The 230,686-nt window shown below is 60.4% G+C and carries 210 protein-coding genes and 3 tRNA genes (2 of these 213 running past the window's edge); 102 read left to right on the forward strand and 111 right to left on the reverse strand.

The genetic code is table 11. The features are described 5' to 3' along the window. Positions 1-591, reverse strand: the 5' portion of a protein-coding gene (locus tag MHAR_RS04055; protein ID WP_014586344.1) for a Nucleoside recognition domain protein. It extends 402 nt beyond the left edge of the window; only the first 591 of its 993 coding nucleotides appear in the window; the start codon lies at positions 589-591; its stop codon lies beyond the left edge, outside the window. A gap of 166 nt (positions 592-757) precedes the next feature. Here MHAR_RS04055 and MHAR_RS04060 point away from each other — a divergent pair, with 166 nt between their 5' ends. The 8 genes from MHAR_RS04060 (at position 758) to MHAR_RS04095 (ending at position 10,864) form a co-directional block, all read left to right on the forward strand. Then, positions 758-1,882, forward strand: a complete 1,125-nt coding sequence (locus tag MHAR_RS04060) for a 3-dehydroquinate synthase II (RefSeq protein ID WP_014586345.1) — start codon at positions 758-760, stop codon at positions 1,880-1,882. A 16-nt stretch (positions 1,883-1,898) separates the two neighbouring features. Continuing rightward, complete coding sequence (locus tag MHAR_RS04065; RefSeq protein ID WP_014586346.1) at positions 1,899-2,693, forward strand: type I 3-dehydroquinate dehydratase; 795 nt, start codon at positions 1,899-1,901, stop codon at positions 2,691-2,693. 406 nt (positions 2,694-3,099) lie between these two features. Then, positions 3,100-5,529, forward strand: a complete 2,430-nt coding sequence (cdhA, locus tag MHAR_RS04070; RefSeq protein WP_014586347.1) for a CO dehydrogenase/acetyl-CoA synthase complex subunit alpha — start codon at positions 3,100-3,102, stop codon at positions 5,527-5,529. Between the two features lie 13 nt (positions 5,530-5,542). Next, positions 5,543-6,088: a CO dehydrogenase/acetyl-CoA synthase complex subunit epsilon gene (cdhB, locus tag MHAR_RS04075; protein ID WP_014586348.1), complete on the forward strand. Its 546-nt coding sequence runs from the start codon at positions 5,543-5,545 to the stop codon at positions 6,086-6,088. A gap of 507 nt (positions 6,089-6,595) precedes the next feature. Next, positions 6,596-8,002 carry a CO dehydrogenase/CO-methylating acetyl-CoA synthase complex subunit beta gene (gene cdhC, locus MHAR_RS04080; protein WP_048144339.1) on the forward strand — a complete coding sequence of 469 codons (1,407 nt, stop codon included), beginning with the start codon at positions 6,596-6,598 and terminating at the stop codon, positions 8,000-8,002. Between the two features lie 45 nt (positions 8,003-8,047). After that, the gene (locus tag MHAR_RS13635) at positions 8,048-8,242 is read left to right on the forward strand and encodes a hypothetical protein (protein WP_048144340.1); all 195 of its coding nucleotides are present in this window, start codon (positions 8,048-8,050) and stop codon (positions 8,240-8,242) included. 491 nt (positions 8,243-8,733) lie between these two features. After that, a complete protein-coding gene (locus MHAR_RS04090) occupies positions 8,734-9,486 on the forward strand; it encodes a heterodisulfide reductase (RefSeq protein WP_014586350.1) in 753 nt (250 codons plus the stop codon). 1 nt (position 9,487) lies between these two features. Beyond that, a complete protein-coding gene (locus MHAR_RS04095; protein WP_014586351.1) occupies positions 9,488-10,864 on the forward strand; it encodes a (Fe-S)-binding protein in 1,377 nt (458 codons plus the stop codon). A 186-nt stretch (positions 10,865-11,050) separates the two neighbouring features. Here MHAR_RS04095 and MHAR_RS04100 read toward each other — a convergent pair whose 3' ends face one another. From MHAR_RS04100 to MHAR_RS04110, 5 genes are all read right to left on the reverse strand, one after another. Beyond that, complete coding sequence (locus MHAR_RS04100; RefSeq protein ID WP_014586352.1) at positions 11,051-11,707, reverse strand: flavodoxin family protein; 657 nt, start codon at positions 11,705-11,707, stop codon at positions 11,051-11,053. 233 nt (positions 11,708-11,940) lie between these two features. After that, positions 11,941-12,297, reverse strand: a complete 357-nt coding sequence (locus tag MHAR_RS13235) for a hypothetical protein (RefSeq protein WP_143763276.1) — start codon at positions 12,295-12,297, stop codon at positions 11,941-11,943. 283 nt (positions 12,298-12,580) lie between these two features. Further along, complete coding sequence (locus MHAR_RS13240) at positions 12,581-12,943, reverse strand: hypothetical protein (protein WP_143763277.1); 363 nt, start codon at positions 12,941-12,943, stop codon at positions 12,581-12,583. 220 nt (positions 12,944-13,163) lie between these two features. Beyond that, entirely contained in the window at positions 13,164-13,412 is a 249-nt protein-coding gene (locus tag MHAR_RS04105) for a GlsB/YeaQ/YmgE family stress response membrane protein (RefSeq protein WP_014586354.1), read from the reverse strand. A 480-nt stretch (positions 13,413-13,892) separates the two neighbouring features. Then, positions 13,893-14,249 (reverse strand): hypothetical protein, encoded by a 357-nt coding sequence (locus MHAR_RS04110; RefSeq protein WP_014586355.1) that lies wholly within the window; start codon positions 14,247-14,249, stop codon positions 13,893-13,895. 181 nt (positions 14,250-14,430) lie between these two features. On the opposite strand from MHAR_RS04110, the gene MHAR_RS12825 reads away from it, so the two are divergent. From MHAR_RS12825 to MHAR_RS04165, 11 genes are all read left to right on the forward strand, one after another. Further along, entirely contained in the window at positions 14,431-15,564 is a 1,134-nt protein-coding gene (locus MHAR_RS12825) for an FmdE family protein (protein ID WP_228369627.1), read from the forward strand. Beyond that, positions 15,557-16,156 carry a class I SAM-dependent methyltransferase gene (locus MHAR_RS04120; protein WP_048144341.1) on the forward strand — a complete coding sequence of 200 codons (600 nt, stop codon included), beginning with the start codon at positions 15,557-15,559 and terminating at the stop codon, positions 16,154-16,156. Before MHAR_RS12825 ends, MHAR_RS04120 begins: the two co-directional genes overlap by 8 nt. 59 nt (positions 16,157-16,215) lie before the next feature. After that, a complete protein-coding gene (gene tsaA / locus MHAR_RS04125) occupies positions 16,216-16,815 on the forward strand; it encodes a tRNA (N6-threonylcarbamoyladenosine(37)-N6)-methyltransferase TrmO (RefSeq protein ID WP_014586358.1) in 600 nt (199 codons plus the stop codon). A gap of 63 nt (positions 16,816-16,878) precedes the next feature. After that, the gene (locus tag MHAR_RS04130) at positions 16,879-18,429 is read left to right on the forward strand and encodes an ABC transporter substrate-binding protein (protein WP_014586359.1); all 1,551 of its coding nucleotides are present in this window, start codon (positions 16,879-16,881) and stop codon (positions 18,427-18,429) included. A 387-nt stretch (positions 18,430-18,816) separates the two neighbouring features. Then, positions 18,817-19,956 carry an ABC transporter substrate-binding protein gene (locus MHAR_RS04135; protein ID WP_394296391.1) on the forward strand — a complete coding sequence of 380 codons (1,140 nt, stop codon included), beginning with the start codon at positions 18,817-18,819 and terminating at the stop codon, positions 19,954-19,956. A gap of 328 nt (positions 19,957-20,284) precedes the next feature. Then, positions 20,285-21,382: an ABC transporter substrate-binding protein gene (locus MHAR_RS04140; protein ID WP_014586361.1), complete on the forward strand. Its 1,098-nt coding sequence runs from the start codon at positions 20,285-20,287 to the stop codon at positions 21,380-21,382. Positions 21,383-21,477: 95 nt separating this feature from the next. Further along, on the forward strand, positions 21,478-22,560 hold the full coding sequence (locus tag MHAR_RS04145) for a FecCD family ABC transporter permease (protein WP_014586362.1): 1,083 nt from the start codon (positions 21,478-21,480) through the stop codon (positions 22,558-22,560). Positions 22,561-22,566: 6 nt separating this feature from the next. Continuing rightward, the gene (locus tag MHAR_RS04150; RefSeq protein ID WP_014586363.1) at positions 22,567-23,412 is read left to right on the forward strand and encodes an ABC transporter ATP-binding protein; all 846 of its coding nucleotides are present in this window, start codon (positions 22,567-22,569) and stop codon (positions 23,410-23,412) included. 254 nt (positions 23,413-23,666) lie between these two features. Then, positions 23,667-24,848 carry an ABC transporter substrate-binding protein gene (locus MHAR_RS04155; RefSeq protein ID WP_014586364.1) on the forward strand — a complete coding sequence of 394 codons (1,182 nt, stop codon included), beginning with the start codon at positions 23,667-23,669 and terminating at the stop codon, positions 24,846-24,848. A gap of 140 nt (positions 24,849-24,988) precedes the next feature. After that, positions 24,989-25,852 carry a class I SAM-dependent methyltransferase gene (locus MHAR_RS04160; protein WP_014586365.1) on the forward strand — a complete coding sequence of 288 codons (864 nt, stop codon included), beginning with the start codon at positions 24,989-24,991 and terminating at the stop codon, positions 25,850-25,852. A 4-nt stretch (positions 25,853-25,856) separates the two neighbouring features. Then, positions 25,857-27,044 carry an ABC transporter substrate-binding protein gene (locus MHAR_RS04165; RefSeq protein ID WP_048144343.1) on the forward strand — a complete coding sequence of 396 codons (1,188 nt, stop codon included), beginning with the start codon at positions 25,857-25,859 and terminating at the stop codon, positions 27,042-27,044. Between the two features lie 153 nt (positions 27,045-27,197). Here MHAR_RS04165 and MHAR_RS04170 read toward each other — a convergent pair. From MHAR_RS04170 to trmY, 12 genes are all read right to left on the reverse strand, one after another. Then, positions 27,198-27,285 (reverse strand) — tRNA-Leu (locus tag MHAR_RS04170). Positions 27,286-27,308: 23 nt separating this feature from the next. Then, positions 27,309-28,109 (reverse strand): DNA-directed RNA polymerase subunit D, encoded by an 801-nt coding sequence (locus MHAR_RS04175; protein WP_014586367.1) that lies wholly within the window; start codon positions 28,107-28,109, stop codon positions 27,309-27,311. Between the two features lie 3 nt (positions 28,110-28,112). After that, entirely contained in the window at positions 28,113-28,502 is a 390-nt protein-coding gene (locus MHAR_RS04180; protein ID WP_014586368.1) for a 30S ribosomal protein S11, read from the reverse strand. Positions 28,503-28,504: 2 nt separating this feature from the next. Continuing rightward, the gene (locus tag MHAR_RS04185; protein ID WP_048144344.1) at positions 28,505-29,047 is read right to left on the reverse strand and encodes a 30S ribosomal protein S4; all 543 of its coding nucleotides are present in this window, start codon (positions 29,045-29,047) and stop codon (positions 28,505-28,507) included. A gap of 15 nt (positions 29,048-29,062) precedes the next feature. After that, positions 29,063-29,518, reverse strand: coding sequence for a 30S ribosomal protein S13 (locus MHAR_RS04190; protein WP_014586370.1), 456 nt, complete (start codon positions 29,516-29,518; stop codon positions 29,063-29,065). 186 nt (positions 29,519-29,704) lie between these two features. Then, positions 29,705-30,976: a 3-phosphoshikimate 1-carboxyvinyltransferase gene (aroA, locus tag MHAR_RS04195; protein ID WP_014586371.1), complete on the reverse strand. Its 1,272-nt coding sequence runs from the start codon at positions 30,974-30,976 to the stop codon at positions 29,705-29,707. A 60-nt stretch (positions 30,977-31,036) separates the two neighbouring features. Further along, entirely contained in the window at positions 31,037-31,771 is a 735-nt protein-coding gene (gene rsmA / locus MHAR_RS04200) for a 16S rRNA (adenine(1518)-N(6)/adenine(1519)-N(6))-dimethyltransferase RsmA (RefSeq protein ID WP_014586372.1), read from the reverse strand. 58 nt (positions 31,772-31,829) lie between these two features. Then, positions 31,830-32,414: a DUF655 domain-containing protein gene (locus MHAR_RS04205; RefSeq protein ID WP_048144345.1), complete on the reverse strand. Its 585-nt coding sequence runs from the start codon at positions 32,412-32,414 to the stop codon at positions 31,830-31,832. A gap of 23 nt (positions 32,415-32,437) precedes the next feature. Beyond that, complete coding sequence (locus MHAR_RS04210; protein ID WP_014586374.1) at positions 32,438-32,785, reverse strand: RNA polymerase Rpb4 family protein; 348 nt, start codon at positions 32,783-32,785, stop codon at positions 32,438-32,440. A 1-nt stretch (position 32,786) separates the two neighbouring features. After that, positions 32,787-33,077 carry a 50S ribosomal protein L21e gene (locus tag MHAR_RS04215; protein WP_014586375.1) on the reverse strand — a complete coding sequence of 97 codons (291 nt, stop codon included), beginning with the start codon at positions 33,075-33,077 and terminating at the stop codon, positions 32,787-32,789. After that, a complete protein-coding gene (locus MHAR_RS04220) occupies positions 33,043-34,398 on the reverse strand; it encodes a tRNA pseudouridine(54/55) synthase Pus10 (protein WP_014586376.1) in 1,356 nt (451 codons plus the stop codon). The genes MHAR_RS04215 and MHAR_RS04220 overlap by 35 nt, the downstream gene beginning before the upstream one ends. 30 nt (positions 34,399-34,428) lie before the next feature. Beyond that, entirely contained in the window at positions 34,429-35,058 is a 630-nt protein-coding gene (trmY, locus tag MHAR_RS04225) for a tRNA (pseudouridine(54)-N(1))-methyltransferase TrmY (protein ID WP_048144346.1), read from the reverse strand. Between the two features lie 251 nt (positions 35,059-35,309). Here trmY and MHAR_RS04230 point away from each other — a divergent pair, with 251 nt between their 5' ends. The 4 genes from MHAR_RS04230 (at position 35,310) to MHAR_RS04245 (ending at position 40,072) form a co-directional block, all read left to right on the forward strand. Beyond that, positions 35,310-36,779, forward strand: a complete 1,470-nt coding sequence (locus MHAR_RS04230) for a S8 family serine peptidase (protein ID WP_014586378.1) — start codon at positions 35,310-35,312, stop codon at positions 36,777-36,779. Between the two features lie 20 nt (positions 36,780-36,799). After that, positions 36,800-38,572 carry an FG-GAP-like repeat-containing protein gene (locus MHAR_RS04235; RefSeq protein ID WP_014586379.1) on the forward strand — a complete coding sequence of 591 codons (1,773 nt, stop codon included), beginning with the start codon at positions 36,800-36,802 and terminating at the stop codon, positions 38,570-38,572. A 182-nt stretch (positions 38,573-38,754) separates the two neighbouring features. Continuing rightward, entirely contained in the window at positions 38,755-39,348 is a 594-nt protein-coding gene (locus MHAR_RS13250) for a hypothetical protein (protein ID WP_014586380.1), read from the forward strand. A 22-nt stretch (positions 39,349-39,370) separates the two neighbouring features. After that, positions 39,371-40,072 carry a PAC2 family protein gene (locus MHAR_RS04245; RefSeq protein ID WP_014586381.1) on the forward strand — a complete coding sequence of 234 codons (702 nt, stop codon included), beginning with the start codon at positions 39,371-39,373 and terminating at the stop codon, positions 40,070-40,072. A 19-nt stretch (positions 40,073-40,091) separates the two neighbouring features. Here MHAR_RS04245 and MHAR_RS04250 read toward each other — a convergent pair whose 3' ends face one another. The 7 genes from MHAR_RS04250 to MHAR_RS04280 all read right to left on the reverse strand — a co-directional run bounded on the left by MHAR_RS04250 (position 40,092) and on the right by MHAR_RS04280 (position 46,197). Next, positions 40,092-40,949, reverse strand: a complete 858-nt coding sequence (locus tag MHAR_RS04250) for a damage-control phosphatase ARMT1 family protein (RefSeq protein WP_014586382.1) — start codon at positions 40,947-40,949, stop codon at positions 40,092-40,094. A gap of 4 nt (positions 40,950-40,953) precedes the next feature. Beyond that, positions 40,954-41,802 carry a histone deacetylase gene (locus MHAR_RS04255; protein ID WP_014586383.1) on the reverse strand — a complete coding sequence of 283 codons (849 nt, stop codon included), beginning with the start codon at positions 41,800-41,802 and terminating at the stop codon, positions 40,954-40,956. A gap of 48 nt (positions 41,803-41,850) precedes the next feature. Beyond that, on the reverse strand, positions 41,851-43,386 hold the full coding sequence (locus MHAR_RS04260) for an AMP phosphorylase (protein WP_014586384.1): 1,536 nt from the start codon (positions 43,384-43,386) through the stop codon (positions 41,851-41,853). Between the two features lie 63 nt (positions 43,387-43,449). Beyond that, positions 43,450-44,199 (reverse strand): hypothetical protein, encoded by a 750-nt coding sequence (locus MHAR_RS04265; RefSeq protein WP_014586385.1) that lies wholly within the window; start codon positions 44,197-44,199, stop codon positions 43,450-43,452. Further along, a complete protein-coding gene (locus MHAR_RS04270) occupies positions 44,184-45,137 on the reverse strand; it encodes a nucleotidyltransferase domain-containing protein (protein ID WP_014586386.1) in 954 nt (317 codons plus the stop codon). The genes MHAR_RS04265 and MHAR_RS04270 overlap by 16 nt, the downstream gene beginning before the upstream one ends. Then, complete coding sequence (locus MHAR_RS04275; protein ID WP_014586387.1) at positions 45,134-45,715, reverse strand: L-threonylcarbamoyladenylate synthase; 582 nt, start codon at positions 45,713-45,715, stop codon at positions 45,134-45,136. Before MHAR_RS04275 ends, MHAR_RS04270 begins: the two co-directional genes overlap by 4 nt. Next, complete coding sequence (locus MHAR_RS04280) at positions 45,712-46,197, reverse strand: multiprotein bridging factor aMBF1 (protein ID WP_014586388.1); 486 nt, start codon at positions 46,195-46,197, stop codon at positions 45,712-45,714. Before MHAR_RS04280 ends, MHAR_RS04275 begins: the two co-directional genes overlap by 4 nt. A gap of 59 nt (positions 46,198-46,256) precedes the next feature. Between MHAR_RS04280 and MHAR_RS04285 the strand changes: the two genes are divergently transcribed. Beyond that, positions 46,257-47,477 (forward strand): proteasome-activating nucleotidase, encoded by a 1,221-nt coding sequence (locus tag MHAR_RS04285; protein ID WP_014586389.1) that lies wholly within the window; start codon positions 46,257-46,259, stop codon positions 47,475-47,477. A gap of 188 nt (positions 47,478-47,665) precedes the next feature. Further along, on the forward strand, positions 47,666-48,070 hold the full coding sequence (locus tag MHAR_RS04290; protein WP_014586390.1) for a DUF120 domain-containing protein: 405 nt from the start codon (positions 47,666-47,668) through the stop codon (positions 48,068-48,070). Positions 48,071-48,188: 118 nt separating this feature from the next. Here the strand turns inward: MHAR_RS04290 and MHAR_RS13255 are convergent, their stop codons facing one another. Next, positions 48,189-48,395, reverse strand: a complete 207-nt coding sequence (locus MHAR_RS13255; RefSeq protein WP_143763280.1) for a hypothetical protein — start codon at positions 48,393-48,395, stop codon at positions 48,189-48,191. 86 nt (positions 48,396-48,481) lie between these two features. Here MHAR_RS13255 and MHAR_RS04295 point away from each other — a divergent pair, with 86 nt between their 5' ends. The 5 genes from MHAR_RS04295 to serA all read left to right on the forward strand — a co-directional run bounded on the left by MHAR_RS04295 (position 48,482) and on the right by serA (position 66,014). Next, positions 48,482-49,618, forward strand: coding sequence for a hypothetical protein (locus MHAR_RS04295; RefSeq protein ID WP_048144349.1), 1,137 nt, complete (start codon positions 48,482-48,484; stop codon positions 49,616-49,618). A gap of 696 nt (positions 49,619-50,314) precedes the next feature. Continuing rightward, on the forward strand, positions 50,315-53,272 hold the full coding sequence (locus tag MHAR_RS04305) for a hypothetical protein (RefSeq protein WP_048144351.1): 2,958 nt from the start codon (positions 50,315-50,317) through the stop codon (positions 53,270-53,272). Between the two features lie 19 nt (positions 53,273-53,291). Further along, entirely contained in the window at positions 53,292-54,125 is an 834-nt protein-coding gene (locus MHAR_RS13260; protein WP_014586392.1) for a hypothetical protein, read from the forward strand. 540 nt (positions 54,126-54,665) lie between these two features. Beyond that, positions 54,666-64,286 carry a LysM peptidoglycan-binding domain-containing protein gene (locus MHAR_RS04315; RefSeq protein ID WP_048144353.1) on the forward strand — a complete coding sequence of 3,207 codons (9,621 nt, stop codon included), beginning with the start codon at positions 54,666-54,668 and terminating at the stop codon, positions 64,284-64,286. A gap of 156 nt (positions 64,287-64,442) precedes the next feature. Further along, positions 64,443-66,014 (forward strand): phosphoglycerate dehydrogenase, encoded by a 1,572-nt coding sequence (serA, locus tag MHAR_RS04320; protein ID WP_014586394.1) that lies wholly within the window; start codon positions 64,443-64,445, stop codon positions 66,012-66,014. Positions 66,015-66,022: 8 nt separating this feature from the next. Here the strand turns inward: serA and MHAR_RS04325 are convergent, their stop codons facing one another. After that, the gene (locus MHAR_RS04325) at positions 66,023-66,724 is read right to left on the reverse strand and encodes a (5-formylfuran-3-yl)methyl phosphate synthase (RefSeq protein ID WP_014586395.1); all 702 of its coding nucleotides are present in this window, start codon (positions 66,722-66,724) and stop codon (positions 66,023-66,025) included. A 27-nt stretch (positions 66,725-66,751) separates the two neighbouring features. Between MHAR_RS04325 and MHAR_RS04330 the strand changes: the two genes are divergently transcribed. Then, positions 66,752-67,444, forward strand: a complete 693-nt coding sequence (locus tag MHAR_RS04330; RefSeq protein ID WP_014586396.1) for a HisA/HisF-related TIM barrel protein — start codon at positions 66,752-66,754, stop codon at positions 67,442-67,444. Between the two features lie 48 nt (positions 67,445-67,492). Here the strand turns inward: MHAR_RS04330 and MHAR_RS04335 are convergent, their stop codons facing one another. Continuing rightward, on the reverse strand, positions 67,493-69,208 hold the full coding sequence (locus MHAR_RS04335; protein WP_014586397.1) for a ferrous iron transporter B: 1,716 nt from the start codon (positions 69,206-69,208) through the stop codon (positions 67,493-67,495). 207 nt (positions 69,209-69,415) lie between these two features. Here MHAR_RS04335 and rlmJ point away from each other — a divergent pair, with 207 nt between their 5' ends. The 8 genes from rlmJ (at position 69,416) to MHAR_RS04375 (ending at position 76,659) form a co-directional block, all read left to right on the forward strand. Further along, positions 69,416-70,204 (forward strand): 23S rRNA (adenine(2030)-N(6))-methyltransferase RlmJ, encoded by a 789-nt coding sequence (gene rlmJ, locus MHAR_RS12405; RefSeq protein ID WP_014586398.1) that lies wholly within the window; start codon positions 69,416-69,418, stop codon positions 70,202-70,204. Positions 70,205-70,363: 159 nt separating this feature from the next. After that, on the forward strand, positions 70,364-72,289 hold the full coding sequence (locus MHAR_RS04345; RefSeq protein ID WP_048144354.1) for a bifunctional acetyl-CoA hydrolase/transferase family protein/GNAT family N-acetyltransferase: 1,926 nt from the start codon (positions 70,364-70,366) through the stop codon (positions 72,287-72,289). Positions 72,290-72,573: 284 nt separating this feature from the next. Continuing rightward, on the forward strand, positions 72,574-73,578 hold the full coding sequence (locus MHAR_RS04350) for a hypothetical protein (protein ID WP_014586400.1): 1,005 nt from the start codon (positions 72,574-72,576) through the stop codon (positions 73,576-73,578). Between the two features lie 22 nt (positions 73,579-73,600). Then, complete coding sequence (locus MHAR_RS13265; RefSeq protein ID WP_143763281.1) at positions 73,601-74,167, forward strand: hypothetical protein; 567 nt, start codon at positions 73,601-73,603, stop codon at positions 74,165-74,167. Positions 74,168-74,272: 105 nt separating this feature from the next. Then, the gene (locus MHAR_RS04360) at positions 74,273-74,641 is read left to right on the forward strand and encodes a TM2 domain-containing protein (protein ID WP_081472266.1); all 369 of its coding nucleotides are present in this window, start codon (positions 74,273-74,275) and stop codon (positions 74,639-74,641) included. Between the two features lie 357 nt (positions 74,642-74,998). After that, a complete protein-coding gene (locus tag MHAR_RS04365) occupies positions 74,999-75,424 on the forward strand; it encodes a VOC family protein (protein ID WP_048144827.1) in 426 nt (141 codons plus the stop codon). A gap of 14 nt (positions 75,425-75,438) precedes the next feature. After that, positions 75,439-75,768, forward strand: coding sequence for a helix-hairpin-helix domain-containing protein (locus tag MHAR_RS04370; protein WP_014586402.1), 330 nt, complete (start codon positions 75,439-75,441; stop codon positions 75,766-75,768). Positions 75,769-76,008: 240 nt separating this feature from the next. After that, the gene (locus tag MHAR_RS04375; protein WP_014586403.1) at positions 76,009-76,659 is read left to right on the forward strand and encodes an N-glycosylase/DNA lyase; all 651 of its coding nucleotides are present in this window, start codon (positions 76,009-76,011) and stop codon (positions 76,657-76,659) included. Here MHAR_RS04375 and MHAR_RS04380 read toward each other — a convergent pair. Both MHAR_RS04380 and MHAR_RS04385 read right to left on the reverse strand, forming a co-directional pair. Next, positions 76,652-77,341 carry a DUF4130 domain-containing protein gene (locus MHAR_RS04380; RefSeq protein ID WP_014586404.1) on the reverse strand — a complete coding sequence of 230 codons (690 nt, stop codon included), beginning with the start codon at positions 77,339-77,341 and terminating at the stop codon, positions 76,652-76,654. The genes MHAR_RS04375 and MHAR_RS04380 overlap by 8 nt on opposite strands. Next, on the reverse strand, positions 77,341-78,552 hold the full coding sequence (locus MHAR_RS04385; RefSeq protein WP_014586405.1) for a radical SAM protein: 1,212 nt from the start codon (positions 78,550-78,552) through the stop codon (positions 77,341-77,343). The genes MHAR_RS04380 and MHAR_RS04385 overlap by 1 nt, the downstream gene beginning before the upstream one ends. Before the next feature lie 349 nt (positions 78,553-78,901). Here MHAR_RS04385 and MHAR_RS04390 point away from each other — a divergent pair, with 349 nt between their 5' ends. After that, a complete protein-coding gene (locus MHAR_RS04390; RefSeq protein WP_014586406.1) occupies positions 78,902-81,412 on the forward strand; it encodes a proprotein convertase P-domain-containing protein in 2,511 nt (836 codons plus the stop codon). A 224-nt stretch (positions 81,413-81,636) separates the two neighbouring features. Continuing rightward, on the forward strand, positions 81,637-83,529 hold the full coding sequence (locus MHAR_RS04395; RefSeq protein ID WP_048144359.1) for a bifunctional acetyl-CoA hydrolase/transferase family protein/GNAT family N-acetyltransferase: 1,893 nt from the start codon (positions 81,637-81,639) through the stop codon (positions 83,527-83,529). Positions 83,530-83,543: 14 nt separating this feature from the next. On the opposite strand, the gene MHAR_RS04400 is transcribed toward MHAR_RS04395, so the two are convergent. The 4 genes from MHAR_RS04400 to fpoO form a co-directional block, all read right to left on the reverse strand. After that, positions 83,544-84,668, reverse strand: a complete 1,125-nt coding sequence (locus MHAR_RS04400) for an acetoin utilization protein AcuC (protein WP_014586408.1) — start codon at positions 84,666-84,668, stop codon at positions 83,544-83,546. Between the two features lie 185 nt (positions 84,669-84,853). Next, entirely contained in the window at positions 84,854-85,432 is a 579-nt protein-coding gene (locus MHAR_RS04405; RefSeq protein WP_014586409.1) for a hypothetical protein, read from the reverse strand. Continuing rightward, positions 85,432-85,773, reverse strand: coding sequence for an OB-fold nucleic acid binding domain-containing protein (locus MHAR_RS04410; protein WP_014586410.1), 342 nt, complete (start codon positions 85,771-85,773; stop codon positions 85,432-85,434). The genes MHAR_RS04405 and MHAR_RS04410 overlap by 1 nt, the downstream gene beginning before the upstream one ends. Positions 85,774-85,861: 88 nt before the next feature. Continuing rightward, on the reverse strand, positions 85,862-86,038 hold the full coding sequence (fpoO, locus tag MHAR_RS04415) for a F420H2 dehydrogenase subunit FpoO (RefSeq protein ID WP_014586411.1): 177 nt from the start codon (positions 86,036-86,038) through the stop codon (positions 85,862-85,864). Between the two features lie 145 nt (positions 86,039-86,183). On the opposite strand from fpoO, the gene MHAR_RS04420 reads away from it, so the two are divergent. Genes MHAR_RS04420 through MHAR_RS04430 form a run of 3 tightly spaced genes read left to right on the forward strand, consistent with a single transcriptional unit; the run spans position 86,184 to position 88,416 of the window. Then, positions 86,184-86,957, forward strand: a complete 774-nt coding sequence (locus tag MHAR_RS04420) for an SAM hydrolase/SAM-dependent halogenase family protein (RefSeq protein WP_014586412.1) — start codon at positions 86,184-86,186, stop codon at positions 86,955-86,957. A gap of 38 nt (positions 86,958-86,995) precedes the next feature. Next, positions 86,996-87,904 (forward strand): 5,10-methylenetetrahydromethanopterin reductase, encoded by a 909-nt coding sequence (gene mer / locus MHAR_RS04425; RefSeq protein WP_048144830.1) that lies wholly within the window; start codon positions 86,996-86,998, stop codon positions 87,902-87,904. After that, a complete protein-coding gene (locus MHAR_RS04430) occupies positions 87,901-88,416 on the forward strand; it encodes a nicotinamide-nucleotide adenylyltransferase (protein ID WP_014586414.1) in 516 nt (171 codons plus the stop codon). The genes mer and MHAR_RS04430 overlap by 4 nt, the downstream gene beginning before the upstream one ends. Before the next feature lie 59 nt (positions 88,417-88,475). Here the strand turns inward: MHAR_RS04430 and MHAR_RS04435 are convergent, their stop codons facing one another. The 6 genes from MHAR_RS04435 to MHAR_RS04460 form a co-directional block, all read right to left on the reverse strand. Next, entirely contained in the window at positions 88,476-89,867 is a 1,392-nt protein-coding gene (locus MHAR_RS04435) for a tetratricopeptide repeat protein (protein ID WP_014586415.1), read from the reverse strand. A 99-nt stretch (positions 89,868-89,966) separates the two neighbouring features. Next, entirely contained in the window at positions 89,967-90,434 is a 468-nt protein-coding gene (locus MHAR_RS04440; protein WP_014586416.1) for a phosphopantetheine adenylyltransferase, read from the reverse strand. Between the two features lie 40 nt (positions 90,435-90,474). Next, positions 90,475-90,954 carry an adenylyltransferase/cytidyltransferase family protein gene (locus MHAR_RS04445; RefSeq protein ID WP_048144360.1) on the reverse strand — a complete coding sequence of 160 codons (480 nt, stop codon included), beginning with the start codon at positions 90,952-90,954 and terminating at the stop codon, positions 90,475-90,477. Then, entirely contained in the window at positions 90,926-91,330 is a 405-nt protein-coding gene (locus MHAR_RS04450; RefSeq protein ID WP_048144832.1) for a Mov34/MPN/PAD-1 family protein, read from the reverse strand. The genes MHAR_RS04445 and MHAR_RS04450 overlap by 29 nt, the downstream gene beginning before the upstream one ends. 75 nt (positions 91,331-91,405) lie before the next feature. Beyond that, entirely contained in the window at positions 91,406-92,377 is a 972-nt protein-coding gene (locus MHAR_RS13270; RefSeq protein WP_014586419.1) for a biotin--[acetyl-CoA-carboxylase] ligase, read from the reverse strand. An 8-nt stretch (positions 92,378-92,385) separates the two neighbouring features. Continuing rightward, the gene (locus MHAR_RS04460; RefSeq protein ID WP_014586420.1) at positions 92,386-93,873 is read right to left on the reverse strand and encodes an acetyl-CoA carboxylase biotin carboxylase subunit; all 1,488 of its coding nucleotides are present in this window, start codon (positions 93,871-93,873) and stop codon (positions 92,386-92,388) included. An 87-nt stretch (positions 93,874-93,960) separates the two neighbouring features. Between MHAR_RS04460 and MHAR_RS04465 the strand changes: the two genes are divergently transcribed. Together MHAR_RS04465 and MHAR_RS04470 are read left to right on the forward strand one after the other, a co-directional pair. Then, the gene (locus MHAR_RS04465; protein WP_014586421.1) at positions 93,961-94,389 is read left to right on the forward strand and encodes a pyridoxamine 5'-phosphate oxidase family protein; all 429 of its coding nucleotides are present in this window, start codon (positions 93,961-93,963) and stop codon (positions 94,387-94,389) included. A 92-nt stretch (positions 94,390-94,481) separates the two neighbouring features. After that, positions 94,482-96,011, forward strand: a complete 1,530-nt coding sequence (locus MHAR_RS04470) for a replication factor C large subunit (protein ID WP_014586422.1) — start codon at positions 94,482-94,484, stop codon at positions 96,009-96,011. Between the two features lie 92 nt (positions 96,012-96,103). Here MHAR_RS04470 and MHAR_RS04475 read toward each other — a convergent pair whose 3' ends face one another. The 3 genes from MHAR_RS04475 to MHAR_RS04485 form a co-directional block, all read right to left on the reverse strand. Next, positions 96,104-97,255, reverse strand: coding sequence for a hypothetical protein (locus tag MHAR_RS04475; RefSeq protein WP_048144361.1), 1,152 nt, complete (start codon positions 97,253-97,255; stop codon positions 96,104-96,106). Positions 97,256-97,539: 284 nt separating this feature from the next. Beyond that, on the reverse strand, positions 97,540-98,463 hold the full coding sequence (locus MHAR_RS12410; RefSeq protein ID WP_052300983.1) for a CAP domain-containing protein: 924 nt from the start codon (positions 98,461-98,463) through the stop codon (positions 97,540-97,542). A 462-nt stretch (positions 98,464-98,925) separates the two neighbouring features. After that, a complete protein-coding gene (locus tag MHAR_RS04485) occupies positions 98,926-100,116 on the reverse strand; it encodes a methionine adenosyltransferase (protein WP_014586425.1) in 1,191 nt (396 codons plus the stop codon). 141 nt (positions 100,117-100,257) lie between these two features. On the opposite strand from MHAR_RS04485, the gene MHAR_RS04490 reads away from it, so the two are divergent. Continuing rightward, positions 100,258-101,160 (forward strand): ArsA family ATPase, encoded by a 903-nt coding sequence (locus MHAR_RS04490; protein WP_014586426.1) that lies wholly within the window; start codon positions 100,258-100,260, stop codon positions 101,158-101,160. Between the two features lie 44 nt (positions 101,161-101,204). Next, on the forward strand, positions 101,205-101,519 hold the full coding sequence (locus tag MHAR_RS04495; protein ID WP_014586427.1) for a hypothetical protein: 315 nt from the start codon (positions 101,205-101,207) through the stop codon (positions 101,517-101,519). A 128-nt stretch (positions 101,520-101,647) separates the two neighbouring features. Here the strand turns inward: MHAR_RS04495 and MHAR_RS12845 are convergent, their stop codons facing one another. Continuing rightward, positions 101,648-103,678, reverse strand: coding sequence for a PEGA domain-containing protein (locus MHAR_RS12845; RefSeq protein WP_081472270.1), 2,031 nt, complete (start codon positions 103,676-103,678; stop codon positions 101,648-101,650). A gap of 9 nt (positions 103,679-103,687) precedes the next feature. Beyond that, positions 103,688-106,078, reverse strand: a complete 2,391-nt coding sequence (locus MHAR_RS13275) for a hypothetical protein (protein WP_014586429.1) — start codon at positions 106,076-106,078, stop codon at positions 103,688-103,690. Between the two features lie 400 nt (positions 106,079-106,478). On the opposite strand from MHAR_RS13275, the gene MHAR_RS12850 reads away from it, so the two are divergent. Together MHAR_RS12850 and MHAR_RS04515 are read left to right on the forward strand one after the other, a co-directional pair. Then, the gene (locus tag MHAR_RS12850; protein WP_081472271.1) at positions 106,479-106,745 is read left to right on the forward strand and encodes a transposase; all 267 of its coding nucleotides are present in this window, start codon (positions 106,479-106,481) and stop codon (positions 106,743-106,745) included. A 163-nt stretch (positions 106,746-106,908) separates the two neighbouring features. After that, positions 106,909-106,986, forward strand: a tRNA-Arg gene (locus tag MHAR_RS04515). Between the two features lie 69 nt (positions 106,987-107,055). Here the strand turns inward: MHAR_RS04515 and hisG are convergent. Next, entirely contained in the window at positions 107,056-107,928 is an 873-nt protein-coding gene (hisG, locus tag MHAR_RS04520) for an ATP phosphoribosyltransferase (RefSeq protein ID WP_014586430.1), read from the reverse strand. 112 nt (positions 107,929-108,040) lie between these two features. Between hisG and MHAR_RS04525 the strand changes: the two genes are divergently transcribed. After that, entirely contained in the window at positions 108,041-108,559 is a 519-nt protein-coding gene (locus MHAR_RS04525; RefSeq protein WP_048144834.1) for a nitroreductase family protein, read from the forward strand. Next, positions 108,556-110,157 (forward strand): tRNA uridine(34) 5-carboxymethylaminomethyl modification radical SAM/GNAT enzyme Elp3, encoded by a 1,602-nt coding sequence (locus tag MHAR_RS04530; RefSeq protein ID WP_014586432.1) that lies wholly within the window; start codon positions 108,556-108,558, stop codon positions 110,155-110,157. The genes MHAR_RS04525 and MHAR_RS04530 overlap by 4 nt, the downstream gene beginning before the upstream one ends. Positions 110,158-110,184: 27 nt before the next feature. Here the strand turns inward: MHAR_RS04530 and MHAR_RS13650 are convergent, their stop codons facing one another. Further along, positions 110,185-110,322, reverse strand: a complete 138-nt coding sequence (locus tag MHAR_RS13650; protein ID WP_187287852.1) for a hypothetical protein — start codon at positions 110,320-110,322, stop codon at positions 110,185-110,187. 672 nt (positions 110,323-110,994) lie between these two features. On the opposite strand from MHAR_RS13650, the gene MHAR_RS04535 reads away from it, so the two are divergent. After that, positions 110,995-111,363: a hypothetical protein gene (locus MHAR_RS04535; RefSeq protein ID WP_014586433.1), complete on the forward strand. Its 369-nt coding sequence runs from the start codon at positions 110,995-110,997 to the stop codon at positions 111,361-111,363. Between the two features lie 269 nt (positions 111,364-111,632). Here the strand turns inward: MHAR_RS04535 and thsB are convergent, their stop codons facing one another. From thsB to MHAR_RS04625, 18 genes are all read right to left on the reverse strand, one after another. Continuing rightward, positions 111,633-113,318 carry a thermosome subunit beta gene (gene thsB / locus MHAR_RS04540; RefSeq protein ID WP_014586434.1) on the reverse strand — a complete coding sequence of 562 codons (1,686 nt, stop codon included), beginning with the start codon at positions 113,316-113,318 and terminating at the stop codon, positions 111,633-111,635. Between the two features lie 131 nt (positions 113,319-113,449). Beyond that, on the reverse strand, positions 113,450-114,439 hold the full coding sequence (locus MHAR_RS04545) for a hypothetical protein (protein WP_014586435.1): 990 nt from the start codon (positions 114,437-114,439) through the stop codon (positions 113,450-113,452). Positions 114,440-114,442: 3 nt separating this feature from the next. After that, positions 114,443-114,691, reverse strand: a complete 249-nt coding sequence (locus tag MHAR_RS04550; RefSeq protein ID WP_048144365.1) for a hypothetical protein — start codon at positions 114,689-114,691, stop codon at positions 114,443-114,445. Next, on the reverse strand, positions 114,688-118,380 hold the full coding sequence (locus MHAR_RS04555; RefSeq protein WP_081472272.1) for a CHAT domain-containing protein: 3,693 nt from the start codon (positions 118,378-118,380) through the stop codon (positions 114,688-114,690). The genes MHAR_RS04550 and MHAR_RS04555 overlap by 4 nt, the downstream gene beginning before the upstream one ends. A gap of 178 nt (positions 118,381-118,558) precedes the next feature. Further along, entirely contained in the window at positions 118,559-119,323 is a 765-nt protein-coding gene (locus tag MHAR_RS04560) for a hypothetical protein (protein WP_014586437.1), read from the reverse strand. Between the two features lie 431 nt (positions 119,324-119,754). Further along, positions 119,755-120,984: an ABC transporter permease gene (locus MHAR_RS04565; protein WP_014586438.1), complete on the reverse strand. Its 1,230-nt coding sequence runs from the start codon at positions 120,982-120,984 to the stop codon at positions 119,755-119,757. 25 nt (positions 120,985-121,009) lie between these two features. Beyond that, positions 121,010-121,957 carry a COG1361 S-layer family protein gene (locus MHAR_RS04570; RefSeq protein WP_014586439.1) on the reverse strand — a complete coding sequence of 316 codons (948 nt, stop codon included), beginning with the start codon at positions 121,955-121,957 and terminating at the stop codon, positions 121,010-121,012. After that, positions 121,954-122,631, reverse strand: a complete 678-nt coding sequence (locus tag MHAR_RS04575; RefSeq protein ID WP_014586440.1) for an ABC transporter ATP-binding protein — start codon at positions 122,629-122,631, stop codon at positions 121,954-121,956. Before MHAR_RS04575 ends, MHAR_RS04570 begins: the two co-directional genes overlap by 4 nt. Next, complete coding sequence (locus tag MHAR_RS04580; protein ID WP_014586441.1) at positions 122,619-123,290, reverse strand: hypothetical protein; 672 nt, start codon at positions 123,288-123,290, stop codon at positions 122,619-122,621. The genes MHAR_RS04575 and MHAR_RS04580 overlap by 13 nt, the downstream gene beginning before the upstream one ends. Further along, positions 123,287-123,766, reverse strand: a complete 480-nt coding sequence (locus MHAR_RS04585; RefSeq protein ID WP_143763283.1) for a hypothetical protein — start codon at positions 123,764-123,766, stop codon at positions 123,287-123,289. The genes MHAR_RS04580 and MHAR_RS04585 overlap by 4 nt, the downstream gene beginning before the upstream one ends. Before the next feature lie 176 nt (positions 123,767-123,942). Then, a complete protein-coding gene (locus MHAR_RS04590; RefSeq protein WP_014586443.1) occupies positions 123,943-124,878 on the reverse strand; it encodes a hypothetical protein in 936 nt (311 codons plus the stop codon). A 304-nt stretch (positions 124,879-125,182) separates the two neighbouring features. Next, the gene (locus MHAR_RS04595) at positions 125,183-126,061 is read right to left on the reverse strand and encodes a cation diffusion facilitator family transporter (RefSeq protein ID WP_052300985.1); all 879 of its coding nucleotides are present in this window, start codon (positions 126,059-126,061) and stop codon (positions 125,183-125,185) included. A 146-nt stretch (positions 126,062-126,207) separates the two neighbouring features. Beyond that, positions 126,208-127,275, reverse strand: a complete 1,068-nt coding sequence (locus MHAR_RS04600) for a TIGR00341 family protein (RefSeq protein WP_014586445.1) — start codon at positions 127,273-127,275, stop codon at positions 126,208-126,210. A 76-nt stretch (positions 127,276-127,351) separates the two neighbouring features. Beyond that, positions 127,352-128,425 (reverse strand): magnesium/cobalt transporter CorA, encoded by a 1,074-nt coding sequence (corA, locus tag MHAR_RS04605; RefSeq protein ID WP_014586446.1) that lies wholly within the window; start codon positions 128,423-128,425, stop codon positions 127,352-127,354. Between the two features lie 14 nt (positions 128,426-128,439). Continuing rightward, entirely contained in the window at positions 128,440-129,396 is a 957-nt protein-coding gene (locus MHAR_RS04610; RefSeq protein WP_014586447.1) for a mechanosensitive ion channel family protein, read from the reverse strand. A 57-nt stretch (positions 129,397-129,453) separates the two neighbouring features. Continuing rightward, positions 129,454-130,431, reverse strand: coding sequence for a calcium/sodium antiporter (locus MHAR_RS04615; RefSeq protein WP_014586448.1), 978 nt, complete (start codon positions 130,429-130,431; stop codon positions 129,454-129,456). An 83-nt stretch (positions 130,432-130,514) separates the two neighbouring features. Beyond that, positions 130,515-131,285: an ABC transporter permease gene (locus tag MHAR_RS04620; RefSeq protein ID WP_014586449.1), complete on the reverse strand. Its 771-nt coding sequence runs from the start codon at positions 131,283-131,285 to the stop codon at positions 130,515-130,517. Between the two features lie 76 nt (positions 131,286-131,361). Then, positions 131,362-132,369: an ATP-binding cassette domain-containing protein gene (locus MHAR_RS04625; protein ID WP_014586450.1), complete on the reverse strand. Its 1,008-nt coding sequence runs from the start codon at positions 132,367-132,369 to the stop codon at positions 131,362-131,364. Positions 132,370-132,489: 120 nt separating this feature from the next. On the opposite strand from MHAR_RS04625, the gene MHAR_RS04630 reads away from it, so the two are divergent. Continuing rightward, a complete protein-coding gene (locus tag MHAR_RS04630) occupies positions 132,490-133,878 on the forward strand; it encodes a B12-binding domain-containing radical SAM protein (protein WP_014586451.1) in 1,389 nt (462 codons plus the stop codon). A 1-nt stretch (position 133,879) separates the two neighbouring features. Further along, the gene (locus MHAR_RS04635; RefSeq protein WP_014586452.1) at positions 133,880-135,337 is read left to right on the forward strand and encodes a B12-binding domain-containing radical SAM protein; all 1,458 of its coding nucleotides are present in this window, start codon (positions 133,880-133,882) and stop codon (positions 135,335-135,337) included. A gap of 35 nt (positions 135,338-135,372) precedes the next feature. Here MHAR_RS04635 and MHAR_RS04640 read toward each other — a convergent pair whose 3' ends face one another. Both MHAR_RS04640 and MHAR_RS12415 read right to left on the reverse strand, forming a co-directional pair. Next, positions 135,373-136,437, reverse strand: a complete 1,065-nt coding sequence (locus MHAR_RS04640) for a glucokinase (RefSeq protein WP_048144367.1) — start codon at positions 136,435-136,437, stop codon at positions 135,373-135,375. Positions 136,438-136,479: 42 nt separating this feature from the next. Further along, positions 136,480-138,429 (reverse strand): HEAT repeat domain-containing protein, encoded by a 1,950-nt coding sequence (locus MHAR_RS12415; RefSeq protein WP_014586454.1) that lies wholly within the window; start codon positions 138,427-138,429, stop codon positions 136,480-136,482. Positions 138,430-138,724: 295 nt separating this feature from the next. Here MHAR_RS12415 and MHAR_RS04650 point away from each other — a divergent pair, with 295 nt between their 5' ends. After that, positions 138,725-139,891: an AlbA family DNA-binding domain-containing protein gene (locus MHAR_RS04650; protein ID WP_014586455.1), complete on the forward strand. Its 1,167-nt coding sequence runs from the start codon at positions 138,725-138,727 to the stop codon at positions 139,889-139,891. 313 nt (positions 139,892-140,204) lie between these two features. Here MHAR_RS04650 and MHAR_RS13655 read toward each other — a convergent pair whose 3' ends face one another. After that, complete coding sequence (locus MHAR_RS13655; RefSeq protein ID WP_014586456.1) at positions 140,205-140,366, reverse strand: hypothetical protein; 162 nt, start codon at positions 140,364-140,366, stop codon at positions 140,205-140,207. Positions 140,367-140,593: 227 nt separating this feature from the next. Here MHAR_RS13655 and MHAR_RS04655 point away from each other — a divergent pair, with 227 nt between their 5' ends. The 5 genes from MHAR_RS04655 (at position 140,594) to MHAR_RS04675 (ending at position 144,877) form a co-directional block, all read left to right on the forward strand. Beyond that, positions 140,594-140,812, forward strand: coding sequence for a winged helix-turn-helix domain-containing protein (locus MHAR_RS04655; RefSeq protein WP_014586457.1), 219 nt, complete (start codon positions 140,594-140,596; stop codon positions 140,810-140,812). Between the two features lie 630 nt (positions 140,813-141,442). After that, the gene (locus MHAR_RS14050) at positions 141,443-141,568 is read left to right on the forward strand and encodes a hypothetical protein (RefSeq protein WP_266335544.1); all 126 of its coding nucleotides are present in this window, start codon (positions 141,443-141,445) and stop codon (positions 141,566-141,568) included. A 423-nt stretch (positions 141,569-141,991) separates the two neighbouring features. Next, the gene (locus tag MHAR_RS04665) at positions 141,992-142,789 is read left to right on the forward strand and encodes an SDR family NAD(P)-dependent oxidoreductase (protein WP_143763284.1); all 798 of its coding nucleotides are present in this window, start codon (positions 141,992-141,994) and stop codon (positions 142,787-142,789) included. Positions 142,790-142,994: 205 nt separating this feature from the next. Beyond that, positions 142,995-143,963: a hypothetical protein gene (locus MHAR_RS04670; RefSeq protein WP_048144369.1), complete on the forward strand. Its 969-nt coding sequence runs from the start codon at positions 142,995-142,997 to the stop codon at positions 143,961-143,963. After that, the gene (locus MHAR_RS04675; RefSeq protein WP_228369628.1) at positions 143,963-144,877 is read left to right on the forward strand and encodes a mechanosensitive ion channel family protein; all 915 of its coding nucleotides are present in this window, start codon (positions 143,963-143,965) and stop codon (positions 144,875-144,877) included. Before MHAR_RS04670 ends, MHAR_RS04675 begins: the two co-directional genes overlap by 1 nt. A 952-nt stretch (positions 144,878-145,829) precedes the next feature. On the opposite strand, the gene MHAR_RS12855 is transcribed toward MHAR_RS04675, so the two are convergent. Together MHAR_RS12855 and MHAR_RS04680 are read right to left on the reverse strand one after the other, a co-directional pair. Continuing rightward, positions 145,830-146,813 (reverse strand): DUF4268 domain-containing protein, encoded by a 984-nt coding sequence (locus MHAR_RS12855; RefSeq protein ID WP_014586461.1) that lies wholly within the window; start codon positions 146,811-146,813, stop codon positions 145,830-145,832. A gap of 98 nt (positions 146,814-146,911) precedes the next feature. Beyond that, positions 146,912-147,571 (reverse strand): HAD family hydrolase, encoded by a 660-nt coding sequence (locus tag MHAR_RS04680; RefSeq protein WP_014586462.1) that lies wholly within the window; start codon positions 147,569-147,571, stop codon positions 146,912-146,914. A gap of 147 nt (positions 147,572-147,718) precedes the next feature. On the opposite strand from MHAR_RS04680, the gene zupT reads away from it, so the two are divergent. Further along, complete coding sequence (gene zupT / locus MHAR_RS04685) at positions 147,719-148,474, forward strand: zinc transporter ZupT (protein ID WP_014586463.1); 756 nt, start codon at positions 147,719-147,721, stop codon at positions 148,472-148,474. Positions 148,475-148,609: 135 nt separating this feature from the next. Here the strand turns inward: zupT and MHAR_RS04690 are convergent, their stop codons facing one another. After that, the gene (locus tag MHAR_RS04690) at positions 148,610-150,892 is read right to left on the reverse strand and encodes a CDC48 family AAA ATPase (RefSeq protein ID WP_014586464.1); all 2,283 of its coding nucleotides are present in this window, start codon (positions 150,890-150,892) and stop codon (positions 148,610-148,612) included. A gap of 298 nt (positions 150,893-151,190) precedes the next feature. On the opposite strand from MHAR_RS04690, the gene MHAR_RS04695 reads away from it, so the two are divergent. After that, positions 151,191-152,348, forward strand: a complete 1,158-nt coding sequence (locus MHAR_RS04695) for a PQQ-dependent sugar dehydrogenase (RefSeq protein WP_014586465.1) — start codon at positions 151,191-151,193, stop codon at positions 152,346-152,348. A 75-nt stretch (positions 152,349-152,423) separates the two neighbouring features. Further along, complete coding sequence (locus MHAR_RS04700; protein ID WP_014586466.1) at positions 152,424-152,897, forward strand: hypothetical protein; 474 nt, start codon at positions 152,424-152,426, stop codon at positions 152,895-152,897. Positions 152,898-153,046: 149 nt separating this feature from the next. On the opposite strand, the gene MHAR_RS04705 is transcribed toward MHAR_RS04700, so the two are convergent. The 4 genes from MHAR_RS04705 to MHAR_RS04720 form a co-directional block, all read right to left on the reverse strand. Further along, positions 153,047-153,346 (reverse strand): thioredoxin family protein, encoded by a 300-nt coding sequence (locus tag MHAR_RS04705; RefSeq protein ID WP_014586467.1) that lies wholly within the window; start codon positions 153,344-153,346, stop codon positions 153,047-153,049. Next, entirely contained in the window at positions 153,330-154,829 is a 1,500-nt protein-coding gene (gene ahbA / locus MHAR_RS04710) for a siroheme decarboxylase subunit alpha (protein WP_014586468.1), read from the reverse strand. The genes MHAR_RS04705 and ahbA overlap by 17 nt, the downstream gene beginning before the upstream one ends. After that, positions 154,830-155,858, reverse strand: coding sequence for an aspartate-semialdehyde dehydrogenase (asd, locus tag MHAR_RS04715; RefSeq protein ID WP_048144370.1), 1,029 nt, complete (start codon positions 155,856-155,858; stop codon positions 154,830-154,832). It lies immediately after the preceding gene. Between the two features lie 233 nt (positions 155,859-156,091). Then, positions 156,092-156,640, reverse strand: a complete 549-nt coding sequence (locus tag MHAR_RS04720; RefSeq protein ID WP_014586470.1) for a hypothetical protein — start codon at positions 156,638-156,640, stop codon at positions 156,092-156,094. Between the two features lie 226 nt (positions 156,641-156,866). Here MHAR_RS04720 and MHAR_RS04725 point away from each other — a divergent pair, with 226 nt between their 5' ends. Then, complete coding sequence (locus MHAR_RS04725) at positions 156,867-158,594, forward strand: chloride channel protein (RefSeq protein ID WP_014586471.1); 1,728 nt, start codon at positions 156,867-156,869, stop codon at positions 158,592-158,594. A gap of 95 nt (positions 158,595-158,689) precedes the next feature. Here the strand turns inward: MHAR_RS04725 and MHAR_RS04730 are convergent, their stop codons facing one another. Together MHAR_RS04730 and MHAR_RS04735 are read right to left on the reverse strand one after the other, a co-directional pair. Next, a complete protein-coding gene (locus MHAR_RS04730) occupies positions 158,690-160,429 on the reverse strand; it encodes a chloride channel protein (RefSeq protein WP_014586472.1) in 1,740 nt (579 codons plus the stop codon). Positions 160,430-161,022: 593 nt separating this feature from the next. Beyond that, a complete protein-coding gene (locus tag MHAR_RS04735; RefSeq protein WP_014586473.1) occupies positions 161,023-161,952 on the reverse strand; it encodes an FG-GAP repeat domain-containing protein in 930 nt (309 codons plus the stop codon). Between the two features lie 521 nt (positions 161,953-162,473). Between MHAR_RS04735 and MHAR_RS04740 the strand changes: the two genes are divergently transcribed. Continuing rightward, positions 162,474-164,183 (forward strand): AMP-binding protein, encoded by a 1,710-nt coding sequence (locus tag MHAR_RS04740; RefSeq protein WP_014586474.1) that lies wholly within the window; start codon positions 162,474-162,476, stop codon positions 164,181-164,183. A 33-nt stretch (positions 164,184-164,216) separates the two neighbouring features. Here MHAR_RS04740 and MHAR_RS04745 read toward each other — a convergent pair whose 3' ends face one another. Continuing rightward, on the reverse strand, positions 164,217-165,020 hold the full coding sequence (locus MHAR_RS04745; protein WP_048144373.1) for a 4Fe-4S binding protein: 804 nt from the start codon (positions 165,018-165,020) through the stop codon (positions 164,217-164,219). Between the two features lie 290 nt (positions 165,021-165,310). Here MHAR_RS04745 and MHAR_RS04750 point away from each other — a divergent pair, with 290 nt between their 5' ends. Further along, complete coding sequence (locus tag MHAR_RS04750) at positions 165,311-166,114, forward strand: SDR family NAD(P)-dependent oxidoreductase (protein ID WP_014586476.1); 804 nt, start codon at positions 165,311-165,313, stop codon at positions 166,112-166,114. Between the two features lie 208 nt (positions 166,115-166,322). Beyond that, a complete protein-coding gene (locus tag MHAR_RS12420; RefSeq protein WP_014586477.1) occupies positions 166,323-167,402 on the forward strand; it encodes a GNAT family N-acetyltransferase in 1,080 nt (359 codons plus the stop codon). A gap of 369 nt (positions 167,403-167,771) precedes the next feature. Here MHAR_RS12420 and MHAR_RS04760 read toward each other — a convergent pair whose 3' ends face one another. From MHAR_RS04760 to sepS, 8 genes are all read right to left on the reverse strand, one after another. Next, positions 167,772-168,107 (reverse strand): AbrB/MazE/SpoVT family DNA-binding domain-containing protein, encoded by a 336-nt coding sequence (locus MHAR_RS04760; protein WP_014586478.1) that lies wholly within the window; start codon positions 168,105-168,107, stop codon positions 167,772-167,774. Positions 168,108-168,330: 223 nt separating this feature from the next. After that, positions 168,331-168,621 (reverse strand): type II toxin-antitoxin system RelE family toxin, encoded by a 291-nt coding sequence (locus MHAR_RS14190; RefSeq protein ID WP_014586479.1) that lies wholly within the window; start codon positions 168,619-168,621, stop codon positions 168,331-168,333. Continuing rightward, positions 168,618-168,800, reverse strand: coding sequence for a hypothetical protein (locus MHAR_RS04765; protein WP_048144374.1), 183 nt, complete (start codon positions 168,798-168,800; stop codon positions 168,618-168,620). The genes MHAR_RS14190 and MHAR_RS04765 overlap by 4 nt, the downstream gene beginning before the upstream one ends. Positions 168,801-168,963: 163 nt before the next feature. Beyond that, a complete protein-coding gene (locus MHAR_RS04770; protein WP_014586480.1) occupies positions 168,964-170,925 on the reverse strand; it encodes a pentapeptide repeat-containing protein in 1,962 nt (653 codons plus the stop codon). Between the two features lie 53 nt (positions 170,926-170,978). After that, positions 170,979-172,487, reverse strand: a complete 1,509-nt coding sequence (locus MHAR_RS04775; protein WP_081472273.1) for a pentapeptide repeat-containing protein — start codon at positions 172,485-172,487, stop codon at positions 170,979-170,981. A 42-nt stretch (positions 172,488-172,529) separates the two neighbouring features. Then, a complete protein-coding gene (locus MHAR_RS04780) occupies positions 172,530-173,552 on the reverse strand; it encodes an S-methyl-5-thioribose-1-phosphate isomerase (RefSeq protein WP_014586482.1) in 1,023 nt (340 codons plus the stop codon). A gap of 4 nt (positions 173,553-173,556) precedes the next feature. Next, positions 173,557-174,249, reverse strand: coding sequence for a ribose-5-phosphate isomerase RpiA (gene rpiA / locus MHAR_RS04785; protein WP_014586483.1), 693 nt, complete (start codon positions 174,247-174,249; stop codon positions 173,557-173,559). 69 nt (positions 174,250-174,318) lie between these two features. Next, on the reverse strand, positions 174,319-175,932 hold the full coding sequence (sepS, locus tag MHAR_RS04790; RefSeq protein ID WP_014586484.1) for an O-phosphoserine--tRNA ligase: 1,614 nt from the start codon (positions 175,930-175,932) through the stop codon (positions 174,319-174,321). Between the two features lie 102 nt (positions 175,933-176,034). Between sepS and MHAR_RS04795 the strand changes: the two genes are divergently transcribed. Next, complete coding sequence (locus MHAR_RS04795) at positions 176,035-177,315, forward strand: hypothetical protein (protein WP_014586485.1); 1,281 nt, start codon at positions 176,035-176,037, stop codon at positions 177,313-177,315. A 155-nt stretch (positions 177,316-177,470) separates the two neighbouring features. Here MHAR_RS04795 and glgP read toward each other — a convergent pair whose 3' ends face one another. Further along, the gene (glgP, locus tag MHAR_RS04800) at positions 177,471-179,153 is read right to left on the reverse strand and encodes an alpha-glucan family phosphorylase (RefSeq protein ID WP_014586486.1); all 1,683 of its coding nucleotides are present in this window, start codon (positions 179,151-179,153) and stop codon (positions 177,471-177,473) included. A gap of 268 nt (positions 179,154-179,421) precedes the next feature. Here glgP and MHAR_RS04805 point away from each other — a divergent pair, with 268 nt between their 5' ends. From MHAR_RS04805 to MHAR_RS13280, 4 genes are all read left to right on the forward strand, one after another. After that, positions 179,422-180,285 (forward strand): class I SAM-dependent methyltransferase, encoded by an 864-nt coding sequence (locus MHAR_RS04805; protein ID WP_014586487.1) that lies wholly within the window; start codon positions 179,422-179,424, stop codon positions 180,283-180,285. 105 nt (positions 180,286-180,390) lie between these two features. Continuing rightward, positions 180,391-180,996 carry a DJ-1 family glyoxalase III gene (locus MHAR_RS04810; protein ID WP_014586488.1) on the forward strand — a complete coding sequence of 202 codons (606 nt, stop codon included), beginning with the start codon at positions 180,391-180,393 and terminating at the stop codon, positions 180,994-180,996. A gap of 75 nt (positions 180,997-181,071) precedes the next feature. After that, positions 181,072-182,994, forward strand: coding sequence for a carbon-nitrogen hydrolase family protein (locus tag MHAR_RS12865; protein WP_014586489.1), 1,923 nt, complete (start codon positions 181,072-181,074; stop codon positions 182,992-182,994). Then, entirely contained in the window at positions 182,975-183,622 is a 648-nt protein-coding gene (locus MHAR_RS13280; RefSeq protein WP_014586490.1) for a hypothetical protein, read from the forward strand. Before MHAR_RS12865 ends, MHAR_RS13280 begins: the two co-directional genes overlap by 20 nt. A gap of 70 nt (positions 183,623-183,692) precedes the next feature. Here MHAR_RS13280 and MHAR_RS12425 read toward each other — a convergent pair whose 3' ends face one another. Next, entirely contained in the window at positions 183,693-186,755 is a 3,063-nt protein-coding gene (locus tag MHAR_RS12425) for a response regulator (protein ID WP_014586491.1), read from the reverse strand. A 206-nt stretch (positions 186,756-186,961) separates the two neighbouring features. Between MHAR_RS12425 and MHAR_RS04820 the strand changes: the two genes are divergently transcribed. After that, on the forward strand, positions 186,962-188,179 hold the full coding sequence (locus MHAR_RS04820; RefSeq protein WP_014586492.1) for a hypothetical protein: 1,218 nt from the start codon (positions 186,962-186,964) through the stop codon (positions 188,177-188,179). On the opposite strand, the gene MHAR_RS04825 is transcribed toward MHAR_RS04820, so the two are convergent. The 3 genes from MHAR_RS04825 to MHAR_RS04835 all read right to left on the reverse strand — a co-directional run bounded on the left by MHAR_RS04825 (position 188,169) and on the right by MHAR_RS04835 (position 190,132). Then, the gene (locus tag MHAR_RS04825; RefSeq protein ID WP_014586493.1) at positions 188,169-189,407 is read right to left on the reverse strand and encodes a hypothetical protein; all 1,239 of its coding nucleotides are present in this window, start codon (positions 189,405-189,407) and stop codon (positions 188,169-188,171) included. The two genes, MHAR_RS04820 and MHAR_RS04825, sit on opposite strands and share 11 nt — an antisense overlap. A 73-nt stretch (positions 189,408-189,480) precedes the next feature. Further along, a complete protein-coding gene (locus MHAR_RS04830; RefSeq protein WP_014586494.1) occupies positions 189,481-189,735 on the reverse strand; it encodes a helix-turn-helix transcriptional regulator in 255 nt (84 codons plus the stop codon). Further along, positions 189,725-190,132, reverse strand: coding sequence for a DUF2178 domain-containing protein (locus tag MHAR_RS04835; RefSeq protein ID WP_228369630.1), 408 nt, complete (start codon positions 190,130-190,132; stop codon positions 189,725-189,727). The genes MHAR_RS04830 and MHAR_RS04835 overlap by 11 nt, the downstream gene beginning before the upstream one ends. 389 nt (positions 190,133-190,521) lie before the next feature. On the opposite strand from MHAR_RS04835, the gene MHAR_RS04840 reads away from it, so the two are divergent. From MHAR_RS04840 to MHAR_RS04860, 5 genes are all read left to right on the forward strand, one after another. Next, complete coding sequence (locus MHAR_RS04840; protein ID WP_014586496.1) at positions 190,522-191,586, forward strand: tetratricopeptide repeat protein; 1,065 nt, start codon at positions 190,522-190,524, stop codon at positions 191,584-191,586. Positions 191,587-191,631: 45 nt separating this feature from the next. Beyond that, positions 191,632-192,981: a tetratricopeptide repeat protein gene (locus tag MHAR_RS04845; protein ID WP_143763285.1), complete on the forward strand. Its 1,350-nt coding sequence runs from the start codon at positions 191,632-191,634 to the stop codon at positions 192,979-192,981. A 143-nt stretch (positions 192,982-193,124) separates the two neighbouring features. Further along, positions 193,125-194,903: a tetratricopeptide repeat protein gene (locus MHAR_RS04850; protein ID WP_187287853.1), complete on the forward strand. Its 1,779-nt coding sequence runs from the start codon at positions 193,125-193,127 to the stop codon at positions 194,901-194,903. 40 nt (positions 194,904-194,943) lie between these two features. Then, positions 194,944-196,017, forward strand: a complete 1,074-nt coding sequence (locus MHAR_RS04855) for a tetratricopeptide repeat protein (protein ID WP_143763287.1) — start codon at positions 194,944-194,946, stop codon at positions 196,015-196,017. Positions 196,018-196,189: 172 nt separating this feature from the next. Then, positions 196,190-196,774, forward strand: a complete 585-nt coding sequence (locus MHAR_RS04860) for a hypothetical protein (protein WP_014586500.1) — start codon at positions 196,190-196,192, stop codon at positions 196,772-196,774. A 41-nt stretch (positions 196,775-196,815) separates the two neighbouring features. Here the strand turns inward: MHAR_RS04860 and MHAR_RS04865 are convergent, their stop codons facing one another. Together MHAR_RS04865 and MHAR_RS04870 are read right to left on the reverse strand one after the other, a co-directional pair. After that, entirely contained in the window at positions 196,816-197,748 is a 933-nt protein-coding gene (locus tag MHAR_RS04865) for a DUF1848 domain-containing protein (RefSeq protein WP_014586501.1), read from the reverse strand. Positions 197,749-197,803: 55 nt separating this feature from the next. Then, the gene (locus tag MHAR_RS04870; protein WP_014586502.1) at positions 197,804-198,076 is read right to left on the reverse strand and encodes a hypothetical protein; all 273 of its coding nucleotides are present in this window, start codon (positions 198,074-198,076) and stop codon (positions 197,804-197,806) included. 70 nt (positions 198,077-198,146) lie between these two features. On the opposite strand from MHAR_RS04870, the gene MHAR_RS04875 reads away from it, so the two are divergent. Beyond that, positions 198,147-198,389: a YgiT-type zinc finger protein gene (locus MHAR_RS04875; RefSeq protein ID WP_014586503.1), complete on the forward strand. Its 243-nt coding sequence runs from the start codon at positions 198,147-198,149 to the stop codon at positions 198,387-198,389. A 156-nt stretch (positions 198,390-198,545) separates the two neighbouring features. On the opposite strand, the gene MHAR_RS13285 is transcribed toward MHAR_RS04875, so the two are convergent. The 11 genes from MHAR_RS13285 to MHAR_RS04925 all read right to left on the reverse strand — a co-directional run bounded on the left by MHAR_RS13285 (position 198,546) and on the right by MHAR_RS04925 (position 207,402). Further along, positions 198,546-199,733: a DUF4062 domain-containing protein gene (locus MHAR_RS13285; protein ID WP_014586504.1), complete on the reverse strand. Its 1,188-nt coding sequence runs from the start codon at positions 199,731-199,733 to the stop codon at positions 198,546-198,548. 27 nt (positions 199,734-199,760) lie between these two features. After that, positions 199,761-200,753 carry a methanogenesis marker 12 protein gene (locus tag MHAR_RS04880; protein WP_014586505.1) on the reverse strand — a complete coding sequence of 331 codons (993 nt, stop codon included), beginning with the start codon at positions 200,751-200,753 and terminating at the stop codon, positions 199,761-199,763. 1 nt (position 200,754) lies between these two features. Continuing rightward, complete coding sequence (gene cofD, locus MHAR_RS04885; RefSeq protein WP_048144381.1) at positions 200,755-201,720, reverse strand: 2-phospho-L-lactate transferase; 966 nt, start codon at positions 201,718-201,720, stop codon at positions 200,755-200,757. 27 nt (positions 201,721-201,747) lie between these two features. After that, positions 201,748-202,326 (reverse strand): ZPR1 zinc finger domain-containing protein, encoded by a 579-nt coding sequence (locus MHAR_RS04890; protein ID WP_014586507.1) that lies wholly within the window; start codon positions 202,324-202,326, stop codon positions 201,748-201,750. After that, positions 202,323-202,685, reverse strand: coding sequence for a cell division protein SepF (locus MHAR_RS04895; RefSeq protein ID WP_014586508.1), 363 nt, complete (start codon positions 202,683-202,685; stop codon positions 202,323-202,325). Before MHAR_RS04895 ends, MHAR_RS04890 begins: the two co-directional genes overlap by 4 nt. Before the next feature lie 94 nt (positions 202,686-202,779). Beyond that, the gene (locus MHAR_RS04900; protein WP_014586509.1) at positions 202,780-202,965 is read right to left on the reverse strand and encodes a hypothetical protein; all 186 of its coding nucleotides are present in this window, start codon (positions 202,963-202,965) and stop codon (positions 202,780-202,782) included. Positions 202,966-202,995: 30 nt separating this feature from the next. Then, on the reverse strand, positions 202,996-203,997 hold the full coding sequence (cofG, locus tag MHAR_RS04905) for a 7,8-didemethyl-8-hydroxy-5-deazariboflavin synthase subunit CofG (RefSeq protein ID WP_014586510.1): 1,002 nt from the start codon (positions 203,995-203,997) through the stop codon (positions 202,996-202,998). 46 nt (positions 203,998-204,043) lie between these two features. Beyond that, positions 204,044-204,493, reverse strand: coding sequence for a UPF0179 family protein (locus tag MHAR_RS04910; protein WP_014586511.1), 450 nt, complete (start codon positions 204,491-204,493; stop codon positions 204,044-204,046). Between the two features lie 21 nt (positions 204,494-204,514). Then, the gene (locus tag MHAR_RS04915; protein WP_014586512.1) at positions 204,515-205,546 is read right to left on the reverse strand and encodes an NAD(P)-dependent glycerol-1-phosphate dehydrogenase; all 1,032 of its coding nucleotides are present in this window, start codon (positions 205,544-205,546) and stop codon (positions 204,515-204,517) included. A gap of 176 nt (positions 205,547-205,722) precedes the next feature. After that, on the reverse strand, positions 205,723-206,481 hold the full coding sequence (locus MHAR_RS04920; RefSeq protein ID WP_014586513.1) for an ABC transporter ATP-binding protein: 759 nt from the start codon (positions 206,479-206,481) through the stop codon (positions 205,723-205,725). A 126-nt stretch (positions 206,482-206,607) separates the two neighbouring features. Further along, on the reverse strand, positions 206,608-207,402 hold the full coding sequence (locus MHAR_RS04925) for an ATP-binding protein (RefSeq protein WP_014586514.1): 795 nt from the start codon (positions 207,400-207,402) through the stop codon (positions 206,608-206,610). A gap of 128 nt (positions 207,403-207,530) precedes the next feature. On the opposite strand from MHAR_RS04925, the gene MHAR_RS04930 reads away from it, so the two are divergent. Beyond that, positions 207,531-207,869 carry a cupin domain-containing protein gene (locus MHAR_RS04930; RefSeq protein ID WP_048144846.1) on the forward strand — a complete coding sequence of 113 codons (339 nt, stop codon included), beginning with the start codon at positions 207,531-207,533 and terminating at the stop codon, positions 207,867-207,869. 95 nt (positions 207,870-207,964) lie between these two features. Here MHAR_RS04930 and nifB read toward each other — a convergent pair whose 3' ends face one another. Continuing rightward, entirely contained in the window at positions 207,965-208,876 is a 912-nt protein-coding gene (nifB, locus tag MHAR_RS04935) for a nitrogenase cofactor biosynthesis protein NifB (protein WP_048144382.1), read from the reverse strand. 143 nt (positions 208,877-209,019) lie between these two features. Between nifB and MHAR_RS04940 the strand changes: the two genes are divergently transcribed. Beyond that, the gene (locus MHAR_RS04940) at positions 209,020-209,307 is read left to right on the forward strand and encodes a signal recognition particle subunit SRP19/SEC65 family protein (RefSeq protein WP_014586517.1); all 288 of its coding nucleotides are present in this window, start codon (positions 209,020-209,022) and stop codon (positions 209,305-209,307) included. A gap of 73 nt (positions 209,308-209,380) precedes the next feature. Here MHAR_RS04940 and MHAR_RS04945 read toward each other — a convergent pair whose 3' ends face one another. Next, positions 209,381-209,674: a DUF211 domain-containing protein gene (locus MHAR_RS04945; protein ID WP_014586518.1), complete on the reverse strand. Its 294-nt coding sequence runs from the start codon at positions 209,672-209,674 to the stop codon at positions 209,381-209,383. 77 nt (positions 209,675-209,751) lie between these two features. Between MHAR_RS04945 and MHAR_RS04950 the strand changes: the two genes are divergently transcribed. The 4 genes from MHAR_RS04950 to MHAR_RS04965 are packed head-to-tail and all read left to right on the forward strand — an operon-like array spanning position 209,752 to position 212,911. After that, positions 209,752-210,387, forward strand: a complete 636-nt coding sequence (locus tag MHAR_RS04950) for a histidinol phosphate phosphatase domain-containing protein (protein WP_048144383.1) — start codon at positions 209,752-209,754, stop codon at positions 210,385-210,387. Between the two features lie 21 nt (positions 210,388-210,408). Continuing rightward, positions 210,409-210,801, forward strand: coding sequence for a DUF2209 domain-containing protein (locus MHAR_RS04955; protein WP_228369631.1), 393 nt, complete (start codon positions 210,409-210,411; stop codon positions 210,799-210,801). A 13-nt stretch (positions 210,802-210,814) separates the two neighbouring features. After that, positions 210,815-212,146 (forward strand): GTPase HflX, encoded by a 1,332-nt coding sequence (gene hflX, locus MHAR_RS04960; RefSeq protein WP_014586521.1) that lies wholly within the window; start codon positions 210,815-210,817, stop codon positions 212,144-212,146. A 33-nt stretch (positions 212,147-212,179) separates the two neighbouring features. Then, positions 212,180-212,911, forward strand: a complete 732-nt coding sequence (locus MHAR_RS04965) for a UPF0280 family protein (RefSeq protein WP_014586522.1) — start codon at positions 212,180-212,182, stop codon at positions 212,909-212,911. A 59-nt stretch (positions 212,912-212,970) separates the two neighbouring features. On the opposite strand, the gene MHAR_RS04970 is transcribed toward MHAR_RS04965, so the two are convergent. Beyond that, the gene (locus MHAR_RS04970) at positions 212,971-213,408 is read right to left on the reverse strand and encodes a type II toxin-antitoxin system VapC family toxin (protein ID WP_014586523.1); all 438 of its coding nucleotides are present in this window, start codon (positions 213,406-213,408) and stop codon (positions 212,971-212,973) included. Next, a complete protein-coding gene (locus MHAR_RS04975) occupies positions 213,405-213,614 on the reverse strand; it encodes an antitoxin family protein (protein WP_014586524.1) in 210 nt (69 codons plus the stop codon). The genes MHAR_RS04970 and MHAR_RS04975 overlap by 4 nt, the downstream gene beginning before the upstream one ends. A 220-nt stretch (positions 213,615-213,834) precedes the next feature. On the opposite strand from MHAR_RS04975, the gene MHAR_RS04980 reads away from it, so the two are divergent. Together MHAR_RS04980 and MHAR_RS13660 are read left to right on the forward strand one after the other, a co-directional pair. Further along, positions 213,835-214,164: a ribbon-helix-helix domain-containing protein gene (locus MHAR_RS04980; RefSeq protein ID WP_143763289.1), complete on the forward strand. Its 330-nt coding sequence runs from the start codon at positions 213,835-213,837 to the stop codon at positions 214,162-214,164. Next, entirely contained in the window at positions 214,164-214,337 is a 174-nt protein-coding gene (locus MHAR_RS13660; protein ID WP_014586526.1) for a hypothetical protein, read from the forward strand. Before MHAR_RS04980 ends, MHAR_RS13660 begins: the two co-directional genes overlap by 1 nt. 21 nt (positions 214,338-214,358) lie before the next feature. Here MHAR_RS13660 and MHAR_RS04985 read toward each other — a convergent pair whose 3' ends face one another. Together MHAR_RS04985 and MHAR_RS13910 are read right to left on the reverse strand one after the other, a co-directional pair. Next, positions 214,359-215,558 carry an McrC family protein gene (locus MHAR_RS04985; RefSeq protein ID WP_014586527.1) on the reverse strand — a complete coding sequence of 400 codons (1,200 nt, stop codon included), beginning with the start codon at positions 215,556-215,558 and terminating at the stop codon, positions 214,359-214,361. Then, positions 215,555-218,104, reverse strand: coding sequence for an McrB family protein (locus MHAR_RS13910; RefSeq protein WP_014586528.1), 2,550 nt, complete (start codon positions 218,102-218,104; stop codon positions 215,555-215,557). Before MHAR_RS13910 ends, MHAR_RS04985 begins: the two co-directional genes overlap by 4 nt. 425 nt (positions 218,105-218,529) lie before the next feature. Here MHAR_RS13910 and MHAR_RS05000 point away from each other — a divergent pair, with 425 nt between their 5' ends. Together MHAR_RS05000 and MHAR_RS05005 are read left to right on the forward strand one after the other, a co-directional pair. Further along, positions 218,530-221,331 (forward strand): cation-translocating P-type ATPase, encoded by a 2,802-nt coding sequence (locus MHAR_RS05000; RefSeq protein ID WP_014586529.1) that lies wholly within the window; start codon positions 218,530-218,532, stop codon positions 221,329-221,331. A 152-nt stretch (positions 221,332-221,483) separates the two neighbouring features. Continuing rightward, entirely contained in the window at positions 221,484-222,464 is a 981-nt protein-coding gene (locus tag MHAR_RS05005; protein ID WP_014586530.1) for an MBL fold metallo-hydrolase, read from the forward strand. A 79-nt stretch (positions 222,465-222,543) separates the two neighbouring features. Here MHAR_RS05005 and MHAR_RS05010 read toward each other — a convergent pair whose 3' ends face one another. Then, positions 222,544-223,806, reverse strand: coding sequence for a tripartite tricarboxylate transporter permease (locus tag MHAR_RS05010; RefSeq protein WP_014586531.1), 1,263 nt, complete (start codon positions 223,804-223,806; stop codon positions 222,544-222,546). A gap of 247 nt (positions 223,807-224,053) precedes the next feature. On the opposite strand from MHAR_RS05010, the gene MHAR_RS05015 reads away from it, so the two are divergent. The 12 genes from MHAR_RS05015 to MHAR_RS05070 form a co-directional block, all read left to right on the forward strand. Beyond that, positions 224,054-224,416, forward strand: coding sequence for a 50S ribosomal protein L18e (locus MHAR_RS05015; RefSeq protein ID WP_014586532.1), 363 nt, complete (start codon positions 224,054-224,056; stop codon positions 224,414-224,416). A 1-nt stretch (position 224,417) separates the two neighbouring features. Continuing rightward, positions 224,418-224,837: a 50S ribosomal protein L13 gene (locus tag MHAR_RS05020; RefSeq protein ID WP_048144384.1), complete on the forward strand. Its 420-nt coding sequence runs from the start codon at positions 224,418-224,420 to the stop codon at positions 224,835-224,837. A 9-nt stretch (positions 224,838-224,846) separates the two neighbouring features. Beyond that, complete coding sequence (locus MHAR_RS05025; RefSeq protein WP_014586534.1) at positions 224,847-225,245, forward strand: 30S ribosomal protein S9; 399 nt, start codon at positions 224,847-224,849, stop codon at positions 225,243-225,245. A gap of 6 nt (positions 225,246-225,251) precedes the next feature. Beyond that, positions 225,252-225,437: a DNA-directed RNA polymerase subunit N gene (locus MHAR_RS05030; protein ID WP_048144385.1), complete on the forward strand. Its 186-nt coding sequence runs from the start codon at positions 225,252-225,254 to the stop codon at positions 225,435-225,437. Between the two features lie 7 nt (positions 225,438-225,444). Next, a tRNA-Pro gene (locus tag MHAR_RS05035) sits at positions 225,445-225,522 on the forward strand. Between the two features lie 37 nt (positions 225,523-225,559). Further along, positions 225,560-225,745: a DNA-directed RNA polymerase subunit K gene (locus MHAR_RS05040; protein ID WP_048144850.1), complete on the forward strand. Its 186-nt coding sequence runs from the start codon at positions 225,560-225,562 to the stop codon at positions 225,743-225,745. Then, positions 225,746-226,372: a 30S ribosomal protein S2 gene (gene rpsB, locus MHAR_RS05045; RefSeq protein ID WP_014586536.1), complete on the forward strand. Its 627-nt coding sequence runs from the start codon at positions 225,746-225,748 to the stop codon at positions 226,370-226,372. A gap of 3 nt (positions 226,373-226,375) precedes the next feature. After that, positions 226,376-227,173: an MEMO1 family protein gene (locus MHAR_RS05050; protein ID WP_048144386.1), complete on the forward strand. Its 798-nt coding sequence runs from the start codon at positions 226,376-226,378 to the stop codon at positions 227,171-227,173. 38 nt (positions 227,174-227,211) lie between these two features. Then, positions 227,212-228,171, forward strand: a complete 960-nt coding sequence (gene mvk / locus MHAR_RS05055) for a mevalonate kinase (RefSeq protein WP_014586538.1) — start codon at positions 227,212-227,214, stop codon at positions 228,169-228,171. After that, the gene (locus MHAR_RS05060; protein ID WP_014586539.1) at positions 228,168-228,926 is read left to right on the forward strand and encodes an isopentenyl phosphate kinase; all 759 of its coding nucleotides are present in this window, start codon (positions 228,168-228,170) and stop codon (positions 228,924-228,926) included. Before mvk ends, MHAR_RS05060 begins: the two co-directional genes overlap by 4 nt. Further along, positions 228,923-230,011, forward strand: coding sequence for a type 2 isopentenyl-diphosphate Delta-isomerase (fni, locus tag MHAR_RS05065; protein WP_014586540.1), 1,089 nt, complete (start codon positions 228,923-228,925; stop codon positions 230,009-230,011). Before MHAR_RS05060 ends, fni begins: the two co-directional genes overlap by 4 nt. Further along, on the forward strand, positions 230,008-230,686 hold the 5' portion of the coding sequence (locus MHAR_RS05070; RefSeq protein WP_014586541.1) for an RNase J family beta-CASP ribonuclease. 662 nt of this gene lie beyond the right edge of the window; only the first 679 of its 1,341 coding nucleotides appear in the window; its start codon is at positions 230,008-230,010; its stop codon lies beyond the right edge, outside the window. Before fni ends, MHAR_RS05070 begins: the two co-directional genes overlap by 4 nt.

Consider the following 230,686-nt stretch of genomic DNA (forward strand, 5'->3'; position numbering starts at 1 on the left):
CACCACCTTGGGGCGGGCAGATCGAGCGCTGATCTTCAGGGCCTCCCCCAGGGGCGGGCGGTTCTTCCTTGGGCTTGCGATCCTGCCCCTGAGATCTTCGAGGGCCATCTCCGCGGCCTCGGCTCCGGGTCTCCCCGGCAGGAGGAGGCGGCCCGCAGCCATCACCAGGGCGGTCTTCAAGAGCCCCACCAGCATCAGAAGGCCGAAGTAGACGAGGCCCGTAAACCCCAGGAGAGGTATCAGCACCGGGAGGAGGGCCCTCCAGTGCATGGTGGTGGCGGGGAAGGAGTTGACGAGGGAGGCGACGAAGAGCTCTCTCTTCTCGATGATCCCGTCGTGGTAGTAGCCGGCGAGCATCGAGTTTGCGCTCGCCGCCGAGAAGAAGGCCATCATGAAGCTCGCTCCTGCGGCGTCGCTGAGGTGGGAGAACCGGGTGATCGGCTTCGCGAGGAAGGCGATCCTCTCCGCCGCGTCGTAGACCACGATCAGCTCCGCCAGAATGAGGCCCAGGACCATCGGCGGCAGGGATTTGGAGAGGAGGCCGAAGGAGGTGGATGCCGATTCGATCAGGATCTGGACCATCTCCGTCATCGCCCTACCTCCCCCCCTGGGGCCATCACCATCATGGGGATACCCTCTAGTCTGAACCCCTTATTAAGTAGCACGGAAGAGCGCACCTTTCACATACTCCGGCGGCGGTCTGGATTCCGAAGGTATCCAAAAGAAATTAGTAACCTTAGCCCATACTCCGGCACCCATGAAAGAGAAGTGGATGATGGCCAGCGACGGCCCCTGGGAGGAGATGAAGCCCCGGATCACCACCGCCCTCGAGTCCGGATTCGACTGCGTGGTGGCGAGACAGGAGGACGTCGAGAGGATAAGAAGGCTCGGCGATATCAGGATCGGCTCCTTCGGCACCGAGAGGGGGGGCGAGGATATCCTCATCGTAGGCCGGGGCGGCGAGGGGGACGGGTCGGTCCCCCTCCCCGAGGATCTCGGCGCCTCTCTGGACATAAGCCTCGCCCGGGCCGCCGACGGGGTGGTGGCGGGCTACGTCGAGATCCGGGGGAAGAGGTACGAGGAGTTCGCGGTGGAGCTGGGCAAGAGCGTCGACTACCTGGTAGTCGTCGGCACCGACTGGAAGGTGATCCCCCTCGAGAACATGATCGCGGGCCTCCAGGGCGCGAAGGTGAAGATCATCAGCGGCGTCAAGACCGCCGAGGAGGCGGAGGTCGACTTCGCCACCCTGGAGAAGGGGGCCGACGGGATCCTCCTCGACACCTCGGACCTATCGGAGATCAAGAGGGTTCAGAAGCTGGCGGAGAAGGCGGGGATGGCGAGGCTGGACCTATCCATCGCCAGGATCACCACCGTCAGGCCCGTCGGGATGGGGGACCGGGTCTGCGTCGACACCTGCACCATGATGCGGCCAGGAGAGGGGATGCTCGTCGGCTCCCAGTCCAAGGCCGCCTTCCTCGTCCAGAGCGAGTCCGAGGAGAGCTCTTACGTCGCAGCCCGCCCCTTCCGGGTTAATGCGGGGGCGGTCCACGCCTACGTCAAGGTCGGTGAGAAGACCCGGTATCTATCGGAGCTGAAGGCCGGGGACGAGGTCACCATCGTCGACGCTGAGGGGGGGACGAAGACCGCCGTCGTCGGCAGGGTCAAGATCGAGAAGAGGCCTCTCATGCTCATTGAGGCGGAGGTGGATGGGGAAAAGATCAGCACCCTCCTCCAGAACGCTGAGACGATCAAGCTAGTCGGCAAAGGCGGCGGACCCAAGGCGGTGACGGACCTCCAGCCGGGGGACGAGGTCCTGGTCCACTTCGAGGGGAAGGCCCGCCACTTCGGGATGAGCATCGAGGAGAGCATCCTCGAGAGGTGAGGTCGGCAGAGCATCGATGATGCGGTTGAACGGAGGCTGGAAGATGGTAGCCGGGAGGGATGAGGTGAGGATCGGCGATATAGGTCATGAAGGGCGGGATCGGATCGAGCTTAGGCACCATCGGCGGCGGCTCGAAATCGGGGACCTGGAGATCGAGGTCCCGGCCGTCGTCGCCGTCCTCAGCGGTGAAGGCGCCGGCGGGGAGGCTTATATCGCGGAGGGGCTTGGGGCAGACCTGGTGGAGGTGAGGCTCGACCTCATCCCCGGGGACGGGATGAAGATCCTCCGGGAGGTCCGGCAGGCGACGACCCTCCCCATCATCGCCACAAACCGTTGGGCTGTGGAGGGGGGCGCCTTCCGGGGCGGGGAGGACGAGAGGATCGAGATCCTGGCGGAGGCTTCGGCCTGGGCGGACCTCGTCGACGTGGAGGTTATGGCCGAGGGGCGCGACCGCCTCCTGGAGATGGTGGATAGGCCGGCGATCCTATCCTACCACGACTTTTCTGGGGTGCCGGGGATCGAGGAGGCGGGGTCGATCCTCAGAGTGGCCTTCGAGGCGGGGGCCGGGATCGCCAAGCTCGCCCTCACCCCCGCCTCCCTGGAGGAGTGCCTGGCCCTTCTGAGCCTCCTCCTCTCCGCCCCAGGCCCCACCTCCCTCCTGGGGATGGGGGACGTAGGAAGGCACCTGCGGGCCCTGGCTCCAATATACGGCTCTGTCCTCACTTACGGATACATCACAGCTCCGGCGGCCCCAGGCCAGATCCCAGTGAAAGACCTGAGGGGGGTCCTCGACGTGCTGATGGGGCGGTAGGGTCGAGATTTTGGCGGAGCTGCCGTCCCGCGATGAGCTTTTTCCCCGTTGAAGTTGAAGGCGGGGGGAGGGTCCAACTGAGCCCTCCCGACCGCTGATCGATTAATGTAAAATATTTGCCCGAATTTTTCTCCAATTTCTCACCATATGGAGGGAGAATTTTAACATAATTTTGTCAAATATTAGTTTTCCATCCTATCTTCTATCTGGGGCATGGCGGAAAAAATTGTTCCATTTCTTTGTAAAATGATTCTTTTAAATTTGGTCTTTCAACCATTTGTAAATCCTATTTATTCGATTTAAATGTCAAATATACATCCACTTTATATGACATGATCCCACAAGGTTTATATCAAGCAATTAACCCACTATAGCGCGCGGATATTTGTCAGATAGAGGTGAAATGATGGATAAGATGGAAGGCAGTTTCTCCGTTGAGGACATGCAGAATGTCCAGATCAACATCGGCGCGGTAGTGAAGGAGGTGGAGGAGTGGGACCAGCCCATGGGACCGTTCCCGTACCCGAGCATCGCCACCCTTCGAGACTGGGACTTTAAGCTGATAAACAGGTACAGGGTGTTTTACTCGCCCATCTGTGACCGTTGCACCCTCTGTACCTACGGCCCCTGCGACCTGACGGGGGACAAGAGGGGCGCCTGCGGCCTGGACCAGGCGGCCCAGCAGGGGAGGATCGTCCTCCTCGCCGTTCTGATGGGCTGCACCGCCCACTGCGCCCACGGCCGACACCTCTACCACTGGACCCTGGAGAAGTTCGGAGACCTCCCCTTCAAGATGGGCGACGAGATCCTGGTGGACGCGCCTCTGACGAGGACGATCACCGGGACCAAGCCCAAGACCCTGAAGGAGTTCGGGCCGGTCCTCAGCTACGTCGAGGAGCAGGTGGCCCAGCTTCTCGCCTGCACCCACACCGGCCAGGAAGGAAACTACAGGGACTTCGAGTCGAAGGCCCTCCACGCCGGGATGCTCGACTCCCTCGGCAAAGAGGTCTCGGACATGATCCAGATCATCGCCTACGATATGCCCCGGGGTGACGAGGACGCTCCCCTGGTGGAGTGCGGGATGGGGACCCTCGACAAGGAGAAGGCGATCCTGATCACCTACGGCCACAACCTTGCGGGCTCTGCAGAGGCGATGTTCTACGCCGAGGATAACAAGCTCTGGGACAAGGTCGACATCGGCGGCGTATGCTGCACGGCCATCGACAACACCAGGATCGGCGAGGGCCTCGGCTACCCTGAGGAGATCAACACGAAGTACAGGATGGTCGGGACCAAGGCCAAGATCGCCGGAGCCATGGGCTGGTGGAGGAAGATGGTCGAGGCAGACGTCATGGACTGCGTCATGGTCGACGAGCAGTGCGTCTATACCAACGCCCTCCAGGAGTGCCAAGAGAAGAAGGTGCCCCTGATCGCCACCAACGAGAAGATCATGCTCGGCCTCCCCGACAGGACGAACGATCCCGTCGACGAGATCGTCGACGACCTGGTTAACTTCAGGATGCCGGGCGTCGCCATCATCGACCCGATCAAGGCCGGAGAGGTGGGCGTCAGGACCGCCATCGCCGTCAAGCCGAAGCGCGCCGATGAGAGGAAGAAGGCCTTCATCACCGAGGAGGAGTTCAAGAAGTACGCCGAGTCCTGTACCTACTGCCACTCATGCCAGTTCGTCTGTCCTCCCCACATCAAGATAGGCGACGTCGTCCAGGAGGCGGCGAAGGGCAACCTAGAGCCTCTCAGCTCGACCTACGAGATCTGCGTCGGCTGTCGAAGGTGCGAGCAGGCCTGTCCCCAGGATATACCGATCCTCAGCCTCTACGCCTACGCCAACCAGGAGTACATAAAGAACCAGAAGTTCAAGATGAGGGCCGGAAGGGGTCCAGTCAAGGACACGGAGATCAGGCGTGTGGGAGCGCCTCTGGTTCTGGGAACGATCCCCGGGGTCATCGCCATCATAGGATGTGCGAACTACCCGAACGGGACGAAGGAGTGCTACGACATCGCCCGGGAGTTTGTGGACAGAGGCTTCATCGTCACCACCACCGGCTGCATGGCGATGGACATGTCCCTCTACACCGACGCGGACGGCAAGACGATCTGGGAGCAGTTCCCCGGCGGCTTTGACGGCAGAAACATCTGCAACATAGGCAGCTGCGTCTCCAACGCCCACATCCACGGCGCTGCTATCAAGGTGGCTACCATCTTCGCCGGGAGGAACGAGCGGGCTAACTACGACGACATCGCCGACTATATCCTCTCCAAGGTGGGAGCCTGCGGCGTCGCCTGGGGAGCCATGTCTCAGAAGGCGGCCTCCATCGCCACCGGGTTCAACAGGCTCGGGGTCCCGGCCGTCGTCCAGCCCCACAGCGTCATGTACAGGAGAGCGTTCCTCGGCAGGACCGACAAGAAGGAGGACTGGGAGATCATCGACGCCCGTGACGGCTCGCGGGTATACTGCGAGCCCGCTCCGGAGCACATGCTCTACGTCGCCGAGTCGGTGGAAGAGTGCATGCTGATGATGGCCAAGCTCTGCTTCCGGCCGAGCGACAACAACTCGGGCAGGATGATCAAGCTGACCCACTACTGCGACATCAGCATGAAGTACTTCGGCTGCATGCCTCCAGACTGGCCGATCTACGTCCGCCACGCCTCGGACCTTCCCCTCAAGTGGAAGGAGGATATGCTCAAGGAGCTGGAGTCGAAGTACGGCTGGGAGATCGACTGGAAGAGGAAGGCGATAGTCAGCGGCCCGATCCGGAAGTCCGACGTCAGCTTCGACCCGACGAACATCGAGAGGAAGATCAGGGTGAAGAAGTGAGGAGGCGATAAAAATGGCAGTCGACACCACCAAGAACGCTGTACCCTTTGAGATGGCCCAGATCCCGGGGCCTGAGATGGCTAAGGCCTACAACACCGCGGTGATTGGGGCCATCATCAAGAAGGCGAAGAGGCCCCTCCTCGTGGTGGGGGCCGAGCTCTTCGAGGACCCCGTGATGTTCGATAAGGCGATCGCCATCGGGAAGACTGGAGTTCCCATTGCGGCCACCGCCCACTCCATCAAGGGCTTCGTCGAGCGGGGCTACACCGAGAACGTAACCATGATCGGCCTGCACCCCCTGACCAACTACCTCCGGTTCAAGGACTGGCAGGGGCTGGACGGGAAGGGCCAGTACGACGTGGTGATCTTCACGGGGATCTTCTACAAGTTCGCCAGCGCCATGTTCTCGACGCTGAAGAACTTCAACCGGGATATCAAGCGGGTCTCCATCGACCGGTACTACCACGTCAACGCCGACATGACCTTCGGAAACCTGGCCTTCGACCCGGAGAAGTACCACGAGGCTGTAGACGAGGTCATCGCAAAGCTGAAGGCGTGATCTCCCACCCCATTTTTTGGGGGATGATCCGACGCTTAGACCCAGCGGATCGATCAAAATCGAGATGATCGAGCTCATGAAACTCGGATGATCCGGGTTTGAGCTCTGTATGGCAGCGGAGGGGGGCGAAGATGGGCGGGGTCAAGGCCGGCGGTCCATCGCTGGGAGATCCCGCCCCAGAGCCTCGGCTCAAGTGGCCAGAACGATGGACCGATGATATGGAGGGTGATGGCTTGACCTCCTTTGCCCTCTGGTTTGCCTGCGGACTTCTGACAGGGCCACGAAAACGGGCGACGGATCTCTTGACCTCCTTCGTCCTCCCTCCGACTTCCATGCATCCAGATCGAGGCTTTGAAAGATCTCATCCTCTCAGGAGGGTACGAGCGGCTCTATTTTTCCTTAAAACGGTCCGTGAGAGGTTTCTAATCAGCGGAAATGGGCGTGAATGCCGCTTCGAAATATGCGAATTTTGTTCTGATCATGGAATCCCAGACGGGAGTTGTAGAAATGGCAGAAGAAATCGAACTGGACATGTCCCCCATGTACGAGGGGGAGCGGATCAGGAAAGGCGATATCTGGGTAGAGATGGGCGGTCCGAAGGCGAAGGCCTTCGAGCTCTCGGTCGCAGGGTCGATGAACGAGGTTCAGGACGGTAAGGTTACTGTGGTGGGCCCCGACATCAGCGCGATCCCCGAGGGTAGCACCATCCCCTTCGGCATGATCTTCAAGGTGGCCGGCGAGCTCATCGAGAAGGACTTGGAGTCGATCATAGAGCGGCGGAACCACGCTCTTCTCTCCTACGTCCACGGCCTGATGCACTTAAACCAGCGTGATGCGATCTGGATGAGAGCGGGCCTCGACCTGAAGAAGGCTGGAGTAACTTCCTTTGAGCAGGTCTTCAAGAACGTCATGAACCTCTACAAGGCTGAGATGCCCTTCATCGAGAAGATGGAGGTCACAGTCCTGACGGACCCCGCGGCCGTGGAGAAGGGTCTTGAGCAGGCCCACGCCGCCTACCACGCGAGGGACGAGCGGGCTAAGGGGCTCCACGACGAGGAGGTTGACGTCTTCTACGGCTGCACTCTCTGTCAGGCCTTCGCCCCGACGAGCGCCTGCTGCGTCACCCCCGACAGGCCATCGCTCTGCGGAGCCATCACCTGGTTCGACGGCCGTGCTGCGGCGAAGGTGGACCCCGAGGGCCCCCAGTTCGCGATCCCCAAGACCGGGGTCATCGACGAGATCGCCGGCGAGTACGAATCTGTGAACGAGATGGCAGGTTCGAGATCCGGCGGCGAGTATTCGAGGATGGCTCTGTACACCTTCTTCGACGCCCCCCACACTTCCTGCGGCTGCTTCGAGACGATCGGCTTCTACATGCCCGAGGTGGACGGGATCGGCGTCGTCGACCGTGACTTCAGGAACCCGACCCCGAACGGTCTTCCCTTCTCGACCATGGCCGGCCAGGCTGGCGGCGGCAAGCAGGTAGTCGGGTTCCTGGGCATGGGGATTCTCTACTACTTCTCGCCGAAGTTCCTCCAGGCTGATGGCGGCTGGAGACGTATCGTCTGGATGCCGAAGCAGCTCAAGGAGCGGGTGAAGGACGGTATCGACCCCGAGATGTTCAGTAAGATCGCGACCGAAGAGGACGCGCCAGACCTTGCTGCTCTGAAGGCCTTCCTTCTGAAGGTCGACCACCCCGTCGTCGACGGCGTCGAGCGGAAGGTCGACGGCAAGAAGGTCACCGAGGGCTGGAAGGTGGAGGACCCGTCGGAGTACGAGGAGCAGGTGATCGCCTTCATCGAGGAGACGGGCGGCGACATCGACGTCGATGCGATCAAGGCGAAGCTGAACATGAGCGAGGGCCAGTTCATGCAGGTGATCGAGTACCTGCAGAACGAGGGCATACTGGAGTAAGAATTTATAGTATCTCTGTATTTGAGGGTGTAGGAGGTTATAGGAATGGCCAAGAAACTGTCACTGAAGCTGAAGTCGAAGGAACCTGGAGCACCTGCCGCGGCGGCTCCGGCCGCAGCAGCAGCCCCGGCGGCAGGAGCTGCCCCCGCCTTTGCCATGTCGGCGGGCGGAGCGGGCGGGATCAAGCTGATCCTCAAGGACGCCAAGGTTACCATCGAGAAGGTGACGCTCGCCAAGTGAGCGTCCACCTCTTCTTCATTTATCCTCCCTTCCTCTCCTCCCGTTCTCTCTCCTCCACCTGGTCCTAAGCCCGGCAGTTCGTAGGGGAAACTCCGTCCATCTCCCGGGCAGCCTCTCCTTCTGGACGGCCTCTCTCACGATTTTCCCTACCTCCCCGGCCCCGGGGGCTTCAGGCCCCCCCGTGGCCCTCTCCTCGCTTCCTGGTCGGCGGGGCTGGCCGGAAGATCGGGGCCTTATTTTACCGCAGGCCTCTTAATTTTCCCACCTCCGGCGCTCCACGAGGATCGAGGAGACCCTCAAAGGATATGGAGGAGGGCCCTCCAGATCAGGCCGGTGGGGGGAAGGGGAGGTCCCAAGATCCGCCAGAATTATTATTCGATACCAAAAATGACCAGAAGGGAACGTTTAAGTATTAGTTTCTCAGGTAGGTTACTCTCAAATGAAAAGGATGGTTGGACGGAGTCGGCGTGGTTTAAAAAGGAGGATATAAGATGGCGTTTTACACCCTTGGTCTCACCTTCGGGATCGTGATAGCCCTTACCGTAGCAACCTTGGCAATCTGGATCTACGGCCTCTACTTCAACTTCAAAAAGTGGGGGATGGGGTCGACCGGTTATCAGGACGAGCTTCGAAACAGCTTCTGGCTATTTATTGCAACATGGATTCATCAGGCCTTCAAAGACGGCGTCTGGGTATTTGTCAAAACCCTCATCCTCGACGTCCTCCTTCTCAGGCGGACCCTGAGGAGGAGCCCCATCAGATGGGTGATGCACATGACCATATTCTACGGTTTTGTCGCCCTCGCCGCCATGTCTGGCTTCGCCCTCTTTATGGACATAATTGAGCACTTCAACCTCTTGGGGCTCGCCCACGAGGCTGAGATGGTGAAGGAAATGATGGCTCTCCCCTTCGACATCTTCGGCTACCTCCTCCTCTTCGGGGCGACGATAGGGGTCGCGAGGAGGATCTTCCTCCGAGAGGTGCGGTCCAGGACCTCGGCCTACGACGTGGTCCTCCTAGGCGGAGTATTTCTGATCACCATCACAGGCTTCTATGCCCAATGGATGCGGGGCAACTCCTTCCTCGTCGGAGACGTCTTCGCGTACCCGATATACGCTCCCCACTTCGCCCTAGTCCATACGATCCTGGCCTTGGCCCTCTTCGTAGTGATCCTTCCCTGGAGCAAGTACATGCACATAATAGCTGCACCGATGACGATTCTAGCAAACAGAGGAGGCGAGTAAGATGGCAGAAGCAGGAAAAGAGAAGAAGCCCCTCGTATCAGGATTCCTCATGTCCACCCAGCTGATGGAGCTGGACGGATGCACCCGATGCCAGGAGTGCATGAAGTGGTGTCCGACCTTCGACGTGAGGCAGGACCGCCCCGAGATCACCCCCATGTACAAGATCGCCAAGTTCAGGGAACTCCTGGGAAGCCAGCACGGCCTCCGGGCGAAGCTCTTCGGCCCCAAGCCCCTCAACGAGGATGAGATCAACAGGTTCACGGAAGATACCTACTACTGCACCACCTGTGGGGTCTGCGGCACCGTCTGCGAGTCCGGGATCAACACCGTCGAGCTCTGGGAGGCGATGAGGCCAAACCTCGTAGCTCGGGGGAACGGCCCCTACGGGAAGCAGTCCTTCTTCCCCGGCCTCCTCGGAAAGGACAGGAACCCCTTCCAGGCAAAGCAGGAGGAGCGGCTCTGCTGGGTTCCCAGTGATGCCACCGTTCTGGAGTCGTCGGAGATCGCCTACTTCGCCGGCTGCACCGCTGCCTATAGGCAGCAGGCCCTCGCCGTCGCCTCCGTCCGGCTGATGAACGCCCTGGAGATACCCTTCTGCATGCTCGGAAAGGACGAGTGGTGCTGCTCTTCGGCTCTGGTGAGGACGGGCCAGCGGAACATCATGAAAGAACATGCAGTCCACAACGTCGATGCTCTAAAGGATCGCGGGGTAAGGACGGTCCTATACGCTTGTGCGGGTTGTCAGAGAACCGCCACCATCGACTGGCCTAGGTGGTACGAGGGCTACATCCCCTACAAGAACATCCCCCTCTCCGTTTACCTGAGGGAGAAGATCAGGAGCGGCGAGGTGGAGTGGAAGCGGCCCCTCAACTTCAAGGTCACCTACCACGACCCCTGCCACAACGGTAGGCACCTGATGCACGTCAATGGGAGGGACGTGGCCTTTGAGGCCCCCAGGGACATCCTGAAGTCCATCCCCGGGGTTCAGTTCGAGGACATGGCCCGTTCCAGGGAGTTCCAGAGGTGCTGTGGCGCTGGCGGCGGCGTCAAGGCCGGGATCCCCGATCTCGCCCTCGACTGCGCCAAGGCGAGGATGGGCGACGCCCAGCTGATAGCAGCGGACGTGATCACCAGCACCTGTCCCTTCTGCAGGCGGAACATCATGGACGGGAGAGCAGCGATGGAAGGATGCGACGTCAAGGTCTTGGACGTAGTCGAGATGATGACTGCAGCCATGGGCTTGGACATCACGATCCCCGACAATCCCTACATGAAGTTCCAGGAGCAGGACGTTCTGGTATGCGATGAGGACGTCTGCAAGGTCGAGACGATCGAGAGGAAGGCTGAAGGGAAGGACCTAGTAGGAGAGGCCCACTGAGCCCTTGAGGATCAGGCCCGGGTATTTTCCGGCCCCGGGCCTTCAATTTCTCCTCTTTTTCATCTCCGGAAGGATCGTCTATCCATCCGTTGATCCCCTTAAACCTACAGATCGCCGTTTTTGCTCGTCCCTATCATGAAATAAAAAGATTAGAGGTATCTGCAGCGATCCTGGAGGGTCTGCCCATCAACCGATCCTCTTCCAGTGCTCGTGCTCGTGGGTCCAGAGGTCTTTATTCATCTCCACCAGTCTGCGGAAGTGTTCCCTCATCTCCCGGTGGACTTCCTCTTGCTCGGGATAGACCTTCTTCTCCCTGATCGCCTCGACGAGGGACTCTCCGAGAGCGAAGGCCTTCTCCTCCGCGGCCTCCATCTCCCCCGGTATCCGGGGCGAGGCTCCCGCCTCCCCGACGACGTTGGCCCCGAAGCCGATCAGGATCTTGTTCAGGTAGCCTGTCACCTCTCCCGAGGCGGGGCTTCCCGCGGTGGCCACCGAGCAGCCGTACTTGCCGGTGAGGAGCTGACAGTGGACGGCATCGGCCATCCTGTCCACCAGTGTCTTCATCTGGGCTGTGACGGTCTGGAAGTAGTTGGGCGATCCGAGGACCAGCCCGTCGCACCCCAGGATCTTCTGGTATAGCTCGTCGAAATCGTCGTCGTATACGCATCTGCCTGTAGCAAAGCAGGTGGCACAGGCGTTGCAGTACTTGATATCGAGCTTGCAGAGGTCGACCAGCTCCGTCTCCGCCCCTCCCTCTCGGGCTCCTTCCAGGACTGCCTTCACGAGCCTCAGGGTCTGGCTCTTGGAGCCCCGAGGGCTCGCATTTATGCCGATGATCTTCAAAACCCATTCACCTCAAGTCCGTCTTCTGAAGGAGGTTATCCTCCACCCCCATAGAAAAGTCTTCTCTCCGTCTCGTATTGGGTCTGGCTCAGGGGTCGTCACCGGATCGACCATCTCATCTCTCTTAAGAGGAGGGTTGGGGGGCTATGGGATGACGCCTCATATAAGCCAGCGGTTCTGCCTGGAAGGGAACCAAACTCCCCATCCCAGGTACGTTGATATCGACATCGTGTCTAACCCATCACCAACGAGTACCTCGTTCTATAGTAGTACCCGGTGGGATACCTGTAGTATGGGTAGTAGTAGCTGTACGGTGGAGAATACGAATAATAGTAGCTGCTCGGGTAGTAGTAGGTGTAATAGTACCCGCTCGGGTAGTAGTAGGCGTAGGGATAATAGGTGTAAGGATAATAGTCGTAGGGATAATAGGTGTAGCTGTAATAAGAGCTGTAATAAGAGTCCCAGGGAGAGAGCCAGTCGTGGGGAGGGGTATGATCTGGAGGAGCGATAGAGGATCTCGGACCTTCATCTCCCGGAGGATGGGCGGAAGCGGTGGCGCAGAGGAGCGCCAGGGCCACTATAGGTAGCATAATAATTGCCTTAATAACTAACACCCCAACTCTCTGAGGGGCGATCCGAGTATTAAAGCCTGTTGCTCCTGCTCGTCTCTTTTGGGAAGTTGGGCGGATCGGAAGATATCGGGATGGAGTTAGATACGTTCAGGGGGCGCCTCAGAGCCTGATCTGGATAATCCTTGGCGTACGGTCAGAAGGGCATGGGGGGCGACGGCTCCCTTCCCCAGGCCAGGAGGGCGGATTGGGAGGAGCCTACGTTCGTCATCGATGGCAGCGAGAGATCTTCCTCGGCGGGTCCTCAACCTATGACCAAAGGATAACCGGCCCTGCCATAGAAGTACCCCGTGGGGTACCTGTAGTAGCTGTACGGAAAGTAGTACCAGGTGTAATAGCGGCCCATCGGGTATGGATAGGTATAATAATAACCCGCCGGCCTGGAGTGCGCGAAGCAGGATCTTTTATGGTAGCAGTAATCGTAGGGGCAGTTGGCTTGGCTGGAGAACGACTTATAGTTCGAGGGAGACAACCAGCCCTTCGGTGGCTCCTTTTTATACAGAGACTCGGTCCCATCCCCCGACCCCCCGCAACATGGAGAATCTGCGGCTCCAGTGGTGCAGAGGAGCCCCAGGGCCAACAGTGGAAGTAAGATCATAGCCTTCATAGCTAACACCCCAGAATTTAGGGGCGATCAAAGTATTAAAGTCTGTTGCTCCTGCTAGGCTCTTTTAGTAAGTTGCCGGCATCGGGTCGGGGGCAGGGCCAACGGCTGAGGTCCTCCAGAGGAAGCCCCCCCAATTGACCATTTTTCCTCAGATCGGATAGAGGATCGGGCCACGCCCTTGGCGCTTCCTCGATCTTCCATGCCATGAACGATAACGGCATCATCCGATCTTCTTCAGGTACCTCGTCAGGTATATGAACGCCACCGCGCCGACGGTGGCTGCTATGATCGATCCCACAAAGCCGTGGGCAGAGAGGCCCACCAGCCCGAAGAGAAAACCGCCAACGAAGGCTCCGATGACCCCCATCACCATGTTCCCTACAAGGCCGAAACCCTTCCCTCGTGTGATGCGGCCTGCCAACCAGCCTGCGATGATCCCAATGATCAGAAACCAGAGCCAACTGAACATATTCAGATCCTCCTGCCTGATTTAGGATCTAAAAGGAGCTCTGGGGTTAAAGACTTTTGGTAACTGATCAAATTCAGGTGAATACCGATGCACCATTTAAAGAGAAGGACTCTTCCATTCAATTCCACAGTAGGCCAGGAGAACAGCCCCTGGGCGACCGATCGGGAATGAGGAGGCCCCAGGGGTCCACCACCTCTTTCCCGGCTCTCCGGCGATAGGGAGTTATGCAATGTACGCATTTAGCTCGCCAGAGAGCTCTCGGGGCGGCGGGTCCCCCAAAACATCCTTGAAGCTGGGTAGATCTTCCCGCCCCGGGCCCCATGCGCTTTGCAGCGATGATGGTGACGGAAGGGTTGAGGTTAACGATCAGCCGCGGATTTCAGGGCCGGGGCAGGAAGTCGGATCTACGGTTATCAGTCATTGAGTATTAACTTATCGATCAAAAAAACGTATCTACTAATATTATAAAGAATTTTTTTGTTACAACGCCCGAGATCGGGGTGATGGGGAGGAGGTGCGAGCCGGTCTGGAGCCGATACCGCACGTCACCATGAACTCGGACATGTCATGGAGCATCCCCGGGTCGTTTGTCGGCACCCCCGGCGGGATGGTGATCCCCCGGAAGAACCTCTTTCGGGAGAAGCCTTCGGCCTGGCCCGTCCTCGCGTTAATCTCCTCGGCTACATAGCCGTTGGTCGTTCCGGCGATGATGACGACGGTTCCAGATTTCAGGGCAGCTTCGACGGCTGGATGGATCGTCAGGGCTTTTCCGATCAGATGCTTTAGCGTTGCTGGGGGGCGGACGAATGATCTGATGGGCCGCGTATTTGCTACCATGGGCGAATATCTCTCTGTTCTGACAGCTGCGACGGACGGGATCATCGAGGGGTGCAGTCGAACGAGTTGGCGTAAGCAAAATACGAGATTAGAACATACGAATGGCGAATATCAATCCAAAAAGTATATGTATCTGCACCGATATGTCGATGCCGATATAATGGCGGCGGGTATCTTGAAGATGATGACGCTTCACTTCATGAAAGAGGGTGAAGTATCAGGCTATGACATAATGAAGAAGGTGGAGTCTCTCACCGGAGAAAAGCCCAGCACGGGGTCGGTCTATCCGCTATTGAAGAAGATGGAACGTGAGGGCTGGATCTCCGGCAGGACCAAAGACGGAAAGACCTGCTATAGTTTGACCGAGGTCGGGAAAGAGCATGTAGCCCAGATAAAAGAGGCAAAATGCGGCTTCATCAAGAACATCTATCAGTCGATAGCCCTGGCCAACGAGACCTTCGATGACGCTGAATTACAAGCCCTCATGGAAGACATGCACAACCTTCACAGGGGCTTTCATCCTCCCGATGGGCAGGGGAGGACAGGGTCCGTCTCCTCAAACTCCGATATTGACGCTCTGGAGAAGGCGAGAATAGAGCGTCTGAAATTGAATCCGAGAGAGGAGTTCGTTCAGGCGGTACTTGATAACGATCTCGCCCGCTGTCTTTTGAAGACCGCAGAGATCCACGGCCACTTCTGCCCCGGAAGCGCCCTCGGCGTCATGGCCTCGGCGTACGGCCTCAACCGGCTGGGGATGGAGTCAATATCCTCTGACGGATTGGAGAACCTCATGGCCGTCGTCGAGATCAACGCCTGCTTCGCCGATGGGGTTCAGGCGGTCTCGGGCTGCACTTTGGGGAACAACGCCCTGGTCTATCGGGATCTGGGGCGGCTCGCGGTGACCTTCGCCGTCCGGGGAAGGGATACGGGGGTGCGGGTCCGGGTCCTGCCCGACTTCCGCGAGAAGGTGGCCGAAGCGGCTCCGGAGTTCTATCCCCTCATGGAGAAGGTCATCAAGGACCGGGCAGGGGACAAAAAAGATGCTGCATCCTTCAGAGAGACGGGCCGGGAGGCGGCCTTCGCCCTTATCGAGCTTCCCTTCGAGGAGCTCTTCGCCATCGAGACGGTCCGCCCAGATCTGCCGGATTACGCGCCAATAACCGAGAGTGTAATCTGCCCAGGCTGCGGTGAGATGATCATGGCCACAAAAGTCATCGCCGAAGGGGATGGTCGTGGCCTCTGTTTTTCTTGCGCGGGTGGGGAATATCGCCAGGTTGAGGGCCGGGGTATCGTCGGAAGGTGTTACTATGACTGACAATGATCGGCGGTGTTGTCAAGAACCTGGACAGAAGGGACAGAGGCGAGGTAAAAGCAGCTTCTGGATGCAGGACCCTGAGCTCGTCTTCGGCGCTCTTTCGCTGGAAGAGGGGGACAGTTTCCTCGATATGGGTTGCGGCCCGGGAGATTACTCGATGAGAGCTTCCGAGATCGTCGGGGATTCGGGTGCGGTCTATTCTCTGGATCGATGGCAGGACGTCATCGACGATCTGGCTGAAAAGGCCCGTTCTCGGGGATTTCGGAATATCAGGGCTGTTGTCTCTGATATCTCCGAGCATCTTCCTGTCGATGATGAATCTGTGGATCTCTGCTTCATCTCCACCGTCCTCCACTCCCTCGATCTAGCCGATGTTGAGACGTCTCTATTCGGCGAGATTCGCCGGGTTTTGAAGCCCGGCGGCCGTGTGGCGATCATCGAATGCAAAAAAGAAGAGCAACAATTTGGCCCTCCGATGTCCATGCGCCTTTCGCCGGAAGAGATCCAGGGTTCAATAATTCGATATGGGTTTGAGACGATGGATCTTGTCGACCTCGGTTACAACTATATGATAACATTCGTTAAAACTTAATTGGATAGTTTTGGCGATTTCTATGCGCAGAACCACCTGTAATCCTTTGTCCAAAAGGAGTGACAAAATTGAGAGAAGATGACGACTTACGCGACGAAGAACAAACCGGCTTCATAAAGCCGACCGATATGACGCTGCGACCAGTGGGTTTAATCAAAAACAGGATCGATGAGCTTTCCCTGGTGGCAGGAGGCGCGGGCCTGGAGATGCGAGGAGAACTCGACGCCACCATGGAGCAAGTTCGTGAAGTGCGCCAGGCGATCTCAGAGATCGTCATCGACGAAACTCTGACTGGGATCCTCGACGGCATCGAAGAGTACTCTCATCTGGTGGTCTTGTACTGGGCGCATAAAGTGCCAGAAGAGGGCCGCTCCCTGGTCAAGGTCCACCCCATGGGGAGAAAGGATATCCCCGAGGTGGGCATCTTCTCTACCTGCAGCCCCGCCAGGCCAAACCCAGTGCTTACGACCGTCGTCCGGCTCTGCGGACTAAGAGGTAACGTGCTGGAGGTGGCAGGCCTTGACGCCGTCGACGGAAGCCCTGTTGTCGATATCAAGCCTTACGTCAAAGACTCTTATCCCAAAGATGGGGTTACGGTTCCCGATTGGATGGAACGGCTCCAGAATGAAGTGCGTGGACGAGGGCGCAGGGATGGTTAAACGCCATTTGATTTTCTTGTCATAAGGGCTTCACTATCGACTAAGGATAACGGAGAAATCTGCATGAAAGGGAAGTTATCGATGGGATCGGCTATCGGGCTGCTCCTGGCGGCAGGATTGCTGATCATGACGGCCCTCAGCGGTGCAGCAGCCGCGGAGGAAGATGTAGAGGTATACACTATGGGAGATGCCACCGGCGACTGGGGCTATCCCTCTCCTTACGCCCACTACGTGAGGGGGCCGGGGATCGTCCGGATGACCTTCATCTTCGATACCCTGGTCTGGAAGAACGATACAGGCCGCGTTCCAGCCCTGGCGGAGAGCTGGGAGATGGAGGGGGACGACGTCTTCCTCTTCCGCCTGCGAGAGGGGGTCACCTGGCACGACGGTGAGCCCTTCGGCGCCGATGACGTAGTCTTCACCGTGGAATACAACAAAGAGCATCCCTATCCGTTGGTGGACAACGGGATCATAGACCGCGCGGAGAAGGTGGACGACTATAAGGTGAGGATTTACCTCTCCGAGCCCTATGCTCCTTTCCTCGATCAGGTGGCTGGGACCCTGCCCATCCTCCCCGAGCACATATGGAAAGACGTCTCCGACCCGACCAGCTTCCTTGAGGATGAGGCCCTGATCGGGACCGGCCCCTACACCCTGGCGGATTACGACAAAGTCCAGGGGACCTACCAGTACAGGGCTTACGACGATTACTATCTGGGCGCCCCTCGGGTCAAGGAGATCCGATACGTCAAGATATCGTCAGCCATTGCCGCTGCATCCTTGATGCAGGGAGACGTCGAAGCTGTGGATATCCAGCCGGGGATGATAGATCAGCTGAGCGGGTTTGAGATCCTCGAAATGCCGGAGCACGCCTCCGTCTACAAGCTGATGATCAACCACCAGAAGGAGCCGATGTCGGACAAGAGGTTCAGGCAGGCCCTCGCCTACGCCATCGATCGGGACGAACTGGTGGAGATCGTGGTCCAGGGTTATGGCCTTGCCGGAAGTCCTGGGTTCATACCCCCCGACAACGACTGGTACAACCCCGAGATGGAGGGGCTTTACCCCCACGACCCCGCCAGGGCAGAGGAGCTTCTCGAGGATATGGGATATGGCGGGGAGACGGTCGAGCTTCTCATCAACGGTGGCGACACCAGGGCCGGGAGGATCGGCGAGCTGATAAAAGAGGACTTGGAAGCGGTCGGGATCGGCGTAGATCTGAGGGCCATGGACTCGAAGACGATCGACTCCAAGGTCCAGGGATGGGAGTTCGATCTGACGGTTAACTCTCATGGCGGCCTCATCGGCGATCCCAGCATCCTGGCCCTTCTCACCACCAGCTGGGAGCACTTCAACAGCGCCCGATACCAGGAGAGCGACGAGCTGGCCGATCTTCTGGAGGCGCAGGTCAGGGAGATGGACGAGGACGAACGGGGCGAGCTGATCGATCGGGCCCAGGCGTTACATGCTGAGGAGGTTCCCACGTTGGCGCTCTTCTATCCCGACTCCTTTGTCGCTCACGATGGCGTGGTGGACCTCTACTACACCTGGAACGGGATAACCTTGGGGACTCCCACCGCCCTCGGAAACAAGCTGGCCTTCGTCGGAGTCTAGAACTCGGCAAATGGGTATCACTGACGAAGAGAAGGAGAAGCTGAGGGTGTGACTCGACGTCGCACCCTTCTCCATTTTTTGGCCGCCGTTGTCATCCATCCGGCATTCTCATGTAAAACCATGTGAGATAAATAACTTGGGCTGCCATCATCCGGCTTAAGTAAAACCAAGGATATCTGATTTAGTAATACCTATTTTCTATCAAGACAAAAGTTTTATTAATTACCTTCTCTATCTTATGATCAAAAATCAGGCACCCGTGGTTAAAATCCGCTGAGCAGGAAATTACGGAGGCTGTGATTAGATGAACCTGATGATAAGAGCATCATCGTTCAATCACATAAAGGTGGTATTAAAATGAATAAATGCGCTAGAGTGCTATTTTCTGTGCTCCTATTGCTGACGTTTGCCGTCCTAACGGTAGAGCCGATCGGAGCAGAGGAGTTCAAAACCGTCACGGACATGCGCGGCGTTGAGGTATCGATCCCAGAAGATCCCCAGAGGGTCGTAGCCATCAGCCGCTCCCTCATCGACACTACGATGTACATATTCGGAGTGGAGGATAAGCTCGTAGGCGGAAGCGTTTGGAAACGAAACGACGGATATGAAGACTACACCTGGGGGAGTGAGACGTACCACGTATGCCCCTGGATCTCCTTTGTGCTCAACCCCAACTATAGGAACCTCACCAACGTAGGCGGATTCGGCGGCCCTTACGGGACGGTGAACGTGGAGACGATCGCGTCTTTAGAGCCCGACCTTCTCATACTGAGAGACCTCGGGAACGATGACGAGGCCGTCCAGAAGTTCCTGGAGTCCATGGAACAGCTGAACATCCCCACGGTCGTCCTGAAGTACCCCGACTGTTACGACGATATCGACGTCAGCACCATCTACGAGGAGGTCAGGCTTCTCGGAGAGGTCTTCGACCGACAGGAAGAGGCGGAGAGGATCGTCGATCATATGGATGCGCAGGTGCAGCTGATCCGGGAGAGGACGGCGGATGTTGATGAAGATGAGACGCCTCGCGTCCTGTACTTCGGCGCTCCGAGCCAGGCTGCTGACAGCGGCGGCGTAGGCTACGCCTTCGGCACCGAAACCATCGAGTCGATTTTCCTTGAGGATATCGTCAACGCCAAGAACGCCTACGATGGCACGGGGACCGACATCATATCGACGGAACACCTATTGGCTCTGGACCCGGACGTCATAATCCTCTCGACCTACTCCGGCTACCACCCGCCAAGGGAGATGTACGAGGCCGAAAGATTCGGGAAGGTTCAGGACCTGAGGGCCCTCAAAGAGGGGAAGGTCTACTCCCTATCCGCCACCCCATGCAAATCTGAACGGCTGGAGTTTCCGATAAATCTGATGATCGAGGCGAAGGCGATATATCCGGAACGGTTTGAGGACATCGACCTCGACGAGTGGATAAGAGACTACTTCATGGGACTGTACAACGTCGATGAGGAGAAAGCAGAAGAGCTGATGGATTCGCTCCTTCTCCGATATCTGGAGATAATTTGATGGGATTTTTTAGGTTAGGATAGTATAATCCTAATTACTAATTTTTTACCAAGTACTCACGGATTTATTTATAGCAGACGGTCACAATTTAAGTCTGATAATCTACTTAATTTTCATATTTAATCTGAATTTTATTGATCAAAATCATTATATATGTGATTAATAATCACTAAATTAGCAATAAACTGGATGGATTGATTGGATGTGCGAATGGCAAGGATCAGATAAGCGAAAGTTACGCAGACTTGGAAGCTGGAATTCATATCTGCAAAGAGCCTGGGCTGGCATTAGATTGCGATCATCTCTTGCTACGGTGGCATGTATCCTGATGCTATCCTTTGCAGTAATGCCCGCGAATGCGGAATATTGTGAAATAGTAGACATGATGGACAGAACCGTAAACGTCGACAGACCTATTGACAAAGTAGTTACCGCGGGTTATGGATTCATTCCTTGTGCCATGGCAGCACTTGGGGTGGGGGATAGGATTGTCGGTACGGGTGGGGCCATTTCGGCATTAACAAATGAAACGATAGCTACATACCTCGTTCCACAGATCAAGGAACTCCCGGATCTAGGTAGGGGTTACAATCTCAACTTTGAATCTGCAGCTGCACTAGATCCTGATGTCATAATATTGGAGAGAGATGGAGCAGGACAGGGGACTGGCTTGACAGAATACGACAAACTCATCGAGAAGCTAGAGCTTTTTGAAGATAGTTTTCCAACAGTTGTTTTAAATAATCCCGCCTGCTACGCACCGCCAGATGTGAGTTCCATCTACCGAGAGATCGGTATTTTGGGGGAACTATTCGATATGGAGGATAGGGCAACTGAGATTGTGGATCATCTTGAGGCAGAGGTGCAACTCATAAGAGACAGGACGGCAGATATAGACGACGAAGAGAAACCTAGGGTTTTGTATATGGGTCTTATGGGCGGAGTTGATTCTGGAAAAGGAGCCGTAGCTCTCGCACTTCCAGATTATGATTGTGGAACATTATATCCTGACATCACCAAAATAAAAAATGCCTATACAGAAGAATCTAGAGGCTACCTTTCTACAGAGCAGATATTGGCAGTAGATCCAGACTTGATAATTCTAGTTCGAAGTCCCGGTGGATACGAAGTACGACAGCTGTATGAGGAAGATTATTATACCGGTCTTAGCGAACTGAGGGCTATAAAAGAAAGGCGAGTATATTCTACAGGCCAATTTCAGCTACACAGAAATTTAGCAGGTTTGGATTATCCCATCGAGATGATGATCGAGGCCAAAGCTGCATATCCTGCACGATTCGAGGATGTCAAGGTTGGCGAATCGCTGACAAAGCACTATAGAGCGCTTTACGGCCTGAACGATGAAGAAATCGATGAACTCAAGTCCATTATGGGGCTGAGCTGGATGGACGATGCAGGATTTTGAACTAAATCCTACAAAAATTTTTTATATTTTTGAGGAGTGGACATGTATCTCAAGCAGCTAACCGGGATTGAAGGTGTCTTGAAGGTGAATATATCATGGCTGAAGAGTTGAAACGCCTCAGCATCCTGGAGCGGCTGGGATATGAGCGGATCGAGGGCTTTTCGGACGAGCGAAAGGTCGGCGTTCTAATATCGCTATTGTCTTTGATGATAGTCACAGCAGCCATCGCCATATCCCGTGGGGTCTATGAGATCTCGGTGGTCGACGTATACACCATCACTCTGGCCCATCTGTCACCTATCGTTGACGTATCCACCGTCAACAAGCTTCAAAACACCATCGTATGGGATCTGAGGATTCCGAGGATACTGTTAGCGATCACTGTCGGGGTTGCCCTCGCCACATCCGGAGCCGTCTTTCAGGGCTGTTTCAGAAACCCTCTGGTCGAGCCCTACATACTAGGCGTATCATCGGGGGCGGCCTTCGGCGCATCCCTTGGCATCGTATATCCCCAGTTCTTCCTCTCGATCCAGGTCTCTGCTTTCATATTCGGATCGGTGGCGGTGGCCCTCGCCTATCTTCTGGCACGGACGAGAGACGAAACGCCCATAGTCACCTTGATTTTGGCAGGAGTGATCATCGGCTCGGTCTTCTCGGCTCTCGTATCCATTTTGAAGTACATCTCCAATGACAGCGCCCTTAGAGAGATCGTCTTCTGGCTGATGGGAGGATTTTACTACGCCTCATGGAAGGACGTGGCTCTCGTATCGCCGGTAGTCATCGCCTCGTTTCTGGTTCTCTGGTTTTTTGGCTGGAAGCTTAACATCCTCTCCATGGGGGACGAAGAGGCTAGGACCCTCGGCGTAAACCCCGAGAAGTACAAGTTTCTCTTGATCTCTATTGCTACCCTCATCACGTCCCTTGCGGTCTCCACGGTGGGGATCATCGCCTGGGTGGGGCTGATGATGCCCCACGCAGCGAGGCTGATACTGGGCCCGGATCATAGGTTTGTCATTCCGGCAGCGGCGATGCTCGGCGGGACGTACCTCATCGTCTGTGATACCCTGGCGAGAACCCTGACGTCGGCGGAGATTCCTGTGGGGATCATCACGTCGATCCTGGGAGCTCCTTACCTATTCTACCTTCTGAGAACGAGGGGTCGAGCCATATTCGGGTGATCTATCATGCTCCAAGTGAACGACTTGTATTTTAACTATGGAAAGAAGGCCGTCTTTGAAGGGGTCTCCTTCGACGTCGATGAGGGGGAGCTCTGCGGCCTCTTCGGCCCGAACGGCTGCGGAAAGACTACGCTCTTCAAGTGCTGCCTCAAATTTCTGAAGTACCATCGGGGCTCGGTGGTCATGAACGGGATCGACATCACCGACCATCGGATCGAGAATATGGCGCGACTTGTCGCCTACGTCCCCCAGGAGCATAAGCCACCATTTCCCTATCTAGTCAAGGAGGTGGTGCTGATGGGAAGGACTCCCCATCTCCGGGGCGTCTTTGGGATCAGCCGGAAGGACAAGGAAAGAGCTCTGACCGCCCTCGAAACCCTCGACATCGCCCACCTTGCAGACCAGCCCTACAACCAGCTCTCGGGAGGCCAGCGCCAGATGGTGCTGATGGCGAGGGCGATCGCTCAGGATACGAAGATCATGTTCTTGGACGAGCCGACATCGGCCCTCGATTTCAGCAATCAGATCAGGATCTGGAATATAATGCGACGGGTGGCAGAGGAAGGGGTCACCATCCTGGCCTGCAGCCACGATCCCAACCACGTATCCTGGTTCTGCAACAAGGTGGTGGTGATGAACAGGAACGGGATAGTAGCCGAGGGCGCGCCTCATCATGTAATAACGGAGCCGGTCCTGGACGAGATCTACGAAGGGATATGCTCAGTTCGGAGCGTTGGGGGCACCAGGATGGTGATGCCGAGGAAGGTGGCGGAGAGGGAGTATGGTGAGATATCTTTAGAGAACCTACGAGGAATACGACGCGCCTCAACTGTTGAGATGAAGCGCCTATGAGGTCGATAGATCTGATAGATTGATCAGAAATCTGAACGGATTCAATGAAATATTTACATAAACATATGAATGCCAGCATCGAATGTGAAGGGCGGTCAGTATCAGGCTGAGGCCTACGATCAGAGGTCGAAGTTGAAAGTCAGCCTGTCGCAGATGGTAGAAAAAATAACTAATGTAACGATCTGGTATCAATCTCTATTAATGATGATTTGGTGGGATAAACGCCACCAAGAAAAGCAAATGAGGATACGAATATGAATCGTTTGAGATGTTGTATTCTTGTAGTCGCATGCGTCGCGCTCATTTTAGGAGCAGGATGTGCGGACGGGTATAGAACCATAGTCGACAGCAGAGGGGTCGCCGTCCAGGTGCCGCTGGAGATCGAGCGCGTGGTCACCATCAGCGATGGTCTGGTGGAAGGGGTAATGACCAGCTTGGGCGTAGAGGAGAAATTGGTGGGTTTGGGAACCGATTGTCTTCCCAAGCTGTGGGAGTGGGAATATCCCACAGTGTATGGGAAAAATTACACATTGGAGGGGATGAACACCGTAAATTATCTGAATCCGTGGATTCGCGATCTTCCATTGGTCGCCTCATACGGCATGCCGCCTAACTACGAAATGCTGGTCAGCCTGGATCCGGACTTGGTCATCATCAGGGGTGGAGACTGTACCTTTTGGACGGACGAAGATGGCATGCAACAGGCCATCAATACGATAGATTCCCTTGGTATCCCTCTCATCGTAACGTATGGACCAAACACCTACGATGAACCGAACATGTCAATTATCTCCGAAGAGATTCGAATCATTGGTCAGATATTCGGCATAGAGGAGGAGGCTATCGAGCTTGCAGATTACCTGGAGAGAGAAGTAGAATTCGTGAGAGAGCGGACGGAGGACATACCAGATGACGAAAAACCGCGCGTTTTATTATTCGGCCTATCGCCGCGATCCAGAGATGGTGGGGGAGCTGGAGATATTGAAGGCATCGACACCATTGAATCGTTCTTCTTAGAGGAGATAGTCAACGCCAAAAACGCCTTTCAGGAGCCGGCCCATTTCAGGTTGGTTAGTGCCGAGCACGTCTTGGCACTGGATCCTGATGTGATCGTTCTGCCAACAGATTGGGGATATCACCCCCCACGAGAGCTTTACGAAGCGCCTTACTATCAGAACCTGCAGGAGCTGACAGCAGTCAAGAATAGACGAGTAATTGCTCTTCCATGGTTGCCCTGCAACTGTGACAAGCGTCTTGAGTATCCGATAGAGGTGATGGTGATGGCCAAGGCTGCCTATCCTGAGCGCTTCGAGGATGTCAATCTTGCAGAATGGCTGCTGGAATTCTACATGAACGTTTACGATGTCGATCGGGAGACTGCAGAAGGGTTGCGCACAGCCCAGCTGATGGACTGGACTCTCGGAGACGGCAGCTGATTCAACCCATCTATTTTTTTCAACGATGGAGATGAGAATTTGGAGTCTTTGAGATCGAGAGGCTGGGTAGTCGTGATATCACGCCAGTATTTAGCCTTCAACGCGGGATACACCGCGTCAGTTGGGGTGGAGGGAATCCGATGGCGACATATCCGATAGAATGGTCAGAGGTCTGGATTGACCAGATGAAACGGCACAACGAGATGAACGGCGGCATGGACTGTGCAGCTTACTGGGACAGCGAGGAGGAGGCCAGAAATTACTGGAGGATGATAGAGCGTGACGGCGGAGAGTATGTAAAGGTCCTGCTAGACAAAATCACAATCAAATCCACATATAGAGTTCTGGATATAGGTGCAGGGCCCGGAACCCTGGCGATCCCCTTCTCCAAGGTGACCGCCCATGTAACCGCCGTCGAGCCCAGCGCCTCCATGGCCAGGGTGCTCCAGGAGAACCTCGAAGAGCGCAGGATCGGAAACGTCGACTGCATTCAGAAGAGATGGGAAGAGGTGGATGTCGAGAGGGATCTAAAACCTCCTTACGACCTAGTCGTCGCTTCTTTCTCCCTGGGGATGACCGATATCAAAGCGGCTGTCCAGAAGATGACCAAGGTTTCGTCAGGGTTTGTGTACCTGGCCTGGTTTGCAGGTGATACCTCCTGGGACGTTCAAGCCCGGGAAGTGTCTGCCCTTCTATTCGGTGATGTTGAATACCATCCGATGCCGAAGTCGGACGTGCTATTCAACGTCCTCTACCAGATGGGCGTCTACCCCAACATTCGGGTCTTTCCTCTCAAGATGTGTCATCGTTTTCCCTCCCTGGACGACGCTTTGAATTATTTTGGCGGCCAGTACCGGGTCGAAACCGACGATCAGATGGCAAAGCTGAGCGGCTACCTGTCGCAGGTCGTCGAAGAGGATGGCGAATCCTGGGTGCTGAAGTATGATTTCTTAAACATGATGGTTTGGTGGAATAATAACCACCGGGAAACGCAAGGAGGATAAGAACATGGATTTTGTGAGATGCTGTATACTTGCGGCCGCATTCCTCTGCCTCGTATCGGGAGCGGCGTGCTCTGATGAGCATATAACAGTAACGGACATGCTCGGACGGACGGTGGAAGTTCCGGCTAACATCGAACGGGTCGTTGCCATCGACGATGGTTTTGTCGAGGGGATCATGTACCGGTTCGGAATGCAGGAGAAGATTGTAGCTCTGGGAGCTCCCTGCTGCAGTAAAGAATACAACTACAGCTTTGAGACAGTAGATGGCGAGACCTACGAGTTCGAGGATGGGATGAATACCGTTAGGTACCTCATGCCTCACCTCGCCGAGATGACTGTGCTCGTTGAAGGCGCAACTGCCGTCAACTACGAGATGCTGGTATACCTCGATCCGGACGTCGTTTTTCTCCGAGAAGGGTCGTGGGCTTTTTCAGCCGGATCCGACGAGAAGATCCAAAAGACCATCGAATCCATCGAATCACTCGGAATTCCGCTGGTGATCCTGGTGGGCCCTCCATATCAGGAACAACCGAGCGTGGATTACATCGGGGATGAGATCCGGCTGGTGGGCGAGGTCTTTTCTCGCGAGGAAGATGCCGAAGCACTTGCCTCTTACCTTGAATCTCAGATAGAGGAGATTCGATCTCGCACCAAGGACGTTCCCGAGGACGAAAAGCCCAGCATGATGCAGCTCGGGCTTTCGCCGCGAGCCAGGGATGGTGGAGGTGCCGGCATGGCCTGGGGCCTTGATACGATCGAATCATACTTCATCGAGGATATCGCAAATGCAAAGAATGTGTATGATGGCATGGGTGCCTTTGTAGTAGTCTCCACCGAGCATATCTTAAAGATGGACCCCGATGTCATCGTTCTCCCGACTGCGCAGGGTTACCACCCTGCAAGGGAGCTATACACTGCACCGTACTATCAGAATCTTCAGGAGCTTACTGCCGTCAAGAATGAGCGTGTATACGCCCTTCCCTGGACTCCCTACAACTGGGCAAAGCGCCTGGAGTATCCGATCGAGGCGATGATTATCGCCAAGGCCGCCTATCCTGAGATGTTTACTGACGTGAAGGTCCACGAATGGGTGCTGGATTTCTACCAGAGCGTCTACGGAGTGGATGAGGAGACGGCCATCGGCCTGAGGTCGGCGCAGTGGCTCGACTGGATGGAGGAGGAGGATTTCTAGATAGGCTGATGAGACAATGAAATATTTTATGCTGCGACGGTGGGGTTTCTCCGTCGCACCTCTTTGTTTTGCCCTAAAAGGGATTAAAACCCTTCAGAGGATCTTAAAACGCGACGCGATCTCTTCATAAAATCGCTATCAAGAAAGGTAAGTTGGTGCGGGGGATGGGATTCGAACCCACGAACTCCTGCGAGACAAGGCCCTCAACCTTGCGCCTTTGACCTGGCTTGGCAACCCCCGCCCGTGGTCTTAACTTCGCCCTCACTAAGCCAAATCGCTCAACTGCTGGCTGAGCGACGTCGCGCGCCTCCTGATTTCGCCTGCAGCCCCTGTCACCAGGTCCTTTGCAGGCATCGACCCGTCGGTATCTATCTTCATGACGAAGACGTCCTCGACGGCGGAGACGTTGATCGCCCCGACATCGCACTCTCCGATGCAGAGCTTGCAGAGGGAACAGCTGATGGGGTCGTGGACCCTCACCTTCCCCTCGCCCTCTCCGATGACGAGGACCTTCCGGGGACAGACCTCGACGCACTTTCCGCAGCCTTCACACCGATCGCTGATCGTTATCTCCGGCAGGTTCTTGTAGCCGCACTGGGTTCCGGCCTGCCACTTGGCGTGGACCGTCCCCCGGTTGAGGGTGACGATCCCCTCCAGCATCAGCTTCTCGCCCTCGCCCAAGATCGCGATCGGGATCTTCTCGAAGACGACCTTCACCCCGGGATCCGAGAACCTCAGATCGCCGGAGTGGACGGTGCAGGGCCCCTCCGCCGAGAGGGTCATCCCCACCTGGCATGCGGGGCACCCCGCCCCGCCGCACTCGCACTCTTCGGGGACCCGGAAGAGGCTGAGGTCGTCGGCCTTGATCGGCACGAGGCCCAGCCTCAGGGAGAGCTGCTCGTCGAAGAGGACCGACGTATTGTCATAAATACTTATCTCATCGATGGCGAGGGACGGCACCTCCGCAAGGCAGGCCCTCCTTATGGCGTTGGCGAAGGCTGGAGTCACGCCCCTGAGGAGGAACCGGGCCCGGCCCTCTACCAGCTCGATCAGTTCAACCTGCAAAGCTCACACCCGTCTGCCCCGCCGTCCGCCGGAGGGCTTGGTGCCGTCGTGGGGGATGGGGGTCACGTCCTCGATCCTGCCAATCTTGAGCCCGGCCCTCGCCAGGGCCCTGATCGCCGCCTGGGCTCCGGGTCCCGGGGAACGCTGACGGTTTCCGCCGGGGGCCCTGACCCTGACGTGGACGCCGATGATGCCGTTGGTCATCGCCTGCTCCGCGATCTGGCCTGCCATCTGCATGGCGGTATACGGGGAGCTCTCGTCTCTTGCGGCCTTGACGACCATCCCGCCCGAGACCTTGGCGATCGTCTCGGCGCCGGTGAGGTCGGTTATGGTGATGATCGTGTTGTTGAAGGAGGCGTATATGTGGGCGACGCCCCATTTTCCTTCTGCCATGTTTATCCTTCCACCTTGAGTATTCTGGTGGCCCTCTCAGGATGAGCCTCCTGAGCCATGGGAGAGCCAGGGTAGTAGTCGATGGTCATCTCTTCGCCCCGCTTGACGTAGTATCCAGGAACGGTCACCTTCCGGCCCGTGATCTGGATGTGGCCGTGGGTTATGAACTGCCGGGCCTGCCTGAGGGTCTTGGCGAGGCCCTGACGGTAGACCTGGGTCTGAAGCCTCCGTTCCAGAAGGTCCTCCACCTTTATGGACAGGACGGCGTCGAGATCCCCATCTTCCTTCAGCATCCCGTATTTCTTGAGGTGCTCCAGCACATCCTCCGCCTGAGATCCGACGGAGGCCTCTCCCCGGGTGGTGGCTGCCAGAAGCTGACGGCTTACCCGGCGGTACTTTCTTATCAGGCTCTGAGCCTTCCAGACCTCTCTCTTGTTCCGGAGGCCGAAATTCTTGACGAGCTCCAGCTCCTGAGCCATCCTGTCGGCTTCCCAGGGGTGGCGCGGAGTATCGTAACTCTTCCTACACTTGCCAGGATATCCCATAATAGCCCGCCTCGCTCACTTCTTCTTCCTGCTGACGCCCACGGTGGCTCCCCTTCTGCCTGTGGACCTGGTCTTCTGGCCCCGGACCCGGAGGCCGCGCTCGTGCCTGATCCCTCTATAGCTGCGGGTCTTCCTGATGATATCCATCTCTTCCCTCAGGGCCATGACGAGATCGGTACCCATGACGTGGCGGTCCTCTCCGGTGAGGAGGTCCTTCCTCCTGTTCTTCATCCAGACCGGGAGGTGCTCCTGGGCCGACTCGACGATCTCCCTCAGCCTGGATATCGCCTCGTCCGAGAGCTTTCCCAGGGTCTCGGTGGGTTCGATCTCCGCCTTCTGGGCTAGGAGCCGGGCGTTCCTTCTTCCCATGCCGGTGATGCCTGTGAGCGCCATCTGAACGGGCTGGTGACCGTTGAGGTCGGTGTTCATTATGCGCACTATATGTTTCAGCTCTTCATTCTCTTCTGCCAAATTATTCCTCCAGAAATCTGAGGCCTCTGGATTCGGAATCCGGAGGCCCTCTGGAGCAGCCCCGGACCCCAAGTCCGACGCCGCCCGCGCATCGGCCGGGGCCGATGGGGCGAACCGAATCGCAAACGCTGATCCAAGGCTGAGATTCGCTACAGGTACATAAGACTTATGGAGGCGATCTCCGGCTCATTCTCCGCCGACCTCGACGGTGGCGCCGATCCTCGCCATCTCCTCGAAGAAGCCGGGGTAGGAGACGGAGACGGCCTCGGCGGTCTCCACCATCGTATCTCCCGCGACGAGCCCCGCCACCGTCATGGCCATCACTATCCTGTGGTCGTGATGGCCGTTCACCCTGGCTCCCCGAAGCCCTCCACCCTCGATCACCAGGCCGTCGGGCCTTTCTGATATCTTAGCCCCCATCTTGGAGAGCTCCACCGCCATCGCCCTGAGCCTGTCGGTCTCCTTGTGGCGGACGTGCTCTGCGTTTCTGACGACGGTCCGTCCTTCAGCCACCGCCCCCAGGACCGCTATGGTGGGGACGAGGTCGGGGGTGAGGCTCGCGTCCACCTCGACCCCCGATAGGTCGCGCCCCTCGATCTCGAGAACCCCCTCTGACCGGTCCCAGGAGATCTTAGCCCCCATCTCCTGGAGGATGGATACTATCGCCGAGTCCCCCTGATTAGAGGGGCGGAGGCCCCGGACCGTGAGGCGCGATCCGGTGACCGCCGCCGCCGCCAGGAGGTAGGAGGCGGAGGAGAAGTCGCCGGGGACGGTGTAGCCGCCCAGGTCGTAGCTCTGGCCGCCCCGGAGGGAGAACCTCTGAAAATCGGTCTCTATCACGGCACCTGCCTCCTCCAGCATCTCGAGGGTGATCTCGGCGTAGGGGCGGCTCTTGAGCTCGCCCTTAATCTCGATCTCGGAGTCCTCCTCGGCGAGGGGGCAGGATATGAGGAGGGCCGATAGGAACTGGGAGCTGACGCTCCCGTCGAGGACGGTCCTACCGCCCTTGATCCTCCCCCGGACCACCAGGGGGGCGCAGTCGTTCTTCCTTATCGAGAAGGCCTCCGCCCCCAGGTCCCCTAGAGATCTGAGGAGGGGGCCGTTGGGCCTCCGCCGGATGGAGGCGTCCCCGGTGAGGACCGCCCCGTCGGTGAGGGCCGCCACCGCCGCCATGATCCGGAGGGTGGTTCCGGAGTTCTCGACGTCGATGACGTTCTCCGGGGTCTTCGGCCCACCTCCAACGCCGGCCACCGCCAGCGTTTCGCCCTCTATCGCGATCTCCGCCCCGAAGGCCTCGGCGGCCCGGATGGTGGCCCTGGTGTCGGCGGATAATAGCGGTCTCTTGACGGAGCCGCCGGGTCCCAGGGCGCTGATGGTGATCGCCCGGTGGGTGTAGCTCTTGGAGGGCGGGACCGAGACCTCCCCCGAAACCTGCGAGCGCTCGACAGATGCTATCATCGGTGGTAGAGTGGGCCGTTGAGTATAAAAAATCGAGGCTTCCGCCCCATCTGGACCCCCTCACCGGCCCGATATGGCCTCCGCCATATCGACGACCTCCTCCAGGGAGAGCTCCTCCGGCCTCCTCTCCAGAACGGCGGGGTCGATGCGCGACAGGGCATCGGGGGGGACCTTCATGGCGGCGAGGGCTCTTTTGATCTTCTTCCTCCTCATGGAGAAGAGGCCCCGGGTGAGGGCTTCGAAGCCTGCCCAGTCGACGGGGGCCGGCGTCTTCCGGGGCCGAAGGCGGACGATAGCAGACTCGACCTGGGGCCTGGGGGAGAAGGCCCCCCGGGGAACGGTCTCCAGGACCTCGGCCTCGGCCCAGAAGGCGACGTTGAGGGAGAGCCTCCCGCGTTCCCTCGTCCCCGGCGGCGCCACCATCCTCTCGGCGAACTCCCGCTGGTACATCAGGACGGCAAGGTCGAAGGGCCTCGCCAGGAGCCTGAAGGTGATCTTGGAGGAGATCTGGTAGGGGAGGTTCGAGACGATTTTATTGTACTCTGGCAGGGGGACCCGGAGGGCGTCGCCTCGGATGATCGAGACGTTCTCAAAGCGCCCCTCCAGGGACGACGCCAGGGCCGGGTCGACCTCTATGGCATAGACGCTCCCCGCCCGCTCCGAGAGGACGCGGGTGAGGTTTCCGGTCCCCGGCCCGACCTCCAGGACGGCGTCACTGCGGCCGAGGGAGGCGTAATCTCCGATCCTGGAAAGGACCCGCCGGTCGATGAGAAAATGCTGGCCTAGCTTCTTCAAGGCAGGGTCCCCCCTTAAAAGCAGGATCGGAGGATCTTGGGGCACCGCCCCGTATCCCTCATCGCCGGCGCGGATCCGCGGTGAAGATCCGGTACTTGATCCGATCGTCCGCGATCTCGTCCTCGATCCGCTTTGCCAGAAGCTTCTCGGGGTTGTATATCCCCTTGACCCGCTCCGATAGGTCTTCAAAGCTCTTGAAGGGGCCCTTCTTCCGCTCGTTCAAGATCGCCCACATCAGCTTCTTCCCGATGCCGGGGAGGAGCTCCAGGGCGTGCATCCTCGTCGTAAGCGGCCCCGCCTCGTTGAAGAAGCGGAGGTAGTACGCCTCCTTATCCAGGACGATCTTCTGGATGGCGTAGGGTAGCTCCACCCTCGCCCCCTGGGAGAGCTCCTCGTAGCCGATCCTCCGGTTGACCCGGTCGACGATAGGCCGGTCTTTTCCCACCAGGACGGCCCTGACGCCGATCTCGGGGACCGCCCCCTCCTTGGGGGCCATCTCCATCAGGACGAAGTCCCTCTCCCCCACCCCCTGGATGAGGGGCCTCTTCTGAAACCTGCCCATGGAGTCCGATACGTGCCCGTAGGGGAGGTAATCCAAGACCCAAGCTATCTCTTCGCGCCGTGGGGGTCTCTCCGAGGTCATTGTTCGTCCTCACAATCGGATGGTCATCCTCTCAGAACCACGTCGAGGATCGCGTCCAGGTCCTCGTCCAGGAGGGTGAACCTCTCCTTGGCGTAGAGGGCCCTGATCTCGTCCTTGGTCTTTGGCCGGATGTCGGCGATCTTGATCGCGATCTCATTGGTCATCTTCTCCAGCCCCATGAGCTCCTCGACCATCTTTCTGCTCTCGGCCGCCTCGCCCTTGGAGAAGATCTCGGCGTGCTTGATCGCCCTTCTCAGCTCGTAGCCGAGCTCCTCCGGCTCCTCGGCCCTCCGGAGCCTTATCTCCTCCAGGGCCTCCTTCACCTCGGCGAGGGTCATCAGATCCTCGCTCAGAATGCTCTTGACGATCATCTCAATTCTGGGGTTTCAGATGTTCCGGAAGGGATACCACCGTCTTCTTGGCGTTTCCGTCCCTCACTTCCAGGACGTAAGCCCTCCCCCTTCGGCCCAATACCTTGCCGGTCTTACCGTGGAACTTGGGGTTCGGCATCCCCCTGTGGATGCTCGGGTCGAGGACGATGTGGACCATCTGGCCATCGTCGAAGTCCTGGATCGCCCTGCTGACGGGGGAGATCCCCCGCTCTCTGACCGATTTGCTCAGCCTATCTCTAGTCCGTTTCCGTATTCCGTGTGACTTGGGCATCTGCCTCTCCACCTACGTTTATAACGTCCAGCTCCGCCACCCTCGCCTCGACCTCGAGGAGTCCCGAGAGGCTCGGCTTCGTCCTTCCGCCGTCTCCGCTGACCAGCTCCTTTACGTAAAGGCCGCTCGTTCCCCGGAGGGTCATCTTCGCGGTCTTCCCCGAGAGCTGGTCAAGCCTCATCTCGAGGACCTCCCTCCTCCGGACCCTGTCGGCCCGGCGGTGAGATACCCGGGTGGGGGTGCGCTGTTCAACCAAGCCGACCAGTTTGTCCAGAACTGATTTAAGCTTTTCTTCTGGTACCTCCTCTCCGAGCTCCACCACCATCGAGTAGCTCTTCTCGAAGAGGGCCTTCTTCAGCCCTTCGACGGTCTCCTTCCCGGTGAACTCGAGGTCGCTCACCTCCACCTTCCCGGAGGCCCGCCGGTTGATCTCCTCTTTGAGGCGGGCGAGATCTAGGGTCCTCACCCGGGGGGAGACCGCCTCCACCACAAAGGGCCGTCCCGTCCCCAGCATCCGGGCGTCGATGTCCTCCCTCCCCGAGCCGTGGAAGACGGTGTCCTCGCACCTGGCCGCCTCGATGATGGGGTCTCTTATCAGCTCGTCCACCGACTCCTGATACCTCCGGCCGGTGAAGCCGCAAGCCTCGCAGCCACTCCCGCCGCAATCGCGGCATGGCCACCTCGTCTGGGGAAAGCCCCGGACGAGCTTTCTGTACCTCCCCTGGATGTAGAGGGAGGAGACCTGGACCTCCACCGCTCCCTCCTCCAGGTCCAGGACCGCGAGGACGTCGGGAGAGGTGAAGCTCGTCGCCTTCCCCGTCCTCTCGGCGATCCTCTTTCCCACCTCGCGGTTCAGCTCCGACTTCATCGGCTCGGCGTGGCGGGAGCCGCCGTCCGCGAGGATCAGCTCCTCGTTCTCGGCGAGGAGGCCGCTCATCCTGGTGCCAACGAGGAAGGTCTCGTGCTCGAGGTGGCGAAGCTCCCTCTCGGCGGCCTCGGCCCACCGGTCGAGCCTCGCCGGCTCCATCTCCCCGAGACAGACCCAGCACCTCTCGCCCTCCCCCGGAAGGCCAAGCTTCAGCCTTGCGCTCTTCGAGCTTGGGCCGAGCTCCTCCAGGATCTCCCGGCCTCCTTCGTCCATGGAGCCGGCCATGGAGAGGAAGGTCTTTATCGCCTCCCCCCTCCCGGCGTTAGTCAAGCCCGTCGATAGCATCGCGAACTGCCGGCCAAGGCAGCTGTCGCAGATGGGGCCGAGGCGGAGGATCCTCCTCGCCCCCTCCGCGAGGTCGGCGACCTCTTTATTCTTATCAATCGTGCTCATGCTGACGCGTCTCTTCTTCGTCCCTTCTCTTTATTCGTCCCCCTTCGTCGCCCTCTCTCGTCCTCCGGCCGGGTGGGACGGCCCCTCCCTCCGGTCCAGCTCGTTATTTAATAGGACGATGCAGTGGTCGGCGTGGAGGCTCTTCGGCCCCACGGAGACGATCTCAGCCCCCAGGCCGGCGAGGAAGGCCTCGTCCTCCTCCGATAGGCCGATGTGGTCTCCGAGGACGAAGGTCCCGTCTCCAGCCAGGGGGAGGCCTCGATGGTCAGATCCGTCCTCCCTTAAATAGTAGGTCCTCCCCTCGGCCCGGATCGGGAGGTCCGCCAGGTCTCCGGCCCGGACGGAGATCCCCGGCGTCGACTTCGTCCAGGCAAAGTCCGCCTCCAGGGCGAGGGCCTTCTTCAGGAGCGCCGCCGTCGTCCTCTCGTCGGGGTTGAGGTGGCGGAGGTCCCGCCCCTGGAGCCGAACGGTTTTTGGGGCACCGCCTCCTCGGAGGATCAGGTAGATCTGGACGTCCCTTCGGATCCCGTGGGAGAGGACGAAGGCTGAGTTGATGCAACGGCAGAGGATGTCGATCCGTCCTGAGGTGCCGGGGAGATCCTCGAGGGAGAAGTCCGGCGTCGTCGTCGCGAGGTTTCCCACCACTACGAAGCTTCGCATGGGTGGGGGATGGGGGCCCTGGTAGATCCTTTTTTCGTCCTCTCCTCCGGGTTGGAGGAGGATGGCCGAGGTTCGGGATCTTCGGCGGGCAGACCCCCTTTCCAGGCCCCCCGAACTTCATAGAAATTGAGAAGGTCAGCTCGGATCCCATAACAAAGGTATACGCGGCAAAAGGAGATCTATGAGGATATTCTTATATAAGATACCTCCCTTATCATTGAATTGAAATTAAGACGGACGTGACGGCACCCATGAGACTTATATCGTTTATACTCATCAGTCTTTCAGCTCTGGCGATCCTCGCCTCTCCATCAACATCCGGGATTTGCGATGGAGATGGTCGGGCCCTTTACGGAGGCCTCCTCGCCTCCGGAACTGGCCCTGCCCCGGCGGAGGGAGAAGCTCTGTCCTCTCCTCAGATCGGCGCAAGGGACGACGGCAAGACCCCCCTAGGATGTGTTTTGTCGGACGAAGGCGGATCGATGGGTATAGACGGATCTATGGACGAGGAGGGATCTGAGCCGGTTCTGGACTCCCATTCCCTCCGGCGGATGATGGATATTACGGGGATATCCGCCCTCCACGCCCGGAATATCACGGGTCGGGGGTTGACAATCGCCCTCCTGGACAGCCAGTTCTACTGCGACCCCGAGACCGCCGGAAAGCTCAACGCCGATATCGTCACCCTCTACGATGATGAGAGCTACGGCAAGGATGAGGTCCACGGGATCGCCTGCGCCGAGCTGATCTCCTCGATAGCCCCGGGGGTCAAGATCTACCTGGTGGACGTGGGGATCACCGAGGAGGGGGTAGCCCGGGCGGTGGAGAGGCTCCTGGAGCTGGAGGAGAGGATCGACATCGTATCCTGCTCCTCGGACTTCCCCTTCGGGGGGTTCGACGGCGAGGACGCCGTCTGCCAGGATGTCGAGAAGATGACCTCCAACGGGACCCTCTGGATCAATGCCGCCGGAAACGAGGCGCTCTGCCACTGGTCCGGCGAGTTCAAAGATCCCGACGGCAACGGTTATCTCAACTTCTCGCCGGAGGACGAGAGCATCAACCTCACTCTGGAGAGGGGGAAAGAAGTCTCCATCTGGCTCAGCTGGAAGGACGATTGGGAGGCTGCGGCCCTCGATTACGACCTCCGCCTCGATCATCCTGGCCGGGGGCGGTCCGTCTCCGACAACCCCCAGAGGGGATACATGGGCCAAAAGCCGGTGGAGACGATCCGCCTCGTCGCCCCCAGGGGCGGAACCTATCAGATAAAGATCCGGAGCTACGACGGCGCCGATCATCCCGGTCGGCTCCACCTCTTCACCACCTGCGACCTCGATGAGCACCAGGTCCAAAATACCAGCATCGGTATCCTGGGATGCTGCCGAAACGTCGTCACCGTCGGGGCGATCAACATATCCACCCTGGAGATCCAGCCTTACAGCTCCCGGGGCCCCACTGAGGACGGCCGTCAGAAACCCGATCTGATGGCCCCGGACAACGTGACGACCTCCTCCTACGCGACCGAGGGGTTCGTGGGGACTTCGGCCGCTGCCCCCTTTGTGGCGGGATGCGCCGCCCTGGTCCTGGAGCTCTTCAAGGACGATCCCGACCTGGATGTCAGGAGGGTCCTTTTGGAGAGCGCCACGGACCTGGGGCCGCCCGGCCCCGACGAGATCTGCGGGTGGGGCCTGGTTAACCTGAGCAACCTGGAAGTGAATATATGATCAATCGTGGATATGCGTTCTTGATCCTGGCCCTCTCCGCGGCCCTGATCGACCCGGCGAGCTCCCAGACTGAGGAGTTCGAAAGCCTGGAGTTCGGCTTCTCGGCAGAGTACCCGAGGGAGCTGGATATCAACCTCCTCCCTCAGGACGTTACCTCAGGGGTTGAGGACCCCGTCGTCGAGTTCTCCGCCTCCGGCGTGATGACGATCCTGGTGGGGGCCTCAGAGAAGAGGGGCCTCTCTCTGGAGAGGTTCTCCTCCCGGGCGGAATCGGGCTACCAAGAGTCGAGCGAAAACTTTGAGGTGATGAAGTCCGCCGCCGGAGATCTAAACGGCGTCAGGTCCCTGGAGAAGGAGTACCTCCTGGAGGACGAATCTACCTCCATCATCATGAGAGACGTGTTTCTGAACGGCGAAGACCTGATCTACCACATCTCCTGCAGGGCGGAGCAGTCGGCTTTCAGGAGGGCCAACCTCCTCTACTTCGACAGCTTCATAGGCTCCTTCAGGCTCCTCACCATCGACGAGGGCGTGACCGGAGAATGGATTCAGACCTCCAGCCCCGTCTGGTCTTCCCCAGCCCTCGCGGATATCGATGGCGACGGGGAGCTGGAGATCGTGGTGGGGACGAATGAGGGGCGGCTCTACGTCTTCAACCGGGATGGCTCGAAGGTTACAGGCTTCCCTAAGAGGGCCGAAGACTACATCCGCTCCTCCCCCGCCGTCGAAGACCTGGACGGCGACGGTCTCCTGGATATCGTCGTCGGCTCCGACGACGGCAGGCTCTACGCCTGGAACGGCCGGGGCGAGGAGCTCTCCGGCTTTCCCCGGCTCACCTCTAACTCCGTCTGGTCCTCTCCCGCCATCGGAGACCTGGACGGCGACAGCGGCCTCGAGGTGGTGGTGGGGTCGACCGACCGGGGGATATACGCCTTCAACGGAGACGGATCCCCCGTCTGCGGCTATCCGCTGATCACCTCCAACTCCGTCTGGTCCTCTCCCGCCATCGGAGACCTGGACGGCGACGGTCTCTTGGATAGCGTCATCGGCTCCTCGAAGATGGGGACTGACATCTTGGCGATCTTCCTGGGGCTTTACACCGGCCAGGTCTACGCCGTCGACGGCCTGGGATCCCTTCTGCCGGGATACCCCGTCGACCTGAGCAGCCCCTCCCTCACCGACCTCTCCGGCAGCGCCATAGGATACTCGTCTCCGATCCTCGCGGACCTGGACGGTGACGGCAGCCTCGAGATCGTCATCGGCGCCAGCGACGGTCTCTACGCCCTGACCCGGGTGGGGGAGGATTACAGGGGGTTTCCGCGGAAGACGACAGGGTCTCTCCAGGACAGCTTCATCGCCGCAGGGGACGTGGACGGTGACGGGGAGGTCGAGATCGTGGGTGGAGCCACCGACGGCAGGCTCTACCTCTGGAGGAGCGACGGCTCCGATCATCCCGGCTTCCCCATCCAGACCGGCGGTTATGTCAAGAACATCGCCCTGGCGGATATCGATGGCGACGGCCAGCAGGAGATCATAGGAGGCTCCCTGGACAACCGGGTCCACGCCTGGAGGCTGGACGGAACAGAGGTGGATGGCTTTCCCAAGGTCACCCTGGGGAACGTCGACACGACCCCGGCGATCGCCGATCTGGAGGGTGACGGCGTCCTCGATATGGTGGCGGGGTCTGACGACGGCAGGATATACATCTGGGAGATCTCCGGCGCCTTCGGAGACCACGAGTGGCCCATGGTGAGGCAGAACCTCCGCCACACCGGCACCTTGCTGCTCCAATAGTGATCGGTGGGAGAAAGGATGGGGAGGGGTTAGGGTAGGTCTGGCCGTCAGCCCCGTTCTTGGGGTTGAGCCCGGGCCGGCCCCCCCTTCGCCGCCGAAGCTCGAGATATGCCGAAATCTGAGGAGTCCGACCTTGCGGCATCATCTATATATCCGGCGATCTAATTGAGGATGGTGATCCTTTGAAGAAGACTAGTTCACTTCTCGCGGCCTTATGTTGCTTTGCGGTCCTATCTCTGGTTGGACCTTCTATCGCCCAAGAGGTCTCGCAGGATCTTCTGATCCAGGACAGCGGAAATGAAACCATGGTGAACGTAGCCACCTATCGCAGCCCGGGATATCTGAAGGTTGCAGAAGCGGTCAAGTTCACGCCGCCGAGGCCGAGCTGGACCCTGGACGGTGTCCAGATCTGGAGCTTGGTACCGTATGGTGAGAATGGTACGCTTCCCGAAGATCGGATAATAAGCATGGAGATCAGGGATGAGAACCTGAACCTCCTCTACAGGTTCACCGACTCCCATCTACCATACTTCGCCAATCAGGGACAGCCGGGGATCAGCGTCATCGAAGTTCCTTTCATACCCATTAACGGCGACTTCTACGTCTGCTTCTATGATCGAGGAGCCGTCGCGGTGGGAGTGGACCTTCACGAGGTTGAGGGAGATTCTTACTTCTACGACTTGCAGACGGGGGAGATCTTCCTGGCGGAGGTCGCCATCGACGAATCGGAGGAGATGGTGCCCGTGAACTGGATCATCAGAGCTGTAGGGCACTGATAGAGCCCGGGCGACCTCCACCATGTCCCAGAAGATCTTCGGACCCTGCGTCTGCATCGGCGGCATGCCCGGCATCGGCAGCGTCGGTAAGGTGGCGGCAGATTACATAGCAGCCGCCCTGGAGTCGATCACCTTCCAGCTGATGGTCTCCACCGGATTCCCCCCCGAGGTCCCGGTGGAGGATGGGTTGGCGAGGGCCCTCCAGGTGGAGCTGAAGGCTCCGGAGGGGAGGGACGACCTCATAATCCTATGCGGGGACGCCCAGCCCCTGAAGCCGCCCCACATGTACAACCTGGCGGGAGAGATCCTGAAGGTCCTCGCCTCCTACGAAGTGACGGATCTCGTGACCCTCGCCGCCTACGTCGGAACCTCTGAGGATACGGTCTACGGCGTCGCCACCGATCCCGACCTCGCCCTCGCCCTGGAAGGGGGCGGCGTCACCCTCCTCCGAAGCGGGATCGTCGGAGGCCTCAACGGGATCCTCGTCGGCCTAGCCCCCCTCTACGGGATCCGGGGCGTCTGCCTCATGGGGAAGACCGATGGGGAGAAGGCCGTCGACCTGGCGGCGGCCGAGAACCTGATCGGGGCCACAAGCGACCTCTTGGGGCTCGAGATCTCGACGGAGGTCCTGGGCTGGAGCCGTCAGGAGGAGCCGAAGGATGGGGAGGACGGGGAATCGAAGCGTCGTCGTCGGGATGAGGAGGATCCGGCGGGGTATGCATGACCCGATGGCGTCTCCGGGCCTAGACCGACCTCACCACCAGGCTCCCCCGGGGGACTCCCAGGGCATCGGCGACGGGATCGCACTTGGCCCTCATGACGTAGATCAGCCTCCCCGCCAGCATATCGTCGAACTCGGTCATCGTCTCGAAGTTTCCCATCCCCTTGGCGATGACGAGGACCCCCTCGTCCATGAGGAGGTCGAGGAGCTCGGGCCTCGCCTCCTCCAGGGAGAGGCCGATGACGGGGCCCGTAGGCTCCAGGGGGAGGGTGGTCATCGATCTAAGCTCATCAGAGGTGACGTCGTTTAATATGGGCTCGGTCTTGGGTCCGATGACGACGGCCTTTCCCATCTCTTCCAGCTTACCGATGACGAAGAGGTCGAAGACCACCTCCCCGGCGTTGTCGGTGAGGTAGAGGACCCTACTGAAACGGTCTATCCGTCGGCGGGCCTCCTCCAGGTCGCCGTCGAGGTTCTCTTTGAGGGTGTCAAAGAAGACCTCCTCGAAGGAGTCGACGTCGAAGTCGTGCCCCTTCACCCCCCACTCCATGGAGTTGGCGGCGGCGGCGATCCTGATCAGGGCCTCCAGCTTCTCCTCGGACAGGTCGTAAAACCTCTCCGTCAGGGGGAGGAGGGCGGTCGCCACCCGGTTGCTCTCGGCCTTCATCTCCCGATAGGGGTCGGGGTTTTTGCTCCTCCTCTTCATGATCCTCTCCCTCTCGGTCCCCACCACCGAGGGGACCTCTCTTTTATGACAGACGATGAAGTCGAGGAGCTCCTCCATGGCCTCCATCTTCTCGGCATCGTCGGAGAAGAGGAGGTCGGCCTCGAACTTGGCCCGGTCGAGGATGCAGCTGTAGCAGCCTGAGCCTATCCTCATCAGATCACCTCTCCGCCAGGACGGCGATAACCTCGGGGATGGCCCTGGCGGCCACCTCGGGGACGGAGCCCCCGCTGAGGACGAAGACGATGGACCTCTCCCCAACAGCCTCCTTTATGATTCGGGCCATCTTGGGGTAGGCGGCAACTGTCAGCTCGAAGCCGCCGTAGTCGTCGGCGTGGGAGTCGTGGCCGAATACTACGAAGCAGATCTCAAAGTCGAAGTCCTTCGCCATCTCCATGCTGCCGGCAAGCTCCCTCAAAAACTGCTCGTCCTCGGCATCGAAGCCGATGCCGATGTCGTAGTTGTTCAGCTCGCCGTCGAAGTTGGAGCTCTGCTGGTGGTTGAAGTTTATGTGATAGACGTTCGGGTCGCCGCCGAAGAAGTTCCTCGTCCCGTCCCCGAAGTGGGGGTCGACGTCGACGATCAGAAACCTCGCGAGACCCATCTCTCGGAGCCTCAGGATCGATATGGCTACATCGTTGAAGTAGCAGAACCCCCAGCAGCTCCCGGGGCTTGCGTGGTGGCCTGCGGTCCCGGTGAAGGCGAAGGAGTGGCGGGCCTCGCCCCTCGCCACCATCTCCGCGGCCTTTAGGACGGACCCCGCTGAGAGGAGGGCGACGTCGTAGTACATCCTCTCGGAGGGCTCGGTCCTCATCCTCTCCATGTGCTCTGGCGTGTGGGCCCCCTCGACGAGGGAGAGGGGGGCGGGCTCCGCCTCGAAGACCTGGACGTCGGAGCCCTCCAGAAGCCCCGACCTCTTCAGGGCCTCAAAGGAGGGGCGGATCCGGTACTTCAGGACGCTGTGGCCCTTCGACCCGAAATCCTCGTGATAGATGACGGAAACCAACATGGCTTTCCGGTCTTCCCGCGGCCCTTATAAAACGTTCCTCCTCGAGGCCTAGATCTGGGAGTACCTCGGATACCTCTCGAGGAGCATCCCCTCGACGACGATGGGCATATCCCGGAGGGCGTCGTTGGAGGCCCGCTCTACCTCCCAGTCCTTGCTCGAGTGGATGGTGAAGAGCGGCTCCCCCTTCTTCACCACCTCCCCCATCTTCTTGTGGATCCGGACCCCGGCCTGCTTATCGGCGGGAGCCCCCGCGTTCCTCGCGATCTCGACGATCCTCTTGTTGTTGAAGGAGATGACGTAGCCGGTCGTCGGGGCGAGGATATCCCGGCTGTGCTCTCCGATCTCGATGTCGCTGCTCTTGATGGTGGGGTCTCCCCCTTGGGCCTCGATGATCTCCATCATCTTCTGGTGGGCCTTGCCGCTGGTGAGGATCCTCTCGGCCATCGCCTTCCCCTCTCCCCGGGCGGCGACACAGCCCATCCCGGCGGAGCATCCGATCTCCAGGAGGATCCCGGCGAGAGATAGGCTCTTCTCCCGGAGGCTGTTGGGGCCCTGGCCGCTCTCGAGCATCGTGAGCGCCTCCTTCACCTCCAGGGCCGGGCCGACCGTCCTCCCCACCGGCGAGCCGCCGAAGGTCATGGCGCACTCGACCCTGATCCCCAGTCGGTCACCAAGGTCGATGAGGTCTTTGGCCATGGACCGGCCCGCGTCCACCGTCGGAAGCTTCGTTCCTGGTCCCACTGGCATGTCCATCACCACCGAGTCGGCGCCGACCGCCCCCTTCTTCGACATGATCGACGCCAGCATCTGGCTGTAGGGGTCGATGGTGAGGGCGTACTCGGCCTTGATCAGCTTGTCGTCGGCGGGGGCTATATTAGTCGCGCCGCCCCAGGCGAGGATGCCGCCGACGTTCTCGGCGATCTCCTTGATCTCATCGGCGGAGAACTCCACGGGGGCTAGGATCTCCATCAGGTCCGAGGTCCCCCCCGCCCCGGTGATCGCCCTCGAGCTGGTCTTGGGGATGAGAAGCCCCGCCGCCGCCACGATCGGGACCACCAGGAGGGAGACCTTGTTTCCGGGGACCCCCCCTATGCTGTGCTTGTCGACGACGGGATGGGTGTCGAAGTGGATCCGCTCGCCGGTATCGATCATCGCCCTAGTCAGCCACTCCGTCTCCTGGGAGTCGAAGTTTCTTATGTAGAGGGTGGTGAGGTAGGCGGAGATCTCGACGTCGCTGAGGTTGTTGTCGACGATGTCCTGGACGATCGTCCTGATCTGATCCTCGGTGAGCCTCTCGTGGTCCATGATCCTCTTGATGTAGCTGATGGAGGCGGGCTTCGGCGCCGGGGCGACGTCCACCTCCCTCGCCTCCCCGATCCTCCGGTGGGCCTCGGTGAAGATCCCGACCTTCCCCGGCTCCACCATCTGGGTGGTGACGTCCAGGATCGCGGTGATCGACGCCCCTTTCGCCTTCACCCGGACCCGATCGCCGGCGTTCATCCCCATATCTCTGGCGTCGGCCAGGTTGAGCATCACCTTGTACTGTCCTATCTCTATGTCGAAGGGGTTGACCTCGAATAACATGTTGAACCTCTCTCGTGCTTCTGGGAGCGTCAGATGCTCCCATATCTGTAACTCAACCCTTAACTAACCCTCCGTCCGGTCTCGGGGGGGCCAGCTCTGGGAGAGCGCCTTCAGGCAATCGATCATCTCGGAGACCTTCCCCCTCGCCTCGTCGTGGTCGGTGGTGCAGACGATCCGAAACTCCTCTTTAGATTCGAGGATCATCACGTCCGCCCCGAAGATCGGCCAGGAGAGGTCCACGGCGGCGGCGGAGATCTCCCGCCAGGCGGAGGGCCTCTCCCGGACGAACTCCCCCGCCGTCGTCAGGGCGGCCTCGACCCCTGCCCTCAGCCGGTCGGAGAGGTCGATCCTCTCCCAGAAGTCGTACTCGGGCCGGAGCTCCGGGTAGAGCTCTCTAATCGCCGTCTCCAGGTAGAGGTTGTAGGCGACGGTCCTGGTGGGGTCGAAGGAGAGGACGCCGCACCTCGCGATCCGATCGAGGTTCTCCCGGGCCGTCGGAAAGTAGGAGGGGAAGATCTCCGGGTCGGTCCTCTGGACTAGCCTCTCGATCCCCAGATCGACGAGGAGGTTCGTCATCTCCAGGACGATCTTCGAGCAGAAGGCGCAAGATGAGCCTATGTGACGCTTCATCACCCTCTCCTCGAAGAGGACGTGGTAGAACTCGTGGAGGAGGGGGTAGGGCTCCGCCTCCGAGAGGTATATCCGGTACCCGTCCTTCTCGTGGACCGTCCTTCCCAGGACGAAGGGCTCCTCGGTGATCTCGACCGCCACCTCCACCTCGAGCCTCCAGGACCTCTTCAGCCCTTCCACCATCTTTTTGAGGCCCTCTCCAGCAGGGTCAGAGACCGGATCCACTCTCCTCTCGCCTCCCTGGTCGTCCCCACCACCAGCCTCCTCCCGGCATCCGTCTCTTCGACGACGCCGCAGGCCTCGATCCTCTCCCCCGGGAGGGCCTGGCCCGCGTAGGTGTGGGTGTAGCAGAGGATCTCGGGGATCTCCGGGTGGTCGATCTCGAAGACGGCGGGGTTGTCGAAGGCGAACTCCGCACCGAGGACGGTCCCCTCGATCCTCCGCCGGCCCACCTTCTTCCCCGGCGGGAAGGGGGGGGCGATCTGGTCCCAGTCCCGGGTGAAGAGGAGGTCGAAGTAGGTCCCGTCGACGAGACCCCGGTTCCCCTTCCTCCTCTCGTGGAGGACGAACTCGGCGAGGCCCGTCTCGGGGACCCGCTTCTGGTATATCCTCTCCCAGGTCGCCTCGTCCAGCTCCTTTATCCTGCCGCCGAGCCGCTTCGCCTCCGATATCGCCGCCCTCGCCCTCCACCAGTCTCTGCCGTAGACGAGGAAGTCTATGTCGGAGCCGGGCCCCTCCAGCCCCACCAGGATCGATCCCGTGATCCCCATCTTCTCCCGGGGGACGCCGCCCTTATCGAGGACCGCGACGATCTCGGCTATCCTGTCGTCCCTCTCCGCCGCCCGGGCAAGCTCCTCCTCCGGCCTGAAGGTCCGGAGGACGTCCTCCTCGGGGACGACGTGGACGTCCCGGACGTAATCAGGCCTCGCCCGCCGGAGAAACTCGAAGGCAGCCTCGAAGTCGAGCTTACGATATCGAACTCCCCCGCTGGCCCTCTCTCCCTTCGGGTCCGGGACGTACCGGAGGATCGACCTGATGCCCTCAGGGTGGTGGTAGTCGACGACGGCGAAGATCCAGCCGTCGACGGTAACAAAGAAGTCTCTGATCCTCGCCCTTTTCATAAGAGCCCCTCCAGCCTCTCCATCCCCGCCCCCTTCCGGATCACCTTTCTCTCGGCGAGGTCGACGAGGGTCGAGGGGAGGCCGTACCTCGACCTCCCACCGTCCAGGACGAGGTCGACATTCTTCCGGATCTCGCCGTCCAGCTCCGCGAGGCTGGCGGGGGGCGGTAGGCCCGAGAGGTTAGCGCTGGTGGAGGTTATCGGCCCCGAGAGGGCGATCAGCTCCAGGGCTGCGGGGTGGTCCGGAAACCTGATCCCCACCAGCTCCGATCCGGCGGTGACGAGGTCGGGGAGCTTCGGCCCCCTCTCGACGAGGAAGGTGACGGGGCCGGGGAGGACCCTCCGGAGGAGGGGGAGGTCACCATCGTCGATCCGGGCTATCTCCCCCATCATCTCGAAGCTGGCGACGGCGACGGAGAGGGGCATCCCCCGGGGGCGCCCCTTGATCTCGAAGACCCGCTCCACGGCTCGGGGGATGAAGACCGAGGCCCCTATCCCGTAGACCGTCTCCGTCGGGTAGACGACGGTCCCGCCCCTAGCCAGCACCTCCGCCGCCCTGGATATCTCCCTCGTCGTCATCTCTTCTTGATGGAGGCGATGTCGCCGAGGGTGAGGCCGCGGCCCCCCTTCCCCGACTTCCATCCCTCGTCGCTCGATTTGTCCGTCAGCTTCACGCCGAGCTCCCGCTCGAGCTTGACCCTCACCGAGTCTTCGGGGACTATCTCGTGCCTCTCGATCTTCCTGATGAGGGAGGCCTTCTCCTTGATCTTCAGCCCCAGCTCCTCGGGGGTGAGGCCCATCCCCTCCCGGGCCTCCTTCACGATCTGGCCGTATTCGGGGACGATCTCCGGCATCTCCTTGAACTCGTCGCGACGGGGCCTGGGCTTGGGGGGGGCTCTGAAGGCCCGCTCCTGGGGGATCACCTTCCTCGGGACGGGGGAGAACTTGTCTGCGACCTCACCAAACCGGGCGCAGCTGTTGCAGACCTGCAGTTCAGATCCGTCGATGACCACCTTCTTTGGCTTTTCGGAGACCTCTGCACCGCATATCTCACACTGCATATTCTCTCAACTCGGAAAAGTTTAATAGCAGTCAACGTTAAATACGCTTTGGAGATCCCATGGACGAATCGCGAGTCGGAGCTGATTTTTCGCGCTACCTGATGGACAGGATGCGACAGCTCGAAGAGCGGAACCTCGCTCTTCGAGAGCAGAAGGATCGGGTGGAGGGCGAAAAGCGGATCATGGAGAACCAGAAGCTCAAGTTCGAGCGCGAGGTGAGAAAGCTCCGCAGCGAGCTGGAGCGGCTCCGGACCGGCCCCCTCATCGTCGGCACCATCCAGGATGTCCTCGACGACAACCGGGTGGTGGTCAAGAGCAGCACAGGGCCGCGATTCGTCGTCAACGTATCCCAGTTCATCGAGGGGGAGCTCCGGCCGGGGACGAGGGTGGCTCTGAACCAGCAGTCCTTCTCCGTCATGTTCGTCCTGCCGTCCTCCCGGGACCCCGCCGTCTTCGGAATGGAGATCGAAGATGCTCCGGCCGTCGACTTTTCTCAGATCGGGGGGCTTGGTGACCAGATCTCGGAGATCAGGGAGATCGTGGAGCTTCCGATGAAGAGGCCCGACCTTTTCGTCAAGGTGGGGATAGAGCCTCCGAAGGGGGTCCTCCTCTACGGCCCCCCCGGGACGGGAAAGACCCTCCTCGCGAAGGCCGTCGCCTCCAGCACCGAGGCGACGTTCCTCCGGGTGGTGGGCAGCGAGCTCGTCCAGAAGTACATCGGCGAGGGGGCGAGGATGGTGAGGGAGCTCTTCGAGCTCGCTCAGAACAAGGCTCCGGCGATAATATTCGTCGACGAGCTGGACGCCATCGGCTCCCGGAGGATGGACGGGGCGACGAGCGGCGACCGGGAGGTCCAGAGGACTCTGATGCAGCTCCTCGCCGAGATGGACGGCTTCGACCCCCGGGGCGAGGTGAAGCTGATCGCCGCCACAAACCGCCTCGACATGCTCGACCCCGCCCTCCTGCGGCCCGGGAGGTTCGACCGGCTGATCTACGTGCCGCTGCCCAGTAGGGAGAGCAGGTACTCGATTTTGTCGATCCATACCGCCAGCATGAACCTCCATCCGGACGTGGACCTGAGGAGGATCGCCGACGGGGCCGAGGGGGCGAGCGGCGCAGACCTGAAGGCCCTGGCGACGGAGGCGGGGATGTTCGCGATCCGCGAAGAGAGGGACATCGTCTGCCACCAGGACTTCGAGCGGGCTCGGGCGAAGATCGCCGGCTCTCATTCCGAGACGACGAAGGAGATCTCAGAGGTGGCCTTCGGGCAGTACGCCTGAGGGACAACGGGCGTGACCCGCCCAACCCTTTTTTCGGACGGATTCTTCTGGGGCCTCGTCGGAGGCGTCTGATCGACGATCCCGGCGTCCCCCCGGCGGCGAGAACCGTTATATAAATCCCTAGACGATCCTCTCCTCGTTTCAAGCACTAGGAGGGGTTTTCTTCGGTCAATGACGAGGGCCAGGGGATGAGGCTCCGGGGGAAGGTCGCCTCCGGCCTGGGGGTGGGTCGGTACTACATCTCTCGGGAGGGTTACCGGAGGCAGTTCTCCGAGAGGCTCGGCCTCGACCCGATCCCCGGGACCCTGAACCTGAAGCTCGATCGCCCCTTCGTCCTCGACGACTCCGACCCCGATTCGATCAGGATCGAGGGCTTCATTGAAGAGGGAAGGTCCTTCGGCGCCTGCATCTGCCGCCCCGTCAGGATCGGCGGGATAAGGGGCGCCATCGTCCGGCCCGAGCGGACGAGCTACTCTGCGACCCTTCTGGAGCTCGTCGCGCCCGTCAACCTCCGGGAGGCCCTCGGCCTGTCGGACGGGGACGAGGTGGAGGTGGTTCTGGAGGGGCCGGGGGATAAAGAGAGGCGAAGATAGAATCCGGGGCCGAGGGGGGGGGGGGCGCGGGCCTTCAAGCTCCGGTTAGGGCGTGCGGGTACCATATGAAAAGACACAATGATAAATATATTCAGTTGTTATAGATTCTAATCATTATCTATAATATTAAATATACATTTGTAGCTTGATTTATAAGATATATATTTATTCTCATTTTTATTTCCCATCCGAGAGATCCGCCGGAGGGAGAAGATCCTAAATGGTAGCAGTCCATAAATATCCCCAAGCCCTTTGCCATCTCCTCTCCAGCGCCATCGACGGATGGACTTATCTTTCTTCGATCCTCCGTCCTCACCAGGAACATTTATTAATGATAAAATCCAAGGAACTTCAGTCTATATGGGAGAATGATTGATGAGGCAAAGTCTTATTATATTATTAATATATATCATGCTCTACCCTAGCGCCCTGGCGATAGATATGTATTTTTCAGCCAGCAGCGGTCCCGGGAGCTCCGTCGCCATCATCGACTCCTACCAGGTCAGCGACGGCGTCGAGGTGAGGGGAGGTACAAGAGCGAGCTTCGACCGCCTCGAGATCATCGACTCCCGTTGGATGGAGGGGGCGGGGTCGGCGGATGCCTTCCAGAGGTACGCCGGAAGCGGCGGATACTCCGGGATGAGCCGATTCTCGGCCGAGGACGCCCTGATCCGGATGGCCGGCGGTGCGAGCCTGAAGGCCGAGGGCTTCGGGGCATCTCAGTCGGCGGCCTTCGAGGGGAGCTACGGCCTTGCGGCGGTGGGGGCGACCGACCGGGAAGGGTGCTGGGCTGAGACCTCGGTGGAGGGGCGTGATGGCAGGACCAAAACCATCATGACCACCGGTACTGGAAATAGCGCCTTTGCGACCATGGATGCGGCTTCCTCGGGGGATGAAACCCGCCTGGATATCACCTCCCACAGTCCCGCGGGCAGGTCATCGGCCTCCATCCAAAGCTGGATCTTCGAAGGCGATATCCTCTTCTCCGGGATGGGGCGCGCCGATCCAGAGGAGGCGATGGCATATCAGAGGTCGGAAGGTCAGGGCAGCGACGTGGGGATCACCACGAGCGGATTTCGCCACTATCCCGGGGTCGACTGGCTACCCGGGAACGACTACACCGAGATCTACAGCCACGTCTCCGACGGATCCATGAGATCCGAATCCGCCGTCAGAACCGATGTCGATGGTTCCGCCTCCTGGCAGGATCTGATCGCCGCGGCGGGCGTGATCAATCTTCAAAGCGAGTCGAAGGAGTTTCATGTCGGCGTCCCAGGATTCATCCGCGACGAAGAGCACAGCAGAGCGTCGGTCGATATCCAACCATCGGGCGGCACCGACGCGGAGTTTTCGGGGAGGATGACCGCCTCGATGGGAGCCTCCACCGGAGTGAAGCTTCAGGGGGTCCTGCGAGGGTCAATTCATGGAGAAGCTGAGGCAAACGATCGTACTGCGACCGTTGACACAGACGGCAACTGGCGTTTGCGGATGGAGTCGCAGACCGACGACGATTATGTCTGGATGGAGATTGATACGGAGGAGATCTGAGATGGACGATCCTTTTCAGCCTCTCCCGGAGGATCTCGCGATCTCGTGCCAACATCGGAGGGCCTTTGGGCCGGGACCGGGGTCCTCTCCAGCTCTTGGTGTAGAATCTGGCAGGGCCGTTTTGGGGCCGGTCCCCGAACCCTGGAAGGGGCTGGTCGCTGCGATCGGGGCCGTGGCCGTGGAGCCATCGGGCCTTAAGGGGATGGTGTATCTCTTATGAGCGACCAAGATTTCTTCAAAAAATTGTTCAGTATCGATGGATCCCATCTCTATGGTCACGGCGCGGAAGGGGGTGTATGGATCGGATATCTTCTATCCCAGGAGGGTGGCCCGATTGTCGGCCTCGGGGCATCATGGACGAATTTCTGGGGTGATAAGAAGAAGAGGATGAATGGAGGATCTTACTTATTCTGCGGCCGGGAGCCGGAGAAAACTGGGGATTTCCTCGCCAAATTGAAGGATTTTTTAAAGAATCTCAACGGGGTTTATCCAGACTATCATCGGTATGTATTCTGGTTTTCTGATCCAAACTCTGCAGGTCTGATGGGGCAGTATATACCGATTAAAAAGCTATCCAGCGATAAGGGACAGGTAGTCGGAATTAAGAGACAAGACTGGATCAAACTAAGAAATATACAATTTAGATTAGATCAAGGAGCAGTAATAACCCTCGATCAGAAGAAAGCAGAATTCCAGTTGACGAAGCCTGCCGGCGTAAATGTCAAGCTCTTCAATGAGATAGGTTCCAACAATTTCGGAGATGTGGGGGAGAAGGTCCGGATATCCCTTACGGGAGCCGCTCCGGGCGCCATCAGTTTCGACGCCACTCTGAGGGCCGACGCAGAAAAGAACGAATTCAGGGCCGCCCGGGTCTGCCTCAAGTACTTCTGCAAAGATGATTCGGGAGATATCCGTTCCCAGCCGTACGAGGTCTTCGCCCCCCTCGCCAAAGGAACGATGGTCCCCTTCAACGTCAGCCTCGATCCGATCCACCCCCTCGACCGCCAGAGGTCGAAGTTCACCTTCGCCGGAACGCCCCCCACCTTTCCCAGCGGGTTTCGCCTCTCCCTCGGCCACGGAGTCACCCTGACGCCGAGGGCGGAGAGATCGGGGCTCGTCTTCTCCGCCGATAAAACCAGACCAAAAATACCAGGAAAACCCCAGGAGGACTCCTTCTATCTCGCGCCCTCCGGGGATTTTGCCGTCGGCCTGGAGGATCCGGAGAAGTTCGCCCCCGCGGAAGGCCGCCCTCTCCCCCGCCTCCTCTGCGGCTTATCGGGGCTTGAGACGATCGGCTTTCACGCCGACGACATCTTGACCTTCGTTCCGGATGGTCCCGCCTTCGCCCCCGCCTTTCCCATAAAAGATGCATCCCTCGACGATCCGGACCCCGCCGGGGAGGAGCCCCTCCTGGACGGGACTTTCACCACCTCCTGGATGCGGGTCAACCGCCCCGCCGGGGGAGAGGAGAACTTCTACTTCTCCCAGCCGGAGGGGGCGCCCCTATATGCCGGAGGTCAGGCTGCCGATCCCTCGGGGATCCTCGACCACCTCCAGAGGCCGTCGGCCCGCCTCGGGAGGGAGTTGTCCTACCCGATGGTGCCGTACGGGTTAGTGGCCGCCGATGGGGACGGCTTCAAAGAGGACGAGATCCCCAACTTCGAGCTCCAGATCATGAGCCCCTTCCGGAGGGGCGGGATCCTCTCCGGGGTCAAAGGCGGCGCTAGATCTCTATCGGTGGGCGAGACCACCCCTGCAGCCACCCCCCAGGGATTCATATCCCAGGTCTCGGCGGATGGGAGGTGGGATTCTCTCCTCATCGCCAGGAATGGGGAGGAGGCTCTGGAGTTCGAAGGGATCGACCCCGCCCTGCAGGCCGCCTTCTCGACCAACCAGCTCTTCCTGGTGGTCACCGACCCCGTCGCCGGGTGGGAGCTTGAATCGAAGGATCCCGCCGGATCGGCTTCAGGCAATACGGCCTTCAAGAACAGGATCTCCATCGGGGGCTGGCCCTTCGAGATCAACGTCGGGAAGGGCAACAGCTTCAACGATTACCGGAACGTCCTGATCTTCAAGTTCTGTGATGGGACCCTGGCGGAGAGGGTGAGGAACCCAAAGCTATGGACCGATGCCGACGAGTTCAGCGACCCAAGATCTGGCGGCCCGGAGGCCGTCTCCCAGTGGCTCCAGGAGTACATCGCCGATGCGGCAGACGAGAAGGGGGATTACTTTAAGCATTTCAATGAAATAGTAAATGATGGGAGCTGGAACGGGGTCCTCGCCCTGAAGGTTGACATCGACCGCGACAAGTTTCCGCCTCAGCTGGAGGCGCTCATCGGCGCCATCGACGATCCGGAAGGCTTCAACGTCCATCACCTCGGGATCGACGGGAGCAAGGTCGACGGGAGCAAGGTCGACATAACGACCAGCTCCCTCTTCGGGCTGATCTACTACTCCGACCCAGGCTACGACGGGTCGGGGCCCGTGCCGCCGGCGCCGGGGGCGGACTACGACTTCCGGGTCCTGACGATGAAGGTCCTCTTCGAGTCCTCGGCGATCAAGGACTTCGAGAGCCTCGCCCAGCTGACGATCAACAGGATCTTCGGCCATCCCGTCACCTCCACGGGGGACCCGGATAAGCTCTACAACGCCATCCTCTTCAACGGATCCTGTCAGCAGCACGGCGGCGAGACGGTCTACGTCCTCGACTCCGTCGGTGACAACTCCTTCTACCTCGATAGCAGCGTCCTGCGGAAGGTGGAGATCACAAAGGCCGATTTCAGCACCCTCGGAAATAACAATGGCATCGTCTCCTCGCGGTTTGGGCTGACGGGCTTCCTCGACTTCCACGTTCTGAAGGTGGGAAAGGGGGAGGAGACGGATGAGGCTGGTGAAGAGGGCTGGCGCGAGGGGCCCGTCAGCTTCGATGTATTCTCCTTCGGTAGCGGTAGCGAGGAGGGAGAGGGCGAGTCCCGGCGAGGGCTCAGCTTCTCGGGGCTGGGGCTGGATATGACTTATCCTGCCTCCGAGAGCCAGAAGAAGGAGTTTCGCTTCGACCCCACCAAGATCGCCTTCAGCCTGGAGAAGAGCACCCCCCGGGACAAGTCGCTATTCCTGGAGTTCGGCCTCGCCTTCGAGGGCTTTGTGATCGGGGGTCCTGATAGCAAGCCCTCCGACGGTGGCTTCCTCCAGGTGAAGACCTCCCTCCGGCAGGCCGGCCTCTCCGGCCCCTGGCAGGGGCTCGCCTTCCGGCTGAACATGGGGACCCCCGGAGAGCTGGCGGGGAAGGTGAGCCTCACCTCCAGCCTCCTCCTCGCCTGGAGCGGCGGCGGCTCCGAGGGCTACAACGTCTTCATCGGGATCAAGCTCCCCGGCACCGGCGGCGGGGCGAAGCTCTTCGACCTCCAGGGGGTCCTCAAGCTCTCCATCGGGGACGTCAGGCTCTACTACGTCCGGGACCCGGAGGGGAAGAGGGAGTCCTTCCTCCTCACCCTCACCGAGATCGCCCTCAAGCTCCTGGGGATAGCGAAGCTTCCGCCGGGCGGCGCCACCAGCTTCTACCTCTTCGGAAACTCCGACCCCGGGGCCCGGGGGTGCGGCCTCGGGTGGTATGCGATGTACAACAGAACTAAAAAGAATATGGCGAAGGTATAAACGAGGGAGGGAACCGAGAATGGTCTGCATATTTCATCAGAATATGAGGGTTTTCGGAGGGGGTAGCCCTGTCCGGAATGGTGCATATAGCGGCGCATTCGCCGCAATAACCGCAGCACTTCCTCCAGGGACGGGGCCGATCTCCGTGGCAGGATTTACAGAAATTACGAATGGAGCTACGTCTAATGCAGCGTTAGGTCCTTTATGCGTTAACTTAGGAACCAATTTTTACGCCACTGTGGCATGCGGAGAGACGGCCTTAGCTCATGGGCCGGAGTTCATAGGGATCGGTATTAATGCAGCCTATACGATCGTATCTATAGGCAGAATATTAATAAATTCAAATAATGGAATCAAATTAATTCATGATATCTCATCCGCTTTGCCGCCAACGCCTCTTTGGCGAAATGAGGTTCCTGGGGGATCCACCCGTGACTATCGTGGGTTGGTATATGTAGTAATCCAAAATGCTGCGCTTAACAGAATAGCCGTCGGATTTCTACATAATTTGTACACATTTGAAGATCAAAAGATTCTTGTGATGGGGAATGTCCCATTGATGGCATTCTTAATGGCCAGCAACCCCATGATGCCCGTAGGAGGGCATATATACATAGGTGGCGATTTTAATACTCTGCCTGATGTTAGTCGCGGAACAAGGCGAACTGGAATCGTTTATAATTACAGTGCGGGTGGAGCAACTACAATAAGTGGAAATATATACGATTATTGGTATTCTGAGATACCCCATGGCGGCCCTCTTCCTGTGCCTTCTGTCCATTATAATACTATGAGTCCTGTATATCCGCCTGTAAACTTGTCGGATCACGCCGCCATAACTTTAACAATATAATTATATTAAAATTAATTGATTATAAATTGCCTGGAGACATGAACTATGACCCTCAACGATCTGGCTAGCCTGCTGAGAGGTAAGACTGAAGTCGACCTCAATGAGGATCTGTTGAAGAAGGCGAATCTTAAACCGCCCGATGGCTTTGATCAGCTGCTCCGCAGATCCTTTAAGCTGGATCAAGGTGCCTATCTGAAGGTCGTCCTGCCCGACGAGATCCCAAGCCCTGTCAACGATACGTTCGTCCTGACGGCAAAGGCATCAGTATTACATATAATAAATATTAGATTAACAACAACGTTCTGTTCTTACAAAGATCTGGTAGATGTCGCCTTCTTCGCCGAAGGAGAAGATCTTCGCTTCGAGACTAACTTCCCATATTTGAAGGAATACATCGACTTTGTTAGGAAGTCTTTGAGTTACAGTTTCAGCTTCTCGACTTATGAGGACTTTTATAAATTTGGAATATCGCCAGATCCAAAAAGGCCCATCTCTCCGAAGGATCTTCTTTCCCTCATCCCCCTCAGGGACTGGAGCGAAATGCTTCCAGGAGAGCTGCAGAGCTATTTCAACGAGCTATCCTTCAAGGAGTTCTTGGTGGCGATCCAGTCAGGCGACGATCCGGTGGTCAACTATACAGATTTCACCATTGGGACCAGGGAAGGCGGAGCGGTCTGGAAGCCCTTTGACTGGTTTGAGATGGACAGTTTCGATATCAGATGTATCATCCCCACCCCAAAAGCGAAGAGCCGTACTATGATCTTCCTGGGGGCGGAATTTGTACTATTTCCAGAGATATTTGAAGGTAAATTCATAGCTCAGATCACCAGCGACCTGGCGATCATGGCCAACTTTAAAAGCGATGGACCATCGGAAGGGGTCAGCTTCAACAAGATCGTAAAGTATATCACCAATGATGCGATCATAATACCAGAGGATGTTGCTTCTTTTGTCTTTACGGATTTTTATATCTCGATAGACGTGAAGAACCGCAGCTATTCCCTCGGAGCGTCGGCCAACGCCAGCCTGAAGCTGATCGAAACAAGAATCTCCCTAAACGAAGTGAAATTCCAGATAGATGCCAGCCTCCCAAAAGACCTCCCTCCCAGATATACGGGATCGATCGTCGGAACCTTCTCCATCGAGGAATTCCGCATCTTCGTATCGGCGGAGTATGGAGGAGCCGAAGAGGGCTGGACCTTCATCGGCCGGACCTTCCCCGGAGTGGTTATCCCCCTCGCCACGATCTTCAAAAATTTGATGAAAGAAATCCCCGGGTTGGAGGATTTCGAAAAGTTCTTCCCTGCGCCGGAGAGCCTCGATGTCAACAAGTTGTCTCTCACCGCCCGCCCAGCCCACGCCCAGAATAAGGGCTCTTATATATTCGACTGCGGAGTGGGATTGAAGGGGGTGAGGATTGATCCGATCGGAACCATAAAGGCCGATTCAAACCTGAATATAAAATATGATGATCGCCTTCATGCCTCCTTCGGAGTCGAGCTTACCCTGGAAGACCTGAATATAGTCGCCATCGTAGGCTACGATTTTGATAAGAAAGCCTTGACTCTAACATGGGACGGCGTCACCGCTGCCATAACTGAAAAAAATGGGCAGAAGATAGCCTCCCTGACCCTTACGAAGTATTCCCTGGGCGAGATGATCGAGACCTTCGTCTCCTGGTTTTCAGGACAGAAGTTCGGCCTCGCCTCTCCTTGGAATATCCTCAACCAGATCAGCCTCGCCTCATTCAATCTCGATTTCAACTTTACCACTAAACAGGTCTCTTTCCACTACAAGATCGGCCCCTTGAATCTGGGCCTTGCGAAGATTCAGAGGATCTCCGTCACCTACGAGCCCACCGGCGAGAACAAGGGCGTCAATGTAGAGCTGGAGGGTTCCTTCCTCTGGGGCGTCGATCCTAAGCATGGAGACGACAAGAAGCTGAAGTGGGATGCCACAAAGCCCGATGATGCCCCGATGCCCCCCGGCGCCGGGAACAAGTACTTCGACCTCCGCCTCCTCGCCCTCGGCCAGCACGTCGAGGTCGAGGGGATCACGGACTGCAAGTCGGTGGGAGATGCGATCAAGAAGATCGAAACTCTCCCGGTCCCCTCTCCCTCTCAGCTTCCCGCCGTCGGCTTCAGCCCCGAAAGCTCCTGGATGGTGGCCGCCGACTTCGGCATCCTGAAGGTCGACGAGACCCCCAAATACCCCCACTCCCCCCAGGCGGCCCCCAAATACTTCCTCTCCCTCCAGACGGTCTTCAACGACCCCAACATCTACGGCCTCCGGGTCGCTCTCGCGGGACCGGCGGCGAAGGTCCTGGCCGGCCTCGACTTCGAGATAATGTACCGCCGGATCAGCGAGACGGTGGGGGTCTACCAGGCCCAGATCCAGCTCCCCGACAAGATGCGCAATTTCCAGATGGGGGCCTTCAACATCACCCTCCCGGTCTTCGCCATCGAGCTCTACACCAACGGCGACTTCAAGGTCGACGTCGGCTTCCCCTGGAACCTCAACTTCTCCCGGTCCTTCACCATCCAGGCCCAGATCTCCTTCGTCCCCGTCATTGGCTCCGGCGGGATCTACTTCGGAAAGCTCAGCGGTGCCACCACCAACCGGGTCCCCGCCGTCACCAACGGGAACTTCAACCCCGTCATCGTCTTCGGCCTGGGGCTGCAGCTGGGGGTCGGAAAGTACCTCGAGAAGGGGATCCTCCGGGCCGGGATCAGCCTGACCCTGGTGGGGATCCTCGAGGGGGTCATCGCCCGGTGGAACCCCTACGATGCCGGAAAGGACGTCGACTACTACTACTGGCTCCAGGGGACCATCGGGATCATGGGCAGGCTCTTCGGGAGCGTCGACTTCGGGATCGTCAAGGCCGAGGTGAACGTCACCCTCTCCCTCGTAGCCCAGATAACTTACGAATGCTATAAGGACATACCCATCTCCGTCATCGCCTCCGTCGACGTCTCCCTATCGATCAAGATCAACTGCGGCCTCTTCAAGATCACGATACACTTCAGCTTCTCCGCCCGGATCAAGGAGACCTTCACCATCAAAAACTCTGGCACCCTGCCCTGGACCCTCGCCGACGGCTCCGAGGCGGCCCTCCGGTCGAGGCAAGACCTCAGGCTGAGGGCCCCAACGGCCATCGCCTCCTCCGGGGTGGGGGATGGCGGGCTGGTGATGAAGTGGGATAACTACCTGCCGGCCGAAGAGAAACAGATCCTCATCTGCCACTTCGCCCCGGTCATCTCCGCCTCGACCGACGAGATCCATGGCGCTACAGGTCCCCACGCCTGCTACGTCCCGATGCTCCTCCTGGAGACGAGGTCGGCATCCGACGGTCCGGGGCTGGAAGAGGGGACGACGGGGATCACATCCTTCGAGCGGCTCTGCAACCACGTCCTCCGGTGGACGGTCGCCGCGGCCCTGGACCGGGGCATGACCAAAGACCAGATCGACGGCTACGCCGTATCCGATGACGAGCTCCTCATGATCATGAATAGCCTCTCCGATCGGGTGGTCACGATGCCTATCGAGGATGCCGATGCAGCCGACTTCATGCGGGACCATTTCACTCTGCAGGTGGCATACAGGACAACGGCCAACGATGGGGGAGCCGGAGGGGCGGACGCTGCGGTATTCCCGATGCCGCCAGCCCTGAGGCTGAGGGTCCCCTCCTACCACGGTTCTAAGGATCTGGAGTGGAAGTTCTCCGAGTTCAACGCCGTGGACGAAAAATATCTTGACGCCCTGAGGACGCGGTTCGACGAGCTCGCGGTCCAGGTGGAAGAGGAGATGGGAGGGGGCTCGGACCGGCGCCTTCTTTTGGGGGACGAACCAGAACCCGCCGGCCGATCGGTCGCCTCCTTCGTCTTTGCAGATTACTTCCTCCTCCTGGCCCGCCAGATGGTCCAGAACGCCAGAGACGGCCTCCGGAACTTCCAGTACCTCCTCGGAACGTCTAAGGAAGGAAAAGCATCCGATGAGATGGTCGACGATATCGTCGGCTGGATAAACGGGCATATGGCTCCAAAGGGGGACGATCCGATCGGCGATCTCCCGCCGCCCTTCACCGCCGCGGATTTATTCGAGGCGAACGGCCAGCATCTCCTGAACCCCCAAAAGGACCTCGAGATCCAGGGCGGGACCCACCGGATCGGGCCTTCCGATACCCTATCCTCCATCGCCGAAAAGGGACCGGTTGAAGTCATAAAGCTTGCCGAAGCTAACTTTGGCGAGAAGATCCTGACGGCAGGGATCGCCCTCGCTTGCGAAGGAGAGCCGGACTATGTTATCCGGGATGAGGACACCTTAGAGTCGATCTCCAAAGATCTCTTCGCCGGTTCGATGAAGGACCTTCTCGATAGATCGGACCTGGCAACCAAGCCCGGGGTCCTGGCTGCCTCTGCCCTTCTGGCCCTCCCACCGCGATTCCACACCACCAAAGAGGGGGAGAGCCTGGAGAGGGTGGCTGCCGAGTATGGGATCCCGGTCCGGCGGCTGGCGGAGGCCGAGGCCAACCTGAAGGTTCCTGGCCTCTTCTCGACCTCCGATGGGATTGAGGCCCGGTGCCTGAACGTCCCCCACCTCCAGCGGTTCCGGGTCTCCGAGCTGATCGCTGAGATCCTGAGGACGATGGGGCTATCCCACCTCTCGGGGATCGCCTCCCGGTACCTCCTCCACGGGATGAGGCTCCCGACGGAGGGGATCGAGTTCTGCGACGAGGCCTCCGATTGGCCGGAGGAGGCCGGCCTCTACGCCCTCACCGGCCAGCAGTTCCCGATCCCCGCCCTCAACGAGGACGACTTCTCCTTCTCCCTGGCGAGAGACGAGGGCCTCGAATGGATAGACTTCCTGGGCGGTGCGAGCAAGACGGAGCTATCGGTCGTCATTGCGGGGGGCGATCGGGATCGGGTGGTGGAAGTCCAGAAGGCCGTCCGAGACGGGATCGTCCCCGGGATGAGAGCCCTGGGGCCGGAGCCGGTCTCCCGATCCCAGCCGATGACCTACCCCTTCCCCTCGGCTACGGTCTGGACCCATCCCGGGAGGGTCTCCCTCCCCCACGACGACGGCTCTGGCGAGGGGCAGTCCCTCCGGATCTGGTCGTTGCCGACGAGCCTGGTGGAGCTGGCCGAATCGGGGGACGGAGAGTTGAAGCCTTTGATCTCCGTCCAGGTCGGGACCTACAACGAGGCGACCTCGAATATGGATCAGGTCCCCGTCAGTTCGTACGGCTGGGGGACCCTTATCGAGGTGGGGATCAAGAGGATCGAGCCGGTGGGAGAGAGCCCCTCGACCCGGACGACCTACGAGCTGGCGGGGGCGAACGAGCGGGGGATCCTCCTCCTGGAGCGGCTCCTCCGGGAGATTCAGGGCTCAGATGAGCCGATCGGAGATATCCGGATCCTCTATCGTCCGAGCCCCCCAGGCAGCGTAGATCCCTATCTTCAGTCGGATGGGGACAAAGACCTCACCATCTTCATCAGCCAGGTGAACCTTACGACCGAGACCCGACCACCAGATCTCCTCCAATGGGGCCGGGGAGCTCTGGCAGAGGAGGTCCCGAAGCGGCACAGGACGGCGGGTTGCCTGGACACCGCCTACGACTTCGTCAGGATGCTCTGGGAGAACAGCATCACACGCTCCGGAGGATACTACCTCTACTACAGCTCCGGCGAAGACTCGGGCCTCCCGGAGAGCATATTCAACGAGAAGGGCGATGCGACCATATCTCTCCTCTTCATCTATGGAAAGCCCGGGGTCTCCGGGGTGGAGGGGGTCGGAAGCTACGTGAACTGTGCCGTCACCGGAGACCCGATCGATCCGTCGAGGTCCGTGGTCTATGGGAGGGCGGAACCCTTCGACCTCGACCACATCCCGAAGGCGACCGAGTCCCTGGACGAGATGGCCCGGAGGTATTATACAACCCCCATCGAGCTGGTGGAGGATCACCCGTCTCATCCCCTGGCTGATGGGAGGTCGGTGGTCGTCTCCGCTGGAACTTACATGGTCAGCCCCATCAGGACCAGCCCAGGCGGCAGGCTGGCGGATATCGCATCCTACTTCAATACCACGGAGGAGGCGATCAAAGAAGCGAACCCCCGAAGGGCCTTTGAATGCAAACCCGGCCCCGAGGATTCCCTGGCCACCATCGCCGATCGTTACCAGATCACTCCGTCTCAGCTGGCCGAGGCAAACGCCGACCACCCCCTGGCGGAGGGCAAGCCGGTCAAAATCTCCGAGAGGACCTACGAGGTGAGGCCTGCGGGGGTTCCCCCCGGAGGCAGACTTGAGGATATCGCGTCCTACTTCAATACTCCAGGGGAGGAGATCATAAAGGCGAACCCCGAGATCGATCCCTGGCCCGAACTCCTCGAGCCGGGTTTGGTGATCCGGATCCCGGAGATCGAAGTATTGATCGGCCCGGGGACTGAGACCTTCGCCGACCTCACATCCTTTTACGGCACCACCATCGCCGACTTCGCAGAAATTAACCGATCGACGAAGGGGCTTTTGAGCCCGGCAGCCCCACTTCATCTCCTGGTCCCGTATGATGCCATCCACCTCCCGAAGATCACGGCACCAATCAGAACCGACGGTTGCGGGAAGACCTTCGCCGACCTCGCCGCCTTCTACGGCTGCTCCGCCGCCGACCTGGCCGAAGATAACAGGTCTGTCGCGGGCCTTTTGAGCGCAGCTCCGATGAAGATCGGAGGCGGCCCCAAGGTCCGGACCGCCACCGTCCCCGCCGGGGCCGTGGCCATCGGGGCGAGACGGGTCGTCGCCGCCGAGGTCCCCGATCTCCCGGGGGATGGGGGCGATTACGGCCAGCTCTACCTCCAGCAGACCTTCTCGATGCTGGGATACCGGGTCCTTCAGAACCTCGACTTCCACGGGAGCAAGAGGGGGCTTCCGATGGGGCCGGTGGAGACGGCGGACCGACGGGAGTCGAAGATCCGGGCGGCTGCGCCTCCCAGGGCCCCAGGCGAGCTCTGGGAGTACCACCAGGCCCTCCCCTACCCCCGCTTCGCGAAACACGGCGGCTCCGAAAGGGGCGCCGGCATCCCCGACCCCAGCGAGAGCCCCTACGCCGGGATCGGGGGCCTCCTCCAGGTGAACTTCGGCTGGCAGGACATCTTCGGGAACGTCGCCAGAACGCCGCTATCCGATCCGTCCCTGGACAAGACTGCGCCGGCAAACAACCCGCCGATTCTGCTGGGGTACACCGACGAGCTGATCGGCCTCGGCAGGTGGCCGAGCGTCTCCAGCTCTTACCAGGTCCTCAAGGATGGAGCGGGGACGAGGCTGACCATCACCCTCGCCTTCGACCCGGAATATTACCTTTCTTCAGACGAGAGTGGGATCGTCGGGGAAGATCCGAAGAAAGATAAGGCGTCCCAAGACCTGCGAGTCTACAGGCAGCTTTACTATCAGCTCTTGAATACCACCGGATCCGATGAGGAGACGATTAAGATCTCCATAGAGGCGAGCCTCCTGGAGGAGGCATCCCTCGAGCTGGCGAAGGATCAAATCCAGGGCCTCCGGGGCTGGATCGAAGATATCTACCAGTTCCTCTCCGACCTCGCCCAGGGCAGAGCGGCCTCCGCCAAGCCTCCTATGGATCACCTGATCCAGCTCGCCATAGCCCTGGGGGCGGCTGAGGAGGGATACGCTTTGAACTCTGCCCAGATCTTCGAGCTGACGGTGGCGATGAGGATGGAGCGGCCCGTCTCGGCGATCCAGGCCGAGCTGAAAGAGGTGGCAGGGGTCCGATCTTCCTCGACCAACATCCCGCCGGCGATCGATAATGGCGGTTCCGGCGATCCCTATTCCCTGAAGAGCTTCGCCACCCGGTTCGAGGAGGCCCTCAGCCTCCCCGAATCGTTCCAGCTGAAGGTCGCCAACGGGACCGATAGGAGGCGGATCGGAACCTCCTCGACCTCGAAGTCTATCTGGGCGGTCCGCCTCGGCGCTGGCGGGGGCGAAGGGATCTCTTATGCCGTGAAACATCCCCGCGCTCCGAAGATATTCGCACCAAGGCCGATCTCCAACAGGCCAGAGTCGCGATCGAAAGTGCCCATCAAAAAGTATGCTTCCGATGACGAGATCCATCTCGACTTCGTTGGAGTCGACATGGACGTGTGGGTCCGGGAGTTCCTGGCGGCGGTCGACAGGTTCCTGACGCCGGAGTATCTCTCCCCGGCCCGTCTGCTGATGAAGGATGATGAAGAGGAGATCATCGAGAAGCTTTTGGGTTATAAAAAATCGCTGGCCAGCTCCATAAGCGATCTCGCGTCTCCGGTCTATTTTGGCGACTCCGATGACGGCCTGGCAGAGGCGAAAGAGGCGTATAGACAGCAGCTTCTGGTCCAGCTCTCCAACGCCTACGCCACCGACGCCGTGATCCAGTTCGATGTGGAGGTCTACGCCGATATCCCCCATCCGGGCTCCTCCAGCCCGCCGCGTCTCTTCGGCGTTCCGGCTCCAGAAGATGGCGGAGAGTCTCAGAACGGGGACGTATCCCTGACGGCGGCGAAGGTCCTCCTCGAAAAGGGATCGAAGAAGCTGACGTTCCTCCTCCAGACTAAGGCGACGAAGGAAGAGGACGATCCATCGACCCCGATGAGGAGCTACATCCCCCTCGACCTATCTTTCCAGGGGTCGATGATCGAGCACGAGATCGTCAGGCTTCTGGAGATAGCGGGCTATGAGGGGGGCTACGAGGCGTCGTCGTGGCTCTCCTTCGTGACGCCGCCGGCAGGAGACTTCTCCCTGACGAAGCCCCTCGGCTCCTTCGACGTCCCCCTCGTCCTCCGGGCCATCCCGACGGCTCCATCGATGATCGGCCAGGCGGGGCTTTCGCAGCTCGAAGAGATCACCCCCTCCAAGATCGACGAGGCGGTGATCTGGGACTACTCCTTCGACTACAGCCAGAGCCGCCACGAGCCCCAGGACGAGATCTCCTTCCGGGTGGAGTTCAACCTCCAGCCCGGGTTGAGGGCTCTATCCTCACCCATCGACGACCTCTTCTCCGCCCTGGCAGAGTTTGTGACCGTCTACCCCGATGTGGCGAAGGACCTCGACGGCGTCCTGCGGAAGATCGACGGAAAGGCGGAGAAGGGAGAGCGGGAGAGGGCGTGTAAGGCCCTCGAGTTCTTTTCCGACCTCGTCGGCGGCGTCGCCGACGCCTGGAAGTCGTCGAAGGGAGCCGAATTTGCCGGAGGCTATGGAGGGGGCAAAGTTGCCGACGGCTGCAAGTTCAGCATAAGAGAAAAGTCGAAGAGGATTGACTACCCCGACGGAACCCCGGTGGAGGCCCTGATGATCAGAGTAAAGGGGGATTGGCTCTCCTCTGAAATCTCCCCACCGATGGTCTTCATCAAGGAGTACTATACCGTCCTTGATACCGACTTGGAGGACGGCTCCGAGGTCCGATACCTGTTCAAATCGAAGGATGGGGAGTACCTCCCCGCCTCCAGGGGGCGGGACATTCCGGGCCGCACCGTCATTCTCCCGGATCTCAACGTCTTGGAGAGGCAGAGCGCCCGGGCCGTCGCCAGCCTCAGCCGTAACGAGGAGCTCGTCCGCGAAAAGAAGACCGCCGATCCCTTCGTATATAGAACCTCGGAGATCCAGTTCGCAAACCCGCACCGACCGAAGCTGGGATGGGACGATCCGATAGATATCTCCCTCGTTGGATCTCCGGAAGGAGAGGCTGTTCGTCGTCCCCTGGCAGAGCATCTCTCTTCGTTCTTCGAGAACCTCTTCAAGAACCGGACGGCCGGTTCGAAGGATCTCTTCACCCTCCAGCTGGAGTGCATCTATGAGTACCACGTGAACCCCGGGCTACCGAGGGTGACGATGCCGGTCCTCTTCGTCCCCTCCTCTCCCTTCGACGGCGACGGACCAGCAGTCTCCCTGGGGGGATCCTCCGGCGGCCAAGATCTGTCCCGCTCCTTCGTCGGCATCCTCTCTCAGGGTATCTGGCGGTGGTTCGAAGAGAACTCTCCCCATGAGGCGGAGAAAGGGACCCTTAAGTTCGGCCTGACCCTTCTATCGGATCTTACGGAGGAGTCGATGCCGCTCCTCCGGCTCACCGATCTGAGCCTGCCCCTCGATCGGGTGACAGACCTGCCGAAGGCGGATCGCTGAGAACGGGGGGAAATCCGGGTTCGGTCCTTCCTCCTTCTTGCTCCTTAAGAGGCCCCGGCAAAATCGAACCTCCGCCGACCTCGGCCAATCCCGTCTCGACTCCGTCGAAAAGGTAAAATGCCTGTACATCTCTGGACACCGATGGAGGAGATTGTCATGAAGGTCCTTGTCAGCGACCCTCTCTCGGAAGAGGGCGTGCGAAAGCTGGAGACGGAGATGGAGGTGGACGTCATCACCAACCTCTCCCCCGAAGAGCTGGTAGAGAGAATCAAAGATTACGACGCCCTCGCCATCAGGAGCGGGACGAAGGTGACGGCGGAGGTGATCGCCGCCGCCGATAAATTGAAGGTCATCGGCCGGGCCGGGGTCGGCGTCGACAACGTCGACATCGACGCCGCCACCAAGAAGGGGATCATCGTCGTCAACACCCCCGGCGGAAACACAATCTCGGCGGCGGAGCACACCATCGCCATGATGTTATCCCTCGCGAGGAACATCCCCCTGGCGAACGCCTCCCTCAAGGCCGGAGAGTGGAACCGGAAGAAGTATACCGGGGTCGAGGTCTACAACAAGACCCTGGGGATCGTCGGCCTCGGGAGGATCGGAGCCGAGATCGCCTCGAGGATGAAGGCCTTCGGGATGCGGATCCTCGCCTACGACCCCTTCGTGACGGCGGAGAGGGCGGCTGACCTCGGAATCAGGCTTGCGACCCTCGACGAGATCTTCAGAGAGAGCGACTTCATCACCGTCCACACCCCCCTCACCAAGGAGACCCGAAACCTCATCGATGAGGACCAGTTCAAGATCATGAAGCCCGGGGTCCGGCTGATCAACTGCGCCCGGGGCGGGATCATCAACGAGGAGGCCCTGGCGAAGGCGGTCGCCGAGGGGAGGGTGGCGGGGGCCGCCATCGACGTCTTCACCAAGGAGCCTCCAGCAGGTAACCCCCTCCTCGATCAGGCCGGGGTCATCGTCACCCCCCACCTCGGAGCCTCCACCGCCGAGGCCCAGGTGAACGTGGCGGTGGCGGTCGCCGAGCAGATCCTGGCGGTGGCGCGAGGCGAGCTCCCCCCCAACGCCCTGAACATGCCCGCCATCTCCTCGGAGACCCTGGCTGCCATGCGCCCCTTCATGGACCTGGTGGAGAAGATGGGGCGGCTCGCCGCCCAGCTCGGGGAGGACGGCTACGACCGGCTGGAGATCGTCTACGGCGGGACCGTCGCCGAGAAGGATACAAAGCCCGTCACCATATCGGCGGTGAAGGGATTTCTGGACTCCCTGGGCCACAGCGCGAACTTCGTAAACTCCCTCGTCAAGCTGAGGGAATGCGGGATCGCCCTCACCGAGAGCAAGACCGATTCGACGAACGGGTACAGCAACATCGTCACCCTCACCCTCTCGGGGCCCAAGGGCTCGGTATCCGTATACGGAACCGTCTACGGCAAGAACGAGGGGAGGATCGTCCAGATCAACGAGTACCGGGTCTACGTCCCCACCGAGGGTTACATGATCATGGCGATCCACGAGGACCGGCCGAACATCATAGGTCCCTGCTGCGTCGTTTTGGGCGAAGACTCGATCAACATCGGCGGTATGCACGTCGGGAGGAAGGCCTCGGGCGGGGAGCAGATCATGGTCCTGAACGTCGACCACCCCGTCTCCGAAGAGACCCTGGGGAGGCTCACCTCCGTCTCGGGGGTCATCAAGGCTAAGATGATAAAGCTATAAAAAGAGCTTCAGGAGAGGTCGGCCTTCATCCGTCTGACCAGCTCCTCCTTTATCTCGCCGGCCCGGTCCCCGCCGCAGACCGCTCCTCTGACCCCGATGATCTCGGGGCCGACCCTCTTCAGAAGCGCGAGGTCCCCAAACTTAATCGTCCCGGCGATGGCCACCTCCATCCCCAGGTCGTGGCCGAGGGCGATGAAGTCGGAGATCTCCGATTCGGTCATGAACTCGAAGGTCGTCCTCCCGTCCTTGATCGCGGTGTCGACCATCACCACGTCGGCCCCGCACTCGGCGGCCACCTCCGGCAGGTCCATGGGAGAGATCGACCCGACCCGGGAGGCGTCGGAGTAGGCCGCGGCCACCAGCCTCTTATTGGCGTCGAACTCCTTGACCGACCTCACCAGGGGTCGGAGCATCTCCGCCGCTTCATCCCGGTCCCGGATCTTTAGGAGCCCCACCTTGATGTAGTCGGCTCCGGAGAAGGCGGCTCCTAGGGCGGCGAGGCTGGCGGTCCCGGGCTTGAAGTCGAAGTCGCCGATGGTGGCGCTGACGGGGACCCTTCCGGCGGCGACCTCTGCGACGGACCTGATCACCCAGGGGAAGTTCGCCCCCAGGGACCCCTCCCGGGGGTTCTTGACGTCCAGGATGTCTGCGCCTCCTGCCATCGCCGCCTCCGCCTCGACGGCGTTAATCGGACTGACCAACAACCTCATATCGTCCCATCCTCGTTCTGTAAAATCATGACGCGCTGCGTCTTTGTCCTCGACCTATTTAACGGTTCGGCGGTCCACGCCGTCCGGGGGGAGCGGAAGAAGTACCGACCGATCCAGGAGATGAGCAAGATCGTCGGAACCTCCAGCCCCCTGTCGATCCTGGATCTTCTCCGGCCGAAGGAGGTCTACGTCGCCGACCTCGATCGGATCATGGGGGCCGGCGAGAACCTGGACCTGATCGGCGAGATCGCCAGAAGGGCGGAGACTATGGCGGACATCGGGATCTCGTCGAAAGATGAGCTGGACCTTCTCCCTCCATCGGTCAAGCCGGTCCTGGGGACGGAGACGGGGTTCATATCCCTCCTCGAGGAGGCGTCGTCGAGAAGGGACGTAGTCGTCAGCATCGATCTATTCGGGGGGGAGGTCCTATCCCGGGACCCCGCCCTCAAGATCCCGCCCCTCGACCTGATCAGGAAGCTGAACCCGCTCCCCATCAGGGAGGTCATACTCTTGTCCCTGGACCGGGTGGGGACCTCAAAGGGGCTCGATGAGCGTTTTCTCCGTGCGGCCGCAGATCTCAGCGATCATCCCCTCCTCCTCGGCGGCGGGGTAAGAGATGTTCGGGACTTGGAGCGGCTGGAGGATTTGGGGCTCGCCGGCGCCCTCGTCGCCACGGCGGTCCACCGGGGGAAGGTCCCCCTCGACGCCCTCAGAGGATGAGTTCCTTCACCTCCGTGGCCCTCTCCCAATTTCCCCCCCTCCGCCGGATCAGATCGAGAGGAGGGCGTTGAGGATCGTCCCGACGATCGTCGCCGCCAAAACCATGATCAGAGCCGACCTCGCGGTGTTCTTCAGCCCCAGCTCCTTCATGAAGACGGCGAAGGTGGCAACGCACGGGAAGTACATCGCGAGGACGACGGAGGCGACTACCAGCTGGCCCGCCGTCATCCCCAACGGCGCCAGCATCCCCACAGCCACGTCCTTTCTCAGAAACCCGACGATCATGGTGGCAGCGGCGTCCTTCGGGAGGCCGAAGAGGCCGGTGATGATCGGCTCCGCCAGGCCTCCGACGAGATCGACGACCCCGGCGATGAAGAGGACGTTCATCAGGAAGACCCCCAGGAGGACGTAGGGGACCGCCTCCTTCAGGAAGTGCTTCGACCTCATCCAGGTCTTCTTGAAGAGGGCTCTTCCGTCGGGGACCCGGTAGGGAGGGATCTCAAGGAAGATCTCCGGCGACTCCCCGCCTACGATCCTCGAGAGGATGAAGCCGGCGGAGATGAAGACGAGGAAGAGGGTCCCGTAGACGACGGCGATGTACCGGAGGCCGAAGGGGCCGAGGAGCCCCCAGATCATGGCGTTCTGAGCGGCGCAGGGGACGGAGACGGCCATCAGGGTGGCGGCGAGGTACCTCTGCTTTTCCGACTCCAGGACCCTCGTGGCCATCACCCCCGGGACGTTGCAGCCTAGGCCGAGGATGCACGGGACCACCGCAGCGCCGTGGAGGCCGACCCGGTGCATCAGGGCGTCGACGAGGACGCTGATCCGGGGGAGGTAGCCGACGTCCTCCAGGACCCCGAGGACGATGTAGAAGGGGATGACGAAGGGGAGGACCATCCCCAGGGGGACGTAGAGGCCGGTGGTGAGGAGGCCGAAGGAGGTGTCGATCTCCGGGGATGTCCCGATGAGGATGTCGCGCAAGATGCCGGAGGTGTTCTGGCCGACGACCTCGGTGATCCAGGCCCCGTAGAAGGCGAAGGCGGGGTCGAGGATGGTGTCGATGAGAGCCTCCCCGACCTTGATCACCCCGGTGAAGGATATGTATAGAACGAGGAGGCCGAAGGGGACGCCGAAGAGGGGCTTGATCGTCGCCTCCTCCAGCTTCTCGAGGAGGGAGGGGTGCTTGTGGACGACCCTCTGGGACCGCTCTACGATCTCGCCGACCCGCGCCCACCTCTGGTCCGCCGACTCGAACCTCACCGGGGTAGGAACCCGAGCCCTCGGTATCGCCTCCGCAAGCTCCCTAATCCCCTGGCCGCTGACCGCCACCGCCGGAACCACGGGGACCCCCAGCTCCTCCTCCAGGGCGGCGAGGTCGATCTCAATCCCCGTCCTCGTCGCCACGTCCCAGAGGTTGAGGACGACGACCGTCGGGAGCCCCCGCTCCAGGATCTGGAGGGTGAGGTTCAGGTTCCGCTCGAGGTTGGTGGCGTCTACGACGTCGACGACGACGTCCGCCCCCTCCTCGAAGATCTCCCTCGTCACCTCCTCCGCCCGGCAGGAGGGCTCCAGGGAGTAGACGCCGGGGGGGTCTATCACCTCGGCGCTCTCCCCAGCGATGGAGGTCCTGCCGAGGGTGTACTCGACGGTGGTTCCCGGGTAGTTGGAGGAGATCACCTCGATCCCCGTGAGCCTGGAGAATACGACGCTCTTTCCGACGTTGGGGTTTCCCATCAGTATTATCTTCAAAACCGGAAGCTCCATTCAATTATCGGGCCGGACCTGATCCGATATGATCCCCAGGCTCCGGCCCCCATGCCTCCTTCGGCCTCTCGCCGCTATCTCTTATATCGCTTTTGCCCACCCCCGCGCCTCCCGGCTCACAGCCCCATTTTTCTCCGTCGCCCCCATCCCGTCCTTCCGCCCGATCGTCGGGGCAGCTTTATCACCGGAGGAGGCCGAAGGAAGGGCATGGCCTACGACCACCGCCGCCACGCCGGGAACGCCGGAGACCTCTGGAAGCATATCGTCCTCGCCGAGGTGGCAGACCGGCTCTTCGAGGCGGGAGTCCGGGTCTACGTCGAGAGCCATGCCGGCCGGCCAGGCTACCGGCTCCGCCCGGGCGGGGAGTGGGAGGGGGGGATCGGGCGGCTCTGGCCGATTCCGGTGGGGATGGCGGCCCGTCCCTACTTTCAAATCCTCGCCGCCTTGAACCCTCAGGGCCTTGAGCTGTATCCGGGGTCCGCCTCCATCGTCCTCCACCTCGCGAGGAAGCGCGGCTTCTCCCTGAGGGCAGAGCTCTGGGATACGAGCCCCGAGGTCGAGGCGGCCTGGTTCTCCTCTCGCCAGGAGGGGGTCCGGTTCCACCTGGGGGACGGCTTCTCCGGGGCGGGGCGGCTCGCCCGGGAGCTGAAGGAGCCCGCCCTCCTCCTCGTTGACTCCCCCTGGACCGACCCCCGGGACGCCGACCTCGCCCGAGGGCTGATCTCTGAGGCCGTCGGGGCCGGGTGGGTCGTCCTCTCCTGGGAGGCGATCGACGGGTCGACCCGCAGGGAGGCGGCCTTCCGCCGTCGAGGGTTCGATCTCCTCTTCGAGGAGGCGGGGCTCGCCGGCTCCGGGAAGGGGGCGAGGATGACCCTCGCCTGGGGGGATCGGCATCCATACCTGATCGACGATCTGATCGGGGGGCTTTTGGGGATCGAGGAGGAGCTCCCCAGGGCGGCTAGGCGGATGACGGTCCGGATGTCAGAATCTTTTTAACGTATCTCCGCCAAGCTGAGGCCGGAAGATCGAGGCCCCATCTTTTGCCTCCAGGCCGAGGGCCGAGGATGGGGGGGTCGAGGCCGGGGGAGGCGTGCGGGATTTTGGGGATAGGGTGTATAGGTGGATGAGGAGATTATGGCGCAGGGGGACATTCCGATGAAGAAGGAGAAGAGGGATCTGGATCAGGATCTGGATCAGGATTACAGGCGGGAGAGGGAGATCTGGCCGGAGAAGTTCGCCTCCGTCGGCGCGATATTCAGAAAGATCCACCCCGGCGACCGGATATTCATAGGGACCGGCTGCGGCGAGCCCCAGCACCTCCTCAAGGCCCTCGTCGAGTACGTAAAAAGTAACCCCAAGGCCTTCTTCGAGGCGGAGGTGATCCACGTCTGGTCCCTCGGGGTCGCCCCCTACGCCGATGAGAAGCTCGCCGAGAACTTCCGGCTCGACTCCTTCTTCATCGGCGACAGCACCCGGGACGCCGTCAATCGGGGGGCGGCCGACTACACCCCCATCTTCCTCTCCCAGGTCCCCGATCTGTTCCGAAGAGAGATCACCCCCATCGACGTCGCCCTGGTCCAGACCTCTCCCCCCGACGAGCACGGGTACATGAGTCTGGGGGTGTCGGTCGACATCGTCAAGGCCGCCCTGGAGATGGCGCCCCTGGTCATCGCCCAGGTGAACCGGTTCATGCCCCGGATCCACGGCGACGGCTTTCTGAGCGTCGAGGATGTGGACTATCTCGTCCCTTACGACGAGCCGCTCCTGGAGTACCGGCCCGCGGACGTCTCCGACACCGCCGCGAGGATCGCCTCCTACGTCGCCCGGATCATCGAGGACGGCTCGACGGTCCAGGTGGGGTACGGCTACGCCCCCAACGCCCTCCTCAGCCACCTGCACAAGAAAAAGCACCTGGGGATTCACACCGAGCTTCTCACCGACGGGATCGTGGAATTGATGAAGTCAGGGGTCGTCGACAACTCCAGAAAATCCATCGACCGGGGAAAGACCGTCGCGGCATTCTGCATGGGGCGGGCCGAGACCTACGAGTACCTGGACGACAACCCGTCGGTCGAGTTCAAGACCATCGACTACACCAATAACCCCCTGATCATATCGAAGATCAAGAGGATGACCGCCATCAACAGCGCCATGGAGATCGACCTCACCGGCCAGGCCACCGCCGAGTCCCTCGGGTCCACATTCTACAGCGGGATCGGGGGGCAGGCGGACTTCATGCGGGGCGCCCTCCTCGCGCCGGGGGGAAAGTCGATCCTCGCCCTCCCCTCCACCGCCCTCGGCGGCAAGGTCTCGCGAATCGTCCCCGCCCTCCTCCCCGGCTCCGGCGTCACCCTGACGCGGGGGGACGTCCAGTACGTGGTCACCGAGCGGGGGATCGCCTACCTCCAGGGCAAGAACATCCGGGAGCGGGCGATGGACCTCATCTCAATCGCCCACCCGGACTTTCAGCCCTGGCTGATCGAGGAGGCAAAGAGGCTTAATTTGATCTACCAGGATCAGCCCTTCATCCCCGGCAAGGGCGGCGAGTACCCCGAGCACCTCGCCATTCACAGGACGACCCGGTCCGGCCAGGGCCTCGATATCCTCCTGCGCCCCGTCAGGATCAGCGACGAGCCCCTCATCAAGGAGTTCTTCTATTCCCTATCCGACGAGAGCCTCTACAGCCGGTTCATATCGGCGAGGAGGAACGTCCCCCGGGAGGTGAGGCAGGAGTTCGTCGCCGTCGACTACTCCCGGGACATGGTGATCCTGGCGGTCGTCGAGGAGGAGCGCGAGCAGGAGACGGCCGTGGGCGTCGGCCAGTACAGCCTCAACCCTGATATGCACACCGCAGAGGTGGCTTTGGTCGTGAGAGACGACTTCCAGGGCAAGGGCGTGGGAAGCGAGCTCCTCCACTATCTCACCTACCTCGCGAAGAGGCAGGGGCTTCTAGGATTCAGCGCCGAGGTCCTCGTCACCAACCGGCCTATGATGGCCCTCTTCGAGGGGATGGGCTTTGAGATCGAGAAGAGGAGGGAGGAGGGGGTCTTCGAGATGAGGATGAGGTTTCGGGAGGTGTGAGGATGATCTCGGGGAGAGAGGGTTTCGCCTTCTGGAATTTCGTCCAATTTTTCCAAGCATGAAAACTCTATCTTTCAAAAACCTACCCAAAAGCTTTTTGTATGTTAATTCCATTTCAAATCACAAAGAGGGAAAAGGAATAGAAATACCAGGAGGAATACCAGGGTAACTTCCTACGATCCTGGCAGTTCTGGGCTATCTGCACCGATCTACGGATGTGAACTGTCCGGATATGTCGTTCAAATTGACCTGGAGTTGTTGAACTGAAGCTGAGGTGAAATGAGATGGGATGGAAGGGAACAGTTCGGAGTATAGGCGCTGCATCTCGTAGGATGGAACGCGAATCGAGGAGGAGAAGTCGTGAACTTGAAAGGCAGCAACATCAAATTGAGAAAATGCAGGAGCTAGAACGAGCTACTTATGAAGTTGAAGTATATGAGAATTATATAGAACGACTTCAATCAATGCACAAAGAATGCAGCGAAACTTGTGACTGGGGAGAAATAAAATTGATGAAGCCGCCAGAACGCCCTAACAAGTTGAGAATGCACGAATCAGAAGCACAATCTGCACTGGACAATTATAAGCCTGGACTCCGTGATAAGCTATTAAAGAAATCTGAAGACTTACGTCAGAAATTGGTAAACGAAGTCGAATATGCAAAAGAGACTGATAGAAGAGAATATCAAGAAGCGTTGGAACAGCACGCTTTAAATTATTCGGACTGGGAGGTATCGATTAAAGTCGCAGAAAAAATGATTCGAGGCGATCTCAAAGCATATTTCGACGCAATAGAACAGGCAAATCCATTCGAGGAACTTAAGGGGGTCGGTTCAGGCATAGAATTCAAGATGGGTAAGGAATCCATCATGAATGCCATATTGCATGTAAATGGCGATCATGTCATTCCTTCTGAGGCGAAGACCCTATTAAAAAATGGGAAACTCTCTGTAAAACCTATTCCAAAAGGGAAGTTCTATGAAATTTATCAAGATTATGTATGCAGTAGCGTTTTGAGGGTAGCAAGAGAGTTCTATGCGCTCTTGCCTGCGGATATGTTGATAATTACTGCCATGACCGATTTGCTGAATACTAAAACGGGTCACATCGAGGAACAACCGATACTGTCAGCTGTAATCCCAAGGAAAACGCTAGAACGTCTTAATTTTGAGACATTAGACCCGTCCGATTCCATGGGGAATTTTGTTCACCAGATGAATTTCAAAAAGACAAAAGGGTTTTCTGCTATTGAGCCCATCACACCAGAATCCTTAGATTTGGAAACATGAATGGTATGAGGAGGAGAATTAAATGGGAACTAAAGAAAAATTCTTGGCAATCTTGTGGGTAGCATGCGTATCCGCTTTGCTTTGTGGATGTCTCGGAGGAGAGTCGAACGAGATGCAAAGTTCTTCAGGATCAGCTTCTGCATCTGAGGTTTTGACTTATTCGACCGATCTCGGGGACGTGAATATAGAAATTCCGTATAAACTTGAACCAAATAAAGGATCGAGCGGAACTGTGCTGAACTTGGCAAAACCGGGAATGATCAAGCCATTGGTCGTCATCCTTCTACAGGATACGTGGGGAGAAAATTTAGAGACCTATGCGGCTAGCATGGTCGGTGAAGATGAGACATACACGGAAATGACCACCGATGACGGGCATAGAATGCTGTTCTATACAACAGATGCCGGTCGAGATCGAGAAGGCAAGCCTATTTATCGCTACTTTGGATTTATTGACTACCTTGCCGAGAAGAACGTGGTCATAGAGATTTTTGGCTACTCGAAAACCGTGTTAGACGGGGATGTTATAGCAGTCTTTGATGAAGATGTGTTCAAGAATATGTGTCAATCATTTGCCTTCGTTAGTTGAATAGAGATGATAAATCATCTCTATTCTTATTTCGTTTTCAATTGACCGTTCAATATAATGTCCATTTAGGACTGCTTAGGGTTTTAACCGAAACGTTTTTCTAATATGTTGTACGTTATTTTTTATCATCTAATTGTAAGCGTATATTGGAGGGAAGATACGTTGGAAGCTCAAGCCAAAAAGTTTTGCTCTGAATGTGGAGAAGCGATCAACCCCAAGGCTGAGATCTGTCCGAAATGTGGCGTCAGAGTTGCACCAGCACCGGCCAATAATTCTAAGAGTAGAGACACTGCAGGATTGCTTGCTCTTTTCTTGGGTGGCTTGGGAGCCCATAAGTTTTATCTTGGCAATACAAAAATGGGGATAATCTACATCCTCTTTTGCTGGACCTTTATCCCGGCTATTATAGGCTTTTTCGAAGCAATCCAATTCTTCCGTATGCCTCATGATGTGTTCCATGCGCGGTACGGTTGAATGGATTACCCTAATTTTTCTCTCTAGATTCATTATTTTAGCTTTAAAGAAGTTTATAATCACAGTGCTGTCAATTATGCCTTAAGAGATAAGTTCTAGCTGAAAATGAAAAACTTGGGCTAGGCATGACTACAGAAGAACTTTAGACCAAACAACTTGCCGGACGATGAGGGTTTTCTCCTACACCCTTGCCGCCCATAAAATTTAGGAAAATTTAAAATTCTACTTTTATATTTAGGTGGGCTCACCTGACGTTCTCGATTTTTTAATTGTCTGGAGCCTCAACCCGAAGATCTTTATCCCTCCGAATCCTTTTACTCGCACCGGATCATGGAGTTGGTCTTCGGGAGAGAGAAGATGGAACCACGTCTGAATATCGTGACTCTGGGGGTCGAGGATCTGGAGAGGGCCGTCTCCTTTTATAAGGACGGCCTCGGCTGGCCGCTCTCCAGCATCAGCGGAGGCGACTATGCCATATTCAAGACCAGCACGGGAACGGCGCTGGCCCTATTTCCCCGCCGTCTCCTGGCGGAGGATGCCTGCGTTCAAGACCGCGGGGGGTTTGGAGGGATCACTCTCGCGCAGAACGTTCCGTCCAGAGAGGAGGTCGACGGGGCGCTCTCGCAGGCCGTTTCTGCCGGCGGAACCCTTCTTAAGAGGGCATCTGACACCGATTGGGGAGGCTACTCTGGATATTTCGCCGATCCTGACGGCCATCCGTGGGAGGTGGCATATAACCCCCTCTTCGAACTTCGGCAGGGCAAATTGGTGCTGCCTGATTGAGGGGCAGATCGTCTATGAACCGGGAGAAGTTCACCAGATTGGAGGAGATCCCCAACGTCGGCCCCTCTATAGCGGAGGATCTGCGCCTGGTCGGGGTCTCTCATCCGCAGGATCTGATAGGGCGAGATCCATATCAGATGTACGAGGAGCTGTGTCTGAAAACAGGGGAGCAGCATGACCCCTGCGTCATCGACGTCTTCATCTCCGCCGTCAGATTCATGGAAGGCGAGCCCCAACGGCCCTGGTGGGCTTATACCCCGGAGCGGAAGGAGAGGCTAGCCGGCGGGGATGCGTTCGGCGATGCCAAATGCTCCAGGGGACGGCCACCCGAAGGAAGCCGCTGAGCCTGGCCGCTGGGAGTGATACGGAATGCTCTGGGGGAAGGGCCTCCCCCCCTCCCTCGCCTGGACGGCGGGAACGATCTTCACCGATCAAAAGAACGTCCGCTTCAGGAGAGAATAGGAGGAAGACGGAAGGCCTGAGCAGACGGAGCCGCCGGAAAGTCCTGCTCGGAGGGCGGCCTATCCTGCGGCCCCCCCTGGAGTTCCGACACCGTCTTATCGGCCGGCGACGAGGGAGGGGCGATGAACTCCGATAGAATCGAAGAGCTCATAGCCTTCCACCATGCGACGAAGGAGGAGATCGCTGGCCGCCTCGCCGACTTCCGGCGGATCTGGGCCGCCGGGTCGGACGAGGACCTCTTCGCCGAGCTCGCCTTCTGCCTGCTGACGCCCCAATCCCGGGCCCGGGTCTGCTGGCCCGCCGTCGAGCGGCTCCGGGGCTGCGGCCTCCTCTTCTGCGGCACCGCCGGAGAGGTGGAGGGGGAGCTGGAACGCGTCCGGTTCGCCGAGACGAAGGCGGGGCGGATCGTCGCCGCCCGCCGTCAGTTCACCCGAAACGGTCGTCTTGCGATCCGGGCGGTCCTGGAGGGGTTCGCAGACCCCCGAGCCGCCCGGGAGTGGCTCGTCGGAAACGTTTCGGGGTTGGGCTACAAGGAGGCGGGCCACTTCCTCCGGAACATCGGCCTCGCGGAGGAGCTCGCCATCCTCGACAGGCACATCCTGAAGAATTTGGTCATACTCGGCGTCATCGACGAGATCCCGAAGTCCCTCACAAGGAAGAGGTACCTGGAGATCGAGAGGAGGATGATGGAGTTCTCGCAGAAGACGGGGATACCCATGGGCCACCTCGACCTCCTCCTCTGGTCGAAGGAGACGGGGGAGATCTTCAAATGAAATCCTGGAGCTTTGCGCTGCCGCTACCCTTTTCGGCATCGAGGCCGGCAGACTTGATAGACCTCTTTGAGATCCGACCGCCGTACCTCCTCCCGCCCGCCTTCCGGGGCTCGTCCAGGCTTTGGTAGTAGACGGTCCAGAGGTCGGCGGCCGCCGTCCCGGGCCGCTCCACAGCCCCTATATGCTGCGGCTCCACCTTCGTTTCGGCTTGATCTTTTCCTCCCTTCTCTTCCGACCTCTGGCGCCCCTCCTCCTCGCCCTCCTGGGCCAGGAGATCCATGATCCCGGATATCTCCGAGAGGGTGGCGGCGAGGCCGCCGCCCTCCTGGTGGAGTAGGAGGCCCCCGGCGTACAGGGACGACCAGGACCTCCTCCCGTCCCCGAGGACGATAAGCTTTCCAGGAAACCTCCTCGCGAAGAAGTCAGAGACCTCAAACCCGACGTCGTGATGGGGGGAGATCCTACCCCAGAGGACCCGGTCCCCCAGGGGGGCGAGCCTGATAAAACCCCTCATCCTGCAGACCTCGCCCCGGACGGCGAGGGCCATCCTCCGGATCCTGAGGACCTCCGGGTCCGTCGAGCCCTCCATCTCCTCCGGCGAGAGGGTCTTCGCCCGGCCCATCAGCCGGTCGTTCGAGTCGCGGTGGGCGGCGAGACGCCAGAGAAGCTCTCCCGTCCTCATCACGCCCCCCACCGGTCCAGGGTCGCCCCCGCCTTTCCTCCTACCTTCAGGAACGGCCCCGCCCGCCGGGCGGCGACGCCCAGCTTGGCCAGATCCCCCATCCTCTCGATCCGGCTATTTTTTCTACAGATGAGGATCCTCCTCGCGGTTTTGGGGCCTATCCCCGGGACCCTGATAAGCTCCGCAAAGGAGGCGCCGTTCGGGTCGACCGGCTCCTCGAGGCTCGCCCGGGCGATCTCCACCTTCGGATCGCTGTTGCGGAGGAATCCGTCGTCGTCGAAGGCGGCGGCTATCTCCCCTTCGTCGAGCTTGTAGACCCGACGGAGCCAGTCTATCTGGTAGAGGCGGTGCTCCCTCCATGCCGGCGCCTTCTTTCGGTCCTCGAAGGCCGTCCCCGCGAGAGGGGTGAAGGCGGAGAAGTAGACCCGCTTAAGGTTCAGGATGTCGTACTCGATGAGCATCCGGTCGAAGATCTCCCGGTCGGTCTCTCCGGCCGCCCCCACCACCATCTGGGTCGTCTGGCCGGCGGGCAAGGCGAGATCTCGGGAGAGGTCCCGGATGTACCTCTGCCTCGCCAGGATGTCATTTTCGTACTCCTTGGAGGGGCAGAGCTCCGCCATCCTCGCCGCTGACGGCCCCTCCAGGTTCACCGAGACCCGGTCGGCGAGCTCCATCGCCTGTCGGACGTGCTCCTTCGAGGACCCGGGGAGGATCTTGAGGTGGACGTATCCCCGGAAATGGTGGGCCGTCCGCAGGAGCCGGACCGCCTCGATCATCTCCTCCATCGTTTCGTTTTCGTCCCTCCCGATCCCGGAGCTGAGGAAGAGTCCCTCGATTCTGTTCTCTTGATAGAGGTCGAGGGTGATCCTCGCCAGCTCCTCCGGGGAATAGGAGAAGATCCTCTTTTTTGCGGAGGTGGAGGCGTTGGGGCAGTACCCGCAGTCGTGGGGGCAGGCGTTGGTGTAGAGGGTCTTGAAGAGGCTGACGCACCTTCCGCTTCCGGTGAAGGAGTGGCAGAGCCCTCCCCGCAACGCCGAGGCGAGGCCTTCCTCTCTTTCCCTCCTCGCCGCCGAGGAGGTGCAGAGGTCGTACTTCGTCCCCCTTCCCAGGGCCTCCACCTTGGCGAGATCGAGGGCGTGGCCGGAGGCAGGGCCGACGGAGTCGAAGCTGCTCCCTGCGGCGAGGCGGGCCATCTTCTCCAGGGTTGTCACCTTCGGATGATCGCCTTTCCTTCTGATAGGATCATGGGTAGCGGGGGGCGAAAGTATCCTCTCTCGGGTTTGACCGCCACTTTAAGTAACATAAAAGTTTATGGAAACCTCTCATGGGATGGCGTCATTTTTAATGGATGGACATACCCGGAGATGGAGCAAAAAATAGATACTATCAATCCCTCTTATCTTTTAAATAGTCCTTCATGGTTTGAAGATCTCAAATACGAATTTTTAATATAAATATAACAGTTTGGTTTGATACTGCCGGAGATATATCCAACTAATCGAAGGAGATATATCTCTTGCAGGTACAAAATAGAAAGATGTTATATCTAAGGTGATGGCCATGACCAAGGAAGATACGACATACACCTACCGGGCGGGAAAGAAGGTCCCCCTCGAGAAGGAGGAGGACCAGTTCGTCGTCCGGGCGCTCCCGGAGGATCTTGAAGAGATGGGGATCTCCGATGCCGAGAGGGTCTCCTCTCGATCCTCGAAGGTCACGACGAGGGCCGGGGATCTCGAGCAGCTGATGAGCATGACCAGACACATCGCCCCCACCCACCACGCCTACCGGGTCGCGGAGACGGGGGAGGAGTTTCTGATATCAGACCGGATCATCGTCACCTTCCGGGAGCCTCTCCCGGCTGAAGATGTGGATGCCTTCGCCGGGAAGTACGGCCTGTTAAGGCTCAAGTCCTACTCCGACCGGGACCACCTCTTCCAGCTGACCGACGGGACGGGGATGAACCCGGTGAAGCTGGTGGTGAAGCTGATGGAGCAGGAGCCGGCCGTCGAGACCGCGGACCACGACCTCAACCGGCGGATGGCCACCTACGATTTCGAGGTTCCGAGGGACCCCGCTTACTCCCTCCAGTGGCACCTCCACACCCGTTTCTCCGGGAGGAGCTTCGATCCCCGGTCGTCGTCGATGTGCGAGGACGCCTGGCGGATCCTCGGGAGCTTCGGGAGCGGAAGCGTCGTCGTCGGGGTCACCGACGACGGATGCAGGCTCGACCATGCCGACTTCGACTCCCCCGAGAAGTTTGCCGGATGGGGTTACTTCAGGGGGACGACCCTGGTCAAAGAGATCAACATCGGTGCCGACCCCTCCGAGATGTACACCCGGGGCGACGACCACGGAACCTCCTGCTGCGGGGTGATCGCCGCCGAGGCGGACTCGGCCCTGACGGTGGGAGCCGCCCCCGGCTGCCGCCTCCTCCCGATAAAGTGGGAGGTGGACGACTCGGGGTACCTGCTCATCAGCGACGACAAGGTCATGACGGCCCTGAGCTACCTCGCCGACAAGGTGGACGTCCTCTCCAACTCCTGGGGGTCGAGCCCCACCCTCGACTTCGCCCCCGCCGTGGTCCGGCTGATCGGCGACCTCTCCAGGGCCGGGGGGCGCCGGGGGCGGGGTATCGTCTTCGTATGGGCCGCGGGTAACGCCAACTGCCCCGTAAATCACACTGGCTCGATGGAGGTCCCCTTCACCGACGGTTGGGTGATCAGGCCCGACGGAAGCCCCCTCTGGGTGGGGGTCGATACCGCCCGCAGGTTCGAGAACCAGCTCGTCGGCATCCCCGGGGTGATGATCGTCGCCGCCTTATCGAGCATGGCCCAGAGGAGCCACTACTCCAACTACGGCAGCGGTATCTCCATCACTGCCCCCACGAGCAACCTCCACTCCTACTACAGGCTGACCCTCCAGGGGCTCGGGATCACCACCGCCTCCGGCGAGCGTATCCCGGTGACGGAAGAGTTCGGCGGCACCTCCAGCGCCGCCCCCCTGGTGGCGGGGATAGCCGCCCTGGTCATCTCGGCAAACCCCGACCTGTCGGCCCTGGAGGTGGTATCGATCCTGAAGAGGACCGCCTCGAAGGACCTGAACCTCGGCGGGTACTCCCGGACGCCCCCCGCCAGCTTTGACCCCGATACTAGCTGGGACGTCTCGCCGATCCCCCCCTTCGACCGCGGCGATTTCGTCGACGTCGGAGACCCGGCCGGGAGCTGGAGCCCGTGGTTCGGCCACGGCCGGGTCGATGCGGCGAGGGCGGTGGCCGAGGCCCTCCGCCTCCGGGGCGAGGGGAGGGACAAGGTCTTCAAGCAGGCCCGAACCCCGGACCTCCCCATCCCCGACAACGACCCCGAGGGGGTTAGGGATTCGATCTCCTTCTCCGAGGCCGCCAACCTATCCAGGGCCCGGGTCACCGTCGACATCTCCCATTCCTTCATCGGAGACCTCCGGCTGACCCTCATCGCCCCCTCGGGGAAGTTCGTCGTGATCCACGAGAGGAACGGCGGCGGCTCCGACGACATCAGGGCGACCTTCGACCCGATGACGACCCCCGCCCTCGCCTCCCTCGCCGGCCAGTTCGTCCAGGGGGACTGGACCCTTCTCGTCCAGGACCTGGCAGCTCGGGATACGGGGAGGCTCAACCGGTGGGAGCTGGAGATCGAGGGGGAGAAGGCCGGGTCCGTCACCCTGGAGGACGCCCCGGCGGCCACCATCCCCGACAACGACCCCAGCGGGATCGTGGCGGCGATCAGCACCACCGACCCCGGGAGGGTGAGGGATTTGGAGGTCTACGTCGACATCACCCACGGCTTCATCGGCGACCTGGAGGTGACCCTCATCTCCCCGGCGGGAACGGCCGTCCCCCTCCACCTGCGGGAGGGGATGGCCACAGACAACATCATCAAAAGCTACACCTCCGCCACGACCCCCGACCTCCAGAAGCTCCGGGGACAGCAGGTCCGGGGAGCCTGGAGGCTGAAGGTCGCCGACCTCGCCAGGTCCGACGTCGGTAAGCTGAACCGGTGGGGTCTGAGGATAGCGAAAGAGGCGGAGGCCTGATTTGAAACCACCGGCGTAGGGGACCGCCGGATCGACGAGACTCGGCTTCCCGGCAGCCGAAGACCTTCGGCGGGACGGCAGGCAGATCCGGACCCGGCCCCCTCCGGACCGGACCCTTCCTCGGAGAGGGCTCCGGCGGAGGCGAGGGTCATCCCGCCGGGAAAAGGGCTCGGCTTGGGGTTCCGCTCCCCTGGCCTGATCCGCCGCTCTTGGGGTATTGAAGGATGGGATCATTGGTCCGCGTCGACGGGGATAGGTGGAAGAGGCGGTTTCCCGAGAAGTTCGTCCCGATGGAGGAGATATTCGGGGTCCTCCGGTCCGGGGCCAGGATCTTCGTCGGGACGGCCTGCGGAGAGCCCCAGGCCCTGGTCCGGGGGCTTTTGGACCACCTCCGGGCCTCCTCGACGGAGCTCTTCGACCTAGAGATTCTATCGATATACGGCCTCGGATCGGCCCCCTATGCCGAGGAGGGGTTGAAAGAGAGCCTCCGGATCAACTCTTTCGCCATCGGAGAGGCGGCGAGGGATTCCGTCAACGACGGCTCGGCGGACTACACCCCTGTTTTCCTCTCCGCCGTCCCGGACCTGATCCGCCAGGAGGTGATCCCCATCGACCTCGCCCTCGTCCAGACCTCCCTCCCCGACAAAGCCGGGAACGTCAGCCTCGGGATCAGCGTCGACGCCGTCCTGGCCGCCGTGGAGGGGTCGAAGATCGTGGCAGCCCAGGCGAACCCCCGGATGCCCTACGTCCTCGGCGACGGGATCGTAAGCCTCCGGGACCTCGACTACGTCGTCGTTCACGACGAGCCCCTCCTCGAGCACCATTGGCCCCTCCCGGAGGGGGTGGTGAAGAGGATAGGTGAGAACGTCGCCCGGATCGTCGAGGACGGGGCCACCCTCCAGGTGGGCTTCGGGGGGCTGCCCGATGCCGTCCTCTCTCATCTATCGGAGAAGAGGCACCTGGGGCTCCACAGCGACCTCTTCACCGATGGGGCGGCGGAGCTATTGAGGTCGGGGGCGATCGACAACAGCAGAAAGAGCATCGACCCCGGCGTGGCCGTCGCCTCTTTCGCCGTCGGGAGGAGGGAGACCTATGACCTCCTCGATAAAAATCCCGCCGTCCTCTTCAGGCCCATCGACCGGACGGCGAGCCTTGCCGTCATCGCGAGCATGAGGAATTTGACGGCGATAAACACCGCTCTCGAGATCGACCTCACCGGCCAGGCCACCGCCGAGTCCCTGGGGGGGAGGTTTTATTCTGGCGTCGGCGCCGAGGCGGAGTTCATGCGGGGGGCGGCCCTCGCCCCCGGAGGAAGGTCGATCCTCGCCCTCCCCTCCCTCTCCCCCGACGGCAGGGCGAGCCGGATCGTCCCCCGCCTCGCCCCGGGGGCGAGCGCCACCTTCCACCGGGGAGACGTCCAGTACGTGGTGACCGAGTACGGCATCGCCAACCTCCGGGGAAGGAGCGTGAGGGAGAGGGCGATGAGCCTGATCGGCATATCCCATCCGATGTTCAGGCCCCGGCTTATGGAAGCGGCCCGGGAGCTCTCCCTCGTCTATCGGGACCAGATATATCGCTCCTCCGACTACCCCGAGGATCTGGAGGCGTGGAAGGTGACGAGGTCGGGGCTTTGGATCTTCCTCAGGCCCGTCAAGATCAGCGATGAGCCTCTAGTCAAGGAGTTCTTCTACTCCCTATCCGATAAGACCCTTTATCGGAGGTTCGCCTCGGCGAGGAGGGAGATGCACCACTCCCGGATCCAGGATTTCGTGGCGGTGGACTACTCCAGGGATATGGTGATCCTCGCCCTCCTCCTCCGGGGAGAGAGGGAGGTAGTCATCGGCATAGGCCAGTACAGCAGGGGCGGTAGGGGGGAGCTCGCTGAGCTGGCGGTGGTGGTCAGAGACGACTACCAGCGCCGGGGGGTGGGGACGCTCCTCCACACCTACTTGACGGATATCGCCAAGAGGAGGGGCCTAGTCGGGTTCACCGCTGAGGTGCTGGAGGATAACCTCCCGGCTCTGAAGCTGATAAAGAAGATGGGCTTTGAGAGGGTGGCGGTGGACGGCGGGGCCGAGGAGATGAGGATCGTCTTCGATGGGGCGGGAGGTCGATGATGCCGGCCGGCGGGTCAGAGGAGGCCGGGGTGGATCTTCGAGTGGACCCTCGTCAGCTCCTCCAGGGTCTCGGCGAGCTCGGCGGAGACCCTCTTCTGGGTCTCTATGCCGGGGCTCACCTCCAGGTCCGGATAGGAGAGGGGGACGTAGCCGACGACGTTGGAAAAGAGCTCCACCCAGTAGGGCGGGAGATACTCGGGGACCGGCTCGCCCCTCATAATGGCCAGGGCAGAGGTCCAGGCGGTCGGGACCACCGCCAGGTTGTACCCCCCGCCGCCGAGGGCCAGAAGTCTCCCTTTCGCGTACCTATTGGTAAGATCGACGATCCGGCGGACGGCGGCGACGTACCCCCGGAGGGTGACGTTGAGGCTCGTCAGGGGGTCGGAGTAGTGGGTGTCCACCCCCAGCTGGGCCACCACCGCCTCCGGCCGGAACCAGTCGAAGAGCTTGGGTCCCACCTCCTCGAAGGCCAGAAGGAAGTCCCGGTCGCCGGCGTTCATCGGCATTGGGACGTTGACGGAGTAGCCGAGCCCCGGCCCCGCCCCCGCCTCGTCGACGAAGCCCGTCCCAGGAAATAGGTATTTGCCGGACTCGTGGATCGAGAAGGTCAGAACCTCCGGGTCCTCGTAGAAGATCTGCTGGACCCCGTCGCCGTGATGGGCGTCGATGTCGATGTAGAGGACCCGGGAGAACCTCCTCTTCAGGACCGAGATGGCGAGGGCGGCGTCGTTGAAGACGCAGAAGCCCGCAGCCTGGGTGGGGAAGGCGTGATGGAGGCCGCCGGCGAGGTTGAAGGCGGCGCAGTCCTCCTCCAGGATCTTCTTTGCCGCCTCGATGCTCCCGCCTGCCATGGAGCATGACGCCTCGAAGATCCCGGGAAATACGGGGGTATCGTCGCTCCCGAGGCCGAAGGCCAGGTCCGGCGCCTCTTCCCTCACCGCCTCGAGGTACTCCAGGGTGTGGACGAGGGATAGCTCCTCCTCGGTGGCGGGTTCCGGCCTCAATACCCGAGTCCTCTCGTCGATCAGCCCCGAATCCTCGATCAGCTTATGGGCAAGGCTCACCCTGATGGGGCTCAGGGGGTGCTCCGGGCCGAAGTCGTATCTTTGGAACTGGTCGGTGTAATAAAGGTATATCATGAAGACCCTCTCCCGCGGCGAAGCACCGCCTCGGCAGCGGCTTATTCAACGCAAAGGATCTGATCGATCATCAATTTTTCCCCTGAGGATCGTTCCCTCCTCATTTATGGGAGTTTGTCGATGTAATCGGAGGCTCAAAAACCAAGGAGATAGTCTGTTATGATCCGATCTCGACCATTTTGAGATCATCTCCCCTTCGCAAGCCTCCTGATCATATCCCGCCCCGTCCCCCGCCCCAGGGGCTGGTCGAGGAGATAGTCGAGGAACTCGAAGACGATCGGAGAGATGAAGACGTAAAACTCCCGGGTGAAGGCGAGGGCGTCCTCGACGCTTCTGAAGTGGCGGACCTCGATCATCTGACCCGAGGCGGTCTTCTCCGGCCGGACGATCTGGTCGGCGACGAAGGCTGAGGCGCCGCAGGAGGCCCGGGCGGGCTGGAGGGCGTCGATGTTGATGGGAACGCCGCGATAGTGGCGGTATACGTCGAATATGAGCCGCTCGCGGCTGGGGCTCTCCTCCTCGGAGACCTCCAGGACGACCTCGCCATCGAGGGCCTCCGGCCGGGGGACGATCGCCGCCTCCACGACGAAGGGATACTCCTCCTCGAGGCCGAGAGAGGTGGTGAGGTCCACCGCCTCAAAGACGATCCCAAGACCCACCCTCGATCCGTCCTCCAGCTCGCACTGCCAGCCGTCATCTTCAGCGTAGAGGGTCCTTTTGTCGAGAGAGAGGAGATGGACGGAGCCGTCGGCTATCAGCGTCATCAGAGGACCTCCACGTCCGCGGCCCCCTGGACCGCGATCTCCCGGCGTCCCTCATACCAGGCGATCTCCCCCTTCGCCCGGATGCGGTCTCCTCTGGCGATCCTTCCTGCCAAGAGATCGGCGCCGGAGTCCTGGCTCACGAATATCGGCATCTGGGAGGAGTAGAGCCTGATTATGAGGTGGCCGCCTTCGGTCCTCTGGACCGAGGCTGCCGTCCCCTCGGCGACGATGGCCACCTTCTCGGGGGCGGGATCGAAGTCCCCGAGCCCCCAGGAGGCGGCGGCGAGGGATCCGAGGGCCATCAATAGCAGCACCACCACCACCTTCTCCTCCTTCTGCATCAGGTCACCCCGCCTTCGGCCCGAGGCTAGCGGCCCCAGGATAGACGGCGGAAAAAAAGGATAATGCCGTCGTGGAGCCTTCAGGGCCTTACTTCTTCGCCTCTTTCTTCTCGCCGAAGTGCTGCTGATAGGCCGCCTCGCAGGAGGCGAGGCAGTCCTGACAGAGCCCCTTGTACGCCCCTTCGGGGTTTGCGAGGGTATGCACCTGAACTTTCACCGGCACCAGGGTTGGCTTAGCAAGTCCACAAAGTTCACAATCTGCCATGTTACAACATCTCCCGGGGTCCCCCATAAACCTTTCTCCCTGTTGAACTTTTCCATCAGCCTGGAGGCGTGCAAGCCGCACCGTTGGGGATCTACCTCTCGGGGAAGGGAGAACGCCTTAAACGGGTAGGGGCAAGAGGGGGACCATGAGCGGCTATCCAAAGAGACCGATCATCACCCTCCTCTCGGACTTCGGGTCTCTCTATCCGGCGGAGATGAAGGGGGCGATCCTCTCCCGGATTGGGGACGCGATCCTCGTCGACATCGCCCACGACGTGCCGCCCCAGGACGTTCGGGCCGGGGCCTTCGCCCTGATGGCCGCCGCCGGGCACTTTCCCAAGGGAACGGTCCACCTCGCCGTCGTCGACCCCGGCGTCGGCACCGACCGGCTCGGGATCGTCGTGGCGAGCGGAGGCCACCTATTCGTCGGCCCCGACAACGGCCTGCTCATCCCCGCGGCGAAATCCGCGGGGGAGCCTGCGGCCTGGATGATCGGGCCCTCTTTCTTCGAGGGGGCGGCCCCCACCTTCGCCGGCCGGGACGTCTTCGCCCCGGCGGCGGCGGTCCTCGCCTCGGGCGGAGACCCCGGGTCCTTCGGACCGGCGGTGGATCCGGCGGGCCTCGACTTCGGGAGGGCCCGGATCCTGGATGAGGGGATCGAGGCGGAGGTGATCTACGTCGACGGATTCGGAAACGTCGTCCTCAACTCGGCCGCGATCCCCTGGGACCGGGTCGAGCTGATGGGGAGACGCCTCCGCCGGGCGAGGACGTACGCCGAGGCGGGGGCCGACGAACCCCTTATAACCCTTGGGTCCCATGGGTTTGCAGAAATTGCGGTCAACGGGGGGAGCGCAAAGGATCTATTCGGCCTCGCCCCCGGCGACCGGATACTCTTGGAGAGAGGAGATTGTTCGGAATAGAGTTCGTCCCAAATGAGCCCGCCCTGAAGGTGGGCTACATGGCAAAGCTGGCGGAAGATGCGGGCTTCGACACCATCTGGATCACCGATCACTACAACAACCGAGACGTCTACTCGACCCTCGCGATCCTCGCCCTCGCCACGAGCAGGGTCAGGCTCGGCACCGGGGTCACCAACCCCTACACCAGGAACGTCGCCGTCACCGCCTCCAGCATCGCCTCCATCAACGAGATCTCCGGCGGGAGGGCGATCCTGGGGATCGGCCCCGGGGACAAGGCCACCTTCGACGCCATGGGGATCGCCTGGGAGAAGCCCCTCTCCGCCGTCAGGGATTCGGTGGCGGCGCTGCGGGAGCTCCTCGCGAAGAAGAGGGTGGAGGGGCACGGGATGGCGGGAGCCCAGCTCGCCTTCTCCGCCGGAAAGATCCCGATATACATCGGGGCCCAGGGGCCGAAGATGCTGGAGATGGCGGGGATGATCGCCGACGGGGTCCTGGTGAACGCGAGCCACCCCGACGACTTCAAGTATGCCGTCCCCCTGGTGAGGCAGGGGGCGGAGAAGGCGGGGCGGGACCCCAAAGAGGTGGAGATCTCCGCCTACACCAGCTTCAGCGCTGACAAAAACCCCGATAAGGCGGCGAACGAGGCGAAGATCGTCGTCGCCTTCATCGTCGCCGGCTCCCCCGAGACGGTCCTCTCCCGCCACGGCATAGAGGCTGAGGAGGCGGCGGCCGTCTCCCGGGCCATCGCCAAAGGCGACTTCGGCTCGGCCCTAGCCGCCGTCACCAGCACCATGATAGACGTCTTCTCCGTATCGGGAACCCCCGTCGAGTGCAGGGCGCGGGTCGACGAGCTCCTGGCGACGGGGGTGACCCAGATCGTCGTCGGATCGCCGATAGGGCCGAACAAGGAGAGGTCGATAAAGCTGATCGGAAAAGAGATCCTATGAATAGAGGCCTGTACATCGGACGGTTTCAGCCCTACCACCTCGGCCACCAGGCCGTCCTCCAGAAGATCGTCGAGGAGGTGGACGAGGTCGTAGTCGGCCTCGGGTCTGCCCAGGCAAGCCACACAACCGAGAACCCCTTCACCGCCGGGGAGAGGATCAGCATGATCTGGCCCGCCCTCCGGGGGCTGGACGCGACCTGTTACGTCATACCCCTGGTGGACATGGAGAGGAACGCCGTCTGGGTCGCTCACGTCGAGGCGATGACCCCGAAGTTCGACGTCGTCTACTCCAACAACCCCCTCGTCGTCCAGCTCTTCGTCGAGGCGGGGATGGAGGTGAGAAGGCCGCCGATGTACAGGAGGGAGGTCTACTCTGGGACCGCCATCCGGAGGATGATCCTCGCCGGAGACGAGGGGTGGAGGAGGCTCGTACCCCCCTCCGTCGCCTCGGCGATCGAGGAGATCGGGGGGATCGATCGGCTGAAGAACGTCAGCCGGTCCGACCAGGATTAGGCCCTGCTCCAGCCCCCAGATCACGCCAACAGGATCTACTTTTAACGATTTATACGGCCCTATGGGCCGGGACCGACCTCCGGGTCCGGCCCCTCCAGGACCGCGCCCGCCATGGCTGCCGATTCGTTCGCCTCGGGGAGGCCCTCCTGGAGATCCGGTCCGGTTTCGGGTCCGTCCGAGCTGTCGGGATTGATATCGGAATCGATATCGAAATCGGCCTTGGTGAGGTTTCCGGCCGAAGCCAGCCCCACCTCCAGCGCCCTCTCGTAGCATTCGATCGCCTCTTGGTGTCTCCCCAGGGCGCTGAGGGCGATCCCCTTGTTGTTCCATGCCTCCGAAAGCTCTGGGTCGAGCTCCAGAGCCCGATCGTAGGAGGAGATCGCCTCCTGGTACCGGCCGAGGGCGCTGAAGGCGACCCCCTGGTTGTACCACGCCTGGGAGTAGGCGGGGTCGATCTCGAGGGCCCGCTGGTAGGACTGGAGCGCCTCCTCCTGCCTTCCCAGGGATCCCAGGGCGATCCCCCGGTTGTTCCACGCCTGGGCGTAACCCGGATCGAGCTTCAAAGCCTCATCGTAGCTGGCCGCCGCCTGCTCTTGCCTTCCGAGGAGGCCGAGGGCGACCCCCCGGTTGTACCAGGCCGGGGGGTAGCTCGGATCGACCTTCAGGACGGCGTCGTAGCATTCGACCGCCTCCTCCTGCCGTCCGAGAAGTCCGAGGGCGATCCCCTTGTTGTATAGGGCCATGACGTGGGAGGGCTCGATCTTCAGGGCCTCCTCGTAACAGTCGAGGGCCTCCTGGTGGCGTCCCAAAGTCCCGAGGGCGATCCCCTTGTTGTTCCAGGCGGTGGCGTAGAGGGGGTCGATCTTGAGGGCCTCATCGTAACCCTCGATGGACCTTTCGTACTCGCCCGCGGCGAAGAGGGACCTCCCCAGGTTGTTCCAGGCCTCCCGGCTCCGGGGGTCGATCTCGAGGGCCCTCTCATAGCACTCGATGGAGCGGTTGTAATCTCCCCGGCTGTAGAAGACACCGCCCTGGTTGCTCCAGGCGAGGGCGTAGGCCGGATCGACCTCCAGGGCCCTATCGTAGGATTCGAGGGCCTCGTCTCCCCTCCCCAGGGCCTCCAAAACCACCCCCCGGTTGTTCCAGGCGGGGGCGTAGTCGGGGTCTATCTCCAGGGAGCGATTGTAGCAGGCCAGGGCCTCTTCGTTTCTTCCCAGGGCGCTGAGGGCGATCCCCTTGTTGTTCCAGGCGAGGGCGTACTCCGGGTCGAGCTCGAGGGCGTTGTCGTAGGAAGCGACGGCTTCCTCGTATCTTCCCAGCTCCGAGAGAGCGACGCCCTTGTTGTACCAGGCCAGAGGATATAGCGGATTCTCCTCCGCATACCCCTCCCCCACGGCAGGCACAATGCAGACCAAAAATAGCGCGAAGAGCGCGAAGAGGCGAAGCTTCATGCTTCGCCCTTTTATTGTGTGAGTTGATATGGATTACGGTCCCGGGCGACCGATCGGCCCTCCTGCCGTCTCCGGAGAGGGCCATCCCAGCGGATCAAACTAGACGAGCATCCTGCCGTGGGAGTCGATCTCTCCGCCGCAGATCCGGGTCGAGGAGATCCGGACGTCGTCCTCGGCCAGCTGGTAGTCGATCATCACGATCTTGAGGGGTGAAAGGCCGTTCTCCCTTCTGATCTCGTTGATGTTGCAGGCCATAGGCTCCGTCTCCGGGGAGACGACGATGAAGTCGTAATCCTCCTCGATCGCCGAGCCGTAGAAGGTGTGGAGCATCTCGATCTCGAAGTCCTCCCTCCCCAGGTTCTCCTTCAGGGCAGCCCTCAGGTTCCGGACCCTCGTATCGAAGTTACGGACCGGCCTCGTCCTCTGACTCTTGGCCATCCCGTCGGAGGTGAGGGCGATCACCACCTCCCCGTCCTCCTCCGCCACCTCGAAGGCCTTCCTCAAAAGGGCGATATGGCCGTCGTGGATGGGGTCGAAGGTGCCGCCAACTGCGACTTTTGGGGCCATATGGTCGGCAAAGAGGGACGGTCGGTATAAGTAACTGGCGCTATGGTGTGATCCGGGTCCCCTCCGACCCCGGGGTCGGTGAAAGGCGGTCCTCCAGGACCTTGGCGACGATCTTCCGGGAGCTGCAGAGGGGGCAGGGGTCGTGCTCCTCCAGCCTCACCACCCGGGCCCCGATCCCCCGGGTGGCCAGCTCCTCCTGGAGGAGGAGGGCGTCGAAGTGCTGGTCGTAGCCCAGGGTGATGACGTCGGGCCTCAGCTCCTCGATCGGCTGGAACATATCCCTCTCGCTCCCCAGGACCGCCCTCTCCACCATCTTCAGGGCCGATACCATCAGGAGCCTCTGCTCCTGGGGGATGATCGGCCTCGGCTTGTGCTGGACGTTGGCGTCTCGGGCCACGATCACCACCAGCTCGTCGCCCAGGGCCTTCGACTGCTCCAGGTACATCAGATGCCCCGGATGGAGGAGGTCGAAGGTCCCGGTGGCGAGAACCCTAATCAAACCAGCCCTCCTCGTCCTCATCGATCTCCACGTCCAGGACGGGGAGGTCCCGGGGAGCGCCCGTCCTGTCATAACAGATCCAGCTGTCCATGTCGAAGGGCATCCCCGCGATGATGTGATAGTCGCCGGTCTTGGAGAAGAAGATCAGGTCCGCCTGGGAGGGGCGGATGTCGGGGGAGGGGTGGCTGTGGACGGAGCCCGCTATCCTCATGTTGGGGAGCATGTAAAGCCGGATGAGGGCGCTCTTGCTCGACGCCTCCGTCCCCGGGAGCATGATCACCTCGGTGATGACGCCGTCTTCGGCCCGGAGGAGCCCCGCAAACTCCACCGGGAGGGTAGATCGGGACGCCTCCAGGATGAAGTAGAGCGTCTCCCTGGCTATCCCCTCCACCTCCATCTTCCTCTTCATCTCCGGACACCCCCCCATCTCAAAAATATCCCCGTACAAATAACCTCCGCCGAGAAGAGGTACCTAGATCCGTTCCCCAGCGGGCCTGAGGTGGACGCAGTCCCCGGCGATGACCCTCTCCAGAAGGCCCCCGTCCCTCCTCACCGCGAGAGACCCGTCCGCCTCCAGGGCCTCTGCCAGCCCCTCGAACTCGCCGTCCCGGGCCAGGATCCTCACCCTCCGCCCCAGGGTTTCGGACCGGATCGACCACTCCTCCTGGAGCCGGCCGGAGGAGGCCTCCATCTCCTGGGATGCCCCCTCCAGCTCCTCCAGGACCCTCCGGACGAGCTCCGCCCTCAGGACCTTCCTCCCGATCTCCGAGGATATCGATGTGGCCTTCCACCCCCCGGCAAGGTCGCCGGGGTCGAGGTTGGCGTTGATCCCGATCCCGACGACGGCGTAATCCAGCCTGTCCATATCCGCCCCGATCTCCGTCAGGATCCCGGAGACCTTCCTCCCCCCCACCATCAGGTCGTTGGGCCACTTGATCTTCACCTCGAGGCCGTAGAGCCCTTCCAGGGCCCTGGCGACGGCGACGGCGGCGGCGATGTTCACCCTGAAGGCCTGGGCCGGAGGTATCTGGGGCTTGAGGATGATGCTCATCCAGACCCCGCCCCGGGGGGAGTGCCAGGATCTATCCATCCTGCCCCTCCCGGCGGTCTGGACCTCGGCGATGACGACGGTCCCCTCCTCGGAGGCGGCGAACCTCTTCGCCTCGGCGTTGGTGGAGGGAAGGGCCTCGGAGGCGATGATCCTCCTCCCCAAGAGCTCCGTCCTTAGGCCTTCTCGGATCAGATCCTCGGTGAGGAGGTCCGGGAGGGCCGAGAGCCTGTAGCCCCTCTTTGAGGCCTCGATCTCGTACCCCTCGGCCCGGAGGGAGGCGACGGCCTTCCAGACGGCTGCCCGGCTGATCCCCAGGGAAGCTGCCAGCTCCTGGCCGCTGATCCAGGACCCGAGGCCTCCGATCAGGCCCCTCTTCACCTCCTCCCTCGTCACGGCGGGACCTACTCCTCGGAGCCGGGATTTTCTCGCTGGGACATGTAGGCCCCGACGGCTGCGGATATGGCCGCCACCTTCCGGGTGTCGGCGCCGAGGGCCGAGGCGAGGGAGAGCTCCTTCTCCCGCTCCGCCTCCGTCACCTTCTTCACCTCCTCCATGATCGCCTCTTCCTTGAGGAAGTTGGTGTTGATGTCGCCCCGCCTGAACCTCTCGTGCCGGAGGACCGCCAGGTGGAAGTTTATGTTCGTCTTGACGCCGGTGACGATGTACTCGTAGAGGGCCCGCTCCATCCTCGCTATCGCCTCGTTCCTGTCCCTCCCCATGGCCACCACCTTCGATATCATCGAGTCGTAGTAGGGCGGGATCAGGAACCCGGCATAAACCCCGCTGTCGACCCTTATCCCGGGGCCGCCGGGGCTCCGATACCTCTTGATCCTCCCCGGGGATGGGGCGAAGTCGTTGAGGGGGTCCTCGGCGTTGACCCGGCACTCGATCGCCCAGCCGCGGATCTCGATCTCGTCCTGGGAGTAGGCTAGGGGCTCTCCGGCGGCGATCCGGATCTGCTCCTTCGCCAGGTCGACGCTCGTCACCATCTCGGTGATGGGGTGCTCGACCTGGAGCCTGGTGTTCATCTCCAGGAAGTAGTACTCTCCCTTCGAGTACATGAACTCGACAGTGCCCGCGGACCGGTAGTCTATCGCCTCCGCCGCCCGGACGGCGATCGATCCCATCTCCTCCCGGAGCTCCGGGGTCATGATCGGCGAGGGCGACTCCTCGATCAGCTTCTGGTGGCGCCTCTGGATCGAGCACTCCCGGTCGGAGACGTAGATCGTCTTTCCCTTGGAGTCGGCGAGGATCTGAAACTCGATGTGCCTCGGCTCAGTGAGGTACTTCTCGATGTAGACGGTCTCGTCGCTGAAGGCGGACCTGGCGATCGACCGGGCCGAGTCGAGGGCGGGGGCGAGGTCCTTCTCCTCCCATACGATCTTCATGCCGATACCGCCGCCTCCGGCCGCCGGCTTCAGCATCACCGGGTAGCCGATCGCCTCCACTAGGTCCATCGCCTCAGCCGGGTTGCTGATACCCCCCTCGCTCCCCGGGACTATCGGCACGCCGGCGCTCTTCATGATGTCTCTCGCGGCGATCTTGCTCCCCATCCTGTCGATGGAGCTGCTCGTCGGCCCGATGAAGACGACCCCCTTCTCCTCGCAGGCCCGGGCGAACTTCGGGTTCTCTGAGAGGAAGCCGTAGCCAGGATGGATCGCCTCCGCCCCGGTCTCCTCCGCCGCCTCGAGGATCCTGTCGATCCGGAGGTAGCTCTGGGAGGCTGGGGAGGGGCCGACGAAGACCGCTTCGTCGGCGTACTTGGCGAAGAGGGCGTTCCTGTCGGCCTCGGAGTAGACCGCGACGGTGGATATGCCGAGCTCGCGGCAAGCTCTCATGATCCTTATGGCGATCTCGCCGCGGTTGGCGATCAGAATCTTCTGGAACATCGCCCCTGCTTTGGCGGACCGAGGCTAAAAACCTTTGGCGACCCGGAAAGGAGAAGTTAATAACCTTTCAACCCGAGAGGGGGGGGCATGAAGCCGAGGGAGATGTCCAGAGACGAGTGCGAGGAGCTCCTCGCCAAATCCAGGTTCGGGAGGATCGGCCTCTCGACGGGGGATCGGCCTTACGTCCTCCCCATGTCTTACGTCTACGCCGGAGGCGTCATCCTCCTCCATTCGGGCCTTGCAGGAAAGAAGCTCGATATGGCGAGGGAGAACCCTTTTGTCTCCTTCGAGGTCGACTCCGTCGAGGGGGGGAGGTGGAGGAGCGTCATCGCCTCCGGGAGGGTCCGCCTATCCTCCGACGCGGGGGCGAAGGAGAGGCTCTTTGATCTCTTCACCAGGGGGGAGATGGGGGGCCACGCCGGTAAGGCCTTCCGCCGGGAGGATATGGTGAAGATGCCGATGGTGATCTGGGAGATCGAGATCGAGGAGCTCGCCGGCCGCGAGGGCGTCTGGTGAGGGGAAGGCCGGCTTCGGGCTGAAGAGAGGAGAGGAAGGACCGAAGGAAGGATCGAGGGAAGGATCGAGGGAGAAGGACGGGCAACTATCGCATGACCGCCATCAAGTGGACGGAGAAGTACAGGCCGAGGAGGCTGAAGGAGGTCCTCGGGAACGGGAAGGCCGTCTCGGAGCTGGAGGCGTGGGCCCGCTCCTGGGAGAGGGGGATCCCCGAGAAGAGGGCCGTCGTCCTCTACGGCCCCGCCGGGGTGGGGAAGACCTCCGCCGCCCTCGCCCTCGCCGAGGAGATGGGCTGGGACCAGATCGAGATGAACGCCAGCGACAGCAGGACCGCCGCCGCCATCTCGAAGGTGGCGGGCGCCGCCGCGAGGATGATGACCTTCTCAGGAAAAAAAAGGCTCGTCATCCTCGACGAGGCCGACAACCTCTACGGCTCTGCTGACAGAGGCGGCTCCGCCGCGATGCTGCGGCTCGTAAAAGAGGCCGACCAGCCGGTGGTCCTGATCGCCAACGACTACTACGGCCTCTCCAAGCCCCTCCGGGAGGGGACCCTGGGGATCCAGTTCCGGAGGATCACCAAGAGCACCGTCCTCTCGGCGCTCCGGGAGATATGCCGGGCGGAGGGGGCGGCCTGTACTCCGGAGCTGGTCGAGGAGATCGCCGATATGGCGAACGGCGACCTCCGGAGCGGCATAAACGACCTCCAGGCCGCCCTGGAGGGGGCGAGGGAGGTCGGCGAGGTGGCGACGGCGGTCCGGGACGCCAAGGCCTCGATCTTCGACGGGGTCGCCAAGATCCTGAGGGGCTCGAGCCTCGGGGAGGCCGTCCAGATCGCGTGGTCCCTCGACGAGAGCCCCGAGGACCTGGTCCACTGGATCGACGAGAACCTTCCCCTCGTCTACAAGCCCGCAGACCTTGCCGCCGGATACGAGAGGCTATCTCGGGCCGACGTCTTCCTCGGCCGGGTCCGGCGGCGCCAGAACTACGGCCTGTGGCGGTACGCCTCCTTCATGATGACCGGCGGGGTCCAGGCCGCCCGGACGGAGAAGAAGGGGGGCTACATACCCTTCCGGCCGCCGAGCTACTGGCGGAGGATGGGCCAGACGAAGGGGGCGAGGCAGGTCCGGGAGTCGGCGGCAAAGAAGATCGGCCGACACTGCCACATCAGCTCCCGGATGGCCAAGGGGGAGATGATGGGGCTCTTCGCCCTCCTCCTCAAAGATCCGGATACGGGGCCGAAGGTGGCGGCCCTTCTCGACTTCACCGTCGAGGAGATCGCCCTCCTCCTGGGGACGAAGCCGACGACCAAGAAGGTATCCAAGCTCTACGATGCGGCCCGGGAGCTTCTCGAAGAGGAGAGGGTCTCGGAGATAGAGATCGCCTGGGGCGGAACTAAAAAGCCGGAGCAGACCGAAAAGAGGGAGCGGCCTCGAAGGGCGGATAAGACCAAATCTGATGCCGTCGGCGAAGGGGAATCCGGGGCGGGCTCGGAGGAGAGCGATCGAGAGGATGAGAAGGCTGAGCCGGTTGAGGAGGCCGAATTTGGGGGGCCCTCCGACCAAGGCGCCGAGCCGATGGAGCCGGAGAAGGACGACCGCCAGAGGTCCCTCTTCGACTTCTGAGGGGCAAGAACGCGGTGGAGACCTTCTTCTGCCACACCTCCTGGGTCGAAAGGCGTCAGTGGGGGGCAGATATGCCGACCCTGAGCTTCTTATCACCCTTCCTCGGGCGCGATCTCGTACCTCCAGCACCCATTTCTCTCAACGCAAACCACCGCCCTCGTGGGAGGGCCAGGGCTGATGGCCATGTCAGTAAATCTGAGATCCTCCGGGGCGTCGGGCCTTCCATAGCTTTCCCAGCTCAGCCCTCCATCGCTGCTCGACAGCAACCCCACCCGGTCCATCAGGACGTAGACGGTTGAATCTGCCGGATCGATCTCTATCGCCTGGAATGTTGGTAGGGAGTAACTGGCCCTTGGCAGCCGGTCGGTCAGGTCGACCCAGGTCGCACCGCCATCGACGCTCCTGAAGAACTCTCCTTTGTCCGAACCTGCATAGATCGTCTGCGAATCCGTCGGGTCCGCGGCCAGGGCGGTAATCCGGTAATCCAAAATGCCCCTGTTGGCCGAAGTCCAGGAATCTCCACCGTCGACGGTCTTATAGACGCCGTGCCCCTGACCAACCCATCCGCCGGTGCCGGCGTAGATCACCCTCGAGTTCAGGGGATCGATGGCCAGAGATATGACATACGCTCCTATCCTCTCATCGTCGCTCTTCGGAAGGCCACCATCGCAAGCTTGCCAACTCATCCCGCCGTTTGTGCTTCTGATCAGGCCTCCTGCAGAGAAGACGCCATAAAGAACCATATCGTTATCAGGAGCCGAATACAACCTGCTTCTCAGGCTGCCAAATACGCCACAGTTGCCGACTTTTCTCCAGCTGTTCGCCCCATCTTCGCTGGCGAAGATGTCACCACGAACCCCAACGTCGGCATGAAGTATATCGGAGTTGCCATGGTGAACAGCTAAGGCAGAGACGTCTTCGGTTGGCAGCCCCGATGATGCCAGGTTCCAGGTGAGACCTGCGTCCTCGCTCTTATAGACGCCTGAGCCCGATCCAGAAAGGCCTGCGCCCGCATAGATCACCTCCGGATCGTTGGGGTCTCTCGCGAAGTCGTTAACCTGGCGGGGGAGGTCGACGATCCTCTGCCAGCCCTCGGGAAGTTGAGACCCGTCAAGAGATGGGTTATTTATATTTTCGTTTGAATATTCATTAGGTGAGCCCGTTTGGAGCAGAACTAACAGAATCGCAGATATCGTTATCAAACTAAACCTCAATTCAATCGCCTCAAATAATCTAAGATCCAATCTTATTAAAATAGTTTTTGTACCTTCGATCGTATGAGTTTCTTCAATCCTGTGAATTTCGCTGGAAGTTTGAGCGTGTCCGAAAAGAGATCCCCTTCTTTAAATCTGTAGGCGTTGCGCCCCAAGGTGCTGTTGCTCGCGCCTCGCTTTGAGAAACACTGAAAAATGGGGGCTGGAGCAGAAGGCTCCCCTGGTGATTCGAGCCTCAATTCCGCTTAGAGCGTCTCCTGAGGCGGATATTGGTCTAGCCCCAGGAGACGATAAGCCGCCTTTTGTTCAATCGCCTAAACGATCGCAAACTCCGCGGTCAAGAAGCCGTCGAAGGCCTCGGGCGCAAAAAACTTCATCCTGTACCCGCCCCGGGAGGCGACGTTATCGGGATCGCCCCTCTGGCGCTGGTCCCACTGGATCGCCTTCGCCACGCCGCCGAACTCGATGACCGGCGTCTTGAACCGCCAATTATCGGGGCTTGTCCTGTAGTAGGATCTCCACTCGCCGTCCACATCCTTCTCGATCTCGTAGTAAGCCCCTACGAGGCTCGCGCTTCCAGGGGTCACTTTTCTCAGGACGAACTCGACGGTCTCGCCCGGCGCGTACTCCCCCTTCCTGGCCGCGAGGGTCAGGCCGGCGTATGCCGCCTCGGCCTCCGAGGTGTCGGTGACGGGGACGGGGCCCGCGGGGTCTGTGTCTGTGCCGAACCAGATCACGGCGTAGTCGCCGTCGATGGCCACCCCCATCGCCTGCCAGACCGTCCCGGCGAAGATGCCTTGCTGGAGGATGGTGTCGCTGTGGGCGGCGCTATTCTTCCACTCGCCCATGGCGGACGAGGGCGTCGCCCCCTGACCGCTCCAGTATGCGACCTCGTAGCCGTTGCCGGTGTAGCTCTCGGTGATCTCCCGGGGCTTGTTCCACATCGCCGATGCCTGGGCGCTTCCGGTGTAGCAGACCGCCGTCCAGTCGCCGAAGCTAGACCAGCTGTGGCGGTTGCATTCGCCCGTTCCATAGGTGGCAGTATCGGGATGGTGGGCGTTCAGGTCTGCGACGTGGGCTCGGGCGACTTTGGTCAGCGAGTTTGTGACCAGGACGGCCCCAAGGCCGCTCTCCTCCCGGTACTCGTTCACCAGGCGGGCCAGCTGCCACTCCTCCTCGGTCAGGGGGCTCTGCAGGTCTGATGCTTGGACGGTCGAGGATGCGAGTAAAAAAAACAACAAGGCCAGCAATATAAATCCGAAAGATTTACCTCGGGTCAATGATATCTCTCCTTCGCATAGGACTTGGATCATAATTGTGGAATTTCATCGCTATAAAGCTGGTGATACAATCTGAAAAAGAACGACCAGATTTGAGGTCGAATATTTCCATAGAACTTCTTCGAGCCGATCTGTTTTAGAGGAAGCTCGAGCATCTCCAGGATGAGCGAAGGCGGCACGGATCAGTCTTTCGACAAAGGGTCAGGCGGGACAGGGACGGACGCGGTATCGAGGCTCGCCCTCTCTCCCTCCTGCTGAACCTAGCCCTCATGGGGATCAATCTCCTCCTGCCGGAGATATCTGGAAGCCTCGGCCTCCGGGCCTGCGTCCTCAACTAGTCGGTCGTCTTCCCCGCCCTGGCGGGGACGACCTCCAGAAGTTCCTCTTCGGCTTCTGACGGGTTTTTATGAAGACCTCTCCTCAGAAAGTCTTCAGCTCCCCCTTCATCAGCTTCTCCTGGATCACCAGGATGTCGTCGAGCCACTGGTTTGCGATCTGTTCCGCCTCGGCCTGGACTTGGGAGTAGTTGGCCCCCTCCTTCACCGTGGTCTGGATGCTGAGCATGTGGGGCTCGTCGATGGGCTTACCTATCTGGGAGAGGATCCGGACGTAGACCTCGCCGACCTCGTCCACCTCGGATACAATTTTATTGGCGATCTGGGTGGAGAGGAGGTTGTAGATCTTCCCGACGTGCCTGATGGGGTTTTTCCCGCTCGTCGCCTCCATGCTCATGGGGCGGTTGAGGGTGATGAGGCCGTTGGCCCGGTTGCCCCGGCCGACGGAGCCGTCGTCCCCCATCTCCGCGGAGGTCCCCGAGACGGTGAGGTAGACGGATCCGGACTCGGGGTCGTCGGCGACGTTCAGCTGGACCTTGACCTTCCTTTGTGCACAGGAGCAGACGTTCTCCTCGATCTCCCGGACGATCACCTCTTTGGTCTCCATGTAGTCGGCGAGGTCGTCGAGGTGCCTTCCGACCATGGCGCAGGCGACGGTGATGTTTATGATGTCTCCGGACCTCATGGCCATCACCTTGACGTCCTCGCCGATGGCCGGGATCCTCTTCTTCAGGTCCATGAGGAACCGCTCGGTGTTGTAGACGACGGTCTCCGTCTCGGAGAAGGGGGCGTATCCGACGCCGAAGGAGGTGTCGTTGGCGCCGGGGACCTTCCTCTTGAAGACGTCCTGGAGGTCGGAGGAGCCGGTCCCGATCCTGCAGTCGAGGATGACGTGGTCGCTGACGTCGATGTTGCAGAGGACGCTTCTTATGTACTCCTTCGCCGTCCTCCTCGCGATGACGTCGACGGGGATCTCCTGCTCTTCGAAGAACCGCGTAGCCCTCCCGGAGAGGAGGACGTATATCGGCTGGATGATCTCGCCGCCGCCGAAGGCGGGGCAGGACCTGCCGGCGACGACCTGGGTCTCGTCGGTGTTGTGGTGGAGGACCGCGCCGACCCGACTCTTGTACTCGTGGCAGAGGGCGCGGCTGATCGACTCCGCCAGGCCGTCGGCGATGCTGTCGGGGTGGCCGATCCCCTTCCTCTCCACAAGCTCGATCATCTGCTCTTCGACTGGCTGCTGGCTCAGCTTCTCGACCTTGATATTTCTCGTCATGCCCCGTTCCTCAATTCGTCTCTGGAGGGGCTGAAAGGACCAATGGCATATTAAAACTTCGGACCTATCGGCCCCGCACCGTCGAAGAAGAGCAAAAGGAGAGCAAAAGGGGTAAATCCTCGCCCGGGATGAAAAAAGTTCATGCGACTCGTCTACATGGCCGGGAAGGGGGGCGTCGGAAAGAGCGTCTGCTCGGCGGCGACGGGGCTCTGGGCCTCCGAGCAGGGCAAAAAGACCCTCGCCTTCTCCATGGACCCCGCCCACTCCCTATCCGACATCCTGGAGGCGGATATCGGAGATCAGCCCACCCCCATAGCCGAGAACCTCTACGCCGTCGAGCCGGACCTCGCCGCCGAGGCGGAGAAGTTCTACGCCGCCTACAGGAGCCTCTTCCGGGCGTTATTCGAGATGTTTCAGTTTGAGGTCCGGCCTGCGGACTTCGGGGTCCTCCCCGGCGTCGGGGAGCTGATCTTCATGGACCGGCTCTACGACGTTTACATGGAAGGAGATTACGAGGTCGTCGTCATCGACTCCGCCCCCACCGCCCTCGTCCTCCCGCTCCTGAAGCTCCCCGAGGTGACGACCGGGGTCGTCACCCGCCTTTTGGGGATGAAGTCGCGGTGGACGGGGATCTTCAACATGCTGGAGCCGGGCTTCGGCGACTCCGTCGTCAAGGAGGTCCGCCGCCTCAGAACAAAAGCCGAGACGATGAGAAACGCCCTCATCGACCCCGAGATCACCACCATATCCGTCGTCATGATCCCAGAGAAGGCGGCGGTCCTGGAGAGCGAGCGGCTTATAAAGACCGTCGAGGCCCACGGGGTCACCGTCGACTCCATCATCGTAAACCACGTGATGGCCCCCTGCGGTTGTGACTACTGCAGCCGGCGGGTCGCCTCGCAGAAAGGATACATCGAGGAGATCAAAACCAAGTTCGCGAATAAGCAGATCGCGCTCCTGCCCTCCTACGGCGAGGAGGTGAAGGGCGCGGGGCTCGCGCAGGTGGCGCGGGATCTTTATGAGAGGGGGCAGGTGAGGATATAGGAGGGCGCGGGTCTTGGGGGCCCTCCCACGACTTCGGCGAAAGGATGGTGAGATGGCGGGGGAGAGGATCTAAGCGGACTATACTTTTCCCCAGGGCCTTAGATGATTTCGAGTCAGAGAACGTCAAATCCCTGGCGGAAGTCTGCCCCAACAAGGCCATATCCGTCACCCTGGCCGACGACATCCCAAGAGTGGAGAGCTTCACCCTAACCTTCGAGATGGTCCCCTACTGCAGGTGCCGGATCCCCTTCGCCACAGAGAAGGATATGGCGTACATCGGCGAGCTTCTCCCCGATGCGGTCCCGGCGAGGAGCTCCGATCCTTCCTGGATGAACCTATGCCCCACCTGCCGCCGGTAGGCCTTCCGGGATGGGGCGGGGAGGGATCTCGTCGTCAGAAGGAGCGGGGCGAGGAGGTGAGGGGGGGTCGGAGAGAGGGGGATGAAACGCGGATCGTCACAGCGAGCTAGTGGAGATGACGGCCGCCATCAATCTTCTACAGAATATCCATTCTTCTTTATCAATTCACACTCGTATTCCTGCTCAGTTCCGGCATAGACGCAGACTTTCCCCCCTTCTCCTATCCCCTTCACCTCGCACTCTTGATACCCCTCTTTCCTGAGGGAAATTCTATGGATGCCTTTGGGCAGAATCAACTTGATGGGAGTCATTTGGTAAGTGAATTTTCCGTTTATCCAGATCTTGGCGCCAGAGGGTTTGCTCGTGAGCTTGACATTTCCGCTTAAAAGCATCGATCGGAGAAGCTCCAATAGGCATATCATGGCAGGAGGCACCAGAAGCAACGTCGTCTCGAAGACCCCGATGGATATCAGATTGAATAGATTTTCTAGGGTCAGATCCACCAAAGGTGGAAACTTCGCCGTCAGTCCCACCGAGAACCCCCAGATGGAGAGGACTACTATGACACTGTAAAGGGTGAGGAAGGATCGGAGCATCTTGGTGTGCAAATACTGGTATTTCTTTTCCTCTTGACTGGTCCCGCTCCTCCTGGAGCTTATGAAATTCATGGGTATCGCCGTATAAAATGCGGCGATAATAGCGAGAATAGTGGCGAATATCTCTCCCAGCTCTCCGTAGTAGTTCATCAGCCAATCCTGAGAGTCGAGCTCGTTGGCCCGCAGGATTACAGCATCGAGGGATAGGAGAAGAGCGAGCATCAGGACCGAGTTAATAAACCATAATTTTGTAACCGTTACAAGCCTTCTCGAAATCTCCTCCTTTCCGAAATTAACTTCCGTGAAATATACAACAGTGACAAAGACCATGAGGTATATGTAAATTTGGAAGAGGCTCAGGGACTTCAAAAATACTACAATTTTGTACGATTCCTGGATAGTTGGCATTTCGGGGAGGTAAACATTCAAATATATATATATCAATGTAATTAATATTAAAATGAGTAGTATAATAACTTTATCGGCGTAATTAAAGGCTTTCTTGCTCAGAATTCTATTCAGAATTCTATTCAGAATTCTATTCATAATATTATAATATTTATATATGTTTTCTCTAAAATAGCCTATAGGCAAAAGAACGAAGAAGACTACAAAGAAATAAACATATATCGGAATTATCGGATCGGCCTTTGGTATATAGATGCTATCATATAACTTATTGTCATACTTTATGAATACATTAATTTCTTGCGTCTCGTCTCTCGAATCGTTAACTAATAAATTAAAATAATATTTTATTCCAGGATTCACATCTAATAAAATTAGCTCTGAAATGTTATCAGACAATGATTTTTTTATAGGTATTATGCCGATTGCTCCGTTATTTGCTGTGTGATTTTCAATTTTTTGATCACTGACTTGTTTTATCGACCAGTAGCAGTAAAGAGGTTCGTTCTCAACATCTGATGCATTGACATCATAATAGAGGATCAGGGGACTGCCTATATTTTTATAAATAAGCATATTATTACACGGCATAAAGGATCCTGCATCCGATTCGGGTAACATCAATGTAGCTTTTTTAATTTCTGGAATATTATTATTTATTATAATTTTCGTCTTGCCGTTTATAAAAAGCTCTCCTCTAAAATCCCATCGCCATTCTCCTATTGTACTTTTCTCCAAATCGAGTTCTCCTGGCTCCGAAATAATGGATATCTTGGCATCATAACTGCAGATTTCACTCTTATTCTTTCTAAGATAATTATTAAATCTTATTTCTCTGGTTACATCATCATAGACGAATCTCCCACTTGTTAATCTTATATCCTCTAACTCACGAGGTACTCTTATTACTCCATTTAGGACATCTACTCCGTATTTTTTATCCCCTACTACCTCATAAGTTACAGATATAATCTCCCCTCTCTTAAAATCGGTTTTGTTATCGTTCAATGAAATACTTATTGTTAAGTCGATAGGAGGTCTGCCTTTACTTCCTTTAGTTGGCCCCAGCTCGATAATCCCCCAATCACTATTACATATAGCGGGACTTACTAAATGGAGAATGATAAATAATAGTACAATTAAATACCTCATCATAACATTCACCTAACATAGACGAGAGCTACATCTAATTATTGTATTACAATAATCAAGTGCAGATCCACTTTCACAAGTAATCAAAGAATTACGTTGCGCAATGCCGCATGAGCTTGTGCCATCAACACATCGAATATAATTATCATATATATGACCATTTCCAGCACAATTACATAAATATATGCCCGCGCTACTATGGCTATGGTCACCATTGTTTGTAAAATCACTTATATTATTATTGATTATGATTGGGTAATTCACTCCCAATATCAGTATCCCATACCTAGTTCTTGCGGATATATCATTATTATATATTATAATATTATCTAAATAATTATTTTCTGATCCACTCGCATAAATACCACTGGGATGATCGGCAGGGCCGTCGTTGGAGGTTCCTGTGACATAAAATCCGTCTATTGTAACATTATTAGAGATTATTTTAACTATATATTTTTCTTCTGAATAGATCTTCGGTTTTTCTCCTCCATCTCCCATTAGAATAAGAGGCTTATCTATCACCAGGTTCTCGGTATAATTTCCCGCCATCACCGTAATTTTTCCTCCGGGCGAGACATCTCTGATCGCATCACCTATCTTGGTGCGGTTGACTTCATACCCTTCGGCCTCGCACTGGCTGTATCCGGGCTCATATACGCAGATATTCTTTGGCCTCTCGACCGATATAGAACCCTCTGAGAAGTTTGAATTATCGCCGTCATCCCAGCAGGTTATATTCCAGGCATATTTGCCTGGCTGTGGTACCTCAGCTCTCAATAAACTCTCTGATCCGTTGATGGGAGATCCGTCCCGATCTTCCTCAGAACCATTTATATAAAAGACGCATCGATCCAGGCGGCGGTCATCGGCGGGGATGTAGACGAACTCTATCGTCTGATTCACAAAACAAAGATCACCGTCCTGGGGATATAAGATCGTCACCAACGGGGGATTATCCCTTTGAATGATTATCGCATTTTCAGGGCCCACGTTGGACGCAGACTCGTTATCGTAGCAGATGACCTTCCATGTGTGAAGGCCGCTGGTATTGAAAGTCCAGTTGAAGGTGGTGTCTTCGACTCCGATCACAGGGCTTTCGCTCTTCAATCCGGTGTCGTTTTCGTCGATGAGGAGGGCACAGTATTCGATCTTCTTATCGTCGGATGGCCGGTAAACGAAATGGACCGCCTTATTGACATAGCTGGAATTATCACCATCGTCTGGTGATATCAAGACGACAGTTGGAGGCTGGTTCTTCAGAATCTCGACGCTCCAGACCTCCTGGGACGGATTGCATTGCCCTTCTTCGTCGCAGCACTCCACCGACCAGGTGTAGATTCCCGTATCATTGAACTGATATTCAAAGGTGTTCACGGATCCATTTTCCGGATTGATTTTCACATTATCGGTGCGGCTTTCATTTATAAATAATGTACAATTTCTTAGATTGTTATCTGTGGGAATGAAATTGAGCGCCATCACCTCTCCCTCGTGGCCGATGCTGCCGTCATGCGGATCTTCCAGCCTCACTTTTGGTTGGGGGTCCTTGATGGTTATCCGCCTTTCACGAGCCGGAGTACATTTCGATACGTTGTTGCAGCAGACTATCTTCCACACGAAATCGCCTGTGTTGTTGAATGTATGGTAAAGGGTATAATTCCTCCCGCTGGAGGGGATTTCGTTGCGGTCTTTTTCTTCGTTAGCGATGAAGAGGTCGCAGTATTCGATCCTGTTGACATCATCAGGAGAATAATCAAATCCAACCCGATCCCACAGATAATATACGGCTTGGTCATCGGGCGAAACCAGCTTTACTTTCGGGAATCCCTCACATGGTCCTATCTCCAGGTCGTCTATCCAGCCAGCTTGAGACCTGTATCCGCTCTTTGTACCTTGGAACTTCCAGGATACGATATGGGAACCGTTGGGAATCCTATTGTTTTGATCGGTGATATAGTAATCCCACTCACGGCTATTTTGATCATTCTCTCGCAGGGCGCCTATATAATTACCATCAATATAAAAGAAGATGCTTCCACCATCTTCAGACAGCTTCCACCAGAAGCTCACGTTAACGGGACCTTCCTCGACTTCCACCCTCCTGCATATTATCGTTGAATTGAATCCTTCTACTTCACCTGACCTTAAAGACCAACTGCTATTATGTCCCGTGGAATTTATCACCCATCCGCAATCATCATTGCAGGGCCCTTCTGTGATGCAATCTATCCATCCGAAACCCATATTTTCGTTTTCGAAATCTAAGCACTCCCCGAGGGATGGGATCAAAAATGCAAAAAATATTACATATATTAGACAAGCTAAATTAATAAAATTACGCTTAAGGTTACTTGAGGCAGTGACACTGTATATGAGGGTTCCACACAACCAGATCGACATTTTTATATCATCTCCCTAACGTGTTGCATCCGCATTGCTTCATGCTGACGAACGACGGCGTCTCTGACCTCCAGATTCCTTAAGACATGAGATGTATAAATCATTTTCGTTTATACAAAAGAGATTATCTATAAAAAATTAAATATAGATGATTTCTAAAAACTAAAATAATGGTAAAGTATATACTATAAAAATCCATAATACATGGTATGAAGGACCCGTATAGATTTCTCTATATTGCAGGAATACTTTGAAAACGTTCTAACGCGTAGTAATAAGCTATCAGCTATATCCAAAATTGTTAACTGGATTGGCTTTTGCCTGTAGCTGATGGTCTGTACAAAAACAACACCCTTCGATGGAGTAGACCTAATATTGAAATTATTATGATGATAATGCTATGACTCTCCTGCGGCTCTATGGTCTTTCAGTCCCTCAGTTGGAGCTTCAGGTTGCAGATGGAATTTCATTTCGAGTTTTCCTTGGGACGACCGAAACCATCTCCGATTACACTACTGTCTGGCTCTTTCTTAAGATATACCAGCTTCGTGCTAAAGGATATGACGTGAAGAAAGGCCTAATCCAGGATGCTTCTTTAATAACTTCTGATCAAGGTCATACGAAAAAGGTTGTTCCCCGAGGAGGTGTTGTGGGTGCAGGTCATTGAAAATCTCTACTTTGGGTTCGATTGGCTGAGACTTCGACGAACATTGATCCTTACGACCGGTTTTAAGGGCAATCGTTTGAACCGCCTACAACCGCGGCCCAGAATTCACCCTAAGCGGCCGGAAACCTTGATATACCAGTTTCCCCCTCCAGAAAGCCGTCGTGGGCGTGTAGCCTAGCCAGGACAAGGCGGCAGCCTCCTAAGCTGTAGATCAAGGGTTCGAATCCCTTCACGCCCGCCAACTTCGACCTCGCTTTCCTCTTCGCTTTCCTCTCTCCTATCTTGCTGATCCAATCGCCCCGGCGAGATTTCAGGGCACGATCTTTGATATGGCGACCTCGATGATATCCTCGGCCCCCGCCTTCTTGAGGAGGGGGATGAGAAGGTTTATCCCTGACCGGTCGACGACGGACTGGACGGCGTAGAACCCGGAGTTGTAGAGCTTCGAGACCGTCGGCCGCTTCATGCTGGGAAGAAGGGCGATCACCTCCTCGATCCGGTCCTCGGGGACGTTCAGGGCGATCAAGACCTTCCCCCTCGCCCTGGTGACGGCGAAGAGCATCGTCTCGATAGCCTCTATCTCCTCCCTCTTCTCGGGATCGGCCCAGCTATTCTTGTTGGCGATCAGCTCCGAGGTCGACTCCAGGATGACGTCGACGATCTTGAGGCCGTTTTTGACCAGGGTCGAGCCGGTCTCCGTCAGGTCGACGACGGCGTCGGCGAGCTCCGGGACCTTCGCCTCCGTCGCCCCGAAGGAGTTTTCCACCTCCACGGGAATGCCGAGGTCGGCGAAGAACTTCCTGGTGAGGTTCGGATACTCCGTCGAGATCCTGGACCCCGGGAGGATATCTTTTGCGCTTGCGGCCCTCTGGGCCTCGGGGACGGCGACGACGACTTTAACTTTTCCGGGTCCCTGCTTGCCGTAGTCGAGCTCCGCCACCGTGACCACGACGGCCCCCGACTCCACCACCCAGTCGGTCCCGCTGATCCCCAGGTCGAAGTACCCCTTGGCGACGTAGGTGGGGATCTCCTGGGGCCGGAGGATCTTCACCTTCCCCACCCGGGGGTCGTCGATCCTGGCGTTGTACTCCCGCTCCGTCCTCTTGATCTCGAGCCCCGCCTGAGCGAAGAGCTGGAGGGTCTGGTTCTGGAGGCTCCCCTTTGGAATCGCGATATTGATCATGGATCAGAACACCTTCCTCCAGTGGGGGCCTCTGAGGCTTTTATCCTTTGCCATTCCGGCTCCCCCCGGATCCATCACAAATTTTAATATCCTCCAGGGGAGATCATCGTCGATGAACTTCAAAGATGCCCTGACGGGCAGAAGGTCCGTCAGGAGGTACGCCGACCGCCCCGTCGGCCGGGATCTGATCGCCTCCCTCATCGAGGCGGCGGAGACCGCCCCCTCCGCCGGAAACCTGAGGGCGAGGGAGTACTACGTCGTCCTCCGCCCCGAGCTGAAGCATGCCCTCGCCGCCGCCGCCTTCAGCCAGGAGCAGGTGGCTAGCGCCCCTGTCGTCATCGTCGTCTGCGCCGACCCCTCCCGGTCGGGGAGGCGGTACGGCGACCGGGGAGGGCTCTACTCGATCCAGGACGCCGCCTCGGCGACGACCTGCCTCCTCCTCGCCGCCTTCGATATGGGGCTAGCAAGCTGCTGGACCGGCGCCTTCGACGAGTCGATGGTGAGGGAGATCCTGAGCCTCCCCCGCCGCCTCGTCCCCACGGCGATCGTCCCCGTCGGCTGGCCAGCGGAGAGGCCGGCTCCGCCGCCGGGCCGGGATATGACGGAGGCAGTCCACTGGATCGAGGGATGAAGAGGGATCGGGGGCTGAAAGCGGATCGAGGTGTGACGGAGGGCCTCCGGGAGATCGTCGACGCCATCCTCGCCGGGGAGATCGGAAGCGAGGCGGAGCTCGATAAGTGGAAGAGGAAGGCCGGCCGCAAGTTCGGCCTCGCAGACCTGCCGAAGAACGCCGATATCCTCGCCGAGGCCGATGAGAGTGAGCGTGCCCGGCTAAAGCTCCTGGTTAGAAAGCCGACTAGAACTCTATCGGGGGTGGCGGTGGTGGCGGCGATGACCTCTCCCGCCCCCTGCCCCCACGGGGTCTGCGTCCCCTGCCCCGGCGGCATAGGTCTATCGAGCCCAACGCCTCAGAGCTACACCGGTCGGGAGCCGGCGGCGATGAGGGCGATCCAACAGGGCTACGACCCCTACCTCCAGGTGAGGGCGCGCCTCCGGCAGCTATCGGAGATCGGCCACCCTCTGGACAAGGTGGACCTGATCATCATGGGGGGGACGATCACCTCGCGCCCCCTGGGGTATGCGAGCTGGTTTGTCAAAAGGTGTCTTGAGGCGATGAACGATCATCCCCAGAGGGGCCCGGGTCCCGGGGGCTCCTCCCTCCAGGAGGCCCGAAAGAGCTTCCAGGAGGTGGCCCTCGAGAACGAGTCCTCCCGGGTCAGAAACGTCGGGACCACCTTCGAGACGAGGCCCGACTGGTGCGGTCCCGCCTCCATCCGGAGTATCCTCCACCTCGGGGGGACGAAGGTGGAGCTGGGGGTCCAGTCCACCGACGACGAACTTCTCTTGAGGATGAGACGGGGGCACACCGTCCGGGAGACGATCGAGGCGAACCGGGCCCTCCGGGAGGCGGGGCTGAAGGTGGGGTTTCACATGATGCCTGGCCTCCCCGGATCTGACCCCCAGCGGGACCTCGCCTCCTTTCGTGAGCTATTCGATGGCGAGGAGTTCCGGCCCGACTACCTCAAGATCTATCCCGCCCTGGTGGTGGAGGGGACGGAGCTCTACGACCTCTACCTCCGGGGCGAGTACGAGCCCCTGGGGGACGGCGAGGCGGCAGAGCTGATATCGAGGATAAAGGAGCTGATCCCCCCCTACACCAGGCTCCAGCGGGTCCAGAGGGACATCCCCGCCCCCGCGATAGCCGCCGGGGTCAAAAAGAGCAACCTCCGCCAGCTGGCGAAGGCGCGGCTCCTATCGAGGGGGGGGTCCTGCCGGTGCATCCGCTGCCGGGAGGCGGGGCTCCGGGGGGTCTCTGAGGAGGCGGAGGTATCCCTCAGAGACCTCTCCTACCGGGCTTGCGGCGGCGAAGAGCGGTTCCTCTCCTTTGAGGCGGAGGACGGCACCCTGGCGGGCTTCCTCCGCCTCCGGCTCTCGGAGGGGGCACACGTCAGGGAGCTCCACGTCTACGGCCCCATGACCCCCCTGGGGAAGAGGGGCGGCTGGCAGCACCGGGGCATAGGATCGACCCTCCTCGCCGAGGCGGAGGAGATCTCCTCCTACCGGGGTTATGAATCCCTCCGGGTAACGAGCGGTATCGGGGCGAGGCCTTACTACCGGAGGCAAGGCTACCAGCTCCAGGGCCCATACATGGTCAGGGACCTCCCCTGAGCCGGCCCGGAGCCGGAGGCGGGATCATCAGGGGGGAGGGCATTCGGGGATGCAGAGGATCGCCAGAAGGAGAAGGATGGCAGCGGCTGTGACCAATATGATGTGATCTCGAAGCTTCCTCCACCGCCCTTCGGCGATCCCGGCCTCGAGATTTGAAGCTTCCATGAACGGCATCACCTTCATCTCCTCTTTCGCCATCGATCCGGGAAAAATGAGCGGCTTACGACGGCGGCTGGTCGAAGGGGAATTGCTTCAGACCTAATCCCTTATTAGAGGATCTGTTCCTAAATAAACCTTCCTGACAGATCCCGAAAGAGGCTTCTTCGACTCCTCGCCGTCGGCCCCGCATTGGGCCGACCCCTTTGGTCAGAAGAATCAATTGCCCTCGATTTTGGTCCATATTCTAAATCAATCTCCGGGGCCATTATATGGGACGTCCCATCCCATCTCCGGACCCTCTTCGAGCCGGTCGGCGACAGATCTTCAAAGCTTTTATGGAAACATCATCTTTAAATATTATGTATGGGGCGTAATTTATCGGCTCGCAAAAGGCCGTCTTTGGGGTGGCGAGAAGGATGGAGCGCAGCGGGACCTCTCTCTGCCGAGCGGATCCGGATGGCGGCCCGGATTTAAGCCGACGGGCGGGCTTCATATCTGCCGCCCCGAAGATGGGGAGGTGTGGCTTCAGCTCGGAGGATACATCTCATCCTTTCAAAGGTGGCGCGTCAATTAATCGAACTTTATATCCTCTGGATATATCGTTATTACGGATTAAAACTGCAGTGCGAAAGGATTAACTATGGGAATTTAGATAATGCCCGGTGAAGGTGATGAACCGTGACAGATTGGCCCGTCCTCCTGCTGATCATGGAAGGGATACCCTTCCTGGCCTTCGTTTATTATCTCGATCACAAGAAGAAGATGTACCTCCTCGAGAGGGGGGTGGTGGATCGGGGTGGAGAGGAGTCTCTGGATGAGAGGCTCGAGAGGCGCCTCTCCTCTGGCCTCTTCCTCTCCCTGACGGGGGCGGCCATCATCATCGCTCCAAACCTGGCGAGGCATGCGGGGATCGAGGCCTTCCTCACCTTCGAGCTCCTGCTCTTGGGGATCGTGGTCCTCTGCTCCGGCCTGGCCATGCTCCTGGGTTACGGGATCATGAGAGGCAGGAAGCCCTACTCCTCCGAGGGGATCCTGGGGTTCAAGTGAGCCCTTCCGGATCCGACCCCCATCCTTCTTCCTCGGCCTCATCAAAATGGCCGGCATTTTTAGGATCTTATTAAAAGCTGAAAAAATAGGTCCCGGGACGGGAAAGAGGAGGCGCCAGGTTCGGATCCCGTCCATCGGATCTCTTTTTGGTGGTGGAGGCGGAGGGGGTTGGAGGCGCGTTCACCCTCCTGTTTTATCCGCAGCCTTCTGATCCCTCCTCCGCCTCGAGAGGGGAGGTCCACCGATCGATTCGGCGCCGGTCGTCCCCTTCACATCATCCCCGGGGGCATGCCCATTCCCATGCCCCCCATGCCGCCGGGCATCCCGCCCATGCCTCCCATCCCGGCACCTGGACCGGCGGGGGGCTGCTCCGTCCTCTTGGAGGCGATGACGTCGTCGATCCGGAGGATCAGGTTTGCGGCGTCGGTGGCGGACTTGATCGCCTGGGTCTTAACCCGGAGGGGCTCGACGACCCCCATCTCCCACATGTCCACGACCTTGCCGTCGGAGGTGTTGAGGCCGCCGGTCTTCATCCCCGCCTCGTGGCTGCTCTTCATCTCCGTCAGCTTGGTTATGGCGTCAAAGCCGGCGTTCTCGGCCAGGGCCTTGGGGATCTCGGCCACCGCTTCGGCGAACTTGGCGACGGCGAGCTGCTCTCTCCCCTTGAAGTTCGAGGAGTACTCTCGGAGCTTGAGGTAGAGCTCCACCTCGGGGGCGCCGCCCCCTGCCACGAGGGTCCCGTCCTCGACGGCGGCGGCGACGGCGTGGAGGGCGTCGTCCAGGGCCCTTTCGAGGCTGTCGACGACCTGCTGGGTCCCGCCCCGGAGGAGGAGGGAGACCGTCCCCTCTCTGGCGAGGCCGGTGACGAAGGCCATGGGGGCTCCGCCCACCTTCTTCTCCTCCACCAGCTCCGCCCGGCCCAGGTCTGCGGGGGTCATCTCGTCGAGGTTGGTGACGATGTTCCCGCCGGAGGCCCGGGCGAGCTTCTTCAGGTCGGTCTTTCTGATCCTCCGGAAGGCCATGATCCCCGCCTTTGCGAGGATGCTCTGGGCGAGGTCGTCGATCCCCTTCTGGCAGAAGACGACGTTGGCGCCGGTGGCTATCACCTTCTCCACCACCTTCTTGATCGCCTCCTTCTCCTGGTTTGCGAAGATCTTGAACTGGTCGGAGGAGGTTATGGAGATCTCGGCCTTCGTCTCGGTGTCCCGGGCCTCGATGGGGGTTCCGAGGATCGCGATCCTCGCATTCTCGACCTTCTTGGGCATGTTGGGGTGAACCCTCTCCTTGTCGATGATGATCCCGTGGAAGAGCTGGGAGTCGTCCATGCTCTCTCCGGCCTTCTTCTCGACGATGACGTTCTTGAGGGAGACGACCTTCTTCCCCTCCTCCGTCACCTCGGTCACCGCCAGGACCATGTCCACGGCGTCCTTGGAGATCTGGACGTCCGGGGTTCCTGCGAGCTTCCCGGTCATGGCGGTGAGGGCGATCTTCTCCAAGAGGTTCCTGTCCTTCTCGGAGACCTTCCTTGCCATCCCCTCCAGGACCTCGATCGCCTTATCGGCGGCCATGCTGTACCCCTGGACGATCATCGTCGGATGGACGCCGAGATCGACCAGCTCCTCCGCCCTCTTGAGGAGCTCGCCGGTGAGGATCGCCACCGTCGTAGTCCCGTCGCCGACGGCGTCGTTCTGGGCCTTCGCCGCCTCCACCAGCATCTTGGCGGCGGGGTGCTCCACCTCCATCTCCCGGAGGATCGTGACCCCGTCGTTGGTGATCGTCACGTCTCCGATGGTGTCTACGAGGAGCTTGTCCATCCCCCGGGGGCCGAGGGTGGACCTGACCGCCTTGGCCACGGCCCTCGCCGCCATGATGTTGTTGGCCATCGCCTCTCTTCCCCGCTCTCGCCGAGCGCCTTCTCTGAGAATCAATATCGGCTGTCCACCTAATCCTGCCATATAATGCCTCCTTCTCGGGAGCAGACTATTTGACCTTCTATAAAAGGGTTTTCTAGCTCATCGGAAGAACAGGCAGTTACAGCCACGTCAGCAAAAAAGTTCAAAGTATCTCATCACGGATCTAGGTCGGATCAGGGCGTCCCCTCGCCACCAGATCCGCTCCCCGAATCGTGATAGTACTTCATCTTCGCAACACAACCCCGATCGCCGTTGTAGAGCCAGAGCATGAGCTTCACCCAGAGGGCGATCTCATCGTCCAGCGTCTCGGGGAGAGTCTGGTGGAGGGATTTCAAGAGATCGAACCGGTAAAGGTCCACCGCCGACCGGATCCTCTCCCCATAGCTCTGGGCCTGGCTGACGGCCGCCCGATACGATATAAAGGCCAGGACCACCCCTACCGCAAAGACCAGAACGGCTTCTTTCAGAAACCCCAGCCCGCCCAGATATAGGGAGCCTCCAATTGAGACGATGGCGACGAGGGACGCGAAATTGAGCAAGGCGACCATGGGGGTGAGAGCCTCCTCGACCTCTTCTTGGACCTTCTCCGGGAGGAGGGGCCAGAGCCGCGGCCACCAGAAGACGGTGTCCATGCCGTCGCCGTAGGCGCCCTTGGAGTAGTCTTCAGCGGCTCGGAGGGCGTTGCCGAGGCGGGTGGGCATCAGCCGCTCTCTCTTAGGATAGCCGTAGAAGAGGACCGCCTGAAGCTCGTTGAACCTCGGCCGGTCCCCCTTCACTTCGGCCTGGTCAAGATCCTTGGTCATCCTCTCATAGATGGCCCTCTCGCCCCACCTCGGCATGTCGCCGAACCGGCGGTACAGCCACCGGGGCCAGTAGCCCTCGTAGAAGCGGACCGTTGGCCGGGTGAGGGGCATGAGGAGATAGGCCAGGACTGTGATCAGGATCAGGGCTCCGACGAGGATCAGGATCTGAGCCGAGAGCCCGCCCTCCTGCCCTTTGACCATCCCCTCCAGCTGCCAGAGCTCCAGAGCGGAGCCCCAGCCCCGGGGCCAGGCTCCTATCAGGACGGCGATCGAGGCGGAGATGAAGGCAGGAAACCAGTAGGCTAAGAGGAAGTTTCGGTCCAGAAGGCCCGATGCCTTATCCAGGAAGTTTCCGAGCATCGTTTACCCCTGAGAAGATCTGGTCCCGTCCGATCTGCCCTGAACCTCAAGCTCCGTCCCGCATTTAGGGCAGTGGGCCGTCGTCCCCCGCCACTCTATATCCCTGGTCCGGATTATTTTGTCGCAGTGGGAGCATCGATAGCTATTGGCCTTGCCACCTGCGGCCCCATAAATATCCGGGGTTCCATAGACGTCGGCGTACTGACGCTTTTCACTTTCGGCGTTATAGCCCTTCTTCCAATCCTCATTCACGAATTTTCACCTCTCGCCTTCTCGATGATCGCCTGCATCACCTCATCGCCGTCGCCGTCCGGCCCCGCCAGCCGGAGGAAGAGCCCCCTGAACCTGACCCCATCGACCTCCTCCACCGTCTCGCAGAGCCGATCGAAGCTGGCTGGCAGCGCCTCGGCGCCGAACGTGCCGAGAGAGAGGGTTAGGTTTTGAAGGGTTGAGGGCAGCATCCCGGAGCGGGTGAGCAAACGGATGACCGCTGAGGCCAGGTGATGGGCAAGAGATTTAGATGATCCCATTTTTCTGTGGTAATAGCCCAGATTGTTGTGGCTCACTGATACGGATTCGGTATCGCCGGTCAGATATTCGTACCGAAGAGCGTCCTCCTCAAACCTGGCCGCCTGGTCGGTCTGGCCCATCTCGTCCTTCAGGTCGGCGAGAGCGGAGAAGACCTTTCCTATCATTTCGATATCCTTCTCCTTCTCAAAGACCACCTTGCAATTCCAGAGGAGGCTTCCTGCCTCTTCGTAGCGTTCCAGCCGGAGGAGAGGAAAGTAATCGTTGAAGGCGGCATTCGCCAGATTCAGATCCGTCGCTCCGCGAACTTCCTTTGCCTTCAGTTCTTCTGCGTTCAGCTCCAGGGCCAGCTGAAAATCTCCTGAGCCAAGAGCCGCAACTCGGCCAGCATCGAGGATGCCCTCTATGACGTTCCAGGGCTCAACTGACTCATTCTCAGCTCTTTTTTCGGTAAGGACCTCCATCTTCCCCCTCAGCTCTTCCACGGCCGTCAGGACCTCGTCGTATCGGCCGAGCTTATTCAGCGCCTGGAGCCTTGATGCCTCGTCCGACAGCTGGGTCCAGGGTCCAAGACCCGCCTTGCGGGAATAACCCTTCATCTCCTCGGCGATATGGAGACCCTCCTCAAACCTGCCGGTCGTTAGAAGGATCTGGATAAGATAAGTAGAGAACGCTGAAGCCTCCCAGAACTTCCCTTCGTCTGAGCATTTGATCAGCAGAGACCTCAACATCGCCTCCGCCTCCTGCCACCGGCCCGCCGCAAGCAACGCCTTGGCTAGGACTGCGGTGTCGATCGGCTCTCGATCAGTTCCCTCAGTAGCTTCGGCGATCCGGCGGAGCATCGGCAGCACTGCAGCCGCCGTCCCCAAGGACTTGTCTCGATAGATCGCCTGGTCCAGGAGGGTGGAGGCCTCATCCCACCTTCCGAGCCTCATCAGGTAAGGCGCTGACCTCAGCCCCGCCTGGACGACCCATCCACCCGCGCCTTCCTTCTCGCCCTCGATCGCGGCGCTGAAGACGGCGCCCCAGAGATCGGCCATCTCCGAGTCCACAGCCTTCCGGAACCCCACTTCCAGCTCCGCGAGGCCCGCCTCGGCGACGCCGGGATGGAGGGAGTACCTGACGGCCTCCCCCAGCCTCTGGACCTCCACGAGGGCTTTCAGCTCCCCCAGGAGATCATCGATCCCCGGAGGCGAGCCGGATCGCCCGAGGGCAGTCCAAAGGTTCGGCCAGACCATCTCCACGATTCTGCTATCCCGGTCGGGCTCCTCCAGGGCCGAGAGGAGGTGGAATAAGGTCCTGGCTTGGGGGGAGAGCGTCTCCGATAGCCCCTGAGTCCACCCTTTAAGAACCTCCAGGAACTTCTCGGCGTCCTCCATAGACTCGCCCTCCTCGAAGAAGCTGGAGAGGCGGCCCTCATCCCCCCAGGCCGCCGCCGCCCTCCCCAGGTGCCTCTCCAGGGCGGCGGGATCCTTTGCCTGGGCATCCGCGAGCTCGATCAGCTTGGGGTGGCCCTGGACGAGGGCCAGCGTCCTGCTGACGAGGCTGCGCCCCTCCTCGAGGCTGACGACGCTCTTACCCGAGAGAAGCCTCCCCAGGTTCTCCATCTCCCGGGCGAGGACGATCGACTCGTTCAGGGAGAGGGCGAATATCGGCTCGACGGCCACCAGGTCGCGGTCGAGGTCTTTGGGGAGCCGCCGGGACGTGAAAATCGTCCGGGAAAATCCGTCTTGATCGAGGAGGGTTTTAGCCAAGATCCCCCACCGCTCGTCCCGCCAACTCCCGTCGCTCGTCAGAAGCGACTCCAGGTTGTCCAGGACGACGAGGATGCTGTTATTCTCAAGGACCCCTCTCAGCTGCGGCAGGAAGTCTCGGAAGGAGTCGGCATCGCCGACAGCGTGGACCATCTTGAAGCCGGGAAGCTGCCGCTCCATCTCCGTCGCCAGATCCAGGAGCGCCCCGCCGATCTCCTTGCCCAGGTCGGGGGCCTTGTACCAGACGAACCCCTGGAACCTGGGGCTTCGGCTGTGGTGATAGGCCAGCTCCAGGGCGCAAGCGGTCTTTCCAGCACCGGCCATCCCGTGGAAGAGGACCCCCCTCTTATCGCTCTCGACCGCCAGGGCCGAGCTCGCCCTGATCATGGGGCCGCTCCGCCCGACGAACCGCTCAGGCTCGTCGGGGAAGTAGGCGAGACCGGGAGAGGGGATCGTGAACTCCGATCGGGGGATCTTGGGCGGCTTTATCTGAAGCTTCGCCGCCTCCCTGCCGAATAGAGCAGGGGTCGCCAGGCTAAGGGGCGGCGATCCGGCGTTGAAGCCCCACCTCAGCTCCTCCTCCAGAGCCTCCCTCAGCGAGAGCTGCAGCGCCCTTGGAAGCGGCTGCCCCTTGCCAAAAAGCCGCTCGTAAAGCTCGGATGCGAGCTTGATGGCGAAGTCGTCGCCGACGGGATACCGCATGGCTAGGACGGCGCAGTCCAGCCGGTCCACCAATTCTTGAGCGAGGGCTGGCATGGGGCCGCCGTCCGCCTCAAAGCAGGAAGTAGCCTTTTTTACCTCCTCTGGAACCGGTATCTTCAGCCAGTTCAGCGTCTCCTCCAGCGTGGCGGCGGCGGAGAGGCAGGACGAGAGGGTCACGAACTTCAGCCTGCCCCGGGCGAGGCTAAGCAGGTCCGCCAGATCCTCGGAGCTGACCTCGTCCATCGTCCCGTCCGGGTTCTCCAGGACGATAGCCCCCTGCCTCCCGTGGCCGGAGATGTGGATCAGGTCCCAACCCTCCCCCTCCTCCAGCGCTTCTTGAAGGTTATCGCGGGTTACGCCGTACTGGAGGACCCTCAGCTCCACCCCCAGGTTGTGGGTCTGGGCGATGCTTCGGATCAGCCGCATCTGCTGGTAGCGTTCCCTCCGGAGGGCTAGGGCCGAGACATCGGTGGGGAGGCTGTAGATCGCCAGCATCCGGAGCCTCTCCCCCACCCCCTCGTGCTCTACAGGCTCTGAGCCCTTCACCTCGAAGACGAGGCTGAGGTCTCGAAGCGCCGCGGGCTTACCTCCAACTTCAGCTAGCTCCAGGGGTAGGTGGGCTACTGCCCTCGCCTCCGGCGGGAAGACGACCCGGACAGTGACGGGGGTTCGTAACTTGGAGAGACTCTCTGCCACCTCGCCGAAGACCTTGGAGCCGATCCAGCGGCTCAACTCGTCAATAAGCCGCTTCTGTTCAGCCATCCGATCGTCAGGAGAGGAGTGGCGGTCCAGATGGCTCTGGAGGTCCAAGATGGCCGTGGTGTTAGGATCTTGAAGGTCGAGGTTCACCTCCTGGTCTATAAGGAAGTTTCCTGAGGCGTCCTTCAGCACCCAGCGCCAACGTTGAGCGTCTTTATAGTCGACAACTTCAAGAAGCAGTCCGTCTCCTCTCTCCATAAGACCATCTTAAGAAGTTAATAGAATTATAACTTTCGGTATCAGTATTCCGGCTGATTAGGCGGCACGATCCAGTTGGATCATTGTTAAATTTCGAAAGTGATGCCGCCCGGAGCAGGGGGGGCTTTAGCCCCCCCGGCCTTTGGGGGACTATAGCTCTCAGGGCGATTTCGAGACCTCAGAGCTCTATTCCCAGCGCCTCCATAAGGGCCCTGACGTCGGTGGTCGCCTTCCCCCCTTCAGCCGAAGCGTTGGAGAGGGAGGCGAAGGTCGCCTCCGTCGCGTTGGCTGCCGTTGCCGTAACGTTCCCGAGGGTGCTGAGGGGCCTCACGTCCTCCCCCGTCGGCGCCCCCAGGACGTTCCCCAGGACCCTCACGTCCATCGGCTCCGAGGCGGTGGAGGTGCTGGCGGGAGCTGAGATCAAGCCGACGGTGCTGAGGTCGGCGGCCACCTCGCCGGTGGCGTTCAGGCCCCCACCCAGGGTCGCTGCCTCCATCGGCTCCGTTGCACTGGTCGTGCTGATGGGCGTCGCCTCTGAATCTATGGTGCTGAGCCCCGTGGCGTTCCCGGCGGCAGATGCCACACGGCCGCCTCCCAGGGATCCCAGGTTCGTGGGCAAGAGGGCCCCGGCGCCGACCCCTATCGCCTCCACCTCGGCCCCTCCGGATCCGTTGCCGAGGGTGCCGATCGCGGTCTCGTTGGCGTCAACGGCTATTGACTCATTGGTGAAGTTGGAGAATCCGGTGGTGTTGGTTAAGTTCATGGTCTCGTTCAGGGTGGCGTTCGTCCCGATCTCGCTGCCGGCGACCGGTTGTTCATCGACCAGGTTCAGGTTGGTCAGGTCCTCTCCGACCTCCTCCGCCGCCGAAATCGGGGCGGCGGCTGCGAGGATGGAGACGATCGCCATGGCCATCAAAGACTTGGACATCTTGTTGCGGATCATTGTAGTAGCCTCCTATCGAAGACGGGCTCCCGGAGGAGGGGGTCCGATCTGATGCCTTCCTGCGGCCTTGAGATATAGATCTGATCCGAATATAAGCTGAATGCAGCTCCGGACCGCCGCCTTCCCGGACCCGCGTGCCCGGCCCCCGGCGAACTCTGGAGGGATGTGCTGAGTCGGGAGGGGAGATCGCCGAGGGCTCTCGGGGCTGGCCGGGGCGGAATTCATCATTTAATTTTTATATGGAAGTCTTCATGGTATCGGGTCAAGGCCGCCCTCCTCTCCGCCGACCAGGCGAAGCCCGGCACCCCGTTCCCGGCCCCCTGGCGAGGGAGAGGAGGTAAACTGCGCCAGCATTTTTCGCCAGAGGGCTATCGGGGCGGTGCCGGGGGTCCAGCCTTCTGCCAGGGTCCTTCTGGGTGGAGGGGGCGCCATCAGCCCTTCCCCCGGAGGGCCTCGATGGGGTCGAGGATCGCGGCCCTGTTCGCTGGATATATCCCGGCGGCGGTGGTGATCAGCACCCCGAAGAGGAGGCCGAGAGCCACCGACTGGACCGTCACCTCCGTGGGTATCATCGCCACCCCACCCACGAGCTTCGAGACGAGGGCCCCGAGGATGATTCCCACGATGCTGCTCGCAAGGCCGAGCATCCCCGCGTCCAGGAGGTAGAGGGCCCGGACGTCCCAGGCGGTAGCGCCGATCGCCTTCATCACCCCTATCTCGGAGGTCCTCTCCTTCACCGTCAGCATCATGACGTTGGATATGCCGATCGCCCCAACGATCAGAGATACGCCGCCGATGCCAGCGAGGGCGTACTTTATCATATTCAACACCTCCAGCACCGACTCAAACATCGTCGATAGCGCCTCTACGCTGTAAGCCTCGTTCCTGTGAATCCTGGATAGGGCCTTATCGACCTTCTCCGCCACCTCCTCCACCTCGGCGGAGTCCCGGGCCCTCACGATGATGCTGTCGTAGTTGTAATTTTCAGCGTCCAGGAGTTCTTTCATCGCCCGGTGGGCGATGTATATGCCGCCGCCGGAGGCGTAGGATGGATCCTCGTCCTCCTCCAGGACCCCCACCACCTTCAGGTCCATGTAACGGCTCTTTTCGTCCGAATAGATCCTTATCTGGTTTCCGGGAGAGATCTTCATCCTGAAGAGTTCTTCAGCCACCTCATGGCTGACCACCGCCGCCCTGTAGTCGGACTCCGCCAGAAATCGTCCCCGGGCCAATGAATCCCTCATATCTTCGTGGTTTGCGGGAGATATCCCAACGACGGTGACGGAGGCGTTGTCCCCCCGGAAGGAGAGGAGAGCCCTCGAGTTTTTGAGGGGGTATGCCGCATCGACCCCCAGGACGTTCCCAATGATCTTGACATCTCTATCGTCGAACTCGGCGGGCTCCCCCGGGGTTGAGGCCGGCCTGCCCCCGGGGCCCGGTCCCATCCCCATCCCCATCCCCGATCCCGGCCTCACGCTGATGAGGTCCATATCCATATCGCCGAACTGTTCGCTGACGCCGCCGTAGAGCCCCTGGCCCACCGAGAGGAGGGCGACGATCGAGATGACGCCGATGATGATCCCCAGGCTTGACATGAAAGCCCTCCTCCGGTCGGCCCGGAAGCTCAGGAGGACGTACTCCATCATATCCTCTGGCCTCAAGAAACCTCACCTCCTGCCGCCCATTTCAGCTCCTATGATGGGATAAAGGTCGGTTTCTCCTCCTCCGCCAGAAGTAAGCGCCTCCTATCACCGTCGGGAGGAGGACCGCCGCCGCGGCCGTCGTCATCCCTCCTCTCCCCTCCCCGGGCGGTCTCCTCCCGCCGCTGGAACCATCCGCTCCCGGTCTGAGGGTCGTGGTGTAGACCCCGGACTCGTGCCAGGTGTCCCCGTTCTTGAACCTGGCCCTGAACCGGAGGTCGATCTCCTCGGCTGGAGATGCCGTCTTGAGGTCGAAGTCTATGGTGAAGATCTCGTCGGGCTCCATCGTCCCGATGTAGTACTCTTTTGGCGAGAACTCCACCCCCGCCGCCTCGGGGACGATCGTCACCGCGTTGAGGGCGTTCTTCCTGGGGTTTGCCACGTCGAGGCTCGCGCTCGAGGAGGTGGGGGCCTCAGCCTGGATCAGCATCACGTCCGAGGAGTCCACCTTCACCGGGACCTTCCGGTTCATCTCCGAGGGTGCCTCCTCATATCCGCTGACGAGGCGAGCATCCAAAAAGCATGTCCCGTCGGTCGTCTTTTCGTCGGCCCTGACGTTGAAGTAGACGGCGATCCTGTCGCCGGGGCCTATGGTCCCGACGTCTACATAGGGATCGCTGAGAACCTCCAGGCCTCGAGTCCCCTTCAGCTCCACCCGGTATATCGGCACGGTGAACGAGAAGTCCTCCCTCTGGTAGGAGACGACGTACTGGTCGGCGGAGTTCTCGATGACGATAGAGACGATCCCGGTGTCCCCAGGCATCAGAACCTCCGGCGATACCGAGGACTCGATCACTATCGTCGGCTCCGGGGGGCGGTACATATAGCCGTAGGTGTAGGCGAGGGTCCCGGGGGTGAGGGCCAAAGCCAGGATCAGGATCGAAGCCGCCAGAGCCATAGCCCAGTTGGGCGCAGGACCATGATTCGAATTCAAGATGCGCCCTCCTGAATACGGCCGTCTCTCATCCAGATGACGCGGCTGCAGGACTCCGTCGTTTCTGCGTCGTGGGTTACCATGATAATCGTCCGACCTTCTCTATTGAGCCCCTTCATGATCTCGATGATCTCCCTTCTGCTCTTCTGATCGAGGTTTCCCGTCGGTTCATCGGCGAGGATCACGGAGGGATCGTTGGCTAGAGCCCTGGCGATCGCCACCCTCTGCCTTTCCCCGCCGGAGAGGTTGGTGGGGCTGAAGCCGAGGCGGCCTCCGAGCCCCACCGCCTCCAGGAGCTCCTTTGCTCGATCTCTCCTCTCCTCCTTAGGCAGCTCTTTGAAGGTCATGGGGAGCTCGACGTTCATGAGGTTCGAGATCCTCCCGATGAGGTGGAACCTCTGGAAGACGAACCCGATCTCGTCTCTTCTTATCCTGGCCAGATCTCGGTCGGATAGCCTCCCCAGGTCCCGGCCCTGCAGAAGGATCGTCCCATCCGAGGGGCGGTCGAGGCATCCCAGGATGTTCATGAAGGTGCTCTTTCCGCAGCCTGAGGGGCCCATCAGGGCCACAAAATCCCCCTCCTCGATCTCAAGGTCGATCCCCCGGAGGACCGGAACCTCCATCTCCCCGACCCTGTACCTCTTCTCCAGGCCCTTCACCTCTACCAGGGGCATGGTTCGCCTCCGGCCGTCTCGGGGGCACCGTTTCTTCCCGGACCCATCTGGTCGGAGGGGAAGGTCAGGCTGTAGGTCGTCGCCCCTCCGGCGTGGAGGGTGAGGTTTCCGCACCCCACCTGGACCCCGTCCACATCGCAGGTCCTGACGGTGATGTGCCCCGCCGTCCTGTCCTCGCCCGCTCTCTGCCCCTCTCTATAATCGACCAGGTCGGCGTCGAGGATGGTGCAGTTCCCGTCGAGGGTCTGGTTGATCCTCACCAGGACGAAGTGGCGGTCGCCCAGGGTCATCCCTCCCAGGGCGGCGTTGAAGCCTCCAGACCCCGCCATCTCCTCTCGGATCTCGTCGAGGCTCCTATTCTCCCTCAGCATCTCCCTCGCCAGGGCCGGAGGGATCCGTTTGGTATCGATCAGCCATATATGGAGGAAGTAGGTCTCGCCCCTCTCCAGGGCTACCCCCCCCGCCCGGAAGGGGCCGGCCGGGGGGCGGCCCTCGCCGTCGGCGCCGGGGCGGTGGCGGTCCCCTCCGACCTCCGGCGGCACAGGTCCGGGGTTCGGCCGGTCCGCCGGGATCGATACATCTTCGGCGGGGTATGAGAGGGCGGTGGAGACGACTGAGAAGACCATCGCCAGGACGACCGGGATTATGGAGGTCTTCAAGGGGATCCCTCCTCGGGGGGGGCTTCCAGTCGGAGGCGGTACCTACCTCTCTTGGGCCCCTCTCTGATCAGGAGGCTCCCGACGCCTTTCCATCCGCCCACCCCGGTCTCTCTCGTCTCTATCCTTCCCGCTACCGCCCCTTTCGCCGCCTGGGACCAGATGCCACCCCCCCGGACCTCGGCGAGGTCGGCCCTGAGGACCGTCTCGGTGTCCAGAGTCCGGAAGGAGAGATCCGAGAGCTGGAACTTCTCCATCCCCAGCTGAAGATCTCCCCAGTATACGAAGGAGGGGTTCGCCTCCTCCTCGATCAGCATTTTGACCTCATCGATGCTCCTTCTGCTCGATAGGAGCTCTCGGATCTGGGAGGGGCTGAGGAGCCGGAGCCCCTCGACCTCCATCATGATGGGGAGGGGTGCCTGGAAGGGCGAGCCCACCGGGCCCAAGGCGACGCCGCTCCTGACGAAGGCGGTCTTCATCGGGATGGTGGATGGAGCGATATAGGAATCAGTAAATGTCGTCTCTTTCATCATCGGAGGTCACCTCAGGCCCGGAATTCGGGGTTGGGTGGTCGGGCCCTGGGCCCCAGCGCCCAAGGCCCCCCAACCCGATTCCGATATGGATATCTTGGAACTTTCCCCCAGAATCTCCCGGGCTACTCCTCACCCGGGAATCCGGCCTTCTTCATCCGGCCTCCAAAGACTCCCCTACCCTGATCTTCCATCCCCGAGGCTCTCGTTCCGAACTGGCACTCAGGGTATCCCTGCCTCATGCCGGGAGATCCCATCCCGAACCGCTCGCCCTGGCAGCCCTGACCTCTCCTCATCCCGTCGGGGCCGAGGCCCAGGATGCTGCAGACCTCCCTCTGCTCCGAAAGCTCCGCGAGGGTCATATTCTCCATCTCCGTCCTCCTCGCCTCGTTCAGCTCCTCGAGCTCGCCGATCGTCATCTTCTCAAGCTCGCCGATCTTCTCCTCCCGGAGAGCCTCGATCTCAGCGAGGGTCATCCCCTCCAGCTCTTCCAGGGTGATATCGGTGGCGAGGAGGCAGGCTCCAAAGCCGAGGAAGGGACGGTCTTGCCGGCTCTCCCTCAGCTCCGCGAGGGTCATATTCTCCATCTCGAGCCTCTTCTCCTGCCAGAGGGCCTCGATCTCCTCGGAGGTCATGTTCCCGAGCTCGGCCATCTTCTCCGCCCTCAGATCCGAGAGCTCGGCGAGGGTCATATTCTTGATCTCCTCATCGGTCAGGTCCATCATCAGAATAGACGGACATCCGAAGCACCGGTCCATCGGTCCCCTGGCGCCGGGCCCCTGGGTCATGGCGCACCGGTCCATTGGACCCGGGCTCCTGCTCCGCTGGTACATGGGAGAGTCGCCGGTCTCGCCCTCTCGGGGACACTGGGCCACATTCATCTCCTGTCTATGGGCCCTCAGCTCTCCCAGGGTCATATTCTCCATCTCCTCTTCGGTCAGGTTCATCCCATCGAACCCGCCGTGCCGCCCGGGACCCTTCTCCCAGGGCATCGAGAAGGCGGGGACCGCGATGAGGGTGGCCACCGCCAGGGTTATCAAAAGTCCAGTTGTTCTCATCATTCATACCTCACTAGTCGAGGACGGCTCTGCCGAAGCACCGGCGCCGCCCTCCTCGACAACCCCCCTGAGGCCTGAACGATGGTAATAATTAGAGCCGAACCAATCCGGACTATAACCGTTCAGATATCGTTCAAACTTCATTAAATTGTTCAAATTCTTCTAGAATACGAATTAAAGGTTTTATTCATCCTTAAAATCGGTATTAATCTCCATTTTCTCCATCAGGGCCTTCTGGTCCCGTCTAGCTCTCAGCCCCTCCGGCGGCCCCACCCCGCCGCCGCGCCGCCGGGCACGGGGCGGGGTCTCATACCCGGCCTCGCCCCTCCTTCTCATCGCCGTAGGGCTCCAGATGGACGACGACGTCGACCACGTCGGAGACGTACTCGATGAGCCTCCGCTTCACCTCCTCGGAGATCTCGTGCCCCTCCTCGACGGTGAGCCTCGGGTCTACCAGGACGTGGAGGTCTACCTCGATCCCGGAGCCGATGTGCCGGGTCCTGATGGCGTGGACCTCCTCGACTCCGGGGGTGGCGCTCGCCAGCTGCTCGATCCCGCGACGGATCTCCTCGGGTGCCCCGAGGTCGACGAGCTGCTCCAAAGATGGCCGGATGATCTTCCAGGCTACCTGGAGGATGAAGGCAGAGATGACGATCGCCCCCAGGTGGTCGAGGAAGGAGAGGCCTGGTACGATGGCCGCCCCGGCGACGGCTGCTGCCGCTGGTATGGAGCTGAGGGCGTCGGATCGATGGTGCCAGGCGCTGGCGATTAGGGCCGGCGATCTTATCTCTTTTCCCACCGAGATGGTCCATTGGTATAGGAACTCCTTTGTGAAGATCATCACGACTGCGGCGAAGAAGGCGACGGCTCCGGGGGGTTTTCGTTGAGGATCATGGAGGGTTGCGAGGGCGTTGTAGCCGATCCCCAGGGCGACGGCTGCCAGGATGAGGCCGATGAATATGGTCACCAGAAACTCGATCCTCCGATGGCCGTGAGGATGGCATTCGTCCGGCGGCCTCGACCAGAACCTCACCCCCACGAGGACCGCAACGCCCGTGACGGTGTCGGAGAGGCTGTGGACTGCGTCCGCCACCACCGCCTGGCTGTTTCCGACTATCCCCGCCACAAACTCCATGAACGTGAGGGCCAGGTTTATCACGACGCCGATGAGGGTTAACCTCCTCACGGTCGATGCATGGCGTCTGTTCTCGGACTCTAGGTTATTGGAAGATCTAGCCGCTGTTTCAGCCATCCGGATCACCACGCATAGAAATGTCCATAGCATCCGCCTCAAGTATTAGGATTACGGACCTAGAGCTGCTTTCGAGTTCTTCATATCGAGATGTTCTCTTGCCGCAGGATTATGATCAATAGGGCTGCCAGCATAATGAGCCAGAGGACCATCGCCACGATCGAGGCCCTCTTCGCCCTCCGCGCCTCGGACCATTTCGAGGGCCTTATCCCCTGGGCCAGGAAGGTGGCCACCCCCGAGAGGTTGACGGAGATGAAGTTCGCGATGAAGAGGAGCATCGCCCCCCAGGCGAGGCTCTCGTGCCCCGAGCCCATCAGAAGGCCGAAGGCGACGAGGGGCGGGAGGAGGGCTACGGCGACCATCACCCCGATGAGGGTGGCGGAGACCCCCGTGGTGAAGGCGAGGGCCCCAGCGCTCCCCGAGGCGAGGGCTAGGGCGACCTCGCCGAGCCCCACCCCGGTCCTGGAGGCGATCTCCGGGATCTCCGGGTCGACGGGGAGGAAGGTGCCGAGGAGGTAGGAGAAGGCGATGGCGGTTCCCACCCCCACCACGTTCGCCTTTAGAGCCCTGACGGCGAGCCCCCGGTCCCCCAGGATCGTCGCCAGGGAGAAGGATACGTTCGGGAGGAGGAGGGGGGCGATGACCATGGCCCCGATGATCACGGCGACGTTGTTCTTCAAAACGCCGAAGGCGGCGACGATGGAGGATAGGATTACCATGAAGACGTAGACCCGGGAGACCCCCACCGAGGCGACCTCAGCGTAGAGCTCCTCCCTTCCGATCCGCTGGCTTCCCTTCTTGTTCTTCTCTTTGGGGGCGGGCTCTCTCCTCTCCGCCTCGTCGATCGGGGGCCGGGGGAGGGATGCCGTCACCGGGAGGACGACCATCCTGTAGCCATCGTTCCTCCTGAACCGCGCATCCAGCATGTTGATGACCGCCTCGGAGTTCTCCGCCGGGACGAGGATCCTGACCAGGATCATCCTCTCGTCGAAGCTCCTCATCCAGACGCCCATCACCGGCCTCTCCCAGATCCCCAGGACCGGCTCGATCCATATCCCCATGATCTCAAGGCCGCCCCTCGTCAGGACCCTCTCCAGCCCCGGCCTCTCCTTCTCGGGGATGACCATCTCTATCCATCGGAGTATCACCGTCTCACCCATCCCACCCCTTTGAGGAGACGAGCCCCGGATCTCTCCGGGAGGATCGGCCCTCTGAGCCGGATGATCAGATCCATCTCCTCCTCCTGAAGTAGAGGAGCATGATCACCCCGGATATGAGCATGAAGAGGAGGACCGCCGGATAGCCCCACTGCCAGCGGAGCTCGGGCATGTAGTCGAAGTTCATCCCGTAGATCCCGGCGACGAAGGTGAGGGGTATGAAGATGGTGGCGATGATCGTCAGGACCTTCATCACCTCGTTCATCCGGTTGCTGATGCTGGAAAGATATATCTCCAGCATCCCCGAGAGGACCTCCCGGAAGGTCTCGATCGCCTCGATCGCCTGGACGGTGTGGTCGTAGACGTCCCGGAGGTAGATCTCCGTCGGCTCGGTGAAGATCTCCGACTCGCCCCGGGAGAGGCGGCTTATCACCTCCCGAAGGGGCCAGATCGACCTCCTGAGAAATATCATATCCCGCTTCAACCTGTGGATCTCCTGGGCGGCCTCCGGGGTGGGGCCTCCGAGGAGCTCCTCCTCCAGGACCTCCAGCTCCTCCCCCACCTCCTCCAGGATCAAGAAGTAGCTGTCGACGACGGCGTCGATCAGGGAGTAGGCGAGATAGTCCGCCCCCAGCCTCCTGATCTTACCCTTCGACTTCCTGATCCGGTCTCGGGCGGGCTCGAAGACGTCCATATCCGTCTCCTGGAAGGATATGAGAAGCCCCCGGCCGACGATCAGGCTCAGCTGCTCCGACCTGATCTCCCCCCGGCCGCCCTCGCCCTCGACCCTCGATAGGAGCCTCAGAACGATGAAGACCCGATCGTCGTAGTCCTCCATCTTCGGCCTCTGGTCGGTGTGGACGATGTCCTCCAGGACGAGGGGGTGGATCTCAAAGGAGCGGCCTATCTCCTCTATCACCTCAGGGGTGTGGACCCCAACGACCTTTATCCAGGTGACGGTGGGGCTCGACCTGAACTCGGCCAGCATATCGAGGGAGGTGGGGCAGAACTCCCGGAGGTGGTCCTGGTCGTAGTCGATGACGGTGATCCGGACGGGCCCGGTCCTCTCCTCCCCGACGTGGACCACGGTTCCCGGCGGAAGGCCCACCTTATTTGTTCTTATCCTGAAGCCCCGGGCCATCTCCCCTCCTCGCCTTAAATCCGGTCATCGTGATCACGAAGCCTGATCTCGGGAAATCCGACGATGTCTATGGTGGTGGAGGCGAGCTTTATATTTTCAGAGCCCTCGATCTGTTCGAGGATCCTCCGGCTCAAGCGGTCCTTGGTCATCCTCCTCTCCCTCACCACCGTCACGTATCTTATATTGAAGTTGATCCAGTTGTCTGTCATGGTTACGAATACGGCCGGCTCCGTCACCTTCCTTGGGAGATAATACTTCTCTTCGAGGCTAGAGATGCTCGTCTCCGCTTCTCTGCCGACGTCATCAGTCTCCCTCCTGACGACGGAGAGGATCGTCGTCACCGCCTCCCTCCAGTCGCTGTCGTAGGTTATGGGGATGCTGATCTCGTCCCAGAGGAAGGGGTGGTCTTTGGTGTAGTTGTTGACCAAACCCGAGAGGACGTAGCCGTTTGGGATCATTGTAAGCCTCCCGGTGGCCTGGTCACCCGACATCCACTCTCCCATCTCCATGAGGGTGGTGTATAGGACGTCTATGTCGATGACGTCCCCCATCCTGGAGTCCATCTCGACCCTGTCTCCGACCCGGTATATCCCGGTGACGAAGATGACCACCCCTCCGAAGAAGTTCTTGAATATGTCCTGGAGGGCGACGGCGAGGCCAGCGGCGATGATCCCGTAGGAGACGAGGAGGCTCTGGGTCGTCTCGATCCAGATGTTCAATACGACGGCGGCGAGGACCACCAGGTAAATTATCGAGACGGTCTTTCTGAAGGAGTACCTGGTCTTGGAGGCGGTTATCCTCCCGATGAGGAGATCCTCGAAGAGATGTTTGAAGAGGATGTGGATCAGGCCGACGGCGACGGCGGTGAGGAAGGCCTTCTGGAGGAGGGGGTTAGGATGGAGGTGATGGAGGGCTCCCAGGGCTGCCGCCAGGGCGGTTATGAGGAGGAGGGGGAGGAACCTCTTGAGCATGGGAGGATCTCTTTCTTCAAACCATTAAATATTTTATCCCGTCTATCGATCCTGGGGTCAGAAGAGGGCGAAGAGCTTCCCCAGGAAGAAGGCGTAGAATATCACCAGCATCCAACCCTCCCAGTGGGTCATCTCCTTCTCCCATATCACGACGAAGTAGAGGAGGGTGGCGACGATCATCATCGGCATGACGAAGGCTGTTATCGTCTCGGGGATCACCACCGTCCCGAAGAGCGCCGAGATCCCCATGATCCCCAGGGCGTTGAAGATGTTCGAGCCGATGATGTTTCCGATGGCCAGCTCCGGCTTGTTCATGGCGGCGGCCTTGACGCTCACCACCAGCTCCGGGAGGGAGGTCCCCAGGGCGACGGCGCTGGCGGCGATGATCTCGGTCCCGATCCCGACGATCTCCGAGAGCTTCACCACCGATACGACGGTGTAGTTCGCCCCTATGTAGAGGAAGACGACGCTTAGGAATAGCTTCAGGTAGACCCGGGGATCGAGCCTTCTCTTCTTGGGGTGGCCCACCCCTGCGGCCTCCAGCTCCTCCATCGTCCTATCCCTCGCCTCCTCCGCCACCCTCTCGACGCTGACGGCGTAGAGGAGGTAAACGAGGAGACAGGCGAGGCAGAGCAGCGCCTCGGGGAGGGTGAAGGCGCCGTCGCCGACCATCAGGGAGAGGAGGAGCGCCGAGCCGACGAAGAGGGGAAGATCGACGTTGGCGAGCTCGTAGCTCGTCACCATCTTCTTTCCGACGATGGCGGAGATCCCCAGGATGAGGAATATGTTCGTCACGTTCGAGCCCATGACGTTCCCGGCCACGATCTCCGGGGAGCCCTTGATAACCGCCAGGACCGAAGAGACGAGCTCCGGGGTCGAGGTCCCCACGGCGACTATCGTCACCCCGATGATGAAGGGGGATATGCCGAAGCCGACGCCGATCCTCTCGGCGGAGTCGGTGAAGACGTCCGAGGCCTTCACCAGGACGGCGAGGCTCCCGACGAAGATCAGTCCCCATAGGAGGACGGAGAGCATGCCCCCCCCTCAGCCGCCCGGGTTAAATGGTTTTCCAGGATGGCGGCGGGTCTGCCCTCCCCGCGGAAGGGGCGTGGCCGCCGTCACTCCACGTCGCTCCTCTCGAATAGGTAGGCTCCGAGCCCCAGGGCCGCTATGCTGCACGCCGTCAGGATCGCGAGGTCGAAGGCGAGGGAAAAGGAGCTCGCGCCGACGAGGGACCCCCGGAGGCCGTCGACGCCGTAGGTGAGGGGGTCGAGGTAGGAGAGGGTCCGAAGCCACGGAGGGAGGTTTGATATCGGAAACAGGGCGCCGGAGAGGAGGAAGAGCGGGAAGACCATGAAGTTCATGATCAATGAGAAGCCGGACATGTCCTTCATCCTGGAGGCGAAGGCGAGGCCGAGGCTGTTGAAGGTGGTGGCGATGAGGACCATGAAGACGAGGGCGAGGAGAAGGCCCGGAAGGCCGGAGATCTCCAGGCCCATGGCGACGCCGGGGACGAGGATTATGAGCCCCTGCAAAACGGCGGTGGTGACGCCGCCCGCGGTCCTCCCGATGACGATGGAGAGCCTGGATACCGGGGCGACCATGATCTCCCGGAGGAAGCCGAACTCCCGGTCCCAGAGCATCGAGAGCCCCCCGAAGGTGGAGGAGAAGAGGAGCGTCATCCCTATTATCCCGGGGGCGAGGAAGCTGATGTAGTCTACGCCCTCGGGGATCGCAGGCATTGCCGCCGACCGGAAGCCGAAGCCGAGGAAGGCGAGGAAGAAGAAGGGCGGGGCCAGGGAGCCGAAGACCCGGCTCTTGAGCCTGAAGAAGCGGATCATCTCCCGCAGCCACAGGCTGTAGATGGCGTAGATGTTCAGCGAGATCATATCAGGACGTCCTCCTCATCAGCTCCTCCTCTTCATCATCAGCTCCTCCTCCCCCCTCTTCAGCGCCCTCAAGTTATCAGTGCCTCCTCGTCCTCATCCTGCTCTGGACCGCCACCATCCGACCGGCGCCGGCCGACTCCGCCTCCCGGATCTTTTTGCCGGTGAACTTGAGGAAGACGTCCTCCAGGGTCGGCTCGTGCATGGTGACCGACCGGATCAGAAGCCCGGCCCGGCTGGCGGCGAGGACGATCTCGGGGATCCGGGCCTCGGACCTGTCGACGCTGAGCCGCAGGGTCGAGCCCGCCCGGTCCACGGCCTCAACCCCTTCGAGATCCGATAAGGCTCCGACCTGCTCGTCGGTGACGGAGTCGTCCACCTCCAGGTTGACGATGTCCGCGCCGATGAGGTCTTTGAGCCTCTCCGGGCTGTCCAACGCTACGATCCTCCCCCGGTCGATGATGGCGACCCTCTCGCAGAGGTGGTCCGCCTCCTCCATATAATGGGTCGTCAGGACGACGGTCACCCCCTCCTCCTCGTTCATCCGCTCGATGTAGCGCCAGATGTACCTCCTGGTCTGGGCGTCGAGGCCCAATGTCGGCTCGTCCAAAAAGAGGACGGAAGGGTGGTGCATCAGACCCCGGGCGATCTCCAGCCTCCTCTGCATCCCCCCGGAGTAGTCCTCCATCAGCACATCGGCCTTATCGTTCAGGTCGACGAGCTCCAGGACCTCGGCGATCCTATCGGCCCGGGTCTTTCGGTCCATCCCGTACATCCGGCCGTGAAAGTCCAGGTTCTCGCGGCCGGAGAGCTGGCTGTCCACGGACGGGTCCTGGAAGACGACGCCGATGGAGCTTCTGACGGCGTCCCTCTCTCTTTTTATGTCGTAGCCCCAGACGGCAGCCGACCCGGCCGAGGGGCGCAGCATCGTCGTCAGGATCTTGATGATAGTGCTCTTTCCCGCGCCGTTGGGGCCGAGGAGGCCGAAGAGCTCGCCCCGCTCGATTTCGAGGTCGACGTCGTCGACGGCGAGAAAGCCGTTGAACCGCATCGTCAGGCCGCGAGCGGCGATGGCTGGAGCGTCCATGGGAGGTGATGAGGGTGGGGGGGGTTTATAGGTTTGCGTAGGCCTTGGGCCCTCGGATCATCTGGCGAGGTCTGGACCGGAGTCGTAACCTTAATCTTCGATCGGCTGGCATTGGCGAGTATGCCCCCCAAGGTCCTCTTCACCACCGTTTACAAGAACGACCCGGAGCCCTACGACTACATAGGCTCCAACGCCCGGTCGAAGTGGTTTCGGTTCAGCTGGCCTCGGATCCAGTCCTTCGGCCTGCGCTTCCTCAAGCAGAACATCCCCGAGATCGAGATTTTGGAGTACCCGACCTTCGAGGATTATAAGAAGCGGCTCGCCGAGGGCTGGGACGTCGTCGGCTTCTCCTTCTACTTGAACGAGACGTGCGAGATCTTGGAGATGGTCGAGGCGGCCCGGGCCTCGGGGAAGGCCGGCGAGCTCTGGGCAGGAAACTACGGCGCTTTGACGCCCCAAATTCAGGACAAATTCGACCGGATCTTCGAGGGGTACGCCGAGGGGGCGGTCGCCCCCTACTTCGGCCGCAAGATCGAGCAGAATCAGGTCTTGCATCCGCCGCTGATCGAGTACCTGGCAACCCCCTTCAAGAAGAAGCTGAACATCTACGGGATCATGTTCACGACGAGGGGCTGCGGCGTCGGCTGCAAGTTCTGCCAGACCCCCAAGTTCTGCAACAGGCCCCATCCCGTCCCCCTGGAGAGCCTGGAGCGGGTCATCTCCTACTACAAGGAGCATGAGATCAACGTCGTCCTGATCGAGGACGAGAACTTCGGAGCCAACCGCCGCCACGCCGACCGGGTCGTCGACCTCCTCGACGAGTACGGGATGGTCTGGGGGTGCATGGCCCGGGCCGACTATCTGAGGAAGAAAATACCCGAATGGGTCGAGATGAGGGCGAAGCCCGACCCGGCTACGGGGAGAAAGCCCCGGATGGTGAAGGGGTTTGCGGGGGCTGCCATCGGGATCGAGAACCTCCACCAGGAGAAGCTCGACGACATCAACAAGAAGGAGGGGACCGAGGACGTCCTGGAGACGGTGAGGCTCCTCCAGAAGTATGGTCTGGGAACGGTGGGCTACTACATGATCGGGTTTCCCGACGACACAAAGGAGTCCCTTCGAAAGGACATCGCCGACCTCGCGAGCCTCAAGCTCGACATAACCCAGATCTGCATCATGACGCCACTTCCCCAGACGAAGCTCTGGGACGAGCTCGACGAACAGTTTGGGATCTTCGAGGAGGACTGGCACAAGTTCGACATGAAGCACCTCGTCTGGAACCATCCGAACATACCGCCAAAGGAGATGGAGGAGATCCTCAGCTGGTCCCTAAAGCGCGTCTACAACCGGCTGACGCCCCTGCGGACCAGCTATCGGGTCTGGGCGAACGCCTACCGGTACGCCGGGATCGACGGGATGAAGGAGGTCGCATCCTACGTCTCCCGGGCGAACCGGTTCGACTTCCACCCCGAGAAGCCGTGGTTCTTGGAGCCGGAGGCGAGACGGTAACATGAAGGTACTACTGCTCTCCTCGCCGGTCGTCCAGCCCGACTTCGACCGGATCGCGCGGATCCCGAACTACGGCCTCGTCTCCATCGCCGGAAACGTCGACGACCTCTGCACCGTCGACGTCGCCGACCTCCACGGAGTGAAGAGGCCGAGGGAGTATCTCGAAGGGATCTTGAGGAACGGCTACGACCTCGTCGGCTTAAGCTGCATGAGCTTTCAGTACCACGCCGTCCTCCCCCTGGCCAAAATGGCGAAGGAGAGCGGCGCTGCGACGGTCTTCGGCGGCTACCACCCGACCCTAAACTACGACGAAATCGGCGAGAGCCCCGAGGGGCGCCTTTCCGACTACATCGTCCGGGGAGAGGGGGAGGCGACCTTCCGGGAGTTGATCGAAGCCATCGACGACGGCCGCGACCTCGCCGGCGTCCGGGGCCTCTCGTACTGGGGAGGGGATAAGATGGTCCATAACCCCCCCCGCCCCGTTCTGGATGTCTCGGATATTGAGCTACCCAACCGCGACTGTCGGCTGATCACCAAGGGATTTCAGAGCTTCGGCATACCAATCGACTCCGTCGAGACGAGCCGGGGGTGCACCAACGGCTGCAAGTTCTGCTCCATCCAGCAGATGTACGGCCGATCCTTCCGCAGGTACCCCTTCGATCGAATCCTGGACGACATCCGGGATGCCGAGGCCCACGGGGCGAGGTCGATCTTCTTTCCCGACGACAACATGACCCTGGACGTCAAAAGGATGGAGCGGCTCTGCGACGCCATCGTCGAGGCCGGCCTCTCCCACCTCAAGTACAAGGTCCAGGCCTCGGCCCGGGGGATCGGGTCGAGCCGGAGGCTCGTCCAGAAGATGGCCGCCTCCGGCTTTGACGGGGTATTTCTGGGGATCGAGAACACCAGCCGCGATAACCTGCGGTTTTTGGGGAAGGGGAAGATGTCCGACAACGCCGATAAGGCGATCGAGTACATGCACGATAACGAGATCATCGTCTCTGCGGGGCTGATCGGAGGAAACCCCGAGGACGACGCCGAGGACCTCTGGTCGAACTTCGAGCTGGCTCGAAAGCTCAAAGTGGACATACCGATCTTCTACATCAACACCCCCTACCCCAAGACGGAGATGCGAGAAGAACTAAAGGAGATGGGGCTCATCGCCTGCGACGACTACCGGTTCTACGACGGCCTCCACGCCAACCTGAATACAAAATATCTCACCGCCGAAGAAGTCCAGTACATCACGTGGGAGATGAACGCGAAGTACTACGACCTCTCGTGGTTTCGGTACAACAAGATCAAGAGGGTCTACCCGAAGTGGTTCCTGAGGGAGACGCTACGGCTCGTCCCCTTCTACGCCAAAAGGAAGCTCGGCCTCCTCCTGGGCCTCAAGACCCCCCGGGACTACTTCAGAGAGGACCTGGAGCGGGGGGAGCTGTGCAAGGGGGTGGCCTGAAGAGCCTGGGACCAGAATTGAGATCGACCGAAAAATCAATCAGATGGGTGAACAGCAGCGTTGCAGGCCCCATAGAGGCTCACGTCATAGTTTGTGATGACACTAACCGGAGTCCTCTCCAGAAGGTGGCGCTGCTTCTCGGCGTTCAGAAACTCGGTGGAGAACTCTGTCGACGCGAAGACCTCTCTATTTTTGGCGGCGATCCCCCCGGCGATGTAGAGGCCGCCGGTGGCGACCGCCTCCAGGACGAAGTTCTTGGCGCACCTGCCGAAGCACCTCGCGTAGACGGCGAAGGTCTCGCGGCATAGGGGGTCTGTCTTTCTCTGCTTTGAGATGGCGGCGGCCTTATCCTCGGCCTCCTCGATCTCGGCGGTCAGATCCGTCCGACCGCGCCTCCCCTTCAGAAAATCGTAGATCACCTCGATCCCCCGCCCCGAGAGGAGGTCCTCGTAGCTGGCGGGGGTATCTCTCCCGCCCCGGATGAAATCGGCGAGGTCGAGGTCGAAATGATCCTGGATCGGAAAGTCCGCGTGCCCCCCTTCGCTGGGGACAGGTCTGTATTTTTCGCCGTCATAGACCAGGATCGCCTTGCCGAGGCCGGTCCCGGCGCCGATCACCGCCCGTCCGTCGCCGAAGGCCGGATCGCCCCCCTTCGCAGAGAAGAGGTCGGTTTCCTTCAGGGATTCGATCCCCCGTCCGATGATCTGAAAGTCGTTCTCTATCCTGAACTCCTCAAAGCCGAACTCCCTCCTCATCTCCTCGGCGTCCACCGTCCAGGGGAGGTTCGTAGGCTTCGCCTTTCTGGGGTCGGTGACGGGACCCGCAACCCCGACGACGCCCCGGACGACCTCAATCCCGTATTTCACCCGGCCATAATCGAGGGCCTCCCGGATCGCCGGTGCGAGGGAGGTGAGCCTTCGGCTCTCGAAGTGGGCGGAGTAGAGGAGGGTGGCCTTCCCCTCCCTCACCCCGGCGACGGCGATGTTGGTGTTCGTCCCTCCGACGTCCCCGCCGAGGACGAAGCCTTCGAACTGACCTACGTCGAAATCCGGCTGGTGGATCCTCGTCTTCATCTCATCTATCGCCCCGTTGCTCTTCATCCAGGTCACCGATCATCCCGCCAAGAGCCTTCCTCTTAAAACCTAAACCCCCTCCAGCCTATCGAGCGCCTCCGCCGCCTTCCTGCGGACATCGGGGTCCTCGTCCTCCAGCGCCTTCTTCAGGGGCTCTTCTGCCCTCGGGTCTCCTATCTCGGCCAGGGCAGCGGCCGCCGCAAACCTCACCACCTCGTCCTCATCGGCTAGGGCGGCGATGAGCGGCTCCGCCCTTCTATCGTCATCGAACCCCGCGAGTCCGACGACGGCCATCAGCCTCACCGCCTGATCTTCGTTCTTCAGAGCCTCTATAAGCGGATCGACGGCCTTCGGGTCGCCGATCTCCCCCAGAGCCCAGGCAGCCCAGATCTGGACGGATGGGTCCTCTTCCTCGAGAGCTTTTATGAGGGGATCGACGGCATCGCCGCCTATCTCGGCCAGGGCCGCGGCCGCCACGGTCCTCACCCCTTCATCCTCGTCGCCGAGTCCGGCGATCAAGGGATCGACGGCCTCAGGGCCGCCGATGGAGCCGAGGGCGAGGGACGCCCAGCTCCTGACGCTCGCTTCCTCGTCCCCCAGGGCCTCGATGAGTGGTCTTGTCGCCCTCTCGTCCCCGACGGTCGCCAGGGCTTGGGCGGCCCCGGCTCTCACCTCCGGCGCCTCATCTTCGAGGAGGTCTATCAGGGGGCCCGCCGCCTTCTCGCTACCGATATCCCCGAGGGCGACCCCCGCCATCGCCCTCACCTCCGGCTCGTCGTCTTTTAGAAGATCGATCAGCGGGCTGACAGCCCTCTCATCTCCCAGGCCCCCGAGGATCATTGCTCCATATATCCGAAGGGCAGGATCGTCGTCTTTGAGAGATGAGATGAGGCCGTCGATGGCTCTCGGATCATCCCCCATCTCGCCGAGGGCGTAGACCGCTGCCGCTCTGACGGCGGGCTCTCCGTCCTTCAGAGCCTCGATGAGAGGATCGATAGCCTCCGGTGATCCCGATCCGCCGAGGACTCCTGCTGCGATCAGCCGGACGGTGGCGTTCTCATCTCCTAGAGCGGCTATCAGGGGGCCGAGCGCCCTCGGATCCCCGATCCTTCCCAGGGCCTCTGCCGCCATCGCCCTGACGGACCAGTTCCCATCTCCGAGGGCCTCGGCAAGGTGATCGACGGCCCCGGCCCCTCCTATCTCTCCCAGGAGGGCGTCGGTGAGAGGCTCGAAACCCCTCGGATCAGCGAGCCTTCCCAGGGCGGCAGCCGCCAGAGTCCGGACGGCCGGGTCCTCGTCCAGAAGAGCGCCGATGACGGGATCGACCGCTCTATCGTCTCCGATGCCGGCCAGGGCGATCACCGCAGCCCCGCGGACCTCCCATTCGACGTCCTTGAGGGCTTCGATGAGGGGTCCGACGGCCCTCGCATCGCCCATCTCTCCCAGAGAGAGGGCGGCGGCCACCCGCTCCTCTGGATCGCCGTGCTCCAGATCGTATAAGAGGCGGGATAGCTCGTCATCTTCTTCTGACGCCCCATCTTTTTCCTCTTCTTTTTCTTCTTCAACCCCTTCGTCATCGCCGGTAGCTTCAATTATCTTTCCCAGGGCGTCGGAGGCCTTCGACCTGACCCACGGGTCCTCATCCCGGAGGGCTTCTCTGAGGGGGACGATGGCCCTCGGATCTCCGATATCCCCAAGATGGGTCGCAGCCCACCCCCGGACCCATTTGTCCTCGTCCTCGAGGGCCAGGATCACCCGGTCCAGATATTCGGGCCTGCCGAGCTTGACTAGAGAGCTTGCTGCATGGACTCGGACCATGGAGACCTCATCGGATAGGGCCTCGATGAGGGGGTCGATCGCCCGGGGGTCGCCGAGATTTCCGAGGCTCGCTGCCCCTCCGGCCCGCAGCCCCCATTCCGGGTCCTTCAGGTACGCTATGGCATCGTCCACCTGGTCTGCGGCGACCAGGCCCGCCAGCGCCGCGATGATCAATAATACAAAAATCGGCTTAAGTTTCATATCGACATCCCCTGTCAATAGGAGACGGTCCTGAAGATTGAAAAGTATATCGTCGCTTCAGAACTATAAACAGCCTGAAACGAACAGCCTGAAACGGCCCGCCGGATGCCCCCATCCAATAGAGATCTCTTCATCTCCGGCGACCCCGGTCCGTCCGACCGCCATATTCTAACCCTCTGATATCTGCAACCCCTCGATATCCTCAACCCGTCGATATCCGTAAGCTCCCGATATCCCTATCCCCTCTATATCCGCAACCGCTAAATCCTCCGGAGGATATTTTGAAGATGGTGCCATGACCCTCGAAGATAAGCCCCTCGACCTCCTGGAGGAGTCGGACATCAGGGCCCTTTTAGACGACGAGGTCCCGGAGAGCAAGGTCATCGACTACAAGAGGCGGCTTCCCGGCCCCTCGGACCTGGAGAAGAGGGAGTTTATACGGGACGTCACCTCGTTTGCCAACGCCTCCGGGGGCCACCTCGTCTACGGGGTCGCCGAGGAGAACGGCGTCCCCGTGAGGATCCCGGGGCTCCCCGGGATCGACCCCGACGAGGCGATCCTCCGCCTCGACAGCATGGTCCAGACGGGGATCGCCCCCCGGATCCCCGGGATATCCATGAGGGCCGTCCCCCTGAAGGGGAAACGTTTCGTCATCGTCGTCCGGATCCCCAAGAGCTGGGCCTCCCCCCACATGATCACCAAGGGATCCTCCAAGTTCTACTCTCGAAACTCAGCTGGAAAGTATCCCCTCGACGTCTTCGAGATCAGGACCGCCTTCTCCCTCTCCGGGTCCGCCGCCGAGAGGATGAGGAGCTTCCGGGCCGAGGCCCTGGGAAGGGTCGTCGCGGGGGAGACTCCGGCGGCCGTCGGGCCGGGGCCGAAGATGGTCTTCTCCGTCATCCCTCTGGGGGCCTTCGAGCCTGCCGCCAGGTTCGACGTCTCCTCCATAGTACAGAGGTACAGGAGCGGGAAGGGGGCCCTCCCCCTCCCCCTGACGGGGCTCTTCTCCGGCTGGCGGTACAACTTCGACGGCCTCCTCACCTACGACGACCGGGGCTCCTACGTCCAGGTCTACGAGAGCGGGATCGTCGAGGCCGTCGACTCCGTCATCCTCGGAGGCGTCGGTAGGGAGATTCCGGGCGTCCGGTACGAGGAGGCGCTCCTGGAGGCCCTCCCCCGGTACGCCCGGTTCCTGGAATTCCTAGGCGTCGAGCCTCCCATCTTCACCACCCTCACCCTCCTGGGGGTGAAGGGGTGCACCCTCAGGGCCGAGGGCTCCGACGCCCTCGGGGAGGTCGAGATCGACCGGGACGCCCTCCTCGTCCCCGAGATCATGATCGAGGGCTTCGACTACGACGCCGAGGAGGTCCTGAGGCCCGCCTTCGACGCCGTCTGGCGGGCCGCTGGCTGGGAGCGGTCGATGAACTACGACTCGAAAGGCCACCGGATCGGGAGGAGATGAATCAGGTCGTCGAGGGGCTGGAGTGGATGGAGAGGTAAGCCCTCTAGCGCCGGATGCGATAGGGTTGGGGGCCCTCCTGACTGCCCCATCCGGTTCTTGCGCTCCGGAGAAGGGCCTCGGTCTCTGCAACTTCTGCGACGAGCTCGAAGGCTTGCGGAAACCTCGGCTGGCCGGGGGATCGGGGCGAGGAGAAGAAGGATGCCATGAGGAGGGCGAAGAGGGTCTCCAGGGAGGAGTACGTCAGGGCCCTCCGGGGAGGGAAGTCGGGGGAGGGCGGAACTCCCTCTGGCGGTCGTCTCCCAGGGCGGTCGTCTCACAGGTAGATGGGGACGTCCCACTTATCCTGCCTCTCCTTGGGGGCGTTCTTCTTAGACCAGGCGGGGTAGATTATGATGTTGCCGAATTCGTCCTCCTCTCGGATCATCTCTTCCTTTTCTTCTTTCTCTCCCCTCTCTCCCAATTCTTCGTCGCTCATGGAAGTTTCCCCACCAGGCTGTTGCCGTCTGACCAGAAACGGCCTTCTTCGCTCGGAGGGGTTTTAACCCGGCCCAAAGAATTTAAGGGTTGCCCCGTTCGATCTCAGCCTTCGATCTCAGGACCTGGGATTTTGTCCCTGACGATATCGGTTCATCCTGGGGTCGATAACATATATATCTTATTTCTCTCAAAAGATGCCAGCACTATAGAGGAGGGTGAAGTGAGATGACGGAGACGACGGTCGAATCGATATTTGGCTCCAAGGCGGGGCTCGTCTGGGACGCCCTGAACGAGAACGGGCCGAGCACCATCACCGAGATCATGAAGGCCACCTCCCTCAGGCGGGAGGATGTCTACGGCGCCCTGGGATGGCTGGGGCGGGAGAACAAGATCGCCGTGGAGATGCGGGGGAGGGCGAGGGTCTTCTCCTTGCAGGCGTGGTGACTGAAGACCGGATAGTTACATCTGTATAAAGGGCCGTTGGACCGTTCCGCTGCTGGGGGTCGGGAGCAGGCGGCCTCGGCCGCCAGGGGCGTTCTTGCAGGGATGGCGGAGCAGCGGAACCGCGCCCATTGGTACGTTTTTTAGGTCTGCGACATTTATTGCTACCGACCTGGCCGCCGTTGTGATGATGGCTTATTCGAGCCCGGTTGGAGCAGCCCCCTCCTCGGAGACGGGGCCGTTTATGTCCAGAGGGCGATCAATTGCAGCATTTAGGAGAAGTCGGCCGGGGGCGTGCGCGATGGGCTGGCCCGGGAAAAAGAGGCTCGGGTCCGGGGATCTCCGTCCCAACCGTCCCGATGGCGGCTCTGGAGCGAGATCCCAAGCCTCGGAGCCGCCAGAACCGTTTCTATTAATATCTCTTAAAAATTGGACTCTTTTAATACTCATTATTCGATCTAACGAGGTTAAGTAAAATTAATATCTCCGAAGTTCCTCATAATGGCTACAAATATCGCTCTTTTCTCCCCACAAAATGGGATCTTTTTCTGGATATTATTCACAAAAAGGATTTTATAGCCGGAGCCAGGAGAAGGATATAGTGCAGTAAAGAACCAAGGAGGTGAGAATCGAATGTGTTGCCATACTGGAGATAAGCACGCCCATCCCCACGATCACGATGGGAAGGTCCACACCCATGAGCACGTCCACGACGCCGACCATCATAAGCACACCCACAAGTGCTGCCACGGCCACTAGCCCCTTGATCGGCGGCTCAATTTCTGGCGAAAGAAGCCCTGTACCCTCCTTTCGGGCGTCGGGTCTCCGGACCCGGGCCGCCAGGGCTGCCATTCTTTAATTACAGCAAAATTTTGTGATCCTCTCCGTCGAGTTCCTCTCGATTTTTCCTCTCAGCTCTCCGGGATGGGGTCATCCAATAATCCTAAAACGCCTTATTTCTACAAAGATTGGCTATTATGAGGGAAATTGTTAATAAGGATCCGAGAGAAGTTTGATTGTGGGTATAATACCATAGGTCGTGAGGAGGCATCGACGGACCTTCATACGCCTCCAGAGGGGTGCCATCTTTCGAGGTACGAGACGGAGTTGATCTCGAATTTCGTGATCTTCAATCTCGTATTTTTATCTAGGAAGTTATGAATAATGGATGTGGTGGTCGGGATGAAGGAAGAGAGAGCGGGCAGGCTTGAAGGACGGACGGCGATAGTGACTGGCTCGACTTACGGCATAGGGGAGGCGATAGCGAAGATCCTCGCCGGGGAGGGGGCGATCTCCATCGTCACCGGCAGGTCGGAGGATGAGGGGGGGCGGGTGGTCGAGGAGATCAGATCTGGAGGCGGCGCTGCAGAGTACTACAGCCTCGACGTCACTAGTGAGAAGAGGGTCGAGGAGGTGGCCAGGGCCGTCTACGAGGGCTACGGGAGGATCGACATCCTCGTCAACAACGCGGGGATCGGCGGCCCCAGCAAACCGACCCACGAGTACACCAGGAGAGAATGGGAGCGGGTCTTCGACGTCAACGTCACGGGAGCTTTCCTCTGCACAAAGCACGTCATCCCCTACATGAAGAGGGGTGGCGGCGGAAATATCGTCTACATCTCCTCTATATACGGGATCGTCGGGTCCCAGGACAACCCCGCCTACCACGCGACGAAGGCCGCAAACAGGATCATGGCCAAGACGGGCGCCCTCATTTATGCGAAGGACAATATAAGGGTGAACTCGGTCCATCCTGGCTTCATCTGGACGCCGATGGTCGAGGAGTTCCTAATAGAGCAGTCGAAGGAGCTGGGGGTGCCCCTCGAGGATCTGAAGAGGGAGCTTGGGGCAAGGCATCCGATAGGCCACCTCGGAGAGCCGGAAGATATCGGCTACGGCGTCCTTTACCTCGTATCCGACGAGGCCAAGTTCGTCACCGGCTCGGAGTTGATCATAGATGGGGGCTACACCAGCAGGTGATCCTCAGGTCCGGCGGGCGGACGACCTTAGAGGAGAGGTTCGGGGTGAGGAAGCTATCCATGGTATGGAGGATGAGCTTGGAGGCTAAAGGGGGCTTGCGAGGTTCGTGGAGGCGAAAGGGGCTGAAACGCCCTTTTCCGTCGATTTAAACCCCCCCCAGCGGCGGGAAGGTCTTTTCCATATGCCACCATTCTTTGAAGAGGAGATGAAGAGGGTTGAGGAGTCGATAGAGGACTATCGGGAGGGCATACGGAGGAACGTTGCCATCATCTCGGACCCCTTCTATGGCGAGGCGGATCTCATGGCCCGGGCCGCCTCGATGGCGGGCTCCGAAGGCCTCAGGATCGACGGTCGGAGGCTCAGGCACGACTTCGGGATTCTGGAGAGGGCGCCCCAGAGGATCCTGGTGGTGGATGAGGCCCACCGGCTCAGCCTGCGGAGGATTGGGGGCTTTGATCTGATGAACCGCTTTTTGAGCTTCGTCACCTCGGAAGAGAGACTCTTCATCACCACTTGGAACAGCTTCTCCTGGAGGTACCTCGAGGAGGTCCTGGGCCTCGGCCGGCATTTTCCCCGCCAGATCATCTTGCCCAGGCTGGATGCAGGCCAGATCCGAGAGATGCTCCTCGCCGGCCGCAGAGAGGGCGAGCTTACCTTCGTCGAGGAAGAGGCACCGGGAGGGGATTCGAAGGTCTTGGACTGGCGCGTCTCCAGAAGGGCCGTGATGGGCCATAATATCGATCTCCCCTACCCCTCGGTGGACCCGGAAATGATCCGGTCGCGCCTAAAAAGGAACAGAAAAGAGAAGGAGTCCGCCGAAGATGCCTTCTTCGAGAGGCTCGCCCGGATCTCCGACGGCAACCCCGGCGTCGCGGAGCATCTCTGGAAGGAGGCCCTGGACTATCCAGAGGTGAGAAGCTCCCTGAGGGATCCTCCCACCATTGACCTTGACTTCGACGAGTCCTTCGTCCTGGGAGTCGTCCTCTCTTCGGGGTCTCTGGAGCTGGATGAGCTCTCCGAGGTGCTGGGCCCCGTGGACCTCTCCGCCGAGATGATGGCGGCCATTCTGGAGGAGAAGGGGCTCGTCTCCATCGATGGGGAGGCCGTCACCTTGAAGCCCGAGGCTCTGAAGATCGACATTGAGCATGAGAGAAGGCTCAGGCTGGTCTGGTGATGATGGGCGAGGAGATGGCGGCGGTGGCCCAGGAGTCGTCTTCGAACCTCTCGGCGTCTTCTCCCTCGGAGGGGGTCGGCGAGGCCTCCGAAGCGATCTCCTCGGCCCTCCAGGCCTTCGGGATCGACTCCTCCACCATCGTGCACGTCATCCTCGTCCTGGTCCTCGCCTACGTGGCGACCCGGATCGTCGCCTTCCTCCTGACGCGGTTCAGTGAGAGGTTCCACTGGCTCCGCCTCGGGATCAAGATGGAGATCCCTCTCGCGAAGCTCGCTATCTACGGCTTCGCCGTATACCACATCCTTGGATCCGTCTTCCAGCTCTCAACAAACCAGCTCTTAGCCTTCTCGGGGCTCATCGGCGCCGCCGTGGGCTTCGGCCTGAAGGATCTCGTCGCCGAGGTCGTTGGCGGGATCGTCATCGTCCTGGACAAGCCCTACCAGATCGGCGACAAGGTGAGGGTCGACGGCCACTACGGCGAGGTGACGGACATCGGCCTCCGGGCGACGAGGCTCGTCTCCCCCGACGACAGCCTGATCGTCGTCTCAAATCAGCGGATGATCAGCCAGGCCCTCGCCAACGCCAACGCCGGGAGCCTGGAGATGCAGGTCGTCATCGACCTCTTCATCGACTCGAGCTCTGATGCCTCAAGGGCGATGAAGATCCTGAGGGATGCGGCCGTCACCTCCCGGTACGTCTACATCTCCAGCAAGCGGCCGGTGACGATCCTCCTCAAGGACCGCCCCTTCTACAGGAGGGTGAGGGCCAGGGTCTACGTCAACGATCTCAGGTACGAGTTCAAGTTCGAGTCGGACGTGACGAAGCGGGCCTGGGACGCCTTCCTGGAGGCGGGGATTGAGCCCCCGAAGGCGATGGTGATGGACCCGGAGGGGGCCGCCTCCCCGGCGGCGTAGGCTCCCCCGGACGCCGCCCGGAGATGCGGGCCGGAATCACCGCCAAAGGCCTTCGTGGGTTCTGGGGGGCTATCCATTCTATTGGTCGAGTTGGCGTTCCCATCTCGGCTGGCGCTGGGTCCCAGCATTCTGCAGAGCAGGCGGCCGGGCGGGCGGCGAAAGCCAAGGAGTCGGCCTCCAGCCCCACTATTTTCCAGCTGATTTTATAAATTAATATCAATACGCCTGGCGGCGCCGAAGGCCCAGCAGGCCGGATACCGCCGCCCATCGGCCAGGACCACGAGGTATCGGCCCGCCGGATCGGCGCTGGCCCTGGTGCCGACCGGGATCGGACGCCCGGGGTCCGCCAGGGCGATGAGCCGAGCGGGGAGCTGGCCGATGACCCCGCTCCCACAAAATGCAGCCCGAAAAACGGGCGTGCAGGATCGGGGTCGCGTCGCAGGCGTCAACCAAGGTGTCGGCCTTCGGCCCAACTATTTTTCAGCAGGTTTTATTAATCTACTTTAATACACCCCGGCGGCGCCGAAGTCCTTGCAGGCCGAGAATCCGCCGCCCGTCGGCCAGGACCACCAGGGTCTTGGCCCGCCCGGTCGGTGCCGGCAAACGGGCTGGCCGGGATCGGGCGCCCGGGGTCCGCCCAGGGCGATGAGCCGAGCGGGGAGCTGGCCGATGACCCCGCGCCCCGGAAACGCCATCAGAAGAGGGCTTCAAGGATCAGAATTCATCGCTGGCGTTAAGGGACTCCATTACGCTGACCAGGTCTCGGAGCCGTCCTCGATAGCGAGAGAAAAGGATACAGTTCCCGATTTCTTCCGTTAGCTCCTAGTTTTGATTTAGGGGCCCCTTTTATCGATCCGGTGGTATGACTCAATGGGTGGCTACGGTAGCGTTGCGGATCCTTTAGGCGATCTTGAAGTCGGCGGGATTGCGGGAGCTGATGGTAGGGAGATGATTATAGATAATTTTCTAAATGTTCTGGTTCCTCTTCTACCACTCGATTGAAGTCCAGTTGCCTAATTACTCTTGAAAAGATAACTCTAAATTTTATAGTTGTTTCTGTTAACCAGTCGAGATATTCATCCCAATTCTCCTTTTGTGCTAAGTTGGCATCTCGATATAATCCTATTACTTTATCACGATTTTCAGGATGGGGGTCCCACAATAGTGTTTCACCTATTTCTTCCTCTATTTTTTGCCTTATCTCCATAAGCTGAGGAAGGACGATATCCGCAATTCTGTTACTTATATATACTCTTACACCAATTTTATTATCATATGTATTGGCTACATTAGATAGATTTATACCGGATTTGCCAAGAGAGACATCATACCAATATTGCGGGCGCGGAGTTTGTACCGACGGAATTTCTTTGCACTTCATCAATCTGTCTCTAAATTTAGTCCAAAATTCAAGCTGCAATTTTTTTGCTTCAGTCAAATTATCAGAAACTTTAATTTGCCTGACAATGTCTATTGGTCTACTAACCACATTGAAACGAATCGCAGGTCTCGATTCATCTATTTGCCATAACTCTAATTTGACCCCATAAAATGAAAGCTCTTCTGAAGTATGATCGTTCAACCAATCAAGCGCCTTTTTATGTTCATCCGTAAAATCACTGGCTATCCATACAATTGCGGTTGCATCCAAAAAAGATGCGTATGTTATTGCTTTTCCAAGGTGATCATGATCAGTCTTTTCTAATTGATTTTCAATAATAACATATTTGCCATTGCCTATATCTTTAGCTAAAATGTCGGCAGAATACGGACCAACTGATACTTCTGTATTTTCAAGTTCTAACTCCAACCCTAACGCTAAACCCAATCTTGAGAGGTTGTCTTCCTCTGCCAACCAAGGAGTGAATTCAGTGGCCTCATTCGTCCATTTAAATCGGACATTTAACAGTTTCAATTCTCCTAGATCCCGATCCATGATGTTTCCTCATATTCAAGTTTGATATGGTCTCTTACATATATGTATAAATTTCGATCTGATTTAACTGGGCGCAAATTGTTCAAGCTTAAATAATTTCACATCCCCCTCACCCGCTCCGCCGCCTCCCGGAGGTCGTGGACGACGTGGGGCCCCGACTCCATCCTCTCCCGGTCGAGGTAGAGGGCGGCGAGCCCCGCCTCCTTGGGGACCTCGTAGTCGAAGTAGCGGTGGTCGCCGATGTGGATCACCTCTTCGGGCTTCGCCCCGAGGTGGCGGCAGAGGTCGAGGAAGGTCTCGGGGTAGTCTTTGACCTTCCCGAAGGTGGAGGTGACGGATAAGATCTCGCGGAAGTGGTGGCGGAGGCCGTCGAGCTCGAACTCCACGAACTCGGTGGCGCCGTTGGAGGCGACGACCAGGTCGAAGTCCTCGCTGAGGAGGGCGAGGACCTCCTCGGTCTCGGGGTAGAGCTCGACGTCCTGCCGGTACATGTTGAGGAGGTCGGCGTGGGGGATGTCGAGGTCGAAGCGGCCGAGCCAGTGGGAGAGGTCGTACCAGCGCAGGTCCCGGGTTCCGACGGACATATACTCGTCGTATACGAGCTTTCTGGCCTCCTCCATCCCGATCCCGTGCCGCTGGGCGTAGAGGGTGGGGACCCCCTCCAGCCAGACCCTCTCGACGTAACGCGAGGTGACGAGGGTCCCATCCATGTCGAAGGATACGATCTTGATCATCTTGAAGCACCAGTTCGGGGGCATATTGGCCCCCCCGCCTTGTTAAGCTTTTGCCGCCCCGGCCTCCTTCATCGCCCTGGCCGCCTTGGTCGCCTCCGTTCCCGTCGGCAGCGAAGCTATTTAACCGAGGCGATGCCTCCGGAGGACCAAGGAGCTTGGAGAAATAGATCTTTGCCGATCGATAACCTCGTCCCCGCCCTGATCCTCACCTTCCTTGCGGGCCTCGCCACCGGAGTCGGCGGCCTCATCGCCTACTTCGTCCCCCGCCCCGACATGAGGTACCTCTCCGTCAGCCTCGGCTTCGCCACCGGGGTCATGATCTTCGTCGCCTTCGTCGACCTCTTCTGCAGCGCCAAGGAGGCGATAGGGATGGTCCGGGCCGACCTCTTCTTCCTGGCGGGGATGCTCGTCGTCTACTTTTTGGACAAGGTCGTCCCCCACGCCCACCTGGACGGCCAGGCCGACCCCCACTGCGACCGGCTCTACCGGGGCGGGATCATGATGACCCTGGGGATCGCCATCCACAATTTGCCCGAGGGGCTGGCGGTGGCGCTGGTGGCCCTCGCCGACCTCCGCCTAGGGATCCCCATCGCCATCGCCATAGCGATCCACAACATCCCCGAGGGGGTCGCCTGCTCCGTCCCCCTCTACTGCGCCACCGGGGACCGGAGGAAGTCCTGCTTCTACTCCTTTCTTGCAGGGATGGCGGAGCCCCTGGGGGCAATAATCGCGATCCTGGTCCTCTTACCCTTCCTAAACGGGGCCGTCCTCGCCTCCTCCATCGCCTTCGTCGCCGGGGTGATGGTCTTCATCTGCTTCGACGAGCTGATTCCCATCGCCAACTCCTACGGCGACGAGCACCTGACGAATCTAGGCCTCATCGCCGGGATCTCCGTGATGATGATAGCCCTCGCCGCCTTCCACTGAGCCTCTTGCCCTCGACGAGAAGAAAGGAAGAAAATACGAAAGGAAGAAAGGAAGATAAGAAGGAGGAAGTAGGAAGAATTAAGGAGGCCCCCTCCCGGGAAGGAGGAAGGCCGGATCTCCAAAAGAGCCTTGGATTCACTTTTTCTCCATCTCCTCCACCGCCTTCTCGACGGCCCGGGAACCCTTCTTCCGCAGCTCCCCCGAGAGCTTGGCGTAGTACTTCATGGTGTCGGGGGTGACGGAGGGGCCGACCTCCTCCAGGGCGGCGAGGAAGTGGCTCTTTCTCACCTCGACGGCGTTCATATCCTCCCGGAGGGCGAGCCTCCCCGCCTTCCGGCAGATGGAGGCGATGTCGGCTCCCGTATACTGGTCAGTCCTCTCGACGAGCCGATCGAGGTCGACGTCCTCGGCGAGGGGCATCTTCCCGGTGTGGACGGCGAAGATCTTCCTCCTGGAGGCGGCGTCCGGCACCGGCACCATGATCAATTCGTCGAACCTGCCGGGCCTGATCAGGGCGGGGTCGATGATGTCGGGGCGGTTGGTGGCGGCTATCACGACGACGCCCCGCAGCTCCTCCATCCCGTCGATCTCTGAGAGGAGCTGGTTTACTATCCTCTCGGTGACGTGGGGCTCGCCGGTCCCTCCGCCCCGGACGGGGGCGAGGGAGTCGAGCTCGTCGAGGAAGACGATGGCGGGGGCCACCTGCCTCGCCTTCCTGAAGATCTCGGCGATGTGCCGCTCGCTCTCGCCGTACCACTTCGAGAGGATCTCGCTCCCCTTCGTCGTCAGGAAGTTGGCGTTCGACTCGTTGGCCACGGCCTTCGCTAGAAGGGTCTTTCCCGTCCCCGGCGGGCCGTAGAGGAGGACCCCCTTCGGCGCCTCGATCCCGAGCCTCCTGAAGTTCTCGCCGTAGACCAGGGGCCACTCCACCGCCTCGACGAGGAGCTGCTTCACCCCTTCGAGGCCGCCGACGTCGGCCCAGGTGACGTTCGGCACCTCGATCAGGATCTCCCGCAGCGCGCTCGGAGAGACCTCGTGCATCGCCGCCTCCAGGTCCCCCCTCGTCACCACCAGCTCCTCCAGGATCTCCCGGGGTATGGTGGGCTCATCGAGGTCGATTCTGGGCAGGACCCGCCGGAGGGCGTTCATCGCCGCCTCCCGGGAGAAGGCGGCGATGTCAGCCCCGACGAAGCCGTAGGTGAGGGTGGCAAACTCCTCCAGGTCGACGTCCTGGGCGAGGGGCATCCCCCGGGTGTGGATCTGGAGGATCTCGCGCCGCCCTTCGAAGTCGGGGACCCCGAGCTCTATCTCCCGGTCGAACCTGCCGGGCCTCCGGAGGGCGGGATCGACGGCGTCGGGCCTGTTCGTCGCCCCGATGACGATGACGTTCGCCCTCTCCTTCTGGCCGTCCATCAGGGAGAGGAGCTGAGCGACCATCCTCCGCTCCATCTCGCCCGCCACCTCCTCCCGCTTGGGGGCGATGGAGTCGAGCTCGTCGAGGAAGATGATCGCCGGAGCGTTCCTCTCCGACTCCTCGAAGACCTCCCGGATCCTCTTCTCGCTCTCGCCGTAGTACTTGGATACGATCTCGGGGCCGTTGATCGAGGCGAAGTGGGCGCTGGACTCGTTGGCGACGGCCTTGGCGAGCATCGTCTTTCCCGTCCCCGGGGGGCCGTGGAGGAGGACCCCCCTCGGGGGATCGATCCCCAGCCGCTCGAAGAGCTCGGGGTGCTTGAGGGGGAGCTCGATCATCTCCCGGACCCGCTGGATGGCGTGCTTCATCCCCCCCAGGTCCTCGTAGACCACCTCCGCCGCGGCCTTGGCGTCTACCGCCCGGGAGAGGAGCTCCAGCTCCGTCTCCTCGCCGATCCTGACCGTCCCCGATGGCACCGTCGATACGACCCTCATCTTCACCTCCCCGAGGCCGAAGGCGGAGCCCTTATCGGACCTTTTGAAGATCTCGTCGAACATGGTGTCCTTTCCGGTGGCGAGGTCGCCGGGCGGCCGCCGGAGGGTGGTGGTGGAGATGACGTCCCCCTTCGAGACGGGCCGTCCCAAGAATACCTTCCGGAGGGCCTCGCTGGGGATCGAGATCTGGATTCCGCGCCCCACCGGCGCTAAAGAGACCCTCTCGGCCGGCCTCCATTCGGCCTTGGAGATCTCGACGTACTGGCCGATCCCCGCCCCCACGTTCGACCGTATGAGGCCGTCCACCCGGGCGACGTCCATATCCTCGTCGGTGGGGTAGGCCTTCACCGCGAGGGCGCTTGTAGCCTTCGTCCCCCTGATCTCCACCAGGTCGTAGTCGGCGACCCCCAGGTCGGCCATCTGCCGCCCGCTTATCCTCACGATCCCCTTTCCCACGTCCCTCTGGTCAGCCTCAATGATCTTCAGCCGGATGGATTCGGAGTCGGTCATCTCTTTTACACCCTCTAGATGGCTTTTTATGGACGAGTTTCTAGTTAAGTATTCTCCTCGGCCCTGGATCTTGGATTAGGAGGGGTCGGGGCTATCCACCTCGCCGATCCTTCATCCCAGAGCCCTGATAAAGCTCCACGCCTCCCCTCCAGGAGCCTCCATCTCGCCCTCGCTCCCTCATCCCTCTCGGATGACCCCCCAAAATCCGTCTCTTCGGCGGGGGATGATCCCGGCCCGAAAATTTTGTAGCTTCGAAGGGCTAGATATTCCCTGACAAAGAAGTTATGGTGGCGACCTCATGATGAAGAAGAAGCCCAAAGGCCTCCTCCCCGCCCTCCTCCTGGCCGTCTTCTTTTTGAACGCGCCCTCGGGGAGCGGCCAGGACCTCCCGATCGATCTGATCGAGCTCCCCCCCGGCTTTGAGATCACCGTCTACGCTCGCGACCTTCCCGGCGCTCGGTCCCTCGCCCTGGGAAGCGAGGGGACGGTCTTCGTAGGGACGAGGTCTGAGGGGAGGGTCTACGCCATCAGGGACGGCGACGGGAACGGCCGGATCGACGCGGGCGAGATCTTCGTCATCGGTTCGGGGCTCGACCTTCCGAACGGCGTCGCCTTTCGAGATGGGAGCCTTTACGTCGCCGAGGTGAGCCGGATCCTCAGGTACGACGCGATCGAGTCGCACCTCGATGAACCGCCCGATCCCGTCGTGGTCAAGGACGATCTTCCCAGCCAGAGAAGCCACGGCTGGAAGTTCATCGCCTTCGGCCCCGACGGGAAGCTCTACGTCCCCATCGGAGCCCCCTGCAACGTCTGCGATCCGGGCGACCCCTACGCCTCCATCACCAGGATGGACCCCGACGGCAGCAACTTTGAGATCTTCGCCCGGGGCGTCAGGAACACCGTCGGCTTCGACTGGCATCCTGACACCGCCGAGCTGTGGTTCACCGACAACGGCCGCGACTGGCTCGGAGACGACGAGCCCCCCGACGAGCTGAACCGCGCTCCGGTGGCGGGCCTCCACTTCGGCTTCCCCTTCTGCCATGCCGGAATCCCAGATCCCGTCTTCGGCGGGTCGAGGGGATGCGGCGAGTTCACGGACCCGGAGATGAACCTGGGGCCCCACGTCGCTGCTCTCGGGATGAGGTTCTACTCGGGCGCCGCCTTCCCGCCGGCGTATCGGGGCGGGATCTTCATCGCCGAGCACGGCTCCTGGAACCGGGCCGACCCCATCGGCTACCGGGTGACCTTTGTGAGGTTCGAGGACGGACGGGCCACCGACTACGAGATCTTCGCCGAGGGGTGGCTCGGAGGAAGGGTCGCCTGGGGTCGGCCCGTGGACGTTCTGGTGATGCCCGACGGCGCCCTCCTCGTCTCCGACGACAGGGCGGGAGCGGTCTATCGGATCTCTTACAGAGGATCCCCGGGGAGGCTCGATCCCTATGCAGAAGAGCCTTGATCCAACGGAGACAGAGAGAAGTTTTATCTGACATGTTTGAGATATAAGGACTAAAGCACGGCAGGAGGAAAGGTTATGAAGAAGAAGGCATCGGTGACTCTGTTGTCTCTGCTCTTCCTCTGCGGGTCCACGGCATTGGTGCAGGGTCTGATCGGCGGAGGCTGCTCTTACGATGACTACCCGGGCGCTTGCGAGATCGTCTCCATCCTCAAGACCGAGGATTCGATCCGACAGGCAGAGGTCGAGGGCGGCCCCGGTTATGAGGGGTATGAGGTCTGGTTCGTCTTCAGCCCGGACGAGCCGATGAACCTGGATGCGGATCGAGAAGAGGAGATCCTGGGCAGCGAGCACCTCTTACAGCTCTGCAACTCCTGGTACCCCGGCCCTCGTTTCCTTGAGAAGTATCAGATAACCGAGGGCGCGGTCTTCGAATGCACCCTGAAGTTGATAGCTACAGGGACCTGCAGCCCCATCGTCTTCGAGTTCGACGAGATCGACCTTTGTGATTATTTCGAGTCCAGCGAGGAAGAAGCCGACCCGTCCCCCTGAGCACCAGGTGGATCGATCCCGATCGCAAGGACAGGGCCGTTGGAGAAGGGCAAAGAAGGGGGGCTGAGGGGCGAAAGACCCGGCAAATCAGAACGGCCCGTCTCCCGGAAAATTTTTTATGAGGCGGTGAGGCCGAAACCTTCCGGTCCTCACCTCAGAGCATCTCTTATGGCCCTTTCCAGCCTCTCGCCAGCGACAAAGCCATTGAACCTCTCCACCAACTCCCCGTCCCTCTCGAGGATCAGGGTGGGGACGTTGAAGACGACCTGCTCCTCGGCGAGCCTCCCCTCCACCTGGGCGTCGATCCTCCTGAACTCGACCTTCCGAGCGAAGACCTCCGCCAGCTCCTCCAGGATCATGGCCTCCTCGCGGCAGAAGCCGCAGGCCTCGGTGTAAAACTCCGTGAGGACGACCTCGGGGAAGGCCGCTCTCTCATCTTGGGATCTCAAAGCGCACCCCTATCTTGAATATCCGCTTCGTCGGGAGGACGAGCTGGTGGAGGCCGGTCTTCTCCTTCATCTCCGAGAGGATCTCCTCGATCCTCTCCTCGGAGGCGGATATGGTGAACCACATGTTGAACTCCGTCTCGTTCGGCCGGAGGTAGTTGTGGGAGATCTCCTGGTAGCTGTTGACGACCTCCGCCACCTCCTCCATCCTATCGTCGGAGACGGGGAGGGCGACGAGGACCCCGGAGCAGCCGAGCCTCCTCATGTCCAGGATCGGGCCGATCCTCCGGATTATCCCCCAGTCCTGGAGCCGCTTCGCCCTCTCCATCGCCTCCTCCTCGCTCGTCCCCAGGGCCTCGCCGAGGGCGAGGAAGGGCCGGGCCGTCAGGGGGAACTCCTCCTGGACTATCTCCAGGAGCCTCCGGTCCAGCTCGTCGAGGTCGGGCCCCTCCCCCTCCGGAGGCGCCCCCTCGGTCCGGCCGTCCTCCCTCGGATCCTCTTGGGCCGAATCGTAGCTGCAGAGGGGGTCTGACTCGAGATAGTCCCCGGTGGCGGCGTAGGCCCGGGCCCTGCAGCCGCCGCAGACCCTCCGGTATGAGCATCCGCCGCACCTGCCCAACAGCTCCCTCCTCCGGAGGTCCAGGAAGACCGGCGAGCTCTCCCAGATCTCCGGGAAGCTCTCTTCCCGGACGTTCCCGGCGACGATCGGGAGGTAGCCGCAGGGAGAGACGTCTCCGGTCCGGGAGACGAAGACGAAGCTCGTCCCGGCGAGGCAGGCGCTCCCCATGATCCCCTCCCTTTCCGCCTCGGTGAGGACCTCCCTCACCACCCGGCCGTACTGGGGGGCGCAGGTGACCTTCACCTCGATCTTCCTCCTCCTCCCCTCCCCGGCCACCTCTCGGAGGATCGCATCCTGCTCCTCTGGCGTCACCAGATCCTCCTCCCTCCCCCGGCCCGTGGGAACCAAAAAGAAGAGGTGGAAGGCGACGGCTCCGAGCTCCTCGGCGAGGTCCATGGTGGCGGAGACCTGGTTTTGGTTCGCCCTCGTCACCGTCATGTTGATCTGGAAGTCCACCTCGCCCCGGAGGTTTCCTATCCCCCGGACCGCAAGGTCGAAGGAGCCCGGACCCCGGGAGGCGTCGTGGACCTCGGGGCCGGGCCCATCGAGGCTGATGCTGACCCGCATGATACCGGCCCGTTTGATCCTCTCGACGGCCTCGGGGGTGAGGAGGGTTCCGTTCGTAGCCAGGGAGGCCCGGATCCCCCGGCTCCGGGCGTATTCGGCGAGGTGGAAGATGTCGGGGCGGAGGAGGGGCTCCCCCCCGCTGAGGATCAGCATCGGTCGGAGGGGTGCCACCTGGTCGATGAACCCCTCCGCCTCCTCCGTCGAAAGCTCCGCCCCGTCGGGCGAGGCCGAGGCTGAGGCGCGGCAGTACTCGCAAGCCAGGTTACAGGCCGCCGTCACCTCCCAGGCTATGATCAGCATCTAGAGCATTCCCTTCTTGGAGAGGAGCTCCGCGTTCAGGACGGAGGCGCCGGCGGCCCCCCGGATGGTGTTGTGGCCCATGGCGATGAAGCGGATACCCTCCCGGATCCTGCCGACGGAGACGGCCATCCCCTTCCCGGCGTTCCTATCGAGCCTCGGCTGGGGCCTGTCCACCTCGTCCCGGACGATGATCGGCCTCTTCGGCTCCGTCGGAAGGTCGGAGAGGCCTGGGTTGAAGTTGAGGAAGGCCTCTCTCACCTCGGCGGGGGTGGGGTTCTTTGCCATCTCGACCCAGACCGCCTCGGTGTGGCCGTCCATGACGGGGACCCGATGGCAGCTCGCGCTGACGTCGAAGGGGGCGTCGACGATCCGGTCGCCGTCGAAGGTCCCCAGGATCTTCTGGGCCTCCCGCTCGACCTTCTCCTCTTCGCCGGAGATGAAGGGGATGATGTTCCCCAGAATAGCCATCGAGGGGACCCCCTCGTAGCCGGCGCCGCTCACCGCCTGCATCGAGGCGACGATCACCCGCTGGATCTCCATCGGCATCAGGGGCTTGAGGGCGAGGGCGAACATGATGGTGGTGCAGTTGGGGTTTGTGACGATGTAGCCGTCCCAACCCCGCTTCTTCTGCTGGACCTCGACGAGGCCGAGGTGGTCGGCGTTGCACTCGGGGATCATCAGGGGGACGTCCGGGTCGAACCGGTACGCGCTGGCGTTGCTCGCCACGGCAAACCCTGCTTTTGCGAACTCCGCCTCTGCCTTCTTCGCCTCGTCGGCGGGGAGCGCCGAGAAGACGACGTCCGCCTGCACCTCCTTCGGGTCGACGTTTACGACCTTCATATCGCCGACCTCCGCCGGAAGCTCGTTCTCCAGCCTCCACCGGGCTGCTTCGCGGTACTTCTTGCCGGCGCTCCTCTCGGAGGCGGCGAGGCTCGAGAGCTCAAACCAGGGATGGTCCCAAAGCTGTTCGATGAACCTCTGTCCCACTGCGCCCGTAGCTCCGAGAACGCCTGCTCTAATCTTGTCCATGAGAGATCACCTTGAACGACAGCGGCTCTTTGGAGCAGCCTTGATATAAATGCCTTCTCTGGAAAGGGGCGCCGGCCCGGCCCGTTTCCGGATTTGGGATCGAAATCTCCGGAGATGGGGGGCGATATCCCCCCTCGCCCCCCCTCCTTCGCGACCCCCCCCTGCGGTGCGGCCGGGGACGGGACGGTCCCGGCCGGTAGGCGGAGTTGGAGGAAGGCGCGGGGGCGGGGGGATCAGCAGGAGGTGGCGGGATAGTAGTCGGCAGGCAGCGTGAAGTCGACCTTCATCGCCCCGGAGGTCCTTTCCCCCTCCACCACCGATCCGCCGGCGGCGATGTACCTCTTCAGGCTCCGCCAGGCGGCCTCGACGTCCCTGGGGAGCTTGACGCACTTGGGTACCTGATGGCGGCCGAGCCCCTTCGCCGCCATGCAGCCGCCGCCCGTCTCCTTCCGGCGGGCGCACCGAAGAAGGCAGAAGGCGGCGGTCCGGAGGAGGACCCTTCCGACCTCTATCCTGGCCGGCGGCTCCGCCACCGACCGGGCGTAGACGGCGGCGGCCATGGCGAAGAAGGAGAGGTTCTCTATCGTTGAAGGGGGCCAGACCTTCGACAAAATTCTCATCACCCGCGGGTCTACCTCCTCTTTTGCCAGCTCCACCAGGGCCCGGTAGCCCCGGGCCGTAGGCATCAGAAGGATCTGGTCGAACTCAAACTCCCTTCCGGTGGCGCGGCTGTCTATGAGCGTGACGAACCTTTTGCCGTACCTATCGGCGTAGTCGAACATCGGGACCTCATCAGCTGGGTGGTAGAGGAGGAGGGCATTTTATATCAGGGTTCGGAAAGCCGATGGAGGGCTGGCCAGAGCCTCACAAACGACTGGATCTCCGAGGTTCGAACCGAACCCCTTCGGGGCGGACCCTCCTCATATATTTCGGCATATACATTTGGACTTAGACAGTACGTCTTTATATCCTGCTCACGTTTTGAGAAAGGATACTTTGAGATCCTGGATGATTCGGTCCTGGGGAGAGAACCGGTGGCTGGTCCTGGACGCCCTCGCCGTAGGGACGGGGCTCCTCGGGGGGCTTGGAGCCGTAGTCTTCCGGTGGCTGGCGGGAGAGGTCCAGGGGCTATTCTTCGGGCCGGTCGCGACCCTCCTTCCCGGCGGGGGGGAGGCCCTCCTTCCGGTCCTGGGGGGGCTTGCCGTCGGCCTTCTGATCCTGAGGTTCGCCCCCGAGGCCAGAGGAGAGGGGATCCCGGCCCTGATGGTGGCCCTCCATAAGCGGGGAGGGAGGGTCCGCCGCAGGACCGGCCCCGCCATCCTCATCGCCTCCGCCATCACCATCGGTAGCGGTGGGAGCGCCGGCAGGGAGTCGCCGATAGCCCAGATCGGGGCCTCCTTCGGGTCCCTCCTGGGCCAGAGGCTCAGGCTGGATGTCGCCGACGTTCAGATCCTGGCCGTCTCGGGCTTTGTGGCGGGGCTCGCCGGGACCTTCAACGCCCCCCTGGGGAGCGCCATCTTCGGGATGGAGGTGGTGATGAGGCGTTTTCGGATGGTGGACGCCGTCCCCATCCTCCTCTCGGCGGTGGTGGGGGCGGCGACCGCCTCCGCCTTCCTCGGCCAGAGCCCCGCCTTCACCCCCGTCTGGACCGAGATCACCCTTCCGGAGCTTCTGCTCTGCTTTCTTATGGGGCTGACCTTCGGCGGTCTGGCCATCCTCTGGGCGGGGCTCCTCTCCAGGGCGGAGAGGCTCTTTTTATGGCTCCCGCTGAAAGAGGGGCTGAAGCCTGGGCTGGGAGGTCTCGTCGCCGGGGCGGCAGGGGTCTACTTCATCGGTTACGGGGTGATGGGGGTCGGCTACGACGGCGTTGATAGAATTCTCGCCATCGCATCGGACCCCGCCGGTTCGGACGGCTCCCGTCTGGTCCTATTCCTCCTCGCCCTGGCGGCGGCGAAGGCCCTCGCCACCGCCTCGACCCTCGGCTCGGGGGGCTGCGGCGGAACCATCGGACCGACCCTGGTCATCGGTGCCGTGGCGGGAGCCTCCTTCGGCCTTCTCTTCGGCCACCTCGTCCCCGCCGCCGGGGGGCACGCTCCCGCCTACGCCCTCCTGGGGGCCGCCGCCCTCCTGGCGGGGTCGGCGGGGGCTCCCCTCGCCTCCGTGGTACTGATCTCGGAGATGGCCGCCGACTACTCCCTCCTCCCGGCCCTCATGATCACCTCCGCCGCCAGCTATGCCGTCGCCTCCATCGGCCTATCGGGGTCGACGATCTTCACCTTCCAGCTCTTGAGGAGGGGCGTCACCCTGGACGGCGGGGAGGCCCTCCTGGAGCGGGTCCTCGTGAGGGACGCCATGACCCGGGAGGTCGTCGCCTTGGGGCCGGAGACGACGGTCCGGGAGGCGATGGCGAGGATCTTCGAGGAGAATGTCCGGGGTTTTCCCGTCGTTGAAGGAGGGAGGCTAGCCGGGATCGTCACCTTCGACGACCTCCGGCGGGTTCCCGAGGGAAAGCAGGACGAGGTCAGGGTCGGGGAGGTGGCGGTGAAGGATGTTATAGTCGCCTTTCCCGACGAGAATATGAAGAATGTGATGGACCGCCTCTACAGAAACAACGTCGGACGGCTTCCCGTGATGGAGAGGGAAGATCCGAAGAAGGTGGTCGGGATCGTCACCAGGACCGATGCCATCGCCGCCTACCAGGTCCTGAGCAGAGAAGAGGCGGGTCGGGAGCGATAAAGGCTCAAGATACACTTTCTGGGGTCGAGGGTCCGGGATCCCTGTCGATCGATCCCCATATTAATCACCGGCTACTGTCCACCCTCTTCCGATCATCACCTCTCCGCCTCGGCCTCATAGGCCCGGATGACGTCCGTCCTCGTAATCATCCCTTCGAGCCTCTTCGGATCGTCGCTTCGCACAACAGGAAGCCTCCCTATCTGGTGCTGGTACATCAGGTCCATGGCGTACTTCGTCGACTGGTCGGGGCGGACGGTGACGACCGCCCCCTCGGCGACGTCGCCGACGGTCAGCTCGTCCTGCTCTTCGATGGGAACATTCCGGAGGTCATCGAAGGTGACGATCCCGACGAGCTTCCCGTCCTCGACCACGGGAAAGCCGGTGTGGTTGGTCCTGAAGATGAGGTCCCGGAGCTCCCGGAGGGGCATCTCCGACCCCACGGCGACTACATCCCGATTCATCGCCTCGCCGACGGTGATCCCCCTCAGGACCGGCTGGGGCTGGTCGATGAAGATCCCCTTCTTGCCGAGCTTGATGGAGTAGATGGATCTTCCTTTCATCAGGAACTGGGTCGTAGCATAGCTTAGGACGCAGGCGATGATCACCGGAGGGAGCCGGTCGTAGCTGCTGGCCATCTCCGGTATCATGACGATGCATGTCAGGGGCGCCCGCCCAGCCCCGGCGAAGAGGGCTGCCATCCCCAAGAGGCCGTAGACCTCCGGGGACGCGGCACCGAGCCCCGGGAGGGCCATATCGGCCAAGAGGCCGAAGGCGACGCCGAACATGAACCCGATATAGAGGGACGGGGCGAAGATGCCGCCGCTCCCTCCCGACCCCACGGAGAAGGAGGTGGCGGCGATCTTGACGAGCCCCAGGACGATGAGGAAGATCACCATATCCGCGGAGGCGGAAAGGTCTTGCATCTCGAAGATCCTGGTGATCCCGTCGTAGCCGACCCCCATGATGCCGTAGCCGTAGAGGAGGTATCCGCCGACCCCCGCCACTGCTCCCCCCAGGGCGGGCTTCAGCATCTCCGGGACGGAGAGGTCGTCGAAGAGCTCCTCGACGGTGTAGAAGAACCTGACCCAGAGGAAGGCGATGGCGCCGAATAAAGGTCCCAGGAGGAAGCAGAGGGCGATGTCGATGCCGCTGAAGGCGAACTGGGGGTTCTTCAACGCCTCGACGGGGCCGATGAGGGCGGAGGCGACCGCCGTCCCCACCACCGCCGAGAGGAGGATCGGGACCGAGTCGTAGGGGGAGAACCTCCTCGCCACCACCTCCATGCTGAAGATGGCGCCGCCCATGGGGGCGCCGAAGCTTCCGGCGACCCCGGCGGCGACGCCGCAGACCGTCAGGAGCTTGAGGTCCGTTGGGCCGAGGCGGAAGATCTGGCCGACGAGGGAGCCGAAGGACCCTCCGATCTGGGCGATGGGACCCTCCCTCCCGGCGCTGCCGCCGCTTCCTATCGTCACCGCCGAGGAGAGGATGAGTAGAAATCCGGCCCGTCTTCTGATCCGCCCCCCGCCCACCAGGACGCTCTCGATGATCCGAGAGACCCCCTGCCCCTTCGCCTCCGGGGCGAGGATGAAGACGATGGGGCCGACGATGAGGCCGCCGATGATCGGATATAGTATGACGGAGACGCCCGGCCCCGATGCCGGATCGATCCCGGAGAAGAATATCCTGGAGACGAGGTCGATGGCACGGTCGAAGACGATCGCCCCGACTCCTCCTACAACCCCGATCAGTATCGCCAAAAGGTCGATGTAGGCCCACCGGCGCTTTCGAAAAGCCCTCCGGATGAGCCCTCCAGAGGCCGCTTGATCTTCTCTCAAGACGATCGCCCTCTAAGGCGCTCCATGATCCCTCCCTATCGGGGAGGTCGCGCCGCTTCTTATGCTTTTCCCGGCGGTCAATTATGGAGGCGGCTTCGCGATGTATAAGGAGCGAGTCGAATGGGATTCTTCATCCAATCCTTTCTAAGGGTCATAACCCTGGGATCGATCTCGATTCCCGCCAGATCTGCAAAGTGGCCGGTGTCCAGGGTCATGAATACCCCGACCTTTAGGTGGGAGATGAAGTGAACCCGCGCCTTCAATCACATATTAGGCAGTCTCAGGGGAAACCGGAGGCACAGTCTAAATCGTGCTAATTAAAGGAATCTAGCAAACGAAATTCGTGGGTGCGAACCGTTAAAAATCACCAAAGTGCGGCTAATCCGATCTGATCGCAATAATGGAGTGCATGAAATTGAATTTGGGGTCTTGTTTCGATGGCATTCACCCAAAACCTAAACGAAGACTCGGTGATTTCTGAAAATATCAAAAAAACTTGGGGTGCTGCCACCCCGCCCTATTTGTAGCGGGGTGTCCCCCAAAAAGCTTGATTAAATCCGACCCTCCTGGAAACCTTCCCCGCTAGCTCCCCCCTAAATAAAGCGATTGTCTTCAGTGTTCAGCAGCCACCCGCCGGTGAACCTCACTCCGTTCGCCGCCATGACAGGTGCGCTCAGAGTATCTCCGGTCATCTTCAGGATTCCGATACCCCAGGGGCTTGAGACGAGGATCTCATCCTGGCCGTCGCCGTCAAAGTCTGCCGCCATCTCAAAGTTGTTATCTGCGGTGTTCACCAGGTACCCACCCGTGAATGTAGCGCCGTTCGCCGCCATGACAGGTGCGCTCAGAGTATCTCCGGTCATCTTCAGGATTCCGATACCCCAGGGGCTTGAGACGAGGATCTCATCCTGGCCGTCGCCGTCAAAGTCTGCCGCCATCTCGAAGTTGTTATCTGCGGTGTTCACCAGGTACCCACCCGTGAATGTAGCGCCGTTCGCCGCCATGACAGGTGCGCTCAGAGTATCTCCGGTCATCTTCAGGATTCCGATACCCCAGGGGCTTGAGACGAGGATCTCATCCTGGCCGTCGCCGTCAAAGTCTGCCGCCATCTCGAAGTTGTTATCTGCGGTGTTCACCAGGTACCCACCCGTGAATGTAGCGCCGTTCGCCGCCATGACAGGTGCGCTCAGAGTATCTCCGGTCATCTTCAGGATTCCGATACCCCAGGGGCTTGAGACGAGGATCTCATCCTGGCCGTCGCCGTCAAAGTCTGCCGCCATCTCGAAGTTGTTATCTGCGGTGTTCACCAGGTACCCACCCGTGAATGTAGCGCCGTTCGCCGCCATGACGGGGGCCCTCAGAGCCCCCCCCTCCATCTTCAGGATGCCGATTCCCCAGGGGCTTGAGATGAGGATCTCCGCCTTTCCGTCGCCGTCAAAGTCGCTTCCACTGTTGCCGTGAACCGGCATGAGAACAAACATCCCTATCATGATGGCCATCATAGCCTTCCAAAAATTATGCATGATCATCTCACCTCTTAATGCTGAGCTATGGCAAGTGATTCAGCTTAAAGCAATATGTTCCTATTGCTTAGTATATGAAATTTTCGACTAATTTGCAGGTTAAAATGTATAAAATTTTTGTTTTATTTGATCGACCCCAAGAAGAACGGGTCATGGATGAACTCTATGACGTTTCGTAAGAGGATCGCCTCTGCTCCCCCGCCGCAACGCCGATCGGTATCGCCGGCATGTCGAGGTAGACCCACCTGTATGTGAGCGAAATTCCCCGGATGAGGCCGGAAGCGTTCCCTCGATCTTCTCTCAAGGCGATCGCCCTCGAAGGCGCTCCATGATCCCTCCCTATCGGGGAGGTCGCGCCGCCTCTTCAGCTTTTCCCGGCGGTCATTTATGAAGGCGGCTTCGAAAATATTGGCGGTGAGCTGAACAGGCCTTTCTAATTATACCTCGAATTATTTATAATCTTCTTCCACCCACCCCGCCGGGATAAGGTTAAATGCAAATAAGGATCTCACGCCTCTTTCATGCCGGGCAGTAAATCCCAAAGCTACGCCTTCATGGCCTCCGAGAAGCCCCTCATTGGAAAGACGATACCGGACATGTTCGACGAGATCGCCGAAAGGTACCCCGAGAACGACGCCATCGTCTCGATCCACCAGGGGTTGCGATACACCTACCGCGAGCTTCAACAGGAGGTCAACCGCGCAGCGAAGGGATTACACGCCCTCGGCCTGAAGAAGGGCGACCGGTTGGCCATATGGGCGACGAACATCGCCGAGTGGATCATCTGCCAGTTCGCCACCGCCAAGGTGGGGATCATCATGGTGAACATCAACCCCGCCTACCGGACCCACGAGCTGCTCTATGCCCTGAAGCAGTCGGAGACGGAGGCGCTCTTTCTGATTGACAGGTTCAAGACCTCCGACTACGTGGGGATGTTCTTCGAGATCTGCCCGGAGGCGGCGGAGGCAGAGCCCGGCAAGATCTCCTGCGAGAGCCTCCCTTACCTCAAGACCGCGGTCCTGATCCGGGGCGAGAGGCAGCCCGGCATGTACACCTGGGAGGAGGTCCTGAAGATGGGCGATGAGGTCCACGACGACGTCCTCCGGGCGGAGCAGGAGAGCCTCGACTTCGACGACCCCATCAACATCCAGTACACCTCCGGGACGACCGGCTTCCCCAAGGGGGTCGTCCTCACCCACCACAACATCCTCAATAACGGCTACTTCATCGGCGAGTGCATGAAGTTCACCGATCAGGACCGGCTCTGCATACCCGTCCCCTTCTACCACTGCTTCGGGATGGTCCTCTCGAACATGGCCTGCATGACCCACGGGGCGGCGATGGTCCTCCCGGCAGAGTACTTCGACCCCGCCTCGACCCTCGCCGCCGTCGAGAGGGAGCGGTGCACCGCCCTTCACGGCGTCCCCACCATGTTCGTCGCGGAGCTGGAACACCCCGACTTCGATAAGTACGACCTGTCGAGCCTGCGGACCGGGATCATGGCCGGCTCGCCATGCCCGACGGAGTACATGAAGAAGGTGAGCAGCCTCATGAACATGAGGGAGGTGGTGATCACCTACGGCCAGACGGAGGCCTCCCCCGGGATCACCATGTCCTCCACATCCGACTCCCTGGATCGGAGGGTCTCCACCGTCGGAAAGCCGATGCCCCACACCGAGGTGAAGATCACCGACCCCAAGACCGGCAAGATCATGCACCGGGGGGAGACCGGCGAGATCTGCGCCCGGGGGTATGCCATCATGAGGTGCTACTACAACAACCCCGGCGCCACCGAGAAGGCGATCGATAAAGAGGGGTGGCTCCACACCGGAGATCTGGGGATCCTGGATGATGAGGATTACTGCAAGATCACCGGCCGGCTGAAGGACATGGTGATCCGGGGCGGCGAGAACATCTACCCCCGGGAGATCGAGGAGTTCCTCTACACCCACCCCGACATCAGCGACGTCCAGGTGATCGGGGTCCCCGACGCCAGGTACGGCGAGGAGCTGATGGCCTGGATCAAGCTGAAGGAGGGGAGGACCCTCACCGCCGAGGAGGTGTTGGCGTTCTGCAGGGGGAGGATCGCCCACTTCAAGATCCCCCGCTACATCAAGTTCGTCGACGGCTTCCCCATGACCGTCACCGGCAAGATCCAGAAGTACAAGATGAGGGAGGAGTCGATAAAAGAGCTGGGCCTGGAAGAGGTGGCGAGGACGGAGACGGCCTGAGGGCGGTGCCATCCCCACCGGCGGCCTCTGCCGTCACCTTCCGCCGTAGCTCTGGACGTGCTCCCAGCCCCGGCGGAGATCCTCCCTCCCATCGCCTCTGGCATATATCGAGGGATCCCTCCTCCCGTAGAGCTCCCGGTCCTCCCCCACGGGGCAGACCTTGATGCAGACCCCGCAGGGCGAGACCCCCCGCTTCGCTAAGGAGGCGCTGTAGGCGGTGCAGGCGCTCTTGTCGGTGATCCCTGCCGGGTAGTCCCGATCGTCCAAGGCGCCAGCGGGGCAGAGCTGGACGCACCTCATGCACCGGGTGCAGAGGTCTTCTTCCATCACAGGATCAGGCGGAAGCTCCGCCGCCGTGAAGACGGAGCCGAAGCGGACCCGGGGGCCAAACTTCCTCGTCAGGAGGACGTTGTTCACCCCGAAGCTCCCCAGGCCCGCAAGGTAGGCGGCGTGCCGGTGGGAGAAGAAGGCGACGGGGTTCTTCAGGAGCGCCTCGACGTCGGCGTACCCGTCCCGGGGGACGAAGGCCGAAGGAAAACCCCGGTCGTTGAGGAAGTTTGCGATCCTGTAGGTGTACTGGTCGAGGAGGATGTTGACGGTCCGGTAGAGCTCCCGGTACCATACGGAGGGAGAGGTCTCCAGCGCGGGAAGGGATATGGGAAGGCCGATGACGACGACCGACCTCGTCTCGGGGTATATCGCCTGGGGCCAGAACTCACCGGGGACCCAGGGCTCGAAGGGCGGATCAGCCCAGCGGTCTGCCGCTGCGACCCCCACCAGGGGGATCTCCATCTCGCGGCAACGTTCCAGGAGGGCTTCTTTAAGCTCGGCGTCCATGGGGGATTCTATATTCGGAGGTGAAGATAAATGGATCTGCCGGGTGGCGCTCGGTTCCCCCACCCACCCTTGCCGGCAGCTCTGCCTCCAGGCGGAGGCGGGCATAATTCCGGGTCTGGGCCTTCCCGCCTCATCCCCGCCCATCCCGGCTTAGGCCGCGGAGATGGCGGCCCCTTGACCCTCCGAATCTTAAGGCGATCGCCTCGGCCGATCAGTATCGGATCCTCAGCCTCTCGCCATCAGCAGCCTCAGCATATCCTATATAACCGCAGCCATTATAATAACAAGAGATGTCGCATGATCTTCTCAGCAGACGGTGCCGCTTCACCAGCAAGACCGTCGTCGTCACCGGGGGCGGGACCGGCATAGGAAAGCGGATCGCATTAGACCTCCACGCCGAGGGGGCCTATGTCCACATCCTGGGGCGGAGGGGGGAGAGGCTCCTCGAAGCCAAGAGAGAAGCCTCCTCACGCTCAGCCCCCTCCGATGGCGAGAGGTTCTTCTGCCACGAATGCGACGTCTCCGACCACCATCGGGTGGATGAGGTCTTCGATTCGATAAGGGACCTGACCGGCCTTGCCAGCGGCCTTGTGACCTGCGCCGCCATCAACCCCTCTCGAAAGGGGATCACGGAGACGGCCCTCGACGACTGGAGGAAGACGCTGGAGGTGAACCTGACGGGGGTTTTCAACTGCTGTAAGGCTGCAGTCCTTCAAATGCTCGCCGGAGGCGGCGGGTCCATCGTCAACATATCGTCCGTCGGGGGGCTGAAGGCCTTCCGGACCCGGACCTCCTACAACGCCTCCAAGTTCGGGGTCGTCGGCCTCACCGAGTCCATCGCCCTCGACTACGCCCGGGAGAAGATCCGGGCGAACGCCGTCTGTCCCGGCTACGTCGCCACGGAGCTGACGGCCCCGCTATTTGAGAAGATGGGGGAGGAGGGGTTTGCGGCCCTGGTGGGGGCCCACGCCATGGGGAGGCTCGGCAGGCCCGAGGAGATATCCCGGGCCGTCCTCTTCCTCCTATCGGAGGAGGCGAGCTTCATCACCGGGGTCGCCCTCCCCGTCGACGGCGGGTACCTCCTCAAGGGGTGAGGTGCCCCGATTACGGCGAGTTTTCTGGCCGGACGGGGGGGCAGGATCATATTTTTCTGATTGAGCGTTTAGGGCTGGAAGACTCCGGGAACGAAGGCCACATTTCAACCGCAGCCGTTATCGTCCTCAAACTGCGGCGGCTCACCCAGCCGTTGACCCCGGAGTATCTACGAAAATTTAAATATGTAGGCCTCCAAAGAAGACGCTCATGATCTCGATCAGGCCCTATGAGGAGGGAGACGCAGAGAAGCTCCAAAAGATCGAGGCCCTCTCCCCCCAGGGCGACGAAAGATGCGCCATGGGCGTCAGGAAAGAGGATGTGATCGCCCGCTACCGGATGTATGACCGCTGGAAGGTGGCCGTCGCCGAGGTGGACGGGAGGGTCGCAGGCTGGGCGGGCTGGACGGTGAAGGAGATGGCCGGGGAGGGCAAGAGGTCCGTCTATCTGGCGGAGGTGATCGTCAGCCCGGAGTTTCGGAGGATGGGGGTGGCGAAGAGGCTGGCGGAGGAGGCGGAGGAGGACGCCCGAAAGTCGGGAGCAGATCACATTTATTGCTTCATCTACGGGCCCAACGACGCCTCGAAGAGGCTATTCAAAGGCCTCGGCTATTCCAACGTGTCTGATATCAAAAATGTCGAGATGCCCATATATAAAAGGATGGAGCCATCGGCAAGCTTCTCGATGGAGAGGATAAAGGAAGGTGAGATCGGGTCTGTTGTGGAGTTGATCAACGATTACTATCGAGGATGTAGGCACTTTCTGCCCTTCTCCGCCGATGGCTTTGCATCACACCTGCAGAGCATCCCCGGCTATGGGCTGGAGAACTTCTGGGTCGCAAAGGAGAAGGGAGATGACGAGGGGGAGGGGGATATCGTCGCCTGCGCCGGCCTTTGGGACTGCTCGACCCTCGCTGAGTTCTGCTACGCCCGAGAGCCCCTCTCCTGGAAGGCGATGGGACTCGTCTTGAGGTCTCTATCCAGATTCACAAAAGTTCCCAAGACCGTCAGGGAGGGCGAGTACTTCACGTTCCATTACCTGACGGACTACGCCTTCGATCGCAAAAATCCCGGCGGGATGGAGAATCTCCTCAGCCACCTGAACAGCGTCCTTCTCGAGGAGGGGGGGGAGTATTTCGTCGCCTGTCTGCAGGAGGGGGACCCGGTCTTCCCCCTCCTCAAGAGGCGCCAGCCTCAGATCGAGACGACGGACCTCTTCGTCAAGGCCTTCGGCCGGCCGATGGCCGATTTCAGCCCGTTTTACGTGGACATAAGAGATATGATTCTATGATCCGGATTCGAGGGAGGCGAGGAGGTCGCCTACGGTCTCATACCTGCGGCAGTTGCCCATCTTGCCCTCCTCTGATGCCGCCAGGACCTCGGCTATGAACTCATCGGAGAACTGCCCCCAGGAGTCGGAGGCGTGCTAGGCCGCCGTCATCTCTGGAGGGGTCTTTTGGAGCCATCGATTCCACCTGTCAACCATCAGTCATAGCTTCTACGACAAAATACTATCCCAATCTCCATCCGACCTCCCCGCCGTCGCCGCCGTCTCCGAGGGCGGGACCGCCCGGCCGGCCGTCCGGTGGAGGGGGCGTGCGCCGCCTCGCGCCCGCATCACCGCTGCCACTTTTTCGCGAAGGTGGCGATGAAGACGGTGTTATCGAGGAGATACCTTGAACTTCTGGCGGGCAAGCTGGTTGCTCTCCTCTTCGATCTCCCGTTCCAATTCATCGAGGTCGACAGACCTGGCCTTCTCTATCGCGTCTTTCAGCAGCGCCCGAAGGTCGATCCTCTTGAGAATGATCGTATCCTCTCCGAGGTCTTCGACCGCGAACTCGTCTCCTTCCTTCAGCTTCATCTTCCGTCGCAGGTTGCTCGGAAGCTGCACCCTTCCCCTATCGTCGATTTTGGCGAGCGGCATATCCCAAACCTCATCCCATTTAACCCATTTATCCCATATAACGCCTCCGGCCCTCTCCGCCCACTGGAGCAAAAGACGTGCCCATCTCCGCCGTCGCCGCCCCCCGGGGGCGGGACCGCCCGCCGGGCGGCGCTTGGGGGAGTGGGCGGCAAGGCCGGTTTTGGCTGCCATTATCAGCCTTTGGATAGGATCACCAGAGGGATGCGAATGATCGAAGATCTGTCTGCTATTTTGTATCGGACCAGGCAGGTTCGCTTGTGTCAAGGGCTTTTCAGGCTTCACGTTGGCGAGCCATTCAAAATTTTCTGCCGTAAGCGTAATCGTGATGGTGAACGCTTAAAAGTCGTACAACTTTTTCTTCGTGGATTACTTCATATAGAATCACGTAATGATCTGCAACGTGAATGGACCATTTGCCCGCTAAATTCCCCGACAACGGCTCTCCACGTTCGGGATATTCACATATATCTCTGATCTTCCTTTTTATTCTCTCAGCTAAAACTTTATCTTTTTTTGTAAGCCTTCTGAAAGAGTCGTCGAAGGTTTGGGCCTTTTCGGGCCGATAAGAGTCTGAGAGATTTTTCATTCGTCGAGGGAAGCCAGCAGGTCATCCACGCTGTCAAAACGCTTGCACAGGCCCATCTTACACTCCTTTTCGGCCTCCAGCACCTCCGCTATAAACTCCTTGCTGAACTCCCCATAAGAGTCGGAGGCGTGCAGATCGGCGTCTTCTCTCTTGACTTCCGTTAAAGCCATCTCTTCCACCTGTCACCATCAATTGTAGCTGCTACTACAAAATACTATCCCGATCCTCTCCCCTGGCGGAGCCATCCCCGCCGCTCACCCCGCCGTCGCCGTCCCCGGGGGGCGGGACCGCCCGGCCGGCCGCCCGGCGGAGGGAGGGCGCGCGCGCAGCCTAGCGCCCGCATCACCGCTGCCACTTTCTCGCGAAGGTGGCGATGAAGGCGGCCCACATGAAGGTGCCGATTATGGCTTGAATTCCTGTCACTATTTTATAATGTCCTATCGGATTATAAAGGGCATAACCGGGAGTCGCTGAAGTTGCTATGCTGAACCAAATATAATCAAACCATGCGCTTGTACCTTCAACAGCGTCAAAATACCAGTAATATGAGGCAAAAAGAAAGACCATTAAAATCCAAAAACCAAACAATCTAATAGGATGAACTCCGTATCCGAAAATACCTTGAATAAAAACGTATTCGAATAGATCGTATCTTCCGAGCCTCCAAATTTTCGATCCAACCAAACTCAGCCATTCGGATACTTGCATTTTCCAGGGCCATGATATCTTTCTTGTTCCTTTGACTCCTTTTTTTATCCTTATTGCTGCCATTTCCCTGTAAAAGTAATAATCAGCGTCGTCTTTATTTCCTAGATCTTCCATCTTTCTTTTTACTATTCTGCACACTACCTCTTGAGACCATGGATGGCAAAATTTCGCATCTTTGAATGATACCCACTTGTGAAATTGATCCTGATTGAAGTGGGCATTCCCGCCGAACTCGGCTTCCTCGAATATGGCATCCTCACCGAATTCAACTCTCCCAAAGTTGGCGACTCCACCAAACTCCGCTTTTCTGAAGTCGGCAGTTCCAGCCGTGAACTTGGCTCCGCTAAAATTGGCATACCAGTTGAACTTAGCTCCCATAAAGGTGGCACTCCAGCTGAACTCGACACCCTCGAATTTGGCATCCCCACCAGTGAACTTAGCTTCTCTGAAGTAGGCTTTCCCACCGAACTCAGCTCCACTGAAGTCGGCAGTTCCGCCTGTGAACTTAGCTTCCCCGAAGTTGGCAGTACTGAGTAATTCGGCTTCCACGAAGGAGGCATCTTCACCGAATTCAGCTCTCCCGAAGTGGACGTCTCCACCGAACTTAGCTTTCCCGAAGTAAGCATCGCCACCAGTAAACCTAGCTCCTATGAAGGTGGCTTTCCCACCGAACTCAGCTCCACTGAAGTCAGCAGTTCCGCCTGTGAACTTAGCTCCTCTGAAGTTGGCAGTACTGCGTAATTCGGCTCCCATGAAGGTGGCATTCCCACCGAACTCAGATTCTCTGAAGTCGGCAGTTCCACTTATGAACTTAGCTTCCACGAAGTATGCACGTCCACTTGTGAACTTAGCTCTCCTGAAATTCGCATACCCGATGAATTTAGCATTCCTAAAGTCGGCAATTTTGCCAGTAAATTTTGTCTCTTTGAAGATGGCAATTCCGCCGAATTCGGCTCCTACGAAAGAGCAATACTCTCTAAACTCAGCTCTCCCGAAGAGAGCGTCTCGACCGAAATTAGCTCCTCTGAAACCGGCAATTCCGCCTGCGAATTTGGCTTCCATGAAGTTGGCAATTTCCTCGAACTCAGAACCCTCAAATTTGGCGTCTCCGCCGAACTTAGCTCCCTTGAAATTGCCATATCCCGCGAACTTAGCATACCTGAAGTCGGCATACTTGCCGAATTCGGCTCCTTTGAATCTGCAATTCGCGCCTGTAAATTCAGCTCCCCAGAAGTTGGTAATTCCGCCTGTGAACTTAGCTTTATCGAATTTGGCATCCCCATTGAATTTAGCTCTCATGAAGTTGGTACTAACATCGAAATTAGTTCCCAGAAAGGTGATTTGCTCCTGAAATTTGACATTGTAAAATTTTACCTCACTCCGAATCTCAGAATTTGTGATTGTTATCGGTGAGATTATCACTTTCCGCTGTTCAGACAAAACCCCTTGCTCCATTGGCAACTCCAGCCCGCTTATATCCAGATCTCCCTCGACGATGACGCCGTCGTACTCGACGTCCTCGCCCCGCTCGATCTTGGCCAGGATCTCCCTCGCCTGAATCACGGGGCGCTGGTCTGAGCTGGTCTCCGGTTCCATCGCTATTACCATTCAATGACAAGGAATTTAAAACTCTCTTCTTATGAAAGCACTCACCTGATGAACTTGCGGGCCAAAACGACCACGAAAAGCGCCATGAGCAAGTATCCCAGGATCGCCTCTATCATAGCTAAAGATCTTAACCATCGTTCTTCTATCAGAATATCGGCCTCACCTCCGGTGAACGTAATCAATCCCCCAGTAAACGTCATTATGCTAAAATAGAAGCTTTCAAAAATCGAGTCGAAATAACCTAAAAAAATGATACCTATAATAAAAACAACACCGAAGATTGAAAGGACAGTGTGAAGGGGACGAACACCATACCCACATGATATCCAAGAGATGATGTCCATAAATTTTGACCAATCCCAGCCTTTTTCATTATCATACAGCTTCTTCCGGTCTTGGCTCTCCCTTCTGTATTGATAGTAGCAATCATCAGCGTCATCGAACTGCTCCAAGGCTTTGAAGTTTTTTATTAATGCCAAGTAAGCGGGGCCGCTGTAAACTAGCTTGTCCTTGATTGAATTCCACGTTATATATAATCCTTCAGATTTAAAATTGCCCAATTTCAGCTTGTTATCGAACTCAGCTTTCATGAAGTTTGCATACGCACCGAACTTAGCTCCCGAGAAGCCAGCTTCTCCGCTGAACTTGGCTCCTCCGAAGTCGGCATCCGCGCCGAACGTGGCGGCTCCCCCAAGGTTGGCTGCCCCGAAGGTGGCATCCCCGCGGAATTTGGCGTCAATGAAGAATGCAATCCGGCCGAACGTGGACCCCATGAATAACGCATTGCCCCCGAACTCCGCGTCAATGAAGAAGGCATTACCGCCATTGAACTCAGTCCACAAGAAGTTGGCATTCCCACCCGAGAACACTGCATACGCGAAGTTGGCATCTCCGCCGGCAAATTCGGCTTTCACGAAGTTAGCATTCCCGGCGAACTTGGCACCCTGGAAACGGGCATCTCCGCCTGTGAACTTGGCGTCCGTAAAGTGAGCACCACCATCCGAGAAGACCGCAGACGCGAAGTCGGCATTTTTGCCGAATTTGGCTGCGTTGAAGTTTGCACACCCGCAGAATTTGGTTATCCAAAATTTAGCATCCCAACCAAACTTGGCCCTGAAGAAGTAGGCATCACCGCTGAACTCAGCTTCTCCGAAGCAGACACTCCCAGCGAAATTGGCCTCTGTGAAGGAAGCATTCCCGGTGAACTTGGCCCCTATGAATGAGGCATCCCCGCCGAAATAGGCTCCATTGAAGTTGATGGGCTCCTGAAAGCGAGCATTACTAAAGTTTACCTTACCTTTGATCTCAGAGTTGGTGATGGTCATCTCCGATACTATCACCTTCAGTTCGTCGGACACTCCGAGCCCCACGCTGTGCACACTGTCGGACTCCCTGTCCACGTCCTCAGTGCGCAGGTCCAGCCCGCTTATATCCAGGTCGCCCTCAACGATCACGCCGTCGTACTTGACGTCCTCGTCCCGCTCGATCTTGGCCAGTATCTCGCTCGCTTGAATCACTGGGCGCTGGTCTGAGCTGGTGTTTGGTTCCATCAGTTTTAGCGTTCAATGGCAAAGAATTTAAAAACTCGCACTTCACCCCAGGTCCGCCATCTCCGGAGGCCGAAAGATACCCCGCTCGGTGATGATCGCCGTCACGAGATCGAGGGGCGTGGCGTCGAAGGCCGGGTTGTAGACCTCGACTCCGGGCGGAGCCAGCTGCCTCTCACCCAAACGCCTGATCTCGTCCGCGTCCCTCTCCTCGATCTCGACCTCCTTTTCTGAATGAGCGAGGTCGAAGGTGGAGATGGGGGCGGCGACGTAGAAGGGGATCCCGTGGGCCCTCGCCAGGACGGCGTGGGTGTAAGTGCCGATCTTGTTGAAGACGGCGTCCCTGGTGATCCGGTCGGCGCCGACGATCACCTTGTCGATCTTCCCCTGGCGCATGACCATCCCGGCCATGCTGTCGCAGATGAGGGTGACGGGGATGTTGTCTTCAGACAGTTCCCAGGCCGTCAGCCTGCTCCCCTGATGAAGCGGCCTCGTCTCGCAGGAGTAGACGCTGATCTTCTTGCCTTCGGCGACCGCCGACCGGATGACCCCCAGGGCCGTCCCCCAGCCGACGCAGGCGAGCCTCCCGGCGTTGCAGTGGGTGAGGACGACGTCGCCGTCTTCCAGGAGGCGGGCGCCCCGGTCGCCGAGGGCTCTGTTGATCGAAACGTCCTCCCCGGCGATCAATTCCGCCGCCGCCAGGGCCGCGGCCCGGATCTCTTCGACGCCGGCCGATCCGCCCATCTCGTCGACGGCCTTTACGGCCCGGTCTACGCCCCAGGAGAGGTTGACGGCGGTGGGCCTCGCCGCCCGGATGACCCCGGCCGCCTCTCTGACGTCATGGAGGAGGGCGGCTGGATTGGTGGCCGCCGATCGCGCCGCCGCCAGGGCGACGCCGTAGCCCCCCGCGGCGCCGAGGGCGGGAGCCCCCCGGACCCGCAAGGACTGGATCGCCTCGCAGAGCTCGCCGACGGAGCCGACCAGAATATCTTCAAGCCTCTCGGGGAGGAGGGTCTGGTCGATCATCCCGACGGCCTTTTTCTCGTCGTCCCACCAGATCGTCCTCAAGGTATCACTCGCGGCGGAAGGTCTTCACAGCTCCGTCGATGACGACGACCAGCTCGTTGACGTTCTCGAAGATCCCGTGCTCCACAACCCCGGGGATCTCCGAGAGCCGGGCGGCGAGGCCGCCGGGGTCCTCGATCCTCCCGAAGTCGGCGTCGATGACGAAGTTTCCGTTGTCGGTGATCACCGGGCCGTCTTTCATCTTAGCCTGCCGGATCTGGGGGGAACCCCCCAGCTCCTCGATCCTCCGGCTCGCAAGCCTGCCGGCGATGGGCAGGACCTCCACAGGGACGGGATGGCTGAGGGAATCGACGTATTTGGATGAGTCGGCGACGATGACAAACCACCGGGCGGAGGCGGCGACGACCTTCTCCCGGGCGTGGGCGGCGCCGCCCCCCTTGATGGCGGTGAGGTCTTTTGCGATCTCGTCCGCCCCGTCGATGGCGAGGTCGAGGACCGGGTCCTGGTCGAGGCTCGTGAGGGGGATCCCCGCAGCTATCGCCAGCTCCTGCGCCTGGTAGGACGTCGGGACCCCCAGAACCTCCATCCCCTCCTCCACCATCTCTCCTATCTTCTTGATCGTCCAGGCGACGGTCGAGCCCGTCCCGAGCCCCAGGACCATCCCGTCTCTCACCATACCCGCCGCCGCCTCCCCGGCGGCCCGCTTCTCCCCGGCGTTCGAATCCGGCGTCCTCACCATGAATTATCCGCCTCCAAATTGCCTGCCTTGAAGATCCTAAATCGACCATCGATCCGTCTGCTCTCGATCCTAATCGAGGACCTCGCTTCTGACCGTCGTGAAGACCGGCCCCCGGAGGTCGATCTTCTTATTCCTGCTGGTGATGTACCTCTCGAGAGCCGGCTCCAGCCGGAGGTTCACGTCCCCGGGGCCTCTCACGATCCGGACCCTCGTCTCCGACCCCTCTCCCCTCAGGGCCGCCTCTTCGGCCTTCCGGGCGGCGAGCTCCGCGAAGGAGTCGATGAACCTCATGCCGGTGGTGACCCCGTTCTCGAAGGCGTCCTCCCACTTGGAGGTCTTGGGGACCCCCAGGATGTTCTCCTTGTAGACGAGGACCTCGTTGTTGGCGGCGGGGCCGCAGAGCTTGGTATTCTCCTCCGGCTCCACCACCCTGACGACGACCTTCCTCCCTGAGACCGTCCCCCTCCACGCCTCAAACTCGCATGGCGACGGGGCGTCGCCGTGGAGATCGCAGGTCCGGACAATTGACCTCGCGATCTCGATCCCTGCCCGGGTTTCCGGCTCCTCCTCGACTCTTATCATCATCGCCATATCCCTCGCCGAGAGGTCGGGGTCCTGGACGAACTGCGGATAGGTCAGGGCCCGCAGGTCCTTCGCACCGTAGAGGATCATCGCCAGCCTCTCGACCCCGAGGCCGAGGTTCATCACCGGATAGGGGACATCGTACATCGATAGGGCCGTCGGGGAGTAGATCCCGAAGGTGGCGACCTCCACCCAGCCGGTGCTGTATTTGGTCGACGACCCGACGAGGCCGGGGTGGTAGGCGTAGACCTCGATCTGGGTATCGGGGACGTAGTACTTGCTCCGTTTGTCGTCGGGCAAAAATCTGAACTTCTGAAATCCGAACTGGGCGAGGAGGCCGTCGGCGACGACCTTCCCGTCCTCCACCGACAGGTCCTCATCCATGATGACGCAGCTCGCCGAATGATACGTCATCAATCTCGCCGCGTCCTCCGACTGCTCCCGCCGGAAGCAGCGGTCGATGGAGAAGAGCTTTGTTGGGAGGGACGCCCTCCCGGCTAGGCTTCCGAGGGTGATGAACCAGCCGGAGGTCATGTGGCTCCGGAGGGTCTTCGTCGTCGCCGCGGGGGCGAGGGCCTCAAACTCGGGGAAGACCTCCGCCAGGAGGGTCGAGACGAGGGCGTCGGAGGCCCCGAGGGCGGCGGAGATCTCGTGGACGAGGTCGTCCCCCTCCACCGTCCCCTTCTTGTAGCCGTGGAGGATCCTCCTGACGGCGTCCACCTCCTCCGCCGAGAGGTCCCGGCCGAGGAGCTCCTTCATCTGGCCGGCCCGGCTCTCGGAGATCCCGACGTCGGGGCGGGGGAGCCCGGCGAGGTAGAAACATCGATCCAGAACCGCCAGCGCCTCGCTCCCGAACTGCTTCTTCACCTCGCTGTCCTCGACGATCAGCGGGTTGATCGCCTCGTCGAAGCCGAGGCGGAGGTACGCCTCCCGGAGCCTCCCGATGACGTCGAAGATGGGGTGAGGCCTCCCGTAGGACGAGACGCGCCTGGGGTAGCGCCGGTTCAGGGGCGGCACCTCTAAGTACTCCCCTCCCTGCTGCCAGGCGGCGTCGAAGTCCTCGCCGGCAGCCTCCCGAATGCGGGCTGGATCGAACTTCATGGTGGTCGGGATTGGCCCGCCCCTGCTTAAGACTTTTGGGAGCCGAGAGGTCGGATAGTTTATAAGGTCTCATCCCTCTCTGGAAGAGAGGTGGGATCGGCCTTGAAGTGGCTAAAAAAGATCTTTTCGAAGGAGTCGCCCCCGCCGGCCCCGGCGGAGGAGCCGCCGAAGCTAGACCTCTCCCGCGTCGATGGGTGGATCGCCGACCGATCCGCCGACTCGGGGTTTGAAGGCGGGGTCAGGTCCCTCTACGCCTCCATCGAGGGGGTGGCGAGGGACCTGGAGCGGGACCTTTCAGCCCTGGAGTCGGCGGAGCCGGCGGAGGAGGCCCCGCCCCGCCTCCTCAAGGCGGGGACCGCCACCAGGGAGACGGTGGTCCGGCAGATGAGGGTCCTGGCCGGGAAGCTCGCCCCTCCCCGGAGGGTGGATCAGGCTTCGGCGGAGGAGTACCACTCGACGATCCTCAAGCTCCTCCAGAACACCGTTCAGAAGTTCGGTCGGGCTCAGAGGTACACCGCCGCCCTCTTCCCCGGAGAGGTGGAGGCGATCAAATCCGACCTGGGGGCGATCAGTCGCCACCTATCGGAGTTAGGCGACCTCCTCCAGGAGCGGGAGGAGAGCCTTGGGGCCCATAGAGAGGCGGCCTCGGCCGCCGCGAGGGTCCGGGAGGGGAGGGGCCAGATCGAGGCCCTCAGGGCCGAGATCTCCGATGGGGAGGCCCTCCTCTCCCGCCTGAGGGATGAGGAGGCGGGCCACCAGGAGGAGATCGAGGCCTGGTCCCGGAGCGACGAGGGGAGGAGGGGCCGGGAGGAGAAGAGGTACCTGGAGGAGAAGATGAGGGAGAGGGATCAGATCGAGATGAGCATGAGGGACCTCGTCGCCCCCCTCGCCAAGGCCCTCTCTCGGGCGGTGAAGCAGGATGATAGCGACCGGATAGCCCTCCAGCACCGGGAGGTCTTCGAGCTTCTGATCGTCGCGCCGGCTCGGGCCCTGGAGGGGGATGCGTCGGGGGCGCTCTCTGAGCTGAAGTCGAAGGTGGACCTCCTGGGCCTGCGGGATAAGATGAGGGAGCGGGTGATGGAGCATATCGACCACCTCCTGGAGGATCGCCCCCTCCATCTCCTCAAGGCCCGCCACTCCGCCCTCACGGCCGAGATCGAGGAGCTCGAGGAGAGCCTCTCGAAGAGGGGGGGCGATACGGCACGGCTGAAGGCGAAGCGGGACCTGGTCCGCCAGAGGATCTCATCCCTGGAGGCGGAGCTCGAGGACCGGAGGCGGAGCCTCGCCCTCCTGGAGGATCGGCTCTCAGGAGACCTCTCGGACCTGAAGGGGAGGCTGGAGGAGATCGCTGAAAGCCCCCTAGAGGTCGACCCCTACCGCTGAGGGGCTGCCCAGCCACCCCGGTCGGCGATACCAGGCGGCCTCCTCCCCCGCCCTTCACCGATCTGCCCTCCCTCATAGAGGTCCCCTCCGTCTCCTGGGACCAGGCCCGGCGATCTCCACCAAAGCCTCCCGGCTATGATGAACGCACCCGATCCTCAGAGGTACGCCTCGGTGACGTACCTTCTCATCATCCGGTGGCTGTTGAAGTAGTAGGCGAGCATCCCGATGGAGTTGTTCATCATCCTCACCCAGTCGTCCTTCCGGTGGTAGAAGGTCGGAGCTATGATGTACTCGAGCTTGCTGTAGAGGTCCTCTGTATCCTTTCGCCTCCCCTCCTCGGGGGGTAGGTCCTCCTCGGGTCCGGGGCCGATAGACCAGCCGGTCACCCCCTCGATCCACCCCTCGATCCACCAGCCGTCGAGGACGCTGAAGTTTATGACGCCGTTGTGGGCTGCCTTCATCCCGCTCGTCCCCGAGGCCTCCAGGGGCCGCAGCGGCGTGTTCAGCCAGACGTCGACCCCCGAGATCATCTTCGATGCGAGAATCATGTCGTAGTTCGCCAGGTAGGCCACCTCGATATCGCCCTTCAGGGCCCGGGCGACCCGGAAGATCTCCTCGATCAGCCTCTTTCCCTGGAGGTCTCGCGGGTGGGCCTTCCCCGCCATCACCACCTGGACCTCGCCCCGGGAGCTGATCCTCCGGAGCCGGTCCAGGTCGGAGAAGAGGAGGGTCGGCCTCTTGTACTCCGTCGACCGCCTCGCAAACCCCAGGGTCAGGACCTCGGGGTCCATCGCCGCCCCCGTCGACCGGTTGACGTAATCGATAAGCTCCCCCTTGGCAGCGGCGTGGGCCTCCACGATCTTCTCGTCTGGGACGATCCCGACCTTCACCAGCATCTCCGGCTCGTTCGCCCAGCCGGGAAGGTATCGGTCGTAGAGCTCCCGGAAGGAGGGGCAGGTCCAGGAGTGGGAGTGGACCCCGTTCGTCACCGAGTGGATCTCGTAGCCCGGAAACATCGATCGCGAGGTCTCACGGTGCCTTTTTGCGACGCCGTTGACGTACATCGAGAGGTTGAGGGCGAAGAGGGTCATGTTCAGCCTATCCCGGCCGCCGAACCTCCTCAGCATCTCTATCGCCCCTCCCCCGAGGATCTCCCGGACGATCTCGTAGGAGAACTGGTCGTGGCCCGCCTGGACCGGGGTGTGGGTGGTGAAGACGCACCTCTTCCTGACCCCCTCCGGGTCCCCGCCAGACCTCTCCAGAAGCTCCAGGGCGAGGAGGCTTGAATGCCCCTCGTTCATGTGGTACTTCCGGATAGAGAACCCCAGGGCCTCCAGGATCCTCATACCCCCTACCCCCAGGACGATCTCCTGCTTCAGCCGGTACCGGTCGTCCCCGCCGTAGAGGACGTCGGTGATCCCCCTATCCTCCGGGGAGTTCTCCACCAGGTTGGTGTCGAGGAAGAGGACGGGGACGGACCCTCCGGTGGGGCTCTTCAGGATCTGCTCCCAGGCGGCGACGGCGACGGGCCGCCCCCGAACCCGGACCATCGCCCTCTCCGGCAGGAGGTCGCAGAGCTCCGAGGGGTCCCACTCCGCCGGGTGCTCGATCTGTCTTCCGATCTCGTCCAGCTCCTGCCGGAAGCTCCCCTTCCGGCTCGCCAGGGTGACGGCGACGAGTGGAATCCCCAGGTCGGCGCTCGACCTGACCGTGTCCCCGGCGAGGGTCCCAAGCCCCCCGGCGTATGTGGGGATCCTCTCGTCCAGGCCGATCTCCATCGAGAAGTAGGCGATCGACTCCCCCCTCAGCGCCCCTTTAAAATCGCCCTTCTCGTTCAACTGGATCCGCCTCCACCACGTCGGCGGCCGGGAGGCCGGCCGTCTCCAGACCCCGCCGGATCTCGCCTGCTTTCTCCCCTCTTTGGCGTTAAAACTACTTAACCTGACCCCCGATCCCTTTCCGGAATGCTGCCGAGGTCTCCGGACTCCTGCCCGCCAGGACTCAGGTCGACGGCTTTATCTGCTACCGATACCAGGCGGCCTTTATGAGTAAAAGCCAGATGGCTTCCGCCGATGGACTCCCTCCTCAAGCCAGCGGAGGCGGAGTATGAGGCGGAAGGGCGGACCGAGAGGCTCTGCCTCCGGCGGGGTCCGCCCGGACGTCGAGAGCTTCTACCTGGTGGGGGATGTGGCGGTGGTCTCGATTTCTCCGGCCCGGCAGGGCGAGGGGAGGCGGATCGGCGAGGCGATCATCTCCTCTCACAAGAACGTCAGGACCGTCCTCAACAAGATCTCAAAGGTGGAGGGGGAGCGGAGGGTCGCCGAGTTCGAGGTCCTCGCCGGCGGCGGCACCCTCACCTGCCACCGGGAGTACGGCTATTCTTACCGCCTCGACGTCGCCCGGGTCTTCTTCAACCCCCGCCTCGCCGGCGAGAGGATGAGGGTCGCATCAAAGGTCCTCCCCGGAGAGCGGGCGATCGTCCCCTTCGCCGGGGTCGGCCCCTTTGCGATCCCCCTGGCCGCGGCGGCGGCGAGGGTCCTGGCCCTGGAGATCAGCCCCGAGGGGTGCCGGTGGCTGGCGGAGAACGCAAAGCTGAACGGGGTCGGCGATGGGATCGAGATAGTGAACGCTGACGCCTTCGCCTTCTGCCGGGCCCTGACAGGGAGAGCTCCCGAGGAGGGAGAGACGACGGGGTCGGGGGGAGGGGGGGAGGCGAGGCCTCCGGAGAGGCGGTTCGACCGGGCCGTCGTCCCCACCCCCTACGGCAGAGACGATATCCTCGAGGCCATAAGCCCCCTCGTCAAGGCCGGCGGCGCGATCCACTTTTACACTTTCAAAAAGCGCCATCAGGTCGAGGGGCTCATCCGGGATTTCGAGGGCCGGGGTTTAACGGTTGAGCATCACCGCAGGTGCGGGAACGTCGCCCCCGGCGTCAGCCGGTGGGGCTTCGACCTGAGGAGACTGGAATGATGAGGGAACCCCGCCCGAATCCGATCTTTGGGAAAGTTATAAGAGATCGGAGGCTGAAAGCTCCTCTGATCGCGTAAAGTCAGGAGAAGCTGGAGGCTGCAGGTCTTGAAGGTCGTCGTTCCCATGGCAGAGGGCTTTGAAGAGATCGAGTTTGTGACGATCGTCGACATCCTGAGGCGGGCCGAGGTGGAGGTGGTGACCGCAAGCCTCGGCAAGAGAAATGGAGATGGATCTGCCGGGAGGGGAGGCGCGGCCGACGAGGACGAGGTCGGGGCCGTCCGGGGGTCCCACGGGATCAGAATCGTCCCCGACGCCTCCATCGACGAGATCGACCCCGAGGATTTCGATGCCGTCGTCCTCCCCGGAGGCTATCCGGGCTTCGTTCACCTGGGCGAGGACGAGCGGGTCCTCGACCTGGTCCGCCGGATGGATGAGCTGGGAAAGTACGTTGCCGCCATCTGCGGCGCGCCCTCGGTTCTGATCAAGGCCGGGGTGGTGGAGGGGAGGCGTGCGACGATCCACCCCGCCGGGCGGAAAGATCTGTCCGACGACCAGTACGTCGACGACCGGGTCGTCGTCTCGGGAAAGCTCGTCACCAGCAAGGCCGCGGGGACGGCGATGGAGTTCGCCCTCCGGCTGGTGGGGGAGCTCGTCAGCGAGGATAGGATGAGGAGGCTCGCGGCGGAGATCCTGGCGGAGTGCGAGGTTTGATAACGATGGTATTTTATATAATATTTAATATTTTAGACGAATTTCAGAAGAATAACGACATGCGAGATGGTATAAATGATTGAAAATGATTTAAATAATTATTTAACTAAATTAGATTTATATGTTAGGCAATCTATAGAGCTTGTTGAGAAAGCATCAGAGTTGTACGGAAAACTCATTGATGATAGCATCACAAAAGCTGAATTTATTGATATTTTGAAAGGCCTATCAGGTGAACTAAAAAGGATCTATGCTGAAATCGGTGATTTTTCGATAGATGTTCTTGCACCCGATCCGTTTCATGATTTAGATTTGGCATTTCGTTGTTTTGTTTCCATGTGTGATAATTACATGATTTTTCTTTCTCGTTTAGGAGAAAATGAGAACGGGAATCACTGGCTAATTAATAAGACTCTAGAGGATGTTCAGCGTGATTATAAGAAACTCCTTGGATGTAGAAAAAACCCTAAAGTACTAGCAGTTTCTGAATTCCATATTCCAAAAGCTATCATCCTCGATTCGAAATCTCGTAATTTAGAGGCAATGCTACAAACTTTAAGCGACGAAGGAGTTGTTTGCACCAAACTTGAATTATCTTCAGATGCAGATTTAGCTCAGCTAAATATCGAGCTAGTGACTGGTGACCCTGAGAGAAAAGATCTGCTAGATCTTGCTTTTAAGTGTTTTCATGTTATTGAAGACGACTTGGCGTCCTCATCTCATGTGAGTGTGGTTTATATAGGGTTTAGAATCGGCGACAGAAAACCGCACAGTTGGCTCAGGATTGAAACGGAGAAAATTCTCAAGCTCCTCTCGAATAAGCCATCAATTGATGAATTTGAAAGAACAATAGAATTTCATTACTTTGAAGACATTATTGCTGCGGAACAAATACTTGTGGATCTAGCAACACATTCATCTGCTCTGAAAGGGGATTTTGAGGTCAAGGAAGCTTTGACGATCGTTTCTGAAAAATTAAAAATCACTAAAAAAGCATGTGCGAATCCTGACCAACTCGAAGATTTAATTCTTAGATGGTCTTTTTCTCGATCTCTTCTAAGTTGCATTTCCGTTGTCTTAGAAGTAGTTTCGGTGACAAGGGATCCAGATGCTGCGCGAACAATTGTACGTCTTTTTGATATTTATCGCAAACCTGATGAAATCGACTCATCAAAAGATTACTCGAATCTGCTTTCTGAAATTTCCGACTTAATTGAGACTTTGAAATTCCGCTATGTCGTTCTTCCGAATGTGCGCAGAGTCAGCGTTGGTTCGTACGTTAAACCTTTTTCGCGGATCGCCTTAGTACAGCCGAAAATATCATTTGATGAATGTTATACTAAAGATGATTATGCATTAAATCGGATTGGTTTAGAGCAGAACCTAAAAATATTTGATGATATGCTTGATCAAGCAGTTCAAAAAGATGCAGATGTCATAATCTTTCCTGAAATATTTTTTCCAGCATCTGAGCTTGATCATCTTAAAATGAAATCGAAAAAGAATAATATAATCATCATTACAGGACTCGACTATGAGAAAATCTCCCCGGAATATTTCGTCAACTCATGTGCAGTAGCTCTTCCAGACGGCCGTGTGATCAGACAGAAAAAATTATTTAAATCTAAATATGACTCCCCACGGATGGTAGAAGGCGATGAACTTTTTGTATTCAAAACACATTTCGGAAATTTTTCCGTATTCATCTGTTATGATTATCTCTCAGCCCAAGATCTCATCAAGTTGAGAGGCGTAATCGATACTCTTTTTGTACTAACTTTTAATCCTGATGTAAAATCTTACAATGAAAAAGCGATAGCAGATGCCTACAGCACTTTATACGGCTTTATCTGTATTGTGAATGCATTTGATCCCGACCATTCACCTCCGATTCCGGGCGGATCTGGTTTCTATGGACCCTGCAAACGTGATAGGGTTATTTGCCGATTTGAAGATGGAGAGCAAGGGATGAAAAATAGTGGAACTTCCTCTTTATGATCTCCATGAAGCAAGAGTCGGTGGCAAGTCCTCTGTCATGAAATCGATTCCTGCAAATTTTGAAAGAATATCATTGGCCATCGATTATCCTGAAGAAGAAATCGACGATATTCGACAAACAGTCCTAACGAAAATCAAAGAAGAAAAACGGCGCGCTTCTCGGTATGGCAAAAAAGATTATGGATCCCTTGAAAGACAGAATATCTCCCAAGACTTGGAATCTGACCTCAATAAGCAAAAATACGCTGTTATGGATTTGGAACCAGCACATACAGGCATTGCTAAACGTTTGAAAGGGTTTTTGCTCATTAAAAAAGGGCTTTCAAAAAGCGAGATAAAATCTATAATTCATGCAGCTAATGAGGATATAAAAAAACGTGAGTTTTACTCGAATGAAATCCAAGAAGCTAAACATAAAGGTAAACCAGCAGATGTTGTGTGGCTATACATTTTCAATGAACGTCGGCATCGAAACTATTTAGCAGCATCTGATTTTTATGAATACTTCGTATGTAGGACCCAATGGATTAATCCCAATCTTGATCAACGCTTTTCTCCTTTACCACTAAAAGGTGATGAAATCTTTGATGATATTGAAATTAAATGGAACAAAAACTATCCTAATTGAATATTTATATTATCTTCCTCTTATTGGTCCTTTGATTTTCAAAGTGTCGGGAAGCTAAAGCGTCGGGAAGCTAAACTGAGACCCACCTATAATTCTCCCTCGGTACAGATATCTCGAACCTCGCCCCCCGCCCCTCCTCGCCGGTCTCGGTGATGGTCATCCCGGTGATCCCCAGGATCTCCTGGCTGAGGAAGAGGCCGTAGCCGGTGTGCCTCCCGAAGGCCTGGTCGAAGATCCGGGCCTTCATCCCGGCGGGGATCCCCAGGCCGTCGTCCTCGACGGCGATGACCCCCTCGGCCTCCACGCCCCTCTCTCTCTCGAAGAAGGAGACCCGGACCCCCGTGACGCCTCCCCCGTGGCGGAGGGAGTTCTCCAGGAGGTTGCAGAAGACCTTCTCCAGCATCGGATCGGCGAAGACCTCGACCGTCTCCGTCTCCACCTCGAGCCGGACCTGCCCCCGGGATATCTCGGCGGGGGAGGCGGCCGCCGCCCGCCGGACCGCCTCGCTGACCCTCTGCCACTCCGGCGCCTTGACCCCCATCTCCTGGTAGTCCCGGGCGAAGGCGAGCTGCCTTTTGATCGTCTCCGCCACCTCCCCGATCCGGTCGATGTACCTCTCGGCGGCCGGGTCCCGGGGGATCCCCTCCCTCAGGAGGTGGACGTACCCGGAGAGGGCGGTGATCTGGTTCTGGATGTCGTGGCGGGTGATGCTGCTGAGGAGCTTCAGCTTCCGGTTCGCCTCCTGGAGGGCCTCATGGTACCTCCGGATCTCGGTGATATCCTGGGTGATCCCCGTCATCCTCAGGGGGCGGCCCGCTCCGTCTCTAGCCATCACCTGGCCCCGGTCGTGGACCCATATCCACCGGCCGTCCTTTCGCCTCAGCCGGTAGTCGATCTCGTAGTGGGGGCTCCTCCCGGCGAAGTGGTCGTCCAGGGCCGCCATCACGCCCTCGAAGTCGTCGGGGTGGATCATCTCCTCCCTCTCCCGGACGTTCCCCACCAGGTCGCCCTCTGAGCAGCCGAGGATCTCCACCAGCCGCCGGTTCCGGACCACCTCCCCCGTCTCCACATTCCTGTCCCAGATCCCCAGGTTCGCCCCCTCGATGACGAGCTTCAGCCCCTCCTCGTTCTCCTGGAGGGCCATCTCCGTCTCCTTGATCTCGGTGACGTCCCGGATCGACTCGATCGCCCCTGCGATATTTCCGTCCCTGTCGAAGAGGGGGGAGGCGGTCCCCCAGACGTAAGACCCCCTCCCGGTCCTGGGGGGGGTCACGTAGGCCTCGGCGAAGAGGGTATCCCCCTCTCTCTTGACGTAATGGTATAGCGACTCCAGATCCTCGTCCTTCGAGAAGATCATGTCGATGAGGATAGGCCTTTTTGTCCCGTAGAAGACCTCGCCGTAGGCGTAATCCCCCTTCCCGACGATCTCGTCCTTGGGGACGCCGCTCATCTCCTCGATCGCCCGGTTCCAGGCTATCACCCTCCTCTCCCCATCTATGACGAAGGTCGGGTCGGGGAGAAAGTCGATGATCTCCAGCAGCTGCTTGTGGGCCTGGATCAGCCTCTCCTCCGCGAGCTTCCTCTCGGTGATCTCCTGCCCCTGGATGATGGTGGCGACGACGGTCCCGTCCTTCTCCGACCGGATGTTCGCCGAGTTCCAGAGGACTATCCTGACGGTCCCGTCCCGGCAACGGATGGGGATCTCCACCGACTCCCACCCCTCCCCCTCCAGGGCGTAGGCCATCTTCGCCAGGGCCTCCTCCCTCTCCTCGTCGGGGAGGAGGATCGTCGCCTCCTTGCCGATCACCTCCTCGGCGGCGTAGCCCGTCAGCCGCTCGAAGGCCCTGTTGAAGCGGATGAACTTCATGTTAGGCCCCCATACGGCGATGGGGGCGTTGGCGTAGTGGAGGAGGCTCTCCAGGTAGTCCGTCGCCTCCCGGAGGGCCAGCTCAGCTCGCTTCCTATCGGTGACGTCCCTGATCGACTCGATCGCCCCGACGATCCTCCCGTCGTCGTCGAAGAGGGGCGAGGCGATCGCCCAGATGTAGGCCCCCCTGCCTCCGTAGAGGTGGGGGACGTAGACCTCGGCGAAGACGGCGTCTCCCCTCCGGCTGAGATGATCGTACTCCTTCACTATCCCGGAGTCCTCGGAGAAGATCGAATCGATCAAGACCGGGGTCTCAAACCCGTAGAAGGGCTCTCCGTAAGAGTAGGGCCCCCTTCCCACGATCTCCCCCTTGGAGACGCCGGTCATCTCCTCGATCGCCCGGTTCCAGGCGATGACGGTCCTCTTCTCATCGATGACGAAGGTGGCGTCGGGGAGGATGTCTATGATCTCCTGGAGCTGATGATGGGCCCGGCAGAGCTCCTCGTTCATCCTCTTCTGCTCGGTGATCTCGGAGAATATCGTCGCGAACCTCCCCCTCCCTATCGAGAAGGCGGATATGCTGAAGTGCCTCCCCGTCTCCGGGAAGCAGCCTTCGAACTTGGCGGGGCACCCCGTCTCGTCCACCCTCGAGTATATCTCAAGGAAGGGGGGGACCTCTGAGGGGAAGATCTCCGAGGCTCTCCTTCCGATGGCCTCTTGCGCCCTCCACCCGGTGAAGAGCTCGATCTGGGGGTTTGCGTCCCTGACGAGGTAGTCGGTGGCCCTCCCCACCGGGTTGCGGAGGATCTCGTAGAGGACGAAGCCCTCGTTCATATTCTCGAAGAGGGCCCGATACCTCTCCTCGCTCTCGACGACCGCCTTTTTGGTCCTCATCCGCTCCGCTGCCTGCCGGATCTGGTGGGTCAGCTCCGCGTAGAGGACCTTCGGGTTTGCGTCCTTCTGGAGGTAGTAATCGGCTCCGTTGTTCAGGGCCTCGATCACCACCTCCTCCCGTCCCTTCCCGGTGAAGAGGATGAAGGGGACCTCCGGGTCCCGGCTTCGGACCCATTTGAGGAAGGATAGGCCGTCCATCTCTGGCATCACGTAATCGGAGACGATGACGTCGTAGCGGCCGTCCTTAAGCCTCGCGACCGCCTCCACCGCCGACGCCACGCCGTCGACCTGGATATCTCCGGACCTGCCCAGGAATATCCTCGCGATCTCCAGGATGACGGGGTCGTCGTCTACCATCAGAACTCGGATCATGGATCAACTCCAGCCGCGAAGACGGCGAACCTCTAAATGTTATGCTATGCCATGGCTATAATGCCTTTCGGGTCATCCTTCCGAAGGTGGAGGGACCAGCCGAATGGTCCGGGGCTCCGATCCTCCTTTCGTCGGCGCCTCTTTGGAGTGGATACGATAAAGAACCTGGAGGTATCTCTCCTCTATCGGAGTGATGAGCCTTGAGGATGGGGCTGATATTGGGATTCCTGCTTCTGCTCCTCGCATCCTTGGCGAATGGAGCGCCGGAGGAGGAGTGGAGCCGGACCTACGGCGGGCCGGGGCACGAGGTGGGGGGCCCGATCTCGAGGGCCCAAGACGGCGGCTACGTGATGACGGGGATGACCGAGTCTTACGGCTCTGGAAACGGCGACCTCTGGCTGGTGAAGTCGGATCGGAACGGGAGCAAGCTCTGGGATCTTACCCGCGGCGGAGGTGGAGTCGATGTGGGGGAGTCGGTGATCGCCGCCCGGGACGGCGGGTACGTCGTTGCCGGGTATACCACCTCCTTCGGCGCCGGTGGTAGGGACGTCTGGCTCCTCAAGACCGATGCGGAGGGGAACCTGGAGTGGGAGAGGACCTTCGGCGGCCCCGGGGAGGAGGCGGCCTGGTCGGTGGAGGAGGCCCCCTCCGGCGGCTACGTCGTCGTCGGATGGACCGACTCTTACGGCATCGGGAAGGTCGACCTCTGGTTGATCAAGACCGACCCCCGGGGGGTGGAGGAGTGGAACCGGACCATCGGAGGCCCCGGGGACGATGAGGGGTTGGCGGTAGTGGCGACCCGGGACGGGGGTTACGCCATCGCTGGCAGGACCACCTCCTTCGGCGTCGGCGAGGAGGACGGCTGGCTGGTGAAGACCGACGGTTTGGGGGCGAAAGAGTGGGCCCGGACCTTTGGCGGGAAGGGGGAGGACGGCCTTTCATCCCTCCGGGAGACGGAGGAGGGCTACGTCGGAGCGGGCTATTCCAACTCCTTCGGCTCCGAAGGTTTTGAGATCTGGCTGGTGAAGGCCGACTTTCAGGGGGTGGAGGTCTGGAACAGGACGGCGGGAACCCCTGCGGCGGACTTCGGAAGCTCCATCGAGGTGGCCTCGGATGGCGGATACGCGGTGGTGGGATCGACCTCCCGGGCAGGGACGAGGGCGAGCCCCGATGACGCCCTCCTCCTCAAGACGGATCCGGAGGGGAGGGCCGAGTGGTCGGTCCTCCTGGGAGGGGATGGGATCCAGAGCGGGATCTCAGTCCTGGTGGCGGAGGAGGGCGGCTACATCGTCGGCGGGTTCACGAACCGCGGCTCAGGGGGAGGCTTCGATCTCTGGATGACGAAGCTCGGAGAAGGGCGAGGGCGAAGTGGTCCGATCGATAGAGCCGGTCAGGATAAAGGGGATTCGTCGGCTACCTTTTGACCTTCGCCAGGATCATATCCGGGTTTCCTGAGGAGATCGTCCAGCCGCAGGTGACGTACCCGCCGTCCTCTGCGACGAGCAGCGAGGACCCCTCCTCCCTCCCCGAATCCGGGATGGTGAAGTCCCACTCCTTCTCCCCCGCCCCGTCGGTCTTCAGGAGCCAGGAGTAGAGTCCCCCGGCGGAGCTCCAGCCGCCGACTATGTAGCCCCCATCCGCCGTCGCCGCCACCGTCGTCGCCAGGTCTCTTCCGGAGTCCCCGACGCTGAAGATCTTCCCCCGGAGGGGGCTACCCTGGCCGTCGGTTATGATCAGCCAGGCGTCCCCCAACCCCCCCTCCGGGGGAACGCTCGCTCCGCCGGCGACGACGTACCCGCCGCCCGCCCTCTCGATCACCGCCTCTCCGATGTCGTCCTTTGATCCTCCGAAGGTGACGTTCCAGACCTCCGACCCGTTCGAATCGGCCTTGAGGAGCCAGAGGTCCTTGCCTCCGGCGCCGCGAGACTCGGTGAAGCCCGCGATGATGAAGCCGTCGGCCGTCCTCTTTATCGAGCGGCCGCCATCGTCTCCGGTCCCTCCGAAGGTCCTGTTCCAGACCTCCCGGCCCTGGGGGTCGGCCTTGAGGAGCCAGAGGTCTCTTCCCCCGGCGCCGAAGGAATCGGTCTCCCCGAGGATGACGTATCCATCCCCCGTCTCCTGGAGGGAATAAGCCCAGTCGTCTCCGGGCCCCCCGAAGGTTCTGTTCCAGACCTCCCGGCCCTGGGGGTCGGTCCTGACCAGCCAGCCGTCGGAGCCGCCGGCCCCGAAGGATCCTGTCCCCCCGGCGATGGCGTAGCCCCCGCCCCGGGCGGCCACGATAGCCGTTGCCTCATCGTCCCCGGGGCCTCCGATGGTCCGGTTCCAGAGCTCCCTCCCCTTCGAGTCCGTCGCAATGAGCCAGCCGTCGTACCCGCCGGCGCCGAAGGAGTTGGTCCTGCCGACGACGACGAGGCCTCCGGCCTTCTCCAGGACCGAGGATCCGACGTCGAAGCCCGGCCCCCCGAAGGTCGCCCTCCAGACCTCTCCTTTCGTCTCCAAGGCGCCGAAGGCGTAGAGGAGGACGAGGAGGGTCGCCATCAGGGCCGCCGCCATCACCAGGTGCTCCTCGCTGAACCTGGTGGAGGTCAAAACCGACCTGATTCTGGTGAAGATGGGCCTTCTGGAGGATCTGGCGCCTCGAACTTCGGACATGGCCTGCTCCTTCAAGGGGATCGAGCTCGGTAGGGTTCCCTTCGCCGTTAAACTTTTTGGTCAGTTATTAAGATCAGCTCGGAGGGGGAGCGCCTCCCCGGCCGGTGCCCCCTCTCTCTTCAGGGTCCAGCAGCTCCTCATCGTATACGAAGATATCCTCGATCTTGACGCCGAAGATCCTCGCCATCTTGAAGGCCAGGTCGAGGGAGGGGTTGTATTTGTCCTTCTCTATGGCGATTATCGTCTGCCTCGTCACCCCCAGCTTCTTTGCGAGCTCTTCCTGGGTCAGGTCGAAGATCGCTCTGTAGACCTTGATCTTATTCCTCATCGCAGGGCTCGTATCCGTATCGTCGGTTGTAGTATCCGTACAGAGCCGAGTAGAGGATCATCAGGGCGGAGGCAGAGAAGGCCAGGGCAAACCCGACGTTCATCAGGCCGGGATGCTCATCCCTGGCGGCGATGAATAATACGCCGACGAGGGCGCTCGCCGCCGCAAACGCCTCCACGGCGACCTTAGCCGCCCGCTCGCTCACCCTCTCGTCCCTCTCGTCGACGACCACCTCTTCCATCCTCGATCTGCAGAGGTAGAAGAGAAACCCGCCCGTCGCCGCCGAGATCAATACCAGGGGGACCTCGGCGATGACGGCAGACCAGCCGGCTACGGCCACCGTCGCCACGATGACGACCATTCTGCAGATCCTGGAGGTCTTTGCGTCCATCGGCATCACGATGTAAATCTTGTGTTACATTTAGTTATATAAACTTAACTAACACAACTTAATCATCCAGATCTCGCGGTATTTGCCACCACGCCATTTCTCTTTTGGTGGAAACCTTCTCCCTCGGTCGCCGATCCGATCAGCCCTGAGGATGACTTATCTTCTTTACAGATAGTAAAGTTTATATAACATTATGTAATTTGGGAGTTACATGGGTGGGGGAGTGGGGGCATTCTCTCCACCCGTTTGTATACTGGGACGGTAGGGATGAATGGGGCAGGTTTCGGACCTGAGGCTGGGGCTGGCCTACACGCCCCGCCTCCATTTTCCCGATATGTGGAAGATGCATCCGGTCCAATTGGGGCGATCTATCGCAAAAGAGGCTGGGTTTTAGTATGGTCTTCGATCTTGGTTCCTGGGCGATATTCGCCGCAGTTCTTCTCACGGTGCTATCGCTATCCGCCTACGCTATGGCGGATGATATGACGGCAAGCGACTGGTTTTTGGTGGGCGAGGATCTCCTCGAGGCCGGATCCTATGAGGATGCGGCGGCCGCCTACGACGAGGCGATCTCCATGGATCCCGAGAACGGGACCCTTCACCTCTCCAAGGGGGATGCCCTCTATGCCCTGGCCAGGGCCCAGGGATTCGACCCCCGGACCCTCGAGGAGGCGATCGCCGCCTATGAAGAGGCGATCCGCCTCGATCCGGCCTCCGCGATGGCCAGGCTGGGGAAGGGGAGGGCCTTGAGCCTAGCATCAAACGCCCTCGTTGGGGATGAGCGGGTCTCCGGGAAGAAAGAGGCCCTCTCCGCCGTCGAGATGGCGATCGACCTCGACCCGGTCTTCTTCGACGCCTGGGTTTTGAGGGGGACGCTCCTCGACGAGCTGGCGGCCCTCACCGGGGATCTCAGCGGGTATAACCAGTCCCTTTCGGCTTACGAGAGGGCGATCGATCTTGCGCCCTTCGGCGACGCCAGGAGCCTCGCCCTGGCCTGGGACGGCAAGGCCGCCGCCCTCTCAACCCTCGCCAACGGCCTCGCGGCGGCGGGGGACTCGGAGGGGGCAGCGGAAATGTACGAAAGGGCGGTCGCTGCCTACGACGAGGCGATCGAGCTCGACCCCGATTTCGCCGGCCTGGAGGCCCGCCTCAACAGGGCCAGCGTCCTCGCCGGCCTCGGCAGGTACGAGAGGTCGATCGAGGCCTATGACCAGGCGGCAGAAGCCGCTCCCGGGGATCTGAAGGCGTACGTCTCCCTCGTCTTCGTCGAGAAGGCGGGCGTCCTCCTGGAGATGGGGGAGGAGGAGCTGGCGCTCGAGTCCCTCGATGCCGCCACCTTCGCCGACCCCGGGAACGCGGCGGCCTGGACGAGGAAGGGAGACCTCCTCTCGGCCCTCGGCCGCGGCTCCGAGGCCGAGGCCGCCCGGGCCAGGGCGCGGGGGGTGGAGGAGAAGGGATGATCTTTGCATTTTTTCAACAAATTCTACGAGGTGAAGGGATTGAAGGTGAGTGAATCGACTAGCATGTCCTCGACGGTGGGATTTTGGGCGGTCTTCGCCCTCCTGCTGTTGGCCCTGGCCGCATCCTGGGCCACGGCATCGGCAGTGGAGGATACGGCCGAAGACTTGATCGACATGGGCCTTGAGCTTTACCAGAACCGCTCCTACCAAGAGGCCCTGAAGGCCTACGATCAGGCCCTCTTCTTATCCCCGGACGATGTCCGGGCTTGGATGGGCAAGGGCAAGGTCTTTAGCGCGCTGGGAGATTATAACCAGTCGATTTTGGCCTACCAGAACGCCACCAGGATCTCTCCCGACGATCCGGAGGCCTGGTTTGGGGTGGGGCTGAACCGATTCCTTTTGCAGGACCTCAACGATTCCCTGAAGGCCTTGGATAGGGCCTTGGAGATGGATGGAAACTACACCAGGGCCTGGGAGCTGAAAAGCGCAGTCCTGGCCCAGATGGGCAAAAACGACGAGGCCCTGGAGGCCTCGAAACGAGCCAGGATGACCTCTGGGCCCTCCGATACGGAGATGCTCTCGCACTCCTGGGTATCAGAGTCTTTCATCCTCCGTCAGATGGGGCGCGATGGAGAGTTACTGGCGGCCTTGGAGAACGCCACGACTCTCGACCCCCAAAACTACGACGCCTGGATCCTCCTCGGCGAGGCCCTCCAGGGGAGGGGCGAGTATGATCGGTCCCTTGCGGCCTTCGACAGCCTCCTATCCAACATAGCTCCGACCAGTCCCCCGTTCTTGGCTCTGGTCCTCATCGACAAGGGGAGCGTCCTTATTGACATGGGCCGGTACGAAGAGGCGAGGGGTCTCTACCAGCAGACGATCGACCTCGACTTCTCTCTCGACCCTCTGGACCAGTACTATCTTGGCCGGGCGGAGCTCGGCGAGGGCGTCTCCCTCCTCCGGCTCGGCGACTACGGGGAGGCCCTGGAGGCTTTCAACCGATCGATGGAGGCGGAGCCCCGGCTGGCAGACGATGCCTGGAGGGGGATCGGAGACGCCCGCATGGGGCTTGGGTTTTATGAGAAGGCCCTTCAGGCTTATGATACGGCCCTGGAGATTTATCCAGAGTCTGTAAACGCAGAACGAGGCCATGCCTGGAAGGGGAATGGCGACGCCCTGATGGCCATCGGGCGGGATGATGATGCCCTTTTGGCCTATCAGAACGCCTCCATAGCCTACGACCTCGCCATCGAGATGCCTGATCAGGGAAGACAATCGTATCCCCTCAACGGGGAGTTCTGGCTGAACCGGGGAGCCGTCCTGGAGGCGTTGGGGCTTGGGGCCCAGGCTGAAGAGGCCTATGGGAAGGCCAGGGAGATGGGGTATGGGAATTGACTCCAATCCAAAATTTTTTATAATCATATTCAGATGACATAGTGTGAGTGAGGTGTAGAAAAATGTTCGGAAAAGTCGAACCGTTTGTGGCCACTTTCAGGATGCAAAAATTATCCACAGGAGTGAAGTTCGGCATAGTTCTGATGTCGTTGGCAGTCCTCTGCACATGTGCTATGGGGCAGCCTGCCACGTCGTTGGCTCTAACCAACATCATCTTCGTCGGAGAGGACGAGTTCATCGAGATGGCCAACGACGGAAAAGAGACTGAAATCTTCGAGGGGTTGATTCTGACCATCGACGACAATGGGTCGATCGTCCTTCCTGACTTCACCCTCGAACCCGGTGAGAGGATCCGGTTCCACCTCGGCTCTGGCGAGAGGAACGAGACCGACATTTTCCTCGAGAGCGGTCTCGCCCTGGACGACCTCGCCGGAAACCTGACGTTGAAGGACTCTGCTGGAACGCTCGAAAAGTTCGCAGCCTACTGGACGCCGGAGAAGACCGCAAGAGACTGGTTCGAGAAGGGGGAGGAGCTGTCGATGAACGGCTCGACGGAGGAGGCTCTGGCAGCCTATGAGAGGGCCGTTGAACTTGACCCGAAGATGGCTGAGGCCTGGACCGGCAGAGGTTACGCCAAGAGCAGGCTCGCCTTTATCGATAAGGACCCGGCCGGATACAAGGAGGCTCTCCTCTCTTTCGAGAGGGCGATCGAGCTGAACCGGTCGCAATCTATGGCCTGGAATGGGAAGGCCACTCTCCTATCGATGATGGGACGCTACGATGAGGCGGTCGATGCGTACGACGCCTCCCTGGAGATGGACCCTCTTCAGCCCTGGGTCCTCGTCGGGAAGGCGAACGCTTTGTGGAAGCTTGGAAGGCATAATGAGTCGATAGCTGCCGGCGACGAGGCGATAGATGCCACCTCCGAGACCGTCGAGAAGGCGTTCGTATGGTTTGAAAGGGCTCATCTATTCGCGGAAGATGGTGACTACAACGGGACGGTGGAGGCTCTGAATCGGGCAATTGAGCTGGCGCCCGATTATAAAAACTTCTGGATCAACGGGGGCGTTCTCCTGTCGGCTCATCTGGGAAGGTACGAGGAGGCCCTCATATACATCGATAGAGCCCTGGAGATCGATCCAGAATATGTCGACGCCTGGATATCCAAGGCCCAGATTCTGGGGCCCTCCTTAGGCAGGTACGACGAGTCTCTCGAAGCCTGTGAGAGAGCCATAGATATCGATCCCGAAGATCCCGACACATGGCGTTTGAAGGGCCTCATCCTCATGAACTTGGGAAGGGACGCGGAGGCCCTGGCGGCCTTCGATGAGGCGATCAGGCAGAACCCCGAGGACTTCGGGAGCTGGCAGTGGAAGGCGAGCCTCCTCGTCGAGATGAATCGGTACGATGAATCCCTGGAGGCTTACGACGAGGCCCTCGACCTGATCCCGGAGAGCGACGCGGAGACCCTGGCCCAGACCTGGCTTTCCAAGGGGACGGCCCTGAAGAAGACCGGGAAGCAGGAAGAGGCGACGGAGGCCTTCGCGAGGTCGCTGGCCCTTTACGAAGAGGCCATCATGGAGGATCCCGGCGACGTCGTCCTTCTCCAGACGAGAGGCAGAGCCCTCTACGAGCTCGGAAGGTACGACGAGTCCCTGGAGGTCTATGATCAAATCCTCGAATCCTCTCCGGGCGTCGAGCCTCACTTGGTCGATACCACCGCCTGGATAGGCAGGGGCGACGCCCTGAGGGCTCTTGGAAGAAACCAGGAGGCTCTTGAGGCCTACAACAGGGCCATCGAGCTGGGCCCGCATTGGAGCAATGCCTGGTACGGCAGGGGTGAATCCCAGAGGGCCCTCGGCCAGGTTTACAACGCCACCATGTCGCTTCTGGTGGCCGATAAGCTGGGGTATAAGATGTGACCCCAGCTCAAATTTTTTGGTAATTATTGAAGGATAAAATGTGGAGTGGGTGGATGTGAACGGAAAACCAGGATATATGGCGGCCCACGGTGGGCTGCCGAAGTCAGGGGCAGGCACGAGGTCCGCCCTTGCCCTGATCGCTTTGGCGGCGCTCTGCTGCAGCAGCGCGTGGGCGCAGGAGAGGACAGCAGATGACTGGGTCAAAATGGGCGAAGAGCTGCTTTTCAACGACTCTCTGGAAGAATCGGTTGAGGCCTTCGATAAAGCGATCGAGGTCGATCCCCAGAACGCCGAAGCCTGGCGGTACAAGGCCCTCATTCTCCGAGATCAGGGCGAGTACGATGAGGCGATCGCGGCCTTCGATAAGGCCATTGAAATCGACCCCCAGGACACCAAGACCAGGGTGCAGAAGGCGAGCCTTCTCATAATAATGGGCAGGCAGGCCGAGGCCCTTGCGATATTCGACGAGCTCACGGCCGAGGTTCCGGAGGACCCCGAGGAGAGGCTCTGGCAGAGCAGCGCCTGGCGGAGCAAGGGGAACGTCTTCGCCGAGCAGGGCCTCTGGAACGAGTCCCTCAGGGCTTACGACAGGGCGATAGAGCTTGGTTCTGGCGACCCCCTGGCCACTTATGCCGCCTCGTCCAACAAGGGCCGCGTCCTCAACAAGCTTGGAAGATACGAAGAGGCCGTCGAGGCCTGTGATATGGCCCTTAATGCCTACAATGAGACCCCAGGGCTCGCAAGCCCGTTCCTGATGGGCGAGCCCTGGCTCTGGAAGGGCGAGGCTCTGGAGGGGATAGGGAGGCTCGATGAGGCGGCCCTGGCTTATGAGCAAGCGGCAGCGGCCTTCGAGCTTGAGACCTCCGCGTATCCGGAGATAGCGAAGTTCTGGAAGTACAAGGCCGACGCCCTGGAGGGGATGGGCAGGCATGAGGAGGCGGCCGCATCCTATGAGAGAGCGGTCGAAGCCTTCAAGGACGAGATCGAGACCCACGCCGAGGCTTCTAACATATGGAGGTATCAGTGGATGGGCGAGGCCCTGGAGGCTCTAGGTCGCGATTCCGAGGCGGAGGCCGCCTTTGCCAGGGCGAGGGAGCTGGGGTATCGGGGGTGATCCCCAGCTCACGTTTCTTTCTGGCCCTGGACCCAGGGCTCCGGGCCGAAGCCGCGATGATTGGTCGAGATCTTCGAGGATGATACTACCCGTTCACGAAGTCCGGCCAAAACTTCAATGTTTTCGGACTCAGGCCGGACGGTTAGGGCTGGCTTTTGGGGAGTCTAGATCGATGAAGACGCTGATCGGTTTAATGATAGTCTTTCAGATCTCCGCCTGCTATGCGGTAGCTGTTTCTGATCTATCGAGCAGCTGGCTGATCGGCTACGAATTAGAGGGCGGAAACGACGGCGGGCCGCTGGCCGGCGGCAGCGCCGCCTCCATCACCGAATCCGGCTCCACCCTCTGCGGAAGATCGACCCTCGACGGAAGAAACGACGGCTTTCTGATAGGCCTGGCGGAGGGGAGGAGCATCGACGTGGCCATCACATTTCGTCATAACCCCGTCATCTTCGTCAGGCTGGTGGGCAGTTTTGATGCTGACGAAATCCGGGGAAGATTCTCCGCCTACTCCTCCGATGGGGATTTCTGGATGGGAACTTTTTCTGCGACGCGGGCCGGCCCCGGGGAGGGTCATGCGAGCTACGCCGAAGACGCCGATGTTGTCCCAAAGCCCACCGTCTTCATAGATCCGGAGGCGATCTGGAGCGAGCAGCAGGGCAAAGACCGCCGAGACGTCTTCGATATCTACTACTCCAGAGATACGGTTCTCATGTGCAGAAACAAGCCGATGATCTGGCAGTGGTGGCTCTATTGATGAGGCGGAGGCGGCGCGATCTTGGACCGGACGGTTCGGCCTCAGAAGAGGGTCATCTGGCCCTTCGACTCCGGGGCCGGGGCCGCCTCCTCCCCCGGCCCCCAAAGAAAATCGCCCCCGGGGTCGTGGCTCTTCCGCCGGCGCAAGGCCATCTCCCGCCGGAGGACGGCGTAGCAGAAGGCGCATCCGGCGGGGCAGGTGTCGTACTCGCCTATGTCGACGGCCTCGTAGCAGCCGCACTCCGGCCGCTTCCCCTTCAGCCGGGCCCGGATCCGTCGCCCACCGACGGCGGCGAGCCTTCGGGCGTCGACGCACCGGGCGGCCGCCGCCCCGGGAACGATGTACTTTCGCTGGGAGCAGACCGAGAGGCTCATTCCGTGGCGCCTCGCCACCTCCACGAGCTTTGAGGCGAGGTCGAGCTTGACATCGTCGGGGGGGTCCATCCAGGTGAAGCCGAAATTGCGGGCCGCGAGGTCGAGGTTCCGAGCGGCCTTCCGATAAACTTGGGCGAAGGAGATCACCACCTCGTCGACGGACCCCTCCAGGGCGGAGGCGAGGCTCTCGAAGTTCTCGAGGTGGAACTCTGCCGGCGTCAGGGAAGAGAAGATGATCGGGTCGTACCGCCAGACGGCGGCCTTCGGCCCGTACGCCTCGGCGACGGCCCTGATCTGCCGGACCGCCACAGCGGCGCCGACGGCGGCGGGCTCCAGGGCCCGCGGATAGCCGGTGACGGTCTGCTGGACGACGAAGGGGCGGCCGAACTGCGCCACCCTCGTAAGCCTGCCCATGAAGGGGCCGAGGTTTCTCGTCCAGAAGACGAAGCCGTCGACGTCCTCCGGCAGGAGGCTCACCCGGCGGACCTGGCGGTTGTTGTACGGATTGGAGACGGAGCAGTACCCCGCCTCGAGCCTCTTCTCGAACCACTCGCCGTAGAAGGCGGGGATGTCCGTCCTGTAGCTTGCGGAGATGATCATCTTTCGCCACCAAAAAAATCAGCCGCTCTTATCCATAGCCCCCGCTCCCATCATCTCATCGCATCTTGCAGCTCTTATTGTAGTGGGGGCACCTCTCGTTGGTGCAGACGTTCTCGCGGGTGAGGGCGACGAGCTCTACGTGGAGGAGGTCGAGCCTCCCCTGCAGGTCTGGCGGGAGGCCGGCGAAATCGGGCCATGTGACGATCTCGCCGATCCGGTCCCTCAGCTCGACAGACCGCATCCAGTCGCCTTGGAGGGAGGAGAACTCCCGCTCGAGGTCGGAGACGATTTTCTTCCAGGTCAGGGGATCACGCTCCGGTTCATGCAAAACGAGATTTCAGGCTAAATGATATACATAGTCTGCGATGTCTTGAAGCTGTGAGTGGAGGCGATGGCGCATGAGACCCTTTGAGAAGTGCCCCGTCTGCGGCGGGGAGCTGGTGGAGAAAGAGGTGGAGAAGCTCCTCAGAGGCGGCGCTCACACCGCTCTTCTGAAGGTGAGGGCCGAGGTCTGTCTACGCTGCGGCGGGCGGGTCTATTCTCAGGAGACGGTCAGGCGGTTCGAGGAGATCAGATCGAAGCTGAGGCGCCAGGATACGGCGGAGTTCAAGCCGATGGGGCTGTCGTTCGAGGTGGTATAGGCGTGGAGAAGCATTCGTCTCACTTTTTGTTTGGTGGGATTGTCTCGAATTCTACGCAATCGACTAAGATGCTAATGTTAAGATGGCCTCTTCTTGATACGAAAAGCGTTATATTTAAATGGTCCAATAAAGAGAAAAGTATCTTATGTTGGCATATTAATCGCCATATTTTTTTGTTGTAAAAGAAGTCATTACCACCCATAATGGTTCAGGCCAATAGTAAACATCATAAACTCCACCACCACAGCAATCAACATGTGCACTACCACCACCACGACAAATATTTTTCGTATCATAAATCTCTAAATAGTTTGGAGGAAATCGTGCATGAATTCCTACAAAAACGTTTCCATATTCTGGGCGAATCCAAACAAAATACCATTCAAGAGGCAAATCCGGAGGTGGACCGTCATGTCGATCATTAGTTGCGTAGAAAGCACAAGCACCATCTGGGCTTAACAAGCCAGTGCCTCTACCAGAGATATTCCTAGGTTTGAGATTAAATTTATTTAAATAATTTACATAAGTAATCCAGAGGCCCTTAGCAATACCCCATGGATCTTCGTTATAGGCAGTTATCCAAGATGGGGCTTCACCATCCAAATCTGAATCGTCTTCTACGAATTGCATCTTAGCTATTTGGTCAAGTTCTGAATTAGATAATCTTATAATATCGATCCGAATTTCAGCCCTATCATCCGTCAATATCGTAGTTGAATTAACATTATCACCAACATCTGGGTCTCTTTTTACCCAACCAGTTGGATTTTCATATCTAAACTTAAGTTTTGCTGGCTTCTTGCCCCAACTTTTTTGCCATCCTTGCATTTGCTTACTTAAATGTCGTTGGATTAGCTTTCCAAATTCATCTATATCTTCGTAAATACAACATAAATTGTGCAGCCTTAATTTTGCTTTAAACTTATTAATTTTATCTAGCTCATCAACATCTATTTCACTACGTTCAGATGGTAATATCTTTTTGAAATAAAACATAATTTTAATCTGATTCGAATCCTTACGATATCGTTCGTAAGCTCTCTCATACTCTTCAACTGTCCCTGAATCTGCTCGTGTTGTAGCAGTCCCTAGGCGTTTCCAAATTATACCGATGAAAATATCATAATTATAATTATCTATTTGTTTATTAATAACATCTTGTGGGTCCTCACCTACACCAGGACAAACGTCACGTTCCCATGTAATGAGATCGAGATGAGTACCGAGTTTATCACTCCATGTTCGGTTCAATTCATCAACAACATCATCTAATTTTCTCCGTTCTTTAGTCACATCTCCCGGAGATGCGACAAATACCCTAATGTGTGAAAGATATCTCGACATATGTGCTCAATGTTATGTGTAATAATTTCATAAAGCTATCCCCGCATCCACCCTCAGCCCCAGCACCTCCCTCGCCCCCTTGTACACATCCTCCGCGATAAGCGCGCATCCCAGGGCCGCATCGCAGCTTGCGAGCGGCAGAACCTCGCGCCCCAGAAGCTCCGAGACCCTCCCCGATATCCGGGAGGCGGGGTCGCCCGCGAGGTACAGCGCCGGTTCGGCGGCGCCCAGGTCCCGGAGGAGGACGCCCATGGCGGCGAGCTCCATGGCGGCATAGAGCGCGAGCGCCTCGAAGGCCGCCTCCTTCTCTTCTTCGGTGCAGCTCTTGAGGGTGAGGCCCTGCTTCCGCAAGATCCCGCCCCGGGTGAAGGCCTCGTTGGCAGTCATCTTCCCGGCGTCAACTTTTCGGATCGCGGCGACGTCGAGAGGCCCGTGCAGAAGGCCGGGGGCGAAGATGGGGGCGTCGATGGCCCCGGCTATGCGCCCAGCGGCGACGCCGATGGTGACCACATTGGAGCTGGCGTCGGATATGATGAAGTCCTTCTTGCCGTCTTTATAGACCTTGTAGGCGAGCCCCAGCTTCTCGGGGCTGGCGCCGTGGGAGAATACCTTCATCCGGGGGTCGATCTTGGAGCGGTCGTGGATCCCGGGCAGCAGGATCGCGGGCCAGCCCGCCGCGAGGACGGCGTCGAAGACGTTCGTCCCGCCGCCGACGTGCAGGCCCGCGCCGTCCTGGCTGATGACGCCGCGGTTCTCGGCGTCCTCGATCCTAACGATGTCGGTGATCCCGTCCCCCATGGAGTAGCAGAGGGCGAGGAGCTCGACCTCTTCGGCGCCGGAGCCGGATCTGGCGGCTTCGGCTCCCCCGGGGGCCGGGGCGAGGTCGAAGGCCCCCCGGATCCGGTCGATGATCTCCCCAGGGGCGAGCCTGGCCGCCTCCTCCCTCGGGATGACGAGGCAGTTGCCGTCGGAGTCTGCAAACCTCATCGCCCTCGTCCCGTGATCGACGCCGATGAACATCCTACACCGCCTCCGCCTCAATCCCCGGCTCCATACCTTCATCAGCGATCCTGACGATCTCTTCCGCCAGCCTCAGGCTCTCCGCCTCGTTCCTCATGGTCGTGTCCAGCCGGACGGAGGGGCCTCGATAGTCGCTTCCGGGGCTGACCACCATCAGGTCGACACACCCGAGGATCTCGGCGACCCCCTGGTCGGTGACGGGAAACCCCCAGGCCCGCATGAACTTCGCGGCGGGGCCGCTGACGGGCCGCCCATCGACGAGGGGGCTGATGGCGATGACCCGGCTTCTCCGTCTCCTTTCGCTCCCGCACCCCTTCTTACTCAGGAGGTCCCGGACCCCCCGGAGGGCGAGGATCGGCCCGATGCTGGAGACGGGGTTGCTCGGCCCGATGAGGATCGGCTCTCCCACCTCGGCCGCCCTCTCCAGGGCGGCGAGAAATTCGAGGCTTGGGAGGGCGTCCTCGATCCCCCTGAACCGTACCCCCATCACATCGGGTCGGCCGGACCGGCCCACCCAGAACTCCTGGAGGTGGATCTCCCCCTCGGGGGTCGATATCATGGTGGAGACGGGGTCGTCGGTCATGGGGACGACCTTTCCGGCGACCTTCAGGGCACGGCAGAGCCTCGCCGTCGCCTCGGAGAGGGAGAGCCCCTCCCGGAGGAGCTCGGACCGGAATATATGGATGGAGCGGTCGAGGTCTCCGAGGGCGAGGAGCTCCCGGCGGCCGAGGCTCTTCAGAAAATTGTGGGTCCTAAAAGTGTCCCCCTCGATCCCCCACCACCTCCTCCGGTCGATCATCCCCGCCAGGGTGTAGACGACGGTGTCGAGGTCCGGCGAGACGAGGTTTCCCGAGATCCAGAGGTCGTCGGCGGTGTTGGCGACGACCGTCAGCTCCCGGGGATCGAGGACCTCCTTCAGCCCGACGAGGAGCTTCGGGGTCCCCGTCCCGCCGCTGAGGACTATCAGTCTATCCGCCTCCCTGGGCTTCTCCGGTCAGGCGGCGGAGTCGAGGATGATCATCCCGGTCTTCAGATCCTCGCACTCCTCGGGGGTGAGCCTCGTCGAGATCGCCTTCTCGGATACGATGGCGCTATTTCCCAGGGGGTCCTCCAGGATCAGGGTGAGGGGGCCGACCCCCTCCATCGCCCGATCGATCCGCTCGATTATCCATTCGCCCCGGCAGACGTTCTCCTCCGCCCCCGCGTCCCGGGCGGACCGGGTGGCGAAGAGGACGATATCCCGGACCCTCTGGAGGACTCCCTCGACGTTCGATATGTAGGCCTCGGAGGCGGGGCCGGGCTCCACGTCGATCCCCAGCTCCGGAAGCCTGATCGTCCCGCTGGTGGACCTGATCACCCGGGCGTTCAGGTCTGCCACCTCCTCGATGGTGATGGCATACCTGACGGGATCGCCCTGGCTGAGGAGGATGGTGTCGCTGAGCTTGAAGCCGCAGGCATCGCAGACCCCGGCGATGATCAGCGCCTCGCCGAAGTGGGGGATCTCCTTAGTCTCCCAGTCGAAGGCGATCTCGGCGGAGCAGATCGGGCAGCTCGAGGTGGTCTTCGCCTTCAATCCTCCGCCCCCAGGACGTCCTCCCGATCTATCCTCATCCGCCGGGGGACGACTATCACCAGGTTGTCGCCGAGGCCGGCTATGTCCCCCCTCAGATCCTCGACGGAGGCCTTCAACTCCCCGATCGCCTCATCGAGGAGGTCCTTCTCCCTCCTCATGGGAGATATGTCCACCAGGACGAGGTTGCCCCTCTCTATCTCCGTCTTTATCTCGGGGAGGACCTCGAGGTCGTTCAGCTCCGCCATCTTCACCAGGATCTCCGAGGGGCCCCCGCCGGAGACCTCCTCGAACTGCCCCAGGTCTATGTTCACGTAATCCTCATCCCCAGACCTGCCCATCAACTTGTCCAAGATGCCCATATCTCGACCTCTAGCAGGAGGTATGCTGCCTCATCAAATCCATCTCCAGCCGCCTATAACTCCCCCGTCTCCATCTCAGTCCATCCTTCCAGCCTCAGGGCTCAACTCTCAAAAGCCCGAACCCTGCTAGCCCCATCAGGATCATGAAGGCGAGGACCGCGACGACGAACCCCGCCGGCCGCATGGGCTCGGGAGCCTCCGTCTGAACCAGGATCAAGAGCAATATCATCAACAGGACGAGCCCGGAGCTGGCGCATATCTCAAGGGCCTTCTTATTCATACCGCCCCCCCTTTGCTCTGCTCTCAGATATCATTTGCGATTCGGACCTTCCACCCGAGCCCTCCTCCGGAGGCCGTCGGGCCCCGCCAGCTCCTCGACGAGGGCCCAGGTCTTTCTCCCATGCCACCGGAGGCGGATATGCCTAGGGTAGACCGGGAGCCTCTCCAGAAGATCAAAGCCGGGGAGCCGGACTTTCAGCTCCATCAGGGTCGGCCACTGCCTCTCCGGGTTGATCCAGTCCGGGGTGACGGAGCTGATCCCGCCCAGGTCGTCCGCCCCCGCCTCCGCCAGGAGGAGGGGATCTGCCAGGTTTGGGGGGACCTGGACGGCGACCTCCGGCGGCAGGATCGACCGAGCCATCCTCACCGTCTCCGCCAGGATCTCCGGCCCTGGCGCTGGGGCCCCAGACATCGCCGTCCCCGGCTTGGGGTCGAAGGGCTGGACGATCACCTCCTGGATGTGGCCATGAGCCTCGTGGGCCCTTCTTATGGCATCGATCGATCGGAGCCGGTCCGCCTCCGTCTCGCCGATCCCCACCAGGATCCCGGTGGTGAAGGGGATCTTCAGCTCCCCCGCCGCCGCCATCGCCGCGAGCCTCAATAGAGGCCTCTTTCCCGGGGAGGATCGGTGGGCCTCCACCTCGGCGGTCGTCTCGAGCATCAGCCCCATGCTGGCGTTGTAGGGCATAAGCCTCCTCATCTCCTCCTTCGAGAGGAGGCCGGCGTTGGTGTGGGGGAGGAGGCCCCTCTCCAGGGCCAGCTCCGATAGCTCTATCAGGTAGCCTATGAGGTCGTCATACCCCGCCCCTTTCAGGATCTCGGCGAAGCCGGAGACCTCCCAGGGCGCCTCCCCCAGGGAGAAGAGGGCCTCAGAGGAGCCCGCCGAGGCTCCCCGGTCGAGGAGGTCGATCGCCTCCCGGCGGCCGATGATCCTCCCGCGATCCCGCCGGAAGCTGCAGTATCCGCACCGGTTTCTGCAGACGTCGGTGACCGGTATGAAGACGTTCCGGGAGTAGGTGAGAACCCCTCTCATGAAGGCTGTCCGCAATGAAAATAGGAGGATGGGGGGCGGGGGGATCTCAGCGCCTCAGCTCCACCAGCTTCAGCTTGTTTCCGATCTCGCACTCCTCGGGGGCCTCGCCGACGAGGTCGACGATGGTGCACCTGTCCCCCTCCTTCAGGCCGACGGGGTGGCAGAGCTCGTACATGGTGCACTCGTACCTCTCGCACCTGGGCGGCTCCAGGACGGTCTTCGACCCGGCGAAGGCCTTCCTCGCGTCGATGGCCGCGATGATGGGGCTCTCGGTCACCTCCACCGCCCGGACCCCCGCCTCGTGGATGGGACAGTCGTGGACCAGCTCCCCCCGGATCCCCAGGATCCTGTACCTCCTCCCCGACTCGAGGTTGGTGCAGGTGTTCCTCAGCTTGCAGGTCTCGCATTCCGGAGAGGGGGCGTTGAAGATGAACTCCATCCCTATAGTCGCGAGCTTGGTTCCTATCAGGGTGATCTGTGTTGCTGCTTCGGACATGTTTTCTCCTCAAATGAATAATTATATTATCTTGGTCTTCTTGGCTGCCGCGGCTGCTGCCTCTCGGGTGAGCCCCGAGCCGAGGATGGTGTACCGCTCGGGGCGGATGGTGTGGGCGGAGGTGAGGGCCTCGATCACCGTCTCCTCCGCGAGGCCGATATCGGCGGCCGAGGTCGGGGCCCCCACCTTCTCCAGGGCCTCCCGGATCATCCTCCAGTCGCCGCCGTGGAGGTACATCATGACTATGGTCCCAAGGCCGCAGAGCTCGCCGTGGAGGGCCTTCCCCGGTTCGATCCTGTTTATGGCGTGGGCGAACTTGTGCTCCGAGCCGCTGGCGGGGCGGGAGGAGCCTGCGATGGACATGGCGACGCCGCTCGAGATGAGGGCCTTGACGACGATCCTCGCCGACTCCTCGAGCCCCGGCTTCAGCTCCGAGGAGGTCTCGACGATCATCCTCGCCGTCATCTCCGATAGGGCCGAGGCGTACTCGCTGTACTCCTCCCCCCGGAGGCGGTGGGCGAGCTTCCAGTCCCTGACGGCGGTGATGTTGGAGATTATGTCGCCGCATCCGGCCGCCAGGAGCCTCTTGGGCGCCTGGGAGATGATGGCGGTGTCGGCGACGATCCCGAAGGGGGCCTGGGCGGAGACGGAGGTCGTCTCGCCGTCGATGGTGAGGGAGGCCTGGGCGGAGCAGATACCGTCGTGGGAGGCGGCGGTGGGGATGGAGACGAAGGGGACGCCGACCCTGACGGAGGCGAGCTTGGCTACGTCGATGGACCTCCCCCCTCCGACCCCCACGAGAAATCCCGCCCCCATATCCGCCGCCATCCGTTCCGCCCTCTCCACCTCCTCGATCTTTGAAAATTTTGTGATCATCAGGGCCGTCTCGAAGCCGCCCTCTTCCAGCCGCCGGGAGATCTCTCCGCCGACGAGCTCGCAGGTTCTGGGGCCCGTGACGATGAGGGCACCGCCCGCGAGTTTGAGGTCTCTGGAGATCTCGGCCACCTCTCTTGCGACGCCGCTGCCGACGACCACCAGCCGCGGAAGCTCCATCCACTTTGATCTCCTCAACGGTCTCACCAGCTCAAGACAAAATTCGTACCTCTACGAATATAAACGCTCGCAAAAGGGTTCCCTCAGCCGGTCCGGATCGGTCCACTCGAGATGGAAGGCCCCTCAAGTCGGCGGGGTATGGTGAGATGGAAGGATTGGCAAACCTGAAAAAATCCTCAATCCTTTCGGAGGCACTTCAGAACGGAGAGGACCTGCTCTCGGTACCTGTTCACCTCGGCGCTGGTCCTGACCCTGGGCCGGGGGATCTCGACGTCGATGATCTCGCTGATCTGGCCGGGGCGGGCGGACATGATCACCACCCGGTCGGCGAGGTAGATCGCCTCGTCGACGCTGTGGGTGACGAAGATGACGGTCTTCTGCTGCTCCTGCCAGATCCGGAGGAGCTCCGCCTGCATGACGTTCCTCGTCTGGGCGTCGAGGGCGCCGAAGGGCTCGTCCATGAATAGAGCCCGCGGGTTGTTCACCAGGGCCCGGACTATCGCGACCCTCTGCTTCATCCCCCCCGAGAGCTCGTGGGGGTAGCTGTTCTCAAACCCCGCAAGGCCCACCGCCGTGATGTACCGGCGGGCCTTCTCGTGCCGCTCCGCCTTGGAGACGCCTTTAAGCTCCAGGCCGAAGGCTACGTTGTCGAGGATCGTCCTCCAGGGAAAGAGGGAGTACTCCTGAAATACCATCCCCCGCTGGGGCCCCGGCCCCTCGATCGGCTCGCCGTCCAGGAGGACCGCGCCGCTGGTGGGCCTCTCGAGGCCGGCCATGATCCGCAGGAGGGTCGTCTTGCCGCAGCCGGAGGGGCCGAGGAGGCAGATGAACTCCTTGTCGTAGACGGAGAGGTTGACGTCGCGTAGGGCCTCAAAGCGCTTCCCCTTCACCGAGAAGCTCTTCGAGAGGTCCCTGATCTCCAGGAGGGCGGCCATAGTGGCGGGGAGTTGGTCGGGGGAGGTATAAGGCTTTTCTGTCGGCTGCCTATCACGTGCTACCAGCGGCCTCCGAGGCCTTTGATCTCCGACTCTAATCGGCGCCATTGCCGATCATCCCTCACCTCACCCCTGCACCTCCCCGTCGATCCCGAGGATGACGCTCCTCACCGGCACCTCCTTTCCCGCCCTCTTCAGAGACTGCCGGACGAAGGCCTCCAGGTTCGAGCAGCAGGGGACCTCCATCTCCAAAACGGTGATATCCTCGATCTCGTGGGCGGCGAGGATCGCGGCGAGCCCCTCGACGAAGCTCTCCCTCTCGTCGAGCTTCGGGCAGCCGATGAGGGTCGTCCTTCCCCGGATGAAGTCCTGGTGGACCCAAGGTGTGGCGAAGGCGGTGCAGTCTCCTGCAATTAGAAGGCGCGCGCCGTCGAAATGAGGCGAGTCGACGTGAGCAAGCCGCATCTGGACCGGCCAGTTGGAGAGCTCCGGCTGGATGGCGGCGGCCGCCGGCCCCGAAGCCGGGGCGCGGCTCCGCCTCCCGGCGAGCTTCGAGGAGCCGAGCCTTCCCGCCCCCGTGCCCCTCAGGGCCATCGGGCAGCCGCCCTCCCCCTCGCCGGGGCCGTCGCCATCCTCGCAGCCCCTCCCGCGCCCCGGCGGTCGGGTCGGGTGGGCCGGTTCGACCGCCGCCTTCGCCGCCAGCTCATCGAACTCCTCCGCCTCCCGCTCCTCCATCGAGAGGGCGCCCGTCGGGCAGTCGCCGATGCAGGCGCCGAGGCCGTCGCAGAGGCTCTCCCGGACGACCTTCGCCTTTCCGCCGACGATCTCGATGGCGTTCTCGGGACAGGCGAGGACGCAGTTTCCGCACCCGTCGCAGAGGGCCTCGTCGATCTTTATGATCTTCCTTATGACCACCTTCATCCACCCCTAACCGACGCCAGTATTCGGCTCACCAGATCCATCTCCACAAGCATATACGTCGACGACTCAAATAAGCTTCGAAGAAGATTTCGAAGAAGATTTCGATAGCTTTCGTGGAGGCTGAAAAGATGAAGATCGTCGAGGTGGAGAAGGCCGATGGGGCGCCAAACCCCCACGGGGTCGATGCGAGGATGATCAGCGATACGGAATCGGCCCAGGTGGTCCACCTCACCCTTGCGCCCGGGGAATCCCTCAAGAAGCACGTCACCCCCGTCGACGTCGTCTTCTACGTCCTGGAGGGGAGGGGGATCGTTGAGATCGGGGACGAGAAGAGGGAGGTTACTGCCGACTCCCTGGTGGAGAGCCCGGCGAAGATCCCCCACCGCTGGACCAACCCGGGCGATCGGCGTCTCAGGGTCCTCGTCGTCAAGACCCCGAGGCCAACGGAGCAGACCCGGATCCTGTGAGGGCGGTTCCGGGGACCTCGGCGATCCGGCCCCCGAGAGCCTTTTTTTAGCTCTCAGGCCGAACGGACGGACCGACGACGTCGGACGATTCGGATCTACGACTTATCGGCCTTTTCGGACTTATCGAACTCCTGCTGGACGTCGCAGCCGAGCTTTCCGATGGCGTCGGACCTGCACTGTCGGCAGTGCCTCATCTGCTTCATCACCTTGGCGAGCTCGTCCTGGACCGCCCTCTTCTCGGCCGGGGTCGGGGGCGATAGGTGGGCGAACCGGTACTGGGGGATCAGGGGCATCACGTTCTGGATGTAAACCCCGAGCCTCTTGATCCTCTTTGTGATATCCATGATGTGGCCGTCGTTGATCGTCGGTATCAGGACGGTGTTCACCTTGACGATCATCTTCCTCCTGACCGCCTCTTCCAGCCCCCTCAGCTGGTGGTCGAGGAGGAGCTCGGCCGCCTCCAGGCCGGTGTACTTCTTGCCGGCATAGATGACGTGCTCGTAGATCTCCTTTCCGATATTGGGGTCGACGGCGTTGAGGGTGACGGTGACGTTGCTGACGCCGAGGCTGTCGAGCCGTTCGATCTCATCGGGGAGGAGGAGGCCGTTGGTGCTGACGCATAAGATGAGCTTCGGATACTTCTCCCCCACCAGCCTGAAGGTCTCGAAGGTCGCCTCGTTGTAGAGGGGCTCGCCGGGGCCTGCGACCGCCACCACCTTGATGTAGTGGAGCTTCTCCATCACCTCGTCGACCCGCTGGAGCGCCTCTGCGGGGGTCAGGACCTGGCTCGTCACCCCGGGCCTCGTCTCGTTGACGCAGTCGAAGTCCCGGATGCAGTAGTTGCACTGGATGTTGCATCGAGGGGCGACGGCGAGGTGCATCCTGCCGAACCGGTGGCAGGCCTTCTCGCTGAAGCAGGGGTGCTCCTGGATCCTCCTCAGCTGCTCCGGATCCCAGGGAACCTCCTGGTCGCCGACCTTGGCGGTGGGATAGGCATTCTCGCTCATGATCACGAACTCCAGAGATCCTTTCGGCCTTTCTTCTCTAAAAGGATATCTGAAGGGCTGAAGGTTCGGAGGTCCCCGCCGCCCCGCCGCCTACCCCGGATCGGCCAAAAATCTTATCCCGCAGGGGAGCGTCGAGCACTCTTATGTCCAGCAAAGACGGCCGATGGGTGATCTGGCCCGCCTACATCGACGCCGGGAGGTCGAGGGGCCAGGGGAGGGCGGTGTCGAGGCGCGATGCCGTCGAGGAGCCCACCGTCGACGAGATCCTCGTCGCCGCCTTGGAGATGGGTCTCCAGGCGGAGGCGGAGAGGGATAAGCATTACCCTAAGGAGTGGTGGGAGAAGTCCGGCAGGGTGAGGGTCCAGAAGAAGGGGCCGAAGGCCGCTCTGGTCAGAGAGATCGCCACCAGGATCCGAAGGCGACGTGGCTGATCCGGGGCGAGGGGCCTGAGGCCCATCTGAAAGATGCCGCGCAGACCCTAGGGGTCCGTCCTCCGGGCTGACCTCACCGGTCCTGGGCGGTCTCCACGCCTTCTACGATCTCCTTTCCTGCCACGACCTCGTCGATGCTGTGGATTACGCCGCCGAAGTCCTCGATCACCGACTCCACAGCCAGGTAGTCTATCTTATCCCCCTTGATGGTGATCTTGATCGTCTCGGTCTGCTGGTCCACCTCGGAGAGGCTGAGGTTCACCCCGGTTATCCCGCCGAGCTTGCTCAGAGCCTCGGCGAGCTCGAGGATGGTGGGGACATGGGGCTTCAATACGTCAAGTACCAAACGTCTGATGGCGGTGGTCATCGAAAACTCCCGTCTTTATCTTGGGCGGATCTCGGTTTGAGGCAATACTTAATAATGTTTGTGATTCAGGCAAGCTCATGATCGACCTTCACACCCATACCGTCTTCAGCGACGGCGAGCTGATCCCTTCCGAGCTGGTCCGGCGGGCCGAGATGAAGGGGTGCCGCGCCCTGGGGATCACCGATCACGTCGACTTCACCAACGTCGAGTTCGTCATCAGCCAGGTCTCGAAGGTCAAGGCGCTGGAGGATGTCCTGGAGATGAGGATCCTCGCCGGGGTCGAGCTGACCCACGTCCCCCCGGCGAAGATGGAGCGGCTGGCGACCCTGGCCCGGAGGATCGGAGCCGACCTCGTCGTCGTCCACGGGGAGACGGCCGTCGAGCCGGTGGCCCCCGGGACTAACCGGAGAGCGATAGAGATCGGGGTCGATATCCTCGCCCACCCCGGCTTCATCACCCCCGAGGAGGTGGACCTGGCGAGGGATAACGGCGTCTGCCTCGAGCTGACCGCCCGCCGCGGCCACAACATGACGAACGGCCACGTCGCCCGCCTCGCCCTGGAGGCGGGGGCGAGGATCGTCGTCGACACCGACGCCCACGCCCCCGAGGACCTGATCGACCGCGAGAGGGCGATCGAGATCGCCCGGGGGGCGGGGCTCACCCTGGAGCGGGCGACGGCTGTCGTCGACAAACACGCCATAATCGACCTCTGACGAAGAGATGGTACCTTGGACGTGGTGGCCGTCGACATATCGGGGAGGCACGCCGTGGCCGGAAGATACATCATGGTCTCCGCCTCGGTGGCGGCGAGGATATCCCCCGAGGGGGTCGAGAGGACGAGGAGGATGAGGCTCGTCCCCCGGGTGGCGGAGTCGGTGGATATGGAGGTGGTGATCGGCCTCATGGAGGAGTCGGTCCGGGGGCTCTCCGGCGTCGTCCTCGCCGAGAGGGGCGACCTCTACAACCTCGAGCGGTGGAGGGTCGAGAGCATCCTGGGACGGGAGTTCAAGTACCCCGAGTCCCGGGGGGAGAGGAGGGCGGTGGAGCTCGCCCACCACGCCTCCTTCGCCGGCCGGAGGCTGGCCCTGAGGCTGATGGATGAGGGGTGGGATTCGGTTGAGGGATGAGGGTGGGAGGTCCATGAGACGGGAGAAGACGGCGGTCCTCCTCTTCCGGGAGGACCCGAGGGAAGACCTCCGCCCGGAGGAGGTGACCGAGCTCCGGGGGCTCGCCGAGGCGGCGGGATACACCGTCCTCGCCGAGGTATTCCAGAGGAGGGGGAGGGACCGGAGGTTTCAGCTCGGGAGGGGGAAGGTCGTCGAGGCCGCCTCCCTCGGTCCTGATAAGCTGATCTTCAACGAGCCCCTCAGCCCCGGCCAGATCTTCAACATAGGAAAGGAGTTCGAGATTCCTCCCATGGACAGGTTCAACCTGATCCTGGAGATCTTCGCCTCCCGGGCCTCCACCCGGGAGGCGAAGCTCCAGGTGGAGCTCGCCCGCCTCTCCTATGAGGCCCCCTTCGTCCGGACGATCGAGTCCCTCAAGAAGCTGAGCGAGCGGCCCGGCTACCGGGGCTCGGGGAGCTACGACGTCTCGATGTACCGGGACATCAAGGGGAGGATGGCGAAGATCAGGGCCGAGCTGAGGGCGGTGGAGGAGACGGGCGTCCGCCGGCGGGAGCGGAGGAGGAAGCTCGGCTTCGATCTGGTGGCCCTGGCCGGCTACACCAACGCCGGAAAGAGCACCCTATTCAACCGCCTCGCCGAGGAGGCGGTGGCCGCCAAAGACCAGCCCTTCACCACCCTCTCGCCGACGACCCGGGCGGTGGCGGCGCGGGATCGGCGATTCCTCCTCACCGACACGGTGGGGTTCATCGACGACCTCCCCCTCTTCCTGATCAAGGCCTTCCGGTCCACCCTGGCGGAGATCGTCGAGGCGGACCTCGTCCTGCTGGTGGTGGACCTCTCCGATCCCCCCGAGGTTCTGAGGGAGAGGGTCGCCTCCTGCCACGGGGCCCTCTGGGACTGTGGCTGCTACGCACCCCTCGTCTCGGTCCTGAACAAGGTCGATCTGATAACCCCGGAGGAGGCCGAGGAGAGGTGCAGGCTCCTGGAGGACCTCGCCCCCACCCCCGTCCTCGTCTCCGCCCGGGAGGGGCTCGGCCTGGAGGCCCTCCTCGACGCCATCCTGGAGAAGCTCCCTCCCCTGGAGGAGTTCCTCGTCCGCCTCCCGGCGTCGGAGGCGGGGATGGGGCAGCTCTCCCGCCTCTACGAGGTGGCGGAGCCGCTGGAGGTGAGGTACGGGGAGGAGGTCGAGGTCCTCCTCCGGGGGAGGAGAGAGATCGTCGCCAAGGCCCTGAGGGGGGCGGAGAGGCCGGAGGCGGATCAGGATATGGACGATCGGTCCGGGGCGGCAACGGCGCCGGAGGCGCGGCCGCCGAAACCGGGAGATCCGCCCCCGGATGGGGAATGACGGGGATCGGCCCCTCGAAGGGATGATGGAGAGATGACCGATAAGACGGTCCTTCTGAGGGAGAGGTTCCAGCTGAAGGAGACGATCGTCACCATCACCTTCCAGGAGCGGTCCCACCTCGAGGCGGCGAAGGAGGAGATAGCGATCCAGCGAGCCCTCCTCGAGGAGTTCATCCGGGCCGACCCCTTCTTCCTCGTAACCCTGGAGCCCTACGACCTTTCGATCGGCGAGGCGCCCGAGATCGTCCGGGAGATGGCGAGGGCTGGCCGGGCCGTCGGGATCGGCCCCATGAGCGCCGTCGCCGGGACGATAGCGAGGTTCGCCCTGGGGGCGATGATGGAGGCGGGGGCGACCTACGCCATCGTCGACAACGGCGGGGACGTCGCCCTCATCGCCGACCGGCCCGTCCTGATGGGGATCTACGCCGGGCCATCCCCCCTGAAAGACCTAGCTTTCGAGATCGCCCCCCGGACGGAGCCGCTGGGGATCTGCACCAGCAGCGGGACCGTCGGCCCCTCCATCAGCTTCGGATCCGCCGACGCGGCCGTCGCCATCTCCGACGACGTCTCTCTCGCGGACGCCGCGGCAACGGCCCTCGGGAACGCCGTCGGATCGGCATCACAACTGGCCGACTCCTTCGGTGCGGTGGCGGTCCCGGGGGTGGCGGGGGCCCTGGTCATCCGGGGGGAGGAGATGGCTCTCTGGGGGGAGGTTCCGCCGCTCCGGCGGGCGAGCCTCCGGCCCGAGCTGATCACGAGGGCTTAAAATAGAAATCAAACGATGAGCTTTCTCGCGTGAACGTCCATCAAACGCTGATAATTGATCTACTTCGCGATGCGTTCTCGGACTTCTTCGAATTCGTCGAGGAGGTAGTATACTTCGACTCCGGACCTCCTGGCACTTTCAACCTGATGTTTATCGTTTGAGACGAGAAATGCTTCTTCAAGCTTTGCAGCAGCTACGTAAAAAGAATCGATCGCCCTTGATCCGGTCAGAACGGCAACACTATAGGCCATATCAAAAAGTTCCGATGCTTCGATGAAGTTAATGTTGGAGAAGATCTCCTCGGCCAGAGCTGTCGCCTCTTCCTTCGTGAGCCTTCTGACGAGCTGCCCGATCATCTCAATCTTGAATGCGTCAGGCTCGAAGATTGGAACGCCATCTTCCTCCATCAAGGTGAAGAGGCCGTCGGCGATGGCAGTCCTATCGGAGCGATAATCGAAGATCAGATCCAGGAAGACCGACGCATCGACGACGATCATCGTCTCTCCTCGACGAACTCTTTGAGCAGGTCCTCTTCGACCTTCTTCCTGTGCCTCCTGGCAGCCTCCAGGATCCCTCCCGGCTTTATCACCACGAAGGCCTCCGTTCCCTCCTTCAGCTTCACATCTCCCAGCGGTCTGAAGACACCTCCCTCATAGACGACCTCAATCTTCTTATCGGCCTTAGCGGTGTAGACTGCGCCCATCGTTCAGACCCCAGGTTATATGGGAAGTTGAAGGATATATAGCCCTCTCTTATTCATGTCGGATAGAGGTCGATCTCAATATTTTCTCTTCGTACGGCCCTGGGGTGGCAGTGGATCGACCACGGCGCAGTATCCGGAGCGCTTTCCTCCTCTCCAGGAGGGGCGATTCTTTCCCCGTCGCCAGAATCCTTTTAACATATTAAACCATAATCGACGCAATATGGCTGCAACAAAATCGAAGGGGCACGTTATGGGCTCGAAGATACCCGCCACCGAGTTTGAGCAGATCCAGCGATTGGTGGAGGCTGGGGTCTATCTAAATACATCCGATTTTGTGAGAGATGCAATAAGAGATAAGCTCGCATCCATCAAGGTGATCAAATATCGGGATGTGGATTACAATACCGCAAAGAAAGAGGTTTCTGGGTACTTCCAGTCCAGGGGTGAAGCTTACCCCTCCGACGCCAGCGAAGATCTGGAGCTGGACTACGACCTCGTCGCGGAGATCACCGAAGAGCTCCGACGGGAGGGGCGGCTGGAGGTCATCTGATGGAAGGCCGCGAGGTGGGAGACGCCATCAGAGGGGCGAGGATATATGCTGAGGCGAGGAAGATCAGCGATCCGGTCGTCATAGTAAAAACAGGGCGGCACAAGGCCCAGCGAGTCATCTTATCAGAGAAAGCCGTGGCGAGGGTCGAGAAGAAGCTCAGGTGGATTGCGTGACCGAAGGCGCAGGGCACCGGCTCACCGATCGCCGCCAGAAAGTAGATCTTGAAGAAACCTCTGACCTGCCTCTTCGAGATCGCCATCCAAGGAAAATCCCAGGCTCCGAACCCTAATTTTGCCGATCGTCACGTCCAAGTCTAGGGGCTTGGGATAGATCAGCACCGCCTCATCGCAGTCTTTGGCGGCTGCGTAGGTCACCACCTGGCTGATGTCGTCGTTTCCTGGATGGTCCGGGGCTTTGTATTTGGTGTCGAGGACGAAGAGCGCCTTCTGCGAGTCTCTATCGTAGACCACAAGATCGATGTCGAACCTGACCCTTCCCCCTCGGCCGATGACGACCTCCTCATGGGGTCTGACCACAAAATCCGGCGGCATCTTCGCTTTCAGCCATTCGGCGACGAAGAGCTCGTAGAGTCGGGCCATATCCACCAGGAAGGGGATCATCGTCCGGCCTCCGATCCGGTGAGAAGGTCCGCTCTGCTCCAAAAAGAAGCGGCATAGGGCGTGCATCGGTTGATAATCCTCGTTCAGGCGGCTGTAAAGCCGGCCAGCGCAATCCTGGGGGTCGCACGGAATCGGGGTTGTCAGGCCCCTAAGTGACTGATATGCCCTCCGGACCTGGGGGAGGGATCGCTCGGTGCAGACGCCGCTCTGGAGGATCCGCCGGAGGGTCCAGGCGAGGATCTGGTTATCTTCGACGTCGGAGGTGTGCTCCTCGTAGCAGCATTCTGGTTTCACCATCCATGGTTTCTGGCAGCTCTTCCGGACGTCGAAACGGCCGCGGACGTAGGGGATTCGATCTTTCCGGGGTTGATAAGATCTGAAGAAGCCCTTGCGACCCCGGTCGAGGACCCGCAGGGCGAAGAGCCTGGCCAGGGTCTCATAAAACTCCTCCAACGAATCGCAGTCGGTTAAGCCCTCGGGAAACTTGAGGCTCTCGAGCCGGTAGGCGTACTCCAGCATCCCAAATAAGTTTCTTATCTCCACTTTTGGCAGGAGGGCGATCTGAAACTCTGGAGTCAGGGGTATGTGACCTGCCCAGCCGTTTGCAGTCAGAGACCACTGGTTGCCGTTCTTGAAGGACGGCTCGTCTATCGAGATATGGTTCCCGTAGTTCTGCCATATCTTCATGCCAAGCTCTTCGGAGATCTCGGATTCGAGAAACCTTCGTGTCTCGTACTCCACCAGCTCGATCCGCTGAATTTCCCTGGAGTTCATGGCATGATCTCTCTTACGACTCTCTCCCAGCGGAAGTCATCGACCTTCTCGGGCCGGTCGAAGAAGTACTCGTCGAGGTAGGGCTCGATCTCCATCTTCCAGATGTCCTCGATCTCCTCGGCGAGTTTTTCCCGGAGGAAGAAGGATATCCCGACTTCGAAGTGGCTGTCGTTGATCTGAGTATTCAGTCGGCGCAAAACCCCGATCAGCCCCTCGATTGGAAAGTCCTTATTCCAACTTTGGTGATACTTGCGCAGCACCTCGTGATTGGGCAGGAGCCGGAGGAAGGCGAAGCGCCGCCGGAGGGCGTGATCCACCAATGCGATGGAACGGTCGGCGGTGTTCATCGTCCCGATGATGAGGACGTTCTCGGGGATCCTGAGCCTTCTGCCTCCGGCTAGGGGGATCGAACGGCTCCGGTATTCGAGGAGGTACATCAGCTCCCCGAAGACCTGGGAGAGGTTCGCCCGGTTGATCTCGTCGATGATCAGAACGCAGGTCCCATGCCGAGATTCGGCCCGCTCGCAGAACTCGAGGAACCGCCCTGGGACGATGGGGTACCTCAGGCCGCCGTCGTCGTCCGACTGGGGCCTTATCCCCTGGATGAAGTCCTCGTAGGCGTAGGCGGGATGAAACTGGACGAGGTCAGAGAAGCCATCTGTCCCGCCGATGAGGTGCTTTGCGAGATGCTCGGCGACGTAGGTCTTCCCCGTCCCCGGCGGGCCGTAGAGGACGGCCTGCCGTTTTCGTCTGATGGCGCGGACCCAGCGCTCTAAGGTTTCGAGATCGAAGCCGGTATCTTCGGCAAGTTTGTAAAGGGGATACTCAGAGGGTGGTGTCGGTCCCAAGAAATCGGGCCAATCGGTCTCAGGCTGAGATCGTCGAATTATATCAAGCCCCTCCGAATTTAGGCGAAATAGGTATCCCTGTTTTACACCACCATTGTTGTTCAGAGGGCCTTGATTTATATCGAGTTTCGAGAGCGATTGTGAGAATTTGTTCAATGGGATGGGGGGCTTTAGCTCATGATAATCGACTCGAACAAGGTTTCCTTCTTGCGGCCAATTTCCTCCGTTTATGGCGTGCGGATCGTTTGTCTTTCTTGCAGGTTCGATAACTCGGCTTGCATAACGCAAGTAGCCGTTGGCGTAATGAATTATGATGTCATCTTTGCAAACATCTGACAAGTTGTCCCAGTGATAAATAGAACGGCCTGTTTTGGACTTTATTGGCGCCCATATATAGCCGCCATTTAATTCTACGTCTAGCGTTGATCCCTGGTTGACCCACCAAATGTTCTTCGTCATAATCCCGGCGCTAAGTGAGCCCGCAAATAATTCTTGCCTTCTTTTCGAATCAAATACTGCTTGTGCAAATCGTTCTTGGTGTTTATTCCGCCATGGAGATCTTTTCCAGTCTTTGAATTTGTTCGCAATATAATTGAGCGCATCCTCGTAGGCATCAAAGATCTCGTCTCCAGAGGACATGGCCATTTCTATTGGTATCCGGTAATTTCGTATTTCTGGGTCATCCTCATCTTTGGCAAAGACGAATGATACAAAACTATCGTCCAAAATCGTCTGATTCGCTAATAGTGTTATAGTAACGCTATCCGAAGCGTGATCTTTTGAGCCATCGAATCCCAATACCAACCACGGACCAAAACTCAGATGCAGAGTTCTTCCACCAGATCTTATCGGGATTGTGATTGAAAAACGCTCATCATCGAGGCTCTCGATCCCCAGACGCTCAAGGGTAGTCTTAAACAGATCAAAAGCCCATTCTGCCTCAAGTTGGTTTCCGAATATCTTTTTACATATTTTAGCAAAGGGTTTTGAGTTCCCGTTGAGGCCGTCTCTTTTGATCGCCACCAACCAATGAGTGAACATATCGAAGAGATCATCTGATCTAATTCCTGAAATCCCAAAATCGCTAATGTCGTCTGAGACGTCATTAACCAGTGAACGTGCCGTCTCGTTGATCGAGGGGTAATCTGCCAAATTTGACGAGTAAGACGTGCCGGAAAAGTAGTTCACGACGCTCCTCGATTTGTTGTTGATCAAGATGAAATCTTCCGGCCTTAGGGCGTGAAGGATCGGCGTCAGAGTACCAGATTGGAACCCCTTGGAGTATGGCGAATCCGAGAACTCATCACATGCGGCCTTCAGCTCCTCGGGTCGATCGTAGCAGCGGCGGACAAAACGGAGGATCTCGTCTGCGACTTGAGGCCATGATTCTTGATCGGTCCATCCGGCGGATTCGAACTTCTTCCTCACGTCACCATTGAAGGCAGGGGCGATGGATATCCAATAGCCCCTCTCTCGATTGGGCTTTGAGCCTGCATAGGGGAGAAGCTTCATGAGGACTTCATCGGTTACATCCTCGCCCTGCCTTTCCGCTTCGAGGATCGTCTCAAAATTCCTGCGGCCTTCTTCTCTCTCCTCTTCGTAATGCCTGAGATGATCCTCGCCTTGAGGTGTGGGCGGATAGCTGTCTATGAATTCGCGAAATAGCTCAATGAACAAAGCCCTCTTCTCCGCCAGCACGTCAAATCTCCTCCACGTTTATATCTGAAATCAAGACCATAACCTCGAAGTACGACTTGCAGGACATGATGATGGCATCTGCGAAAAATGTTTTCCTGAATCCGACGGATTCAAGTCTTTCAAAGGCACGGGTGCGATAGCGGTCTATGGCGCATTTTGCCTTGACTGGAATCGATTCTGGGCAAATTTGGGGCCCTGACGACCTTTTTCTGATTTCTCAGTCATCCTTCCGGCTGGTAGATATTTAAATCATAAGAAACCAATAAAGCCCGGGGTCATATAGCAGACGATCACCACCGCTCTTCCGGGAGGGGATCTGCGGTCGAGGATCAGAGATGAAAAGAAGATGAAAAGAGATGGCCGCCTCCTCAGGATAGGGGGCGCATCCCACCCGGGGTTTATAGTCAGATCAGGAGAGGGCTCACATGGATATCGATGAAAAGAACCGCTGGTATTCTCTCAGCATTGAAGATGTCTTCGAGCGGCTGGGATCGGGGGAGGGGGGCCTCACCACCCCCGAGGCGACGAGGAGGCTCCAGGATCACGGCCCAAACGAGCTCGAAGAGGGGAAGGGGGCGACCTGGCCTGAGATCCTCATCTCCCAGATAAAAAACCCCATCATCATCGTCCTGGGGATAGCGGCAGTGATCTCCCTCCTCGCCGAGAAGAGGATAGACGCCGCCGTCATCTTCGCCGTCATCGTCCTCAACACCGCCCTGGGCTTCCTGAAGGAGTTCAAGGCCGAGGAGGCGATATCCGCCCTCATGTCCCACGCGGCCCCCGAGGCCGACGTCCTCCGGATCTTCGGCGGGGGCGGAGAGGGAGGAGAGGGAGGAGAGGGAGCCGGGGAAGGGTCCCGGGGGGAGAGCAGAAAGGTCAGGGTCAAGGCGAGGGAGATCGTCGTCGGCGACATAATCCTGGTGGAGGCGGGCTCGAAGGTCCCCGCCGACGCGCGGATAATCGAGGCCGCAAACCTCGAGATCGACGAGTCGATGCTCACCGGCGAGTCGGTCCCCGCGAAGAAGTGCGTCGACTCGGAGATCTGTCGCAACCCCCCGGCTATGGGGACCCTGTCGGAGATGGAGATCGACAACACCATCTTCGCGGGGACGATCGTCACCCGGGGGAGGGCGAAGGCCGTTGTCTTCGCGACGGGGATGGCGACGGATATGGGAAAGATCGCCGATATGCTGACCAAGACCAAGAAATCGGCGACGCCCTTGAAGAAGCGGACCCTGGACCTCGGCAGAAAGATCATGTTCCTCGCCATCCTCGCCGGCGGCCTCACCTTTGCCGTAGGGCTGTACCGGGGCTTTGATCTCATCGACGCCTTCCTCTTCACCCTGGCCATGACCGTCTCGGCGATCCCCGCCGCCCTTCCTGCGGCGATAACGGTGGCCCTGGCGGTGGGGGTCAGCCGGATGGCAAAGCGCCACGCCATCATGAGGAAGCTCGACGCCGTCGAGACCCTCGGCTCCGTCACCGCCATATGCACCGACAAGACGGGGACCCTCACCACCAACCAGATGACGGTCCAGAGGATCTACCTCCCGGACCGGATCGTCTCGGTGACCGGGGCAGGGTTCAAGCCCGAGGGGAGCTTCGAGGTCGAAGGCTCGGAGCTGGACCCGAAGGAGGACGGGAGCCTTGCGACCTTCCTGCGGATCGCAGCCCTCTGCAACGACTCCAGCCTCAGTTCCAAGGAGGGGGACGACGGCGAGCGGTGGGAGATCCAGGGGGACCCGACGGAAGGGGCCCTCGTCGTCGCCGCCGCCAAGGCGGGGCTCGCCAAAGAGGATCTGGAGGCGTCCTTCCCGAGGATCGACGAGATACCCTTCGATCCGGACAAAAGGTACATGGCCACGTTCAACGAGCGGGATGGCCGCGTCGAGGTCTGCCTGAAGGGGGCGCCGGAGACGGTCCTGGGGATCTCCTCGGCGATCGCCGTCGACGGCGAACCGAGAGATCTGACGGAGGCGGATAAGGAGAGGATCCTGGATATGAGCTCCCAGATGGCGGCCGACGCCCTGAGGGTCCTGGGGTTCGCCACCAAGACGATTGGGAAGGAGGAGGTGGCCGGTTTCAAAGAGGCCGGACCCTCCGGCCTGATCTTTTCGGGGCTCTCCGGAATGATGGACCCCCCCAGGCCCGAGGCGATAGAGGCGATCGCCCTGGCGAAGAAGGCGGGGATCAAGGTCGTCATGGCCACCGGAGACCACAAGATAACGGCGGAGGCGATCGCCCGGGAGATGGGGATCGTCGAAGGCGATTCGAGAGCTTTTGCCGGCTCCGACCTCGACGGTATGGACGATTCCGAGCTGGACGCGGCGATGGAGGATGCCGCCGTCTTCGCCCGGGTCTCCCCCGAGCATAAGCACAGGATCGTCGAGTCCCTGAGGCGGAAAGGGCACATCGTCGCCATGACCGGGGACGGCGTCAACGACGCTCCGGCCCTGAAGGTCGCCGAGATCGGGATCGCCATGGGGATCACGGGGACCGACGTCACCAAGGAGACGGCCGACATGATCCTCACCGACGACAACTTCCAGAGCATCGTCAACGCCGTCGAGGAGGGGCGGGTGATCTTCCAGAACATAAGGAAGGTCGTCCGGTATCTGATCAACACCAGCGCCGGGGAGGTCCTCGCCATAACGGCCTCCCTCCTCTTCCTCGCCTTGAACGTCCTCATCTTCACCCCCGTTCAGATCCTCTGGGTGAACCTGGTGACCGACGGGATCCTCGTCGTGAACCTCGCCATGGAGCCGAAGGAGAGGGACGTGATGGACCAGCCCCCCAGGGACCCCGCAGAGAAGATCATCAACCGGGATATCGTCCTAAATACCCTCTTCATCGCCCTCATCATGGCGGTGGGGACCCTCTTTGTATTCACCCGGGAGTGGAACAACGGAGACCTGATCCGGGCCCAGACGATGGGTTTCATCACCATGGCGATGTTCCAGGTCTTCAACGCCCTCAACTGCAGGTCCAGGACCCAGTCGGTCTTCAGCCTGGGGCTATTCAGCAACAGAAACCTGATGGTGGCGATATTCGCCTCCGTGGTGCTCCAGCTCCTGGCAACAGAGCTCTCCTTCTTCAACGCGGCCCTGGGGTCTGTCTCCCTCTCGCTGACGGACTGGATCACCATGGTGGCGGTCGCCGCCACCGTCCTCATCGGAGAGGAGATCAGAAAGATGGTGGCGAAGAGGAGGGCGGGGGGTCCGTCTTAGGCCCCCTCCCGTCCGGGGCTGGAAAGGCGGGGGAGACGTGGATCTGTAAGATCTCGGGGATCTATAGAAAAATATTTTTCCCTATGGCGACGGCATAGGGGGGTCAGCTATTTATCCTCTCCCCCCCTAAGCGCCCCTGACATGGAGGGAGTTTGACGGAAGATGGGATCTTCGGGGACCTGGGGATAACCCCCTTTCGGAGGCGTGTCAGCAGCGGTAGGCCCGCGCCGCACCTATCCCTCAGGTTCGACTCCCACCTCTTCTCGATAGACACCAGCCGCTCTCCGAAGGGCTCCGTCCAGCCCGACGCCTACCTCATAACCCACGCCCACAGCGACCACTACGGCAAGTCGGCGATGATCTCGCCGGAGGCGGTGGCGTCCCGGGAGACGGCCCGAGCCCTGGAGATCAGGCACGGCCGGAGGTACGAGGGGAGGACCTTTCCGGTCGGAGGAAGCATCCTCGTCGACGACCTGGAGGTTGTAACCTACTCCACCGGCCACACCATCGGCTCCGTCGCCTTCGGGTGGGAGACGGATCTGGGGGTTCGGGTTCTCGTCACCGGGGACGTCAAGAACTACGAGAACCTCCCCAAATGCGACCTCCTGGTGACGGAGGCGAACTACGGCGACCCCTGGGACCCTGCCTGCCGGTTCGAGGACGACATCGTCGGCTTCGGCGACGCCGTCGATGCCGGCTCCACCTTCGGAGCCTACGCCTTCGGCAAGGCCCAGAGGGCCGTATCCCTCATCCGGGCCCTCGGCTGCAAGGACCCCATCGGGATGGACGGAAAGAGCCTCGCCCTCACCCGGGAGCTCCTCCCCGGCTTCGGCCCCTTCTCGCCGGCGGAGGAGAACGGGACGGACCTGAACGTCGTAACCCCCTGGGAGCTCTCCACCATCAGGTCGAAGAGGAAGTACGTCCTCACCGGGAGGAGCGACCTCCCCTTCGCCCAGATCCGGATCAGCGATCATCTCGACTTCAAGGGGCTGATGAGGATGGTGGAGCGGATCTCCCCGAAGGCAGCCCTAGTTTACCACCCCGAGGGGAGGAGGGCGAACATGATGGCCCACCACCTCCGGGAGCTGGGGATGGCCTCGATCTCCGTCAGCGAGATCGAGGACTCTTTTTAGGCCGTCCCGAGGCGCAGGATCGCGGCTTTCATCAGACATCTAGAGAATGTGCCGGTTCATAGTCAGCTCCTTCGAGAGATCACAGGTAGTAAATCAAAAGCGGCACCATCAGAACCCCCATGGCGTGGGTCTTCCTCACCCCCGCGAAGGGGGCGACGAGGCCGACGACCGTCGAGACGAGGTAGATGAAGAGGCCGAAGGGGCCGGTGAAGGCGTAGGTGAGGGCGGTGAGGAGGGCGAGGATGGCGATGCAGAGCCTCCCGTAGTCGAGCCTTCTCACGACCTTCGCCGCCGCCCTCCCCGCCGCGAGGGTGGCGAGGTATGAGAGGATCGATACGAAGACCGCGACCGTCACCATGAAGAGGAGGAGCCTGCGGTCCAGCTCCACCAGCTCCTGGATGGCGACGGCGGCCCCGGACCGGGGCCGCCCCACCACCAGGAGCGCCACCATGGTGAGGAGGGCGTTCGCGGTGTTCACCCCCGATACGGAGACGAGAAACTCCCGGCCGGACCAGTCCGACCCGAACCTGGTGGCGACGGTCGCCACCGCGGGGGTCACCCCCGGAACCCAGGCCACCACCGACCCCGCGAGCCCCCCGAAGAAGGCGGCCTTGGTGATCGTCCTCGCCGGCATCCCAAACCCCGTCTCCCTCTGGTCGGGGACCTCCGCCCGGGATCCGAGGCTGATCAGGAGGATCGAGGCGCCGAAGAGCCCTCCCAGCAGGGGCATCAGGACCTCCGGCCGGAACCCCAGGGGCGACTGGGCGAGGTCCTGGTGGGCGAAGGCGAAGGTTCCGAGGAGGCCGCTCGTCAGGAAGAGGACGAGGGCGATGAGCTTGTACTTGAGGGGGGCGAGGGACCCCTGCCCCTCGATCACCTCTCCCCGCTCCGTCAGGATCGTGACGGCGGCTATCGCCAGGAGGACGAGGCCGACGTGGTCCATGAAGGTCTCGTAGAACCTGCCGAAGAGGAGGGATAGGGGGACGATCAGAAGCAGGGCCACCAGGATCGAGGAGGCGCTCCCGAGGGCCGAGAGGCGGATCGCCTCGATCCCCTTCCCCTCGAGCATCATCTCGTGGCCGGGAAGGACGGCCAGGGCGGTATCGGCGTCGGGAGCACCAATGAATATCGATGGCACTATGTCGAGGAAGGTGTGGGCGACGGACGCCGCCAGAATCGCCGTCGCGAGGTCGAGGGGTTCCAGCCCCAGGCTGAGGAAGGCGGGAGAGAGGGCCAGGAGAAGTGCTGCAAAGTTATTTGAATGAATGCCCGGGGTAAGGCCGCTGAAGATCCCGAATAGAAGGCCGAAAAAGACCGATGAGATGAGGATAATATCTACCATTTTATTAGGGAGTAGTTGCTGCCTGAATATAAAAAAGTTTCTGTTAAGCCCCGAAAGATGGCCCGATCGGCGGAGGGGCCGGGCCGCCGGGGTCGTGAAAACCCTTAAATACTCTTAATCAGGTGGTTGTAGCGATCCGCAGAGGGAGCGGAAGCCCGCCCCTCTCTGGCGCAGGGACCCGAAGGTCCGAACGCGCCCCAGGGCGCGTGAGTCGGCCCCCGGCGAGGGGGCTATGCGGAGGATTGATATGAAGAAGGTCAAGAAGACAAACCCGGGATTGGTCACCCTCATCGACGATCTCAAGGCCGCCACCCGGAACGACGGGTCGGCGATCTGGCGCGACGTGGCCAAGAGGCTGGAGAAGCCGAGGCGGAACTACGCCGCAGTAAACGTCAGCAAGATAAACAGGCATACCGCCCCCGACGACCTGGTCCTCGTGGCGGGGAAGGTCCTGGGGACCGGCGATCTCGATCACAAGGTGACGGTGGCCGCCCTCCAGTTCAGCGAGCAGGCCGCGTCGAAGATAAAGTCGGCCGGTGGCGAATGTCTCAGGATAGATGAGCTGGCCGATAAACACCCGAAGGGTTCCGGCATAATTATTTTAAGGTGATCTGATGATTATTGACGCATCTGGGATGATCCTGGGACGTCTGGCCAGCCTCGCCGCTTCAGAGCTCCTCGCAGGAGAGGAGATAGCGATCGTCAACGCCGAGAAGGCCATAATCTCAGGTCGGCGAGAGACCATCTACCGGGAGTACGAGGAGATGAAGAACAAGGGCTCCACCGAGAAGGGGCCTCACTATCCCAAGCGGCCCGAGAGGATCCTGAAGAGGACGGTCCGCGGCATGCTCCCCCACAAGACGAAGCGCGGCCGGGACGCCATGTCCAGGCTCAGGATTTATGTAGGAGTCCCTCCCGAGCTGAAGGGGATGGAGATGGAGCGGCCGGAGGCTGCGAAGATGACGCGCCTGGGCACCGGGAAGTATGTGGAACTTGGCGACGTAAGCCGGATGTTCGGATCAAAATTCTGAGGGTTCAGCATGAAGATAACCAACTCATCGGGTAAAAACAGAACGGCGATCGCCAGGGCCACCCTGACGGAGGGGAAGGGCAGAGTCAGGATCAACAGCAAACCCCTGGAGATCTTTGAGCCCGAGCTCGTCAGGCAGAAGATCATGGAGCCCGTGATGATCGCCCAGGAGAAGGCCTCGGGGCTCGACATCGACGTCAAGGTCCGCGGAGGCGGGTTCATGGGTCAGGCTGCTGCCGTCCGGACCGCCATCGCCCGCGGGATCGTGGAGTGGACCGGAGACACCGCCCTCAAGGAGGCCTACATGGAGTACGACAGGTCTCTTCTGGTCAACGACCACCGGCAGAAGGAGCGGAAGAAGGTCGGCGGCCCCGGTGCAAGAGCCAAGTATCAGAAGTCTTACAGGTGAGCTAGCTTGATCCCTGTACGATGTTTCACCTGTGGAAACGTCATCTCTGATGTATGGGAGGAGTACAAGGAGCGCACCAAGTCTGAGCCACCGGGGAAGGTGATGGACGATCTGGGCATCGAAAGCTACTGCTGTCGTCGCATGCTCCTGACCCACGTGGAGATCGTTGACGTGCTTCGGCGGTATCAGTAAAAGGCGTGGGGTTGTGGGGTAGCCTGGTCCATCCCTCGGCGTTCGGGACGCCGTAACCTGAGTTCGAATCTCAGCAACCCCACCACTTGCCTTTCTTTTGAGGTGGCCACTTGACGGATTCGATGGATGAAGAATATACGCGATACGAACGCGCGAGAATTGTGGGGGCTCGAGCTTTACAGATCCTGATGGGCGCCCCGGTATTGATCAAGACCGAGTCCATAGACCCCCTCGAAATCGCCCTGGAAGAGATGAGATTGGGATTTGTTCCCATCACCGTTAAACGGGATCGCAGAACCTCTAGGTAGGTGACATTTTTGGAAGATGAAGTCATAACACCAGCTGAAGATTATGAGACCCTCATCCCCATAGACGAGTATCTAGCCGCGGGGATCCACATAGGGACTCAGCAGAAGACCAAGAGCATGATGGACTACATATACAGAGTCAGGACCGACGGCCTCTACGTCCTCGACGTCCAGGCGACGGACAAGAGGATCAGGCTTGCGGCCAAGTTCCTGGCCAAGTACGACCCCTCCAAGATCCTGGTCGTCTCGGCGAGGCAGTACGGCCAGAGGCCGGCCACCATGTTCTCCAAGGCCGTAGGCTCCAAGGCCATCGTCGGAAGGTTCATACCCAACACCATGACCAACCCCACCTTCTACGACTACGTCGAGCCGGACGTGGTGGTGGTGACCGACCCCGCCGGCGACAGCCAGGCGATCAACGAGGCGATCGACGTGGGGATTCCGGTCGTTGCCTTATGCGACACCAACAACCTCACCTCCAACGTCGATCTGGTGATCCCCACCAACAACAAAGGCCGGAAGGCCCTGACCCTCATCTACTGGCTCCTGGCCAAAGAGGTCCTCAAGGAGAGGGGAGAGGAAGATAGGTTCAGGTACTCGGTCTCGGACTTCGAGATGGAGTTCTGATCGATGAGACGCCCCGCAGTGGCAGGCCAGTTCTACCCCCTTCAGCCCCAGAAGCTGCTGGAGGAGCTGAAGGCCGCCTTCAGCGGAGCCTCCGGCGGAGAGCCCCTCCCCATCCGGGGCGCCGTCGTACCCCATGCCGGCTACATCTATTCAGGAGCCGTGGCCGCTGAGGTCTATGGGAGGCTCCCCGAGAGGGAGACCTTCGTCCTGATAGGCCCGAACCACCACGGCCTCGGCCTTCCCGTAGCCATCTCTCGGGATTCGTGGATGACCCCCCTTGGGACCGTCGAATCCGACGTCGAGCTGGCGGACGCCCTGGCTGGGAGCATCCTCGAGGTGGACGAGTCCGCCCACCTCTATGAGCACTCCCTCGAGGTCCAGATACCGTTCCTCCAGGCGAGGTTCTCGGGGTTCAAGATCCTCCCGATAGCCATGGGGCTCCAGGACGAGGAGACGGCGGTCGAAGTCGGGGAGGCGGTCGGCGAGGCGGCGAAGTCCCTCGGCCGGGACTGCACCATCATCGCCAGCAGCGACTTCACCCATTACGAGCCCCAGGAGGAGGCGAGGAGGAAGGACGCTCAGGCGATCGAGGCGATCCTGAGGATGGACGTCCCCTCCGTCTATAGGGCCGTCTACGGCCAAAACCTCACCGCCTGCGGCTACGGCCCGATATCGGCTACCATCACCGCTGCGAGGATCCTGGGCGCCGAGACCGGCAAGCTTCTCCGCTACTCCACCAGCGGCGACGTCCTCGGGGATTATAGCCAGGTGGTGGGCTACGGGGCGATAGCCTTCGTCTAGGAGGCGATGAACTGACCTTTGCCTCCGCTCCCGGCAAGGTGATCCTCTTCGGGGAGCACGCCGTCGTCTCGGGGGCTGCCGCCCTGGGCGCCGCCGTGGACCTGAGGGTTGGGGCCAGGATCGAAGACCTGCCGGGGAGGCTCGAGATCTCCGCCCCCGACCTCCGGATGGATCTGAAGGGTATAGCCCTGGACCCCCTCACCGGCGAGGTCCTGACGAAGGCGGGGGAGGAGGCGGCCCACGCAGCTAGGTACATCACCGCCGTTTTGAAGGAGTTTGGGGCGAGGGACCTCCGGGTCACCGTCGAGTCGGAGATCCCTCCGGCCTCGGGGCTCGGATCGTCGGCCTCCGTCGTCGTCGCCACCCTGGGAGCCCTCAGCCGCCATCTCGCCCTGGATATGTCGACGGAAGAGATAGCGATGGAGGCTTTCAGGATCGAGAGGACCGTCCAGGAGGGGCTGGGCTCGCCGACGGACACCGCCCTCGCCGCCTTCGGCGGCTACCGGCTCGTCGAGGGGTCAGCGAGGGCCGTCGACCTGCCGGAGATGAAGCTGGTGGTGGGGTTCACGGGGCTGCCCCACGACACCAGGGCGGAGGTATCCAAGGTCCAGAGCTTCAGGGCGAGGCGGCCGGAGATCGTCGACCCCATATTCCGGGCCATCGGTGAGATCTCGAGGCTGGCGCCGGAGCTCATCAGGGAAGGCCGGCTTGAGGAGCTGGGGGAGCTGATGAACACAAACCACGGCCTTTTGGAGGCGGTAGGTGTCGGGACCCGGGAGCTCTCCGAGCTCGTCTACGCCTCCCGGGGGGGCGGGCAGGCCTTCGGAGCAAAGCTGACGGGGGCCGGCGGCGGCGGATGCATGATCGCCCTGCCCCGCCCCGGCCCCGGGGGGGTTTTGAGGGCCATGACCGCCATCGACCAGGCGAGGGGGGAGCCCTTCTCGGTGGTCACCGGCTGTCAGGGGCTGAGGATCGAGGATCCCGGAGAGGTGAGATGACCGAGATCAGGATTCTGAAGGTCGGCGGGAGCGTCCTGACCGATAAGACCCGCCTCGAATCCGCCAGGACCGAGGAGATCGAGAGGATCGCCGCCGAGGTCGCTGGGTGCGGGGAGGGCCTCATCCTCGTCCACGGCGCCGGCTCCTTCGGCCACTTCCATGCCGAGCGGTACCGCCTTGCGGAGAGGTTCGACGCCGAGGGGGTGCTGGAGACCCATCGGTCCGTCGTCAGGCTTAACGACCTCGTCGTCGAGGGGCTGAGGAGGGCGGGCTCTTCCCCCGTACCGGTACACCCCCTCGGCTCTTCCCTCCTCAAAGATGGTAGGATCGTGGGGATGGAGGTGGGGCCGATCCTGGAGATGGTGAGGAGGGGCCTCGTCCCCGTCCTCCACGGCGACGTCGCCATGGACCTGGTCCGGGGAGCTGCGATCGTCTCCGGTGACCAGCTCGTCTCCCATCTGGCGAGGTTGGTGAAGCCCACGATCGTCGCCCTGGGGACGGCGGCAGACGGGGTGATCTCCGACGGCGAGGTCCTCCCGCAGCTGAGGCGGGCCGGGGTCTCCGGCATCTGGTCAGAGCTGGGCCCCTCCGCGGGGGTGGACGTCACCGGCGGTATGAGGGGGAAGGTGGAGGAGCTCCTCGACCTGGCCGACGAGGGGGTATCTTCGGTGATATTCAACGCATCCAAGCCAGGGATGATCGAGAGGGTCCTCCGGGGCGAGAGGGTGGGGACCCTGGTGGAGGGGAGAAGGTGACCACAGCCAAGAGGAAGCTCGACCACATCAGGATCTGCCTCGATAGGGGGGTGGAGGGGGGCTGGCAGCCCTTCGAGGACGTGGCCCTCGTCCACAGGGCCCTCCCGGAGATCGACGCCGCCGAGATTGATTCGAGGTGCAGGTTTCTGGGAAAGGAGCTGGCCTTCCCCTTCATGATCACGGGGATGACGGGCGGGCACCCCGAGACGAAGGAGATCAACGTCAACCTGGCCCTGGCGGCCCAGGAGGTGGGGGTGGCGATGGGGGTCGGATCCCAGAGGGCCGCCCTCGAGAACTCCGAGGTGGAGGAGACCTTCTCGGCGGTGAGGGACGCGGCGCCGACGATCCCGATCATCGGGAACATCGGGGCGGTCCAGCTGGTGAGGGAGGGGCCCGAGGTGATCGATAGGCTCGCGGAGATGATCGAGGCCGATGCCGTGGCCGTCCACCTCAACTTCCTCCAGGAGAGCGTCCAGCCGGAGGGGGAGACCGAGGCCCGAGGGGCGATGGCGGCGATCCGGGCCGCCTCCGACGGGAGGGTCCCCATCATCGCCAAGGAGACGGGGGCGGGGATATGCAGAGAGGACGCCCTGGCCCTCCTGGAGGCGGGGGTCGAGGTCATAGACGTGGCCGGCATGGGCGGGACCAGCTGGTCCGGGGTGGAGGCCTATAGGGCCGAGGAGCGGGGGGATGGCGAGTCCGCGGTGATGGGGCGGCTCTTCTGGAGCTGGGGGGTCCCAACCCCGGTGAGCGTCGTCGAGTGCGCCTCGGCAGGGGCGGAGGTGATCTCCTCCGGAGGGGTCAGGAGCGGGATCGACGTCGCCAAGAGCATAGCTCTGGGGGCGAGGCTCGGGGGGGCCGCCCTCCCCTTCCTCCGGCCGGCGACGGAGGGGTCGTCGGAGGTGGTCGGGGCCCTCCGGGCCTATGAGAGGGCCTTCCGGACCGCCATGTTCCTCACCGCCTCCCGGGACCTCTCGGCCCTGGAATCGGCGCCGTTCATCGTCGTCGGCAGGACGAGGGAGATCCTGGAAGAGAGAGGGTTTGATTCAAAGAAGCTTTCCATTTATAGAGAGATGTCGAGATGAAGGAGATTGGAATTGTAGCCATCGGAGGCTACGAAGAGATTGGAAGGAACATGACCGCCATCAGAATCGGTCATGACATAGTGATTATGGACATGGGCCTCCGGCTGGACAGGGTCCAGATCCACGAGGATACGGACGTAGAGCGGCTCCGCCCCTCCGAGCTGATATCCATGGGGGCCATCCCCAACGACAGCGTCATGAAGGACGTGGACGGGAAGGTGAAGACGATAGCCTGCACCCACGGCCACCTAGACCACATCGGAGCGATATCCAAGCTCGCCCACAAGTACAAGGCTCCCATCGTAGGGACCCCTTTCACCGCGGACCTGATAAAGCAGGAGATAGAGGCTGAGAAGCTCCAGGGGACGAAGAACGAGGTGGTGACGATGAACGCCGGCAAGAAGATGCAGGTCTCCTCTGACGTCGAGCTGGAGTTCATCAGGGTCCAGCACAGCATCGTCGACTGCGTCTTCGCCGCCATTCACACCCCCCGGGGCGTGATCCTCTACGCCAACGACTTCAAGATGGACCGAAGCCCCACCCTCGGCCAGCCTCCCGACTTCGCCAGGCTGAAGAAGCTGGAGAACGAGGGGGTTTTGGCCCTGATCACCGAGACGACGAACGCCGGGATATCGGGGAAGACCCCCTCGGAGCAGATAGCAAAAGACCTGGTCT

The organism is Methanothrix harundinacea 6Ac (assembly GCF_000235565.1).
GTDB classification, from domain to species: Archaea; Halobacteriota; Methanosarcinia; order Methanotrichales; family Methanotrichaceae; genus Methanocrinis; species Methanocrinis harundinaceus.

Coding starts and splice junctions, on each gene's coding strand:
- MHAR_RS04060 (WP_014586345.1), top strand. CDS start 758: ATGAAAGAGAAGTGGATGATGGCCAGCGACGGCCCCTGGGAGGAGATG.
- MHAR_RS04065 (WP_014586346.1), top strand. CDS start 1,899: ATGATGCGGTTGAACGGAGGCTGGAAGATGGTAGCCGGGAGGGATGAG.
- cdhA (WP_014586347.1), top strand. CDS start 3,100: ATGGATAAGATGGAAGGCAGTTTCTCCGTTGAGGACATGCAGAATGTC.
- cdhB (WP_014586348.1), top strand. CDS start 5,543: ATGGCAGTCGACACCACCAAGAACGCTGTACCCTTTGAGATGGCCCAG.
- cdhC (WP_048144339.1), top strand. CDS start 6,596: ATGGCAGAAGAAATCGAACTGGACATGTCCCCCATGTACGAGGGGGAG.
- MHAR_RS13635 (WP_048144340.1), top strand. CDS start 8,048: ATGGCCAAGAAACTGTCACTGAAGCTGAAGTCGAAGGAACCTGGAGCA.
- MHAR_RS04090 (WP_014586350.1), top strand. CDS start 8,734: ATGGCGTTTTACACCCTTGGTCTCACCTTCGGGATCGTGATAGCCCTT.
- MHAR_RS04095 (WP_014586351.1), top strand. CDS start 9,488: ATGGCAGAAGCAGGAAAAGAGAAGAAGCCCCTCGTATCAGGATTCCTC.
- MHAR_RS13235 (WP_143763276.1), bottom strand. CDS start 12,297: ATGCTACCTATAGTGGCCCTGGCGCTCCTCTGCGCCACCGCTTCCGCC.
- MHAR_RS13240 (WP_143763277.1), bottom strand. CDS start 12,943: ATGAAGGCTATGATCTTACTTCCACTGTTGGCCCTGGGGCTCCTCTGC.
- MHAR_RS04105 (WP_014586354.1), bottom strand. CDS start 13,412: ATGTTCAGTTGGCTCTGGTTTCTGATCATTGGGATCATCGCAGGCTGG.
- MHAR_RS04110 (WP_014586355.1), bottom strand. CDS start 14,249: ATGGTAGCAAATACGCGGCCCATCAGATCATTCGTCCGCCCCCCAGCA.
- MHAR_RS12825 (WP_228369627.1), top strand. CDS start 14,431: ATGATGACGCTTCACTTCATGAAAGAGGGTGAAGTATCAGGCTATGAC.
- MHAR_RS04120 (WP_048144341.1), top strand. CDS start 15,557: ATGACTGACAATGATCGGCGGTGTTGTCAAGAACCTGGACAGAAGGGA.
- MHAR_RS04130 (WP_014586359.1), top strand. CDS start 16,879: ATGAAAGGGAAGTTATCGATGGGATCGGCTATCGGGCTGCTCCTGGCG.
- MHAR_RS04140 (WP_014586361.1), top strand. CDS start 20,285: ATGCTATCCTTTGCAGTAATGCCCGCGAATGCGGAATATTGTGAAATA.
- MHAR_RS04145 (WP_014586362.1), top strand. CDS start 21,478: ATGGCTGAAGAGTTGAAACGCCTCAGCATCCTGGAGCGGCTGGGATAT.
- MHAR_RS04150 (WP_014586363.1), top strand. CDS start 22,567: ATGCTCCAAGTGAACGACTTGTATTTTAACTATGGAAAGAAGGCCGTC.
- MHAR_RS04155 (WP_014586364.1), top strand. CDS start 23,667: ATGAATCGTTTGAGATGTTGTATTCTTGTAGTCGCATGCGTCGCGCTC.
- MHAR_RS04160 (WP_014586365.1), top strand. CDS start 24,989: ATGGCGACATATCCGATAGAATGGTCAGAGGTCTGGATTGACCAGATG.
- MHAR_RS04165 (WP_048144343.1), top strand. CDS start 25,857: ATGGATTTTGTGAGATGCTGTATACTTGCGGCCGCATTCCTCTGCCTC.
- MHAR_RS04180 (WP_014586368.1), bottom strand. CDS start 28,502: ATGGCAGAAGGAAAATGGGGCGTCGCCCACATATACGCCTCCTTCAAC.
- MHAR_RS04185 (WP_048144344.1), bottom strand. CDS start 29,047: ATGGGATATCCTGGCAAGTGTAGGAAGAGTTACGATACTCCGCGCCAC.
- aroA (WP_014586371.1), bottom strand. CDS start 30,976: ATGATAGCATCTGTCGAGCGCTCGCAGGTTTCGGGGGAGGTCTCGGTC.
- MHAR_RS04205 (WP_048144345.1), bottom strand. CDS start 32,414: ATGACCTCGGAGAGACCCCCACGGCGCGAAGAGATAGCTTGGGTCTTG.
- MHAR_RS04210 (WP_014586374.1), bottom strand. CDS start 32,785: ATGATCGTCAAGAGCATTCTGAGCGAGGATCTGATGACCCTCGCCGAG.
- MHAR_RS04215 (WP_014586375.1), bottom strand. CDS start 33,077: ATGCCCAAGTCACACGGAATACGGAAACGGACTAGAGATAGGCTGAGC.
- MHAR_RS04220 (WP_014586376.1), bottom strand. CDS start 34,398: ATGAGCACGATTGATAAGAATAAAGAGGTCGCCGACCTCGCGGAGGGG.
- trmY (WP_048144346.1), bottom strand. CDS start 35,058: ATGCGAAGCTTCGTAGTGGTGGGAAACCTCGCGACGACGACGCCGGAC.
- MHAR_RS04230 (WP_014586378.1), top strand. CDS start 35,310: ATGAGACTTATATCGTTTATACTCATCAGTCTTTCAGCTCTGGCGATC.
- MHAR_RS04245 (WP_014586381.1), top strand. CDS start 39,371: ATGTCCCAGAAGATCTTCGGACCCTGCGTCTGCATCGGCGGCATGCCC.
- MHAR_RS04250 (WP_014586382.1), bottom strand. CDS start 40,949: ATGAGGATAGGCTCAGGCTGCTACAGCTGCATCCTCGACCGGGCCAAG.
- MHAR_RS04255 (WP_014586383.1), bottom strand. CDS start 41,802: ATGTTGGTTTCCGTCATCTATCACGAGGATTTCGGGTCGAAGGGCCAC.
- MHAR_RS04260 (WP_014586384.1), bottom strand. CDS start 43,386: ATGTTATTCGAGGTCAACCCCTTCGACATAGAGATAGGACAGTACAAG.
- MHAR_RS04265 (WP_014586385.1), bottom strand. CDS start 44,199: ATGGTGGAAGGGCTGAAGAGGTCCTGGAGGCTCGAGGTGGAGGTGGCG.
- MHAR_RS04270 (WP_014586386.1), bottom strand. CDS start 45,137: ATGAAAAGGGCGAGGATCAGAGACTTCTTTGTTACCGTCGACGGCTGG.
- MHAR_RS04275 (WP_014586387.1), bottom strand. CDS start 45,715: ATGACGACGAGGGAGATATCCAGGGCGGCGGAGGTGCTGGCTAGGGGC.
- MHAR_RS04280 (WP_014586388.1), bottom strand. CDS start 46,197: ATGCAGTGTGAGATATGCGGTGCAGAGGTCTCCGAAAAGCCAAAGAAG.
- MHAR_RS04285 (WP_014586389.1), top strand. CDS start 46,257: ATGGACGAATCGCGAGTCGGAGCTGATTTTTCGCGCTACCTGATGGAC.
- MHAR_RS04290 (WP_014586390.1), top strand. CDS start 47,666: ATGAGGCTCCGGGGGAAGGTCGCCTCCGGCCTGGGGGTGGGTCGGTAC.
- MHAR_RS13255 (WP_143763280.1), bottom strand. CDS start 48,395: ATGTTCCTGGTGAGGACGGAGGATCGAAGAAAGATAAGTCCATCCGTC.
- MHAR_RS04295 (WP_048144349.1), top strand. CDS start 48,482: ATGCTCTACCCTAGCGCCCTGGCGATAGATATGTATTTTTCAGCCAGC.
- MHAR_RS13260 (WP_014586392.1), top strand. CDS start 53,292: ATGGTCTGCATATTTCATCAGAATATGAGGGTTTTCGGAGGGGGTAGC.
- MHAR_RS04315 (WP_048144353.1), top strand. CDS start 54,666: ATGCTTCCAGGAGAGCTGCAGAGCTATTTCAACGAGCTATCCTTCAAG.
- serA (WP_014586394.1), top strand. CDS start 64,443: ATGAAGGTCCTTGTCAGCGACCCTCTCTCGGAAGAGGGCGTGCGAAAG.
- MHAR_RS04325 (WP_014586395.1), bottom strand. CDS start 66,724: ATGAGGTTGTTGGTCAGTCCGATTAACGCCGTCGAGGCGGAGGCGGCG.
- MHAR_RS04330 (WP_014586396.1), top strand. CDS start 66,752: ATGACGCGCTGCGTCTTTGTCCTCGACCTATTTAACGGTTCGGCGGTC.
- MHAR_RS04335 (WP_014586397.1), bottom strand. CDS start 69,208: ATGGAGCTTCCGGTTTTGAAGATAATACTGATGGGAAACCCCAACGTC.
- rlmJ (WP_014586398.1), top strand. CDS start 69,416: ATGGCCTACGACCACCGCCGCCACGCCGGGAACGCCGGAGACCTCTGG.
- MHAR_RS04345 (WP_048144354.1), top strand. CDS start 70,364: ATGAAGAAGGAGAAGAGGGATCTGGATCAGGATCTGGATCAGGATTAC.
- MHAR_RS04350 (WP_014586400.1), top strand. CDS start 72,574: ATGGGATGGAAGGGAACAGTTCGGAGTATAGGCGCTGCATCTCGTAGG.
- MHAR_RS13265 (WP_143763281.1), top strand. CDS start 73,601: ATGGGAACTAAAGAAAAATTCTTGGCAATCTTGTGGGTAGCATGCGTA.
- MHAR_RS04360 (WP_081472266.1), top strand. CDS start 74,273: ATGTTGTACGTTATTTTTTATCATCTAATTGTAAGCGTATATTGGAGG.
- MHAR_RS04365 (WP_048144827.1), top strand. CDS start 74,999: ATGGAACCACGTCTGAATATCGTGACTCTGGGGGTCGAGGATCTGGAG.
- MHAR_RS04370 (WP_014586402.1), top strand. CDS start 75,439: ATGAACCGGGAGAAGTTCACCAGATTGGAGGAGATCCCCAACGTCGGC.
- MHAR_RS04375 (WP_014586403.1), top strand. CDS start 76,009: ATGAACTCCGATAGAATCGAAGAGCTCATAGCCTTCCACCATGCGACG.
- MHAR_RS04380 (WP_014586404.1), bottom strand. CDS start 77,341: ATGAGGACGGGAGAGCTTCTCTGGCGTCTCGCCGCCCACCGCGACTCG.
- MHAR_RS04390 (WP_014586406.1), top strand. CDS start 78,902: ATGACCAAGGAAGATACGACATACACCTACCGGGCGGGAAAGAAGGTC.
- MHAR_RS04395 (WP_048144359.1), top strand. CDS start 81,637: ATGGGATCATTGGTCCGCGTCGACGGGGATAGGTGGAAGAGGCGGTTT.
- MHAR_RS04400 (WP_014586408.1), bottom strand. CDS start 84,668: ATGATATACCTTTATTACACCGACCAGTTCCAAAGATACGACTTCGGC.
- MHAR_RS04405 (WP_014586409.1), bottom strand. CDS start 85,432: ATGACGCTGATAGCCGACGGCTCCGTCCATCTCCTCTCTCTCGACAAA.
- MHAR_RS04410 (WP_014586410.1), bottom strand. CDS start 85,773: ATGCAGAAGGAGGAGAAGGTGGTGGTGGTGCTGCTATTGATGGCCCTC.
- fpoO (WP_014586411.1), bottom strand. CDS start 86,038: ATGGCAGATTGTGAACTTTGTGGACTTGCTAAGCCAACCCTGGTGCCG.
- MHAR_RS04420 (WP_014586412.1), top strand. CDS start 86,184: ATGAGCGGCTATCCAAAGAGACCGATCATCACCCTCCTCTCGGACTTC.
- mer (WP_048144830.1), top strand. CDS start 86,996: ATGGCAAAGCTGGCGGAAGATGCGGGCTTCGACACCATCTGGATCACC.
- MHAR_RS04430 (WP_014586414.1), top strand. CDS start 87,901: ATGAATAGAGGCCTGTACATCGGACGGTTTCAGCCCTACCACCTCGGC.
- MHAR_RS04435 (WP_014586415.1), bottom strand. CDS start 89,867: ATGAAGCTTCGCCTCTTCGCGCTCTTCGCGCTATTTTTGGTCTGCATT.
- MHAR_RS04440 (WP_014586416.1), bottom strand. CDS start 90,434: ATGGCCCCAAAAGTCGCAGTTGGCGGCACCTTCGACCCCATCCACGAC.
- MHAR_RS04445 (WP_048144360.1), bottom strand. CDS start 90,954: ATGAGGACGAGGAGGGCTGGTTTGATTAGGGTTCTCGCCACCGGGACC.
- MHAR_RS04450 (WP_048144832.1), bottom strand. CDS start 91,330: ATGGAGGTGGAGGGGATAGCCAGGGAGACGCTCTACTTCATCCTGGAG.
- MHAR_RS04460 (WP_014586420.1), bottom strand. CDS start 93,873: ATGTTCCAGAAGATTCTGATCGCCAACCGCGGCGAGATCGCCATAAGG.
- MHAR_RS04465 (WP_014586421.1), top strand. CDS start 93,961: ATGAAGCCGAGGGAGATGTCCAGAGACGAGTGCGAGGAGCTCCTCGCC.
- MHAR_RS04470 (WP_014586422.1), top strand. CDS start 94,482: ATGACCGCCATCAAGTGGACGGAGAAGTACAGGCCGAGGAGGCTGAAG.
- MHAR_RS04485 (WP_014586425.1), bottom strand. CDS start 100,116: ATGACGAGAAATATCAAGGTCGAGAAGCTGAGCCAGCAGCCAGTCGAA.
- MHAR_RS04490 (WP_014586426.1), top strand. CDS start 100,258: ATGCGACTCGTCTACATGGCCGGGAAGGGGGGCGTCGGAAAGAGCGTC.
- MHAR_RS04495 (WP_014586427.1), top strand. CDS start 101,205: ATGGTGAGATGGCGGGGGAGAGGATCTAAGCGGACTATACTTTTCCCC.
- MHAR_RS12845 (WP_081472270.1), bottom strand. CDS start 103,678: ATGATGAGGTATTTAATTGTACTATTATTTATCATTCTCCATTTAGTA.
- MHAR_RS13275 (WP_014586429.1), bottom strand. CDS start 106,078: ATGTCGATCTGGTTGTGTGGAACCCTCATATACAGTGTCACTGCCTCA.
- MHAR_RS12850 (WP_081472271.1), top strand. CDS start 106,479: ATGACTCTCCTGCGGCTCTATGGTCTTTCAGTCCCTCAGTTGGAGCTT.
- hisG (WP_014586430.1), bottom strand. CDS start 107,928: ATGATCAATATCGCGATTCCAAAGGGGAGCCTCCAGAACCAGACCCTC.
- MHAR_RS04525 (WP_048144834.1), top strand. CDS start 108,041: ATGAACTTCAAAGATGCCCTGACGGGCAGAAGGTCCGTCAGGAGGTAC.
- MHAR_RS04530 (WP_014586432.1), top strand. CDS start 108,556: ATGAAGAGGGATCGGGGGCTGAAAGCGGATCGAGGTGTGACGGAGGGC.
- MHAR_RS13650 (WP_187287852.1), bottom strand. CDS start 110,322: ATGGAAGCTTCAAATCTCGAGGCCGGGATCGCCGAAGGGCGGTGGAGG.
- thsB (WP_014586434.1), bottom strand. CDS start 113,318: ATGGCAGGATTAGGTGGACAGCCGATATTGATTCTCAGAGAAGGCGCT.
- MHAR_RS04545 (WP_014586435.1), bottom strand. CDS start 114,439: ATGCTCGGAAACTTCCTGGATAAGGCATCGGGCCTTCTGGACCGAAAC.
- MHAR_RS04555 (WP_081472272.1), bottom strand. CDS start 118,380: ATGGAGAGAGGAGACGGACTGCTTCTTGAAGTTGTCGACTATAAAGAC.
- MHAR_RS04560 (WP_014586437.1), bottom strand. CDS start 119,323: ATGATCCGCAACAAGATGTCCAAGTCTTTGATGGCCATGGCGATCGTC.
- MHAR_RS04575 (WP_014586440.1), bottom strand. CDS start 122,631: ATGCCCCTGGTAGAGGTGAAGGGCCTGGAGAAGAGGTACAGGGTCGGG.
- MHAR_RS04585 (WP_143763283.1), bottom strand. CDS start 123,766: ATGAAGACCGCCTTCGTCAGGAGCGGCGTCGCCTTGGGCCCGGTGGGC.
- MHAR_RS04590 (WP_014586443.1), bottom strand. CDS start 124,878: ATGATGAGAACAACTGGACTTTTGATAACCCTGGCGGTGGCCACCCTC.
- corA (WP_014586446.1), bottom strand. CDS start 128,425: ATGGCCCGGGGCTTCAGGATAAGAACAAATAAGGTGGGCCTTCCGCCG.
- MHAR_RS04610 (WP_014586447.1), bottom strand. CDS start 129,396: ATGCTCAAGAGGTTCCTCCCCCTCCTCCTCATAACCGCCCTGGCGGCA.
- MHAR_RS04615 (WP_014586448.1), bottom strand. CDS start 130,431: ATGCTCTCCGTCCTCCTATGGGGACTGATCTTCGTCGGGAGCCTCGCC.
- MHAR_RS04620 (WP_014586449.1), bottom strand. CDS start 131,285: ATGATCTCGCTGAACATCTACGCCATCTACAGCCTGTGGCTGCGGGAG.
- MHAR_RS04625 (WP_014586450.1), bottom strand. CDS start 132,369: ATGGACGCTCCAGCCATCGCCGCTCGCGGCCTGACGATGCGGTTCAAC.
- MHAR_RS04630 (WP_014586451.1), top strand. CDS start 132,490: ATGCCCCCCAAGGTCCTCTTCACCACCGTTTACAAGAACGACCCGGAG.
- MHAR_RS04635 (WP_014586452.1), top strand. CDS start 133,880: ATGAAGGTACTACTGCTCTCCTCGCCGGTCGTCCAGCCCGACTTCGAC.
- MHAR_RS04640 (WP_048144367.1), bottom strand. CDS start 136,437: ATGAAGAGCAACGGGGCGATAGATGAGATGAAGACGAGGATCCACCAG.
- MHAR_RS12415 (WP_014586454.1), bottom strand. CDS start 138,429: ATGAAACTTAAGCCGATTTTTGTATTATTGATCATCGCGGCGCTGGCG.
- MHAR_RS04650 (WP_014586455.1), top strand. CDS start 138,725: ATGACCCTCGAAGATAAGCCCCTCGACCTCCTGGAGGAGTCGGACATC.
- MHAR_RS13655 (WP_014586456.1), bottom strand. CDS start 140,366: ATGAGCGACGAAGAATTGGGAGAGAGGGGAGAGAAAGAAGAAAAGGAA.
- MHAR_RS04655 (WP_014586457.1), top strand. CDS start 140,594: ATGACGGAGACGACGGTCGAATCGATATTTGGCTCCAAGGCGGGGCTC.
- MHAR_RS14050 (WP_266335544.1), top strand. CDS start 141,443: ATGTGTTGCCATACTGGAGATAAGCACGCCCATCCCCACGATCACGAT.
- MHAR_RS04665 (WP_143763284.1), top strand. CDS start 141,992: ATGAAGGAAGAGAGAGCGGGCAGGCTTGAAGGACGGACGGCGATAGTG.
- MHAR_RS04670 (WP_048144369.1), top strand. CDS start 142,995: ATGAAGAGGGTTGAGGAGTCGATAGAGGACTATCGGGAGGGCATACGG.
- MHAR_RS04675 (WP_228369628.1), top strand. CDS start 143,963: ATGATGGGCGAGGAGATGGCGGCGGTGGCCCAGGAGTCGTCTTCGAAC.
- MHAR_RS12855 (WP_014586461.1), bottom strand. CDS start 146,813: ATGGATCGGGATCTAGGAGAATTGAAACTGTTAAATGTCCGATTTAAA.
- MHAR_RS04680 (WP_014586462.1), bottom strand. CDS start 147,571: ATGCCCCCGAACTGGTGCTTCAAGATGATCAAGATCGTATCCTTCGAC.
- MHAR_RS04690 (WP_014586464.1), bottom strand. CDS start 150,892: ATGACCGACTCCGAATCCATCCGGCTGAAGATCATTGAGGCTGACCAG.
- MHAR_RS04695 (WP_014586465.1), top strand. CDS start 151,191: ATGATGAAGAAGAAGCCCAAAGGCCTCCTCCCCGCCCTCCTCCTGGCC.
- MHAR_RS04700 (WP_014586466.1), top strand. CDS start 152,424: ATGAAGAAGAAGGCATCGGTGACTCTGTTGTCTCTGCTCTTCCTCTGC.
- ahbA (WP_014586468.1), bottom strand. CDS start 154,829: ATGCTGATCATAGCCTGGGAGGTGACGGCGGCCTGTAACCTGGCTTGC.
- asd (WP_048144370.1), bottom strand. CDS start 155,858: ATGGACAAGATTAGAGCAGGCGTTCTCGGAGCTACGGGCGCAGTGGGA.
- MHAR_RS04720 (WP_014586470.1), bottom strand. CDS start 156,640: ATGTTCGACTACGCCGATAGGTACGGCAAAAGGTTCGTCACGCTCATA.
- MHAR_RS04725 (WP_014586471.1), top strand. CDS start 156,867: ATGATTCGGTCCTGGGGAGAGAACCGGTGGCTGGTCCTGGACGCCCTC.
- MHAR_RS04735 (WP_014586473.1), bottom strand. CDS start 161,952: ATGCATAATTTTTGGAAGGCTATGATGGCCATCATGATAGGGATGTTT.
- MHAR_RS04740 (WP_014586474.1), top strand. CDS start 162,474: ATGCCGGGCAGTAAATCCCAAAGCTACGCCTTCATGGCCTCCGAGAAG.
- MHAR_RS04745 (WP_048144373.1), bottom strand. CDS start 165,020: ATGGACGCCGAGCTTAAAGAAGCCCTCCTGGAACGTTGCCGCGAGATG.
- MHAR_RS04750 (WP_014586476.1), top strand. CDS start 165,311: ATGTCGCATGATCTTCTCAGCAGACGGTGCCGCTTCACCAGCAAGACC.
- MHAR_RS12420 (WP_014586477.1), top strand. CDS start 166,323: ATGATCTCGATCAGGCCCTATGAGGAGGGAGACGCAGAGAAGCTCCAA.
- MHAR_RS14190 (WP_014586479.1), bottom strand. CDS start 168,621: ATGAAAAATCTCTCAGACTCTTATCGGCCCGAAAAGGCCCAAACCTTC.
- MHAR_RS04770 (WP_014586480.1), bottom strand. CDS start 170,925: ATGGAACCGGAGACCAGCTCAGACCAGCGCCCCGTGATTCAGGCGAGG.
- MHAR_RS04775 (WP_081472273.1), bottom strand. CDS start 172,487: ATGGAACCAAACACCAGCTCAGACCAGCGCCCAGTGATTCAAGCGAGC.
- rpiA (WP_014586483.1), bottom strand. CDS start 174,249: ATGGTGAGGACGCCGGATTCGAACGCCGGGGAGAAGCGGGCCGCCGGG.
- sepS (WP_014586484.1), bottom strand. CDS start 175,932: ATGAAGTTCGATCCAGCCCGCATTCGGGAGGCTGCCGGCGAGGACTTC.
- MHAR_RS04805 (WP_014586487.1), top strand. CDS start 179,422: ATGAGGCGGAAGGGCGGACCGAGAGGCTCTGCCTCCGGCGGGGTCCGC.
- MHAR_RS12865 (WP_014586489.1), top strand. CDS start 181,072: ATGATTGAAAATGATTTAAATAATTATTTAACTAAATTAGATTTATAT.
- MHAR_RS12425 (WP_014586491.1), bottom strand. CDS start 186,755: ATGATCCGAGTTCTGATGGTAGACGACGACCCCGTCATCCTGGAGATC.
- MHAR_RS04820 (WP_014586492.1), top strand. CDS start 186,962: ATGGGGCTGATATTGGGATTCCTGCTTCTGCTCCTCGCATCCTTGGCG.
- MHAR_RS04825 (WP_014586493.1), bottom strand. CDS start 189,407: ATGTCCGAAGTTCGAGGCGCCAGATCCTCCAGAAGGCCCATCTTCACC.
- MHAR_RS04830 (WP_014586494.1), bottom strand. CDS start 189,735: ATGAGGAATAAGATCAAGGTCTACAGAGCGATCTTCGACCTGACCCAG.
- MHAR_RS04835 (WP_228369630.1), bottom strand. CDS start 190,132: ATGCCGATGGACGCAAAGACCTCCAGGATCTGCAGAATGGTCGTCATC.
- MHAR_RS04840 (WP_014586496.1), top strand. CDS start 190,522: ATGGTCTTCGATCTTGGTTCCTGGGCGATATTCGCCGCAGTTCTTCTC.
- MHAR_RS04850 (WP_187287853.1), top strand. CDS start 193,125: ATGTCGTTGGCAGTCCTCTGCACATGTGCTATGGGGCAGCCTGCCACG.
- MHAR_RS04860 (WP_014586500.1), top strand. CDS start 196,190: ATGAAGACGCTGATCGGTTTAATGATAGTCTTTCAGATCTCCGCCTGC.
- MHAR_RS04865 (WP_014586501.1), bottom strand. CDS start 197,748: ATGATCATCTCCGCAAGCTACAGGACGGACATCCCCGCCTTCTACGGC.
- MHAR_RS04875 (WP_014586503.1), top strand. CDS start 198,147: ATGAGACCCTTTGAGAAGTGCCCCGTCTGCGGCGGGGAGCTGGTGGAG.
- MHAR_RS13285 (WP_014586504.1), bottom strand. CDS start 199,733: ATGTCGAGATATCTTTCACACATTAGGGTATTTGTCGCATCTCCGGGA.
- MHAR_RS04880 (WP_014586505.1), bottom strand. CDS start 200,753: ATGTTCATCGGCGTCGATCACGGGACGAGGGCGATGAGGTTTGCAGAC.
- MHAR_RS04895 (WP_014586508.1), bottom strand. CDS start 202,685: ATGGGCATCTTGGACAAGTTGATGGGCAGGTCTGGGGATGAGGATTAC.
- MHAR_RS04900 (WP_014586509.1), bottom strand. CDS start 202,965: ATGAATAAGAAGGCCCTTGAGATATGCGCCAGCTCCGGGCTCGTCCTG.
- cofG (WP_014586510.1), bottom strand. CDS start 203,997: ATGAGAGGGGTTCTCACCTACTCCCGGAACGTCTTCATACCGGTCACC.
- MHAR_RS04910 (WP_014586511.1), bottom strand. CDS start 204,493: ATGTCCGAAGCAGCAACACAGATCACCCTGATAGGAACCAAGCTCGCG.
- MHAR_RS04915 (WP_014586512.1), bottom strand. CDS start 205,546: ATGGAGCTTCCGCGGCTGGTGGTCGTCGGCAGCGGCGTCGCAAGAGAG.
- MHAR_RS04920 (WP_014586513.1), bottom strand. CDS start 206,481: ATGGCCGCCCTCCTGGAGATCAGGGACCTCTCGAAGAGCTTCTCGGTG.
- MHAR_RS04925 (WP_014586514.1), bottom strand. CDS start 207,402: ATGAAGGTGGTCATAAGGAAGATCATAAAGATCGACGAGGCCCTCTGC.
- MHAR_RS04930 (WP_048144846.1), top strand. CDS start 207,531: ATGAAGATCGTCGAGGTGGAGAAGGCCGATGGGGCGCCAAACCCCCAC.
- nifB (WP_048144382.1), bottom strand. CDS start 208,876: ATGAGCGAGAATGCCTATCCCACCGCCAAGGTCGGCGACCAGGAGGTT.
- MHAR_RS04940 (WP_014586517.1), top strand. CDS start 209,020: ATGTCCAGCAAAGACGGCCGATGGGTGATCTGGCCCGCCTACATCGAC.
- MHAR_RS04945 (WP_014586518.1), bottom strand. CDS start 209,674: ATGACCACCGCCATCAGACGTTTGGTACTTGACGTATTGAAGCCCCAT.
- MHAR_RS04950 (WP_048144383.1), top strand. CDS start 209,752: ATGATCGACCTTCACACCCATACCGTCTTCAGCGACGGCGAGCTGATC.
- hflX (WP_014586521.1), top strand. CDS start 210,815: ATGAGACGGGAGAAGACGGCGGTCCTCCTCTTCCGGGAGGACCCGAGG.
- MHAR_RS04965 (WP_014586522.1), top strand. CDS start 212,180: ATGACCGATAAGACGGTCCTTCTGAGGGAGAGGTTCCAGCTGAAGGAG.
- MHAR_RS04970 (WP_014586523.1), bottom strand. CDS start 213,408: ATGATCGTCGTCGATGCGTCGGTCTTCCTGGATCTGATCTTCGATTAT.
- MHAR_RS04975 (WP_014586524.1), bottom strand. CDS start 213,614: ATGGGCGCAGTCTACACCGCTAAGGCCGATAAGAAGATTGAGGTCGTC.
- MHAR_RS04980 (WP_143763289.1), top strand. CDS start 213,835: ATGGCTGCAACAAAATCGAAGGGGCACGTTATGGGCTCGAAGATACCC.
- MHAR_RS13660 (WP_014586526.1), top strand. CDS start 214,164: ATGGAAGGCCGCGAGGTGGGAGACGCCATCAGAGGGGCGAGGATATAT.
- MHAR_RS04985 (WP_014586527.1), bottom strand. CDS start 215,558: ATGAACTCCAGGGAAATTCAGCGGATCGAGCTGGTGGAGTACGAGACA.
- MHAR_RS05000 (WP_014586529.1), top strand. CDS start 218,530: ATGGATATCGATGAAAAGAACCGCTGGTATTCTCTCAGCATTGAAGAT.
- MHAR_RS05010 (WP_014586531.1), bottom strand. CDS start 223,806: ATGGTAGATATTATCCTCATCTCATCGGTCTTTTTCGGCCTTCTATTC.
- MHAR_RS05015 (WP_014586532.1), top strand. CDS start 224,054: ATGAAGAAGGTCAAGAAGACAAACCCGGGATTGGTCACCCTCATCGAC.
- MHAR_RS05025 (WP_014586534.1), top strand. CDS start 224,847: ATGAAGATAACCAACTCATCGGGTAAAAACAGAACGGCGATCGCCAGG.
- MHAR_RS05040 (WP_048144850.1), top strand. CDS start 225,560: ATGGATGAAGAATATACGCGATACGAACGCGCGAGAATTGTGGGGGCT.
- MHAR_RS05050 (WP_048144386.1), top strand. CDS start 226,376: ATGAGACGCCCCGCAGTGGCAGGCCAGTTCTACCCCCTTCAGCCCCAG.
- MHAR_RS05060 (WP_014586539.1), top strand. CDS start 228,168: ATGACCGAGATCAGGATTCTGAAGGTCGGCGGGAGCGTCCTGACCGAT.